Below are 230,686 nucleotides of genomic sequence, written 5' to 3'. Positions count from 1 at the left end.
GCGGGGCGTGATGTACTTTGTGCAGCTGTATCATGGACAGTACAGTGCGGAGCGGCTTGTCCGTGCGCTGAGCGGCGTCCATCCCATGGAGCTCTACCGTATCAGCCGGAATAATCCCGCCAAGCTTCCGGGCTGGCGGCGGTACGTTTATCCCATCTACACCACCTACAACGGCAAATGCAGGAAAGATGCACTGCCGATGAAGTTCTAAACTCAAATATCTCCTTTGGCAAGGGCGATGGTACCCGGAAAAGACCATTGCTCTTTACATATAGTATTTTCTTTCGAATAATTGACATATTGAACTGGAAAGGGGAGGACAGGAATGAGCGAGATCGCAGCCTGCACTTTGATTCAGGAAGCGCCCGACCGCAAGACAGAGCGGTACATGATGATGTTCAAGGATTACCCGGATGTGGTGACGGTGGAGCATCTTCAGAAAATGCTGGGGGTAGGGCGGAAGATCGCCTACCTGCTGGTCAAGGAAAACAAGATCCGGTCTGTCCGTGTGGGGCGCAGTTACAAGATCCCGAAGCTCTGCGTTGTGGAGTACCTGCTGGACAAGACTTGACCTTCAGGAGGGATGCAGCCCCAAAAATCCCTTGCGCCATCCTTGCAAAGCAGCCCTGTTTATTTTAAACTAAGGTTGCCTGAGCAAAGAGCGTTTGGCTACAAAGAAAGGAGCGTTTCTATGATAAATGTAGCTGGACATTTAAGAGAACAGAATGGTACATATCAGATGGTCCTGAGCTGGAAGGATGTAAACGGAAAGCGCAGAACCAAATCCATCAGCACAGGACTTCCCGTAAAGGGAAACAAAAAGCGGGCTGAATCCCTTCTGCGTCAGACACAAAAGGAGTTCAACCCGGAAACGATGCAGCAGGTCGGTGACCTGTCTGTGCCGGAATACCTGACCCGCTGGCTGCGGGAAAGCGTGATGAACCTTTCCCCGGATACTTACGGTCGATACGCCTACGATATGGGCAGGGTCATCATCCCGTACTTTGAACGAAAGCGGCTGTCTTTAAAAGCGCTCACTCCGCGCGATCTGGAAACGTTTTTCCGCTATGAGCGTCAGCAGGAGGAAGCGACCGTACAGCAGCTTCTGGATTGGCACAGGGAACTGACCGATGCCCTTCAGTATGCCGTTGACAGTAACTGGCTGAAAGCAAACCCCGTCAAGACGGTTGACCCCTGCCTTGATAACTCCCCGGTACTTTTCAACGATTTTCTCATGGACTGGTTGAAAATGATGAAGTCCCGCGTGGCAATTACGACCTATGCAAACTACGAGATCGTCATCACGCGCCGGATCGTCCCTTATTTTGAGCCGCTCCACTACACCCTGCAAGACCTTGAGCAGCACCCCAAGTACATTCAGGATTTCTATCAGCATGAGCTGGATCGCGGCGTTACGGCAAATACGGTCATCCACTATCACGCCAACATCCGCAAGTGTTTACAGTACGCTTTTCAGATCGGCATGATCCGTTCCAACCCCGCAGACCGCGTTGAACGTCCTCGTAAGGAAAAGTTCAAGTCGGAGGTCTACAAGGCAGAGGAACTGGAACAGCTCTTCACAGCGATCCAGGGCGACCCGGCAGAGTTCGGCGTTATCATGGCTGCATTCTACGGGCTGCGCCGCAGCGAGATCGTTGGCCTGAAATGGGATGCCATTGATTTTGAGAACAAGACCATCAGCATCCAGCACACAGTCGTTTCCACAAAGGTTGACGGCGTTGTGACCGATATCGCGCGGGATAGAACCAAAACGAAATCCAGCTGCCGCACCCTTCCGCTGATCCCTGCCTGTGAGCAGATGCTCAAAAAGATGCAGAAAGAGCAGGCGCTGAACCGGAAGGTCTGCGGCAAGGATTACTGCACGGATTATCTCGACTATATCTATGTGAACCCGATGGGCAGGCGCATCCGCCCCAACTTTCTGAGCCAGCATTTCCCGGAGTTCCTCACGGCGCACGACATGAAGCGCATCCGCTTCCACGACCTGCGCCATAGCTGCGCCAGCCTGCTTTACGCCAACGGCGTGAGCCTGAAGGAGATCCAGGAGTGGCTGGGGCACAGCGATATCAGCACCACCAGCAATATCTATACCCATCTGGATTTTTCCAGCAAGGTATCCTCTGCCAATGCCATCGTCAGCATTTTCCCGGAGAACACAAAGGTATGATTTGCAACAAAAATAAAGCAGCCCGGAACCTGAAAAAAGTCCGGACTGCTTGCTTGGTGCCGATGGTGGGACTCGAACCCACATGGTTTCCCGAGCGATTTTGAGTTTTTATCCGCATCTTCCATCTGGTGTCATCCAGTGATATCTAGTGATATCTGGTTCCCACTGTGCAAAGGCAAAATTCACGCCTCAACGAATAATAATTTGAAATATCCACGATTTTTCGATGCGTTTTTCCTCTACTCTGTTTTTTCGGTTTGGACCGCCCAAATGGAAATTGGAGGGATGTTCAGGAGGGATGCAGGGCAAAACGCTCCTCTGCTTAGGCACAAAACGAAAGGAAAGTCAAGGATAATGAATCAAAATCAAGCAAAAGAGTATTATGAAAAATTATTTGTGAACTATCCTGATGTGCTGTCTGTCGAAGAAGCAACAACTTTACTCGGTTTCAAAAGCCAGACTGCCATCATCAGAAGAATCCATCAACATAGAATTCGCTGCCTGAAAGTCGGACGATCTTTCATGATTCCGAAAGAATATCTCATCGACTATCTTTTGGATAGCTAAATTATACAGCCATTATATTACATAGCGCACCACTTTTCAATAAGAAAAGAGTGCGCTTTTTATTTTCAAACGAAAGGCGGTCGATTTTTTGAACACAAGCTGGAGCAAAACGTTGAAAAAGCCACATGACCCTTGACTACTTCTACGGACAAGCCGGAGAGCTGTTCTCCTTCTACCGCATTCCAAAGGCTCTGTTTCAGGAGCCACGGTTCCAGAGCCTGTCAACCGATGCCAAGACCCTGTACGGTATCCTGCTGGACCGCATGAGCCTGTCCGTGAAAAACGGCTGGCTGGATGAGCAGAACCGAGTGTTCATTATCTTCACGATAGAGGATGTCAAGAGGGCGTTGTGTTGCGCAGACAACAAAGCGACCAAGCTGCTCCGGGAACTCGAAAAGTTTGGTCTGATTGAACGAAAACGCAGAGGTCTGGGAAAGCCAAGTTTGGTGTATGTGAAGAACTTTTCAGCAGAATCGTCAAAATCAATATTCCAGAATCGTGATTTTCACGATTCTGGAGGCTTCAAAAACGCAAGTCAAGACCCTTCAAAATCACGATGTAATAAGACTAAAGAGAATGATACTGAAATGAGTGAGACTGATTCATTCTATTCTGAAGAAGCGGATGGGATGAGCAAACGCACCCAACTGGAAGAATATTTTTCTCAGTCTTTGGAGATAGACCTTCTGCTCCGGCTCTGCCCGGACGATGAGGACACCATCTACCAAATCGTAGATTTGCTGGTGGACACCTGCGCCACCAACCGCAAGCTGCTGCATATTGCCGGGGACGATAAGCCCGCCGAGGTGGTACGCAGCCGCTTTATGAAGCTGAACGCCGACCATATCCGCTTTGTGCTGAAGTGCCTTGCAGAGAACAGCAATCCGATCCGTAACATGAAACAATACCTGCTGGCTTCTCTGTACAACGCACCCACCACCATGCAGCTTTCCTACCAGAACCAAACCAACCACGACTTAGCGAATCGGAGGTGATGAGAATTTCAAAGAAAGCAGCCACGATTGCCATCGTCAACCAGAAAGGCGGTACCGGCAAAACCACCACCTGTGAAAATCTGGGCATCGGGCTGGCGATGGAGGGCAAAAAAGTCCTGTTGGTGGACGCTGACCCACAGGGCAGCTTGACCATCAGCATGGGCTGGCAGCAGCCCGATGAACTGCCCACGACCCTTTCCACCTTGATGGCAAAAGCCATGAACGATCAGAGTATTCCGCCCGGTGAAGGCATCCTGCACCATGCAGAGGGCGTTGATCTGATTCCGGCAAACATCGAACTAGCAGGGCTGGAAGTTTCCCTTGTCAATTGCCTGAACCGGGAAAAGATGCTCAAACAGGTGTTGGAAGGTGCAAAGCATGAATACGATTTCATTCTGTTGGACTGCACCCCTTCCCTTGGGATGCTGACCGTGAATGCACTGGCAGCGGCAGACACCACCCTGATTCCCGTACAGGCGCAGTACCTGTCTGCAAAGGGCCTGGAACAGCTTTTGCAGACCGTGCAGAAGGTCCGACGGCAGATCAACCCCAAACTGAAAATCGAGGGCATCCTGCTCACCATGACCGACAGCCGCACCAACTATGGGCAGCAGATCGACAATCTGATTCGGGGTGCTTACGGCAGCAAGATCAAAGTGTTCGACCAGACCATTCCTAGATCTGTCCGGGCTGCAGAGATCAGTGCCGTAGGCAAGAGCATCTACCAGCATGACCCCAAAGGCAAGGTGGCAGAAGCCTATAAATCTCTGACTAGGGAGGTGATGGCGAATGCCGAAAAACAGCTTAAACGTGTCGCTGAAAGGGGCAGATGACATCTTCTCCACCGAAGAATCCCGACAGGAACAGCAGCGGGAACAGGTTCAGCAAATCCCCATCGGGGAGCTGTTCCCTTTTAAGAACCACCCCTTTAAGGTTTTGGATGATGAGTCCATGCAGCGCACGGTGGAGAGCGTGGAACAGTACGGCGTGTTGTCTCCGCTGATTGCCCGTCCCCGCCCGGAGGGTGGCTATGAGATCATCTCCGGGCACCGCCGTCAGCACGCCGCCCAGCTTGCCGGGCTGGATGCGCTGCCGGTCATTGTCCGCAACATGGACGATGATGCCGCTGTTTTGCTCATGGTGGACTCGAATCTCCAACGTGAAAACATCTTGCCCAGTGAAAGGGCTTTCGCCTACAAAATGAAGCTGGAAGCCCTAAAAAATCAAGGTGCTAGGTCAGATTTAACTTCGGCCAAATTGGGCCGAAGTTGACAGCAGCCGAAAAAGTGGCAGAGGAAGCCAATGATACCAAGTCGCAGGTCAAGCGATTTATCCGCCTGACCTGCCTTATCCCGGAACTGCTGGACATGGTAGACGAAAAGAAAATTGCATTCAATCCCGCTGTGGAGTTGTCCTATCTGGACGAAGCCCAACAGCGGGATTTTTTAGAGGCAATGAACGACACCCAGAATGCACCGTCCCTTTCCCAAGCGCAGCGGCTTAAAAAGTTGGTGCAGGAAGGGCACTTCTCGTATGACGTTGCCTTTGCGGTCATGGGAGAAGAGAAAAAGGACGAGCTGGACAAGGTGGTCATCAAAAACGATACCCTGCGGAAATACTTTCCCCGCAGCTACACCCCGAAACAGATGGAGGACACCATCATCAAGCTGCTGGAACAGTGGCAGCGCAAACAGCAGCGGCAGAATGAACGCTGACTTATACCGCAACGAAAGACCCGATGGGGTCTTTTTCTTTTGCAACCAAAAGGAGAAAAAGCCTATGAAAAACAACGCTACCTGTACCATCCGCTCCGAGGAGATCACCATTGATGTGCGTATCTGCGCTGCGCTGGCGGCAAACCGGGGCGGCGAGGTCATCTCGCTGACCATTGATGAGGTCTACCTGTTCCAGAAGTATCTGGCAAGCCACAGCATCACCCTGATGGCAGACGATCAGAAGCTGCCCTGCATCTGCATCGACTGAGGTACCGCTATGTCAACGAGAGCGGAATTTTTCCAGAGTATGTATCCGGGGCTGTCCAATGGTGAAGTCATTGATGAACTTATCAAAGCCAGCATATACGGTTTTGAACACGGCCCGGAGGTTGTGACCATCAGTGCCGCAGAGGGCATTCATTATGTGCCTTACGATGCGGCAATGCAGAAGAAGCTTCCGTATTATGGAGGCACCTACGAAGCCTGCAATATTCCTTTTACGGATTTCCAGATCCGCTATCAGCCGGAGCAGATTCGCATTGTGGATGGCAAACGCATCCTAGAGGATACAGCCTTTCTCTGCCGGAAGGACAATGATCACTTCCTTATTCTGCCGAGCATTTATGAGAAGCTGGACTTGGATGACTGGCTTCTGGCACACCTGTTTTTCTACGACAAAGACGGAAAACGATATATCGGTGTGGAACTGTCGGAGGTTGACTGATGCGAGTTGTCTTTGAGTTTATGCTGTTTGAAGCCGGCGCTTTTTTCGGCTTCTTTGTGGCAGCTCTGTTGAACGCCGCCCGTACTGGGCAGGAAATCACTATCAAATTCGAGGAGGAAGATAATGGAACAGAACGAGAACACTCTGTCGGTGCTGAAAATTGCACCGGGACAGTATCCGCAGCAGGTCGAGATCAATAACGACCTGAAAGCCTTGCAGCAGGCGGTGGGCGGCTCCATCGGCGCAAGCTACCCTTTTGAAGATCCGGTCGCCATCGTCTACAACGATGATGGCAAGCTCATGGGTCTGCCGCTGAACCGTGCCCTTCGGGATGAAAACGGAGAAATGTATGATGCCGTTGCCGGGACTTTTCTGGTGGTGGGTCTGGGCGAGGAGGATTTCGCATCCCTGACCCCGGAACTGGCGCAGAAGTACGAGCAGCTTTTCCATCAGCCGGAAGCCTTTCTGAAGCTGGGCAACCGTCTGCTGGTACTGCCAGTGCCCGATGAACCTCCCACAGAAAAGCCCCGCACCAAGCCCACGGCAGAGCAAGACCGCTAAAATCACCCTGCTGCACGGGAGGTGATGGCAGTGCAGGAAGAAATCGAACAGAAGTCATTCAACATTATGATCTCCACCACGAAATTGTCTGCCCGGACCGTCCTGCGGGCGGTAAAGGCGGCGATCCGGCTGTACCAGTCCAAGGCATCCCAAGGCAAGCAGAGCGTCCGCACCCTTTTGCGGCAAAACCGGGGCGTATCCAGCGTGGAGATCAGCAAGACCGGCATCCGTGGGCTGGAGCGCTACGCCAAAAAGTACGGCATCGACTATGCTATCCGCAAGGACACCTCCGAGGTGCCGCCCCGGTATCTGGTCTTTTTCAAAGCCCCGGATGCAGAAGCCTTCCACTCGGCGTTCAAGGAGTATTCAGCATCCCTGCTGAACAAGGACAAACGCCCCTCGGTACTGGCACGATTGCAGGAGCTGGTGCAGGCGGCGGCAGAACTCCCCGGCAAAGTCCGGCACAAGGAACAGGAGCGTGGGTTGTGACCACGAAAAAGCTGACAAAGCTGCTGGCGCTCTATCTGCCTTATCTTCTGCTGGGGCTGGCGGCGACCAACTTTGGCGAAGCGTGGCGGCTAGCGGAGGGCAAAGAGCTGGGCGATAAGATCATGTCGCTGATGGGCACCATCCCGGTGGCGTTTGCGAACCCTCTGCCCAGTCTGCATCCGCTTGATTTGCTGATGGGTCTGTGCTGCGGCGCAGGGCTACGGCTGGCGGTCTATTTGCGTGGCAAAAACGCCAAAAAGTACCGCCATGGCATGGAGTACGGCTCTGCCCGGTGGGGTACGCCCAAGGACATTGAACCGTTTATGGCTCCTAAGTTTGAGGATAACATCATCCTGACCAAAACGGAACGGCTGATGATGTCCAATCGTCCGCCTGACCCCAAGAACGCCCGGAACAAAAATGTGCTGGTGGTGGGCGGTTCCGGCAGCGGCAAGACCCGGTTTTGGCTCAAGCCCAACCTCCTACAATGCCACAGCTCCTATGTCGTCACCGATCCGAAAGGAACTATCGTGCTTGAATGTGGCAATGCAATGTTGAAGAATGGCTATAAGGTCAAGATCCTGAATACCATTAACTTTTCCAAGAGTATGCACTACAACCCTTTCGCCTATGTCCACAGCGAAAAAGACATTCTGAAACTGGTCACGACCCTGATGACCAACACCAAGGGCGAAGGGTCCGGTGGCGATCCATTCTGGGAGAAATCGGAGCGTCTTTTGCTGACCGCTCTGATCGCCTATCTGCATTATGAAGCCCCGGTGGAGGAGCAGAATTTTGCGACGTTATTGGAAATGCTGAATACCATGCAGGTGCTGGAGGATGACGAGGAATATCAAAATCCGGTGGATCTGCTGTTTGAAGAACTGGCAAAAAAGAAGCCCAACAGCTTTGCCGGACGGCAGTATAAGCTTTACAAGCTGGCTGCCGGCAAGACCGCAAAATCCATCCTGATTTCCTGCGGCGCACGGCTGGCCCCCTTTGACATCCAGGAATTGCGTGACCTCACCATGTACGATGAGCTGGCGCTGGACACGCTGGGTGACCGAAAAACGGCGCTGTTCCTCATCATGTCGGACACGGATTCCACCTTCAACTTCCTCATCAGCATGGTCTACACCCAGCTTTTCAATCTGCTGTGCGATAAAGCAGATGATGTGTACGGCGGCAAGCTGCCCATCCATGTGCGGTGCCTGATCGACGAGTGCGCCAACATCGGGCAGATTCCCAATCTGGAAAAGCTGGTGGCGACCATTCGCAGCCGTGAGATCTCCGCCTGCCTTGTTTTGCAGGCGAGAAGTCAGTTGAAAGCCATCTACAAGGACAATGCGGACACCATCGTGGGCAACATGGATTCTCAAATTTTTCTGGGTGGCTCCGAACCTACCACCCTGAAAGACCTGTCCGAGATGCTGGGCAAAGAAACGATTGATGCCTTCAACACCTCGGACACCCGTGGCAACAGCCCCAGCTACGGCACTACGTTCCAGAAGATGGGTCACGAATTATTGAGCCGGGATGAGCTTGCGGTGCTGGACGGCGGCAAGTGCATCCTGCAGCTTCGTGGTGTGCGCCCGTTTTTGAGCGACAAGTACGACCTGACCCAGCATCCCAACTACAAGCTGACCTCCGACTACGACCCAAAAAACACCTTCGACATTGAAAAATATCTGAACCGAAAAGAAAAGATCCACCCCGGTGATGAGTTCATCGTGGTGGACGCTGATTCGCTCCCGTCTGCCTGACCCGGTAGGCGGTTTTATTTTTGACCGGAAAGGTACACCAGAAAGTCCACTTCCGCCGCAGTTTGCGGCTTAACAACAGCGGCTTCAGGTGTGTACGGACGGTCTACAACTTTCATTTATAAAAGGAGAAACGACTATGGAATTCTTTAACTCTGCTATCGAAGTTCTTCAGACTCTGGTTGTCGCTCTGGGTGCCGGTCTCGGCGTGTGGGGTGCCATCAATCTGCTGGAAGGTTACGGTAACGACAACCCCGGCAGCAAGAGCCAGGGCATGAAGCAGCTCATGGCTGGCGGCGGCGTTGCGCTGGTGGGCATCACCCTGATTCCTCTGCTGTCTGGTCTGTTCGGCTAAGAGCCGCAGGCGGGTCTTCCCGCCTGTACATTCACAGAACATGGAAAAGCTAAAGTGCAGCTTTCCCACATTCTGCAAACAGAGTTACCCACAACTCCATAAGACAGCCAGTTATACACATTCCCACAATGCCGACTACTACGGAATCCCTCTCATGCCTATCTACAAAAACACGATAAGGATTCAATACCTTAATTTGGAAATATTTGTTGGCAGAAAAAATGCTTGCGCGCGCACACATATTGATGTATAATACGTTCTGATTGGAGGTATATATCTATGCAACTATTAAAATGGCTTTCCGTAACAGACCGATTTTACAAAATCTATTTGGACAAGCAACTTGCCCCCTATGGAATCAACAACAGTCAATATATGTTCTTAATCAAAATCTGTCGTTCGCCCGGTATTCTACAAGATTCTTTGTTGAATATGTTCTATGTTCATCCAAGCAATATTGTACGGACGGTTGCGACATTGGAAAAGCAGGGAATGATTACACGTTCTCCCAATGATAAGGATAAGCGGACATGTAAATTGTATCCTACAGAAAGAGCATTGTCTATTATTGACGAGATACAGATGATATGCGAAAAGACAGAAGCTCTTTTATTGCAGGGTATGAGCGAATCCGAGCAGAACCTTTTTATGGATTTCTTAATACAGGCGGGCAGAAATATCACATCGGAACTCCATATAGAGAGAAAGGGGGAGGAGTTCAATGACTGAAAATCCTCTGGGCTATGAAAAAATTCCAAAGCTGTTGAAAAATTTTGCTGTTCCCAGTATTGTGGCGTCTCTTGTCGGCTCAATCTACAATATTGTGGATCAGATTTTTATTGGTCAAGGGGTCGGTTATTTGGGAAATGCAGCAACCAATGTTGCCTACCCGTTTTCTACCATCTGCCTTGCCATTGCACTACTGGTCGGAATTGGCAGTGCTTCCCGTGTTTCCCTCTGTCTTGGATGCAAAGAGCCGAAAGCTGCCGCCAAAGCAGCGGGAAATGGTATTGTTCTGATGGGAATTTTCGGAATTATTTATTTGCTGGTTGGAGAAACTTTTCTGTCTTTGCTCCTAAAGGCATTTGGGGCAACGACAGATGTATTTCCATATGCAAAGCAGTATGCCAGCATAACATTGATTGGAATGCCGTTTCTCATTGTAACGAATGGTATGAGCAATTTGATTCGAGCAGATGGAAAACCAAAGTATTCAATGGTCTGCATGGTTGTGGGAGCTATTATCAATACCATTCTTGACCCCATTTTTATTTTTGTTTGCGATTGGGGAATTGCCGGCGCAGCTTGGGCAACGGTTATTGGGCAAATTTTTTCTTTCATACTCGCACTCCGTTATCTATGGCATTTCCAAACAATCCATTTTGAAAAAGAGTCGTTTTTATTTGACATTAAAGAAAGCCTGAAAATTTGCAGCATGGGGATAAGCAGCAGCTCAAATCAGATTGCAGTTACCGTGATTCAAATCATTCAGTACAATTCGTTGACTTATTACGGCGCATTAACAAAATATGGAACGGATATTCCCTTGGCAGCTTGCGGAATTGTTATGAAAACAAATGCCATAATCCTTGCGATTGTTGTAGGAATCTCGCAAGGGATGCAGCCGATTATCGGTTTCAACTATGGAGCAAGGCAATATCATCGGGTACGGGAGGCTTACATGCTTGCAATAAAGTGGAATCTTGTTGTTTCCACTATTGCTTTTATCGCATTTCAATTTTTCCCGCAATCTATCATTTCACTATTCGGAGACGGGGACGAGCTGTATTTTGAATTTGCTGTTTTGTTCATGCGTACCTATCTTTTCATGGTGTTGGTAAATGGTGTGCAGTTGCTTTCTTCCAGCTTTTTTACCGCAATAGGAAAAGCGCTAAAAGGTGCTCTGTTGGCATTAACAAGGCAGACCTTTTTCTTGATTCCGCTTACCCTGCTGCTCCCGCTTCGTTTCGGAATTATGGGAGTATTGCTAGCGGGGCCTGTTGCTGATTTTTCAGCGTTTGTGCTATCTATTGTGTTAGTGGGAACAGAATTAAGAAAGCAAAAAAATGCAACACATATTAGTCCACAGTAAAATGAACGGGCTGCGTCCGCTATTGACAGCCCCGCCCGGTTTCGCAAATGGGTAATCAAGGGGCGACAGCAAAAAGTGCTGCCGCCTCTTACATTATAAAAGCAACTATCAATCATGCACTACCCTTTTAGGAGGAAAGGGGGAATTTCCATGACCTGCACAAAAGATTACCGGGAACATATCGAGTATACCTTTCACGCCTTTTGTAAAGTCGTTAAAGAAACGAAATGTTGCCTTATCGGTATATTTATATCTATTCCTTAGACGTTCCACTTTTTGATCCACTGCATCGCATATTCCATCAAGAATATCTTCATAAATTTTTTCTATCCTTGCAGTCGTTCCATCGCTGGTTACAAACAGGCTGCTTATAAGCTTTACAAGCTGGCTGCCGGAAAGACCGCAAAATCCATCCTGATTTCCTGCGGTGCCAGATTAGCTCCCTTCGACATCCAAGAATTGCGTGACCTCACCATGTACGATGAGCTGGCGCTGGACACGCTAGGTGATAAGAAAACGGCGCTGTTCCTCATCATGAGCGATACGGACAGCACCTTCAACTTCCTCATCAGCATGGTCTACACCCAGCTTTTCAATCTGCTGTGCGACAAGGCAGATGATGTGTACGGCGGCAAACTGCCCATCCATGTGCGGTGCCTGATCGACGAGTGTGCCAACATCGGGCAGATTCCCAATCTGGAAAAATTGGTAGCCACCATCCGCAGCCGTGAGATCTCTGCCTGCCTTGTTTTGCAGGCGAGAAGCCAGTTGAAAGCCATCTACAAGGATAATGCGGACACTATCGTGGGCAACATGGACAGCCAGATTTTCCTCGGCGGCAGCGAGCCTACCACCCTGAAAGACCTGTCCGAAATGCTGGGCAAAGAAACGATTGATTCTTTTAACACTTCGGACACGCGCGGTAATTCGCCATCCTACGGAACATCGTTCCAAAAACTCGGTCACGAACTTATGAGCCGGGATGAGCTGGCGGTGCTGGACGGCGGCAAGTGCATTTTGCAGTTGCGTGGTGTCAGACCATTTCTTTCTGACAAGTACGACCTGACCCAGCATCCCAACTACAAGCTGACCTCGGACTACGACCCCAAAAACACCTTCGATATGGACAACTCTTGTTCTTAAATGGGAAGCAGACGAGAAAAAGGGGATTGATGTCAAAACTCCTTCGGATAATTTTAAGTGGAATCAGCTTGGCGAATTATATCAATGGTTCACAGATACATATGCTCAGCTGTCACTGCAAGAATTGAAAGACAGATTGAATGAGAATATCAACGCTATTTATGCAATGATCGATTCTCTGAGTGAGGAAGAATTATTTAAACCACATATGAGAAAATGGGCTGACGAAGCAACTAAAACAGCTGTCTGGGAAGTATACAAATTCATACATATTAATACAGTTGCTCCGTTCGGAACCTTTAGAACCAAGATTAGAAAATGGAAAAAGATTGCACTATAACTTCCAGTTTGGCGAACTGAACACAAAACTAAATACCGAAAAACGGACCGTTGACACACATCGTCATGTGAAAAGTCGGCGGTCTTTTTTTATTCCCAAAATCAGTGGTTGAGGAGTCCCCAACAAGCATCCTACTTGCCACAACAATGCGTTCTTTTGAACATCAATTGTTATATTCCCAATAAACGAAAAGGGAGCTCTGCCCGGACCTTGGTCTGGGACAGAACTCCCTTTTTTACTTCCCATAAAAAGCGCAGAATCCTTTGCAGGGTCCTGCGCTTTTGCTATTCCAGGCAAAGGACTGTTCTCAAAACTTCAACCTCTCCTGCAAAAAGCGGCACAGTAGCTCCGCACAGGCGTTATGCTGCTTTTTGGGGCGGAGGAAGCCGGCGCAGATGGGCGGCAAACCGTCCAATATCACATTCCGGACGTTGGTCATCTGGCTGTGAGAGGCTTCCTCGAAACGGTTCAGGGACACACAATTCTGCTCCTGCGTGCGGTAAAGCACCTGATAAAACTGCTTGCCTAGCTCCAGCTGTGGATGTGCGCCGCTTTCCTGCAGTGCCTGCCACAGCGGCGCAAGGGCATCCGGGGCAAAGCCGGGCACCAGCAGAGTCTGCCCGTCCAGCTCTGCCGGAGAAATATGGATCCGCTCCCAGAAAGGGCTGCTGCGGGAGACCATGACGGCGGTGGTGTGCTGGGAAAGGGCAGTGCGTGCAAGCCCGGTGGCACAGCCGCCTAGATCCATCACCAGTCCGGCATCCAGTGTGCCGTTTTGCAGCTGCACCGGGACTTCATCGTTGGACAAGGAAGTGTGCTCCAAGGGGATACCGGGGTACTGCTGCCGGAACGCCTCCAGCACCTCCCCCAGGTTGGGCAGATAGTCCGGCACCAGTGCTACACTGATGCCCAGACGCAGCGGTGCAGACTGGATCTCCTGGTAGGCCTGCTGGCACAGGGCATCGAACTGCTGCACCACCGGTGCAGCCTGTGCCCGGAACCGCTCACCCTTTTCAGTAAGAGCCAGATGATTGCGGTTGTTGACAAACAGCTTGCCGCAAAGTTCTTCTTCCAGTGCGGCAATGCTTAGCCGCAGAGCCTGCCGGGACAGATACATCCGCCCGGCGGTGTGGGTGTAATTCAAATCTTCGCACAATGCCAGAAAATAGCGCAGCTGCTGGATGGTCATGGTGTGCTCCTTTTCGCAAAACGCAAGTTTTACTTGATACTTATAGGGATATTATATCTTCTTTTTCTTTGTTTGTAAATGTGATATTTTTAACAAGAACGGCAATAGATTTTTGTCGATACGAAGGATATAGCAAGAAAAGAAAGGAATTATTATGGAAAAGATCTCCCGTAAAGGATTTCTGAAGATCGCAGCAGCTGCTGCCATGAGCGGTGTCACCGCTGCCGGTCTGGCTGCCTGCAATGCAGCCAGTAGCGCCTCCGGCGTTTCCAGTGCAACCGGTATCTACACCCCCGGCACCTACACCGCTACTGCCAAGGGCATGAGCGAGATCACCGCCACTGTCACCTTTGATGCCAACACCATCACCAAGGTGGAACTGGACCTCTCCGGCGAGACCGAGAGCATCGGCGTTGCAGCCAAGGACAAGCTCATTGAGCAGATCATGAACGCCCAGACCAGCCAGATCGACGGCGTGACCGGTGCAACCGTCACCAGCAAGGCCGTGCAGAACGCTGTGGCAGACTGCATCCAGCAGGCCAGCGGCGGTGCCATCAACCCTGCACAGCAGTCCACCGAGGAAACCTCCTCTACCGCCGACTGGCTGGGTGAGGCACCGGAGATCGCCGAGAGCGATATCAAGCAGACTGTGGACTGCGAGGTTCTGGTGGTGGGTGCCGGTTCTTCCGGTACTTTTGCTGCCGCCGCTGCCGCCGAGGCTGGTGCCAAGACCATCCTCATCGAGAAGTTTGGTCACGATATGGCCAGCGGCATCCGGGATACGCTGGCAGCCTGCGGCTCCAAGCAGCAGCAGGCAGACGGCGATGATGTGAGCAAAAAGGACGCTGTGCGCTACCTGTGCAACTGGAGCCAGGGTTACACCCGTCACAGTCTGGCAAAGGTGTGGGCAGACCGCAGCGGCGAGACCATGGACTGGTTTACGGATGTTCTGGCCGAAAGCGGCATCGACTTCCGCCACGAGATCGACGAAAAGCACGAGGGCGACAATTACGAGGTTCTGGATGTCGGCCACAGCACTCAGTACGGCGAAGCATACAGCGCACAACTGACCATGGATGCCGTGTTGAAGCACGCCGAGGCCGACGGGCTGGAAGTGCAGTACGAGATCACCATGGTCAAGCTGGAAAAGGACGGCGACCGTGTCACCGGTCTCATCGCCAAGAACGCCAGCGGTGAGTATGTGCGCTACAACGCATCCAAGGGCGTGATCCTTGCCTGCGGCGGTTACAGCGGCAACGAGACCATGATGAAGGCACTGCAGCCCCAGAGCGTGGAGCAGACCTGCGTCAACTACTCCAAGCCTGGCTCCAAAGGTGACGGCATCAAGGCCTGCCTGTGGGCAGGTGCCATCATGGACACCACCCATGCATCCATGATCTTTGACCGTGGTGCCATCAAGCCGGACCAGACCGGCGAGTACGGCAAGGCCAGCGATGGTGCCCTCTTCTGGATGGGCAGCCAGCCGTTCCTGAAGGTGAACCTGAACGGTGAGCGTTTCATGAACGAGTATATGCCCTACGATCTGGTGCTGCACGCTGCTGCAAGCCAGCCCCACCACACCTACTGCACCATTTGGGACAGCAAGTATGCCGAGGACTGTGAGAAGTTTGCCACCCACGGCTGCAGCCGTCTGTACCCCCATGTCAACGGTGCAGACCCGGTGTTCCCCATGGGCTATGTGCAGGCTATGAACGCCGACCTGCAGGATCAGGGCTACATTGTGGAGGCCGACACCATCGAGGAGCTGGCCGACAAGCTGGGTCTGCCGAAGGAGACCTTTACCGCTACGGTGAACCATTACAATGAGCTGGCCGCCAAGGGCGAGGACGAGGACTTCGGCAAGGAGAGCTACCGCCTCTCCACCCTGAGCGAGGCACCCTTCTACGGTGTCCGTCAGGCCGGCGGCTATCTGATCTGCACCATCGACGGTATCCAGATCGATGATAATATGCACGCCATCGACCAGGACTTCAAGGCCATTCCCGGTCTGTATGTCATTGGTGACATGAGCGGCAACTACTTCTCCGGCAGCTATCCCAGCCTGATGGCAGGTGCCGCCGCAGGCCGCAGTGCCACCTTCGGCCGCCTTGCCGGTCAGAACGCTGCCGCAGGCATCTGATACAATCTCTTCCGTTTTCTGAATAAGCAATCGTACCTCCTAATTATGATCTGCACCTGAAAAGGGGCTGCTGTACATGGTTTTGCACAGCAGCCCCTTTTGCTTTGCGCCATCCTGCCGATGGAAAAGTTCTGATTTCTGGCAGCCGGAAATAGACTGCAATGCCCCACAACACAATCAAACGGACCGAAAAGGGGGACATGATGGGAAAAACTCTTTTTATCTTGCAGGAAAAATGCCTCCACGGAAAGTTCATGGAGTGGGGCATCCGGGAATATGTGGAGGCCTATTTCGACCCGGAAAAGGTGGAACTGCCCCGACTGGATGACCCGAAGCGGCTGCGTCTGAGAAAAACACATGAATATAATTCATTGAAATATGAATAAAGAGACTTATTTTTCAAATATACTTGCATTTTATTCGTAATTGGTGTATAATGCGTCACATCAACGAGGTGCGTTGAAACGAAAAGAGAGGGGATTCTGTTATGATATTCAAAAAAATCGCTGCAGCAGTCATCGTTACCGTGACAACGCTCAGCATGGTCTGTTCGGCTTCTGCCTGCACGGCACTTTACGTTGGCAGTGACCTGACCGAGGATGGCACCGCCATGTTCGGGCGCATTGAGGACCTGGGCACCAACGATTACAACAAGCTGTACTACGTCAGTGCTGCTGGCAAGCACAAGGCCGGGGAGCTCTACAACGGCTGCTATGGCTTCAGTTACACCTTTACCCACGACAGCTACAGCTACACGGCACGCCGGGACGACAACGCCCTGGGGGTCTGCCCGGACTGTGACGGTACCCACGACCACACACCCTATGAGGAGGCTGGCACCAACGAAAAGGGCGTCATGGTCTCTGCCACGGAGACCCTTTACGGCATGAAGACTGTTCTGGCAGAGGATCCCTATGTGGACAACGGCATCGAAGAAGCTGAGATCACCACGGTCCTGCTCAGTGAAGCCGCCACTGCCCGGGAGGGCGTGGCCCTGCTGACCTCTATCTACGACACCACCGGTGCAGTCGGCGGCTCCGGTGTGTTTATTGCGGACCAGAACGAGACATGGTTTGTGGAGAACCTTACGGGCCACACCTACATCGCCCTGAAGCTGTCCTCCAGTGTTGCCTTTATGCAGCCCAATGTTGCCGCCATCGGCAAGATCGACCTGGACGACACCGAAAACGTGGTCGCCTCCGCAAATCTGGTGGAAGTGGCCCAGAAGGCCGGGACCTTTGTGGGAGATGCCGCTGCCAATGTCATCGATCTGACCGCCTCCTACAACGGCGAGAGCGCATCTCCCCGGATGGCTGCCGGTCTGAACTACCTGAATGGCGTGGACACCTTTACCGCAGATAACTACACCGAAAATGACTTTGCACTGAGCAATGTGGACGAAAAGGGCCAGATCGTTCCGGTGTGGACCAACATCAAGCTGACCAAAAAGTTCTCGGTGGAGGACGTGCTGGGCTTCTTTGAGACGGAGCCCATTGCCAAGACCGGCAACGTGGAGACCCATGTGTTCCAGGTCAGCCCAGAGGGGGAGCTGAACACCGCACTGGTGGAGTGGACCGCCTTTGACGATAACGTTTACAACGTGTTCGTGCCCTACTATCCGCTGCTGACCACCGATACCGCTGCCTGCTACAAGGTGTCTCCCGGCCCCGTGACCCGCTCGGAGGAGCAGCCCACGGAGGGGGTCTGGTACAAGGACCAGAAGGGCAGATACTACACCTACCCGGAAAACTGGACCGATTCTTTCTACGGCGCACGGGATGCCCTGTCCAACCTGCTGACCTACGGCAATGTTTCGGACCTGGATAAGGCGGCGGTCAAGACCACCTACGCACAGCTCCAGAAACAGATCCTGAAGGACTTCCAGAAGACCAAGGCAAAGGTGGCTGCTGCAGACAGTCTGGAAGCAAAGCAGAAGGCCGCCACCACCGCCAGCAATGCCATGAGCAATAAGGTCCACACCGCCACCGTGGCGATGTTCAAGACCCTGCAGACCAAGTACGGCGTCCGTGCATGGTTCCAGTCGGTGCTGCATCAGGCAGGCTGAACCTCCGCACCCTGAAATAAGATCGTAAAACGCCCCGGTTCCTGTTGCAGAGAGCCGGGGCGTTTTTGCAGGGCAGCGACACCCTTGCCTGCATCATCGGCGGCATTGCCGAAGCCTTTTACGGAATGCCGCCCGAGTTGCAGCAGGAAACCCTGAAACGTCTGCCGGAGGAGATGCAGGTAGCGTATGAGCTGTTCCGGCAGAGCCTTGAGCGCAGGGTGTGACACTGCCGGTGCTGAGAGCCAGAGAGCCGCTGCACAGTGATCTGTGCGGCGGCTCTTTTTCGTGCAGGAGCTTTTCTGCGGGGAGAAAGCGTGGTATACTGAACTCGACAAATCGGAATTGAGAGCTTGGAAGAATGGATTTTGTGTATCAAATCAGGTGGCTATCCATTTGCTTTCAGAGTGAATAATATTGAACGATTACGGAACAACCTTTCCTTTTTGTGGTTGAATCGGTCGCAGAAACCATACAGAAACGAGTAAGGTCAGAGCTTCTGCTGCAGGAACGGCGAGCCATACTCCTGTCAGACCAAATATACGAGGAAGCACAGCCAGAAATAAAAGCAATAATGCAAACGAACACAAAAATGTGATCAAACCGGAAAACTGCCCCTTTCCGTATGCCATCATCCGAACCGCAGCAAAAATATTGAGCCCTGAAAACAGAAACCCAAGTCCGTAAATTCTCATTCCAGAAACAGCGATAGGAAATACAGGACTAGAGGTATCCGCAAAACAGGACACGCCTGCCGGAGCGAGAAAATAGGTCAGCGCATAGATGACAAGAGGCGCGATGGCAAAAAAACGATGTGCATTCTGGAAGCGCAGGCTATGGCAGAATACCGCAACGGCGGCTGCTACATCCGTCCCATCGTGCTGTTTCAGGCACAGCCCAAAGGCAAGGAGGACGCTGCCACCTTTGAGAAGATCCGCACCATCCTTGTGAAAAACGGCATACCGGCAGAGCAGATTGCCATTAAGACCGCCGACATCAACGAGCTGAAAAATGCAGATCTGCTCTCGCCCAACTGCCCCATCCGATTTATTATCACGGTCAACGCATTGAAGGAGGGCTGGGACTGTCCCTTTGCCTACATCCTTGCATCGCTGGCAAACCGCACCAGTCAGGTGGATGTGGAGCAGATCGTTGGGCGCATCCTGCGCCTGCCCTATACCCGAAAGCACCCGGTCCCGGCTTTGAATATGTCCTATGTGCTGACCTCCTCTGCGGACTTTAAGCACACACTGGATGGCATTGTAAAGGGCTTGAATAACGCAGGCTTTACCGATCAGGACTACCGGGCACAGGAGGAAGTCCCTGCTCCGGCACCGCTGCCTGTGGCACAGCAGACCACCTTTAGCATCACGCCCCCGGCACCTGCGAAGGAGCCGCAAGATATTTTTGATGACCCGGACACGGTGCGGCTGGACCCGGTGTGCGTCAACTCCACCACCGAACCCCAAAAGATCGCACCGGCAGTGCAGGACATTCTGGCGCAAGCTGGAAAGGAAATCATCGCCTTTGAAGCCGCCTTGCAGCAGCACAAGGACGACCCCGCCAGCGACTTACCGCAGGAGGCGCAGAAAATGGTTGGACAAACAAAGGTCAAAGCAGAGTTTGCTGACGAGATCGAACAGCTCGTTTTGCCCAAATTCTGCCTGAAAATCCCCCAGAGCATCCTAATGCCCAGTGATACGCAGGAGTTGACCAAGGAGAATCTGCTGAGCAACTTCACTTTGAAGGGTAAGCCCAGCAACATCGACTTCGACCATCTGGACAACAATCTGGCACAGGTCGATCTGGATGGCGATGGTACGCCCCGTGCGTCTAAAATGGAATCCCAGTATCAGCAGTTTATCGGGCAGCAGTTCCCCCTGATGCCGGGTGAGAACCGGCTGAAACTGTGCCGCAACATCATCCACACCACCTTGAGCCGCCAGAAGAAGCTGAACGCCGTGGACGATACAGAGTTGCAGCGTTATGTGGACTACATCATTGGCGGCATGAACCAAGACCAGTTGGATGCACTGGAACAGATGCCCGTCAACTTTGCAAATAAAATCTGCGATTACATCATCAAGCTGCAAGAGGAAACCGCCAGAGAGAACTTCTACAACTGGCTGGAGGTAGGAAAGATCGTCACCCAGCCCCGCTTCAAGCTGACATCGCATATCACCCTGTCCGGCAAGGCTTCCTCCCTGACCAAGAGCCTGTACAAGCAGGAGTGCGAGCTAGACGATAATTTCGAGTACGACATGGCAATGGCACTGACCGGCATTGACAGTGTGCGCTGGTGGCACCGCAATCCCACCAGTGGACGGAATGCGTTCTGCCTGAACGCTTTCCGCAACCATTACCCGGACTTTATCGTGATGACCAACAGCGGAAAAGTGCTGCTGGTGGAAACCAAGGGCGACCAGTTGGAAAATGCCGAGTCCCGTGAGAAAATCAAACTGGGCCGCGCATGGCAGAATGCAGCCGGGAGCCAGTATCGTTATTACATGGTGTTCCAGAATAAAGACCTCCATCTGGAGGGTGCTTATCGGTTTGATGAGTTTTTGAAGATTCTGGGAGAACTGTAAAACACAAAGCGGGGCTGTTGGAAAATAGCTCTCTGAAAAAAAAGCACAAAACCCGGAACCTTTTCAGGGCCAAAACGGCTCAAAAAGGGTTCTGGGTTTCTGTTTTTGCACTATTTCTTTGTGTAAGCTGCTATCGCATTTTTATTTTGCAACAGCCTCTGACTTTTAAGACGGTTGCTGGGGTTGCAGCACAATCAGCACATCCTGCAGGAAATGATGCATGGGCAGGACGGTGACGCTGCCGTCAAAGCGGGGTTCCAGCCGCTGGGTATCGCCTGTTTCCGGTTCAATAGCGGTGACGGAACAAGTGCTCCAGTCGCCGTGGAGCGTGAGCGGCGCGTTGGTGGGAACGTACAGAATGGTATGCTCTCCGGAGCGGGCCGCACGAATGAAATCCGCATATTGGGCAATGATATTCTGGCAGGGAACGGGGGCCGTGATGGATAACTCTTCGAAGAACCTCTTTGCAAAGCGGAAATCTGCTACGCCCGGAAGAAGTACGGCATCATACCATGGAAGCGCCTGCAGGAATCCCTCGCCTCCATGCGGATTTTTGGGCATATCGGGCTTTTGCCAGTTCCATACGCCGTGGGCACCGTAGGTGATTCCTGCTCCCGCGCCGGATAACAGGCTGTTCCACAGCGCCCAGCGGGTTTCGGTACGGCGAAAACGCCCGTAAGCCTTGTGGCTGTATCCCATCTGCTCGTAGCAGGGCTCGCTGTTGATGACAGGACGGCGTGGCGTGCGTGCGGCAAAGCTCTCCGCCAGAAGGTGGGCCATCTCCTGCCCGGCTGCATTGTGGCCGGACTGATACAGGTACAAATCCGCCCGCTCGCCAAATTCCTGCGGAAGTCCATCGTAGCGTCCCTTGATGTGGTAGGCTTTCAGCAGACCCGGCGCGTAGCGATCCATCAGATCAGTGACCAGTCGGTAACGCTGGATGGACGCTTCACTGTCAAAGCCGGTGTCGCCGCTGACAATGTAGACCGGATCAAACTCGTTAAAACTGTCGCAGATGGTTCTGACGACCGGTTCCACGGCTTCGGGAGGCATTACGTTGCCGCCGAAGATATGGCTGGCCCAGGTGTCCGGCACATAATTGCACCACATGACCACGATGGCCAGCGTAAAACCCTTGTCCACGGCGGCGCGGCACATGGAGCGGGCATGAGCGAAATACTCCGGCAGGATCCTTGAAAAGTCGTACAGTTCACCTTCGCGGAACGGGAAAGGGTGGCGGTTTTCCAGTGTTCCGCAGCGGTCCCATTGGGGCAGCGCGTTGATTTGCAACACATTGAAACCCTGCCGGGCGCGCAGATCCAGATATTCCTGCCAATCATCGTCTGATATATTGGTAAAAGCGCTCCAGCAGGTATCGGCCAGCCAGAAAAAAGGCTTGCCATTCTGCGTCAGATGGCTGTGATCAGGGGAAACCTGTAAAGCCATACCATACCCTCCTCAATCCAGGTCCTCGCCGTTGGAGGCGATCACCTTTTTGTACCAGTAGAAGCTGTCCTTGCGGCGGCGTGTCAGTGTTCCGTTGCCGTCGTTGTCTTTGTCAACATAGATGAACCCATACCGCTTTTTCATCTCGCCGGTGGAGGCGGAAACTAAATCGATCGGTCCCCACATCGTGTAACCCAGCAGGGGGAGACCATCCTGCGAGATGGCTTTGCCCATTGCCTCAATGTGGGCGCGCAGATAGTCGATGCGGTAAGGGTCGTGGATGGAACCGTCCGCTTCCACGGTGTCCACAGCGCCAAGCCCGTTCTCCACGATGAACAGCGGTTTCCGGTAGCGGTCGTACAGGGTATTCATGGTGATGCGCAGGCCCAGCGGATCGATCTGCCAGCCCCATTCGCTGGCGTCCAGATAGGGGTTTTTCAGAGACATGATGGCCGCATTACCCGGCTTGCGGTACTTCTTTACCGTTTCGGGGTCGGCGGAGGCCGCACGGCTGGCATAGTAGCTGAAGGAAATAAAATCCACCGTTCCTTCCTTCATCACGGCAAGATCGTCTGCGGTGCAGTCCAGTGTGATGCCGGCGCGCTCCATACGTTTCCAGGCCCAGACAGGATATTCGCCCCGTGCCTGTGCATCAATGAAGAAGTAGTTGTCCCGGTCAGCCTCCATGGCGGTGTACACATCATCGGGACGGCAGGTGAAGGGGTAATACTGTCCGGCGGCCAGCATGCAGCCCATCATGGCATCGGACATCATTTCATGGGCCAGTTTTACGGCGCGGGCGCTGGCCACGATTTCGTAGTGGGCGGCCCGGTATTTGACCTCCAGTTCGTTTTCACCTTCCTCAAACAGCACGCCCGCCCCCATGAACGGCATATGGAGCAGCATATTGATTTCATTGAAGGTCAGCCAATAGTGAACGCGCCCTTTGTACCGGTCAAAGATCACCTCGCAGTAATGCAGGTAGGCATCAATCATACGTCGGTCTTTCCAGCCGCCGTATTTTTTGATGAGGGCGATGGGCGTATCAAAATGGCAAATCGTAATGAGCGGCTCGATGCCGTATTTGCGGCATTCATCGATCAGGCTGTCATAGAAGGCGAGACCGGCCTCGTTGGGGACCGCATCATCGCCGTTGGGCAGGATGCGCGTCCATGCGATGGAAAAACGGTAGACCTTGAAACCCATCTCAGCAAACAGGGCGATATCCTCTTTGTAGTGATGATACAGATCGACGGCCTCGTGGGAGGGATAGCGGTGTTCCTCATCACAGGCCAGCATTTTCATCTGCCCGCGGGAGACCTTCATTCGGTCGGGACCAAAGGGGATCACATCCACCGTGGAAAGGCCGCGTCCATCGACATTGTAAGCGCCTTCACACTGGTTGGCGGCGGTGGCACCGCCCCACAGAAAGTTTTTGGGGAAGGTACTCATACAAAAGACCTCCTTGATATGTATTGCAAACAACGGCATGGCCGTGACCTGCACGACCATGCCGTTGCTTTTTACCATTCCACAAGTGACGGCATGGCAGGGGGAAAATCAGTCCTCTTTATACAGAACCAGCGTGCCAGCCAGAGCGATGACAAAGGCCAAAACCGAGGCGGCCAGCACGACCCACATGCTGAACAGGCCGGTACTGCCGGCATCAATATAGCCGGGCAGGCCGAACAGGCCCAGACCGCCGGGAATGTAGCGCTTCGCGCCCAGCACGCCCACCAAAGCGCCGGCAATGCCGGAGGCAACGCAGGCAATGACGAAGGGCTCCTTCTTGGGCAGGTTGATACCGTAAAGCGTGGGTTCCGTGATGCCGAACATGCAGGAGATGAACGCGGGGATGCCGATTTTCTTCAGCTTCTGGTCGCGGGTGCGCAGGATCACGCCCAGAACAGCACCGGCCTGTGCGAAGGGAGTGGCGAAGGTGCCGGGCATGATGAAGTCATAGCCAAGGTTCGCAATGTTGATGTAACCCAGAGGAATGATGGACCAGTGGAAACCGAAGATGACCAGAACCTGCCAGAAGGTGCCGACCAGTGCGCAGCCCAGCGTTGCGCCGATGACGGGAATGTTGAACAGAGTCTCGAAGCAGAGGGTCAACACAGCGCAGATGACACCGGAAACAGGACCGATGACCAGGTAAGTCAGGCTGGACATGACGACCAGAACGCAGACCGGGGTGATGAACGCCTTGATCATGTCAGACAGGTGATTGTTGAGCCACTTTTCCAGCTTGGCAGCGAAGAAGCAGCACAGGACGATGGGGATAACCGAGGAGGTGTAGCCGGATTTGGGGAAAATCACCGGCAGACCGAAGAAGGTGGTGTAATAGCTCATCTCAAAGGCGGAGCCGGTCAGCACGGTGCCCAGTGCCTCGCCGGATTTCAGAGCCACCATGGTGGGATAGCACAGGGAAATGCCCAGCGCCATGCCGGTGAATTCGTTCATCTTGAACTTCTTGGCGGCGGTGTAACCCAGAATGACCGGCAGGAAGTAGAAGAAACCATCGGCAACGGTGTACCAGATCATGTACGCGCCGCTGGAGGAATCCAGAACGTGGAAGAAGGTCAGCAGCGTCAGCAGACCTTTGATGATACCGGAGGCACCCAGCAGCGTGATGGTGGGTGCCATGATGCTGGAGATCATGTCGATCAGGGTCGCGGCGACGCCCTTCTTTTTGCCGCCCTCATCTGCGGCAATGGCGTTGCCGTCCTCATCGACGGTGCCGGAACCATGCAGGTGTCCGACTTCCAGAACAGCGTCGTAGACCTCGGCAACTGCGTTGCCGATGACGACCTGATACTGGCCATTTGCCTGAATGACCTTGATGACGCCATCGGTCTTGTTCAGGATATCCGTGTTTGCCTTGCCCTCATCCACCAGCTGGAACCGCAGACGGGTGATGCAGTGGGTGATCGCTTTGATGTTCTGTTTGCCGCCGACATTCTGGATAATAATGCGGGCGAGACCATCATACTTGCTTGCCATGTGTAATTTCTCCCTTCATCTGTTTGCAGAGCGACAGGCGGTCTGCATTTCTTGGAAACAGTATAACATCCAAAACCTGTAAAAAACGAGAATTTCAAGAAGTATTCAACAAATTCGTCGAAACTTGCAAACAAAAGAGGATGCAATGTTGCAATTTGAACAAAGAATGTACTTTGTGAAGAAATAATGACTGAATATTTTAGTAAATGATTTAGTAAATTTTTTAAAACGGGTCTTACAGATGCTGTTTTCCCATCCACTCCCAGATGGTGCAGGGAATGCCATCGCACAGAACGGCACGACCTTCGGGATAACACGCTTCCAGAGTTTGTCGACCCATGCCAGCAGCAGGCAGCCGAACAGAACGGGCAGGACGGTCTGGGGCCAGTATACACTTTCGGGTGAAAAATGAACGGGATGTCAGCTTGTATCCTATTTCTTTGGCAAAAGTGCTTAACTTCAGGGGCAACTGTGCAAATGAACGAAGAATATGGAATTTACAGAATAATTTACTAATTTTTTTGCTAAAGTTTAGTGCGGCTGTTTACTTCTTGCTCTTTTTCGAGGCTGGTGCTGAGTTGCGCACCAGAACGCTCTGGCGGACGAGGACTTCGGGTGCGATGGCGATGCGGACGCGCTCCGGCGGCGAGGAGCAGAGCAGGGTGTTCAGCCGCTCGACGGCCAGCGCGCCCATCCGCTGTTTCTGGATCTGCATGGTCGTCAGGGGTGGATTCAGCACCTCGCTCACGGCGGAATCATCGAAGCCGATGACCGAGATATTGTCCGGGATGCGGTAGCCGTATTTCAGCAGCGTTTTGCAGCACCCGGCGGCGATACGGTCGTTGTCCGCGAAAAAGGCGGTGGGGAGCATCGGCTCGGTGTCAAGATACTTTGCCATGTCCTCGGCGGCTTCCTCGCTGGATGGCCGGACGGGGATGATGCGCCGGGCGGAATCTTTGGCGGCATCGCCCGGAAGCGAACGGCAGGCGGACAGGTAGCCGCTTTGCCGTTCCCGGAAGTTGTGAATCTCAACGCTGCTGTGCAGGTAGCCGATCCGGGTGTGGCCGCAGTCGATGAGGTAGTGGACGGCCTTCCACGCGCCGAGGGCGTTGTCGATGGCGATAGCGTCGTATTTCAACGCCGGGAAGGAGTTGTCCAGCACGACCAGAGGAACGGACAGATCAAAGAACGGCGCGACGTCCTCCGAGTGCATCTCGGTCGCGAGTAAAATCAGCCCGGCAGAGTTCAGGCTCTGGATGCTGTGGATCTGCTCTTTGGCCGGCTGGTTGCCGTAAAAATAGCTGATGGACAGGTGATAGCCCAGCGAGGCGGCCTCGTCGGCGACGCCCTGCGTCAACTGTTCAAAAAACGGGGTGTCGGCCATGACCTGACCGTGCCGTTTGTAGATGATGAGCTGGATGGTCTTTCCGTTGGGTGTGGGTGCGGCGCGGAACTGCAGCTCAAGCCCCATCTCCCGGGCGAGCTGTAAGATCTGGATACGAACGCTGTCGCTGACGCCAGGCTTGCCGCGCAGAACCAGCGAAACGGTCGCCTGAGAAACGCCTGCCTTCTCTGCAAGCTGCTTTGCGGTGATACGCATGGGAATCCTCCCTTTCTTTCCTTATTCCTATTGTATCGACACGGAAAACGGGATGTCAAGGCGCAGGTCTCTGAAATTTTACTAAATAATTTAGTGAAAAATGCGAATCTGGCGGAATCCTTCGTCAAAAGTAACAAAGCGGACGGGTCAAAATCCTGCAATTTGCAGAATTTCAGGTATCCAACAGCGGAACACCTCTCGAAACGCGAAGAATGTGATACACTGAAATCAATAAAAGCCGTACCGTGAAAAAGAATGTGAAATGGAGGATTTTAGCAGATGGCAAACATCAAATTGGGTTTTGCACCCACTCGCCGCAGCATCTTTTCGGCACCGGACGCTGTGAAGTACCGCGGCCTGACCGCTGCCCGGCTGCGTGAGCTGGGCGTCGACTTTGTAGACATCGACGATATCAACGAGGAGGGCCTGCTCTACGACGAGAACGACCGCCTCAAAATCGTTGAGAAATTCAAGGCGGCAAAAATCGACGGTCTGTTCCTGCCGCACTGCAACTTCGGCACCGAGTACGAGTGCGCACGTCTGGCAAAAGACCTCGGTGTGCCGGTGCTGCTCTGGGGTCCTCTGGATGAGCGTCCGGAGCCGAACGGCGTCCGCCTGCGCGATACCCAGTGCGGCCTGTTCGCGACCGGCAAAGTCCTGCGTCGCTTCCAAGTGCCGTTTACTTACCTGACCAACTGCCGCCTGAACGACCCTGTCTTTGAGCGCGGCATCCGGGATTTCCTTGCGGTCTGCAATGTCGTCAAGACCTTCAAGAACATCCGCATTTTGCAGATCGGTCCCCGTCCTTATGACTTCTGGTCGACCATGTGCAACGAGGGTGAGCTGCTCGAAAAATTCAACATCCAGCTGGCTCCTGTTCCGCTGCCGGAGCTGACGAGCGAGGTCAAAAAGGCCATCGCCGACGGCGACGAAGTGCAGGCAACGATGGCCTACTGCCGCGAGAAGATGGAAATCAAGGTCAACGATGAGCAGCTGACAAACATTGCCGGCCTGGCCGTTGCCATGGAGCGCCTGATTAAGAAATACCACTGCAATGCCGGTGCGATTCAGTGCTGGAACGCCCTGCAGAGCGAGCTGGGCATTATGCCTTGCGCTGCCAATGCGCTGCTGAACGACAAGGGGATCCCCATCGTATGCGAAACCGATATTCACGGTGCCGTCACCGCACTGCTGGTCGAGGCTGCCGCCAACGATGACACCCGCGGCTTCTTTGCAGACTGGACGATTCGCCACCCCGATGTGGAAAACGGCGAGTTGCTGCAGCACTGCGGCCCGTGGCCGCTGTCGGTGGCGAGTTGCAAGCCCTGCATCACCTACCCGCTGGCGTTTGACTATCCCGGTGCTATCACAGCCGAGGCCAAGCACGGCGACCTGACGCTGGCCCGTTTTGACGGTGACAACGGCGAGTACAGCCTGCTGCTGGGAAATGCCAAGGGCATTGACGGTCCGAACGGCATGGGAACATATCTTTGGGTCGAGGTCGAGAACATCAAGCGGCTGGAGGCTAAAATTGTCGAGGGCCCCTATATCCATCACTGTGTCGGCATTCACAAGGACGTTGTGCCGGTACTGTATGAAGCCTGCAAGTATATCGGCATCAAGCCTGATTTGTATGATCCGATTGAAGAAAAAGTCAAAGCCTATCTGCGGGGTGAATGAAAATGAATCTGCATGAACTGGAACTGAAAAGCTGGGACCTGCGCCGCGATGTTGTGGACATTATCATGGCGGGCGGCGGCGGTCACATCGGCGGCGATATGAGCGTGCTCAACACGCTGCTGGTGCTGTACAAAAACCATCTGCGCATCACGCCCGAAACCACTGCCGACCCGAACCGTGACCGCTTTGTGTTGAGCAAGGGTCACGCGGTAGAGGCTCTGTACGCCGTGCTGGCCGACTGCGGCTTTCTGGATTTGAATGACATCAAGGCGCGGTTTTCCAAATTTGGTTCGCCCTACATCGGGCACCCCAACAATAAGCTCAACGGCATTGAGATGAACTCCGGCTCGCTTGGCCACGGTCTGCCGGTCTGCGTCGGCATGGCGCTGGCCGGTAAGATGGACAAGAAAGATTACCGCGTTTACACCGTGATGGGCGACGGAGAATTGGCCGAGGGGTCCGTCTGGGAGGGCGCTATGGCAGCGTCCAACTACAAGCTGGATAATCTCTGCGCCGTGGTGGACCGCAACCGCCTGCAGATCTCGGGCAACACCGAGGACGTCATGAAGCAGGACAGTCAGGAGCAGCGTTGGGCGGCGTTCGGCTGGAACGTCATCAGCGTCGACGGCGACAGCATCGAGGCAATGGATGCAGCTTTCACCGCCGCAAAGCATCACGCCGGTCAGCCCACCGTCATCATCGCCAACACCACCAAGGGCTATGGCAGCTCCATCATGGAAAATAAAGCAAGCTGGCATCACCATCTCCCGAATCAGGAAGAGTACCAGCAGATCATTGCGGACTTTGCCGCACGAAAGGAGGCTGTTCAGAATGGCTAACAAAATTCCGAACCGACAGGCGATCTGCGACACCCTGCTGAACGCAGCCAAGACCGATAAAGACATTGTAGTTCTGTGCAGCGACAGCCGCGGCAGCGCAAGCCTGACAAAATTCGCCGACACCTACCCCGAGCAGTTCGTGGAGATGGGCATTGCAGAACAGGACCTCGTCAGCGTAGCGGCCGGCCTTGCCAGCTGCGGCAAGAAGGCTTTCGCCGCTTCTCCGGCCTGCTTCCTGTCCACGCGCAGCTATGAGCAGGCAAAGATCGACTGTGCCTACTCCAACACCAACGTCACCCTCATCGGCATTTCCGGCGGCGTCAGCTACGGCGCGCTGGGCATGAGCCACCACTCCGCACAGGATATCGCGGCCATGAGTGCTATCCCGAACATGCGCGTCTACCTGCCGAGCGACCGCTTCCAGACTGCAAAGCTCATTGAAGCTCTGTTACAGGACAAGAAGCCGGCTTATCTGCGTGTGGGCCGCAACCCGGTCGAGGATGTCTATACCGCTGAGAACTGCCCCTTTACAATGGATAAGGCCACGGTTCTGGCCGAGGGACCGATGTTGCCATCATCGCCTGCGGCGAGATGGTTCGCCCCGCGCTGGATGCCGCCAATCTGCTGAAAGAGCAGGGCATCTCAGCCACGGTACTGGATATGTACTGCGTCAAGCCGCTGGATAAAGAAGCTGTCATCAAAGCAGCACAGAATGCGAAAGTCGTTGTCACTGTGGAGGAACACGCACCGTTCGGCGGGCTGGGCAGCATGGTGGCACAGGTTGTCAGCGAAGTCTGCCCGCGCAAGATGAAGAATCTCTCCCTGCCTGACGCGCCGGTTATCACGGGCACTTCCAAAGAGGTGTTCGATTATTATGGCTTGAACGCTGCAGGAATCGCAAAAACCGCCGCCGATTTGCTGAACGGCTGAATGGGGCGGTGTATGGAACAGTTCATTTTATCGGTTGACCAGAGCACGCAGGGAACCAAGGCTATGCTGTTTGATGCGGCGGGTCGCCTGACCGCCCGTGCCGATCGACCTCATCGGCAGTATATCAACGAAAAAGGCTGGGTCAGCCACGATTTGGAGGAAATCTACGCAAATGTGCTGGTCGTATGCCGTGAGGTTGCCGAAAAGGCCGGGATTGACCCCGCACAGATTGCGGCAATGGGCATAAGTAACCAGCGCGAAACCGTTGCCGCGTGGGATAGGGCGGACGGTACCCCGGTCGGGCAGGCAATCGTCTGGCAGTGCGCCCGCGCAAAAGAAATCTGTGATACGCTGGCGTCCCATGCCGAAGCGGTGCGTGAGAAAACCGGTCTGCCGCTGTCACCGTATTTTTCCGCATCTAAAATGGCGTGGATTCTGCAAAACCACCCCGAAGCCGCCGCGTTGGCCGCAAAAGAACGGTTGGCGCTTGGCACAATCGACAGTTATCTTGTCAGCCGCTTGAGCGAGGAACGCAACTTCAAGACAGATTACTCCAATGCAAGCCGCACGCAGCTGTTTAATATCCGCACCTTGCAATGGGACGATGAGTTGTGCACACTCTACGGTGTGCCGCGTCATTGTCTGGCAGAGGTCTGCATGAGCGACAGCCTGTTCGGCACCACCACGCTGAGTGGTTTTCTGCCGAAAGCCATTCCCATCTGCGGTGTACTGGGAGACAGCCACGCCGCTCTGCTGGGGCAGAACTGTATCAAACCGGGGCAGACGAAAGCCACCTATGGCACCGGCTCCAGCGTGATGATGCAGACCGGCGAAAAGCTTGTCACAAGCCGGAACGGTCTTGCCACCAGCCTTGCATGGGGTCTGAATGGCAAGGTGGAGTATGTACTGGAGGGTAATCTGAACTACACCGGTGCGGTCATTACATGGCTGAAAAAGGATGTTGCCCTGCTGGCAGGCGACGCCGAGAGTGAAACGCTGGCCCGCAGCGCAAACCCTGCGGACAAAACCTATTTTGTCCCGGCTTTTACCGGGCTGGGCGCACCCTACTGGGACAGCGAGGCAACGGGGCTATTGACCGGCATTACCCGCACCACCGGTCGGGCGGAAATCGTTAAAGCCGGGGTGGAGTGCATTGCCTACCAGATTACGGATCTGGTGCTGCGCATGGCGCAGGACGCAGGTCTGGCATTGGCGGAACTGCGTGTGGACGGCGGTCCCACGGCCAACGGCTATCTGATGCAGTTCCAGTCCGATATGGCTGGTGTGGAGGTCAGTGTGCCGGATATTCAGGAGCTTTCCGGCTTCGGCGCGGCCTGTGCCGCAGGCTTTGCCAGCGGTTTGTACAATCCCGGCACGGTCTACGATGGTATGCAGCGCCGCAGCTATACCCCAAAAATGACACCGCAGGAGCACGATGCCCGCTACGCAGGCTGGCAGAAGGCTGTTTTGCAGGCGCTTTTGCATTAAATAACAATCACACAGGAGGCTATCTATGACACAACCCGAACTGCAGAAAATTGACGCTTACTGGCGTGCCAGCAACTATCTGGCGGCCGGCCAGCTTTATCTGCTGGACAACCCTCTGCTTCGCCGTCCGCTGAAGCGCAAGGACGTCAAGCGCAAAATCGTCGGCCACTGGGGTACCGTGCCCGGCCAGAACTTTGTCTATGTGCATTTGAACCGCATCATCAAGAAGTACGACCAGGACTTGATTCTGATCTCCGGCCCCGGTCACGGCGGCAACTTCTTTGTTGCCAACGCCTATCTGGACGGCACCTACAGCGAAGTCTACCCCAACATCAGCCGTGACGAAGAGGGCATGAAGAAACTGTTCAAGCAGTTCTCTTTCCCCGGCGGCATCTCCTCCCACGTTGCCCCCGAAACACCGGGTTCCATCAACGAGGGCGGCGAGCTGGGTTACTCCATCGCCCATGCCTTCGGCGCAGCCTTCGATAACCCCGATTTGATCGTTGCCTGCACCGTGGGCGACGGCGAAGCCGAGACCGGCCCTCTGGCCACCAGCTGGCAGTCCAACAAATTTCTGAACCCCGTGGGCGACGGTGCGGTGCTGCCCATCCTGCACCTGAATGGCTACAAGATCTCCAACCCCACCGTCTTTGGCCGCATGACCCATGAGGAAATCGAGAGCTTCTTCAAGGGCTGCTCCTGGAAACCCTATTTCGTCGAGGGCGACGCCCCTATGACGATGCACGCCAAGATGGCCGATACGCTGGATATCGTCATCAATGAGATCCACGACATCCAGAAACGTGCCCGCTCCGGCGAGAAGATGGGTCACATCCAGTGGCCGATGATCGTTCTGCGCACTCCCAAGGGCTGGACCGGCCCGAAGGTGGTGGACGGCAAACCCATCGAGGGCACCTTCCGCGCTCATCAGGTTCCCATTGATATCACCCTTGGCACGCCGCATCAGGAAGAGCATCTGAAGCAGATCGAAGAGTGGCTGCGCAGCTACCACCCGGAAGAGCTGTTTGATGAGAACGGCACGCTCATTCCCGAATTGCAGGAGCTGGCTCCCACCGGCGACCGCCGCATTGCAGCCAATCCCCACGCCAACGGCGGCAAACTGCTGCGCGACCTGCGCACCCCGGACTTCAAGCAGTACGCCGTGGATATTCCATTCCCCGGTAGTGTCGAGAAGCAGGATATGATCGAGCTGGGCGGCTATATCCGCGATGTGTTCAAGCTGAATGCCGATGCCAAGAACTTCCGCATCTTCGGACCGGACGAGACGATGTCCAACCGCCTGTACAAGTGTTTTGAAGCGACCGAGCGCGACTGGAACTCCACCATCGTTCCGAATGATGAGTTCCTCGCCAACGATGGCCGCATCATGGACTCCATGCTGTCCGAGCATCTGTGCGAGGGCTGGCTGGAAGGCTATCTGCTGACCGGTCGTCACGGCTTCTTTGCAAGCTACGAGAGCTTCATCCGTGTTGTGGACTCCATGGTGGCACAGCACGCCAAGTGGCTCAAGGTCTGCAACCAGCTGCCGTGGCGGCAGAGCATCGCGTCCCTGAACCTGATCCTCTCTTCCAACGTCTGGCAGCAGGACCACAACGGTTACACCCATCAGGATCCCGGCTTCCTCGACCATATCGCAAATAAAAAGGCAGATGTCGTCCGCCTGTACCTGCCGCCGGATACCAACTGCCTGCTGAGCTGCTTTGATCACTGCATCCGCAGCCGGGATTATGTCAACGTACTGGTCACGTCCAAGCATCCCCGTCCGCAGTGGCTGACGATGGAACAGGCCGTCAAGCACTGCACGCAGGGTGTCGGCATCTGGGATTGGGCTTCCACCGATGCAGGCGAAGAGCCGGACATCGTCATGGCCTGCTGCGGCGATACGCCCACGCTGGAGACTCTGGCGGCTGTCACCATCCTGCGGGATGCTCTGCCGGAACTGAAGATCCGGGTCGTCAACGTTGTGGACCTGATGAAGCTGGAGCCGAACACCAAGCACCCCCACGGCCTGTCCGATGCAGACTACAACGCCCTGTTCACCAAGGACAAGCCCATCATCTTCGCGTTCCACGGCTATCCCACGCTTGTGCATGAGCTGACCTACGAGCGCACAAACCGCAACCTGAGCGTCCATGGCTATCAGGAGGAGGGCACCATCACCACGCCGTTCGATATGCGTGTGCAGAACGAGATCGACCGCTTCCATCTGGTCAAGGATGCCGTCCTGCATCTGCCCCAGCTGGGCAACCGCGGTGCATACCTCGTCCAGCAGATGAACGACAAGCTGGTGGAGCACAAGAACTACATCCACGAGGTCGGTCAGGATATGCCGGAGATCCTCGATTGGAAGTGGCACCTGCCGGAGAATAAGTGATTCTTCATTTGAACAATCAAATCCGCTGAGAAGCGAATGGCAGAAATCGCAGTCTTCCGGGCGCACATCGTCAACTACGCCAAGACCCGGCCAGTGTAGCGGTCCATATTCCTTCAATGGTAATGATCCTGGAGATTAGCGTTTATCTGGAGATTGCCAAAGGATAAATAGAAGCAGCATTAAAGCCGCTCACCGTTGATATGTACCCAGTATTCTGGACACTGGATCAAAATTGAATAATTAATATTCCATCATGGATGCTTCTCTGAATTTAGAGGGAGGCATCCATTTTGTTTTTGCTTGGATTCTGCTGTTATTGTAATAGTCAATATACTCGGCAATCGCATTGGAGAAGGCTTCAAAGGAGGAATAATCCTTCTCAAATCCATAGAACACTTCATTTTTCAACCTGCCAAAGAAGGTCTCCATAATGCAATTGTCGTAGCAGTTGCCCTTTCGGGACATGGATTGAATGATTCCGTGCTTCTGAAGTTCGCCACGGTAGAATGCTTGCTGGTACTGCCAGCCCTGATCCGAGTGCATGACCAGACCTTGTACAGAGGGAAAGCGTTCAAATGCCTTGTTCAGCATATCTCTTATCTGCTCCATATTAGGGCTGGTCGAGAGGTTGTAAGAAATAATCTCATTTGTGTTCATATCCAGAATCGGAGAAATATAGCACTTGCCCCAAGACAGATTGAACTGTGACACATCGGTTGTCCATTTTTGCAGAGGCTTCTCGGTACTGAAATCTCGGTTAATAATGTTATCGGCAACCTTGCCGACATCACCTTTGTAGGAATGGTACTTCTCCTTTGGACGTTTGCCGAACAGTTTAAGCTGGTTCATAATTCGCTGAACACGCTTGTGATTCACCTGAAACCCACGGTTCAGAAGCTCATGGTGTACCCGTCTTACGCCGTATCTTTTTCTGCTCTCGTTGAAAATAACAGCAATTTCAGACGATAACTCGGCATTTCTTTCTTCAACTTTATCCGTTCGGCCGAGTTCGTAATAATACGTTGATCTGGACAGCCCGATTGCATCTAACAAATCATTCAGTCTGTGTCCTTCTTTGCGGAGTTCTTGGACGATCGCAGCTTTTTCGCCTTGAGTTGCGCTGCGCATCTCTCTTCTCTCAAGGCAATCTCTTTTTTTATTACAGCATTCTCCGCTCTCAGATGTTCGTTTTCTGCTCTGAGCCGAATCATCTCTTCTCGCTCTGAAGGGGTCAGTTCTGCTGGTACTATTTTCTTCTTCATGTCAGGCTCCTTGGGTGGTCGGCCTTTTCGTTGTGCGGCCAATCCCTGATACCCTTTCATTTTATAACATCTGACCCATTGGTACAAGAGGCCGTCATTGATTCCAGCAGTAAACGCAACCTCCTTGTTTGATACTCCTGCCAAAACTTTTTCGACCAATTCGTATTTTTCTTTCGCAATCCACACTTTATTTTGTCTCTTATGGTGCAGAACCTCTGGACCACAGGCTTCTTCCATGCGAGCCCACTTCCGTATCGTCTCGTGAAAATTTTTCTGCTTTACTCCCGCTGGTGTTTCTGGCCATTTCCCTTGTCGATACAATTCCACGCATTGCTTTTTGTACTCATAGCTGTATTTCATAAAAATACCCCCAATACTGGGTGTCCAGTATTAGGGGTACATATCACGTGCAGGTTTCCAGCATGGTGAGCGGCTTTTTACTACAAATATGAGGAATCGAAGAAGTCCTTTAGTGTGATTCCTAAGCCTAGACAGATCCTTTCAATCGTCTCTACGCTTAACTGCCCTCCCCGACGGGCGGTGGTTTGAATCGTGGAGTACGATATTCCGCATTTCTTTGCCAACACACACAGATTCATATCACGCTCCTGCATCAAATCCTGAACACGCTTGATCGTATCCACGAAAACTCCTCCCATCTTTTTAGTTCAAAACCTTTCCAACAATTTCGAATCTTTGCTCCGGAGATATAAGAATCGGCGAATATTTGGTGTTAAGAGAGACCAAAGCCGGTTGGTTATGCACCACACCATAGCTGTCGGTAAGGAACTCTGCTTGGGACTTGTCTGGGATATGTTCATCGTATTTTTTTAGATATCCGCAGCCATCATATACGAATATCCCGATATCCCCGCATTTAAGTTCTTCGCAACGCTTCACCCATACGATCTGTCCGCTATGATAACGCGGCTCCATACTATCGCCACTAACGTATATCCCGAACTCAGCCCCTGCCGGAACACTGCTGGCAGGCACCTGTATCCGCTGGAACATTTCACCTTCAAGAAAAGCTCCTAGACCTGCCGATACTGGCAACTCTGATACTGGCATCATTATGTAGTCGATTTCCGCAGGTTCTTCTGTATCTGGCTGGTAGCGCCGGGATGCAATCAAGTCCATTTCGTACTCGGCAACTTTTTTTTGCCCTATATCATTTAGAAGGGCGGGTTTCTGAAAGGCCTTTGTAAAGTAGGAAGGTCCTTCCTTGATGTTCAATGCGTAGCAGATTGCAACTAGTTGGTAGATGCTAGGAGTGGTATAGCCTTTTTCCCATTTGCTGATTCCTTTATCACTGACATCGACGCCATAGTGACGGAGAAGTTCAGAGAAAGCTACAAGTGAATAGCCATTCCTTTTTCGTGTGCCTGCGAGAATCTGACCAACCTCATTGCTATCCCTCGCAGCGACTGCATCATAGCGCACTGTGGATGGGGCTATGTGCATTTTGGTGAGCATGGTTTTCTTTTTCATAACAAGAACACTCCTTTGTGATCCGGTAGCTCTATTATAGTATAGAAAATACAGGAAATCAATAAGAAATCTCTAAAATAGCGACAAATGCGTAATTGACATCTCCATAAAGTAGGTATATAATCGAATCAAATCCACGAATAACAGCTTTTTGGTGTTGATTCTGGACCGAAATCGTATTTGTTCGGTGTTTTTAAGAGGTGATATTATGAGAAAAGAAAACGTAAGATGCCCGATGTGCGGAACCATGAACTATGATGTAGATCTTGATGCAACCGATGGCTGGACAAAATGCCGTCTGTGCAAAGCGGTAACCTGCTCTATGGATGAGTGGAAAAAACATACAGTGTCCGTTCCGCTGTTGAACGAAAAGCAGCTCGTGGCACGCAGCATGGTTCGCAAGTAATACACGCTGCGTTCTGATAAATCTGCAAAAAAGGAGGATTTCTGATGTGTGGTGATTACAGCCTTCGCCGTGAGAAAAGATACGTCGAAGTGGACGTTCGTTTTACTCCTGATGGCAAGATCCGCCCTCTTGCCATAAACTATGACAAGGCTCACACTTATGGCATTGATCGTGTCTTGGCAGTCAAGCACGGTACATCACGTTTTGGCGTGAAAGGGCATTGCTTCACCTGCCTGATTTGCGGGCAGAAGCGGAATCTTTGGCTTGAGCAGGGCAAGTGGTTCGTGGAAGCCTACTGCTCCGTGCCGGAAAGCCGTGCTTCGTAATGGCAAGGTACTTATCCCGCGCAGACCTTTCGCGCATAGCGGGTAAGTATATCGACCAGTACTATACCCGCTTCGGGATCAGCAAAGATGCCCCGGAACCCATTGACCCTGAACGGCTTGCAAGCGCTGTTCTTGGGCTGAATGTGAAAATGCTGCCGCTATGTAGCGATGGCAGCGTCCTCGGACTTACCGTTTTTCAAAGATGCGGTTTTACCGTAACTTTAGGGGATGGTACAAAGCTTGTAGAGATATTCATGCCGAAGGACGTTGTGATCGATTCTGCCCTTGCGGCAGACGGCTGCACCGGATGCCGGAATTTCACGATAGCGCATGAGGCGGCACACCAGATTTTAGCTGATCTGTTCCCGAACGACTATGGAAAAGCAGTCAAGTGCCGTGGGCACATTGCCTATCGGGAACGAAACGGACAACCCTCATGGGAAGAATGGCAGGCAAACACCCTTGCAGCAGAGCTGCTGATGCCGACATTTCTGGTCAACGTCGAAATAGAACGGGCAGCGCTGTGCCTGCCGAATGGAATCCTATACAAATCCGCATCTGACCCGAACTATGAAAAAATTCTGGAGATGGCTGTGCGGATGGGAGTATCGTGGTCTGCTATCAGGATCAGACTACAGCAGATGCAGGTCATAAAAGGCAAACCCATCCACTGCCATCCATTGAACATCATCCGATTTGGAGAATAAACATGATTCAGTCAAATAATCGTCCTTTTAAAAATAAACCGCTGAGCAATATACAGCAGGCACAATTCAGCATCGGCTGGAGGTTTTGCCCCGTTTGCGGACACAAGCTCTACCAAAAAGATGAGAGCTGTTCAGGCACTATCCGCATAAAGTGCCTCAAGTGCGGCAACGTAGCAACGGTTGATTTAGCCTATCGCAGGCGTTGATTGCTTTATAGGCAAAACACAATTTCAAAAATCGGGTGCATTGCACCCTGAATATGGACTGTTCGTCACCGAGCAACGGGCCATTGCCGCAAGGCAATGTATGAAACGCGCACCAAATAGCCGGGCAACAGCTGATAGAGTGATTCTGCTTTAGAACCGCTCTGTTAGTTGGTTGTCCGGCTATTTTTTTAGCCTTCAGGTAGCCTGCTCCCGTAAAAAGGAGCAGGCTTTATGTTTGTCCGTTTTTCGTGGATGCCCCAAGCGGCGAAATATCCGTAGCCTTCCAAATTTTCGACTTTTTACGCTTTATCGAAAATTTGGAGGTTTAACATGGGCTTCAACTATGGTTTGGAAAAGAAGAATTTTGATAGTCAGTGGGCTATGACCCGCAAGCAGTATGAAGATGCCGGTATGAGCAGCGAAGCGATTCAGGCAATGTACGATTACGACTGGTCTGTTTTTAACGCTAATCGCTCTTACCAGAACCATACGCAGGAAATGGCTGCGCCGTCCTTTAAGCAGAGCGAAGAATCCTACTCGCCCTTGATGAACAAGTATCAGGAAGCCGTTTCCGTTACGGATACTTACCACGAAACTAAAAGCCGTTTTGCATGGATTGGTGAGATTGAGAACGAGCAGTTGCTTACTGCACTCGAAACTTTGAAAACCGAAGATTTGGAAATTATCACCATGTACGCTTACGAGGGATACGACATCACTGAAATTTCTAAAGTCTACGGCGTATCTCGGCCCACTATTAGTATCAAAATCAAGAGAATTACTAAATTTTTGAAAAACTTCAATTTTAATGCTACGAATTGACCCTTCTCGATGCCTACCAAGTGAAGGGACAATTTTCCAAGCGGCACTCGCCGCAGGGAAAAACGTCCAACCTCATGAACCTTGAAAACTGAATAGTTCCGTCATCTGGTACTCCGATAATGATACTTCCGTAATTCGCGGCCCGGTCACAAAGCAGACGGGGTGGCTGAAATGCCAATGAAGCGGTACAAGTCCGCTGCCAGATGTTTATGCCCCACTCGTAGGGGGCCGAGGGCGAATATGCGAGACCTTTAATCATATTGATCCGGGAACTGCCGGGTACGTTTTTGCGCATCCGGCAGTTTCCGTTTTTTACGTATCCCAATTTATTCTTTATCCGAATATCCACTTTGATACATATAGGAGGACACTTTTATGGATGAGTTGAACCCCACGGTGCGCGAGCAGGAGATCTACGAGGAGATGGAGCTGACCCCTGAGATGGTCAAGTCCATCCGCACCCTCTGCGGTACCTGTCTGCGGCACTTTGTGGATGCAAAGGCATTCAAGATCGCACTTGTACCCAGCGCAGACCGGAGCATGGACACCTGCACCGTCTGCCAGATGCGGCGCGGCTACGATTATGTAGTCATGCACCGCTGACCCAACCATACCACCATACCTTGAACGAAGCCCGCTGCGGAACATCCGGCAGCGGGCTTTGCACATAACAACATGGAGGTACAATTTTGCAGCAAAACTGGAAATTCCAACGCGGAGACATCTTCTTCACCCATTTCGGGGCGAGCACCGGTTCGGAACAGTGCGGTGACCGTCCGGCGGTCATTCTTCAGAATGACGTGGGCAACTATCACTCTCCGACCCTGATCGTTGCGACCATGACAAGCAAGGCGGAAAAGAAAGTAAACCAGCCGACCCACTGCCTGTTGGAAAACGCAGGGTTGAATATGCCGTCCGTTGTGCAGGCAGAGCAGATCTTCACCATCGACAAGAGCCGGGCGCTGAAGTATCTGGGGCATCTGACCCCGGAGGAGATGCGCAGGGTGGATGATGCAGTGCGTATCAGCCTTGCGCTGAACCCCATGGGCAGCATCCAGCAGATGGAGCCTATCCGGCGCTCTACGGCGCTTTACGCGCCGCCTGAGGTGGTGGATGGCAAACCACCTGTCTACCCCTATACGCCCATCAAATCGTCTTTTGAGAACGCCGGAAGCATCGAGGAAATGATGCTGTACACCGAGTTGCAATCCGCGGTTCATGCCATGATCCAGCGGTTGGAATACAGCTTCACCTTCAATCCCAGCCTGCTCACCAGCCCGAAGCGTAAGCAGCAGGTGGCTGAGATCTTAGAGGAAGCCGAGAAGTACATTTGGAGAATTAAGGAGGAAATGCGATGCGCCTGAACGAAAACAATACCTTCATTGGTATCAACCCGCCGTACCAGCTTTCGGTCATCCACAGCAGCAAGCTGATCTATCCCCGCGAGATCTACCAGCGGGGCGTGGAGCGCAAGCGGGTGGAGCTGATCGCCAGAGACTTCAATGAGTACATCGTTAACGAGCCGAAGGTCAGCTTCCGCAACGGCAGATACTATGTGATGGACGGGCAGCACACCATCGAGGGCTGCATCCTCCTCAACGGCGGCGAGGACCGCCCGATCCTCTGCAAGGTCTACACCGGACTGACGATGGAGCAGGAAGCCCTGCTCTTTGCGGAGCAGAACGGTCACGCCGCACCCCTGTCGGCGGGCATCAAGCTGCGCGCCAAGGTGGTGGGCGGCGATGCACCTTCCAAGGCGTTTGTCGCAGCCACCAACCGGGTGGGGCTGTCCCTCAACTACGACAGCATGCAGCTGAGCGACTACCGTATCAGCTGCGTGGGCACGGCGCTGAAGCTGTACGACCAGCTGGGCGAAGAAATCTACTGCGAAGCCCTGCGGCACATCGTGGAAGCGTGGGAGGGCAGACCGGATTCCTTCCGGGCGGCTGTCCTGCGGGGCGTGATGTACTTTGTGCAGCTGTATCATGGACAGTACAGCGCGGAGCGGCTTGTCCGTGCGCTGAGCGGAGTCCATCCCATGGAGCTCTACCGTATCAGCCGGGATAATCCCGCCAAGCTTCCGGGCTGGCGGCGGTACGTTTACCCCATCTACACCACCTACAACGGCAAGTGCAGGAAGGATGCGCTGCCGATGAAGTTCTAAACTCAAATATCTCCTTTGGCAAGGGCGATGGTACCCGGAAAAAGGCCATCGCTCTTTACATATAGTATTTTCTTTCAAATAATTGACATATTGAACTGGAAAGGAGAGGACCGGAATGAGCGAGATCGCAGCCTGCACTTTGATTCAGGAAGAGCCCGACCGCAAGACAGAGCGGTACATGATGATGTTCAAGGATTACCCGGATGTGGTATCCGTAGACATTCTTCAGGAAATGCTTGGCATCTGCCGGAAGAATGCGTATCTGCTGGTCAAGCAGAATAAGATCCACTCGGCGCGTGTAGGACGCAGTTATAAGATACCAAAACTCTGCGTGGTAGAGTACCTGATCGATCAGAATCGGCAGTTTGGAGGGATGCGCCTTTCAAACTCTCTTGCGCCATCCTTGCAAAACACTTCAGAGTCTTCTAAACTTATGATGCCTAAGCAAAGGACGTTTGGCTGCGAACAGAAAGGAGCATCACTATGACAAATGTGGCCGGACATTTAAGAGAACAAAACGGTATGTATCAGATGATTCTGAGCTGGAAAGACACAAATGGAAAGCGCAGAACCAAATCCATCAGCACAGGACTTCCGGTTAAAGGAAACAAAAAAAGAGCTGAATCTCTGTTGCGTAAAACACAAAAAGAGTTTAACCCTGAAACGATGCAGCAGGTTTCCGACCTGCCGGTATCGGAATATCTGAACCGCTGGCTTCGAGAAAGTGTGATGAGCCTTCCGCCCGAAACCTATGGCAGATATGCTTATGATCTGGGAAGAGTAGTTGTCCCATACTTTGAAAAGAAGCGGCTGTCTTTGAAAGCACTCTCTCCGCGCGATCTGGAAACGTTCTTCCGCTATGAGCGTCAGCAGGAGGAGGCCAGTGTACAGCAGCTTCTTGATTGGCACAAGGAGTTGACCGATGCCCTGCAATATGCCGTTGCCAATAATTGGCTGAAGGTCAGCCCCATCAAAGAAGTTGACCCCTGCCTTGATAACTCACCGGTACTTTTCACCGACTTCATCACGGACTGGTTGAAAATGATGAAGTCACGAGTGGAAATCACAACCTATACCAGCTATGAAAGAGCAATCATTCACAAGATCGTCCCATATTTCGAACCGCTCCACTATACATTACAGGATATGGAACAGCATCCCAAATACATCCAAGACTTCTACCAGCATGAGTTGGATCGTGGCCTTACGGCAAACACCGTCATTCACTATCACGCCAACATCCGCAAATGCTTACAGTATGCTTTTCAAATCGGCATAATCCGTTCCAACCCGGCAGATCGCGTTGAACGTCCTCGTAAGGAAAAGTTCAAGTCGGAGATTTACAGCGGTGAAGAACTGGAGCAACTTTTCAAGGTGATCCAAGGTGACCCTTCGGAGTTTGGCGTCATCATGGCTGCATTCTACGGGCTGCGGCGCAGTGAAATTGTTGGTTTGAAATGGGATGCCATTGACTTTGAGAACAAGAAAATCAGCATTCAGCATACGGTTGTGACCGCAAAGGTCAACGGAACGGTAACGGAAATCGCACGAGATAAGACAAAAACAAAGTCGAGCTGCCGGACACTTCCCCTAATCCCTGCCTGTGAGCAGATGCTCAATAAAATGAAAAAGGAGCAGGAGCAGAATCGGAAGGTCTGCGGCAAAAGCTATTGCACCGATTATCTTGACTATATCTATGTAGACCCGATGGGAAAGCGGATTCGGCCCGACTTTCTGAGTCAGCATTTCCCAGATTTTCTGGTAGCACACCAGATGAAGCGTATCCGCTTTCACGATCTGCGCCATAGTTGTGCCAGTCTGCTCTATGCCAATGGCGTGAGCCTGAAGGAGATTCAGGAGTGGCTGGGTCACAGTGACATCAGCACAACAAGCAACATTTATACACATCTGGATTTCTCCAGTAAGGTATCCTCGGCGAATGCAATCGTTAATATCTTCCCGGAAAACACCAAAGTATAAGAAACTGAGCAGAAAAAGAAAAACAGCCCAAAATCTTTCGATTCTAAGCTGTTTTATGATGGAGTGCCGATGGTGGGACTCGAACCCACATGGTTTCCCGAACGATTTTGAGTTTTTGTCCTCATCTTCCATCTGGTGTCATCCAGTGATATCTAGTGATATCTGGTTCCCACTGTGCAAAGGCAAAATTCACGCCTCAACGAACAATAATTTGAAATATCCACGATTTTTCGATGCGTTTTCCCCCTACTCTGTTTTTTCGGTTTGGACCGCCCAAATGGAAATTGGAGGGATGTTCAGGAGGGATGCAGGGCAAAACGCTCCTCTGCTTAGGCACAAAACGAAAGGAAAGTCAAGGATAATGAATCAAAATCAAGCAAAAGAGTATTATAAAAAATTATTTGTGAACTATCCTGATGTGCTGTCTGTCGAAGAAGCAACAACTTTACTCGGTTTCAAAAGCCAGACTGCCATCATCAGAAGAATCCATCAACATAGAATTCGCTGCCTGAAAGTCGGACGATCTTTCATGATTCCGAAAGAATATCTCATCGACTATCTTTTGGATAGCTAAACTATACAGCCATTATATTACATAGCGCACCACTTTTCAATAAGAAAAGAGTGCGCTTTTTATTTTCAAACGAAAGGCGGTCGATTTTTTGAACACAAGCTGGAGCAAAACGTTGAAAAAGCCACATGACCCTTGACTACTTCTACGGACAAGCCGGAGAGCTGTTCTCCTTCTACCGCATTCCAAAGGCTCTGTTTCAGGAGCCACGGTTCCAGAGCCTGTCAACCGATGCCAAGACCCTGTACGGTATCCTGCTGGATCGCATGAGCCTGTCCGTGAAAAACGGCTGGCTGGACGAGCAGAACCGGGTGTTCATCATCTTCACGATAGAGGATGTCAAGAGGGCATTGTGTTGCGCAGACAACAAAGCGACCAAGCTGCTCCGGGAACTCGAAAAGTTTGGTCTGATTGAACGAAAACGCAGAGGTCTGGGAAAGCCAAGTTTGGTGTATGTGAAGAACTTTTCGGCAGAATCGTCAAAATCAATATTCCAGAATCGTGATTTTCACGATTCTGGAGGCTTCAAAAACGCAAGTCAAGACCCTTCAAAATCACGATGTAATAAGACTAAAGAGAATGATACTGAAATGAGTGAGACTGATCCCTTCTATTCTGAAGAATCGGATGAGATGAGCAAACGCACCCAACTGGAAGAATTTTTTTCTCAGTCTTTAGAGATAGACCTTCTGCTCCGGCTTTGCCCGGACGATGAGGATACCATCTATCAAATCGTGGATTTGCTGGTGGATACCTGTGTCACCAACCGCAAGCTGCTGCGCATTGCCGGGGACGATAAGCCTGCCGAGGTGGTACGCAGCCGCTTTATGAAGCTGAATGCTGATCATATCCGTTTTGTGCTGAAGTGCCTTGCAGAAAACAGCAGCCCGATCCGAAACATGAAACAATATCTGCTCGCTTCTCTGTACAACGCACCCACCACGATGCAGCTTTTCTACCAGAACCAAACCAACCACGACTTAGCGATGCGGAGGTGATGAAAATTTCAAAGAAAGCAGCCACGATTGCCATCGTCAACCAGAAAGGCGGCACCGGCAAGACCACCACCTGTGAAAATCTGGGCATCGGGCTGGCGATGGAGGGCAAGAAAGTCCTGTTGGTGGACGCTGACCCGCAGGGCAGCTTGACCATTAGCATGGGCTGGCAGCAGCCCGATGAACTGCCTACAACCCTTTCCACCTTGATGGCAAAAGCCATGAACGACCAGCCCATCCAGCCCGGTGAGGGCGTTCTGCACCATGCAGAGGGCGTTGACCTGATCCCTGCTAACATCGAACTGGCAGGGCTGGAAGTGTCTCTCGTCAACTGCATGAACCGGGAAAAGATGTTGAAACAGGTGCTGGACAGTGCCAAACGGGAGTACGATTTTATTCTGCTGGACTGCACTCCTTCCCTTGGGATGCTGACCGTCAATGCCTTGGCAGCGGCAGACACCACCCTGATTCCCGTGCAGGCGCAGTACCTGTCTGCGAAAGGTCTGGAACAGCTTTTGCAGACGGTGCAGAAGGTCCGGCGGCAGATCAACCCGAAATTGAAAATCGAGGGCATCCTGCTGACTATGACCGACAGCCGCACCAACTACGGACAGCAGATCGACAACCTGATTCGGGGTGCCTACGGCAGCAAGATCAAGGTGTTCGACCAGACCATTCCCCGGTCTGTCCGTGCTGCGGAGATCAGTGCCGTGGGTAAGAGCATTTTCCAGCACGATCCCAAAGGCAAGGTGGCCGAAGCCTACCGCTCTCTGACGAAGGAGGTGATGGCGAATGCCGAAAAACAGCTTAAACGTGTCGCTGAAAGGGGCAGATGACATTTTCTCCACCGAGGAATCCCGGCAGGAGCAGCAGCGGGAACAGGTGCAGCAGATTCCCATCGGGGAGCTGTTTCCCTTCAAAAACCACCCCTTTAAGGTCTTGGACGATGAATCCATGCAGCGCACCGTAGAGAGCGTAGAACAGTACGGCGTGTTGTCTCCGCTGATCGCCCGCCCACGCCCGGAGGGTGGCTACGAGATCATCTCCGGGCACCGCCGTCAGCACGCTGCACAGCTTGCGGGGCTGGAAACCCTGCCGGTCATTGTCCGCAACATGGATGATGATACCGCAGTTTTGCTCATGGTGGACTCGAATCTCCAACGTGAAAACATTTTGCCCAGTGAAAGGGCTTTCGCCTACAAAATGAAGCTGGAAGCTCTAAAAAATCAAGGTGCTAGGTCAGATTTAACTTCGGTGCAAGTTGCACCGAAGTTGAGCACCGAGAAAATCGGTGAAGAAGTGGGCATGAGTAAGGATAATGTCAAACGCTATATTCGCCTGACCAATCTTGTACCGGAACTGCTGGACATGGTGGACGAAAAGAAAATTGCCTTCAATCCCGCTGTGGAATTGTCCTATCTGGACGAAGCCCAACAGTGGGATTTTTTAGAAGCAATGAACGACACCCAGAATGCACCGTCCCTTTCCCAAGCGCAGCGGCTTAAAAAGCTGGCGCAGGAAGGGCACTTCTCGTATGACGTTGCCTTTGCGGTCATGGGCGAAGAGAAAAAGGACGAGCTGGACAAGGTGGTCATCAAAAACGACACCCTGCGGAAGTATTTCCCGCGCAGCTACACGCCAAAACAGATGGAGGACACTATCATCAAGCTGCTGGAACAGTGGCAGCGCAAACAGCAGCGGCAGAACGAACGCTGACTTATACCGTAACGAAAGACCCGATGGGGTCTTTTTCTTTTGCAAACAAAAGGAGAAACGCCTATGAAAAACAACGTTACCCGCACCATCCGCTCCGAGAAGATCACCATTGACGTGCGTATTTGCGCTGCGCTGGCGGCAAACCGGGGCGGCGAGGTCTACCTCGCAGCCATTGCCCCGGATATGGAGCTGACCGTCATCACGCTGGACGAGGCTCCCGACATCCTGCCCTGCTTTGAGGAGGATGATGCCTGCCTGAACCTCCCCAACACCTCGCTGCTGCTCTGCTACAATCCGGCGCAGGTGCTGAAGATGGGCGACAAGCACTACCTGACCGGACCGGTGATTCTGGTTCGCACCAACATGGATGGCGAGGTCATCTCGCTGACCATTGATGAGGTCTACCTGTTCCAGAAGTATCTGGCAAGCCACAGCATCACCCTGATGGCAGATGACCAGAAGCTGCCCTGCATCTGCATCGACTGAGGTACCGCTATGTCAACGAGAGCGGAATTTTTCCAGAGTATGTATCCGGGGCTGTCCAATGGTGAAGTCATTGATGAACTTATCAAAGCCAGCATATACGGTTTTGAACACGGCCCGGAGGTTGTGACCATCAGTGCCGCAGAGGGCATTCATTATGTGCCTTACGATGCGGCAATGCAGAAGAAGCTTCCGTATTATGGAGGTACCTACGAAGCCTGCAATATTCCTTTTACGGATTTCCAGATCCGCTATCAGCCGGAGCAGATTCGCATTGTGGATGGCAAACGCATCCTAGAGGATACAGCCTTTCTCTGCCGGAAGGACAATGATCACTTCCTTATTCTGCCGAGCATTTATGAGAAGCTGGACTTGGATGACTGGCTTCTGGCACACCTGTTTTTCTACGACAAAGACGGAAAACGGTATATCGGTGTGGAACTGTCGGAGGTTGACTGATGCGAGTTGTCTTTGAGTTTATGCTGTTTGAAGCCGGCGCTTTTTTCGGCTTCTTTGTAGCAGCTCTGTTGAACGCCGCCCGTTCTGGGCAGGAAATCACTATCAAATTCGAGGAGGAAGATAATGGAACAGAACGAGAGCACTCTGTCGGTGCTGAAAATTGCGCCGGGACAGCATCCGCAGCAGGTCGAGATCGATAACGACCTGAAAGCTTTGCAGCAGGCTGTGGGTGGCTCCATCGGCGCAAGCTACCCGTTTGAAGATCCGGTTGCCATCGTCTACGACGATGACGGCAAGCTCATGGGATTGCCCCTGAACCGTGCCCTTCGGGATGAAAACGGAGAAATGTATGATGCCGTTGCCGGGACTTTTCTGGTGGTTGGGCTGGGCGAGGAGGATTTCGCATCCCTGACCCCGGAGATGGCGCAGAAATATGAGCAGCTTTTCCATCAGCCGGAAGCCTTTCTGAAGCTGGGCAACCGTCTGCTGGTGCTGCCGGTGCCCGATGAACCGCCCACAGAAAAGCCCCGCACCAAGCCCCCGGCAGAGCATGACCGCTAAAAGCATCCTGCTGCATGGGAGGTGATGGCAGTGCAGGAAGAAATCGAACAGAAGTCATTCAACATTATGATCTCCACCACGAAGCTGTCTGCCCGGACCGTCCTGCGGGCGGTAAAGGCGGCGTTTCGGCTGTACCAGTCCAAAACATCCCAAGGTAAGCAAAGTGTCCGCACCCTGTTGCGGCAAAATCGGGGCGTGTCCAGCGTGGAGATCAGCAAGACCGGCATCCGTGGTCTGGAACGCTATGCCAAAAAGTACGGTATCGACTACGCTATCCGCAAGGACACCTCCGAGGTGCCGCCCCGGTATCTGGTCTTTTTCAAAGCCCCGGACGCAGAAGCCTTCCACTCAGCTTTCAAGGAATATTCGGCATCTCTGCTCAACAAGGACAAACGCCCCTCTGTGCTGGCAAAACTGCATGAACTGGTGCAGGCGGCGGCAGAACTCCCCGGCAAAGTCCGGCACAAGGAACAGGAGCGTGGACTGTGACCACGAAAAAACTGACAAAGCTGCTGGCGCTGTATCTGCCCTATATTTTGCTGGGACTGGTGGCAACCAACTTTGGTGAAGCATGGCGGCTTGCCGAGGGCAAAGAACTGGGCGATAAGATCATGTCCATGATGGGAACCGTTCCGCTGGCGTTTGCGAACCCGCTGCCCAGCCTGCATCCGCTTGATTTGCTGGTGGGTCTGTGCTGCGGTGCAGGGCTACGGCTGGCGGTCTATCTGCGTGGCAAAAACGCAAAAAAGTACCGCCACGGCATGGAGTACGGCTCTGCCCGGTGGGGCACCCCCAAGGACATTGAGCCGTTCATGGCTCCGAAGTTTGAGGACAATATCATCCTTACCAAAACGGAACGGCTGATGATGAACAATCGCCCGCCGGACCCCAAGAACGCGAGAAATAAAAACGTGCTGGTGGTGGGCGGCTCCGGCAGCGGCAAGACCCGGTTTTGGCTCAAGCCCAACCTTTTACAATGTCACAGCTCCTATGTGGTCACTGACCCCAAAAGTACGATCTTGCTTGAATGTGGCAACGCAATGTTGAAAAACGGCTACAAGGTCAGGATTCTGAACACCATCAACTTCAAAAAGTCGATGCACTATAACCCCTTCGCCTATGTCCACAGCGAAAAAGATATTCTGAAACTGGTCACAACCCTGATGACCAACACGAAAGGTGAAGGCAGCGGCGGCGATCCATTTTGGGAGAAAAGCGAACGTCTTTTGCTCACTGCACTGATCGCCTATCTGCATTATGAAGCCCCTGTGGAGGAGCAGAATTTTGCAACACTGTTGGAAATGCTCAACACCATGCAGGTGCTGGAGGACGATGAGGAATACCAGAACCCGGTGGATCTGCTGTTTGAGGAACTGGCAAAAAAGAAGCCAAACAGTTTTGCCGGGAGGCAGTACAAACTTTACAAGCTGGCTGCCGGCAAGACCGCAAAATCCATCCTCATTTCCTGCGGTGCTAGGCTCGCCCCCTTCGACATCCAAGAACTGCGGGACCTCACCATGTACGATGAACTGCAACTGGACACGCTGGGTGATAAGAAAACAGCTCTGTTCCTTATCATGTCGGATACGGACAGCACCTTCAATTTTCTGATTTCGATGGTCTACACCCAGCTTTTCAATCTGCTCTGTGATAAGGCGGATGACCAATACGGCGGCAAGCTGCCTGTCCATGTGCGGTGCCTGATCGACGAGTGCGCCAACATCGGGCAGATCCCCAATCTGGAAAAGCTGGTAGCCACCATCCGCAGCCGTGAGATCTCAGCCTGCCTTGTTTTGCAGGCAAAAAGCCAGCTAAAGGCTATCTACAAGGACAATGCGGATACCATCATTGGCAACATGGACAGTCAGATTTTTCTCGGCGGCTCGGAACCCGGTACACTGAAAGACCTGTCCGAAATTCTGGGAAAAGAAACGATTGATTCTTTTAACACTTCGGACACGCGCGGTAATTCGCCATCCTACGGAACATCGTTCCAAAAACTTGGTCACGAATTATTGAGCCGGGACGAGCTGGCGGTGCTGGACGGCGGCAAGTGTATTTTGCAGTTGCGTGGTGTGCGCCCCTTCCTTTCGGACAAATACGACCTGACCCAGCATCCGAATTACAAGCTCACCTCCGACTACGACCCCAAAAACACCTTCGATATTGAAAAATATCTGAACCGAAAAGAAAAAATCTACCCCGATGATGAGTTCATCGTGGTGGATGCTGATTCGCTCCCGCCTGCCTGACCCGGTAGGCGGTTTAATTTTATCCTGACCAGAGAGGTACACCAGTAAGCTCACTCTCGCCGCAGTTCGCGGCTCAAAAATGTTCGATTTCAGGTGTGTACGGACGGTCTACAATGTTCATTTATAAAGGAGAAACGACTATGGAATTCTTTAACTCTGCTATCGAAGTTCTTCAGACTCTGGTTGTCGCTCTGGGTGCCGGTCTCGGCGTTTGGGGTGCTATCAATCTGCTGGAGGGTTATGGCAACGACAACCCCGGCTCCAAGTCTCAGGGCATGAAGCAGCTCATGGCTGGCGGCGGCGTTGCTCTGGTGGGCATCACCCTGATTCCTCTGCTGTCTGGTCTGTTCGGCTAAGAGCCGCAGGCGGGGTTTCCCGCCTGTACATAATCAATCTGCCAATTTATATGCCCAGTAGCGACCATTTCGCACTTTGACGAGCTTTCCTTCTTTTGTCAAGGTGTTCAGAACTCGACTTGCAGTGGCAGGAGAAACATCGAGAAGATTCTGTACATCGACGTTCTGGATAATATGATTCATGCGGAGAAAAGCTGCAATTTTCGCCCAACGCACTTCTTCCTTACTCTGTGCTACAGGCTGTTCGTTGATTGCTTCGGTCAAAGCCTCTTTGATGATTCCCAGCATGAACTCGATAAAAACAGTTCCTTCACCTTGTGCATTAGACTGATTGATTGCTGCGTAATACTCGGCCTGATGGTCGTGAATGATGGATTCGATTGGAAGCCATGCAAACAAGGGGTTCCACTTTGACAGCAGAAGTGTGTGCCAGAGCCGCCCAATACGACCGTTGCCATCCGCAAATGGATGGATCACCTCAAATTCATAATGGAAAACGCAGCTCTTAATTAGAAGAGGAAATGGACTGTTTTCTGTCCACTGAATCAGTTCCTCCATCAAAGAGGGAACGTACTGCGGCAATGTTCCAAAATGCAGGACATTGCCCTTGTTGTCCACAACGCCAACCGGTCCGGAGCGAAACTCTCCCGCTTCACGCACAAGTCCCTGCATCATCGTCCGATGTGCAAGCAGGAGGTCATCCATCGAATATGGATTCAATTCTGCGAGATGGTCGTAGATTTCGTAGGCATTTTTTACTTCAGCGATGTCTTTTGGAGGGGCAAGCACACGTTTTCCAGACAGAACAGCCGTCACCTGCTCCAAAGAGAGTGTGTTCTGCTCGATAGCCAGAGAAGAATAAATCGTTCGGATGCGATTCTGGCGGCGCAGAATCGGACTTGTGGAAAGATTCTGGGTGGAACAGATTTTGCCTACCAGTTCGCTGATTTCCATAACCTCTGAAAGAGCTGCTTCTGTGATTTCAAATGGCGGTTTCTTGTTTCGCACGGTGTATACCTCCCATATCATTTCTTTTATCATATCATTTCATCTATCATTCATCAATCAATATTTTGAAAAAATGATAGATGAAATGAGGGCATTGTTCCATACGGTGGCTTGAGCAGCAACGGAAAGCCCTCTGCAGCTTGCAGTTTTATTGAATGTCCGTGCTCCAAGCCGCGTTTTTATTCACCCATCATCGAAAGGCGGTGCTATTATGCAGTTTTTGACCCACATTATTTTTCTCCTGAATCTTCTCAAGACCCTTATCAACCACTTCAGCTAAGGACGGTGACTGAATGGAAACCGTTCTCAAAGCCATTGCCGACTGGATCAAAGGCATCCTGACGGCAGGCATTATGTCAAACCTTTCTGGTCTGTTCGACGATGTGAACACGCAGGTGGGAAACATCGCCCAGCAGGTGGGCACCAAGCCCTCCAGTTTTGAGCCAAGAGTGTTCGCCATGATCGAAGCCCTCTCCCGGAACGTGGTGCTGCCCATTGCAGGCATCATCCTGACCTTCATCGCCTGTTATGAACTAATTGAGATGATAACCCAGCACAACAATATGGCGCAGTTTGAGCCAGCCCTTATCATGCGCTGGATCTTCAAAACGGCGGTGTCGGTCTGGCTCATCAGCAACACCTTCGATATTGTGATGGCGGTGTTCGACGTCACCCAGAAAGTAGTGTCCGATTCCAGCGGCATCATCGCCGGGAACACCCGTGTCAATGACATTGGTTTGTCCATGCTGCAATCCAGCCTGATGCAGATGGATGTAGGACCCCTGTTCGGGCTTTTCCTGCAAAGTTTCTTCATCGGCATCACCATGCGGATATTGAGCATCATTATTTTTGTCATCGTCTATGGGCGTATGATTGAAATCTACTGCATGGTGAGCCTTGCGCCCATTCCCATGGCGACCTTCGGCAACCACGAGCAGAGCCACATGGGGCAGAACTACCTGAAATGCCTGTTCGCACTGGGCTTTCAGGGCTTTCTCATCCTCATCTGCGTGGCGATTTATGCGGTGCTGATCCAGAGCGTGGCAATTTCTGGGGATGCCATCAACTCCATTTGGAGCATTGTGGGCTACACTGTTCTGCTCTGTTTCAGCCTGTTCAAAACCAGCTCCGTGACGAAATCCGTCCTCGGAGCGCATTAAAGGAGGTGCTTTATTGGCTGCGTATATTTCCGTGCCCCGTGATTTGACCAAGGTCAAATCCAAAGTGGCGTTCAACCTGACCAAACGGCAACTGCTTTGTTTCGGTACAGCGGCTCTCATTGGGGTGCCGCTGTTTTTTGTACTCCGAGATTCCGGCGGCAATACCGCCGCTACCCTCGGCATGATGGCGGTGATGCTGCCAGCGTTTTTCCTTGGGATGTACGAGAAAAACGGTCAGCCCTTGGAAAAGCTGCTGTCGTACTATGTGCAGTCCCGGTTTGTCCGCCCGAAGATTCGCCCCTACAAGACCAACAACTACTATGCGATTTTGATGAAGGGAGGCGTGACCCATGATTCCGTTTTGGAAAAAGACCGGTAAGCACAGTAAGCCGCAGTCTGCGCAGAAGCGCAGGCAAAATGCAAAGCCCGTTGTGCCCCGGACCGCCCAGCAGTCCATCCCCATGCAGCGGATGTTTGAGGATGGCACCTGCCGGGTGAAGCCCAACTACTACACCCGGACCATCCAGTATCAGGACATCAATTATCAGCTCGCCCAGCAGGAGGATAAGACGGCGATTTTCGAGGAATGGTGCAGTTTTCTGAACTTCTTTGATTCCAGCATCAAATTTGAGCTGTCCTTCGTGAACATGGCAACCGACAGCACCGAGTTTGAGAAAAGCATCCGTATCCCGTACCAGCGAGATGGTTTCGATGATGTTCGTGCTGAGTACAGCCAGATGCTGCGCCAGCAGCTTGCCAAGGGCAATAATGGTCTGACCAAGACCAAGTTCATCACCTTTGGTGTGGAGGGTGAAAGCATGGCACAGGTCAAGCCTCGGCTCGACCACATCCAGAACGATCTGCTGAACAACTTCCACCGGCTGGGGGTGCAGGCAAAGCCGCTGAACGGTGTCCAGCGGCTGAAACTCATGCACGATATGTTCAACATGGACGGCGCATCCAAGTTCCACTTTGACTGGAAGGACCTCGTGAAAAGCGGCCTTTCGGTGAAGGATGCTATTGCACCCACCGCCTTTGCATTCAGGAACAGCCGCACCTTCCAGATGGGCGGCATCTTTTGCGCCGCCAGCTTTCTGAGCATCACGGCATCCGACATCAGCGACCAGCTTTTGAAAGATTTTCTGGACATGGATTCGTCCCAGATCGTCACCATGCACATCCAGAGTGTCGATCAGAACCGTGCCATCAAGACCGTCAAGCGCACCATTACGGAGCTGAACCGCAGCAAGATCGAGGAGCAGAAAAAGGCAATCCGCGCCGGGTATGATATCGACATCATTCCGTCGGATTTGGCAACCTACGGCAGAGATGCAAAAGCCCTGCTGAAGGAATTGCAGAGCCAGAACGAGCGGATGTTCCTTGTCACATTTCTGGTGCTGAACACCGGGCGCACGGAACAGGAACTGGAAAACAATGTTTTTCTGGCATCCAGCATTGCACAGAAGCACAACTGCAACCTGTGCCGTTTGGATTTTCAGCAGGAGCAGGGGTTGATGAGCAGCCTGCCGCTGGCAGACTGTCAGATCGAAATTCAGCGAGGGCTGACCACCAGCAGCACGGCAATTTTTATTCCGTTTACCACGCAGGAATTGTATCAGTCCGGCAAAGAAAGCCTGTATTACGGCCTGAACGCCCTGTCCAACAACCTGATTATGGTGAACCGGAAGAAGCTGAAGAACCCCAATGGCCTGATCCTCGGAACTCCCGGCTCTGGAAAGTCTTTCAGCGCGAAGCGTGAAATAGCTAACGCCTTTCTGGTCACAGATGATGATATTATTATCAACGACCCGGAAGGAGAGTATTCTCCGCTGGTGAACCGGCTGAAAGGTCAGGTCATCAAAATTTCGCCCAACAGTACCCAGTTCATCAACCCCATGGACATCAATGCCAACTACTCCGAGGAAGATAATCCGCTTTCCCTGAAAGCTGACTTTATTCTTTCTTTGTGTGAACTGGTGGTGGGCGGCAAAGAAGGGCTGCTGCCGGTGGAGAAAACCGTCATTGACCGATGTGTGCATCTGATTTACCGCAAATATTTTGCGGACCCCTGCCCGGAGAATATGCCCATTCTTGAGGATCTGTACAACGCCCTGCTCCAACAGGACGAAAAAGAAGCCCACCATGTTGCCACTGCACTGGAGATCTACGTCAAGGGCAGTCTGAACCTGTTCAACCACCGCACCAATGTGAACGTCAACAACCGCATCGTCTGCTACGACATCAAGGAACTGGGCAAACAGATGAAGAAACTCGGTATGCTCATCGTGCAGGATCAGGTATGGGGGCGTGTCACCGCAAACCGCAGCAGCGGAAAGTCCACCCGGTATTATATGGATGAGATGCACCTCCTCCTAAAAGAGGAGCAGACTGCCGCTTATTCCGTCGAGATCTGGAAGCGTTTCCGCAAGTGGGGCGGTATTCCCACAGGGCTGACCCAGAATGTGAAAGACCTGCTTTCTTCCCGTGAGGTCGAGAATATTTTTGAAAATTCGGACATGATCATCATGCTGAATCAGGCGGCGGGAGACCGGCAAATTCTTGCAAAGCAGCTCAATATTTCGCCCCATCAGCTTTCCTACGTTACCCACTCCGGCGAGGGCGAAGGGCTGCTGTTTTTCGGCAATGTCATTCTGCCGTTTGTGGACCGTTTCCCCACCGATCTGGAGCTCTACCGCATTATGACCACCAAGTTGGGTGAAGTCTCGGAGGGTGCGCAGAAATGAGTGAACCGAAGCTGAACATCAAAGAGGAAACGTCCGCAAAAAAGACCCGTTCTCCCCCGAAAAAAGCCAAGGTAGAGCAGACGGTGCCCAAAAAGAAAAAGCTGAAAACCGATGCAGATAAAGCTGCGGAAAAGGCACAGCATCTGCGGTTTGGCAAGGCGGAACTGACCCCGGACGAACTGAGCCGGTTGAGCAAGGCGCAGAAACGGGAGATGTACGCTGCCCATGCCGCCCGGTCTGCGGTGCATCGGGAAGTTGACCAGTACGAGGATGAAAACGTCGGTGTGCGGGCGTTGAGCGAGGGCGAAAAAGCGGCAGGAAATGTCCGTGATATTTCCAAAAGCCGCTATGCCCGGAAGCTAAAGAAGAAAGCCAAGATGCAGGGCAAGAAAGGCACCAAAACCGCAAAATCTTCTGCACGAGAGCCGACTGCGGCACAAGATGCAGGCGCATCCGGCACCGGCGAGGGAGGCTCCAACTGGCTCTCTCGGTGGCGGCAGAAGCAGAACATCCGGCAGAGCTACTATGCCGCCGCCCGTTCGGGCACGGCGGCGCAGACCGCAGGCGGCAAAGCGGCATCCAACGGTGCATCTGCCGCCCGGTCCAGCATGGAACAGGCGGTAGAAAAGGGCAAAACTGCCGTCAGCACTGCCGTGAAAGGGCTGATGAATACCGCTAAAGGCAACGCACACGTTCTGGTGATCGTGGGCGTTTTTCTTTTGCTCATCCTCATGGTCATGTCGGGCTTTTCCTCCTGCGGCATCCTTTTTTCCGGCGGCACACAGGTGTCCGGGCAGACCATGTACTCCGCCGAGGACAGGGACATCCGGGGCGCAGAACAGGACTACAAGAAGCTGGAAAAGGAACTGGACAAAAAGATCAAGCGCACTCCCACTGACCACCCCGGCTACAACGAGTACCAGTACCATCTCGACCCCATCGAGCATGACCCATGGCAGTTGACCTCTTTTCTCACGACTCTGTATGACGATTATACCCGGTCGGAGGTGCAGGGCAAGTTGAAGGAGACCTTCAAAAAGCAGTACAAGCTGACCACATGGGTAGAGGTGCAGACCCGGTATATGACTGTGTGGGTCATGACTCCCGCAGGAATCCCGGTTCCCACGCAGGTGCCTTACGAGTACCGCATCTTCCACACCAAGCTGGTGAACCGTGGCTTGGAAGTGGTCATTCGGGAGGAACTGAACAACGACCAATGGAAACGGTACGAAATTTTTCAAGATACTTTGGGTGGCAGACCTTACCTCTTTAATGGCGGATTGCCGCCCGGTGGTTCCGATGGCTCTGGCACACCTGGCATCGACTATACCGTTCCTGCGGAAGCACTGACTGACAGCGAGTTTGCTGCCATCTATGAGGAAGCAAAGAAATACGTTGGCACACCCTACGTTTGGGGCGGCTCCACCCCAGAAACAGGCTTTGACTGCTCCGGCTACGTTTGCTGGGTCTACAACCAGAACGGCTACGATGTTGGCCGTACCACTGCCAACGGCCTATGGAACAAGTGTCAGCACATTTCCGAAGCAGAAGCCAAGCCCGGTGACTTGGTTTTCTTCAAGGGAACGTATGACACCCCCGGTATGAGCCATACCGGGATTTATCTGGGTAATGGCATGATGGTCAGTGCCGGAGACCCCATCAAGTACGCAAACATTCACTCGTCCTACTGGGAGAAGCATCTCGCCGGGTTCGGACGGCTTTCAAAATGATTGGAGGATTCAACTATGAGCGAAAAACTGGATAAGCTGCGGGCAACGCTCAAGAAAGAGCAGGAGCGCCGCATCAAGCTGAACAACCGCATTGCGGTCTTGGAGCGTCGGATTCAGGAGGAAGAAGCCGCTGAGGTCAGCAGCATGGTACGCACGGCTAATGTGACACCGGAACAGCTTGCCGCCCTGCTGCGGCAGTCGGCAACCGCCACCCCGAACCCGGCTGCGCTGTCTGCCGTGGGTGCAACTTTTGAGAAGGAGGTCGATGCAGATGAAGATTAAAAAGCTGGGTGCGCTGCTGGTATCGGCGGCACTGTGCGCTGGCATGGCGGCTCCTGCTTTTGCTTTTGAAGGCGAAGCTGCCCCGGTGGAGCAGCCGGTTCTGCCGGAAGTCGTGGAGGAAGATGTTGTCACCGTCACGGACGAAACCTCTGGTGCCCTGACCCCGGAGGGCAACCTGACGCTGGTGGATGACTATCACACCGACTATTCCGATGGCAGCGGACAGCAGTTTATCACGCTGGTGTCGAAGTCGGGTGCGACTTTCTATCTAGTGATTGACCGCAACGCCAAAGGGCAGCAGACCGTTCACTTTATGAACCTTGTGGACGAAGCCGACCTTCTGGCTCTGATGGAGGAAGATGCTGCCGATGCCTATACCGCTGAAAAAGAAGCAGCGGCGCAGGCTGAACAGGATAAGCTGAAAGCCGAGGAAGAAGCCAAGAAAGCCGCAGAAGAAGCGGCGGCATCCGGCGAAGAACAGCCCAAGGAAAACAAGGTTACAAAGATTGCATCCAGCTTTCTGGGGGTTGTCGCGATGATCGCACTGGCGGCAGGCGGTGGCTTCTATGCTTTCGCAAAGCAGAAGCAGAAAAAGCAGGCCGAAAAAGAAGCCCTCGACCCCGATGCAAACTACACCGAGGACAAGGGCGACTTTGAAATACCCACTGAGGATGAACCGGAAGAAGCCGGAGAGGAAGATACTGAACCCATCTGATTTTAAGGCGGCGTTTGCCGCCGTACATATCCAAATGAAAACAGATTGGAGGGAACGCTTATTTCAATGCTAGTTGTAGCAGAAAAGCCATCTGTCGCTATGTCCTACGCAAAAGTCCTCGGTGCTACCCGCCGTCAAGACGGTTATCTGGAGGGCAACGGCTATCTGGTAAGCTGGTGCGTTGGTCATCTGGTAGAGCTTGCACCGCCCAACATCTACGATGCCAAGTATGTCAAGTGGAGCATTGCAGACCTGCCCATCCTGCCGCAGAAGTGGCAGTATCTGGTATCTGCCAGCACCAAAAAGCAGTTTGGCATCCTGCAAAAGCTGATGCACCGCCCGGACGTAGACAGCATCGTGAACAGTTGCGATTCCGGCCGTGAGGGAGAACTGATCTTCCGACTTGTCTACCAGCAAGCGGGGTGCAAAAAGCCCTTCTCTCGTCTATGGCTGTCCAGCATGGAGGAAAACGCTATCCGGGAAGGGTTTGCCCACCTCAAACCGTCAACTGAATACGATGCGCTGTACAACGCAGCACTCTGCCGGGAACGTGCCGACTGGATGGTCGGTATCAATGCGTCCCGGCTTTTTTCATGTCTGTACGGTCAGCCGCTGGCGGTGGGGCGTGTTATGACCCCGGTGCTTGCCATGACGGTGGTGCGGGAAGCCGCCATTGCTGCTTTTGTGCCGGAGAAATTCTACACGGTAGATCTGGAACTGACCAGCGGCTGCACGGCATCCAGCCGCCGCATTCCCGAAAAATCCGTTGCAGAAAACCTGCTGGAAGCCTGCCGAAAGGAGATGGTAGCAACGATCCAGCGCATCACCCGCAAGGAAAAGTCCGAGAATCCACCACCGCTGTATGATCTGACCACCCTTCAGCGGGACGCTAACCGCTTGCTGGGGTACAGCGCACAGCAGACGCTGGACTATGTGCAGAGCCTGTATGAGAAGAAACTTACCACTTATCCCCGAACTGATAGCTGTTATATCACTGACGATGACGAGGAAATGCTGGAGGAACTGACCGAGGCACTGGAAAGATTTTTCGACATTACCCCGGAAGATGTGGACGAGGCTGTGCCCCGGACACGGCGCACCGTCAACCGGGAAAAAGTCACCGACCACCACGCCATCCTGCCCACCCGCAGTATGCTGCAAGCCGATCTGGACGCACTGCCCAAGGGCGAGCAGAACGTTCTGAAACTCATCATCGCCCGGACGCTGATGGCGGTAAGCAAGCCCTTCCGTTATCTGGAGACCCTGCTGACCACCGAATGCGCCGGGGAGGAATTTACCGCCAAGGGCAAGGAGGTTTTGGAGGAAGGCTGGAAAGCTGTGGAGCGCAAGGTGCTGGCAGACATCCTGAACCGGAAGCAGGAACTCACCGCCCTGCCCAATGCGGCAGAGAACGAGTGCGGCATCCTCAATGCCGAACTGAAAGAGGGCCAAACCTCCCCGCCGAAGCATTTTACCGAGGACCTTCTACTTCATGCGATGGAAACCGCCAGTGCAGACAGTATGCCAGAGGGTGTAGAGCGTCAGGGCATCGGCACTCCAGCAACCAGAGCTTCCACCATCGAAAAGCTGGTGCAGAAGGGCTTTCTGGAGCGCAAGGGCAACAAGAAAACCAAGGTGCTGCTGCCCACCGACAAGGGAAAAGCCCTCATCACCGTGATGCCCGAAGAAATCCAATCCCCGGAAATGACCGCCGATTGGGAAACAAAGCTGCTGCAAATCGAACGTGGCGAAATGGAGCCGAGTGAATTTATGACCGAAATCAATACGATGATTACCGAACTGGTAAAGAACACGGAAATGAAAAAAGGAGCGAATGCACTTATGAAAAGCAAGATTATTGGTGTCTGCCCGAACTGTGGTAAGCCTGTCGTGGAACGTGAAAAAGGCTGGTTCTGCGAGAACCGGGAGTGCCGTTTTGTCCTGTGGAAGGACAATGCGTTCTTTAAGCGTCTGGGCAAGCGGCTGGACGCTCATGTGGCGGACAAACTGCTGCGGGATGGTCGTGTCCGCTTGAAGGACTGCAAGAGTGCCAAGGGCAAGACCTACAATGCCACCGTGCTGCTGTCCTGTGAAGCCGATGGCCGCAGCAAGTTTTCGCTGGAATTTGAAGGTGGGTGCTGATGGAGCAGATAAAAGAAGCGGTCTACCTTATCAACGATGAACGCTATCTGCATCTCCGGGAAAACGGTGCAGGGGTCGGCTTTGCCACTTATAACAAGGTGACTGGCGAGCCGCTGGAAAGTGGGCAGATCTCGGAAAAGAATCTGCCGCCCGATGGCAGGAACGCCATTTCTGCCGCCCGGAACTGGTATCTGTTTGAACTTTCGGACGATGACCGCAAGGTCATCCAACAGGAAAGCGTAAAGATCCTCGAAAACATCCCGCAGGCGGGCATCGGCAGACGGCGCATCTGGGAGCCGGAAACGCTGCCGAAGGATATTCGTCTCATCAACAGCCACTATGATGACCTCTATCGCATTCCAGATGGCGGCGTGATTCAGGTGGATTACCCGGATGGGCACAGTTTTACGGCACGGGTGGAACATCTGGATGATTATCACTTTGACATGGGCGGTCTGGGCAATGTGTTCCACATCTGCCAGTTTGCCGAAGTCATGGAACGAAACCATGCCGACTTCTACCCGGAGATTCAGACACAGGACGAGCAGGCGGCGTGGGAACTGGGCGGCAAAGGCTACCTTGCCATCCAGTCTTGTGAGGATGGATGGAACTACACCCTCTACCACAGCGATTATTCCGTGATGGACGGCGGGCAGTTGGATGCCCCGGAACTGACCATTCAGGAAGCCCGTGAGCAGATTCTGGAAGCGCACCACATGGAAAAGGGGCGGCGGCTGTTGCAGGACTACGATGCCGTCATGGACAAAGTTGCGGAAGCCGAGGAACTGAGTGCAGACCATCGCCCTTCCACACTGGAAAAGCTGGCAGAACTGGCAAGTGATACGTCTGCGCCAAAATCGTCTGCACGTTCTGCGCCAGAACTGTGAGGTGGACGATGCAGCAAAAATGGAACCAGAATTTTGACGGTGAACCCATGACGGACATCCCGCAGAAGTTTCTGAACGCAGGGTGCGATGTTTATATGGTGATGCAGCTGCGGCATGACGAAAAAATCTTCGATGAAAGATTTGCTTCCATGCGGGAACTGCATCGTCGGGGCAAAACGCCAGACCCGGAGCATTATGAGGTCACCTACTATGCTGATTTGCCCGCCATGTGGCAGGATGTGCCGAACAACGAGATTTTGGAAGAACTATTTCAGATGTTCAACCTCTCCCGTCCGCAGGATTTTGAGGGGCACAGCCTGTCCGTCAGCGATGTGATCGCACTCAAACGCAATGGCGAGGTGTCTGTGCATTATGTGGACAGCATCGGCTTCAAAGATTTACAGGGGTTTCTGGACAAGCAGCCGGAACGTCCTTCGGTGCTGATGAATCTCAAGGAAAAGTGCGATGCCCCGGAGTGCAATCCTACCGTCTGCCGGAAAGCGAGGGATGAACATGAACTTTGACCACGAGGAATTGATCCTGATGATGCTCTACAACACCGGCACCCGGCTGGGGCTTATCCACGAACTGCGGCTCATGCAGTGCTACCTGATGCCCGATGAAACTGCTCTGCGGGAACTGTCGGAGGGCGTTATCGAAAAGCTGAAACTGCTGACTGATGCGGAGTTTGCCGAACTGGAATTTCCCCCGGACTGACTTTCGCCGCCTGCGGGCGGCGTACATAGGCTCTTTTACAATGGGATTCGGTGTGGTATACTGAACTCGACAAATCGTATATACCCTGTACACAAAAATTTCACTTGTGATCTGGCAGGATATCGGCTACACTTTACACATTCCAATCTGATAGGAAGGATAAGAAAGAATATGAGAAAGAAATGGATTTTTATCGGAGCGGCATTTGCACTTGCAATGACCCTGACCGGATACAGATATAATGCGGCAGCCAGTATTCCGCAGCAAAGCAGCCAGGAGCAGACGAAGGAGCAGACACAGATGATCCCTATGGAGGAGGCACAGGAAGCGGCGTTAAAAGCAGCGGATATTGTAGCGGCAGATGCAGACATTTCAGCCACGACCTTAAGTGAGGTGGCGGGAGTGGCCTGCTATAAGGTAGAATTTACTTCCGGAGAGTATGCCTACGCCTACACGATCAATGCAGAGACAGGAGCTGTCATGGAAATGAGCAGCCAAGAACAGAATGCGCAGGCTTCCGGGACACAGACGGAGACGGCAGACCCCGCTGCCCCTGCTCCGGCACAGAATGCAACAGGTACCGGAACCGTGGATGAAGCAGCAGCACAGAAGATCGCACTGGAGCATGCCGGAGTGAAGGCAGCGGATGCAACGATCACCAAGTCAAAGCTTGACTATGAAGACGGACGTCAGGTATATGACATTGAATGGTATGCAGGCGGTGCAAAGTATGACTATGAGATTGCGACAGACACCGGAGAGATCATCAGCTCCGCATATGAAGAAAAAACGATGGGAACAGACAGCAAGAACGCTACGGTCAGTGAGGCAGATGCAAAGAAAACAGCCCTTGACCGTGTAAGCGGAGCAACGGACAAGGATCTCTACGAATGGAAGCTTGATTATGATGACGGACGTCCGGAATACGAAGGAAAGATCATCTACGGTGGAACGGAATACGAATTCACGATTGATGCAGCGACCGGATCCGTAATGGAGTGGGATGCTGAGAAGGTCCGTTAAGACAGACAGGAGAAGTAGTTGTGTACAAAGATTATCAATGACCAGTTAACAGATTTATTTTATAACTTTATCGAGATGGAAGACCGTATTGCGGCCAATGACCGGTATGCAGACTTAAACAGCTCGGATATGCGGTTTTTGTCCGCCGTAGGAAAAGGTGTTTTAGGGTATGATTGCCTTATTGATTGTTCCCAAATTCCTATGATTTATTGTAATTATGATACACAAGATGTTGTAGATATAACACTTGATGATTTACAGGTGGGGGACGAAATCATTTTGGCTATTCGGAGTTCGGAAATAGAAAATCTTCAAAAGGAAGATGACAATAAAGCAAAAATAGCAGTTGAACAATTAGGTACACAGAGAATTAAATAATTCCCAGTTTGTCGATGATTGTCAACTGAGATAATGTCATAGGGCATTGTTCCGAAATTTTTTCATAACCCGCAAAAAGTGGGCTTGATAGAATACTTCCATTCATGCTATAAACTACCATAGATTCCATAAGCGAGTGACCTGAAAAGGCCGCTCGCTTTTTTGTTTACAACGAGATTGAAGGGAGGAACGCTATGCCAAGCAAAACCGAAGAATATCTCGCCCTTGCCCAGCGCACAGCCAACGGCTTGACCCGGTACTGGGAAAGCTGGACGGACTACCTGACCACCGCATCCCGGCTGTACAAGTACCCCTTTGCAGACCAGTTGATGATCTACGCCCAGCGCCCGGATGCCACCGCCTGCGCCGACTTTGACATCTGGAACAACCGGATGAACCGCTATGTGCGCCGGGGTGCCAAGGGCATCGCCCTGTTGGACGAATCCAGTGGATTCCCTCGACTGCACTACGTTTTTGACGTAAGCGACACCGGGGTGCGCCGCAATTCCCGTGACCCGGAGATGTGGCAGTACAACGATGACCTGAAACAACCGGTTTCGGAAATGCTCGCCGCCACCTACGGCATCAGCGGGGAGCGTGTCAGCCAGCAGCTTGCGGACGTTGCCGGAAAATTGGTGGCGGATTACTGGGACAACAACGGTGGCGATATCCGTGCCATCGTTGACGGGTCGCTGCTGATGGATTATGATGAAGCCGGGGTGGAGATGCAGTTCAAAAGCGCCGCCGCCATCAGCGTCACCTACACGCTGCTGGAACGCTGCGGCTTTGAGCCCGCCGGGTGGTTCGACAAGGACGATTTTCAGGCAGTCTACAATTTTTCCACCCCGGATAGTGTCTACGCCCTCGGCGCAGCCGTCAGCGACATGAGCCGGGAGGTGCTGCGGAACATCGAGCGCACCGTAAAAACAACCATTCGCCGCCGCAATGCAGAAAGGAGCCAATATGAATACGAACAGCAGGAACGTGACCTACTCGACCGTCGGGGACTACCAGCTCCCGAACCTGACCCTGAACCAGCCCCTGAAGCCGCTGGGCAAATACGGCAGGCTGCGCCGGACGTACCTGATGAACCATCGCCCGGTACTGTACAACACGATGCTCCTGAACGGGAGCCTGTACCCGCACCTGATGGAGGTGGAGCAGACGGCAGAGAGCCAGATACAGCAGACAATGGAGCAGCTTCTGAAACAGAACCCGGCCCCGGACAAGGAGCAGAATCAGATGGCATGGGTGCAGCACATGAACAGCCTGAAAGCGCAGGCCGAGGAACTGGTGCTGACGGAACTGATTTACAGCTGAGTTTCTTCGATGCCCACATCCCTACCGAAGCCCAGCAAATTGAAACCATCGACCAAGCGGAGAGCGAAAAAACGCCCTCCGTTTTTGTTTTATCGCAGGCGGAGATTGAAAACGAACTGCGTAAGCACGGCTCCGGGTTTGAGGGTGGCAAGCAGCGCATTATGACACTGTACCAGACCCAGCCTGACCGCAGCCTCCGTGCCAAGGCGCTGGCAAAGGAATACGGCATCGGTGGGCACTCCCACGATTTTCTGGACGGCAGCCGGGGTTTTGTAAACCACGACTGGAAGGGGCTGGAATTTGACCACTATCCTGACCACCAGAAAATCACCCTGAAATGGGCACAGGTGGAACAGTATATCGACCTGATGATCCAGTCCGACCGCTACCTGACCGACAAGGAAAAGGAACATTACACGCCCCCTGTGCCCATCACCGTAGAGCCAGATGCCACCTTGACCCATGCCAAGAACCTGATCCGGGAGTTTTGTCAGGAGGAGTACGACTCCGAGCCGGACTTTTCCGATCTGACTAAAATCGGTATTGCCTACACCCACGCCACCGATGAGGATATTCCCATTCAAGTTAATGTGGATTTGGTGGGATACCGGGTAGAACGGTATCTGGGTGAAGTGCTAATCGACGAGCGGCAGTACGAAAGTCTGGAAGATCTGACCGAGACCGAGCTGGAGGCTCTGGATTTTTCCGAACTGGTCAGCGTTACAGACGAAGAACTGGAGCACTACCACAACAAAGCGGAAGAACGCCCGGCACTGCTGCCGCTGGATGCCGCCACCGAGTACAACGCCCTGAAGGAACAGCACCCGGATGCGCTGGTAGGTTTTGAACAGGGCGGTCAGTTTGAGTTTTACGGCGAGGATGCCCGGAGGGTCTGCGAACTTCTGGGCGGAAAGTTTCTGGAAAAGGAAACGGCACTGGGAACCGTCCCGGTCATCAGCTTTCCCTGCGACCAGTGGGCATACCGTGCCAAACAACTGTGGCAGCGCGGCGAGACCGTCTACCTTGCCGGGCTGAATGAGGACGGCACCCATTACCAAACCAAGTATCTGCGCCGGGAAGATTATCTTCCGCTGGGTGCTATCGTCCACATGGAGGGGCGTTCCTTCCGGGTGGATACGGTCAACTTCGATAAGGGCAGCGTGACCCTGCAAGATGTGGCACTGGCAGAAATGCGGATACCAGTTTTCCGGGAGGAACCGCTGGCGCTTGTCCGGGAGTTGTACGAGGAGCAGGATATGATGGAATCCCCCCTGCTCGATTACAAGGTCGGTGACAATGTTGTGGTCGAACTCCCCACTCGAACTATTGAGGGGAAAGTTGGCTATGTGGGTGAAACGGATGTTCGCATCGACACCAGTGCGCACGGGCAGTCATGGGATAACGAAGTTATCAATAAGCAACAATTCGAGGAGGGCTTGCGGCAGAATGAACAGGTTACTACGCAGCCAGATGATACTGTAAAAACGGTTGCCATATACCCTGCTGAAGAAAACCGTATGCCTTATGATATTGTGATCCAGACGATTGGCTCAAAATCACCTACTCTGGATGCAGTTGAACCGGAACGATCCACACTTGAACTTGCCGGGAACTTCCACCTCACGGACGACCATTTGGGCGAGGGTGGCGCAAAGCAAAAGTACGCCCGGAACATTGAGGCCATCCGCACCCTGTTCCAGTTGGAGGAGGAGCACCGTGGTGCCACCGCCGAGGAACAGCAGGTGCTTTCGCAGTATGTGGGCTGGGGCGGTCTAGCAGATGCCTTTGACCCCAACAAGGACAGTTGGGCAAAGGAATATGCGGAGTTGAAAGGGCTGCTCTCCGAGGATGAGTATGCCGCCGCTCGTTCCAGCACCCTGAACGCCCACTACACCTCCCCGGTGGTGATTCGCTCTATTTATGATGCGGTCGAGAAGATGGGCTTCCAGTCCGGCAACATTCTGGAGCCGTCCATGGGTGTGGGCAACTTCTTCGGTATGCTGCCGGACACCATGCAGGACAGCCGCTTGTACGGCGTGGAACTGGACAGCATCACCGGGCGTATTGCGAAAAAACTGTATCCGCAGGCTGACATTACCGTGGCTGGCTTTGAGACCACCGACCGCCGTGATTTCTACGATTTGGCGGTAGGCAACGTGCCTTTCGGTCAGTACAAGGTCAACGACAAAGCGTACAACAAGCTGGGATTCTCTATCCACAACTATTTCTTTGCGAAAGCCATCGACCAAGTGCGTCCGGGCGGCATCGTGGCGTTCGTCACCAGCCGCTACACCATGGACAGCAAGGACAGCACCGCCCGCAAGCACATGGCAGAGCGTGCTGACCTGTTGGGGGCTATCCGTCTGCCGAATAATGCGTTCCGTGCTAACGCTGGTACGGATGTTGTCAGCGACATTATCTTTTTGCAGAAGCGTGACTGCCCCATCGACCACGAGCCGGACTGGGTGCAGCTTGGCAAGACCGAGGATGGCTTTGCCATCAACCAGTATTTCGTAGATCACCCGGAGATGGTGCTGGGCGTACTCTCCACCGAAAGCACCCAGTATGGACGAGAGGAATTGACCGTTGCTCCCATCGAGGGTGCAAACCTTGCAGACCAGCTTGCCGAGGCGGTACAGTATATTGAGGGGCAATACACCGAAGTTGAGGTAGAAACACCAGATATTGCGGATGCCGAAAATGAGAAGCACATTCTCCCGGCTGACCCGGATGTGAAAAACTTCTCCTACACCGTGGTGGACGGCGAAGTGTTCTACCGGGAAAATTCGGTCATGACGCAGGTGGAGCTGTCCGACACCGCCAAGGGGCGCGTCACCGGCATGGTGGAACTGCGCCAGATCGTCAACGACCTGATCGACCAGCAGTTGAACGACTACCCGGACGAGGATATCAAGGCAACACAGGAGCGTTTGAACGCCGCCTACGATGCCTTTACCGCAAAGTACGGCTTGCTGAACGACCGCAAAAACGGGCGGCTGTTTGAGCAGGATTCCTCGTATTATCTGCTGTGCTCGCTGGAAAATCTGGACGAGCAAGGGCAGCTTAAATCCAAGGCGGCGATGTTCACCAAGCGCACCATTCGCCCAGAACGCACCGTCACCAGCGTGGATACGCCAAGTGAAGCGTTGGCGGTGTCCATCGGAGAACACGGCAAGGTGGATTTGCCCTATATGGCAGAACTGCTGGGCACACCCGGCGAGTACGAGCGCATCACTACCGAACTTTCCGGCGTGATCTTCAAAGACCCTGCCGCCGACCCCACCGACCCGGAAGCAGGCTGGCAGATGGCAGACGAGTACCTGTCCGGCGATGTCCGGGCAAAGCTGCGGATGGCGCAGTTCGCCGCCGAAACGAACCCGGAGTTTGTGGTCAATGTGGATGCGCTGACCAAGGCGCAGCCCAGAGAACTGGAAGCCTCAGAAATTGATGTGCGGTTGGGCGCAACATGGCTGAACCCGGACATTATTCAGAAGTTTATGACCGAGACGTTCCAGATCCCCTACTATCTGCGCCATGCAGTCAAAGTGAGGTATTCTCCTTATACCGCAGAGTGGCGTGTGGAGGGCAAAACGGCTACGGGGCGGGGCGACATTATCTCCTCCGAGACCTACGGCACATCCCGTGCCAATGCCTACAAGATTCTGGAGGAGACCCTGAACCTGAAAGATGTCCGCATCTATGACACGATCGAGGATGCCGAAGGCAAGCCCAAGCGGGTGTTGAACAAGCGGGAGACTATGCTGGCGCAGCAAAAACAGCAGGTCATCAAGGACGCTTTTGCCAACTGGGTCTGGCAGTACCCCCAGCGGCGCATTGCACTGGTAAAACAGTACAATGAGTTGTTCAACAGCACCAGACCCCGTGAGTATGACGGAAGCCACATCAAATTCGTGGGCATGAACCCGGAAATCACCCTCCGGGAGCATCAGCGCAACGCCATCGCCCATGTGCTTTATGGCGGTAATACGCTGCTTGCACACGAAGTTGGTGCCGGCAAGACCTACGAAATGGCGGCATCTGCCATGGAAGCAAAACGGCTGGGGCTGTGCCAGAAATCGCTGTTCGTAGTGCCCAATCACCTGACAGAGCAGTGGGCAAGCGAGTTTCTGAACCTCTACCCTAATGCCAAGTTGCTAGTGGCACGGCGCAAGGACTTTGAGACCGCCAACCGCAAAAAATTCTGTGCCCGCATCGCCACCGGTGACTATGATGCCGTCATCATCGGCCATTCGCAGTTTGAGCGCATTCCGCTGTCCTTTGAACGGCAGGAGCGCATTATTCAAGAGCAAATCGACGAGACCCTAGCCGCCATCAACGAACTGAAAGCCCATGCAGGCGAGAATTTCAGCATCAAACAGATGGAAAAGACCCGGAAAACGCTGGAAACTAAGCTGGAAAAATTGCGCTCCGATGAGCGCAAAGACGATGTGATTACCTTTGAGCAACTGGGCGTTGACAGGCTTTTTGTGGACGAGTCGCATTTTTACAAGAACCTCTTTTTGACCACAAAAATGCGAAATGTCGCAGGATTATCCACCAGCGAAGCGCAGAAATCCAGCGATATGTTCGGCAAGTGCCGCTATCTGGACGAGATCACCGGAGGCCGGGGCGTGGTGTTCGCCACGGGCACGCCCGTGAGCAATTCCATGACCGAACTGTACACGGTCATGCGGTATTTGCAGTACAGCACCTTGCAGCAGAAAAAGCTGACCCACTTCGACTGCTGGGCATCCACCTTTGGTGAGACGACCACGGCCATCGAACTGGCCCCGGAGGGTACCGGCTACCGTGCCCGCACCCGGTTCGCCAAGTTTTTCAACCTCCCGGAATTGATGTCCATGTTCAAGGAGGTTGCGGACATTAAAACTTCCGACCAGCTTCATCTGCCGGTGCCGGTTGCAAAGTTTGAAACCGTGGTGGCAAAGCCGTCCGAAATTCAAAAGGAAATGGTGCAGGAACTGAGTAAACGTGCGGCAGAAATCCATTCCGGCACGGTGGATGCGTCCGTGGACAATATGCTCTGCGTCACCAACGATGGGCGTAAGATTGGCTTGGATGTGCGCCTGATGAACCCCATGCTGCCGGACGACCCCAACAGCAAGCTGAACGTCTGTGTGCGGAACGTGCTGAAGATCTGGGATGAGGGCAAAGATCAGAAGCTGACCCAACTTTTGTTCTGCGACCTCTCGACGCCGAAAAACGACGGCAACTTTAACGTGTACGATGACATTCGCAAGAAGCTGGTTGCCGCCGGTGTGCCAGAGAACGAGATCGAGTTTATCCACAACGCCGACACCGAAGCGAAAAAGGCGGCATTGTTCTCCAAAGTGCGCTCTGGCGATGTGCGAGTTTTGCTCGGAAGCACTGCAAAAATGGGAGCGGGCACCAACGTCCAGTCCCGACTTGTGGCGGTGCATCATCTGGATGTTGGCTGGAAGCCCAGTGACATGACCCAGCGCAATGGTCGCATCATCCGGCAGGGCAATATGAATAAGGAAGTCAAGGTGTTCAATTACGTCACGGAAGGGACATTTGATGCCTACCTCTGGCAAACTTTGGAGAATAAACAGCGGTTTATCAGCCAAATTATGACTTCCAAATCCCCGGTGCGCTCCTGCGAGGATGTAGACGAGCAGGCGCTTTCCTATGCGGAGATCAAGGCACTTTGTGCCGGAAATCCGCTCATCAAGGAAAAGATGGACTTGGATGTGCAGGTGGCAAAGCTGAAGGTGCTGAAAGCCGACCATCAGAGCCAGAAGTTCCGTTTGGAAGATAAGCTGTTGACGAAGTTCCCGGCTGACATTCAGGAAACGAACGCCCACATTGCCGGATTGAAAGCGGACGCACAGCTTGCCGCCGCCCACCCGCAGGGCAAGGAGGAGTTTTGCGGCATGGTCATTAAGGGTGTTGCCTACGACGAGAAAAAGACCGCCGGCGAGCGTCTGGTGCTCGCCTGTTCGGAGTTGCCCAACGCCGAAGAAAAAGTCATCGGCAGTTACCGAGGATTCGAGTTGTCCCTGCGGTTCGATGCTTTCCGCACGGAGTATCAGGCACTTTTGAAGGGGCAGCGGAAGTACACGGTGCCCTTGGGCACCGACCCGCTGGGCAATATCATCCGTCTGGATAACTCCCTGAACAACTTCCCGGAGCGCATTAACTCTGCTGAGAATGAACTAGCCACTCTGCATCAGCAGCAGACAGCGGCGCAAATCGAAGTGGAAAAGCCTTTCCCGCAGGAGGAAGAACTGGCTGAAAAGTCAGCCCGCCTTGCAGAGCTGAACGCTCAGTTGGATGTGGACGAAAAGAGCCATGAGCCGGAACAGGACGAGGAAGAACAGGAGGATGCACCTTGCCGTCCCTCGGTGCTGGCAGCGTTGGAGGAAAAATCCGATAAGCCGGAGCCGGTGAAGCCCTTCCGCAGTTATTATGACAAGGATGGTGATGCCCGGTGAGGGAAAAGCGGGATGAGATCATTATCCTGAGAACCACAAAGGCGGAGAAAAACCGCATCTATGAGAAAATGCTGGGCATAGGCATCCGCAGTCTGAGTGCCTATATCCGTAAGATGGCACTGGACGGTTACTGCCTGAACCTTGACCTGCCGCAACTGCGGCGCATGGCCTATCTTTTGCAGATGTGCAGCAACAACCTGAACCAGTACGCCAAGCGTGCCAACGAGTGCGGCAAGGTCTACGCCGCCGACATGGAAGATCTGCGGCAGCGTCTGGATGAACTGATTGACATTGGCAAGCAAATTCTTTCCAAGCTGGCAGAGCTATAAAAATTCCCGCAGTTGGAGGGCTGCGGGGCACATACGGGTTGACATCCTTGCAACGTAGTAGTCGATACCTTTATAATAAGGGCGAACAGAAAGGAAGTGCTTGATATGATGTCTATGCTGAAGAAAATTGTTCTTTTCCCGATTTCTCTCTTTGTGGCGTTTCTAGCTCTGATGGCAAGGTGGCTGCTAACCCTGTCCAGCTATGTAGTTGCTCCGCTGATGCTCTACATCTTCGGCTGCGGCATCTACACTGCTTACCGTCAGACTTGGAATCAGTTCTTTATCCTGCTGGTGGCCGAGTTCATCTGCTTCATCCTCTTTTTTGGTGCAACTGCCATCACCGAGAGCATCGGGCGTTTCAGTGAGTGGCTTACAGAACTGTGAGGGATGCTATGAGCAAACAGAAGATAGAAGATTGTTATTTTGAACACAACAGCACGATTTTTTCTGAGATGCTGGGTGAGGATGAAGAGTATCTGCGACTGAGAAAAGCCAAAAGAGCAGCTGAGGAAGCCTTGCAGAGCGTTATCAGCAAAGAAGCGTGGAAGCAATATCTCGCCTTAGATGAGATCTGCAACGAGTTGGAATGTGCCCGATACAAGGCGATGTATCTTGCAGGGGCAGCAGACTGCAAAAAACTAGAAGAATGATTCAGATGTCGCCTCCGGGCGGCATTTTTTCTTTGCAATAGGGGGTGATGATGCTGGCAGCAACACGGCTGATTGCGCTGCATAAAAACAAGGGAAAGTCTGTTGCGGCCTGCCTGAAGAGTCGCACGGACTATGCACAAAACCCGGATAAAACGGAGCAGGGGCAGCTTGTAAGCAGTTATAAATGCAGCCCCTTGACTGTAGATGAAGAATTTATGCTTACCAAGCGGCAGTACGACCTTGTGAACGGACGCAGGCAGAAAAGCGATGTCATCGCTTATCAGATACGGCAGTCCTTCCGTCCGGGGGAAATCACCGAAGAAGAGGCTAACAAGGTGGGCTACGAACTGGCCATGCGCTTTACCAAGGGCAAGCACGCCTTTGTAGTGGCAACGCACACGGACCGGCAGCACATCCACAACCATGTGATCTTCAACTCCACAGCGTTGGATGGCAGCAGAAAGTTCCGGGATTTTTTCTTTTCGGCGTTGGCAGTGCAGCGGTTGAGCGACCTGATTTGCTTAGAACACCAGTTGTCTGTCATTGAAAAGAAGCCCTACCGGGAACGGCAGAAGCGCATCGTCTACCTGCCTAAGGAGAGCAACCGTGACCGCCTGTGCGGAATCATCGACACAATCCTTGCAGAAAAACCGGGGGATTACGAAGCGTTTCTGCAAAAGCTGGAGCAGCAGGGCTATGAGGTGAAGCGTGGCAAGTACACGGCGGTGAAGGGCAAGGGACAGAAACGCTTTATTCGGTTCCGAACTCTGGGCACCGTCTATGGCGAGGACGAGATCAAGGCGGTGCTGGAGGGAAAGGCTGAGCACAAGCCCTATCAGAAAAAGCCACCCAAAGAACAGCCCTTCCAGTTGCTGGTGGACATTCAGGGAAAAATGGCAGAGGGCAAAAGTGTCGGCTACAAAAAGTGGGCAACCAAGTTCAACCTGAAAGAGATGTCCAAGACGCTGCTGTTCTTGCAGGAGCAGAAAATCGGTAGCGCAGAGGAACTGAGGGAGCGTGCAGCGGCGGCAACCGAGCGCTATCATGCCATGGGCGATTCCATCAAGGCGGCGGAAACGAGGTTGGCCGAAATCGCCGTCCTGAAAACCCACATTATCAACTATGCCAAGACTCGCCTGGTCTATGATGCCTACCGCAAGTCGGGGTACAGTAAAAAGTTTTTGGAAGCTCACCGGGAAGAGATCACCCTGCACAAGGCGGCGAAGGCTGCCTTTGACGAGGCAGGATTGCAAAAGCTGCCGAAGGTCAAGGAGTTGGATGCGGAGTTCTCAGAACTGCTGACCCAAAAGAAAGCAGCCTACCCGGACTACCGCAAGGCACGGAACAAGATGCAAGAACTGGTTCGTGCGCAGAAAAACGTAGAACGCTTTTTTGCAGAGGAAAAGGACACCACCGAGAAAACCCGGACCCGATAAACGAATACCGCCGAGGAGCTTTCCCAGTTGGGAGGCATCCTCGGTGGATTTTTGTTTATGCAGCAGGTTTAAGATGTTGGATTTATTCTGTTAAAACTCAGTCCTACTCTCTGCAGGTCACGGCATCCAAGTCAACGCCCTGCTTTTGCTGCCCGGTATTTTCCGGCAGAGAACGGCAAAGTTTTTTACTTGAAACGGTGCGCGGATACAATATAATAAGGATGGATAGAAAAATAACATTCGAGCAGCTCTAAGGTTCTGCTGCCCGGAAAGGAGCTTACTGTTATGCGCTATACCATCAGTGAGATGGCATCTCTGCTTGGTGTCACAACCCATACTTTGCGCTACTATGAAAAAATGGGCCTGATCCACCCCGAGGTCAACGAGGATACCGGCTATCGTTACTATACAGTCACTGATACCCGGCGGTTCAACCTGTGCAGGGAACTGCGGGCGGCAGAGCTCTCGCTGGAAGAATGCCGGGAGCTGATCGGCGCACCCACGGTGGAGCAGAGCGACGCCATGTTCAACCATCAGATCGCCCAGCTGCGGCGCAGGCAGGTGCTGGACGAACTGGCCATCCGTTTTTTGGAACACAAGCGGGAGCAGTACCGTACACTGGAACAGGATGTCGGGCGCATCTGGGTGCAGAATTTCCCGGAAATGTGGCGACTGACCTTCTCACAGGAAGAAGCAGCAGACCGGGATAAAGAATTGCAGCAGGAAAAGGCTGAATGGCTGGAATGTATGCCTGCGACCCGCTGGGTGAGCCGCCTGCCCCGGCGGGTGATGGAGCAGTTTCGGGTGGGACGCAACGAGTACGACTACGGCCTTATGATTGAGGCCGATGCCGCCCGCAGGCTGGGGCTGAAGCGCACAAAGCATGTGGAGGTGGTGTGCGGCGGAGACTATCTGACTACCATTTGGAAAAAGGATTATCGCGGGTCCTTTGGGTGGGACTCACTGGACGACCTGCATGCGGAGATCGTGCAGCGCGGGTTCCGTGCGGTGGGCGAGACCTTCAGCAGCATCGCTGCTAGCCGGGAGCAGCCCGATGGGAGCATCGTGAATTACCATCTGACGCGGACAAAAATATATACATAAAATTGCAATATCACGAGAATTTGTTATATCAGACAAATTCTTGTGATATTTTTGTCAAAATAGCCCTTGACCTTCGCGCTGCTCTAACGTGTAAGCTTTGTTTATCCAGTAACAAAGTCTGCGGACTTTGCTGCCAAACACGGATCACACGAAGAAAAGGCAAGGAGAACGATTATGAGCGAAAAGATTTCCCGTCGCAACTTCCTGCGCACTGCTACCTTGGGTGCAGCTGCCGCAGGCCTGCTGGCCGGCTGCGGCAACAGCGCAGCTGCTGGCAGCACTGCTGCCGGTACCTATACCGCAGGCACCTACAGCGCCACTGCTACCGGCATCAACACCACAACGCCTGTCACTGTGACCATGACCTTCAATGCAGATACCATTACCGATGTGCAGATCGATGTGGCAAACGAAACCAAGGGTTACGGTGCCGATATCGCCGATGAGATGGTGAAGAAGATCTTGGATGCACAGTCCAGCGAGGTGGATGGCCACTCCGGCGCTACCATCACCTCCGACGCCATCAAAAAGGCTGCCGAGAGCTGCATCAATCAGGCCAAGGGCGTGGCCGTTGCCCCCACCGAGGCCAACAAAGCTGAGACCGTTGTGCCCGAAGGACTGACCACCGAGGAAGTGGAGTCCTCTGTCTGTGAGCTAGGCGACATCACCCCTGACGAGACTAAGGACTTTGACGTGGTCGTTGTGGGCGCCGGTGCTGCCGGTGTGCCTGCTGCCGGCTGGGCAGCTGAACTGGGCGGCCATGTGGCATTGCTGCAAAAGCAGAGCATCGTGGTCAGCCAAGGCAACTGCGGTTCCGCCATCATCAAGTCCAAGTCCACCGAGGCTGGCAAGAAGATGTGGGTGCACATGACCAACAGCCTGTGCGACTGGCGCTCCAATACCGATATCCTGAACGCTTATGTCGAGAACTCCGAAGAGGCCCTGATGTGGTACCTGAACCGCGCCGGGCTGACCGATGAGACAGAGTACGGCGACGGCAGCAAGGTGGACAGCAATGCAAACCCCTCTGATCTGCTGCACAATGACGAGAAGGGAATCTTTGCCTACATGTGCACCAGCCAGGACCTGACCGGTGTGTGGAAGGACCGCATGGACACCTACGACTTCGGCGATGAGCACTGCTACTTCTTTGCACCGTGGATCGGCCCCAAGCCCAAGAACGTGGGCGACGTGCTGGCCACCGTGCTGGAGAATGTGCAGGCCAAGAACTCCAATCTGGAGACCTTCTTCAACACCCCCGCCGTCAAGCTGGTGCACGCCGACGGCAAGGTGACCGGCGTCATCGCCAAGGATGAGAGCGGCAAGTACATCCAGTTCAACGCCTCCAAGGGCGTTATCCTGGCCACCGGCGACTACATGAACAACGAGGCCATGGTCAAGCGCTGGTGCCCGGACGTGGACGGCTACGACAAGAAGCAGTACCAGAAGACCGGCGACGGTCACATCATGGCCATCGACGCAGGCGCCAAGATGGAGAACCTGGGCCACACCAAGATGATGCATGACTTCGACTCCGGCCTGATGTACGAGGAACCCTTCCTGTACGTCAACATGGAGGGCAAGCGCTTCTGCAACGAGGACACCGGCTTTGTCTACATGGGCAACATCACCAAGTATCTGCCCCGCTACAACGGTGCCAACGTGGATGCCAACCACCCGGACGGCTCTCTGGGCTGGTACTGCCAGATCTACGACAGCGACTACATGAGCTACGCCAACAGCCCCGTGCCGGAGCAGGTGATGACCAAGTACATCCCCGGTGCCGTGGAGAACCCGCAGGGCGTGTTCACCAACCTGATCGACACCTATAAGGCCGACACCATCGAGGAGCTGGCTGCTCTGCTGGACGTGCCCGCCGATGAGCTGCAAAAGACCATTGACCGCTACAACGAGCTGTGCGATCAGGGGACCGATGCGGACTTCGGCAAGAAGAGCGCCTACATGCACAAGATCGAGAAGGCTCCCTTCTGGGGTATCCGCAAGCACATCCGCGTGTCCTCCATCGACAGCGGCGTGAACACCAACGCCAACGGCCAGGCACTGGACGCTGACGGTAACGTCATCGACGGCCTGTACTGCGTGGGCAACGTAGGCGGTGTGTTCTACGGCGGTGCAGACTATCCGTTCCACCAGACCGGTCTGTCTCTGGGTCGTTGCTACACCTTTGGTATGCTGGCTGCAAAGCATGCTATGGGCCAGCTGTAATTTAAGAAAAAGCTGATTTTGGGGCTGTTGCAAAATAGCATCCCTTTATCGCAAAGCTGATCAATCTGAATATTTTTGTACCACCCCTCCGAAAATATCGTTGATGCGGATAGAAAGCTGTACAGAAGGACGTTCTCAGACTGCAGCACACCTGATAAACGAATACCGCCGAGGACTCTTCCCATTGTGGAGGTGTCCTCGGCGGCTTTTTAGTTTATATAGCAGCGGTCCTGTTTTATAAGCCAATCTTCACACAGCCGCTGGGCTTCGTCCTTTGTGCAGCAGGTGCAGTTGAAAAGTTTGCCACGGATGGAACAGTAAGTGTAGTGTACCTTCGGGACTCCATTGGCATCTCGAAAATCAACGCAGCGTTCCTCACCGGGCAGCAGATAGATCGTATCCACGTTCAGCAGCTCCTTTTACCTTCGTTCATGTGCCAAGGGCACAACGCTTGCTATTGTACCATGTGCCGTCCCAAAAGACCATTGCTTTTTTGACCAAAGATACGCGCAAAAATTTTCCACCTTGAAATCACCCAATTGGCGTTGAATAAACACAAATGGATTGTGTATAACAGAAATTGCGACAGGTATGCTATTGGTGTGTAACAAACGCAATTAGAATGTGAGGTCGCTATGAATACGCTTTTGGGTCAACGAATACGAGAGCAGCGCAAAGAAAAAGGATGGACAATCGAGCAGTTTGCAGAACGGGTCGAGTTGTCAGCAAATTATGTTGGAGACTTAGAGCGCGGAGTAAAAATCCCTAAACTGGAAACCTTTATCCGAATCGTCGAGGTGCTGGACGTATCTGCCGATGTGCTGATCCGGGATTCGGTTGCATCTGCTTCCCATGTGGCAGATGATGAACTGTGCAAAAAGTTGAGCCAGCTCACGCCGGGGCAGAAGAAAGCTGCCATTGACATTCTGAATGCATACACCGACAACATTCCCTATATTACAAAATAACACCTATGTCAAAGAACGCCAGCAAACGTGCTGACGCTCTTTCTTTTTGCCCTCAAATAGTCTATAATCAACACTATAAGCGTGCATATAACGCTAATAGTGAGTGTTTGAGGTGAACGACATGACAATCCTACCCAATATCGAAGAAGCAATGGAAGATGCCCGGAATGGAAAGCTGAGTCCGTACTGGCAGAACGATCTCAAACGTGAATGCCTGCATGGAGAGCTATCGGCGGAAGAACGGCTGGCTCTTTCGGAACTGAATTGCATTTTGTCCGAGACTCCACAATGGAGCAGCGAAGAAGAACTGTGCCATGACATGGAGAATATCGGCGGCAGGGTTCGCTTCTGCCGCTTTTGGAATGAGCACTACTCCATGGTGCAGTTGACGGAAGACCGAAACGGAAAATACTCCGCAGCCTACGTTCTGGATGTAGAAACCACCCCGGATGTGCGTAAGGTGGCGGCATTGCAGGCACAAAAAGAACTTGCGGACTGTATGCAGGTGTGGGGCGTTTCGCTTCTGGATGCGCCTGTTCCTGAACAGATGAAGTACGATTCTCTTGCAGAAGCCGCTTCTCACCTCATGCAAGTTTTGAACGACCCAGAGCACATCACCGGGTAAAAAGCGTCCCGAAGGGATGCGCAGCCTGCATTGGGAAAATGCAGATCAAAGGGGCTTGGGGCATTCCCCAACAAGCGTTTTGCAACGCAAAATAAGCAGATGTATATACGTCTGCACTGCTTGCCACAACAATGCGTCCTTTGGGTCCGCAGTTTGAAAATTTTAGATTGGAGAAAAACGCCATGCCAACCTTGGAATGGATCGGTAAAAATAAAGTCGTGAACCATCATCAGGAAGTTCCCTTCCGGGTGCTGGAACGGCAATACAGTTTTGATGAGCAGGGGCAGCACACCGAAAACAACGGCAGCGAGAACATGATTATCCACGGCGATAATCTGGAAGCACTGAAAGGGCGACCAGTTGGAAAATGCTGAATCCCGTGAAAAGATCAAACTGGGCCGTGCATGGCAGAATGCAGCCGGGAGCCAGTATCGTTATTACATGGTGTTCCAGAATAAAGACCTCCATCTGGAGGGTGCTTATCGGTTTGATGAGTTTTTGAAGATTCTGGGAGAACTGTAAACAAGAAGAAGAGTGGCAGCGTTTCGGTTTGAAATGCTGTCACTCTTTTTTGTTGTCTGTATCACAGATGAAATAGCCGTTTTATCTTGAAAGCAGCGTAAATATTTATTATAATAAGATAAATAGTTGTGGTTTATTTTGCAAAGGAGCTGTGAAGAATGAATCGAAACTGCCGTCGCAAAACGGAAAAGATCTATGTGAAAGTGACTTCTGATTTTGATGCAACAGGCTATATGCAGCCCCGGCAGATCACATGGGGCGATGGTCGGACGTATCCCATCGAACAGGTGCGGGACTTTCGCCCTGCAAATACCATTGCCGATATGCCCGGCGACTGTTATACTGTAATGGTAAAGGGGCAGGAACGGCACCTGTTTTTCGAGCGTTCCGACCCACGGTTTCCCTCCCGGTTCGGCAGATGGTTCGTGGAGGTGGAAACCAAATAACACAGAGGAGGGCTGAAGTATGACAGCACAGCGCACCTATCTGGCAATCGACCTGAAAAGTTTCTATGCCTCGGTGGAGTGCGTGGACCGCCATCTGGACCCCCTGACCACCAATCTAGTGGTGGCGGACGCCTCCCGCACCGAAAAGACCATCTGCCTTGCGGTGTCGCCGTCCTTAAAAGCCTACAAGATACCCGGCAGAGCACGGCTGTTTGAAGCCGTTCAGCGGGTGAAAGAGGTCAACGCTCAGCGGCTGCAAACTGCCATCCGTCAGCAAAAGGCAGTCCGGGGAGAAGATGGCAAGTACCACTTTGCCAGCACCTCTTTTGATGCCAATGCCCTGAACGCAGACCCGACGCTGGGGCTGAGCTACATTGTTGTGCCGCCCCGGATGCAACGGTATCTGGACGTTTCCACCCAAATCTACAAGACCTACCTCAAATATGTGTCCCCGGCAGACATTTACCCCTACTCCATCGACGAGGTTTTCATTGATGTGACGGGCTATCTGCCTTATTATCACATGAGCGCCCATGAACTTGCCATGACCATGGTGCGGGAGGTGCTGTACAACACCGGCATCACCGCAACGGCAGGCATCGGCACCAACCTCTACCTTGCAAAGCTGGCCATGGACATTGTGGCAAAGCATATCCCGGCGGACAAGGACGGTGCCCGCATTGCAGAGCTGGATGAGCAGTCCTATCGGTATCTGCTGTGGAACCACAGACCCCTGACTGATTTCTGGATGACCGGTCCCGGAACCGTCAAGCGGCTGGAAGCTCATGGCATCTACACCATGGGGGACTTGGCACGGTTCTCCATCCATGGAGAAGATCGTCTGTACGAGATTTTCGGCGTGGATGCAGAAATTCTCATCGACCACGCATGGGGCTACGAACCCTGCGGCATGGAGCAGATCAAAAGCTACAAGCCCAGCACCAACAGCATCAGCGAGGGGCAGGTGCTATCCACTCCTTACCCGTATGATAAAGCAAAACTCATTGTCCGGGAGATGGCGGAGATTCTGATGTTCCGGCTCACGGAAAAGAAGCTGGTGGCGGAATCCATCACCTTGGAGGTGGGCTACGACCGGGAGAACGTGGACAAGGGCGGCTACCGTGGTCTGACCCAGACCGACCGCTACGGCAGAATCATCCCCAAAGCGGCACACGGCACCGTCCGGTTCGACGCTCCTACCAATCTAGGCAGCACCATCATCAACGAAAGCGCAAAGCTGTTTGAGCGCATTACTAACCCTGCGCTGACGGTGCGGCGCGTCACCCTCAACGCCAACAAGGTCACCCCGGACGAGGGCATCTATCAGGTGGACTTTTTCACAGACACAAAGAAGCTGGAAAAGGAGAAAAAACTCCAGCAAGCCATGTTGGGCATCAAGAACAAGTACGGCAAAAACGCCGTGCTGAAAGCCAGCAGCTACGAGGAAGGTGCCACCATGCGCCAGCGCAACGCGCAGATCGGCGGGCACAGCGCGGGAGGTTCGGATGGAAAACTACAAAAATAGCAAGATTGGACAAGAGACTGCCCAAAAGTATGGGGACATCATAGAGATGGAACGCCCCCAGACCGAAGAATCCCTTCGCAAGCATCCCCGCATGACCTTGCAGAACCGGGCGAAGATCTTCTCTCCCTTTGCAGCACTGCGGGGTTATGATGAGCAGCTTGCCGCAGAAAAGCAGCGCACCGAGCGTGTGCCCAAGCGCATTCTGACCGAGGAAGAAATGTCGGCTCTGTCCGATCGGCTGATGCAGGTCACCAAGGGCATGACCATCACAGTGCGGTATTTCAAAGAGGATACCGCCCACCCGGAGATTCCCGCAGTGGGTAACTACATCACGCTGACCGGAAAAGCGGACCGCATCGACCCAGTGTTCCGCACCTTGCAGGTGGGCGAAACCGTGGTGCCCTTTGAAGATCTGGTTGAAATCAGTGGGGAAAGCATCATGGAGATTGACCAATATCTCGGCATTACAGAGGATTAAGCACAAAAAGGCCACCAGTCGAAAAAACGGCTGGTGGTCTTGCTTACTTATGATGTATCGCCGGGAGCTGTTTGATTTTATTTCCGACTTTTTTGCGTTCCAGTGAGAACACCATGTCTGGAGTGCGCTCAAAAAATCCTATGTCGCGCCGCCAGCTCGTGCCACATTTGCAGTGAAACAGGCCAATGAACTGCTGCTTCATTTTACGTCCGCAGTTCGGACAGATTCGCTTGCTGGCTCTCATAAAAGTTTACTGGAGCTTGGCAACAATTTCATCGGCGGACATACCGCTGGCAAGCAGCTTTTTCAATACGGATTCTGCTTCAGCCTTTTTGGATTCTTCTGCGGCCTTTTTTTCGGCAGCAACCTTTTTTGCCTCTGCTTTAGAAAGTTCCTTTGCTGCAACCTTCAAAGCAGATTTTTTACTTTTTAACTGTTCCTTCAGTGTGTTAATGTTGTCAGACAGTGCGGTAATCTCGGTTTCAATTTGTTCCTTGGCTGCGGTCTTTTCAGCAACAATAGCCGCATAGTCAATATTTGCTTTCTTGGTACGCACTGCATTCTTGCTTCCTTTTGGTCTAGCCATAATAGTCCCTCCATCTAGTATTGGAATTTAGCTAATATAAGTATATTCTTTCTGTCTCGAAATGGCAATGCTTTCTTAGACAATAAGAGCGGAGCCTTTTGCAAGGCCCCGCTCTTATTGCTGCCGTTAAGCAGAAAATGAAAATGAAGGAGATTTATCTGACAATTTGGCTTCTTTCCACGGAGATTCGTTTGAGTTTCGTAGCTGCCTGTTTCGTTCCGACGCTTCAGCAAACGATATATCGAACAGGTGTTTACAGAAAAGCACTTTGCCAGTTCTTTTACGCTAACGCCTTTGTCGTATGCTTCCAAAATCAATTTTCGAGCTTCATTGTGCAGCATAGTTCTCACCTTCTTTGCCTCTGTTATACCTCTTTTTGCTCAAAAGTTAAAGTACTGTGCTGTATTATTGAAAATTGCTATAATGTGATGGTGCTGTCGATTTCTTTAATAAGCTTTTCCGTGTTCTGACTTCTTCCAATTTACAACCGGTAGCACCTACGCAAATAGCCACGCTCAATGCAATTGCCGCAATATGCTTTTTCTTTAATCGCATAAAAATCTTCCAAGCTTCTATTCCCTAGGCCGAACGTATTAGTTACGCAGTGCTTTTTCACGCACTTCCGGCGACGCTGCGACAAGTAGATCGTAGAGGTTGACCATATCGGTGACGGCCTGTCGGTCGTCGGCAGTCCATGTGTAATCGTACTGCGCACCGGATGCACCGGAATATCTTGTGATGATGGTTTTGGCACTGAGCATCTCACGCAGCCAATCGATTTCGCTGGGCTCCATCTCAAAATTGGAGAGGCCCACCAAACTTTTTTGTCTGTATCATAGGCGTAATCTGTATAATCCGGGTCGCACTCGTAAGAGTACAGATTATCTCCAGCGCGGACATAGACTGTGTTCAGGTCGATGCAGGAAGAGCCGTTGTAGGAAAAGTCCTCGTCGAAATACACGTCCTTGCATCCGTCGAAGATGTAGATCCACGGAGAAAGGCAGCAGGTCTTGTTTTTCTCGGCCTTGTCATAGATTGGGCTGTCAAACTGCCAGCTCCGCTGTACCTCGTCATACTTGACGTTCACCTTCGCAATGGCGGCTTTCAATGCCTGAACTTGGGCTTCTTCGTCGTCATTCATTTCTTTGATCTGCGCAAGCGAGGTGCACCCGGCGGGGCTGATCGCCAGCGCGGGTAACGCAGTGCCTGCCATCAGTGCTGCCACAATTGTGCCTGCCGCAATTGTGCCTGCCGCAATAACTTTGCATTTTTCCGAAATTTTCATTTGATTTTCCTCTTTTCTCTTGACGTCGGCTCATGGCTGTTGTAACATAAAATTATAGATACAACAAAAAGGAGTGTTTTGGCGTGATGACAAATGAAGAAATCCTTGCTATCCTGCGGCAGTACCCTGATCTGGTCCCCGAGGTTCTGGCCATCCTGACCGAAGCCCCTGCCAAAACAGATCTGCCGTTTGTCGGCTGATTCACTCCGGCTTTGCCCGGGAGCGCAGCAGCGTTTCCACCGCGTTGCGCTGCTCCGGCGTTGCGCTGTTAAGCAACGCCACAATTTCCTGCATCTGTTTGTCGAGCTCGCCCATCCCGGCGGGCTCTTTTTTGTGCCCATAAGCTCTTCAACGGTAATGCCAAAGAAGCTCAAGCCGTTTTCAGAGAGTATTGATTTTAGAGTTCAACTCACTATCCGTTGCATCCGGATATTCTTTTCGATAGGTATCCTTGAGTGCATCATACATTTTTTTCTGGTCTTCGCTTCCGATACCAAGTTTTCCCGAAAGATAATCCGAAAAAGTCGCGCCGCTTTCGATTCCATGTTCCTTCATGAATTCAATCAAGTCATTCGGCATTTCTTCTGAGATTTTGCCCTCATTCCTCAGATCTGCGGTACTGTGCCAGAACTCCGGCGGAAGTTCTACATTATATTTTTCCTCCACTTGTTTTACATACAACCCTGCGCCGATTGCAGCATAGGTTGCTCTTTCTTTTTCATCCATTTCCTTGAGACGTTCTTCATCGACCTTGATATCATTCCGCAGATATTCAATATAATCGTTGGTCGAATCAAAGTCTTCCGGCTTTTTGTCAGCCATTTCTGCTTTCAATCCGATTTCTTCCGGCGTTTCTTCCTTTGGCTTTTCTGTTAACGCGTCTGCCACCGCGATGATTGCGTCGATCACCAGCGTCAGAATTTTTCCCAGTACGATATTTGTGATACTCGGTGTGATACCCGGAATCGGTCCAGTCACCAAATCTTTAGCAAAAGCTCCAACTGCCGACATTAATTCACCGCCAATTTTAGCGCACGTCGAAACAACGGCTGCACCAATAGAAAAAAATGTATCTATACCGATCATAGTATTATTCCTCCGTTACATTTTTACGTTTTACATAACTCCTCTTATTGACGATCCATTGATTTTTTCCACAGCATCGTTCTCCATATAGGACTTAAAAAATTCTTTTATGGCCGACCTGCTGTTTTCTGGTATTTCACCTCCAAAAGAGATCCAATTGATAATGTCTTCCAAAGTGACCCATCCGGATTCCACAGACTTTTTCAGCAGTTCTGCATAGTCTCTTCTATACCACGCATCTTTTTCTTTTCTCTCCTTTCTCCACAGCCGTATGATCTGATCTGGAATATCACTTCGGATAAACCTCCACACGTCTCCCAGTGCTTTTTCATCCCCTTTGCTTGTAACAGGCATAAATATTTTTCGTTTGCATTCTCCACTGTAATATTGCAGGACCCGTTCGGTCAGGAGCGCATCGCTCAAAGGCGCGTCATCCGTGCTGGTCTCTCCCTTGACCTGAACCAGCATTGCCTGACCATAACCGTCTGAGAATACGACCGCTCTTCCCGTATCGAGATTGGACAAGAAGCTTTTTTGTTCATCATTCAGGGCAATCGTGTTGCCCACAGCCTCTTTATCATCCTGCGCGAATATGCGGTGGATTATTTTGGTATTCGTATTCTTCAGAACCTCTGATGCCAGCTTGTTTGGGATCTGATCCACTATCATCAGACACTCCCCATATTTTCTGATCTCCGCCAGCATATCGGAAAAGGTTTCCACGCCTTGCTTTTTATTTTTACTATCTCCAGCTGTGTACTTACTCAGAAGACGATGAGCTTCTTCGACAAGCAGGATGTGAGAATGCTTTTTTCCTGTTTTCAGGTACCTTTCCCGGATTGCCTCATTCAGAGCAGACATGATAAAGCCCATGATCAACGCTTTTTCATTTCCGTTCCGGATATTCTCCAGCTCCAGAACCACTTGTTTATCCAGCAGCGCATCAATATCAATGGAACGCGGTGTGTTCAGCATTGCCCCCTTGGCACCAAGCGTCAGGCTCTGGAGCATGGCACGGATCGAACCAATATATTCGTCCTTCAGCCTCTCGTCAAAGCCCTGTTCAATGACAATTTCAGGAACCACCTTTAAAAATTGCTTGATTGTCGGGAACGCATGAACGCCATCTGCAAACGGATCATCGTATTTTGTGTTGTAATTGTTTGCAATGTCCCAACCGCAGTTTTCATAGCAACGGTAAAGTGCGGCTTCAATGATTTGAGGCTCTGCGGCTTCCTGATCAAACGCTGCTTCTAGACTGGCTTTGATCATATCCACATGCGATGTGATGCTTTCTTTCGGCATAAATTCAAACGGATTCAGCCGAAATGGGGCAACGTCATCATTTCCTAACGTAAAAACCAGAAGATTTTCACAGGCGGGATATTTCTTCATAATGCGGTATTCTGTCTTTGCCGGTTCTATCACAAGGAAGGGCAGCCCACTTTGCAGCAAGATCTTCTGACAGGTCGTCGTTTTTCCGCTTCCTGTCACACCAGCAATAAAAATATGCTTATCCAGTATCTCTTTATCCAGATAAACAGGCATCCTGTCCACATCGATTCCATCCTGAACCATCGTTCCCAGTCCAATTTGATTTTTTTGCATCGGAACGGAATAGTTCAGACCAAACTCCACCTGCTTTTGCAGACGCATCCCGATGACTTCCCTTTGGGGAAGCCCTGCAATGACGGACAGTTCATTTGTTGAGATCCAGTTGCTCATAAGCGCAGTCCTGTCCGGGCGAACGCTTTGCGACAAGAATGTTCTGGCTTTGCATTGTTCCGCTGTATCATAAACGGAGCAGCTTGGAATCTGGAATTGTTTCATAAAAGCAATCTGATTCTTTGCGTTGCTATCGCTTCGGCCTGAGATTCGGAATGCACGCAGAGGAACACGATTTCCCTGTTTTCCGGAATAAAGCGACAATGCGGTGTTTTCCAGCTTGATTTGAGATGTTGCATACTCGGACATCACATAAAAAGCCGTCATGAAAAGGCCTTTGCCGCGGCCGTAATCAATGCGAGGAAACAGCACGTCATCGCAATACTTGATCCATTCCTGTGCGCATTTATTCAGATGCTCTTTCGTGACGCTGGTAGATTTCCCTTCAGACTTACTGCTCTGTACGGAATCTGAATGGGATGTACCGGAATTTTTCTGCTTCGTCTCCGACGTCCCGGTCTGCGTGCTGTGACTGCTCCCTTCCGTGCCGCTGTTAGAGGTACTGCTCGAACCGCTGCTTGAAGTTCCCTTTGTCGTACTCTGGTTGTGCTCATTTGAAACGTTACTGCTTTTTGCCGTGGAAGTTGAGCTGCCTTCAGTTGCTCCATCTGTTTTTGTGATGGAGCTGCTGCTTCCGCTGTTGCTTCCGTCCTGCAAACTCACCTTAACGTAGGTATTCAGTTCTGAATAGGCCTCATGCAGATTCTGTTCCAAAGCAGCAATTTCTTCCGGCTGGATCGCCTGCGCAACAATGAGGACGCAGAAATCGTTGCCGCGCATTACATCCACCAGACGATCCACACCTTGAAATTCTTCGTTATCCTTGATGCTTCCAGCTACGCCCTCGATACGAGAAACGAATTTTTTTGTACGAACCTTCTCCAACACGTTGTTTTTTTCTGTCGTACTGGGTTCTTTGATCTTACAGCCACGAAAATTTCCTTCCAGACTGGCTTTCAGGATACTTTCACCGACTTCCGGTACATTCAGTCTCTGGATCTCCGGCATTGCATCTGAGTCCACGCGATTCAGGCCATAGTAAAATTTCACGCCATGCGAATCGCCCATCAAGAGATAAATAAAATTGTAACCGGGGACCCTGACTGCGCTGAGCACGTTTTCCAGTGCTTCTTTTCTTGGTGCATGATCCTTGTCATCATAGGTGATCTCTTCGATCTGATAGAGGATGATCTCCTCATTTCCGATCCCGGCATTGCCATATCGCTTTGTCGCATTTGGATCAACGACCTGTCTCTCTTTTCCAGGTGCAGTCAAATAATGAAAACGTTCATCCTGTAAGTATCGTAAAACTTCAGACGGCGCAAACTCTGCGCTGCCTTTCGCTTTTTCATCTGCTGTTCGTGACATATTTTTCTCCTTGAAGCCTATAACATCCTTTTAATCCAGCATGATCTTGGTCGGTCCGAATGTATAGTTGCCAGCGTCGGCGTCCACCTGTGAAGCCGCAACGACGAACTCTATCTCATCGGGCGAAACAGGGCGAAGATACACCATTGCATCCTCATCAACTGCGCTTTCCGGGAAGGAAAGGATTCTCTTCTTCACCGTTGCGCTTTCCATCAGCAGATGTTTAGGAATTTCTGCGGAGGGATCAGAAGTATAGAACAAGTCAAATTCGTTGACTCCCGCATCCAGATATTCGACCCATTTCTGGTAAGCCGAATTCCTGTTCAGGTAATACTTGAAATATTCATCGCTGTCATCGTCGTAAAATCCGACCCAGAACTTGAACTTGATTTCGCTGTCGATCTCTGCCGATTTATCATTGATCACTTTGATGGAGGAGTTCTTGCTGCACTGAACAAGCCCTATCGCCACACCGGTCTTTCCGGTAGGCCGGGTAATGTCGTTTTGTTCGCCGATCCCAATCAGCTCCTCCGCTTCTTTTGTTCCGAGCGGCGGATAGATTTTGAAGTATTCCACGTCATCATCCGGATCACCTACTTCATTCCGGAATTCTGTCGAATACTTTTCGCATTTGTCTCGGAAAGTTTCACGCAGGATCTCAGATTTGCTTGAGTTTCCCGCAAGAAAGATATGAACAGAGTTGATGTTTTTCAGTTCATCCCCATGTTTTCCGCGCACCAGCGAGAACAAAGCATTGAAAAACTTATCCACACCTTGTTCGATCCTCTTCCTGAGTTTGCTGTCCAGCATTTTCACGTCAACAGCCAGCTCAAAATTTTCCAGCTTATTGCCGCTGCTGTCGAAGAGACGCAGTTTTATTACTCCAGCGTCAAACAGCTTTTCGTAACCATCCCTGCGTTCCCAGAACGGACGAAGGCACTCCATCATCTGCCGCATATTTGTCCATGCTTCCTGCGAATCGCTGATCAGCATCTCGTCTCCGCCAAAGTGCTGGCACTGCGGCGGAAGAGGGAATGCGATATGCGCTTTACGCAGCGTATCACGATTTGCCTTGAACACCTCAAAAGCCAGCAACTCCAACAGATTTTCTCCGCCAAGATAGGAGTCTCCACCGTCTCCGAAATGATGGATCACGTATCTGTATCGCCGCTCCTTCGGCCCGGAAGCTTTTCTCCAGACGCCAAAATCAAAGTCCGTTGTTCCACCGCCGAAGTCAAACACGCCATATACGATTTTTTCATCGGACGCCGGAATCAGTCTGTATTCCTGAAGCGCGCAGACTGCATAAGCCGCCGGTTCTCCGGCTCCCTCCTGAACCTGAAATCTTTCCATGTAGGAAGGATCGTTTCTTATTGTCTCAGGGAAGGACTGCGCCAGACCTTTTTTGAAACTGCTCAAAATTTTCTCTCTCACAGATTTTGTATAGGTGACCGGGAACGAAAGCAGATATTTCAGATAAATATGCTTTGTATGCATATTATTGATGTATAAGCCAATGTAATAAGCGTAGATCTCAATGGGATCAAAATCACCGTCTTTCAGATTCTCATAGGGGCTCAGATCAATTTCCGTGCCTTTCTGATCCCTGATCCGGACCCGCCGTTTCGGATCTCCGGCCCATTGTTTCAGGTCGTTGAAAAAGGAAAAATAATCTTCTGTATTTTCATTTTCTTTCCATGCGCCAAACGCCGTATGAGAGATGCAGATGTCCGACCATTTGGTCAGCGGTCTTCCGGCTGTTGCGTTATAGTCTCTGCGAAACGTGTCGATATCGCAGAATTGCATCACGGTTGGATTTTCATAATCAGACGCAGTGGGAGCTTTTTCATACCGCCCCATTCCGATTCGGAGCGGACGAGTGACTTCGTTGCCCTCTTTGCACACAACAACAGTACTTTTGGTTCCAAAGTCGATCCCGATAATTCCGTCTTCCTGAATATCCAGCCGTGGGTCTCTGGCGTAGTAGGTCTTCGCAGCATCTGCATACTGTTGATTTTTCGTTTCGTCCTCCCACAGATCCCACAGACCGCCATTGGGATCCTCCATGATTCTCGGCACATACGGCGTCATATCCGCTCGGATCGTATCGAGTTCCAACAACCTGTCTACGATCTGCTTTTCCTGATTCTCCGAAATTTTTTGCATCGAATCTGCGAACCGTTTCCGAACTTCGCTTTCCGGGAACGTCAGACTGCCAAGGTTCTGAATCTCCCCTTGCACGATCTGGCCGACGATTTTGTTATAGGCCTGCTGATTTACCGCGGCTATATATTTTTTCTCCTGTGCGGTCAATTCGATCAGACCGATTCTATAAAACAGCGCAAGGTTTTTATACTCTGTATTCAGCTGGAAATTTCTGTCTACAAGTACCCGTTGAAGCGCGTTTTTATACTGTGGGATCTTTGCAGTATAGATATCTCCGACGTCATCGTGCTCCCTTCCATCATAGTTCTTTACCGAGTAATCATTCATGGAATAATACTTGCTTGGCGTCCTTTGTCCGCCGATCGTAAATCCGTCCAGATAGCCTCCGGCATGTTTTTCCAGAAATTTGATTCCACGGGTCGTACCAAGAAAATATTTCAGCTCATCCAAGTCAGATACTGCCCAAGGATAATTGGAAGGCAGATTTTTCCTGCATGAATCCTCACGCTGTGAATATCTAAGATAGCTGTCGTGAATATCCATTTGTATTTTGAAGACATCCATAACCAGAAACTGCGTATCAGGATTCGTCGGAAGAAGAACGTTGTTTCCGATGGCAATAAAATCATCTTCCGGCCACTGCTCCAACTGATTTTTAATCTTTTCAATTTCTTCTTGAATCATCGAACCGACCGCGATGCTTTTCACGAATTCATCATCGTCAAAAATCGGAAGCTTCTTTACGGCACAGATTGCGTGATTCGGATCAAATGCGGCGGAAATATTCTGTCGCGGATGACTTTGTCGGTTTTCTGGATTATTTCTGTTTTTGCTCATACAGCGTCTTCCTTTCTATTTTTATACGATCACGAGACTTTTTCTGACGACGGTCTCGCCGTTATAAACATTCACGATCCCCGGTATACAAACCTGCCGTATCTCACCGGAATATCTGCTGCTGTCCGCCGTGCGGATGTGCAGCTTGTCATCAAATGGATCTCCGACATGGCAGTCCATCCATTGAAATATAGGCCGTTGATACTGGTTGTTGATCATTTTCAGAAAATATGTCAGAGTTTCCAGCAAAATTTTCGTTTCGGATTCACCCAGCCTTTCCCATTCCGACTTCATAAAATCCCACAGCGCAAGCACATTATCCTTCTGACATCCCATAGCAAAAAACAAATCTGCTGATTCCGGGCGAATGATGCTCGCAGCCTTCCGAAGCACATCGGACGGCAAAGAGCAATATGCCCGAAACAGTGTCACAGCTTCATCAAAGACGCGGTATCCCGATATTTCATTCTGGATATCTTTGAGCTGCACCGCCTGCTTTGCAGCATATTCCTCATACTGTTTCAGCTTCATTTTTTGATGTTCAAGTTCTTTTCTCTGCACCTCGCATTGCTGTTCTGCCGCAGTTTTAGCTTCAGCCATGCTCTGATTTTTCTGCTTCAGAAGTTCGCTTTCTGCATGAATACGTTCGTTTTCATTTCGCATCTGTTCCAGTTCTGATTTCAGCTCTTCGATTTTATTTTGCAGCTCTTCATTTTTTGCAGAGCCAATCTCACTCGGAGCAGCATCCGATTTCTTTCCCGAAATTATGATCTTCCTGATTTCGGACTGAATCTCCGAATCCTGAAGAGCTGTCAGAAGTTTATCTTTGAATTTTGGTTTTTCGTCTTTGGATTTTTCATCTTTGAATTTTTCATCTTGCATAAATACGCACCTCAAATTCGGCTGGCTTTTTTTGCGCCAAAATATTCCTCAAATACACGTTTTGTATCCTTGTATCCCTGTTCAATTCTTCGCATGGCGCTCTCGGATGAAAAATCCAGCGTTCCGGTGAACAGATTCCCCAGATCGATTTGTGGGGTAATCTCCAGAATGCAAGCTCCGGGAAATTTGATACAGTCAACTTTTGAATCCCTGCTCAAATGTACGACAATGAAAAAACGGATCCCCCTATCATACAACGGCCTGATGGGGGTATTGTCTCCGCCCAACAGCTCAACTCCACCGTCACAGTAGAGTTTTCCGTCGAACAATATCGGGTCAAAGACAATCGGAATCGCAGAGGAAGCCAGTAGGATTGTCTCGATGTTATTTTTTGCATAGCATCTCAGTTCAAAGCGTTTTACCGCAGGAAGTACGCCAGATATTTCCAGACAAGTTGCGAAGCATGGAATTCCTGCGCGCTGGACTTTTCTCATGTCAACATATCTGTGCATGATCCTCAGCAATCCATCCCGTGTGAACAAGGCCTGTCCCATAGCCTGATTGACCGTTCGTTCAATGGCAGAACGTGAAACAGTCCTCCATATATTCGCAAGCGCAGCCTGCGAGCCTGCACCTGCCAATGTACCCGTAAAAGCTTTGGAGGATAATATCTGGTCGCGTGAGATGTTTTTCCAGATCCTTTCCGCCGTACTATAATCGCCTGCGGCGAACAGCACCGCGTTCAACGCCCCGACCGATGTACCAGATACACCTCCCACATACCGATCCAATCCTTTTTCACGGAGATACTTCCATACACCGATCTGATACGCGCCCTTTCCTCCACCGCCCTCAAAAACCAAACCGATCTGGTTCAATGTTTCTGTCTCCCTTCTCACTTAATCGTCACAGCCTTCAAATGTCTTGGCAAAGAGCCCACTACGATCAGTTTTTTGGCGTCATCATGTAAAAAGTAAATTCTCAGCAGATTTTCCGGGTCATTTCCTACCCCTAGATGAAAATCCAGCGGGCATTCCACCGGCTTTCCGGCAGCTCCCTGAAAATACTTTACCTTATACTGTGTCGGAGTGAATTCCACAGTTGTCGTTCCCGTGGGTTTTACCTCAAAAGGTCGTCCATATTTTTCAGAGCATCGATTATTCATCTCATCTGTGCTGATCCTTTCATATCGGCGCTCCCAATAATCTGTTGCAAGAAAATCCAATGCGTCACAAATCAAATCGACGCTGATCGATCTTGCAGATCTGTCTTCTAGCAGAGCCTTCGCCTTGGGGTGCAGCAAAATTCGTCCCGTGAAATTTTCCTCGACCCATTCGGCGATCCGACTATGCTCTTTTGGCTGACTAAGTTTTCGCTTCAAATAAGCGATGTCTTCATCCTTTTCTGCCAGAATAGTTTCTATTTTCTGCCGCTCTGCAGCAATTTCCTTCCGAAGTTCTTCTTTTTCCTTATCGATTCGATCCTGATACAGTCTCTGTCGTTCCAACTGCTCCTTTAGTGACTGACATTCCTGGTCTTTCTTTTTCAATGTCTCCTTCCATTGCACATCACAAAATGCCAACTTCTGTTCCCACTTTTCCTCTGCTTTCGCAGATCGCTCCACAATGTCCTCTGAACTCTGAATCAGTCCTTTTCGTGCCATCGAAAGAAACTGAACCGTTCCAAAAGACACTTGCTTATTCCGGGAATAACTCCGCAGTTCATTGCTCAGCTGCTCCAGCTGCACTGCTCGCCGGGCACTCGACGATTTATAAGGTACTATCTGAATTTTTCCACCATAGCACAGTGGATTCAGAATTAAAATATCACCACATTGTGCTGATATTCCTACCATAGAAATAAACCGTTCAAACAACGCATCTTCTAACGAATAACTGCGGAAAAATGTAACACCGCTTCTTGCAAAATCTTCCGTCTGATATGGCACCCCTGCTTTTTTCGGCATCTGCACTGGAATTTTGTCCAGCGGAATCTTCGGCATCCATGAATCCCGAAGATCGTTCTGTTGAACAAATAATGGTACGTTATCTTCCTTGTTTTCGCGGTAACGAGTAAAAACTACACAGGGTAATTGATTATCCTGATTTTTCCAGATGGACAGAAGTTTCTTCACTTGCTCTACCGTTGAAAGGGAAATCGTTTCTTCGGTCAGCTTTGTGAGCTGCCTCAAACCAAAGTTCGGATTTTCGATTAGCCGACGAATGATGGCTAACCGATAGACTTCTGCCTGCTCCGTGCCTTCCGGATCAGAAATAACGGTTTGAAAACCACACTCTAGTTGTGTGTCTGAGATCCTGTATCCTACATTTGTCTCAATCACCCGACCGGGTACTGCCTGCCGAATTTGCTTCGGATTACCGGGATCTGATCCAAGATCAGGTTCTGTGATCTGCAAAGTCCAGATTCCATTCTCCGGCAGCGATACAATATCAATTACAAAGCCGGCATTGACATGAAGAGACGGAAGGCAGGTATTGTCCGATGTCGTGTATGCAGATGGTGTCGGTAAGCATAACAATTCCTCCGGGACATGATCTCCCAAACGCTGCCGAAGCCATTCCATCGTAATCAAAGCAGCTAATCGCAATCCCTCCTGTGGGGTCGTTTTACTGTTTGCCATATAAGCATGAAGCTGATATGTTGGATATAGTTGATTCTTTATCAATTTCACAATGTGATGCGTCTGACTCATCTTGCACACTCCCAGCAAATTACTACGAGCAACGTTCCTTGTGTATAGTGTACATCAACAGCCTTTCGATGGCAATAAAAAATGACAACTTTCGCCAAATCCAACACCCGGTCACTGTAACAATGTGCTTTTTCAAACGGAATACGGTCAGTTTACCTCTGCGTCATTCAGTCTTCAACAAATTTTCTGTCCGATTACGACCTTATTATACCAACCCAGAATGACAAAATCTGACATTCCGCTTATTTCATACAGATCATCTGATTTTCTTCCATGCAGAGAAAAACCTCCTCATGCGGTTCGATCCACATGAGGAGGTTTTTCTTGCGATTTATTTTGTCATTTAGTTTCCCATCGATTTTCTCTGAAAGCACCTGTAAAGGTCGCTTTCAGCCTTGTCATTTTCATGTTTAGCTCTGACTGAAACTTCAGGAAACGTCGATATGTGAACGATATCACAGCCTTTTTCAACAGGAAAGTATCCTGAAACTGGCAGTTCTGTTCCATTCAGGAACCACTTTCCTGCATGAAGGCTGCAAACACTTCTTGCGTCTGAGATGGAGTCCCATGTCCATCCAGCTTCTAAAAAGCCTGTCGGACATTCAACCGGTATGTCCGAAAAAACAATAAACCGACAGAGATCACGCTCTTTGTCAATCTGAAGATTATGGATGATCCTATCCCATTGCTGATCATCCCACCGGGAAAATTCATTTCCATTATTGTATCGCTTCTTCACCGAATTCTCTGTAATTGAATCCTCTGTACCGTAAAGCACCGAATATCTCGAATGGAACACTTTCACAATCACTGTTTTCTTTATGACATTTTCATTTTCTGGCATCACTTGTTCCTCATCCCTATCCGAAGACCAGCTTGCTGTGGCCTGTGACAATCCATCTACATACTGTTATAAAGTATAATACAGTCACAGGATGTTTGCAAGCACGACCGCTCTCATTTGTCAAATGATGCCTGAGTAGTTCTTTTTTTGAATCATGCCACTCGCTTAAAATACCGTCCTTCAAACTTTACCCGTGCATTTCCACGTTCCAGACTGGTATGCCTGCCCCAGTTCTCATTTCGGATAACAGCTTGTTTTTGCTGATTTTCACTTTGTACCATTTGCCGGAGGCGCGCCGCTGCTTTCTGTTTGTTCAGGTATTGGCTGCGTTCCTCGGTGCAAACACTGGTCTGTCCGGTCGGCAGATAAATCACCCGGACACCCGTTTCCACCTTGTTCACGTTCTGCCCGCCCTTGCCGCTGCTGCGAAAGGTTTCAAACAGCACTTGTTTCGGGTCAAAAACTTCAGTTTCGGCCTCCGCACAACTGCTAAAATCCAGAAACCAGTTCTTGCGCTTGTGACCAATGCGGTAAGGACTTGGACAGACCCACTGCACCGAACCGACAAACTGCGATAAATCAGCATCTGTCTGGATTCGCACGGAGCGATAGGTATTTTCGTAGTACCCCTGTGATGTTTCCAGCACAGAAATCTTGTAATGTTTTTGCAGGTAGGCCAGAAATTTTGCCACACCAAGCTCGCACTCAGCAGGCCCCTGACCCGAACTGATTTGATAGATCATTTTCAAATTCCCTCACTCGCCTTAAAGTTGTAGATGGGCTTTGTTCGCTCTATGATCTCCACAGCAGGTGCAATCTGCCGGAGGATCAATTCCATCGGCTTATACGCCATCGGGCTTTCATCCAGTGTATTCCGGTTGACGGAGCTGGTATAAACACCCTGCATTTCTTTTTTGTACTGCGACAGCGTAAAGCTGTTTCGTGCATCTGCACGGCTCATCAGGCGGCCTGCACCGTGGGGAGCCGATTCGTTCCACTCCGGGTTGCCCTTTCCGACACAAATCAGACAGCCATCCCGCATATTCATCGGGATCACGAGTTTTTCGCCCGCCTTTGCGGAAACTGCACCTTTTCGCAGAATCATCGAATCCAGATCAATGTAGTTATGGATGGTAGAAATTGTTTCTTCCACGTCCAGCTTCATGCTTTTCACAATATCATTTGCAATCGCTCTGCGGTTCAGTTCGGCAAATGCCTGCGTGATTTTCATGTCGTGCAGATAATCGTCCATCAGGCTTCCCGCAGCATAAGCCAGCTCGAAGGGCGTACCTTCCGGGCACTGTTGAAAGGCTTCGCTCTGGTAAAACGATGCCACTTCCACACCAAGCCGCCGACTGCCGGAATGGATAATGAGCCAGTATGCGCCACCCTCTGCTTTATCAACCTCGATAAAATGGTTGCCACCGCCCAATGTGCCCACCGCACAAAGAGCCTTATCTTTTTGGACATGACGCAGACAAAGCAGGTCATCCAAATCTGCCCGTTCCGCAAAGTGATGCGGCGCAGAGCGCACCTGTTTTCCGGCTGGAATTTTATCGTGAATCAGTTTATCCAGCTTTTGCAGCTCCAGACGCTTAGCATGGAACTTGACTGCCAGCATTCCGCAGCCAATGTCCACGCCCACCAGACCGGGAGCCACACAGTCCTTGATGGTCATTGTGGTTCCGACAGCACAGCCTTTTCCGGCGTGGACATCCGGCATAATGCGGATGCTGCTGCCTTTTGAAATTGGACTGCCGCACAGGGCACGAATCAAACCCTTTGCACCGGAATCCAAAGTCTCTGCGTATACCAGCGCAGAATTATAAGTATTTTGTATTGTAATCAAAGCAATGCCTTTCTTTTATTTCAGCCGGAACACCGGCCCTTTGGGTGGAAACGGGAGCCGATTGCCCCATGGAATCAGATAAGCGTGGTTGCGTCCCCGCAGATTAAGCCGGTCACAGGCTCCATCGGTAATGATGAGCAGCGGCGCATCTTTGGGGAAACACATATCGCTTTCCAACAGGTCGATTCCGGGCTGTAAACGAGTGCCGCCGCGCCCTTTTACCTGAACGGCTCCGGCGATCTCTTCCGGGGTCATCATCCCCTGATCGTAAACAGCAGCATCACAGAAAATCACCCGGATCGCCTGCACATCTCTTGCTTCACTATAGCTGGCGATAGAGCCAAGCGCTGCTGCCAGCAGTCCACGGGACATGGAACCGGAGGTGTCCAGCAGCACCGCAAATGTCTGCTGTTTTTCCGGGTGCTCTTCCAGCCGCCATGCAGGGCGCGGAATGTCTGGGGTAGAACTCTGCCGCCGACTGAGCCGAGAGTAGGAACGATGCTTTTCCATGATCGTAAAGTTTTCATCAAACCATTTCCCCAGTTCCACATCCCACGAAATGGGCGGGCGGGACAGTGCATGGATTTCTTCGATTAGTCCAGCAGGCAGATAGCCCCTGTTCTGCTGGGTGTGATACACAAGCCCTTGCTGCAAGGCAGAGCGATAGACGGAATCCAGTTTATTGCCGTTCAAATCTACCACTTCTGAGCCATCGCCATAAAGCAGATCACCCGGATTTTCTTTCAGATACTCCCGGATGTTTTCACAGAGTTGGTCATAGACCGCTTCTGCGGACATCCCATGGAACTGGTTATCGAACAGTGCTGACTCTGGCATACAGCCCACTTTCATCTCACAGAGCCAGTCATTCACCACATAATCACAGGCAACATTCCAGAGTTCGGGTATTCTATCTTCACAGCGCAAATCATGGCGCAGAGCCGCATGAAGAAATTCATGCGCCAGCACGAATTTCCACTCTTCCAGATTCAGGCGGCAGCGAGTATTGATATAGATTTCGCCCAACTGTGGGCTGACTGCTGCAACCGGGATGTTCAGCCGGGAAACAACATCGCCGCTGTCTACAATACGGAATGCCGAAGCTACTGCACCCAGCAGCGGAAAGCTGGACAGAAACCAGTCCCGTGCCTGTAAATAAACAGGCCGCATCCAGTAATGCTGATGTCCGGTAGAGATTCCCCTAGATTCCATCAGGGTTTTCTGCATAGATACCTGAAGGGACTCGGCAAAAATTTCTGTATAATCCGTTTTGATGTCATCCCGATTCCATACCATATCAGGTCTGCCGCCAGTCATAGTGCTAAAAAAGCTTCCAGAAACCGAGGCGGTCTGTAATTGCTGGAACGCCTGCTCTTCCTCTTTGACCGGAAAAGGCAGCTCCTGCTGAAACTCCGACGGCGGTGTGCCGATATGGCTGTCTTTCAGGAAACGCGCAACGACTAAATCACAAGCCATATTCCAACGGGCGTCTTTCATGCGCTCTTTCTGGAAGTGCCCGAAACCAAGATGCAGCAGACAGTGACTGATGATATATTCCCACTCTCCAACGGATGCTTTCCGGTGCGGATTCAGATAGATGTCCCCATCGTTTGTGCTATACGCCCAGTCTGCTTTTGCCATGGGATAACGTTCAGAACAGTACACACGCGTGCAGTATGCAAGCCGGAACAGCGGGCCTTCTTCAATTTTTTCAACCGCCTTTCGCCATGCGGGGATGCTGTCCTGCTGCGTTTTTTCCTCTTTTTGGCCCATATCGTCACCCCATCTTCTTTTTGGTCAGTGCGGGCAGGTCACGGGTCACTTCCACGATGAACCACGCAGGAAGCGTTTCGCCATTCTCTGGGGTAATGGCCATCTGTGCGATTTCCAGACTGATGCCTGCCAGCTCGACCAACAATTCCTTTGCGCGCAGAGTAAGAGTCTGCGTGGCAGAAGTGAGTTTGCTGCGGTTGCGGGGCAGTTCTTTCAGCAGCTGTGCTCGGAAGCTCTGCGCCAGAAAGTAGAGCACATCACGCTCTTCCGGTTTATCTGGCCAATTCTGCGTTCCATTGATGATTTTCGTGATAGAATATGCCTGCCGCACCTGCCGGACATAGGCGACAAACTGTGCCGCATGAGCAGCGGTCAGACAGCCGTTTGCCAGAACCGCCAGTTCCTGTTCCGAAATAGAATCGCCGTAACTGATAATGGCATCACTGAGCATGTGCCAGCTACGAGGAGAAGAAAAGGGCTCTTCCGTTTTGGATGGCTGACTCCACAACTGGTCGGGGCGGAAACAAATATAATCGTATACATAAGGGTGAATGCCGTGCCCTGCGGCCCATTCCAGCCAGATACGGCTGTCAGCGCGAAGCTCAACATGGAACATCCGGTTGAGTAGCGCAGAGGACATAGGCCGGGTGATGGCGTTGTCCTGCGCACGGTTGCCTGCACCGATCACAATAGAACCTTTGGGCAGGTGATATTCCCCGATGCGACGTTCCAGAATAAGGGAATAAAATGCTTTCTGTACTTCCTGAGAACAGGCGTTCAATTCGTCCAGAAACAGGCAATAGGGTTCTTCCTGCGCAATCATTTTAGGCGGGCAGAACACGCTGCGGCCATTTACGATTTGCGGCACACCGATAATATCTTCCGGCGCAAGCTGACTGCCCAGCAGAGAAACGCAGGGCAGTCCCATATCTGCGGCGAACTGCTCTACGATAGCAGACTTGCCGATGCCGGGTGCTCCCCAGATAAAGACAGGGCGCACAATGCCAACGTTCAATAAAATATCCAGAAGCTGTTTCTGGTCAACCGATACTGCGAGATTCAAAGTAATCTTACCTCCATAATTTTTCGGATAGTTTTCTTTCTATGATTCAAAGATTTCATCTTGTTGCTTCTCCTTTCCCGTTTGTTTGAGCATAGTATAGCAGAACAGCATGACAGAATCTGTCATGCTGCAAACTTATAATATCATTATCCTGAGATTGTCTTTTGAAGGATTTTTTCGTATACTAAACGTAAGAAACGAGGGAGAGAGCATGGACTATTCTAAAAATGAGCGGATATTGGATTTGTATGAACGCCTATGCGCTGGCCGAACGCTTTCCAAAGCAGAAGAAGCCCTTCGCTTTGGCATTGATGAGCGTTCCGTCCAGCGAGACATAGACGATATTCGGGCCTTTCTTGCAGAGCGCAATGTTGCCAAGGGTGAAAACCGGCAAATTATTTATGATCGCCAGCAAAAGGGATTCCGGCTGGTGGGCAGTCCTTCTCCATTGATGACAAACAGTGAAATTTTGGCTGTAAGCAAAATCCTGCTGGAAAGTCGCGCATTTACCAAAGAGGAAATATCTATTATCCTGAATAAACTGGTGGCAGGCTGTGTTCCGCTGGAAAACATCAAGCTGGTTTCCGATTTGATCTCCAATGAGCTGTTCCACTATGTAGAACTGACCCACCCGGCAGGCATTCAGGACAAGCTCTGGGAAATTGGCTGCGACATTCAGCAGCACAAGCTGATGCAAATCCACTATCAGCGTCAGGGCGCAGATGCGGCTTCTGCCGTGGAACGCATTGTGGAGCCGGTATCCATCCTGTTTTCGGAATACTACTTCTACCTGAACGCTTACATTACAGAAGAGAAAAGCGGCAAATACAACCGCAAATATGACTATCCTGCTATTTTCCGCATTGACCGCATCACAGATTACAAAATACTGGAACAGACCTTTTCTCTGCCCTATGCAACGCGCTTTCAGGAGGGCGAGTTCCGTAAACGGGTGCAGTTCATGTATCCGGGCCAATTGCAGCGCATCCGGCTGCGCTATACCGGCACCAGTGTGGAAGCGGTTCTTGACCGCCTGCCCACCGCAAAAGTCATCTCTCAGGATGAAAAAGGCTCTATTATCGAAGCCGAAGTTTACGGCAACGGCATCGTCATGTGGCTGCTCAGTCAGGGTAACAGGATAGAAGTGCTTGCACCGCAGGCACTGCGGGATGAGATGAAAAAGATTCTGACAGAGATTCTGGAACAATACAAAGATGAAACCGAGGTGTAATGATATGAACAAAAAAATAGCGGACAACTTCACGGCAGTACGGCTGCGCAGAAGCGTGATTGAACCAATAGATTTTGGAAGGAAGAGAGTTTTTGTGAAAAAGAAGCCGGGCAAGCCGCTCACCGCAGAGGTTGTAACGGAAGAGACCGTCTTGCAGCCGGTTGATGAAGCAGAAAATAATGCGGACGGCAAAATCCATACACAGGAGCGCATCAAGCAGCGTCCGCTGCCCCCGCCGCCTGTTAAACCGATCAACTGAAAAACGCTGTACTTCACGGTTTAACGTAAAAATAAAAAGCATCTGCAACGATTCCTTCCGGGCTGATATGCCCCAAGGCCGGGCTTCCGGCAGAGGGATACCAAGGTTGCAGATGCTTTTTTGCTTGTTCTACACAGCCACATGAAGCCGGGGCGAGGAAGGCAGTTCAGCGCAGAAAACCGCTAAGGAATCCAAACGCTCCACCCACAATGGCGCCTAGGATGGGGCCAATCACCGGGATCTTTTCACCAAGCTTTGCACCGGCCTCGGCACCTTTTACAGCACTGTCAATGGCTTTAGACAGGGAATCGAGAATGGTTTCCTCAATCTCCTGATTGTAATCCTGCTCAGAGTCGTTTTTTGCCCAGATGGAGGGTTCTCTGTTCATGGAGTCCGTAAACAGGAAACGCTTTCCCTCCGGCAGGTTTGTCAGCATGGTAAGCAGGAGCTTAGAGATGTTGTAATGATAAAGGGCAGAGTAGTAGACAGGCTTTGTCCAAAGTCCTGTGGATTCTGCAATACGGGTCTGCACAGAGGCAGCCTGTTTATCCAGAAAGTCCACCAGTGCAGGCTCCGGGATGCCCTGTTCCTTATTCCAGTCGTGGCCCTTCTTGGCCATATCGCACTGATTGATAGCGATTGCGATGCGCTTGGGGTCACCGATCAGGGGCGCAATGACGTTTTTGATCACGGCATAGGCGGTGCCCATATCGCGGCTTGAGCCGTCGATCACCACCACAACCTCGTCGATTAGCAGTTCGCCATTTTCATCACACGCCTTCAGTGCGTAGGCAACCTCTTTTGCATAGCGCGCATCGTTTTCTGGGCTGTCGCCAAAGCCCGGCGTGTCCCACAGAACGAGATTGTCGGCTTCGTATTTTTGGATGGACGCAGTTTCCGGGTCTGCGCTGTTGCCGACCTTGGCATCGTCCATATCAAAGATCGCATTGATGGTAGAGCTCTTGCCTACGCCGGTCGCACCGACAAAAAGGATATTTAGCTTTTTCTGCTTCAGTGTTTCAAGAGCTGCCAGCAGTTCCTGCGCGTCCGGGTTTGCGCGCAGCTGAGCTTCAAGGGTATCAATGATGTGTTCCTTCATGATAAAACTCCTTATCTTAATGCCCGTCTCTTTGCAGGGATGTTATCAACGATAAAATCGAACACCGCCTGAAGATTCCATCCGTACTCTGCGGAATAGCAGATGGGTTTTCGTATGGTGACACCGGTAGCTTCCTTGACCCGCTGCTGAACAGATACAGCCTGCTGCTCCAGAAACGCTGCCAGAACAGCGTCCGGGGTGTTGGTGATACGGTTCCAGTGATGACCCTTCTGTGCCAGATCAGCCTGATTGATCACGACAAAAATGCGGTCTTTCTGGATGTTCGGAACCATAACGTTGTTCAGCAGATCGTAGGTGGTGCCCATGTCGCGATTTGCACCTTCAATGATGACCAGCGCCATGTCGATCACGCGGTAAGTCCCGTTGCCGTAGCGGTAGGTGGAGCGTAAAAGCTTGGCCATTTTTTCTTTGTGCTGCACATCTATTTCAACATTGTCACCCAGTCCGGGCGTATCCCAGATACGGAACCAATCATTCAGCTTGTAGCCGGTGATCTCCATCGTTTCAGGATCGACCCCTTGGCCTACACGGGCAACGTCCTTTTGAAAGAGCGCATTCAGCGTTGTTGACTTTCCGGCACCGGTCACACCGGCTACCATTACGTCCAGAGGTCTGACGCCAAGACGCCGCAATTTGTACTCAATGTCCGCAGCACGGTAAACACGATAGTCCATCAGAACCACCTGAACGGATTGAATGCTTTTACAATGCTGACCCCAACACCAACCGCGATCCCGATCCCAGCACCGATGGTGCGCCCGATCTCCGCGCCGGTATCACCAAACATCGAGCCGATCTGTTCACCAGCATCTGCAAAGGGCGTACCGTATTTTTCCAGAGTTTTTGCAAATTCGCTTTCCGTGTTGGCGTTGTAATCAGACTTGCCGTCGTCGTGTGCCCAAGTATCCTTATCCTTGTTGATATTATCAACAAGTGCCAGCCGCTTTTCCTCCGGGGTATGGGCAACGATGTAATACAGCAGCTTGGAAAGGTTATACGGTTTGCTTTGCGGCATCCCCTCTTCCTTATAGCCGGCACTGTAATAGATCGGTGTCACGTCAACACCGGAGCCCTCGCGGATCCTTCTGCGGACAGATTCGACTTTTTCCTCCAGACATGTCTCAAGTTTCGGCTCGGGTCTGCATTCCTCTTCGTTCCAGCAGCGGCCCTTCATGACCATATCGCACTGGTTGATGGCCACCAGAAGCCGGCTGTTCTTCTCTTCACCCAGATTGGGAATGATAACGTCATTGATAAGATGATAGGACGTGCCAAGATCGCGGGAGCCGCCGTCCAAAATAACAAGAACCAGATCGATGAGATAATTCCCGTTCTCATCGCGTTCCCGAAGCTTTTTGACGATATTTTTAGTGTGACGTTCATCAGCATCCTTTCCGTCACCCAGACCCGGGGTATCCCACAGTATGAGATTGTCCAGCTCATACCGGGAAATCTCCATGGTCTCGGGGTCAACACCTACGCCGACCTTGGCTTTCTCGGTGTTGAACAGAGCATTGATGGTAGAGCTTTTGCCGCAGCCGGTCGCACCGGTGACCATCAGGTTGATCTTCTGTTCCCTGAGGTGCAAGAGGTTCCGCTGCAGTTTGCTTTTTTCCTCCTCAGGAATATCGGCATTCATAATGCTGTCGTTCATCACATCAAAAAACTTCTGGTGGGCCTTTTCGTTTTCTGCCATAAATCCACGACCTTTCACTTAAATCGACTGTTTTTTCAACCGTTGAAGCGTTGCCTTCTATCTGGAGTATACTCTGTCAGAATGACAATATCTGTCACTCAAGCAAAATTGGAAAATCAACCACTATTTCATACCAAAAAGCATGTTTATTGGTCAATTTGCTTAAATTCATTATAACATATTTTACTTATAAATGCTACACTTGATTGTAAACGCCCAATGAACTGATTCTTTTGTTGATGATCTTCGTTCAACAATTTGTAGTCAAAGGTGTAGTTCTTCATGTTATTGCTCACCAATTTAGTCATTTGCTCTTTATAAAATGCAGAAAATAAAGAAGGAAAGTTGTATAATTTAATTGTAAAGAGAAAAGCAGGGTATCAACTGTAATATCCTACCAACAGATGTTGTGCCTGCTAGATACAAGCAGAGCATCTCCGAGGGATGGAATTCATTTTGCCTGTGCCCAAATTGTGCGGCAGAGTTCAAATTTGGCAAGAAGAACCTATCTGGTTTAATCTCGATGATTCAAAACTACCATGTTAAAGAGCGAGACGAGAATTTGATTGTCTGTGATATTGAGATGCTGGGAGAAAAAAGAAGCATAAAATACACAGGCAAGCATTTTCTGGCATTACAGAGAGCTGTGAGTTTTTACGAAACGGACATAAACTCGTCAACTAAATAAAGCAGAAAGCCGTTCACCACGCAGATTTTCCAGCGTGGCGAACGGCTTTTTTGCTGCCCCTATATTTACAGGTATGAGGAATCGAAGAAGTCTTTTAATGTAATTCCTAAACCCTGACAAATTCTTTCAATCGTCTCTACGCTCAGCTGCCCTCCCCGACGGGCGGTGGTTTGAATCGTGGAGTACGATATTCCGCATTTCTTTGCCAACACACACAGATTCATATCACGCTCCTGCATCAAATCCTGAACACGCTTGATCGTATCCACGAAAACTCCTCCCATCTTTTTAGTTCAAAACCTTTCCAACAATTTCGAATCTTTGCTCCGGAGATATAAGAATCGGCGAATATTTGGTGTTAAGAGAGACCAAAGCCGGTTGGTTATGCACCACACCATAGCTGTCGGTAAGGAACTCTGCTTGGGACTTGTCTGGGATATGTTCATCGTATTTTTTTAGATATCCGCAGCCATCATATACGAATATCCCGATATCCCCGCATTTAAGTTCTTCGCAACGCTTCACCCATACGATCTGTCCGCTATGATAACGCGGCTCCATACTATCGCCACTAACGTATATCCCGAACTCAGCCCCTGCCGGAACACTGCTGGCAGGCACCTGTATCCGCTGGAACATTTCACCTTCAAGAAAAGCTCCTAGACCTGCCGATACTGGCAACTCTGATACTGGCATCATTATGTAGTCGATTTCCGCAGGTTCTTCTGTATCTGGCTGGTAGCGCCGGGATGCAATCAAGTCCATTTCGTACTCGGCAACTTTCTTTTGTCCTATATCATTTAGAAGGGCGGGCTTCTGAAAGTTCCTCGTAAAGTAGGAAGGTCCCTCTTTGATGTTCAATGCGTGGCAGATTGCAACCAGTTGATAGATGCTGGGGGTGGTGTAACCTTTTTCCCATTTGTTGATTCCCTTGTCACTGACATCAACGCCATAGTGACGGAGAAGTTCAGAGAACGCTACGAGTGAATAGCCATTCCTTTTTCGTATGCTTGCAAGAATCAGACCAACCTCATTACTGTCCCTCGCAGCGACTGCATCATAGCGCACTATATCGGGGGCTATGTGCATTTTGGTGAGCGCGGTTTTCTTTTTCATAACAAGAACACTCCTTTGTGATCCGGTAGCTCTATTATAGTATAGAAAATATAAAAAATCAACAAGAAGTCTCTGAAATAGCGACAAATGCGTAATTGACATCTCCATAAAGTAGGTGTATAATCGAATCAAATCCACAAAATAACAGCTTTTCGGTGTTATTTCTGCATGAGATTGTGTTCATTTGGCGTTTTTCTGCGAGGTGATATTATGAGAAAAGAAAATGTAAGATGCCCGATGTGCGGACCACGAATTATGATGTAGATCTTGATAAAACCGGTGGCTGGACAAAATGTCGTCTGTGCAAAGCAGTGACCTGCTCTATGGATGAGTGGAAAAAACATACAGTGTCCGTTCCGGTGTTGAGCGAAAAACAGCTCGTGGCATGCAGTATGATTCGCAAGTAATGCACACTGTGTTCTGACAAACCTGTAAAAAGGAGGGATTCTGATGTGTGGTGATTACAACCTTCGCCGTGAGAAAAGATACGTCGAAGTGGACGTTCGTTTTACCCCGGATGGTAAGATCCGCCCTCTTGCCATAAACTATGACAAGGCTCACACTTATGGAATTGATCGTGTCTTGGCAGTCAAACACGGGACATCACGCCTAGGCGGAAAAGGTCACTGTTTCACCTGTCTGATTTGCGGTCAGAAGCGGAATCTTTGGCTTGAACGGGGCAAGTGGTTCGTGGAAGCCTACCGCTCTGCGCCGGAAAGCTGTGCTTCGTAATGGCAAGATACTTATCCTGCGCAGACCTTTCGCACATAGCGGGCAGGTATATCGAACAGTACTATAACTGTTTCGGAATTAGCAGGGATGCCCCAGAACCCATTGACCCGGAACGGCTCGCAAGTTCTGTTCTTGGGCTGAATGTGAAAATGCTGCCGCTATGCAGCGATAGAAGTATCCTAGGGCTAACTGTTTTCCAGAAATGCGGTTTTACCGTAACCTTGGGGGACGGAACAAAGCTTGTGGAGGTGTTCATGCCGAGGGACGTCGTAATCGATTCTGCCCTTGCGGCAGACAGCTGTACCGGATGCCGGAATTTCACGATAGCGCATGAAGCGGCACACCATATTCTGGCTGACCTGTTTCCGAACGACTACGGAAAAGCAGTCAAGTGCCGTGGGCACATTGCCTATCGTGAACGAAACGGACAGCCCTCATGGGAAGAATGGCAGGCGAACACCCTTGCAGCAGAGCTGCTGATGCCAACATTTCTGGTCAACGCCGAAATAGAACGTGCAGCGCTGTGCCTGCCAAATGGAATCCTGTACAAATCCGCGTCTGACCCGAACTATGAAAAAATTCTGGAGATGGCTGCACGGATGGGAGTATCGTGGTCTGCGATCAGAATCAGATTACAGCAGATGCAGGTCATCAACGGCAAACCCATCTACTGCCACCCATTGGACGTCATTCGATTTGGAGAATAATATGAATTGGTCAAATAATCGCTCTTTTAAGAGTAAACCGCTGAACAATATACAGCAGGCACAATTCAGCATTGGCTGGAGGTTTTGTCCGGTTTGCGGACACAAGCTCTACCAAAAAACCGAGAGCTGTTCAGGTTCTATCAGCATAAAATGCCTCAAGTGCGGTAACGTAGCAACAGTTGACTTGGCCTACCGCAGGCGCTGACTTTTTTAGACAAACCACAATTTCAAAAATCGGGTGCATTGCACCCTGAATATGGACTGTTCGTCACCGAGCAACGGGCCATTGCCGCAAGGCAATGTATGAAACGTGCACCAAATAGCCGGGCAACAGCTGATAGAGTGATTCTGCTTTTAGAACCGCTCTGTTAGTTGGTTGTCCGGCTATTTTTTTTTAGCCTTCAGGAAGCCTGCTCCCGTAAAAAGGAGCAGGCTTTATGTTTGTCCGTTTTTCGTGGATGCCCCAAGCGGCGAAATATCCGTAGCCTTCCAAATTTTCGACTTTTTACGCTTTATCGAAAATTTGGAGGTTTAACATGGGCTTCAACTATGGTTTGGAAAAGAAGAATTTTGATAGTCAGTGGGCTATGACCCGCAAGCAGTATGAAGATGCCGGTATGAGCAGCGAAGCGATTCAGGCAATGTACGATTACGACTGGTCTGTTTTTAACGCTAATCGCTCTTACCAGAACCATACGCAGGAAATGGCTGCGCCGTCCTTTGAGCAGAGCGAAGAATCCTACTCGCCCTTGATGAACAAGTATCAGGAAGCCGTTTCCGTTACGGATACTTACCACGAAACTAAAAGCCGTTTTGCATGGATTGGTGAGATTGAGAACGAGCAGTTGCTTACTGCACTCGAAACTTTGAAAACCGAAGATTTGGAAATTATCACCATGTACGCTTACGAGGGATACGACATCACTGAAATTTCTAAAGTCTACGGCGTATCTCGGCCCACTATTAGTATCAAAATCAAGAGAATTACTAAATTTTTGAAAAACTTCAATTTCAATGCTACGAATTGACCCTTCTCGATGCCTACCAAGTGAAGGGACAATTTTCCAAGCGGCACTCGCCGCAGGGAAAAACGTCCAACCTCATGAACCTTGAAAACTGAATAGTTCCGTCATCTGGTACTCCGATAATGATACTTCCGTAATTCGCGGCCCGGTCACAAAGCAGACGGGGTGGCTGAAATGCCAATGAAGCGGTACAAGTCCGCTGCCAGATGTTTATGCCCCACTCGTAGGGGGCCGAGGGCGAATATGCGAGACCTTTAATCATATTGATCCGGGAACTGCCGGGTACGTTTTTGCGCATCCGGCAGTTTCCGTTTTTTACGTATCCCAATTTATTCTTTATCCGAATATCCACTTTGATACATATAGGAGGACACTTTTATGGATGAGTTGAACCCCACGGTGCGCGAGCAGGAGATCTACGAGGAGATGGAGCTGACCCCTGAGATGGTCAAGTCCATCCGCACCCTCTGCGGTACCTGTCTGCGGCACTTTGTGGATGCAAAGGCATTCAAGATCGCACTTGTACCCAGCGCAGACCGGAGCATGGACACCTGCACCGTCTGCCAGATGCGGCGCGGCTACGATTATGTAGTCATGCACCGCTGACCCAACCATACCACCATACCTTGAACGAAGCCCGCTGCGGAACATCCGGCAGCGGGCTTTGCACATAACAACATGGAGGTACAATTTTGCAGCAAAACTGGAAATTCCAACGCGGAGACATCTTCTTCACCCATTTCGGGGCGAGCACCGGTTCGGAACAGTGCGGTGACCGTCCGGCGGTCATTCTTCAGAATGACGTGGGCAACTATCACTCTCCGACCCTGATCGTTGCGACCATGACAAGCAAGGCGGAAAAGAAAGTAAACCAGCCGACCCACTGCCTGTTGGAAAACGCAGGGTTGAATATGCCGTCCGTTGTGCAGGCAGAGCAGATCTTCACCATCGACAAGAGCCGGGCGCTGAAGTATCTGGGGCATCTGACCCCGGAGGAGATGCGCAGGGTGGATGATGCAGTGCGTATCAGCCTTGCGCTGAACCCCATGGGCAGCATCCAGCAGATGGAGCCTATCCGGCGCTCTACGGCGCTTTACGCGCCGCCTGAGGTGGTGGATGGCAAACCACCTGTCTACCCCTATACGCCCATCAAATCGTCTTTTGAGAACGCCGGAAGCATCGAGGAAATGATGCTGTACACCGAGTTGCAATCCGCGGTTCATGCCATGATCCAGCGGTTGGAATACAGCTTCACCTTCAATCCCAGCCTGCTCACCAGCCCGAAGCGTAAGCAGCAGGTGGCTGAGATCTTAGAGGAAGCCGAGAAGTACATTTGGAGAATTAAGGAGGAAATGCGATGCGCCTGAACGAAAATAATAGCTTCATTGGTATCAACCCGCCGTACCAGCTTTCGGTCATCCACAGCAGCAAGCTGATCTATCCCCGCGAGATCTACCAGCGGGGCGTGGAGCGCAAGCGGGTGGAGCTGATCGCCAGAGACTTCAATGAGTACATCGTTAACGAGCCGAAGGTCAGCTTCCGCAACGGCAGATACTATGTGATGGACGGGCAGCACACCATCGAGAGCTGCATCCTCCTCAACGGTGGCGCGGACCGCCCGATCCTCTGCAAGGTCTACACCGGACTGACGATGGAGCAGGAAGCCCTGCTCTTTGCGGAGCAGAACGGTCACGCCGCACCCCTGTCGGCGGGCATCAAGCTGCGCGCCAAGGTAGTGGGCGGCGATGCGCCTTCCAAGGCGTTTGTCGCAGCCACCAACCGGGTGGGGCTGTCCCTCAACTACGACAGCATGCAGCTGAGCGACTACCGTATCAGCTGCGTGGGCACGGCGCTGAAGCTGTACGACCAGCTGGGCGAAGAAATCTACTGCGAAGCCCTGCGGCACATCGTGGAAGCGTGGGAGGGCAGACCGGATTCCTTCCGGGCGGCTGTCCTGCGGGGCGTGATGTACTTTGTGCAGCTGTATCATGGACAGTACAGCGCGGAGCGGCTTGTCCGTGCGCTGAGCGGAGTCCATCCCATGGAGCTCTACCGTATCAGCCGGGATAATCCCGCCAAGCTTCCGGGCTGGCGGCGGTACGTTTACCCCATCTACACCACCTACAACGGCAAGTGCAGGAAGGATGCGCTGCCGATGAAGTTCTAAACTCAAATATCTCCTTTGGCAAGGGCGATGGTACCCGGAAAAAGGCCATTGCTCTTTACATATAGTATTTTCTTTCAAATAATTGACATATTGAAATGGAAAGGAGAGGACCGGAATGAGCGAGATCGCAGCCTGCACTTTGATTCAGGAAGAGCCCGACCGCAAGACAGAGCGGTACATGATGATGTTCAAGGATTACCCGGATGTGGTATCCGTAGACATTCTTCAGGAAATGCTTGGCATCTGCCGGAAGAATGCGTATCTGCTGGTCAAGCAGAATAAGATCCACTCGGCGCGTGTAGGACGCAGTTATAAGATACCAAAACTCTGCGTGGTAGAGTACCTGATCGATCAGAATCGGCAACTTGGAGGGATGCGCCTTTCAAACTCTCTTGCGCCATCCTTGCAAAACACTCCAGAGTCTTCTAAACTTATGATGCCTAAGCAAAGGACGTTTGGCTACGAACAGAAAGGAGCATCACTATGACAAATGTGGCCGGACATTTAAGAGAACAAAACGGTATGTATCAGATGATTCTGAGCTGGAAAGACACAAATGGAAAGCGCAGAACCAAATCCATCAGCACAGGACTTCCGGTTAAAGGAAACAAAAAAAGAGCTGAATCTCTGTTGCGTAAAACACAAAAAGAGTTTAACCCTGAAACGATGCAGCAGGTTTCCGACCTGCCGGTATCGGAATATCTGAACCGCTGGCTTCGGGAAAGTGTGATGAACCTTCCGCCCGAAACCTATGGCAGATATGCTTATGATCTGGGAAGAGTAGTTGTCCCATACTTTGAAAAGAAGCGGCTGTCTTTGAAAGCACTCTCTCCGCGCGATCTGGAAACGTTCTTCCGCTATGAGCGTCAGCAGGAGGAGGCCAGTGTACAGCAGCTTCTTGATTGGCACAAGGAGTTGACCGATGCCCTGCAATATGCCGTTGCCAATAATTGGCTGAAGGTCAGCCCCATCAAAGAAGTTGACCCCTGCCTTGATAACTCACCGGTACTTTTCACCGACTTCATCACGGACTGGTTGAAAATGATGAAGTCACGAGTGGAAATCACAACCTATACCAGCTATGAAAGAGCAATCATTCACAAGATCGTCCCATATTTTGAACCGCTCCACTATACATTACAGGATATGGAACAGCATCCCAAATACATCCAAGACTTCTACCAGCATGAGTTGGATCGTGGCCTTACGGCAAACACCGTCATTCACTATCACGCCAACATCCGCAAATGCTTACAGTATGCTTTTCAAATCGGCATGATCCGTTCCAACCCGGCAGATCGCGTTGAACGTCCTCGTAAGGAAAAGTTCAAGTCGGAGATTTACAGCGGTGAAGAACTGGAGCAACTTTTCAAGGTGATCCAAGGTGACCCTTCGGAGTTTGGCGTCATCATGGCTGCATTCTACGGGCTGCGGCGCAGTGAAATTGTTGGTTTGAAATGGGATGCCATTGACTTTGAGAACAAGAAAATCAGCATTCAGCATACGGTTGTGACCGCAAAGGTCAACGGAACGGTAACGGAAATCGCACGAGATAAGACAAAAACAAAGTCGAGCTGCCGGACACTTCCCCTAATCCCTGCCTGTGAGCAGATGCTCAATAAAATGAAAAAGGAGCAGGAGCAGAATCGGAAGGTCTGCGGCAAAAGCTATTGCACCGATTATCTTGACTATATCTATGTAGACCCGATGGGAAAGCGGATTCGGCCCGATTTCCTGAGCCAGCATTTCCCGGATTTTCTGGTCGCACACCAGATGAAGCGTATCCGCTTTCACGATCTGCGCCATAGTTGTGCCAGTCTGCTCTATGCCAATGGCGTGAGCCTGAAGGAGATTCAGGAGTGGCTCGGTCACAGTGACATCAGCACAACAAGCAACATTTATACACATCTGGATTTCTCCAGCAAGGTGTCCTCGGCGAATGCAATCGTCAACATCTTCCCAGAAAACACCAAAGTATAAGAAACTGAGTAGAAAAAGAAAAACAGCCTAAAATCTTTCGATTCTAAGCTGTTTTATGATGGAGTGCCGATGGTGGGACTCGAACCCACATGGTTTCCCGAACGATTTTGAGTCGTTTGCGTCTGCCATTCCGCCACATCGGCTTATATTCAATTTTGGGACATTAGTACCGGTTTCTGAAGATTGGAGGGATGTTCAGGAGGGATGTAAGAAATCCTGCTTCGACAAACTCTCAAAATTCAACGAATACTCGTGAATTTCTCGCACAGACACGAAAAATCACGAAGCGGATTTTGAGTCGCTTGCGTCTGCCATTCCGCCACATCGGCTGATATGGATTTGGATGCGTTTTGCACGGTTTTTTGGAAGTTGGAGGGATGTTCAGGAGGGATGTTGGAACTTATCCACCGCTAACTGGTCAAAAACCTTCGCTGCTTCGTTGAAATTTCAGATGGGCGCACGAAGCCGCGAAGCGGATTTTGAGTCCCCCTCGTCTGCCATTCCGACACACCGGCGCATCGTTTTTTGAACGACTTTTATTATACCGGATTCTATGGGTAAAATCAAGAGGAAGTTTTACACCTTTTTCAAATCGTCCCGCCCGGCGCAAAATAATAACTCCGGTTCTTGCCCGGCGGCGCGGGCTGTGCTACACTAAGGTCATATCAAAACGTAAAATATGCCCACAAGGAGGGAACCGGACTTTGAAACATCTGCATTCTTTTGCCCGCCGCGCGGCGGCTTTTCTGCTGGCGGCGGTGCTGTGCGTCTGCATCCCGGCGGCAGCGGCTTCGGCTGCCACCACCATCGGCGGCGCCGATACCACCCTGATCCCCGCAGAGGACGAAAACTGTCTCAGCTGGCTGTTTGGCTCCAAGGATAAGATCACCATGCCGTACCTGAACATCAAGGGGCAGGGGCTCAAGCGCAACGTCACGCTGGATCTTGAGGATTGTCTGGTGGGCATCACCTATACCGAGCTTGGCTCCATTGGCAGCTACGTCAGCGCCAGCGCCGCGCAGCAGGCGTGGAAGGCGCAGGCGGTGGCGGTGCACTCCTACCTGGAATACCACAAGCAGTACGGTTCGTCTGCCAATGCGCTGATCTACACCCCGGTCGATCAGATCCCGGCTTCTGCCCGCAATGCCATCCGCAAGGCGGTGCAGGCGGTCAAGGATGAGGTGCTGGTGTACAATGGCAGCGTGTGCGACGCGGTATGGTCGGCCAGTGCGGGCTACAACACCCAGACCGGCGTGTACGGCACCTGCGCCAGTCTGGACGCATGGGGCACGGATGTGCCCTACCTGCAAAGCGTGGAAAGCCCCTACGAGGAGCAGTACCACAACCTGCTGCGCCGGGTGATCGGCAAGGACTACACCTATATAGAATACAACGACAGCCGCACCGGCGAGCCCTACCAGAGCGCCGACACCACCCACAAGGATCTGGGCGGCTTTGTGCAGTACAACACGCTGGTGTCCAACGGGCGCAGCTACCGGTACATCAACCAGTTTGTCTCCTCCCGCTACTGCTTCGATTTTGGTGCGGACGCAAACGGCACCCCCTGCATGACCTACTACGGCTTTGGTCACGGCGTGGGCATGAGCCAGTGCGGCGCGGTGGGCTATGCCGCCGAGGAGGGCATGAACTACAAGCAGATCTTACAGCACTACTACACCGGCGCAAAGATCCGTACCAGCACCACCCGCAGCGGCGGGCTGTTCGGCTGGCTGGCGGGACTATTCCGCTGAGAGGCTATTTGACTGAAATTTTGGAAATACCTTCTCAAACGCCGCAGGATTTGGTATACTATATCCGTTTGTGAAAAATGAACGGGAAACATAACTGCGTGGAAAAACGCACGGATTGGAGTATCAGCATGGAGTTGGATCAGGAAAAGCAGAATCAGGAGGCTGCCGAGCGCTGCCGTGCACTGGCACAGCGCATCGTGCGGGAGCTGGCTCCCCGCAGCGTACAGGTGCTGGAGGACAGCGGGCTGCTGGAAAAAGCTTTTTGCAAAATGAATACTGCGGTGGTGCAAAGCGCCCCGGAGCTGCTGGTGGTGGCAGACCCCCAGTGGGTCAGTCTGCCCGCCGTACAGGCGGAAAAAGTGCTGCTGGTGTGCGCAGAGTACGCCGGCATGGCAGACTGCGCAAAGCAGCTTGCAGCACAGGGCTTCTGCCGGGAGCTTGCGTGGAAGGACAGCGGTAAGGAGCAGCCGACGGCACTTTTCTGCCGCATGGACGCCCCGGAGCTGCCGGAGCTGGAAAACGGCTACGAGCAGCAGCTGGACATTTTGCGGGAGCGTACCCTGCTGGCCGAGCGCACCGCCGCCGAGCAGACCGCGCAGCTGGAGCGGCTGCGCAGCGACCTTTCCCTGAGCCGCAGCCATGAGCAGGACTTGGAAAAGACCCTGAACAGCGTGGTCAACTCCACCTTCTGGAAGGCCAGCTGGCCGCTGCGGTATCTGGTAAGCAAGTGCCGCCAGCTGTGGCGCACCTTCCCGCTGTTCGTCTTTTTTGCCACCCTGCGCCGGGTGGGCTTTGCGGGCGTAAAGGCACAGGCCAAGGCCAAAAAGGAGTACAAAAAGCTGTTCCCGGGCAAGGCCATGCCCGCCGACCGCTTTGCGGACGTGGAACTGCTGGTAAAGCAGGCCGCAGACCAGCCCGCTGCACCCCGCATCAGCATCGTGGTGCCGCTGTACAACACCCCCCACGATTTTCTGGTGGAGCTGCTGGACTCGGTGCAGAACCAGACCTACCGCAACTGGGAGCTGTGCATGGTGGATGCCGGACAGGACGCGGACGTGGGTGCCCTTGTGCAGGAGCGCGCCCGCACCGACAGCCGCATCCGCTACCGGAAACTGGACAGCAACGAGGGCATCGCGGGCAACACCAATCAGGGCTTTGCCCTTGCCACGGGTGAATACATCGCCCTGCTGGATCATGACGACATTTTGCACCCCTGCGCACTGTGGTATGTGGCGGAAGCCATCGCCAAGCAGGGCGCGGACTTTGTGTACACCGACGAAGTGACCTTTGAAGGGGACATCGACCATCTGACGGTCTACCACTTCAAGCCGGATTATATGCTGGATAACCTGCGCTCCAACAACTATATCTGCCACCTGAGCGTGTTCAGCGCGGCGCTGCTGGCAAAGGTGGGCGGCGACGAGCGGGCAGAGTTCAACGGCAGTCAGGATTACGACCTCTACCTGCGCCTGACCGAGCAGGCGGAAAAGATCGTGCACATCCCGCACCTGCTCTACTACTGGCGTTCCAGCCCGGCAAGCGTAGCCAGCAACATCTCTGCCAAGACCTACTGTCTGGAAGCTGCCATGAAGGCGCTGCGCGCCCACTACGACCGCATGGGCGTGCCGGTGGACGCGGTGACCATGGTGCCCAACACCCCGGGCTTCTACAAGACCGATTACACCATCACAAAGCCCGGGCGGGTCAGTGTGCTGATCCCCAGCTGCGACCATTCGGGCGACCTGCGGCTGTGCGTGGAGTCCATCTACCGCAAGACCACCTACCCGGATTTTGAAGTCATCATCATCGAGAACAACAGCAAGGAGCCTGCTACCTTCCGCTGCTACGAGCAGCTGCAAAAGGAGCACCCGGACACCCTGCATGTGCTCACATGGCAGGGCACCGGCTTCAATTACAGCGCCCTGAATAACTTCGGCGCGCGCGCTGCCACCGGCGAGTATCTGCTGCTGCTCAACAACGATACCGAGGTCATCTCACCCCGCTGGATGGAGGAGATGGTCATGTACGCCCAGCAGGACCGGGTGGGCTGCGTGGGTGCAAAGCTGCTCTACCCGGACAACACCATCCAGCACGCGGGCATCGGCTTCGGCTTTTTGACGCTGGCGGCGCACATGCACAAGAACTTCCCTGTGGGGCACCCCGGCTATATGGGACGGCTCTCCTACGCGCAGGACGTGTACGCGGTGACCGCCGCCTGCCTGATGGTGCGCAAGGACGTATACGAGCAGGTGAAAGGGCTGGACGAGAGCTTTGCTGTGGCCTTCAACGATGTGGACTTCTGCGTGCGCGTGCGGGAGGCGGGCTACACCAACGTGTTCACCCCCTTTGCCCAGCTGTACCACTACGAGAGCAAGAGCCGCGGGCTGGACGAAAGCCCCGCCAAGCGCAAGCGCTTTGCCTCTGAGGTGGAGCGGTTCCAGAAGCGGTGGGCAAAGCAGCTGGCTGCGGGCGACCCCTGCATGAACCCCAACTTTGACCTGATGAAGGAGGACTTCAGCTTTGACATCAAGCCGCTGGAGTGAGCCTTTGACCCAAACTGAACCGAAAGGGGGAACGCAGATGGAGCTTTCGGCCTGTATCGTGGTGTATAACGGCGCGGAGGAAGCCATCAGAGCCGCCCAGACCGTGCTGGACTGCACCCGCCGCTACCCGCTCACGCTGTATCTGGTGGATAACGCCAGCCCGGACGGCAGCGGCCAGCGGCTGACCGCCGCCGCAAAGGACGGCACCCTGCGCACCATCCCCGGGCAGACGGTGCAGGTGCTCTGCCGGATGGAGAATGGCGGCTTTGGTACCGGGCACAACACGGTGCTCTCGCTGCTGCACAGCCGGGTGCATTTTATCCTCAACCCGGACATCCAGCTGACGGCGGACACCCTGAGCGACCTTGCGGACTGGATGGCGGCGCACCCCGGCGTGGTGATGACCCGCCCGGGGCTGACCTTCCCGGACGGCAAGCCCCAGCAGCTGCCGCTGCGCCGGTGCAATGTGCGCGCCATGGTCTACCGTCAGCTGCCCTGTCTGCGCTTCTGGGCAAAGTACAACGACCGCTACCTGATGGCAGACAAAGACCTGACAAAGCCCACCGAGATCGAGTTCTGCACCGGCAGCTTTTCGGCGGTGGACACCGCCGCCTTCAAGGCCGTGGGCGGCTTTGACGAGGGGTACTTCATGTATGTGGAGGACGCCGACCTTACCCAGAAGATGCGCACCCGGGGCAAGGCGTATCTGGTGCCCCAGTATACCGCCATCCACGCATGGCACCGCGCAGCGCACCGCAGCCTGAAGCCCTTTCTGTGGCAGCTGCGCAGCCTGCTGCGCTACTTTTCCAAGTGGGGCTTTGCGTGGTAAGCGGGGACGAAAAAATAGTGTTTTTGATTCGCAGAAAGCGGTGTGCCGACGGCACACCGCTTTCTGCTGTTTCCACCTCTTGCATTTTGCGTGCTTTCATAGTAAAATAAAGTGTACTGCCATCGTCTTTTGCAAAAATGCGGACGCGGCAGACCCAAAATTGTTTACAGCGGACGCAGCTCCGCTTTGAATTAAGCTGCACATCTTTTTATAAGAAAAAAGGAGTGCACAAGTATGAAAGGCATTATTCTCGCCGGCGGTGCCGGCACACGGCTCTATCCTTTGACCATGGTCACCAGCAAACAGCTGCTGCCGGTCTACGACAAGCCCATGATCTACTATCCGCTGTCCACCCTTATGCTGGCGGGCATTCAGGATATCCTGATCATCTCTACCCCTACCGATACGCCCCGCTTTGAGGCGCTGCTGGGCGATGGCAGCCAGTACGGCATCCATCTGCAGTATAAGGTGCAGCCCTCCCCGGATGGTCTGGCACAGGCCTTTATTCTGGGCGAGGAGTTTATTGGCGACGACTGCTGCGCCATGATCTTAGGCGATAACATTTTCTACGGCAACGGCTTCTCCAAGCTGCTCAAGAGCGCCGTGGCCAACGCAGAGAACAAGGGCCGCTGCACCGTGTTCGGCTACTATGTGCAGGACCCCGAGCGCTTTGGCATTGTGGAGTTCGACAAGGACGGCAAGGTGCTCAGCGTGGAGGAAAAGCCCCAGCATCCCAAGTCCAACTACGCCATCACCGGCCTGTACTTCTACAACAAGGAAGTGGTGCAGATGGCAAAGCAGGTAAAGCCCTCTGCCCGCGGCGAGCTGGAGATCACCACCCTGAACGATATGTACCTGAAGCAGGACGAGCTGGATGTGCAGCTGCTGGGCCGCGGCTTTGCATGGCTGGACACCGGCACGATGGAAAGCCTTGTGGAGGCTGCCGACTTTGTGCACATGATCGAAAAGCGTCAGGGCATCAAGATCAGCGCACCGGAGGAGATCGCCTTCAAGTACGGCTGGATCGACCGCGACACCCTGCTGGAAAGCGCCGAGCGCTACGGCAAGAGCCCCTACGGCCAGCACCTGAAGAACGTGGCCGACGGCAAGCTGCGCTACTAAGCATAAGGAAAGGCACATTGGTATGAAAATCATTGTCACAGGCTGCAAGGGGCAGCTGGGCACAGAGCTGCTCAAGCAGCTGCAGGAGGGCCGCAGCGAGCTGGGCACCATCCCCGAAAAGCTGCTCAACGCTACGGTGATCCCGGTGGATCTGCCGGAGCTGGATATCTCCAACTACAAGATGGTGGACGAGTTCGTGCGGCGCAACCGCCCGGATATCATCATCAACTGCGCCGCCTACACCAACGTGGACGGGTGCGAGGTGCACCACGACGATGCCTTTAAGGCAAATGCCCTTGGCCCCCGCAATCTGGCGCAGGCTGCCGAAAAGACCGGCGCACGGCTGGTGCACGTTTCCACCGACTATGTGTTCTCCGGCCGGGAGAACGGCGGCATCCCGCAGGATGAAGCCACCCTGCCCGGGCCCATCAGCGTCTACGGCTCCACCAAGCTCATGGGCGAAAAGTATGTGGAGCAGTTCTGCCACCGCCACTTTATCGTGCGCACCGCGTGGCTGTACAGCTACTACGGCAAAAACTTTGTCAAGACCATCGTGAACGCGGGCAAAAAGTTCGGCAAGCTGGAAGTGGTCAACGACCAGTGCGGCAACCCCACCAACGCAGCCGACCTTGCCCACGAAATTTTGCAGCTGTGCGTGACCCACGAGTACGGCCTGTACCACTGCACCGGCGAGGGCATCTGCTCGTGGTACGATTTTGCTGCCGAGATCATCCGCCTTTCCGGCGTGGAGGCCACTGTTGCCCCCTGCACCAGCGAGGAGTACAAGGCAAAGCACCCGGACAGCGCCGACCGCCCCAAGTGGAGCGCACTGGACAACCGGATGCTGCGCTGCACCGTGGGCAACGATGTCCGCGACTGGAAGGACGCTCTGGCCTGCTTCTTCGCCCACTGGGACGGCGAAAACGGCATGAAGGGCTGAGAAAAAACTGAAAATCCCCCTGCGGAAGAACTGAGGATGTATCATGTTTGATGCGATTTTTGGCAGATCTGTCAAGATCTTGAAAATCTTTGCAAAGGTGCAGTGTGTGCTGGCCTTTGTGCTTGCAGCCATGCTGTGCGGCTCGGTCCATGAAATGCTGAAGCCCATCAGCCGGTTTTCAGCCATCGTGCTGGGGCTGGTGGTCGCCGTGGTGTTCTGGGTGCTGCAAATGTTCCTTGCATGGGCGCTGTACGCCTTCGCGGAGCTGGTGGAGTACACAAAAGCCACCCACAAGGAGCTCAGCAACATGAGCGAGGGTCTGGCACGGTACACCCAAGCCACCTACGAAGAGATCCACAGCATGAACAAAGGGCTGGAAGCATACACCAAGGCCGTGGGCAAGACCATGAACAGCATGAACAAGAACCTCTACCTTGTGGCAAAGCACTGCTGCGCCGAGGAGGAACGCGCCCGCGCCGCAGCCCGCCCGCAGTCCGGGGACAACAACAAATAAATAAAGAGGGATACTGACCTATGAAAACCTATCTGATCACCGGCTGCGCCGGTTTTATCGGTTCCAACTTTGTGCACTATATGCTCAAAAAATACCCGGAGATCCTGCTGGTCAATCTGGATAAGCTGACCTACGCAGGCAATCTGGAAAACCTGAAGGACGTGGAGGGCGACCCCCGCCATGTGTTCGTGCAGGGCGATATCTGCGACAAGGAGCTGGTGGAGAGCCTGTTTGCAAAGTACGATTTCGACTACGTCATCAACTTTGCCGCCGAGAGCCATGTGGACCGCTCCATCAAGAACCCCGAAATTTTTGTGCAGAGCAACGTGATGGGCACTGTCAACCTGCTGCAGCGCGCCAAGGAGGCATGGTACGACGCCGATGCCAAGACCTGGAAAGAGGGCAAGAAGTACCTGCAGGTGTCCACCGATGAGGTGTACGGCGCTCTGGGTGCGGACGGCTTCTTTATGGAGACCACGCCCCTGTGCCCCCACAGCCCCTACTCCTCCTCCAAGGCCAGCGCCGATATGTTCGTCATGGCCTTCCACGACACCTACGGCATGCCGGTGAACATCACCCGCTGCTCCAACAACTACGGCCCCTACCAGTTCCCGGAGAAGCTGATCCCCCTGATGATCAACAACGTCAAGCACCACAAGCAGCTGCCCGTCTACGGCGACGGTATGCAGATCCGCGACTGGCTGTATGTGGAGGATCACTGCAAGGCCATTGATATGGTGGCCAACGGCGGCAAGATCGGCGAGGTGTACAACGTGGGCGGCCACAACGAGCGCCCCAACATCTTCATCGTCAAGACCATCATCGCCCAGCTGCACGACCGTCTGCAGGACGAGGGCATCAGCGAGGAGCTGATCAAGCACGTCGCCGACCGTCTGGGTCACGACCGCCGCTACGGCATCGACCCCACCAAGATCAAGAACGATCTGGGCTGGTACCCCGAAACTCCCTTTGAGAAGGGCATCGTACTGACCATCGACTGGTACCTGAACCACGAGGAGTGGATGAACCACGTCACCAGCGGCGACTACCAGAACTACTATCAGGATATGTACAAGAATAAGTAACAGCCTGTAAAGTTAAACTCCCCCTGCATCTCACGGTGCAGGGGGAATTTTTGCTTGGGGCACGAACCCTCTCAGTCACCTGCGGTGACAGCTCCCTCGAAGGGGGAGAACGCCCTCTCAGGCGCGCCAGTTTCGCCCTCTCAGGCGCTCCCGCGTCGCCCTCTCAGGCGCTCCCGCGCCAGCTCCCCCAAAGGGGGAGCCAAGCCGTTAGGCTCATTGCTAAAGCATTAGGTGTAATAAGAATGTTTCCGGCAGTGCTCTTGGCTCTCCCTTTGAGGAAAGACTTCCCCCGCTCCGGGGGAAGATGTCACCGTAGGTGACAAAAGGGGGAATCTGGCAAGCCCGACAGGGCTTGACTGAGAGGGCGCAGCAAGGCTAATGGGTGCTGCCCCTCATCCGGCGCTACGCGCCACCTTCCCCCGGCGGGTGAAGGCTTCAGCGGTAGCGATAAAGTTTCCGGCGGCACCCAAAGGCTCGCTCCCCCTTGGGGGAGCTGTCGCGCAGCGACTGAGGGGCTATAAATGGAGAAGCGAAAAAAGCGTTAAAGCGATAGCGCCGACTGGCGCAGCGCTAGCTTTTTTGTGCTTCGACTTCTTCTTTAGGATTGTCAAGGGCGAGTAGCCCTTGGCGACGGGTTGCGGCACCCAGCATCCGCTTCGTGCCTTGGGCGGCACTCGCGTCTTGCTGGCCGCTGCCCCAACAACTCCTCCCTGTTTCCGCCGCTGGCGGCGGTCGCAGTTGTTGCGTTGCGGGGTGGGTGGAGTCCAGAGGTAGGGAGGGGGGAGTCGGAACACCCCTCCCTGCCTCTGGCCCAGCGGAGCGTCCTTGCACGCTGAAGGCAGGCAAAAACTTTCCCCGCGGAGCGGCGCGCATTCTAAACCGTCCCGCTCCCGGTGGTCTCCACCACAAAATCCGCGCTTTCGGCTATGCCGTACTGCGCAAAGTACCCCTCTTCCAGCGGCACCCACCGGGCGGCAAAATCCGCGTAGCGTGCGCCCTCCCGCGCCTGTAAGCGCCGGGTCTGCTCGGCCTTGGTGCAGGTCACGAACACCCGCAGCGTCTCGTAGGGGCGCAGCAGCGGGTGGTGGCTGTAACTGCCCTCTAAAATGACCAGCGGCTGCGCGGGCAGCTGCACCGGGGGCAGATAAGCCCCCTCCCGGCAGCTGTATGCCCGGTAGGGCACCGTCTGCCCCGCGTAGGCCGGGCGCAGGGCTTCGTCCTGCAGGCGGGTCAGATCCATGTTGGCGCAGGGGGTGTGTGCCCAGTCCGGGCAGCGCTGCGCGGGCGGCAGGTAGAAATCGTCCGTGCGCAGCAGGATGCAGCCGGGAAACTGCGCCGCCAGCCCGTTTGCAAGGGTGGTCTTGCCGCTGCCGCAGCGGCCGTCCAGCGCCAGCACCAGCGGGCGGGTGGGCTTTTGCGCCAGCGCGGCGCTAAGCAGCGCAGACAGGGTGGACGCGGTGATGGGTGTGGGCATGGGTTTGGCCTCCTTGGCAGGGTGCGCCCCAAGGGGCAGACCCGAGAATGCCCCAATTATATCATAATCGCCGCCGGAAGGGTAGCGCGAGCACGGTTTGCCATAAATAACTTTTTGCCGGAAAGGCTTGACACAGCCGGTGGTGCTGTGGTACACTACTGGAGTTAGGAAGAACTAACCATATAGAACCCCACCGGCAGTGCCCGCAGCCCGGGCGTGCTGCTTCTTTTTTGGGATGCTAGTTAGCTGCGTCTTACTTATAACAGCCCGGCACCCGGGGCATACTGACCCCGACACCGCCGCCAAAGGAGAACCGCTATGGAGCGTGATTTTGAGACCGTAATGATCGAACAATGTGCCCCGGTACTGGCGGGGCTGAAACCTGCGGGGCTGTTCCGCTACGAAACGCGAAACCGTGCCGACCTTGCCCGGCGGGTGGCGGGCTGGAACGCCCAGCTGAACCCCAAGGGCTTGCAGGTGCGGGTGCTGCGGGGGTGCATCGCCACCCGGCAGTATCTGGTGTACGTCTACCGCGCCGCCAAGCTGCAAACGGTGTTGGCAGATGCCGCCGTGCGCGGCTTTTTAGCCCGGGAGGGCTACCGTCTGCCGGAGGATGCAGCGGACTGCAACGCGCTGATCGACCAGCTCAGCCTGCGGCTGTGCTGCGCAGCCGAGGCAGCGGATTTCCCGCATGAGATCGGGGTATTTCTGGGCTATCCGCTGGAAGATGTTGTGGGCTTTATCCGCCACCAGGGCAAATGCTTTACCTGCTGCGGGTGCTGGAAGTCCTACGGCGACCCCGCCGCCGCCCGGCAGCACTTTGACCAGCTGGCCAAGTGCACGGCGGTGTACCTGCGGCTGTTCCACAGCGGCACGCCCATTTTAAAACTGGCGGTGGCCGCCTGAAAAATTGCTATTCTCTTTTCAAATACTCTCTTTTATCCTGGCAACTCTCCTATGCTTCCGACACAGGAGAGATCGATCCTCCTTTTTACACATGACCGCCCGGTGCAGTTTTGACCCCTGTGCCGAGCGGTCGTGCGTTTGGGGGAATGCGCTCCCGCGCGGGGTAGCGGGCTCGCCCTCTCCGTCACGGCTTGCGCCGTGCCACCTCTCCCAAAGGGAGAGGCAAGAGCACTGCCGGAAGCTTTCTCATTGCACCTAATGCTTTAGCAAGGGGCTTTAAACCTTGGCTCCCCCTTTGAGGAAAGACTTCCCCCGCTCCGGGGGAAGATGTCACCATAGGGGACAAAAGGGGGAATCTGGCGCGGGAGCGCCTGAGAGGGCGAAACTGGCGAAACCGGGCACTTTGAGGTTTGGCCGGTAACTTTCCCGCCATCGCTAAAGCCGTCCCCTTGGGGAAGGTGTCATCGCCGCAGGCGATGACGGAAGGGGTTCTTCTCCGTCACCCTGCCCTATAAAACCGCAAAACACCCCTTAAAAATATAAACATTGGCTAACTTTAACTCAAGAAATAGAGTTAGTCATTGATGATTTTGATAAAAATGCAGAGCGATACCGGCATAAAATTTGTTTGTTCATATAAACTAACTATGAGACATAAAAAAACTATTGACAAGATTGGTTAGCAGAGATAAACTGTCCACGCTGATAGTTATGACTGGCTAACCACCGCAGCATCACATATTTTTCAAGGGAAGGGGAGCACAGCGATGATGCCTTTGACAATGACAAAAGCAGGCGAGACTGTCACCATCCGCAGGATCAGCGGCAAGGACGAGGTGCGGCTGCATCTGGCCGAGCTGGGGTTCGTGGTGGGCAGCGAGGTGACCGTGGTCAACGAGATCGCGGGCAACCTGATCGTGCAGGTCAAGCAGAGCCGTCTGGCACTGGATAAGACCATGGCAAGCCGCATCATGGTGTCCTGAGCAGCGCCTTCCCGGTGCTGCATAAAATAACGCAAGGGAGGAACGAGTACGATGAAAACACTGAAAGACGTAAAGGTGGGCGAGACCGCCACCGTGGCACGCCTGCACGGCGAAGGCCCGGTGAAGCGCCGCATCATGGATATGGGCATCACCAAGGGGGTGCAGATCTATGTGCGCAAGGTGGCGCCGCTGGGCGACCCCATGGAGCTGACCGTGCGCAACTACGAGCTGAGCGTGCGCAAGGCCGACGCTGAGATGATCGAAGTGGTCTGATACGACCAAAAGGGAGGAAAGGTATCCGCAATGAGCATTAAAATTGCACTGGCCGGCAACCCGAACTGCGGCAAAACGACCCTGTTCAACAACCTGACCGGCTCCAACCAGTATGTGGGCAACTGGCCCGGTGTTACTGTGGAAAAAAAGGAAGGCAAACTCAAGGGCAATAAGGACGTGATCATTCAGGATCTGCCCGGCATCTACTCGCTGTCCCCCTACACGCTGGAGGAAGTTGTCTCCCGTACTTACCTTGTGAAGGAGAAGCCCGACGCCATCCTGAACATCATCGACGGCACCAACATCGAGCGCAACCTGTACCTGACCACCCAGCTCATCGAGCTGGGCATCCCGGTGGTGATGGCTGTGAACATGATCGACTTGGTGCGCAAGAACGGTGACACCATCGACCTGAAGAAGCTGAGCGCAGAGCTGGGCTGTCAGGCAGTGGAGATCAGCGCCCTGAAGGGCGAGGGCACCGAGGCAGCCGCAAAGGCTGCGGTGGCCGCCGCCAAGGCCGCCAAGACCGGCGAGCTGCCCCATGTGTTCACCGGCAGTGTGGAGCACGCCATTGCCCACATCGAGGAGAGCATTCAGGGCAAGGTGGATGACCGCTTCCTGCGCTGGTACGCCGTCAAGCTGTTCGAGCGGGACGAGAAGGTGCTGGCAGAGCTGAAGCTGGAAAAGGCACTGGTGGATCACATCGACGAGCACGTTCAGGACTGCGAAACCGAGATGGACGACGACGCCGAGAGCATCATCACCAACCAGCGCTACGCCTACATCAACACCGTGGTGCACAAGGCGGTGAAGAAGAAGGCACGCACCGAGAACCTGACCATCTCGGATAAGATCGACCAGATCGTTACCAACCGCGTGCTGGCACTGCCCATCTTTGCAGTGGTGATGTACCTGATGTACTCCCTGTCCATGGGCACCTCCATCGCGGACGGCGGCTGGGCGCTGGGCACCTTTGCCACCGACTGGACCAACGATGTGCTGTTCGGCGAGATGGTGCCGAACGCGCTGGGCGGCTTCTTGGAGAGCATCGGCGTGGCGGGCTGGCTGTACGGCCTGATCATGGACGGCATCGTGGCCGGTGTGGGCGCGGTGCTGGGCTTTGTGCCCCAGATGCTGGTGCTGTTCTTCCTGCTGTCCATTCTGGAGGACGTGGGCTATATGTCCCGCGTGGCCTTTATCATGGACCGTATCTTCCGCAAGTTCGGCCTTTCCGGTAAGAGCTTCATCCCGGTGCTGGTGGGCACCGGCTGCGGCGTGCCGGGCGTTATGGCAAGCCGTACCATCGAGAACGAGCGTGACCGCCGCATGACCATCATGACCACCTGCTTCATCCCCTGCGGCGCAAAGATGCCCATCATCGGCCTGATCGCCGGTGCACTGTTTGGCGGCTCTTCGCTGGTGGCAGTGTCTGCCTACTTCATCGGTATGGCAGCCATCATCTGCTCCGGCATCATGCTGAAAAAGACCAAGGTCTTTGCAGGCGACCCCGCACCCTTCGTCATGGAGCTGCCCGCCTACCATGTGCCCGCATGGGGCAACGTGCTGCGGGCGACCTGGGAGCGCGGCTGGTCCTTCATCAAGCGCGCAGGCTCTGTGATCCTGATCTCCACCGTCATCCTGTGGTTCGCACAGGGCTTCGGCTTTGAGAACGGCGCCTTTGGCATGATCGAGGATCAGGACAACTCCATCCTCGCCATCGTCGCCACCAAGATCGCATGGATCTTTGCACCTCTGGGCTTCGGCAACTGGAAGGCTGCTGTGGCAACCGTTACCGGCCTGATCGCCAAGGAGAACGTGGTTGGCACCTTCGGTGTGCTGTACCACTTCGGCGGCGAGCTTTCCGAGAACGGCGACGAGATCTGGGCAGCGGTCGCACAGGACTACACCGCTCTGTCCGCTTACGCCTTCATGATCTTCAACCTGCTGTGCGCCCCCTGCTTTGCCGCGATGGGCGCCATCAAGCGTGAGATGAACAACGGCAAGTGGACGGCCTTTGCCATCGGCTATATGTGCGCACTGGCCTACTGCGCATCGCTGGTGGTGTATCAGCTGGGCGGCCTTGTCACCGGCGAGGTGCACTTCGGCCTGTTCACCGTGGTGGCTGTTGTGGTGCTGGCAGCGTTCCTCTACCTGCTGGTGCGTCCCAACAAGTACGCAAACAACAACGAAGTAAAGCTGGATACTTCCCGTATCTGATAGAAACGAAAGGATGTATGCTGTATGATGGAATTTATTGCAACAAACTTTAATCTGCCCACTATCATCGTGGCAGCGCTGGTGTTCGGCGCGCTGGGCTGGGTCGTATGGCACACCCACAAGCACGGCGGCGGATGCAGCTGCGGCGGCGATTGCAGCCACTGCAAGGGCTGCCACTGAGCATTGAACTAAGCACTGAACCGCAAGGAGCGCGGGCTGAAACTCTCGGCTCGCGCTCTTTTTTTAAGTGAAATAAAGTTAGCCTGCGATAACACCGGGCAAACCCCGGCGCGTAAAAAGGAGAGTGACCGGTATGCAGCTGACCGCAGCGCATCTGCGCTATCTTCTGGCCATCTACGAGGTAAGCCGCACCCATCTGGACATCAGCTCCCGCAGCATTGCGGAAAAGCTGGGGGTGACAAAACCCTCGGTAGTGCGCATTCTGAACCTGCTCATGGAGCAGGGCATGATCGTAAAAGAGTACTACGGCAAAATTTACCTGACCGACCACGGCATCCGGGTGGCAAAGCGGGTGCAGCAGGAGCTGGACGCCATTCTGGCGCACTTCCCGCCGGTGAGCGGGGAGCTGACCGGCGAGGAACAGTGGAACGCCGCCCTTGCCATGACCAGCGCTTTGCCCCAGCGCCTTTTTACCGCCGACTATGAGCGGATGGTGGAAGAGGGCTGAACCCTTATTTGTGCGCTATCGCCCGCAGGATGTGCTTGGCGATGTACTTATGCCCGCTCACGGTGGGGTGGGCATCGGCGGCGGTCATGGTAAAGGGGATGGGCACATAGGTCACGTTCTCGTTCTGGGCGGCAAGGCTCTTGCCAAGGGCGTTCAGCCGCCGGAACAGCTGTGTCCACTCCGGCAGCAGGGGCACGGGGTTGGTGTAGCCTACCAGTATGATCTGCGCGTCCGGGTTCAGCGCCCGCAGCTGAGCCACCACCTGTGGCATGTGTACGGCGGCGTCCTGATACGCCTGCTCGCAGATGGCGTCGGTGCCGCCGCCCAGCAAAAGCTGGGTGGTGGCTTTGCGCTCTTCGCGGGTCAGCCGCAGGCGGGAAAGGTCGCTGTTCAGCCGCTGCAGGTTCTCAAAGCTGGGCTCGCGCAGCACACCGCTGACCATGGTGGCTACCAGCTGCTCGCTCTTCCAGTTGGTGGCGTTGCCCAGCGCCACAAGGGCGGGCACCAGCGCATCGTTGGAGCCGATCTGCACGCTGATGATATCCGCACGCTTGAGGTAGTCCAGCATCTGGGGGTAGACGTAGTAGGTGCCTGCCTGCTGGTTCATCTGGGGCATTGCGCCGGTGTGCAGCATATCCGCAAGGTCGCCGGTGGTCAGCCCGGGCAGACCAAGGTTGATGGCGTGCTGACGGTCCAGCCCAAGGCCTTTGCCCACCAGCGAAACATAGCACTGCTCCGGGTAGCCCTCAAAGTTTGCGGCTACGTCCATGCCGATGGCGGCATCGGCGTACTTGAAATCCGGCAGACCTACGCCGGAAACGATGCTGTCACCCAGCGCCACATAGGTGCGCTGGGGGTCGGCGGCGGGGGCTTCCGCGTCCGGGGCGGGCTGGTCGGCCTCCTCAGCGGGCTGCACCTGCGCGGCGGGGGCAGGCTCCGGCGGCAGGGCATCGGGCTGTTGTGCAAAGGCAGGCACAGCCAGCAGCACCAGCGCAGCGGCGCTGCACAGCCATGCGGCAAAACGGGGATGATTCATGGAGGATTCCTTCTTTCTTAAAGGCAGACGGCGTGCGCCCTCTCAGTCACCTTCGGTGACAGATTCCCCCTTTTGTCACCTACGGTGACATCTTCCCCCGGAGCGGGGGAAGTCTTTCCTCAAAGGGAGAGCCAAGAGCACTGCCAGAAACTTTCTCATTACGCTTAAAACTTCAGCAACGAGCTTAACGGCTTGGCTCCCCCCTTGGGGGAGCTGGCGCGGGAGCGCCTGAGAGGGCGAAACTGGCGCGCCCGGGCACTTTGCACTTTAGCCGGGAAAACTGTACCGCCATGCCAAGGACCCCATCTCAGAGGGGGCTGGCATCGAGCAAAGCGAGATGACTGGGGGAGTTCTCCCGTTCACCCCGCCTCCTCTTCCAGCTTACGGTAGTCGGCCTTTCCGGCGGGGGTCAGGGGCATTTCGGGGATGATCTTATAGGCCGAGGAGGCGGGCTGCACATACTCCGGCAGCTCTTCGCGGCACAGCTGGCGCAGCTCCCGCAGGATCTGGCGCTTTTTGCCGGTGGCGGCAGGGTCCAGCACCACAAAGACGAAGGGCAGACGTCCCTGCGTGTGGTCGGTATCGGCGTAGCCCACCACGCAGCACTGGTGCACGGCGGGGTGGCGGCTGATGACGTTTTCGATCATGGAGGGGAACACCTTGAAGCCGTCGTGCCGGATGATGATGCGCTTGATGCGGGCATCCAGATACACAAAGCCGTCCTCGTCCATATAGCCGATATCGCCGGTGTGCGCCCACAGCTGGCCGTCGGCGTGGCGGCGCAGCAGGTAGGCGGTCTCCTCGGGCTTGTTGTAGTAGCCCTTCATGGCGGTGGGGGTGCAGATGCAGATCTCGCCGCGCTGACCGATGGGCAGCTCGGTCTCGGTGCCGGGCTCGAAGATGGAGACCACCGTGTTGACCATGGGGATGCCCACGCTGCCGGGCTTTGTCACGTTACCGGCGGCAATGGTGGCTGCCGAGGACACCTCGGTCATGCCGTAGCCCTTTGCCAGCGGGTACTCCACCCCGTGGGCTTTGAGGAACTGGTTTACCATCTGCTCTGCGCCCAGCGAGAGGGAGTCGCCACCGGCGGCGTAGTTGCGGATGAAGGAAAGGTCTTTGTTTTTCAGCAGCGGGTCGGCAGCCAGCTGCTGGTAGTGGGTGGGCACGCCGAACATGTGCGCGGGTTTGTGCTTCCACACCAGCGCGCCCAGCTTATCCGGGTCCAGATTGGGGATGATGATGACATGCAGCCCCATGACCAGCGGCATGTGGATGCCGCAGCTGTAACCGTAGGCGATGAAGGGCGGCATCACGTTCAGCATCTTCTGCCCGCGGTGGAACAGACGGCTCTGGGCGGCAAACTCCTGCGCAAGGGCATTGAAGCAGTAGTCGGTCAGCATAACGCCCTTGGGCGAGCCGGTGGTGCCGCCGGTGTGCACCACCACGCAGGCGTGCTGGGGGTCGTAGGGCGTGGCGGCGGGGCTGTGCCCCTTGCCTGCGGCGATAAAGTCCTTCCAGCGCAGCACGTTGGAGGCGTAGCGGTTTTTATCCGGGTTGGTCAGCTTGTAGCCCACGGCTTTGGCCAGCGGCAGGCTGTCGGCGGGGCTGAGCACCACCACCCGCTCCACGCTGGTGCGCTTTGCGGCCTGATGGCAGCGGGGGTACACCACGTTCAGGCAGATCAGCAGGCGGGACTCCACCTCCTCGATGTACTCCCGGATGCCATCGGCGCTGTACCGGGGGTCTACCAGATTCAGGGTAGCGCCCAGCAGGTCGGCGGCGTAGAAGGTGTAGACCACCTCCGGGATCATCACGCTGACCACCGTGATGATATCGCCCTTTTTCACCCCCAGCGCCTGCAAGGCGGCGGCGGTCTTTTTTACCTGCACGATCAGGTCGGCATAGCTGAACCTGCGGCCGTAGTATTCCAGCGCAGTGTCGCCCAGATGCCGCTCGTTGCTGCGGCAGATCAGCTCAAAGGCCGAGCACTCCGGCACGGTCTGGTGGATGTACTTTTCCTCATAATACTTCAGCCAAGGCTTTGCCTTGGAGGCATAGACAGGCTCCTTGGTGTTTTCAGTCATAGGATTAAAACCTTTCTTCTTTTCTCTTCTTTCAATCTTCCCGTCCGGCGCAGTATTGCGGCAGTCATAAAAAAGGCAGCTTGCCATGGTGGAAAGCTGGCGGGATGCTGTTGCATCAGAGAGGGCAAGACCTCTTATTCTGTATTGTAGTAGAACCGCAGGGGAATGTCAATAAACAAACCGGAAAGAATGCAGCAGAGGAGCGAACCCTCTCAGTCCGCTCCCGCGCCGCCCTCTCAGGCGCGCCAGTTTCGCCCTCTCAGGCGCTCCCGCGCCAGCTCCCCCAAAGGGGGAGCCAAGCCGTTAAGCTCGTTGCTGAAGTTTTAAGCGTAATGAGAAAGTTTCCGGCAGTGCTCTTGGCTCTCCCTTTGAGGAAAGACTTCCCCCGCTCCGGGGGAAGATGTCACCGTAGGTGACAAAAGGGGGAATCTGTCACCGAAGGTGACTGAGAGGGCGCAGCAAGGCTAATGGGTGCTGCCCCTCATCCGGCTGCTACCGCGCCACCTTCCCCCGGCGGGTGAAGGCTTCAGCGGCAGTGGAAAAGTTCCCGGCTAAAGCACAAACCTTCCGGGCGCGCCAGTTTCGCCCTCTCAGGCGCTCCCGCGCCAGCTCCCCCAAAGGGGGAGCCAAGGTTTAAAGCCCCTTGCTAAAGTGTTAGGAGAAACGAGAAACTTTCCGGGCGCGCCAAAGGCTCCCTCTCCGAGGGAGCTGGCAAAGCTGTCAGGCTTTGACTGGGGGAGTTTAGCCCGCTTGCGTCAAGCAGCGCTTCCCCCGCAGCGCCGCGCTTTCGCAGAAAGCGGCGCTGCAAATGCGGTTGCCCGTTACGACCCCTTTCCGTGAAAATGCAAAGCCGGAGCGTCCGCAGACGCTCCGGCTTTGTTCTATTAAAAATAATCTTTCCGCTGAATATGGCCAGAGTGCAACGACGACGACCGCCGCCAGCGGCGGAAACAGGGAGGAGTTGTTGGGGCAGCGGCCAGCAAGACGCGAGTGCCGCCCAAGGCACGAAGCGGATGCTGGGTGCCGCAACCCGATAGCGGAGGCCATTCTAAATCGTCCCGCTTCCGGCGAGCCACTGCTGTGCCTCGGCGTCATTGCACAGCACCCAGTGCCGGGGACGCAGCTGGCGCCACGCGGGGGGCGCTGCGGTGTAATCGTGCATGGCGGGGTCGTAGACCAGCAATTGCTTTTCCCGCTCCCGGCGCGGGTCCGGCATGGGAATGGCAGAAAGCAGGCTGCGGGTGTAGGGGTGCAGCGGGTGGGTGACCAGCTCCTCGGCGTCCGCCAGCTCTACGATATGCCCCTTGCGGATGACGGCAATGCGGTCGGAAATATAACGCATCACCGAAAGGTCGTGGGCGATGAACAGGTAGGTGATGCCGCGCTGCTTTTGCAGCTGACGCAGCAGGTTGAGCACCTGCGCCCGGATGGACATATCCAGCGCGCTGATGGGCTCGTCTGCCACGATGAACTCCGGCTCTACGATGAGCGCCCGGGCAATGCCGATGCGCTGCCGCTGCCCGCCGGAAAATTCGTGGGGGAAGCGGGAGGCAAACTCCGGCAGCAAGCCCACGTCCAACAGCGCCTGCCGCACCTTCTCCTCCCGCTGCGCGGCGGTCAGCTCCGGGCGCACGTTCTGCAAGCCCTCGCCTACGATGTAGCTTACCTTGGCGCGCTCGTTCAGGGAGGATTGCGGGTCCTGAAAGATCATCTGGATCTCCCGGGTGAGCTGCCTGTCCAGCGCGCGGGAGATTTTGCCGTTGATGCGCTGCCCTTTGTATAAAATCTCGCCGCCGGTGGTGGGCAAAATGCGCAAAATGGCGCGGCCGATGGTGGTCTTGCCGCTGCCGCTCTCACCCACAAGACCGAAGGTCTCGCCCTTGTAGATGGTAAAGCTGGCGTTCTGCACCGCAGGGTAGGCTTTGCGCCCGCTGCCGTAGGTCACCTGTAAATTTTTTACTTCCAGTAACGGCTCTGCCATATCACAGCCCCTCCTTTTGCAGCTTTTTCACCGCAGCGGGCGGCTCGATGCGGGGCGCGCGGGGGTCCAGCAGCCATGTGCGCGCTTTGTGGGTGGGCGATACCGCAAAGTAGGGCGGCCGCTTGACAAAGTCGATCTTCAGCGCCTGCGGGTTGCGGGGCGCAAAGGCGTCGCCGTGGATCTCCGCAAACAGGTTGGGCGGCGTGCCCGGGATGCTGAACAGATCCTCGCCCTTCACGCCCATTTGCGGCATACTGGACAGCAGCGCCCATGTGTAGGGGTGGCGGGGGTCGTAGTAGATTTCGTCCGCTGTGCCGATCTCCACGATGTCGCCCGCGTACATCACCGCCACCCGGTCGGCAAGGTTTGCCACCACGCCAAGGTCGTGGGTGATGAGCACGATGGTCAGGTGGTATTTCTCCCGCATCTGCCGCAGCAGCTGCAAAATCTGCGCCTGAATGGTCACATCCAGCGCGGTGGTGGGCTCGTCGCAGAGCAGGATTTTCGGATTGCACGCCAGCGCAATGGCAATGACCACCCGCTGCCGCATCCCGCCGGAGAACTCGTGCGGGTACTGCTTGTACCGCAGCGCGGGGTCGGGGATGCCCACGTCCCGCAGGTATTCCAGCGTCTTTTCCCGCGCAGCAGCGCCCTTTAAGCCCTGATGCAGGGTGACCGCCTCGGTGATCTGCTCGCCGATGGTCTTGAGCGGGTTCAGGCTGGTCATGGGGTCCTGCATCACCATGGCGATCTCCCGCCCGCGGACGGCAAGCCACTCTTTTTCAGTCTTGAGCGCCGCAAGGTGCAGCGGGGCGCAGCCGGGGGTGGGGTAGTAGTCGATGCTGCCGCCGGTGATGCTGCCGTTCGCGTCCAAAAGACCCATAAAGCTTTTGGTAAATACGCTTTTGCCGGAGCCGCTCTCGCCCACAAGGGCCAGCACCTCGCCCCGGTAAAGGTCGAGGTCGATGCCCCGGATGGCGTGCAGGGTGCGCCCGCGCAGCCCGAACCGGATCTGCAAGCCGCGCACCGAGAGGATGGGGTCTTGGGTCATGGGGTATCCTCCTTATTGCAGATGGTTCTTGGGGTCGGCGGCGTCCGAGAAGGCGTTGCCGATCAGGTAAAAGGCGATGGTGACAAAGCTTAAGATCAGGGTGGGGTACAGCAGCTGATACCGCAGCCCCGCCTGCATCATCACCTTGCGGCCGTCATTCACCAGATTGCCCAGCGAGGGGGTCTCCACCGAGAGCCCAAGGCCGATGTAGGTGATGAACACCTCGTTGCCGATGGCTTCCGGGATGGTCAGTGCCATGCGCAGCATGATGACCGAGACGAGGTACGGCAGCAGATTGCGCAGCACGATGCGCAGGGTAGGCGTGCCGATGCAGCGGGAAGCGATGTTGTAGTCCCGGTCGCGGATAATTAAAATTTGGTTGCGGATGAACCGCGCCATCTCGATCCACCCCTTGATGGACATACCAAGGATCATCGTCCAGATGCTGGGGGTAGCCACATAGGAGATGAGGATGAGCACGATGGCGGTGGGGATGTTATCGAAGATGTTGTACAGCTCGGTAAACACAAAGTCCAGCCCGCGCACATAGCCCCACAGCACACCGGCGGTAATGCCCACGGCGGCTTCGATGACCGCCACGAAAAAGGCGATGGTCAGGCTGGTGCGCGCGCCCGCCCAGATGCGCGCCCACAAGTCCTGCCCGATGGAGTTGGAGCCCCAGAGAAAGCCCTGCTGCCCCGGGGCGATGTTGCGGTACTGGATGCCGGTGGCGGGGTCTACGGCGCAAAGGTTCGGGTCTGCCTGCCCGGGCAGCAGCGGCTGCACAAAGGCGAACACCACCACCGCCGCCAGCGCTGCCAGCAGCGCCACGGCAAGCTTGTTCTTGAAAAAGGCGCGGAAGGTGCTGCCCCAGTAGCTGTAACTGGTGCTGGCGGTGGCTTCCGCCTGCTGGCTGCTGAACCCGGCGGGGGTGAACAGCTCCTCCTCCGGCAGGGCAGCCCACGCGGCGGGGCCGTCCTTTTGCAGGGTGTTCAGCTGCGCTTCCAGCCGACGGGAACACGCGCGTTTGAACATCAGCGGCCACCTTCTTTCTTGCCAAAATTGATGCGCGGGTCAATGAGCACCATTAAGATATCGCCCAGAATCAGCCCCACGATGCCCACACAGGCGTACAGCAGCACGATGCCCTGCACCATGGTGTTGTCGTGGCGCTGCACACAGGTGACCAGCAGCCCGCCCATGCCGGGGATGCTGTACAGGCTCTCGATGTAGATCGAGCCCACCACCGTGTTGAGGAACGCCGAGGGGATATACTGCACCAGCGGCACCATGGCGTTGCGGAACACATGATGCAGCGCGATATCCCGCCCGCACACGCCCTTGGCGCGGGCAAGACGGACGTAGTCCTTGTTGCTTTCGTCCACCATGTAGCGGCGCAGCCACATGGCGTAAAAGGCAAGGTTTGCAAGGCTCATGCTGCACACCGGCAGCACCCAGTACCGCCAGTTTGCGGCGTTGAAAAGCAGCCCCACGCCCACCGCCGCCGTGCCGTACATCTGGATGTACAAAAAGTACACCGCAGCGGGCACAGCCTGGATCAGCACGATGAGCGCCGTGCCCAGCTTATCCGGCCAGCGGCCCTTGTACTGCCCCATCACAAGCCCCAGCGGAATACCCAGCACAAGGCTGAGCAGCATGGCCAGCACGCCCATCTGCACAGAGATGGGCAGCTTTTGCGCCAGGATCTGGGTGACCGGGGCGTTTACCTTATAGATATGGCTCACGCCAAGGTCGCCGTGCAGGGCGTTTTTCCAAAAGCGCCCCACCTGCACGGGCAGGGGGTCCAAAAGCCCCATGGCCTGCAGCCCGGCCTGAATTTGCGCCTCGGACATTTTTTCGTAGTTTGCAAAGTAGCCCTCCACCGGCATGAGCCGCAGCAGGCAGAACACCAGCGTCACGATGATAAACAGCGTCAGCACCGAGCGCCCGATGCGCTTTGCAAGATATTGCACCATGGTGTGCACCTCTCTTTTTACTTAAAATACCGATAGATATAGCATACCGCAAATTGCCCTTTTTGGGAAGTGCTTTGTAGGCTTTTTGCGGGAAAATGGGGAGTTCCCACCCGTGAAAATGGGATAGCGGAGCGCCCGCAGGCGCTCCGCTATCCCGAAATTATAAAGTTTTCTTCCGCTATTTATGCGCAGAGCAGCGCGGAGCGCATTTAAATCGTTTTACCGTGCATCCCGGTTGTGGTTGTACTCGTCCATGGAAACGTAGTGGTCGAGGATATGGATGCCCTTCAGGCGGTTGGAGGAGAAGCCGGTGGGGGCGTACTGCCCCTCCCAGAGGTTCAGCCGGGTGGCGATGTAGGGCGGCACCGGCAGGCTGAGCGGGATGACCAGCGCATTCTCGATGAGGTATGCTTCGGCGTCGGCAAAGGCGGCGTACCGGGCGTCAAGGTCGGCGGTGATGGCCTTGGCTTTTTCCACCATGTCCATGTAGGTCATTACATAGTCGGCGGTCTCGCCGGTGATGATGCCATCCTCTACGCCGGTGCGCAGGAAGGCGTAGCAGGTGCCCCGGTCGCCCGCTTCCTGATAGAAGGGATACACCTCGGTCTCGGGGTCGGAGTAGTCCGCGCCCCAGTAGTAGGACATGAACTCATACGCACCCGCGCGGCGCACGGCGTTCAAAAAGTTATCGGACGGCCCCTGCGTGATGATGATCTCCACAAAGTCGAAGCCGTCGTTCAAAACGCCCTCCACCTGCTGCTTGAACACCTGACACTGCTTGTCCCAGTCCACCACGGCGGGGTTGTAGGGGTACTGCACCTTAATGGGGAAGGTGGCTCCCGCAGCGGTCAGCTCCTGCACGGCGGCGTCGCGGTACTGCTTGGCGGTGGCTTCGTTGAAGTGGTCGGTCACCTTGGCAAGCGCGCCGCACTCGGTGTAGTCCACGCCCTTGCTGTCCGCGCAGAAGGAGGGCGGGGTGATGGTGTGCAGCTTGTAGTTTTCGTACCCTTCCGGTGCGGTGACCGCCAGCGTAACGGCGGGGTTGATGGCGTAGAGGAAGGCTTTGCGGAAGTTAGTGCTGTTTACCGCCTTTGCCCAGTTGTCCGGCTGGTACTGGGCGTCCACGCCGGTAGTGTTCCAGTTGGAGAACTGGTGGGCATAGGGCAGGAAGTTGAAGAAGTAGAAGTAGCTCTTGCCGGTCTCCGGGCGCTCCATGGACACCATGTCCTTGGTGGTGTCGTCTGCCAGCCAGCTGTCCAGAATGTCCGAGCTGATGGTGGCCTGGTCGATCTCGCCGCGCCGCACCATCTCCGGGCCGCTGATGAGCGCCTCCTGATTGTAGATGTAGCGGATGGTGTCGATGTAGACGTTGTCCTTATCGTAGTTTTCGGGGTTTTTCTTCATCACCCAGCTTTCCAGCGGGGTGTACTCCGCCAGATAGAACGCGCCGCAGCTGCAGGCGGTCTCGGCGCTGGTGCAGAACTGGTCGCCCAGCTCCGCCAGCATGGGGCCGTAGGCGGGCTCAAAGGGGGCGTAGTTCAAAAGGCTCAAAAAGCCCGGGAAGTCGTAGTTCAAGGTATAGGTCAGGGTGTGCTCGTCCACGGCACAAACGCCCACGGAGGAAAAATCCACAGCGGGGCAGGTGGTGGTGCTGCCGTCGGCGGCGGTCAGGGTCACGGTGCCTGCGGCGTCGATGGTGTAGGTGGTGCCGTCCTCGGCCACGGTGCCGTTGTTGGCGTTGTTGCGCCAGACGCAGTAGTTGTAGTAGTCCTCAGCCCCGGCCACATAGGGGGTGACAAGGCTGGCGGTGCCGGAGGCGTAGTCCGGGTCCAGCAGATAGGCCAGCGCGTCCACAAAGTCCTGCGCGGTCACGGGGCCAAGCACCGTGCCGGTATAGTCCACCCAGTTCTCGTCCCGCAGGTGGAAGGTCCATGTCAGGGTGTCGGCGTCCCATTCCCAGCTGGTGGCAAGGCCTTCGCGGATCTTGCCGCGGCTGTCGTACTCCACCAGCGTGTCCACGCAGTGGGTGCCGTGGTACAGGTCCGGGTCGGCAGAGCAGATGAGATAGTTCAGGGTGGCGGGCTGGCGGGCGTACAGCACAGTGTAGGTGGCGCTGCCGTCACCGGTGGCAGTACCGCCCGCAGAGGCGCCGCCGCAGCTGCTCAGCAGCCCGGCAGCAGCGGTGGAAAGGGCTGCCGCACCGCCTGCCTTCAAGAACTGACGACGGGAAAAAGCATGATGCATCATAAAAACCTCTTTCGCTCTTTGTAAAAAAAGAGGCAACGGAACCACATCCGTTACCTCTTTTGAACAGTCTGTCGGCTATTACTGGTAACTTTAAGCCCAGTATAGCATTGTTTTGGTGCAACGTCAATCGGATTCCGCCGGGGCGGGGGCTGCGCCCGTTTCGCCCTCTCAGGCGCTCCCGCGCCAGCTCCCCCAAAGGGGGAGCCAAGCCGTTAAGCTCGTTGCTGAAGTTTTAAGCGTAATGAGAAAGTTTCTGGCAGTGCTCTTGGCTCTCCCTTTGGGAGAGCTGGCAAAGCCGTAGGCTTTGACTGAGAGGGCGCAGCAAGGCTAATGGGTGCTGCCCCTCATCCGGCGCTGCGCGCCGCCTTCCCCCGGCGGGTGAAGGCTTTAGCGGCAGTGGAAAAGTTCCCGGCTAAAGCACAAACCTTCCGGGCGCTCCCGCGACGCCCTCTCAGGCGCTCCCGCGCCAGCTCCCCCAAAGGGGGAGCCAAGCCGTAAAGTTCATCACTAAAGTTTTAGGTGCAATGAGAAAGCTTCCGGCAGTGCTCTTGGCTCTCCCTTTGGGAGAGCTGGCAAAGCCGCAGGCTTTGACTGAGAGGGCGAAACTCGTCAGCCCTGCCCCTTATTACTCGGAGCGCGGCGCTTCGAGACTGGGCGCAGCCACATTGGCAGGGGCTGCGCTCTGCCCGGCAGGGATGGTATCGGGCAGGGCAGTGGCGGCGGTCTCCGCAGTCTTTACGGCAGCTTCGGCGGCAGTTTCTGCCGTAGCTTCGGCAGCATTTTCCGCTGCTGCGGCGGCTTCCTCGGCGGCCTTGGCGGCGCGCTCGGCTTTCAGCTGCTCGGCGCGCAGACGTGCTTCCTCCTGCCGCTTCTGGGTGCGCGCCTTGATGCGGCACACCGAGCACAGACCCTCGGCGCTGTCCGGGGCAATGGGCTTGCCGCACTGCTTGCACAGGGTCTTGGTGCACTTGTGCAGCACCACGGGGCCAAGGGTGGTAAGCTGGTACAGCTTCATGCCGTCAAAGCCCTTGTTGGAGCACACATTCATGCACACGCCGCACTCGCTGCACTTCCACGGGGTAAGCACCATGCGGGTCTGGCCGTTTGGCATCTCCTCAAACTTCAAAGCGTTGGCGCGGCAGGCTTTTTCGCACCGGCCGCAGCCAAAGCATTTGTCGGTGAATTTGGGCATATAGTAGCCGTACTGCAGGGGCGTTTCCATGGCGGCTTTCAGCTGCTTTGTGCGCTGGTGCAGCAGCAGACGGAAGTCCACCCCGCTGTCCTCCTCGCTGCGCAGGCCGGGCAGCATCTGCAGCAGCTTTTTGGTGCCGCTTTTGGAGCCGTGGCTCACCTGCTCCAGCATCTCGCGGCGGGTCAGCTCCTGCACATGGTAGGGGTACTCTTTTTCCTCGTATGCCAGCGAGAACCGCGCTTCGAACATCGGCTGACCGAAAAAGTCCACAAGGCGTGTCAACTCCTTGCGCAGCTGCTCGGCGCACAGGTCGTTCTCGCACTGCCCGCAGGGGGTCAGGTCCAGCACGATCTTTTTGTTCAGCGCCAGATACGCCAGCGCCTCCCACGAAAGCGCACAGATACAGCTGCGCACCACGGTATTCTTGCGGGTGGACTTCTCACAGCCGATCCAGATGGTGTCACTGTCGATGTCGGCAGCGGCGGTATCCCGCTGCACCTGCTCCGGCGAGGGGGAAATGCAGCCGCTGCGGCAGGCAGAAACGCACAGCCCGCAGTCGGTGCAGGGGTCCCAGTCCTTGACAAGGTTTGGGCGGGAGAAAATTTCCTCGCCGTAGGGGCAGATGTCCTTGCAGGTGGTGCAGGGCTTGCGGTGGGGGTGCAAATTCCAGCACTGGCGGCGGTTGATCTCGGGATGGGTGGTCTTCATCAGGGCATCCATTGCAGTTCTGGTAAAAAAGCCCATGGTCTTACTCCTTTTCCACAACAGAGGTAAGGGCAGCGTGGTCAAGCAGGAAACGCTGCACCTTCTGGTTGGTCACGGCGGCGGCGATGGCGTCCCGGCTGAGCACCTTGCGGATCTCCTCCTCCGGGGTGTCGTGCAGCTTGGAAAGGCGGGCGATCTCGGCGTCCACCTCCTGCTGGGTCACGGTGATCTTTTCGGCTTCGGCAATGGCGCGCACTGCCAGCATTGCCCGCAGCTGGCGCTCGGCTTCCTTGCGGTAGCCCTCCCGCACCTGCTCCGGGGTCAGCCCGGCGCTTTTGCAGTACAGCTCCATGGTCATCTGGCTCTTGCGCAGCCGCTGGCGCAGCTGGTTCATCTGGTACTCGGCGTTCTGCGCCAGCAGCTCGGCGGGCAGCTCCACGGTCAGGTTCGCGCCTGCCATATCCAGCAGCGCCGCCCCGGCGATGCGGTCGGCGTTGGCTTCGTGGGAAAGGCGTTTTTTCTCCCGCAGGCTCTCCCGCAGGGCTTCCAAGTCCGCAAAGCCCTGCGTCTTGGCAAAGGCATCGTCCACCGGGGGCACCTGCTTGCGCTCCACCGTGTGCAGACAAATTTCAAACTGCGCCGTTTTGCCGGAAAGCTCCGGCACCCGGAAATCGGCGGGGTAGGTGAAATCGAACCGGAAGGTCTCGCCCGCGCAGTGACCGTACACGGCCTGCTCGGCGGCGGGCATCAGCTGCCCGGTGCCCAGCACCACGGTCACCTGTTCCATCCGGCTGTCCGGGATGGGTGCACCCGCGAGAAAGCCCTCGAAATCCAGCGTGACCCGCATCCCGCGGGCGGCGGGGTCGCCGGTGGGTACAAAGGGCGCGTGGACCCGCGCCATGTTGGCGATATCCGCTTCCACGGCCTTTTCCGATACCGGGCGCACCCGGCGGGTGAAAGCAAGCCCCTTGTACTGCCCCAAAGTGGCAGCGGGCATGGTGTTTGCAGTCTGTTCCATAGTCGAACACTCCTTTTTATAGCAGAGCGGCGTTACAGCCCGCGGGCGGCCAGCCAGCTTTCTGCGATCTGGGAGAACATCTCCGGGTACTGGGCATCTTCTTCCGTAAAGGCGCTCAGGTAGTACTCCACCTCGGCGCGGGTGGGAGCCACGGTGCGCCGCCAGATAGTAAAGGTGGTGCCGTTGCCCATATCAAAGGTGGCCTCCAGCGCAAAGTACTCGTCCCGCACCGCAAGGAACCTCTCGTTCAGCTTGTGGGACATCTCGCCGTTGCCCACAAAGGTCTGGGGGAAGGGGTCGGCGGTGAGGACATATTTGGCCTCGAAGAACTGCATGGGGAAGTTGTGGGTGCCCGGCACCGAGAAGCCGAAGGCCAGCTTATCGTTGATGGGTGTTGCGGGCAGCTGGCAGTTCTTGAAGTGATCCGGGCAGTACAGCATATCGTGGGGGATCATGTAGCTGAGCTCACCCTCGGCGCAGTGGGTGTCGATCCAGTTGGCAATGGCCTTGATCTGCGGCAGATCCTTGCGGTCATAGATCAGCTTGTCCAGCCGGACGAACTCCTCGGTGACCGCCAGCGGGAAGTGATCCACCAGAAAGCCCGGCAGGGCGATGGTGGTCAGGGGAGAGCAGCGCACCGAGGTGGCAAACACGAGGGTGAACACCCAGAACACGACCTTTGCCGCCCGGAAGCGGCTGATGCCCTCGGCCAGCGCCGCCGCGCCCAGCAAAAACAGGAGAAACCACCCCGGGAGGAACAGCAGCATCTGGTGAGAGCCGGTGTTCTGGATACGGGTGAACAGCAGCATGCCCAGCAGGATCTCCAACCCGGCAAGGCAGGGCAGCGCGGGCATTTTGCGCTTTTTCAGGCTGAACCACAGCCCCATGCCCACGAGCACAAGGTTCATCAGACCCATGCGGAAGTAGTGCAGCGAGATCTCGGCCACAAAGCCGCCGCCGTTATAGTAGGAATAGCGCTCGGCGTAGCTGTAAGCGAGGATGCGGCTGACCATCGGCCACAGCAGAATGAGCATAGCCACCATGCTCATCAGGCCGAACAGCACGAGGTTGCGCACCTGCAAAAGCGCCTGATTTTTCTGCCCGGCGCGGGCAATGCGCGCGCTGCTTACCAGCACCAGCACCGCGTAGGCAAAGTAGTAGCCCACCACAAAGTATAAGTACCACCGGCGGGAAAGGATGATGGCTGCCGTGGCAGCAAACAGCAGGCAGAAGCGCACCGGCTGCAAGCTTTCAAACCGGAAGTCCAGCGTGAGCAGCAGGATGCTGAAGCCGAAGATGAGGCCGAACCAGTCCGGCTGGCTGAGCATGGCGCTCATGCGCAGCCACGGGTAGGTGACCATCCAGGTCATGCCCATGAGGAAGTACCAGAAGCGGTTTTTCACCCGCAGCATCTGCCCCACCTTGATGGTAAGCCCTGCCAGCAGCACCAGCAGCATGGGCAGGACGCTGAACACCTGACAGAAGGCAAAGCTGTCGCCGGTACGGTCGCTCAGGCAGAAGGGAAACTCCAGAAACAGGGTGATGAAGTTGGTGTAGTCCTCGGCAAAGGAGCCGAAGATGAACTGGAAGCCCGCCGCCGGGCTTTGCAGAAAGGCGGCCTCGGCCCAGTACTGTTTGTTGATATAGTTGACGTAATCCCAGATATACACAAAGCTGCGGCGCCCAAGCGCCCAGAAAAAGTAGACCAGCGCCGCCGCCCACAGGCCGACGAGCACCGCCTTGTGGAAGAGGTCAAATTCGATCCCCGCCACCCGCAGCACCAGCAGCACACAGGCAAACAGCGCTAAGTTGCACCACAGGCTCACCAGCGGAAAAAAGAACCTGCTGCCGGGCGCAGCCAGCGCAAAAACAGCCAGCAGCACCGCCGCTGCCGCCAGCACCAGCGCAATTTTCGCCGCAGCGGAAACGCGGGGCTTCGTAATGGGTTCGGACATGGAACAGGATCCTCCTTGCAAAGTTTCACACCTTACAGTATAACAACTCCCCGGGGCACTGTCCAGCACCCCGGCGGCGAAAAATGCAGAATGTCCCGCCGCTTTCAAAGCAGACGGGACATTTTTGCGTAAATATTACTTATCGGAAACTTCCACAGCGGCCTTGGCAGCCTTTGCCGCCCTGCGCTTTTGCGCCAGCGCCCTGTTGGCGCTCAGGCGGGCGGCGTCCGGGTTCGGGGCTTCCGGGGCAAGCCGCAGCAGGTAGCTGCCCATGGCGGGCAGATCCAGCGTCAGGGTGTAGTCCCGGCCGAACACACCGCCGTCGGTGGTGTGGAAGCTCTGCTTGCGGTGCGCCCTGTGCACGCCGCCCCAAGCCCCGGCCTCGGTATCCAGCACCAGCTCTGCGCTGCAGGGGAACTTGAGGTACAGGGGGAACTTTTTGTGGGCGTGATCCTGCGTGTTCATCACGCAGAGCAGGTTCTGCCCGCGCCCCTTGCGCAGCCATGCGTACACGCCCTCGGTGCAGCTTTCGTTTGCCACCCACTCAAAGCAGTCCGGGTTGTACTCGCCGTCATACAAAGCAGGCTCGGAGGCATAGATGCGGCTCAGAGCGGCAAAGTATTTCTGGAAGGCATCGTGGAAGGGGTATTCCAGCAGGTCCCAGTCCAGCTCCCGCTTTTCGTCCCACTCCCGGAAATGCGCCAGCTCGTTGCCCATAAAGTTCAGCTTTTTGCCGGGATGGGTGTACATATAAAAATACAGGGTGCGCAGCTGGGCGCATTTTTCCGCGTAGCTGCCCCACAGCTTGTCAATGATGGTCTTTTTGCCGTGCACCACTTCATCGTGGCTCAGCGCCAGCAGATACAGCTCGTTGTAGAAGTAGTGCATGCTGAACAAAAGCTTGCCGTAGCAGCCCGGGCGCTCGCCGAAGGGGGTGGCAAAGTAGTCCAGCGTGTCGTGCATCCAGCCCATGTCCCACTTGTAGTCAAAGCCCACGCCCTCGTAGCGGGTGGGGGCAGTCACCTTGAGGAAGTTGGTGGAATCCTCCGCCATGTAGATGCCGGTGGGCCAGCGCTCGTTCAGGCCGTGGTTCAGGCTGCGCAAAAAGTTCACCGCGCCCTGATTCACGCCGCGGTTGGGGTCGCCCTGCCAGTACAGGGCCCGGGAGATGGCGTCCATGCGGATGCCGTCGCAGTGGTAGACGTCCATCCACAGCCCGGCGGCGCTGCTCAAAAAGCTGCACACCTCCCGGCGGTAGTAGTTGAAGTTGCAGGTGCCCCACTCGCTCTGTCCCACATCGCTGTCGTACTCGTACAGGTAGGTGCCGTCAAACTTTGCCAGCGCGTCGGCGTTGGCGGCAAAGTGCACCGGCACAAAGTCCATGATGACGCCGATGCCCATGCGGTGGCAGGCGTTGACAAAACCCGCAAACTGGGCAGGGGAGCCGTAGCGGCTGGTCACCGAGAAGTAGCCGGTGGTCTGGTAGCCCCAGCTGCCGTCAAAGGGGTGCTCTGCCAGCGGCAGCAGCTCCACATGGGTAAAGTGGTGCTCCAGCAGCCACGGAATGAGCTCCCGCGCCAGCTCCTCGTAGTTGTACCACCCGTCCGAGCCATCCGGCTGGGTAGCGCCGGGCTTATGCTTCCAGCTGCCGGCGTGCAGCTCGTAGATGTTCAGCGGGCGGTTGCGGCATTTGTCCCGCCGCTCCATCCACGCGGTGTCGTCAAAGGAAAAATCCAGCTTTGTCAGCTTGCTGGCAGTGCCAGGGCGCAGCTCGGTGGCAAAGGCGTAGGGGTCGCTGCGCATCACGGTGCTGCCGTCCGCGCCGTGCACGCGGTATTTGTACAGATCCCCCTCCGCAAGGCCGGGGATAAAGGCGCTCCACACGCCGGTATCGGCTTTTTCCATGGGCACGCCGCGCTCCCAGCCGTCAAAGCCGCCGCATACCTCCACGGCGGTGGCACCGGGTGCCCACACGGCAAAACGCCAGCCCTCGGCGCCGTTCGGGTCGGTGCAGGGGTGCGCACCCAGAATGCGGTAGGCATCGAAGCAGTCGCCACTGAAAAACGTGCGGGGGATCACAGGGTAATTCATGCAAAGATCTCCTTACTTCTCTATGTTGACCGGCGGTGTGCGCCGGTTGGTACAAGGCTGTTTGGGCAAACTATCCAAGAAAAACGCTCTTTTACCGGCACAGTAGCCGATAATCTTAGCGAATCCTGACAAAAATCGGCAAAAATACACATATTTGCCAGAGGGTGTGGTATACTGTTGCTACCGCGTGCAAGCGGTGCAACTTTTTTAAAGCAATAGAATGGGAGCGAACGATCATGGCTTGGTATGACGAAGCAGTATTTTATCACATCTATCCGCTGGGGCTGTGCGGCTGCGCGCACGAAAACGACGGCCAGCCCACCCCGGGCGCTTTTGCAAAGCTGGAAGCATGGGCAGCCCACGCGGCAAAGCTGGGCTGTACGGCCATCTACATCGGCCCGCTGTTCGAGAGCGGCTCCCACGGCTACGATACCATCGACTACCGTCTGGTGGACCGCCGCCTTGGCACCAACGAGGAGTTCAAAGCCTTTGTGGCGGCCTGCCACGCCCGCGGACAGCGGGTCATCGTGGACGGCGTGTTCAACCATGTGGGCCGCGATTTCTTTGCGTTCCAGGACCTGAAGGCAAACCGCGAGAACGCCCGCTATAAGGACTGGTTCTGCGATGTGAACTTCTGGGGCAACAACGAGTATAACGACGGCTTCAGCTACGGCAACTGGGGCGGCTACAACCTGCTGGTCAAGCTGAACCAGCGCAACCCGGAGGTGCAGCAGTACCATTATGATACCGTCCGCTTCTGGGTGGAGCAGTTCGACATCGACGGCATCCGTCTGGATGCAGCGGATGTGCTGGATTTCGACTTCATGCGCGGGCTGCGCCGTCTGGCAAACGAGGTAAAGCCGGAGTTCTGGCTGATGGGCGAGGTCATCCACGGCGATTACAGCCGCTGGGCAAACCCCGAAATGCTGCACTCCGTGACCAACTACGAGCTGCACAAGGGCCTGTGGAGCGGCCACAACGACCACAACTATTTTGAAATCGCCCACACCATGCGCCGGCTGCAGGGGCTGTGCCACGACACCCGGCTGTATCTCTTCTCGGATAACCACGATGTGGAGCGCCTGCCCAACAAGCTGCGCAACAAAGAGCACATCCGGCATATCGCCATTCTGGTGTACAGCCTGTGGGGCATCCCGTCCATCTACTACGGCTCAGAGTTCGGTATCGAGGGCAAAAAGGAGTGGGGCAGCGACTGGCCGCTGCGTCCCTGTCTGGAGCTTAGCGACTACGCCGATGCAGAACGCACAAATCCTGTTACCAGTGTATACAATGCGCTGGGGCAATGCAAGGCTGAATTGCCGGAAATGACCTACGGCGAGGTGAAAGAGCTGCAGCTCACCACCCAGTGCTACGCCTTTGCCCGTGTGCTGGACGGCAAGGCGGTGGTAGCGGTGCTGAACAACGGCGATACCCCTGCACAGCTGGAGTTCCAGCTGCCGGTGGAAGCAGCCAAGGTCACCGACCTGCTGGCGGACACCGTAGGCGCGCAGGAGGTGCTGGTCTCCACCGAGTGGAACCGCATGAAGGTGCAGCTGCCTTCCAATTACGCCACCCTGCTGCGGGTAGAATAATCTTGCACATTGCGCCGCGTTTTGCTACAATAAGGAGAGAAAAGTCGTTTTACGGAAAGGAAGCCTGAACCCCTATGAATGCAGCACAGCGCAGAGAACGCATCCTGACCCGGCTGAACAGCGCCGGTGCCCCTTTAAGCGCCAGCACGCTGGCCGCCGAGCTGGGGGTGTCGCGGCAGATCGTGGTAGGGGATGTGGCACTGCTGCGCGCCGGTGGGGCGCAGATCGATGCTACCCCCCGGGGCTACCAGCTGCACCCGGCGGAGAAGGGCTATACCGGCATTCTGGCCTGTGTGCACCGCACGCAGGAGGAGATGCGCCGGGAGCTGTACACCGTGGTAGATCAGGGCGGCACCGTGGTGGATGTGGCGGTGGAAAACAGCCTGTACGGCGAGATCCGCGCCACGCTGAACCTGTGCAACCGGTACGATGTGGACAACTTTATCCGTCAGGCGGCCGATGCGCCCGAGAGCCTTTTGAGCCGCATGACCGGCGGCGTGCACCTGCACACTTTGCGCTGCCCGGACAAGGACACCTTTGCCCGCATCCGCGATGCCTTGGAGCAGCAGGGGCTTTTGTACCGCAAGGAGTGACCCTGCGGCTTATATCCAGTATAAAAAGGGCTGCGGGGCTTGTCTATCCGCAAAACCGGAAAAATGTTGGAAAATCAACAAAAAAGCAAAAGAGGTGGGTTTTCTGGATATCCGCATTGAAAAGACTGAGCGCGCCATCAAAGAAGCCTTTATGGAGCTGCGCACCGAAAAACCGGTGGAGAAGATCCGTGTCAAGGAGCTGTGCGACCGCGCCTGCATCAACAAATCCACATTCTATGCCCATTATCAGGATATCTATGCGCTGGCCAACGCCATGGAGGACGAGATGGTGCAGGCGGTGGTGGAAAGTCTGCCCCGCCTGACCGCCAGCGATGTGAGCGAGCGCACCGAATGGCTGACGCGGGAGATGTTCCGCGCCTTCACCGCGCATCAGGCAGAGATCACCGTGCTCTTCTCCGGCTCCCGGCAGGGGCTGTTCATCAACCGGGTGGAGCAGGCCATGTGCCAGTGCATCGCCCAGACCGACCCCACCTTTGAGACCGACGTAGTGCGCAAGGTGGTGCTCTCCTTCTGCGTGCAGGGGTGCTACTACACCTTTACCACCTACTGCGGTCAGATGGACGAAAAACGCCTTGTGACGCTGCTTGCCTCCATCGCCCGTGCCGCGCAGCGGATACGGATGTAACGGGAAAAATAGTTTTATTTTCGGGGTACAGGAAAGCCTGCGGGTTTTCCTGTACCCCTTTTTCACGGTTGGGAAGATGCTTTTGACAAATCTGCCAAAAAAACAGACCCAAATTCGTCATCTATACTTTTTTACCAGATTCTTCAAGAAATAGTTTACACTATGCCGGAAACGGTGGTATTATATAAAATAGTATAATATGGGGTAGAATGCGCCTGTATACGCTGGGAGGGTATGGGATGAAGAACAGGATCTCGCGCCGCAGCTTTCTGACGGCGGCAGCGGTCTCGGCAGCGGCACTGGCCGTGACCGGCTGTGATGCAAAAACGAGCAAAAAAGAAGTGACTGACATCACGGTGTGGAACTACTACAACGGCGACCAGCTGGAAAGCTTCAACCGCCTTGTGAGCACCTTCAACGAGACCATCGGCAAGGCAAAGGGCATCCGGGTGACAGGTTCCAGTCAGGGCACGGTGAACGATCTGGAAGCCAATGTGATGGACGCAGCGCAGGGCAAGGTGGGCGCTGCGGAGATGCCCACCATTTTTGCCGCCTACGCGGATACCGCCTATAAGCTGGACCAGATGGGCGTGGTGGTGGACCTGAAGGACTACCTGACTGAGGATGAAAAGGCCGCCTTTGTGCCCGGCTATATCACCGAAGGCGATTTTGACGGCAGCGGCAGCATAAAAATTTTTCCGGTGGCAAAATCCACCGAGCTGATGTTCTTTAACGATACCGACTGGCAGCGGTTCTCAAAGGATACCTTTGTGCGTTACGGTGCTCTTTCCACTATGGAGGGCGTGACGGCGGTGGCCGAGCAGTACTACAACTGGTCCGGCGGCAAGGCGCTGTTTGGCCGGGACGCGCCGGCAAACTATATGATTGTGGGCGCAAAGCAGCTGGGCTGCGAAATTTTTGAAGTGCACAACGGCAAAATGACCCTGCACTTCGACCATGATGTGGTGCGCAAGCTGTGGGATAACTACTATGTGCCCTTCGTCAAGGGGTATTTTGCTGCGAATGGCCGCTTCCGCAGCGATGACGTGAAAACCGGCGCACTGCTGGGCTGTGTAGGCTCCTGTGCCAGCGCCACCTTTTTCCCGAAGCAGGTGATGCCCGGGGATAATCAGGTTCACGATATCGAGATGAAGGTGCTGCCTGTGCCCCGGTTTGCCGGGAGCGAAAAGGTGGCGGTGCAGCAGGGTGCCGGCATGGTGGTCACCACCGGCACCGAGGCCGAGATCAACGGCGCGGTCACTTTTTTAAAGTGGTTCACCGAGCCGCAGAATAATATCGCTTTCTCGGTGGAGTCGGGCTATCTGCCGGTGACCATCGCCGCCAACGACATGGACGCCATCCGCGCAAGCGGGCTGGAGCTGACCGATAATATGGAGCAGGTTCTTTCCGGCGCGGTAAAAACGGTGCGCGAAAACGAGCTGTACACCCCTACGGTCTTTGCAGGCGGCACCGCAGCCCGCAAGATACTGGAATACAGCATGGGCGATCAAGCCAGTGCCGACCGGGACACGGTGCTGGAACGCATCGCAGCAGGCCAGAGCGCGGAGACAGCCATGGCAGAGTTTTTGACCGATGACTATTTTGAGGCGTGGTATCAGGCCACCCTTGCGCAGTTACAGCAGTACGAGGGCTGACCGCCCGGAAAAAGACGGAAAGGGGGCAGGGCGATGTTTGACGCATGGAAAGAGCGCCAGCGCCACCGTGGTAAAAAAGCTGGGCATCGGCACGGATAAGGGCTGGCAGCCCGCTTTCCCCTATCAGGGCAATACCAAGGGCGGCATCCTGCGCTCGGTCTTTCAGGCTGCGTATAAAGATGGCGCCAGCCTTTCGGCGGAAAACTATGGCCGCTGGACTACCAACTCCTACTGTCTGGCAGGGGACGACCGGAACGCCATTGCCTACTCGATGCCGCTGATTTTGCCGGACGGCACGGTGTACGGCGTGGTGGGCGTGGAGCTGCTTACCGAGTATCTGAAAACCAAGCTGCCTTTCAAAGAGCTGGACGAGGACAAGGCGGGCACTTATTTTATCGTGACCACCACCGATGTGCAGACAGACAGTGCGCTTACCCTGCGCAAGACCGTGACCTCCGGTGAGGATCTGGTAACGGCAGATGCCCCGCTGGGCGTCCTGAACTGCCGCAGCGACGGCAACGGCGGCAACTGGCTGGAGCTGGGCGGCAAGCGCTATTACATGGTGCTGGAACCGCTGCAATTGTACAACCGCAACGCGCCCTTTGCCGCCGAAAAGTGGTTTCTGGCCGGTACCATGGAGCAGTCGGTGCTGCTGGCTTTTTCCGACCGGGTGCGCAAGGTGCTGCTGGCTACCATACTGGTTACGCTGGTGCTGGGCGTTTTGGGCAGCCTGCTGGTCTCGGCGCGGCTGGCCAGACCCATCAACCGTTTGTACCGTGAGGTGATAGACGCGCAGGAGAAAAAGACCTTTCCGCACCTGTCCCGCACCGCCATCCGGGAGGTGGACCGCTTTGCCGAGACCATTACCGAGCTGAACAAGGCGCTGCTGCCCAGCGGCAATGCTTTGCACATCAGCCTTTCCGGCGGCATCGCGTGGTACCCGGACGACGGGCAGGACTGGGAGACCTTAAAAAAATACGCCGACTTTGCCATGTATCAGGTCAAGCACGCGGATAAAGGCCGGGTGCAGGAGTTCGACATCGGGGGGTACAACCGCGAAGCCTACGCCGAGCGCACCCGCAGGGAGTTCCGGCAGCTGCTCAGCAATGCGCAGGTGTTCTACTGCTTCCAGCCCATCTTCTCGGCACGCAGCGGCAAGGTAGCTGCCTACGAGGCGCTGATGCGCTCCGACCTGCCCACCCTGCGCTCCCCGGCCACCATCATGAAGCTGGCGCGGGAGCAGGGAGCACTGTACGAGATCGAGCGCATCACCTTTACCAAGGCGCTGGAGACCTTCGACAGCCTGTGCCGGGTGGGCAGCGTGTCCGGGGATGCCATGCTCTTTGTCAACTCCATCGCCAGCACCTGCCTGACGCAGGCGGATGTTGATTATATAGACAGCCGCTGGCGTGAGTTGCGCCGCCGCATGGTCGTTGAGATCACCGAAGAGGAAGAAATCGACTACGAAGCACTGGAGAGAAAGCGCAATGCACCGGGCTTTTCCGGGATGTTTGCGCTGGACGATTACGGCAGCGGCTATTCCAACGAGAATACGCTATTGCAGCTTGCACCCCGGTTCGTCAAGGTGGATATTACCATCATCCGGGGCATCGACACCTCGCCGGATAAGCAGCAGATCCTGCGCAATGTGGCGGCCTACGCCCACCCCCGCAGCATGAAGATCGTTGCCGAGGGCGTGGAGACCGCCGCCGAGCTGCGCACGGTCATCGAGCTGGGCGCAGACCTTTTGCAGGGCTATTTTCTGGCACGCCCGGCCATTGTGCCGGGGGCAATCGCGCCGGAGGCGGCTGCGATCATCGGGAAATTGCAGCGCCGGAAAAAGGACTGAAATATAAGCCCTCCCGGGCGCTGCGGCGCTGGGAGGGCTTTTGCAACGGAGGTAAAAAGATATGGTTCAGGTGGATCTCATCACCGGCTTTCTGGGTGCAGGCAAGACCACTTTTCTGCGCCGGTATGTGCGGTACCTTGTACAGCAGGGGCATAAGGTGTGCATTCTGGAAAACGACTTTGGCGCGGTGAACGTGGACGCCATGCTGGTGCAGGAGGTGCTGGGCCCCGGCTGTGATGTGGAGACCATCAGCGGCGGCTGCGACTGCGACACCCACCAGCGCCGGATGCGCACCAAGCTCATCGCCATGGCCATGCGCGGCTTTGACCGGGTGGTGGTGGAGCCCAGCGGCATTTTTGACGTGGACGAGTTTTTCGATATCCTGCGGGACGACCCGCTGGACCGGTGGTATCAGCTGGGCAGCGTCATTGCCATTGTGGACGCCCTTCTGCCGGAAACACTTTCCCCGCAGGCAGAGTACCTGCTGGCCTCCGAGACCATGAACGCGGGCTGTGTGCTGCTGAGCCGCGCCCAGCTGGCAGCACCCGCCCAGTGCGCCGCCGCCGCTGCCCACTTGGAGCGTGCACTGGAAGCCGCAAAATCTTCCCGCCGCTTTGCACCGGGGGAAATTGTTGCCAAGGACTGGGATGCCCTGACCGATGCTGATTTTGCCGCCCTTGCCGCCTGCGGCTACCGGCAGGCCAGCTGCGAAAAGCTGCATTTTGACCAGCACGCGGCTTTTACCTCCCTTTGCTTTCTGGAACTGCACCTCACCCCGGAGCAGCTGCAAGCCGCCGCACAGCGGCTGTTCGCAGCGCCCGAGTGCGGGCGGGTGCTGCGGGTCAAGGGCTTCGCGCCCGCCCCGGCAGGCGGCTGGCTGGAACTGAACGCCACCGCCGCCGGCTGCACCCTTGCCCCCATCCCGCAGGGGCAGGAGGTAGTCATCGTCATCGGCGAGGCGCTGGATAAAGCCGCCATTGAAGCAAACCTGAAGGGGTGAAAGACAGTTTTCCCCCAATAACAAAATACATTGTGGAAAAACAGGAGGGACTATCATGCAGGAAGTACGCGCAGCCGTCATCGGTACGGGCGTCATGGGGCGCAAGTATGCCCAGATGATCGCAGAAGGAAAAGCGGGCGCATTGCGCCTGACCGCCGTGGTCTGCCGCAGCGCCGGGGCGCAGCAGTGGGCAAAAGACACCCTGCCGGATACGGTGCGGGTGTGCTCCAGCGCCGACCAGCTGTACGATTATGCAGAAGAGTTTGACGCCGTGCTGGTGGTTACCCCGCACAAGACCCATCCGGCGCTGGTGATGCAGGCCTTTGCCCATGGCAAGCACGTTCTGTGCGACAAGCCCAGCGCAAACGCGCTGGCACCGGCGCTGGAAATGAACCGCGCCGCCGAAAAAAGCGGCCTTGTTTTCGCCATGATGTTCCATCAGCGCCGCTACAAAAAGTATATGCGGCTCAAAAAATTACTGGATGATGGGGTGTTGGGCGAGATCAAGCGGGTGCAGCTGGAAAACAGCCGTTATTTCCGCACATGGATGTATCACCGCTCCGGCAGCTGGCGTTCCAGCTGGGCAGGGGAGGGCGGCGGCGCGCTGCTCAATCAGGGACAGCACATTCTGGACATCTGGCAGTGGCTGTTCGGGATGCCGACCAGCATTTATGCCGTGATCCCCTACGGCAAGTATAACGATTTCATGGTGGATGACGAAGCTACCCTGCTGATGGAGTACCCGCAGCAGCGCACGGCAACCTTTATCCTCTCCACCGGCGAGGGCAGCTACACCGAGCGGTTGGAGATCGTGGGCACCAAGGGCACCGCCCTGCTGGAAGAGGACACCCTCACCCTGCGCACCTACACGCCGGACACCGAGACCTACCGCCGTACCGCCGATTGCACCGAGCGCCAGCAGCTTGCCGTGACCACCACCACCGAGCAGTTCGCGCCGCAGGCAGAGCCTTACCCCGAAATGCTGGCAAACTTTGCGGATGCCATCCTGCACGGCACGCCCCTGACCGCCCCCGGCGTGGAGGGCGTGCGGGCGCTGGAACTGACCGATGCGGCTTACCTGTCCGCATGGCTGGGGGAAAAGCTCACCCTGCCGCTGGACGCAGACCGCTTTGAACAGGAACTGCAAAAACATATTCAGGAGGAACAGACAAATGGCTAAGCTGCGGTTTATCGTGGTAGGTTCCGGTTGGCGGTCGCTGTTTTACTGGCGCATCGCGCAGGCGCTGCCGGAGCGGTTCGAGCTGTGCGCCATGCTTTGCCGCACCGAGGAAAAGGCCGAAAAAATGCACCGGGAGTACGGCGTGCCGGTAAGCACCTCGGCAGAGCAGTGCGCAGCCCTGCACCCGGACCTTGTGGTGGTGGCGGTGAACAAAGCGTCCATCGCCGCCGTCAGCACCGAATGGCTTGCCCGGGGCTTTGCCGTGCTGAGCGAGACCCCGGCGGCACTGGAAGAGGACGCCCTGCGCGCCCTCTGGCAGCTGCACCGGCAGGGCGCAAAGCTGCAGGTGGCAGAGCAGTACTGGCTGTATCCTACGCTGGCAAAACGGCTGGCGGCGGTGCGCAGCGGCGCACTGGGTACGCCGCAGTTCGCCCGGCTGTCGGTGGCGCACGCCTACCACGCGGTCAGTCTGGCGCGGCAGTTTTTGAACGCCGGGCAGCAGCCGGTGCGGGTGACCGGGCGCAGCTGGACAGAAAAGATCATTGAAACGGATTCCCGCTGGGGTGCGGTGCATAACGGCGCTCTGGTGGAAAAGACGTTGCAGCAGCACACGCTGGAATTTGCGGGCGGCGGCACGGCGTTTCTGGATTTTAACGGCGTGCAGTACCACTCCTACCTGCGCAGCACCCACACCAGTGTGCAGGGGGAGCGGGGCGAAGTGTTTGACGATACTCTGCGCTGTCTGGATGCCGCCGGGGAGCCGGTGTGCCGTCCGCTGACCCCGCTGCCGGACCCGCTGGCAGCTGCCGCCGCGCAGGCGGGGCTGAACGAGGACGAGACCGCCATCGCCTGTTTTCTGGACAGGATGCAGGGCTATCTTGCCGGCGGGGCAGAGGTGTACCCGCTGGCAGACGCCTTGCAGGACGCCTACCTTGCCCTGCTGATGGAGCGCGCCCTTGCCGCCCCCGGCCAGCCGGTGGAAAGCACCCCACAGCCGTGGAACACTTGATAGCCGCAGGATGATTTTGAATGCCCTCCGCGTTGCTTTGGGCATTTTTAGCGGAAAGATTATTTCTAATTTTGGGACAGCGGAGCGTCTGCGGACGCTCCGCTGTCCCGTTTTCACGGGAAGGGCGCTGTGAGGATGGGCATTTGCGCGGACTGAAAAAAAGGCTCAGAAGCGCCGACAGGTGCTTCTGAGCTTTTTTATAATAATTGGATCACATCAGGTCGATCAGTGCTTCCACCTCGTCCATGCGGGTGGCCCAGCTGGTGGCGATGCGCACCACGGTGTGGGTGTCGTCGAACTTCTCCCAGAAGCCGAACTTTGCCTTGCCTTCCAACGCAGCCAGCTGGGCGTTTTCCAGCACAAGGAAGATCTGGTTCGTGGGAGAATCCATGAAGAAACGGTAGCCCTTTTCCGCAAAACCGGCCTTCAGGCGGTTGGCGGTGGCAATGGCGTTTTTGCTGATGGAGAAGTACAGGTCATCGGTGAACAGCACGTCGAACTGGATGCCCAGCAGCCGCCCCTTTGCCAGCAGTGCACCCTGCTGCTTGACCATGGTCATAAAGTGCGCCGGTGCGCCGTGGGGGAACACCACAGCCTCGCCGCACAGCGCACCTACCTTGGTGCCGCCGATGTAGAACACATCGGTCAGCCGGGCAAGGTCGGCCAGTGTCACGTCCGTGCCCTCGGCAGCCAGACCGTAGCCCAGCCGTGCGCCGTCTAAGAACAGCGGCATCTTGTACTCCTGACAGACAGCGTGCAGGGCTTCCAGCTCCGCCTTGGTGTACAGGGTGCCGTACTCGGTGGGGTGGGAGATGTACACCATGCCGGGGAACACCATGTGGTCGTGGTTGTCGTCAGCGTAGAAGGTAGCCACCAGCGCCCGCAGCTCGGCGGCGTCCATCTTGCCGTTGTGCTGCGGCAGGGTGATGACCTTGTGGCCGGTGTACTCGATGGCACCGGCCTCGTGCCCGGCTACATGGCCGGTGGCAGCAGCCACCACGCCCTGCCACCGCTGCAGCATGGACGCAATGACGATGGCGTTGCTCTGGGTACCGCCGGAGATGAACTGCACATCGGCCTCCGGGCAGGCGCAGGCGGCGCGGATCTTCTCCCGGGCGCTGGCGCAGTAGGGGTCGGTGCCGTAGCCGGAGACCTTTTCAAAGTTGGTCTCGGTCAGCTTTTGCAGAATGGCGGGGTGTGCACCCTCGCAGTAGTCGTTTTCAAAATACAGCATGGCAAAACGCTCCTCTATATAATTGCAAGAAAATAATACCTCTATTCTACATCGCCATGAAAAAACTGTCAAACCCAAAACGGCGCACGGCACACACAATGCGTTGCAGAGCGTCTGCGAATGCCGCAAAAACGCCTGCGCAGCGCACAGCGCAGCCGCACGGCTTGCAAAAAATGCGAAAGTATGATTCTTTCCAAAAAGATGAAAAGTTTTTCAAAAAAGTGCTTGACAATTTTGCCGCATCTGGTATAATAACTATCGTTCCGAGCGTCACGGCTCACGAACACAACAGAATATGCGGATATGGCGGAATTGGCAGACGCGTTAGATTCAGGTTCTAATCGGGGCAACTCGGTGGAGGTTCAAGTCCTCTTATCCGCACCAAACAAGGAAGATCCGAACCTTTTCTCGATAGGAGAAGGGTTCGGATTTTTTGTTTTCTTTTGAAAACAAAATGAATCCCTTGCTTCCATCGAAAAACGTCCTAGACCTTATCACAAAAAAGCACGACAGACCACGGTAAGAGTGCCGTAAGGCAGAAAGGACACGCGTATGAAGTACGATGCAAGAACCTGCAAATTCAACATGGACACCGGCTGCGTGGAGCTGCTGCTCCGGGATGGGAGAATGATCTCCATTGACTGCACCGGGGTCGAGGATGCGCTGGATGTGACCATGGCGCAGAGGGCAGAACTGGATTATCTCATCTACAATGACCCACTGGGCTATGCCGATTTGATTCTGAATGGCAATCCGAAGGAATATCTGAGGAATGTGGCTGGAAGTCATGGGTTAGAAAATTAAAGGCAAAACAAAAACAGGGTGCGCACCTGAATAGGACGCACCCTGCCAAAATCCACAGACGACAGCGATATGTACAGCAGGGAGTTCCCCAGAGCAGAGTTCCCATAAAACAGTATTTGCAAAAGTTCCCTAAATGGGGAAGATTTGGCGTGACTTCGGTCACGCCTTTTCTTTTGCTTCCAGTTCATCCAGAGGGATGTACCCCAGCCCATCGTACTTGATATGGATGTGCTGCACCCGCTTTCCGCTGGACTTATCCGGGGCATCCACATAGATAGCCGACACCAGTTCACGGAGAGCATAGGGAGTGAGTTCTTCAATATGAACGTACTTGTGCGCTTTCTGGACGAATTTTTCAATATTCTCGATCTGCTGTTCCTGTACTTCGATTTCCTGTTGGATAGAGAGGGATTCCTCTTCCAGCTGCTTCTGTTCGGCATCGTAGCTCTGGCTCATCATGTCGAAGCGGTCATCGCTCAGCTTTCCACTGGCGTTGTCCTCGTAGATTTTCATGAACAGCCGTTTGAGGTCTACAATCCGCTTCTCATTCCGGGCAAGCTGCTTCTTCAGGACGGTCAGCTTTTCGCTGCTTTCCACACGAAGCTGCTCCTCCATGACCTTGCGGAAGTAGTCTTCATGACGGAGAATGTAGTCCGTCACCCGCTGAACATGACTCAGTACACGTCCTTCCAGAACCTTTACCCGGATGAAGTGTCCCTTGCACTTGCTCCCGTTCTTCTTGTGCAGAGAGCAATCAAAGAAGTCTTGACTGAAGTCCTTGTTGTTGGACGAACCATATTGCATCTTGGAACCGCAGTCAGCGCAGTAGACCATACCGGAGAAAATGCTGCTCTTGCCTGTTCGGGTCATACGGTGACGCTGGTTACGAATCTCCTGAACCTTTTCAAACACATCATCGTCAATAATGCGCTCATGTGTATCCGGGAAGATAGCCTGATTTTCCACAGGATTCAGATGTCTCTTTTTATCCCAGATAGAGTTAGTATAGGTCTTGAAGTTGACTGTGCAGCCAGTGTACTCCCGGCGTTCCAGAATCAAACTTACTGCTCTTTTATCCCAGCGATAAGGGTCTTCCGGGGCAGGTGCGTTTGTGCTCCGGCCATGGCTCAACTTGTAGGCGGTAGGAGTCAGAACTTTATCTGCCCACAGTTGGTTCGCAATTTGGGTCGGCCCACGTCCCTCCATGCACATGGAGAAGATGCGCTTCACAATCGCAGCCGCTTCCGGGTCAACAAGCCAATGCTTCGGGTTCTCCGGGTCTTTTACATAGCCGTACGGAACATTAACCGTCAGCGGTACTCCACGCTCTCCCTTGGCCTTCTGAACGGCCCGAATCTTGCGGCTGGTATCGCGGGCGTAAAACTCGTTGAACCAGTTCTTAATGCCCGCAAAATCGTTATTTACGCTGTTCGGGTCAATGGTGTCGTAGTTGTCGTTAATGGCGATGTAGCGAACGCCATACTGGGGAAAGGTGAAGTTGGTGTACAGACCAGTCAAGGCAGAATTGCGCCCCAGTCGGGACAAATCCTTCGTGATAACGATTCCTACACGCCCTGCTTCGATTTCGACCAGCATACTCTGAAAGCCGGGACGGTCATAGTTCGTGCCGGAGTAGCCATCATCCACAAAGAACACCGGGTTCGGGAAGTGGTTCTTTTTGGCGTATTCCAGAAGGATGACCTTCTGGTTCTCAATGGACAGGCTTTCGCCGAGCCGTGCGTCCTCTTGCGACAGTCGGCAGTAAAGTGCGGTGATTTTATTCGTTGCTCCAGACATTGTTGTGTCCTCCTTATTCTGTGGAGCAACTGTCAGTACAGGATTGGTTACCGGATCAAGTATAGCAGAATTGGACGCAGTTGTCATTCGTCTGCACCCTCATCTTCAAATTTTTGCTGGGCGTTCTTGGCAACAATGCGCTCCAGTTTCTTCAAAAAGGATTCCTTGCCCTCATAGCTGCCGGTCACGGTGTAGGTGGTGTGACCGACTTTCTCCGTGGTGGTCAGTTCAGGAATCCAGAATGCAGACAGGTTCTTGACATGGAGATTGCCGTTCTCATCTACATAGGAGCCGTGCTTCTTCTGCTCTTCGGTCAAGGGCTGCCGCTTGAAATAGATTTCGTTTTCGGAGATGCTCACGGTTTCGCTGGCTTGCTCCTTCGGGGCATCGTCATACAGCTGGGCAAAAAATGCCAGTGCATCTTCGGGTGAGTCTTCCTCCATGAGCTGCTCGAAAACTCGCTGTTCCTCTGCCGAGAGGTTGTTCCATGCGGCTTCCAACTCCTGCTCGTTGGCTGCGTTGACAAAGGCTTCGATTTCTTTTTTCATGGGGCATCCTCCTTTGGCTGCGGAAAGCGTTTTTCAAAAAGTATGGGTTTTCGTGAGAGCAAGAATCGTCCCGTGGCCACAAATTTTCAATTCTTGAAAATTTCCTGTCCCCTTTAGGACAGCTTCTTGTTGGGGCGTGCCTGCCCCAAACCCTGCCAGATAAAAGCAAAGGGGCATTATCTGCCCCGATGCTTTTCCTTTCGCTTCTGCTGTTTCAGTTCAAACTGACGTTGCTTTTCTGCTTCGCGTTGTTTACGGCTAAGTGCTTTTCGCACCAGATTGTTTTCTTCTCGCTGCATTTGCAACGCCTGCTGTGACTTTGTACCGATTCCTGTGGCAACTGTTTCCTTTCGGATTTGCCGTTGTAATCGCTTTGGGTTCACAGACTCTTTCTTTACAACTGTCTCAACAGATGGACTGAAGCGCAGCCGACTGTAATTCTTGAGCAGATACTCCCAGACTTCATAGTCCTTTGGTTCTGCACCAAACACGACTTTACACACTGAAAGCTTTCTTCTCTCAATACGTTCAAATACTCCGATCCAGAATGGAGCCTCAAAAAATACAGTCAGCTTTGTAGAATCAATGTCCATAACGAAACCCTCCTGAAATAAATCCTTACAGGAACGGACAACCCGGAGGGGAAGGTTACTTACCTACACCGTGCGGTGCAGACGGCTGGGCTACCTACCAGCTCTGGCATCTCTCGGGAAGAAATGCGTTGCGTTTTTATCCTGCTTTTATTATATAAAGCACATCCCTGTGCATTATATCTACCTTAATTGGTTTTCCAAGTGAAGTATACCACACTCGTGGTCAAATGACCACCCATATATACGAGAATTTGGCCGTTTTACTGCGTACGTGCGTACCAACCTTCCGTACGCACGTACGCAGCGATTCGCCCGAAACGCCCCTATATAACCGTTTCCCCTCGGAGAGCCCACTACACTTTGCAGGCCGCAGGGCTGAAAGTGTCATAGTGGGTTATTACACTTCCGCAGAAGTGCATTTCCCTCGCCGCAGACAGCCCGGTGCACCTTTGTGAGAGCTTTCTGTGCGGCGAATCCTCATCGCCCACAGGCGATATGAGCAGGGATTCCAAAGGGGCGCAGCACCCTTGGCACACGACTTTGGTACAAAGTCTAGTGTGTTACACCTTTCCAGAGATGTACACGTTCCTGAAATGCAAAAAGCCCCATACCCAACACCTTGACGGTGCGGCCATGGGACTTGATGCTTCCTCGGCCTAGCCGGGTACTCGTAACCAATCCTGACAGGCAGTTGCCGTGTCATTTCTCGAAAACTGTTTTACGAATACCCAGCAAGCGGGAACTTCCGGTTTTTCGTTGTTTGCATGATGAGCCTGCTCCGCCTGCCATAGGCAAGCTGCTATAAAACGGCAAGGTCTCCCGCAATCAAGAAACCTTGCCGTTTTGTGCTATATGTTGGCTGAATCAGGCGGCTTTCTGCAAACTCACAGCGCCACGCTGACCGGCAGAACATACACACCGTCGGCGGTGTAGAAGGTGATCTGAGTAACAGTCTTGCCGATGATGGATGCAAAATAAGGATCATCGGCATACCCAGAGTATAGCGGAGGGCATTCAGGCGCATCCCAGCCCAAAGGGCAGCCGCAGACAAAAGAAAAAGCGACGACCCGTGCAGGTGGGTCATCGCTTTTCTCGTCCCTTGCGGGACAGGCAGGGTAAATGATAAGAAGGTAAATGAAGAAAATAGCAAGGTAAAAACAAAGGCGTGCGCGGAGCCGAAGAAGGCGCTCCAAGGTGAAGATGTATCCAAGTTTCGCTTTTGTTGGATACAACATACCACTTTAGAACAGAAATTGCAAGAGGTTTTTTAAAAATTTTACTCAAAATTGCGCGGGAAATCGCATTTTTGTAGAAACGCACAAATTTTACGGAAAGTTCCCGGCAAACTGACGAACAAGCATAAAAACGGAAAACCTGCCGGAAAACCGTGCAGGATACCTTTATAAAACCGGCAGGCAATGGGAGATGGGCTTGGAAAGCTGATTTTCGTGGGATGTGGTCTGCACCGCTTTACAAGCAGCCGGTGATGTGTTAAGATGGACACATCTGCTGCAACCGGAAAAATACCCATACCGGGCAGCGGTGGCGTACCGGAAAAGTGCCCGGTGCCGGGAGGGGAGAAACGGATGACAAAGCTACTGCATGGCAATGAAAAAAGCCGCCTGAACGGCGGGCGGGAGCCGCTGTTCAGCCAGAAGGAGCTGCTGGTACTGGCCATCCCGCTGCTGGTGGAGCAGCTGCTGGAAGTGACGGTAGGCATGGCCGACACCATGATGGTGTCCCGCTGCGGCGAGGCGGCCATCTCCGGCGTCAGTCTGGTGGATATGATCAACAACCTTATCATCGTGCTGTTTGCGGCGCTGGCCACCGGCGGCGCGGTGGTGGTAAGCCAGTATCTGGGTGCAAAGGACCGCCCGGATGCGGACAAAAGCGCCGGTCAGCTGCTGCTGCTCAGCGGGCTGTCCGGCGTGGTGATCGGGGCGGTATGCTTTGTACTGGCACGCCCCATGATCCGGCTGTTCTACGGCTCGATTGACGCTGACGTGCTGGACGCAGGCGTGAAGTACCTGCAGATCATCGCCCTCAGCTACCCGTTTCTGGCGCTGTACAACGGCGGTGCGGCACTGTTCCGCAGCATCGGCAATTCTAAAATCTCCATGCAGATCAGCTTTTTGATGAACATCATCAACATCGTGGGCAACGCGGTGTGCATCTTCGGCTTCAAAATGGGCGTGGACGGCGTAGCATGGCCCAGTGTGGTGTCCCGCGTGGTGGCTGCGGCGCTGATCCTGCGCAAATGCTACCGGGAGGATGCAGTGCTTACCGTGCCCAAGACCCTGCGGCTGGACGGCGGCATGGCAAAGCGCATTCTGGGCATCGGAATCCCCTCGGCCTTTGAGAACAGCCTGTTCGAGGCCGGACGCATTCTGGTGGTGAGCATGATCTCCACCTTTGGCACGGTGCAGATCGCGGCAAACGCCGTGGCCAACAATCTGGACGGCATGGGCGTCATCCCGGGCAAGGCTATCAGTCTGGCCATGATCACGGTGGTGGGGCGCTGCATCGGTGCCGGCGACCACGAACAGACCGCCTACTACACCCGCAAGCTGCTGCTGTGGGCTTACATCACCATGGGGCTTTCCAACGGAGCGATCCTGCTGTTCCTCCGGCAGCTGGTGGGCATCTACGCCCTTTCCGGCGAGACGATGGAGCTGGCCATCACGCTGGTCACCATCCATGCGGGCTGCGCCATCATCTTCTGGCCGCTGTCCTTCGTGCTGCCCAACGCCCTGCGCGCGGCAAACGACGTGAAATTTACCATGGCGGTGTCCATCCTCAGCATGGCGTGCTGGCGGCTGGGCTTCAGCTATCTGCTGTGTGTCCGCATGGGCTGGGGCGCTGTGGGCGTGTGGGTGGCTATGGTCATCGACTGGACCTGCCGCGTGACCTGCTTTGTGCTGCGCTTCCGCAGCGGCGCATGGAAAACAAAATATCAGGCATAACATAAGGAGAAAAGCATGAAACTGATCAGCTGGAACGTGAACGGCCTGCGCGCCTGCCTGACCCACGGCTTTGCCGAGAGCTTTGCCGCGCTGGACGCAGACATCTTCTCGGTGCAGGAGACCAAGATGCAGCCGGGACAGGCAGATTTTGCGCCGGAGGGCTACACCGAATATACCTACTCTGCCGAGAAAAAGGGCTACTCCGGCACGGCCTGCTGGTGCAAAACGGCGCCGCTGGCAGTGACTACCGGCATCGGGCTGGAGCAGCACGACCACGAGGGGCGGGTGCTGACGCTGGAATACCCCGGCTTTTATCTGGTAAACTGCTACACCCCCAACAGTCAGGACGGGCTGAAGCGGCTGGACTACCGCATGGAGTGGGAGGACGCTTTCCGGGCTTATCTGCTGGCGCTGGACGCAAAAAAGCCGGTGATCCTGTGCGGAGATTTAAACGTGGCACACACAGAAATGGATATCAAAAACGCCAAGACCAACCGCATGAGCGCAGGCTTTACCGATCAGGAGCGCGCCAAGATGACCGAGCTGCTGGCGGCGGGTTTTGCGGACAGCTTCCGGGTGGTGCACCCGGACGAGGTGAAGTACAGCTGGTGGAGCTACCGCTTCCACGCGCGGGAAAAGAACGCGGGCTGGCGCATCGACTATTTTATCGTTTCCCGGCGCATTGCAGACCGCATCCGCGCCGCCGAGATCCACAACGAGATCTTCGGCTCCGACCATTGCCCGGTGGAGCTGCAGATCGACCTGTAATATAGGGAGAAGCCAATGCTGAAAAATTATCTGTTGATCTTCTTTATCTCCATGGTGCCCATCATCGAGCTGCGCGGAGCCATCCCCATTGGGCTGGGCATGGGGCTGCCGGTGCTGCCCACCTACCTTTTGTGCGTGCTGGGCAACATGATCCCGGTGCCCTTCATCTACCTGTTCGCCCGCAAATTCCTCATCTGGGGCTACCACAAGCCCCTCATCGGCCCCATCTGCCGCTTTTGCATCAATAAGGGCGAAAAGGGCGGCCGCGCACTGGAAGCCAAGGCAGGCAAGGGTCTGACTGTGGCACTGATGCTGTTCGTGGGCATCCCGCTGCCGGGCACCGGTGCGTGGACGGGCACGCTGGCGGCCTCCATTCTGGATATGAAGTTCAAGGACGTGCTGATCGCCTGCATGGGCGGCGTGCTGCTGGCGGGCATCATCATGGGCTTGGCAAGCGCCGGTCTGCTGGGCGCGCTCAGCGGGCTGTTTGCGGCGGGCTGACAAAACGCGGACGCTTTTGTCGTGAAAAATGCCGGTAGCTTTTCCGCCCGGAGTATGTTACACTGAATGATAGTTGTGAAAACCGGGATCTGCTCCCGGCCAGAAAGGACGTTATAGAACATGGATCAGGCACTGAATCAGAAAATTGACGCATACATTGCGGAAAATAAGGAGCAGCTGCTGCAGGACATTGCAGCGCTGGTCGCCATCGACAGCGTAGAGGGCACCCCGGAGGAGGGCGCACCCTTCGGCGCAGGCCCCCGTGCAGCACTGGACAAGACGCTGGAACTGGCAGCAGGCATGGGCTTTGCCACCCGCAACTGCGAAAACTACATCGGCTATGCCGAGCTGGCCGGTGCAGACCCGGAAAAATATCTGGCTACCATCTGCCATGTGGACGTTGTGCCCGTGGGCAACGGCTGGACGGCAGATCCCTTTAAGATGCGCATTCAGGACGGCTGGCTGCTGGGCCGCGGCGTCTCGGACGATAAGGGCCCGATGATCGTTACCCTGTACGCGCTGAAGTTCCTCAAGGAGCAGGGTTACCAGCTGCGCTACCCCATCCGTGCCATTGTGGGCGACAACGAGGAGACCCACATGAACGATGTGAAGTACTATCTGGAAAACTACCCCGCCCCCGTGTTCTGTTTTACCCCGGATGCCGAGTTCCCGGTGTGCAACGGCGAAAAAGGCCACTTTGGCGGTAAGATCGTCAGCCCGGTGTGCAACGGCGTCATTGCAGAGTTTGAAGGCGGTGTGGCCAACAATGCGGTGCCGGATCGCGCCAGCGCTCTGGTCAAGACCGATATCAGCAAGCTGAAGAATGCCCCCAACATCACGCTGGAGCCGGAAGGGGACGGTGTGCGGGTGCGCGGCTGGGGCAAATCCGGCCACGCCGCTATGCCGGAGGGCACGGTGAACGCCATCGGTCTGGTGGTGGATTACCTGCTGGACAACGGCCTGTGCAACGACACCGAGCGCGCCTATCTGGAGGCACTGCGCAAGCTGCACAGCTCCACCGCAGGCACCGGCCTTGGCATCGACTGCGCCGACGGCCCCTTCGGCCCGCTGACCATCATCGGCGGCCGCATCTATATGGAGGACGGCAAGCTGGTGCAGACCATCGACAGCCGCTTCCCCACCTGCACCAACGGCGAAAAGCTGACTGCACAGATCACTGCTGCGCTGGGCGAGGGCGCAAAGCTGGAGGATGTGGACGCAGCCGAGCCTTTCTACATTGAGGCCGACAGCCCCGCCATCCGCGCCTGCATCGACACCTACAACGAGGTGACCGGCGAGAACGCCACCCCCTTTACCATGGGCGGCGGCACCTATGCCCGCCACTTCCCCTATGCCGTCAGCTTCGGCCCGGAGCACGAGGATGTGAAGCTGCCGGAGTTCGGCGGCCCGATGCACGGTGCCAACGAGGCGGCTCCCATCGACAAGCTGCTGGAGGCCGTTAAGATCTACATTCTGGCGCTGCTGCGGCTGGAAGAGATCGACTTCTGAGGTCCGGCATGAACGTGCTTGTCATTGACGGGCAGGGCGGGGGATTGGGGCGCCAGCTGGTGGCTGCCCTCAGCGCCCAGTGCCCGGACATCCGGCTGGTGGCCGTGGGCACCAACAGTGTGGCCGCGCAGGCCATGCACAAGGCCGGGGCGCAGCGCGCCGCCACCGGCGAGAACGCCGTAGTGGTGAACTGCCGCAATGCGGATATCATCGTGGGACCCATCGGCATCGTTATTGCAGACGCGCTGCTGGGGGAGATCACGCCCGCCATGGCCACGGCGGTGTGCCAGAGCAGCGCCACCCGGGTGCTGATCCCGGTGAACCACTGCGAAAACTATATTGTCGGCGTGCCCGACCAGCCCATCGGCAGCCTTGTGGCTGCCGCCGTGCAGAAGGTGAAAGCCCTCTGTGCCGGGGAAGGCTGCTGAAAGGTGCTGTTTTTGCAGACCTTGTGCATAGGGCAGGCAAGGCCATCCAAAATGGCCGCCGCTTATCGGGTTGCGGCACCCAGCATCCGCATCGTGCCTTGGGCGGCACTTGCGTCTTGCTGGCCGCTGCCCCAACAACTCCTCCCTGTTTCCGCCACCGGCGGCGGTCGTCGTCGTTGCACTCTGGCCATATTCAGCGGAAGAATATTTTGAATTTCGGGGGACAGGAAAGTCTGCGGACTTTCCTGTCCCCATTTTCACAAGAGGGGTCGTAACAAAACAGGCGGCTGTACAAAATGCTGTACAGCCGCCTGTTTTGTTTATTCAGCGCATATTGCTGGTGCGGTGCTCCATCAGATAGGTAGCCTGCAGGTCTGCGATGTGCAGCTTGACCGCCAGCGGGTACTTGTCGTAGGCCTCTGAGATGGCAAAGCAGCCGCCCCGGGCAGCATCGTCAAAGCCGCCCATGTGCCAGCGGATGGCAACCGCTTCCTCCACCTTCAGCTTCATGAACCGCTCAATGAGGAACACACTCTTTTCGCCGTGACCGTAAGGGAAAAGGTCGTCCACACTGTAAAAGGGCGCCTTCTCCCACTGCCCGGTGGCTTCGTTCTTCACGTTGCGGGTGCCCAGCTTGTAGTAGTTGGCCTTGCACAGGTCGTGCAGCAGGGCACAGATGGCGTAGCTCTCCTCGCTTTCGCCCTCGGTGAAAAAGCTGTCGTGCAGCGCGTGGTAGACGTTCAGGCTGTGCATACACAGCCCGCCCTCACAGGCTCCGTGAAAACGGGTGGACGCCGGTGCGGTGAAAAAATCCGTCTTTTTGTCCAGCCAGTCCAGTAGCTTTTCACTGCCCGGGCGGGTGACGTGCTGCTGCCAGATGTCCAGAAACTCTGCGCGGTCGCCCCCGCTCACAGCTCCATGTCCTCCAGAATGCCCTTGAGGATGGCCAGCTCATCGTGGCTCAGGGAGATGCCCTTGCCCATGCGGGTGCCGTCCGGGGACCAGTCGCGGATGTCGTACTTGGGCTCGCCGTCATTCCAGCTGATAAGGTTCAGCTGGCGCTCCCAGCCGCGGGGGCGCTGGCTCAGCACGGCTACACGCTGGACAACTTCGTATTTGATCTCTGCCATATTGCAAAACCTGCCTTTATGTTTGTATGCTACCATAATAAGGGAAGTGCGGCGAGATTTCAACTGGTAAACTGAAATATTTTAAAAAATTTTTGTTACGCTCAGCCGTAAGGGGCGTCCTCGCGCCATTCCACCAGATCCAGAACGGCGGCGGTGTCCTCGTCCGGGGCGGGGTGGCGGCTGTGCAGCTTCTGCTTTGTGCTGAACAGCCCGGGCGCGTAGTGCGCCATCACGCTGGTCTGCACGTCCCCGGCCAGAAAGGCGGCGGCATTCTTCTGGCGGCAGGCCATGGGCGTGCCGTCTGTCATGGGGACGCCGGGCTTTTCCGGCTGCGGCAGCTCTGGCGGGGGCAGCTGGGTGCCGGGCGTGTCCGGCGCAGCCGGGGGCTGCAGGGGCATCCTACCCAGCGGCGGGGCATTGCGGGTGCTGTTTGCCTGCGGGGCGGCAGCGGTGCCGGGCTGGTTTTCCAGTTCGTGGCGGATGAAGGGTTCCAGAGAGTTCATCAAAATTCACCTCCGCCCCTAGTGTGCCCCGCCGGCGGCGTTTTACACCCGCAGCTCTACGGTGGAGCCGCCGGTGCGGGCCTTGTGCACCACCACCTGCCGGTCGATGCGGTCCTTGAGCGCCCCCACATGGGAGATGATGCCCACCAGCCGGTCGCCCTCGGTCAGGCCGGAGAGCACCCGGATGGCCAGCTCCAGCGATTCCTCGTCCAGCGAGCCGAAGCCCTCGTCGAGGAACAGGGTGTCCAGCCGGATGCCCCCGGCGCTGCTCTGCACCTCGTCCGAAAGGCCAAGCGCCAGCGCCAGCGATGCCTTGAAGCTCTCGCCGCCGGAAAGGGTCTTTACGCTGCGGCGGGTGCCGTTGTAGTGGTCGATGACGCCAAGGTTCAGCCCGGACTGGCTGCGCTGGTTCTCTGCACCGATGCGCTCCAGCTCGTATTGCCCGGCGGTCATCTGCATCAGCCGGGTGTTGGCGTAGCGCAGAATGCGGTCCAGATAGTTCATCTGGATGTAGGCTTCCAGCTTGATTTTTTGCTTGCTGGTCAGGGTGCCGCCCGCTGTGGCGGCCAGTGCGCTGACCCACTGCCACCGGCTTTCCAGCGTCTGCCGCGCTTCGGCGGCCGCGCGGTACTGTGCCGCCGTTTTGCGGTTGGGCAGCAACTGTGCCGAAAGCTGCTTTTCCCGGCTGCGCAAAGTCTCCCGCGCGGCGGTCAATTCTGCCTGCTGTGCGGTAAGCTCCTCGGCGCTGCAAGCGGGCAGCTCTTTTTGGGCGGCAGCCTGCTGTGCGGTCAGCGCCTCTACGGCGGCTTCGGCGGCGGCAACGGCCTGCTCGGCCTGTTTCAGCTTGCGCTGCGCCGTGTCCATGCCGGTGCGCAGGGTGCTTCGGTCGGCTTCCAGCTTGTCCAGCGCCGCCTGTGCGTCCGCGCGCCGGGGGTAGGGCAGGGCGGCGCGCCGCTCTGCGATTTGCCCTTCCAGCGCGTCTGCGCTGGCGTTCTGGACAGCGGCGCTGCGGTCGGCCTCGGCAGCGGCCTGCTCCAGCGCCGGACGCTGGCGGGTCTTTGCCTGCCGGTCGGCTTCCAGCTGCGCCTTGCGGCAGCAGTCGGCATCTGCTTGTCGGCACTGTGCAGCACAGTCTGCCTGTTCCGTCTGCAAGGCGGCGGCTTCCTCGGCCAGAACGTTGGTCATCAGGGCAAAGGTGAGGGGTACCGTGCCCTCCGGCGTGGTAAAGCGCTCCGGCAGCAGGGTCTCGGCGTCCCGCCGGAGGGAAGTTTTCGCCTCGTTGGCAGCAGCCAGTGCGCTCTGGGCGGCAGCGCTGGCGTTCTGCGCCTGCCGATCAGCTTCCGCAGCGGACTGCCGTGCGGCTTCTACCTGCGTCTGCGTGGGCGCGGTATGGGGCAGCAGGGCGCGGGCAGGGTGATGGGTACTGCCGCACACCGGGCAGGGCGCGCCTTCGACAAGGCTCTCGGCCAGCAGCCCGGCCTGTGCGTCCAGAAATGCCCGTTCCAGCGCGTCCCGCCGGGCGCGGGCTTCGTCCTGTGCGGCGGCAGCGGCGCGGTAACTCTCCTGCGCCTTGTGGGCAGTTTTGGCCTGCCGCTGGCAGTCCGCAAGGCGCTGTTCCAGCTTTGCCAGCGCTTCGCCGCGCTGTGTCAACTGGGCGCTGCGGTTTTGCAACGCTAACAGCCGGGTGTCCGCGTCTGCCAGCGCGGCAAGTTCGGTCTCAGCGGCGGCAAGAGCAGCGTTCAGGCTGTCCAGCTGGGTGCGCCGCTTTTGCGCCTGTGCCGCCGCCAGCCGGGCGGCGTCCCGCGCTTCGGTCTGCTGGCGGCAGACCGCGTCCAGCGCATCATAGGCCGCAAGGGCGCTCTGCGCCTGCGTCACCTGCGCGGTCAGGGCATCCAGTTGCACAGCGTCCCCGGCGTGGCGGTCAGCTTCGGCGCGGGCGGCATCCAGTGTGGGCTTTGCGGCGGCAAGCTCAGCCTGCCGGGCAGCCAGCTGCTGCGCCAGCCGCTGCGCCTGTGCGGCAGCACCCAGCTGCCGCTGCACCGTGTCCAGCTGGGCTTCGGTGGTGTGCAGGGCGGTGCCGGCTTCTTCCAGCGCCGCAGCCTGCCGGGCGGTCAGGGTGTCCAGCAAGGCAAGCGCTGTTTCCGGCACGGTCTGGGCGCACAGGGCGCGCAGCGCCTCGGCGTCCGGGTCGTCGGGGGCGAATTGCAGCCCGCCCAGCAGGCTGTCCAGCTTGGCGTTCTGGGCGGTGCGCTGCTGGTTCAGCGTGGATGCTTCGGCTTGTAAGCGCTCCTGCAGCTGGGCATAGCGCTGGGTGCGGAACAGCTTGCGGAAGATGCGGCTGCGCTCCTCGGTGGAGGCGTTGAGCAGCTTTGTGAACTGTCCCTGCGCAATGAGCACGATCTGAGAGAACTGGTTGTAGTCCAGCCCGATGATCTCCTGCACGGCAGCGGTCACGTCCTTCGCCTTGGTCACCGGCGGGCGGTCGTCCGGGTAGGTCAGGGTGGCATCCGCCTTTTCGGTGGTCATGCCCTCGCCCCGGGCCTTGGGACGCTGATACTCCGGGTTGCGGCGCACCGTATAGCGCACGCCGTGCACCTCAAATTCCAGCTCCACAAAGGTAGGGGTCTTGTCGTCTGCGTACTTGCAGCGCAGCATGGAGCCCTCCCGGATGCCGCTGCTGGAATGATCGTACAGCGCGTAGGTGATGGCGTCAAAAAGGGTGGTCTTGCCCGCGCCGGTGTCGCCGGTAATGAGGTACAGCCCGCCTTTGCCCAGCTTTTCAAGGTCAAGGGTAGTCTGGGCGGCATAGGGGCCAAAGGCCGAAAGGGTCAGTCGCAGCGGTCTCATACGGTGTCGCCCTCCTTCCAGATCTCCTCGATCAGTTCTTGGCAGAACGCCGTCTGCTCGGCGGTCATGGGCTGGTTGTTTTGCAGCTGGTAAAAGGCAGCCAGATGTTCCAGCGGGGAGATGTTCTCGGTGCGCTCCGGGGCGCAGATCTCCTGCTGCTGGCGGGTGCGCTGGTTGTCGTAGTCCAGCTGCATCAGGTTGGGGTAGATGACCCGCAGCCGCGCCAGCGCGTCCGGAACGTCCTGCTCGTCGGTCAGGGTAATGTGCAGGTAATCGTCCACGGCAGTGCCTTCGTAGCGGCGGCGGTCGGTCAGTTCCATGTAGCTGCCCCGCAGCCCGCGCAGATCGTGCCGGGGGGTCAGGGGCGCGGTGGTGATGTGCACCTCGCCCTTTGCGCCCAGCTCCACAAAGGTGGCGCTTTTGCGCTGCCCCACCTCTGAAAAGGAATATTTCAGCGGTGTGCCGCAGTAGCGCAGGGTCTCCCGCCCGACCTTTTGCGGGCTGTGCAGATGCCCCAGCGCCACATAGTCAAAGGCATCGAACAGGGCGGCGTCCACGCTATCCACCCCGCCCACCGAGGGCTCCTCGCTCTCGCAGGCGGCAGCACCTGCCACGAACTGGTGCGCCACCAGTACACTGCGGTGACCGGTGGCCGGGGTGCAGTGCCGCAGCACGCAGGCAAGGGCGTCGTTGTAGCTTTCAATGGGCTCGTCCGGCCAGACGTGCCGCACCATGGCGGGCTTCAAAAAGGGCAGTAAGTACACATCTACTGTGCCGTGGGCATCCTGCAGGGGGATGGGCTGCGGCGCACCGGTGAACACAGGGCTGACGTAGACTTGGCTGTCGGCCAGCAGGGCAGAGGCAAAGGCCACCCGGTCGGCAGAATCGTGGTTGCCGCTGATGGCGAATACCGGCAGCTTCCGCGCTGCCAGCTGGGTCAAAAACCAGTCCAGCAGCCGCACCGCCTCGGCAGGGGGGACGGGCTTGTCGTAAAGGTCCCCGGCCAGCAGCACGCCGTCCACAGGGGTCTCATCCAGCAGGGCCAGAATTTGTTCCAGAATATACCGCTGATCTTCCAGCATGGAAAACTCGCACACCCGCTTGCCCAGATGCAGGTCGGACAAATGCAGAAAACGCAAACAGGAACACCGCCTTTCAAAAAACGCTTTGCCCTATTATAACGCAGCCGCCGCTGCGGGCGCAACCAAGGAAAACAGAAAAAGCACCTGCAATGTCTGGAAACAATGCAGGTGCAGGGGGAAAACCCCTTCCGTCTTGCCGCTGCGCGTCAAGCCACCTCCCCCAAGGGGGAGGCTTTTGCCGCAGGCGACTGAAGGGGTCAGGTCAGAACATCTTTTCCCAAGTGGCGTAGCCCACACTGCCGTCTGCCGTCAGATCGTTGTGCCGCTGGAACCGCTGCACGGCGGCAGCGGTGGCCGCACCGTACTTGCCGTCATCCTTCAGCCGCTCGCCCAGAGAGTTGAGTTTTTGCTGCACCAGACGCACCGTGCCGCCGGAGGAGCCGGTGTGCAGCACGATGCCGGGGTAGGGCACCTTCAGTCCGTGCTTTGCGGTGTAGCGGGTGTAGAGCACGTTCCATGTGTTCTGTCCCACCTTGCCGTCCATGTTCATCTTGTTCTTCAGCTGGAACTCCTGCACGGCACGCTGGGTGCCGACGCCGAATTTACCGTCTGCCTTCAGCACATCGTACCATGTGCACGCATCGCGCACGCCGTTGAGCCACGTCTGCACAAGTGCCACGTCCGGCCCGGAGGAGCCGCGCTGGAGCAGGGAATAATAACCGGGAATCGCCATAGAGGGATCCCTCCTTTCCCTCCATGCTATGCTCCGGCGGGGTGCGGCGTCACCCCGCCAGCAGCACCGTCTGCCGCCGGGCGGTCAGCCGGTGCGCCCAGTCCACCAGCCGGAACCGCAGGATGTACTGCCCGCAGACAAGGTCGTTTTCCGCAGGCAGAGCGTAGCCGCCCTGCGCAAAGCTGCATAGCCCCGGGTACAGCACACACCACCAGTTGCGTCCACCGCCGCTGCCGATGTCGATGCGCACGGCATCGTACCGCCCGGCGGGCAGCTGACCGGTGGGGTAGCGCCGGGCGGGAAAGTACATATTCACAAGGTACACCCGCACCGGGGCACGGATGCCCTGCGCGGCCAGCGCCCGCTGCGCTGCCAGCTGAAACTGCAAAAGCCGCCCCGCCGCCCATGCCCGCGCCTCCGGTGCGCTTTGCGCCGGGCATTGCTGCATCACGGCCAGCACGGCGTCCCGCACCCGGAGTTTGGCGCTCTGGTCGGCTACGGCATCACTGGCCGCCCGGATGTGCAGCCGCAGGGTGTCGGCACACAGCGCTGCCCCGGCATCCAGCTGGGTGCGCCCCCAGCACAGCCCCTGCAAAGCGCCGCACAGCGCAAAGCCCGCCAGCAAGCTGGCGCACAGCAGCCGCATCTGCCGGACGGAAAGCGGTTTTGAAAACCAGCGAAGCATAAAAAACAGACCCCTCTTCTGGAAATGATAACCAGAGGATGGGTCTGCTGCGGCGGGGTTATACAAAAAAATAAATCCTCTCAGTCATTGCTGCGCAATGACTGAGAGGATTCGTATCAGTTCTTCAAAGACTGCATGGGTGCGGGCAGGCGGCCGCCGCGGTTGATGAACACCGAGGGGTCGTGACTGTTCACCGGCATGATGGCGCCGTAGCCCAGCAGGCCGCCGAAGTCCAGCACCTCACCGGCCTTGCGGCCGATGGCGGGGATCACGCGCACGGCGGTGGTCTTGCTGTTCACCATGCCAATGGCGGCTTCGTCCGCGATCAGGGCGCTGATGACGGCAGGGGTGGTGTCGCCGGGGATGATGACCATGTCGATGCCCACAGAGCAGACGGCGGTCATGGCTTCCAGCTTTTCAATGGTCAGGCAGCCGATCTCGGCAGCGTGGATCATACCGGCATCCTCACTGACCGGGATAAAGGCACCGGACAGGCCGCCAACGTGGTTGGAGGCCATCACACCGCCCTTCTTCACGGCATCGTTCAGCAGGGCAAGGCAGGCGGTGGTGCCGCAGCAGCCGCAGGTCTCCAGACCCATCTCTTCCAGAATATTGGCCACGCTGTCGCCGATGGCCGGGGTGGGAGCCAGAGAAAGGTCGATGATACCGGCGGGCACGCCCAGTGCCTTGGAGGCAAGGTTTGCCACCAGCTGACCCACGCGGGTGATCTTGAAGGCGGTGCGCTTTACCAGCTCTGCCACCTCGTCAATGGGGGCGTCCTTGGGCAGGCGTGCCAGCGCGGCGCGCACAGCGCCCGGGCCGGAAACGCCCACATGGATCTCGCAGTCCGGCTCGCCGGGGCCGTGGAAAGCACCGGCCATGAAGGGGTTATCCTCCGGGGCGTTGCAGAACACCACCAGCTTGGCAGCGCCGATGCACTGACGGTCGGCGGTCAGCTCGCTGGCCTTCTTCACGGCTTCACCCATCAGCTTGATGGCGTCCATGTTCAGGCCGGCCTTGGTGGCGCCGATGTTCACCGAGCTGCACACGATGTCGGTCTCGGCCAGTGCGCGGGGGATGGATTCGATCAGGCGGCGGTCACCGGCGGAAAAGCCCTTGTGCACCAGTGCGCTGTAACCGCCCACAAAGTTGACGCCCACCTTTTTGCCGGCGGCGTCCAGCGTCTTTGCAAAGTCCACGGGGTCTGCCTCCGGGCAGGCACCCAGCAGCATGGCGATGGGGGTAACGCTGATGCGCTTGTTGATGATAGGGATACCGTACTCGGCGCTGATGTGCTCCACGGTGGAGACAAGGTTCGCAGCCTTGGTGGTGATCTTGTTGTAGATGTTCTCGCAGGCCTTTTTGGGGTCCGGGTCGATGCAGTCCAGCAGGCTGATGCCCATGGTCACGGTGCGCACGTCCAGATTATCCTGCGTGAACATCTCGATGGTTTCCAGGATATCCCCGGTGTTAAACATACTCATAGCGGTTGCGGGCTCCTTTCCGGCTCAGATGGTGTGCATGGCGTCAAAAACTTCCTGACGGGTCACGTTGATCTGCATCCCCATCTCGGCGGCAAGTGCATCGGTGCGCTTGTGCAGCTGGTCGTGGTCAACATTGCAGTTGGAAAGGTTCACCAGCATGATCATGGCAAACATTCCCTGCAGGATGCTCTGGGTCACATCCTCGATGTTGATGTTCAGCTCGGTGCACAGACCGGCCACCTTTGCGACAACGCCCACGGTATCGTGTCCAATGACGGTAATGAAAGCTTTCATGGTTTCCACCCTCGTTTTCCTTATAGTGATTGGTGCCGCCAAAGACCCGGCACACGCTTACCCTTCCAGTATAGCAGATTTAGCAAATTTTGAACACACTTTTTGTAAAAAAGAGCAGAATACGGGGGCAAAAGACATTCTATATAAAAATCAAGTGCAATCTGCCGGGGCTTGTGCTATACTTATACTTAATTTCCCACGGATTTCCGTGTAGAGGGTTGATAAGGAGTATATGACAATGGAACAGCTTTTGAAGATTCTGGAAAACAACGCCCGGCTGCCCGTGGAGGACATTGCCACCATGCTGAACAAATCCCCCGCCGAGGTGGCGGCGATGATGGACCTTGCCCGGGCGCAGGGCATCATCAAGGGCTACAAGACCCTTGTGGACTGGGAAAAGGCCAAGGTGAACCGCGTGGAGGCGGTCATCGAGCTGAACGTCAGCCCCAAAAAGAGCCGCGGCTTTGACGAGATCGCTGCCACCATTGCCGCCTTTGACGAGGTGGAGAGCGTGCTGCTGATGAGCGGTGGGTACGACCTGCAGCTGGTGATCAAGGGACAGACCTTCCAGGAGATCGCCCTGTTTGTGGCAAAGCGGCTTTCGCCGCTGGACGATGTGCTGTCCACCGCCACTCATTTTGTGCTGCGCACCTACAAAAAAGAGGGGCGGCTGTATCAGGATGAAGAAATTGATGAAAGAGAGTGCACGGTGCTGTGATGGATTATGATAAACTGATCGCGCCTGCCGCCAAGGCCATGCGCCCCTCCGGCATCCGCAAATTTTTCGATCTGGCCGCCGAAATGCCCGAGTGCATCAGCCTTGGCGTAGGCGAGCCGGACTTCAAGACCCCGTGGGCTGTGCGCGAGGCCGGCATTGAAAGCCTTGAGCATGGCCGCACCCGCTATACCTCCAACGCCGGCTTAAAAGAGCTGCGCGCCGAGATCAGCCGGTATCTGGAGCGGCGCATGAACCTGCGCTACGACCCCATGCGGCAGATTTTAGTGACCGTGGGCGGCAGCGAGGCCATTGATATGTGCATCCGCACGCTGGTAAAGCCCGGGGACGAGGTGATCATCCCGGAGCCCTGCTTTGTGTGCTACGAGCCCATCACCACCCTGTCCGGCGGCGTGCCGGTGCACGTTGCCTGCCGTCAGGAGGACGAGTTCCGTCTGCGTGCCGAGGCGCTGAAGGCAGCCATCACCCCCAAGACCAAGCTGGTCATCATGCCCTTCCCCAATAACCCCACCGGTGCGGTGATGGAGCGGGAAGATCTGGAAGCTGTGGCAGAGGTGCTGCGCGGCACCGACATCATGGTGCTGTCCGATGAGATCTACGCTGAACTGAACTACGGCCTGCGGCCGCACGTTTCCATTGCCACCCTGCCTGGCATGGCAGAGCGCACCATCGTGGTGAACGGCTTTTCCAAGAGCTACGCCATGACCGGCTGGCGTCTGGGCTACGCCTGCGGCCCGGAGGCGGTCATTAAAATTATGACCAAGATTCACCAGAGCGCCATCATGAGCGCCCCCACCACCAGCCAGTACGCCGCCATCACTGCCCTGAAGGAGTGTGATGGCGAGATCGACCGGATGCGGGACGAATACAATATGCGCCGCCGTCTGGTAGTGCGCAGCTTCAACGACATGGGACTGACCTGCTTCGAGCCCCGGGGTGCGTTCTACGCCTTCCCCTGCATCAAGAGCACCGGCATGAGCAGTCAGGAGTTCTGCACAAAGCTTTTGGAGCAAAAGCACGTTGCCATCATCCCCGGCGATGCCTTTGGCGCTTCCGGCGAGGGGTACTGCCGCGTTTCCTACGCTTACAGCGTGGAGCACCTGACCGAGGCGCTGAAGCGCATCCGGGAGTTTTTGGTGGAAAACAACATCTACCACGGCAACTGAGGAGGAACACAGATGGAACGGCGAGAGCGGAGAAACGCAGTGACCGTGCTGGCCCCGGCCAAGCTCAATCTGGCACTGGATGTAGTGGGCTTGCTGCCCAATGGCTACCATGCGCTGGACATGACCATGCAGACCATCACCTTGTACGAGCGGGTGATGCTGCGCCGCAGCGCCGGGCTCAGTCTGCGTCTGCCGGGCAGCCTTGTGCAGCCCAACGATAAAAACACCGCCATCAAGGCGGCGCTGGCGTTCTTCCACTACACCGGCCTGCTGGCGGGGGTGGATATCACCATCTACAAAAACACCCCGGTGCGGGCGGGTATGGCGGGCGGCAGCGCAGACGCCGCCGCCGTGCTGGTGGGGTTAAATGCCCTGTACGGCGCAAAGCTTTCCATGAGCGAGCTGTGCGCGCTGGGCGCTGGCATCGGTGCGGACGTGCCCTTTGCCCTGATGGGCGGCACCTGCCGGGTGCAGGGCGTGGGCGACCTGCTCAAGGCGCTGCCGCCCGTGCCGGACTGCTGGTTCACGGTGGTGATGCCGGATTACGGCGTGTCCACCCCGGAAGCCTTTGCCGCCTACGATACCGTGGGCAGCAGCATCCACCCGGACTGTGAAGCGCAGGAAGCAGCCATCCGCGCCGGAGATTTAGATGCCGTATGCGCTGCCGCCGGTAACGCGCTGGAGGAGTGCAGCGGCGCAAAGGATAACGAGGCGATCAAAGCCCTGCTCCGGGCGCACGGCGCTGTCACCGCGCTGATGACCGGCAGCGGCGCGGCGGTGTTCGGCGTGTTCCGGGACGAAGCTGCCGCCAGAGCCGCCGCAGCGGCAGCAAAGCGGCAGTGGCCGCAGGTCTACGTTGCGCAGCCCGACCGCGGCGGTGCCCGGGTGATCCGCTAAAAAAAGTATAAACCTCCTTCCCGCAGGGCATACTGAACCCAAAGGAAGGAGGTCTTTTTTGTGCAGACCTTTTACAAAATCTGCCTGCTGCTGCTCATCGTGGGCGGTGTGAACTGGGGGCTCGTGGGGCTTTTTCAGTTCGACCTTGTGGGCTGGCTGCTGGGCGGCAGCACCTCGGTGTGGTCCCGCATCGTGTTTGCGCTGGTGGGCTTGGCCGCCCTTGGCTGCATTCCGAATCTGTTCAGCGAGAAACCGGAGGAAGAATAACAAAACAGCTGCTGCACTTTCGCGTGCAGCAGCTGTTTTACGTTATTTTATTGGTCGTTATCCACATCGTCCCAGCCGATGAGGTCGGGCAGGGTCAGCGTTTCGTCCGAGCAGTGGTGGCTTGCGCGGCGCTGGTCGGCAGCCTTGGCGTGCACTACCTCGCGGGCAAGCTCCCGGATGGCAATGCAGTCCTCCGGCAGGTCGGTCTGGCTGCGGCCGGAGTGGGTGAACAGGATCTGCCCCTCGTGGCCGACGATCAGGGTCATGGGCAAAATCTGCGGGGCATTGCGGTCGTAGTGATAGCCGGCATCCCGGGCACTTTTGTAGATGCGCTGGGCAGAAAAGCTCCAGCTCAAAAGCCCGCGTGCCTGTTCTACCCCCAGATAGCTGTACAGCACGCCCGGCGCATCGCAGATGATGGGGAAGGGAAACTCTTTCCCCTGCGTAGCCTCGGCCACCGCGCGGGGGGCAGAGCGCACCACGCACGCCAGCCGCACACCCCGCAGCCGCGGCAGGGTCTTTAAGTAGCGGGCAAGGTATTCCCGGGTGACCGGGTGGTCGAACCCGGGCAGAAAGATCATGCACAGGGGCTCGGTGCCCGCACACAGGGCGTAAAAATCGTTGCCGGGGGTGGTGGGGGTGTCAAAGGTGAACCGGGGAATGGAGGTACCAACCAGATGCTCAGAGCTCATGCCGCAATTGCACATCCTTTCAAATGGTGATAAAAAAATCCACAGCCGTGCCCTGTGTTTGCAGGGGCACAAGCGGTGGATTGGATTACTATAAAGATCCCGCCCGGTCGTCTGCGGTCAATCAAACCTACCCTTACGGACAGGTGGGTGCCCTGTCGCCGGAATCACGCTTCCTCATCGAACCTCCATGGTCGACCCATGGCGGGGAGGTCTGCAATCCACCGGAGAACCCCGGGCTCCCGTTGAATGATTAGTAGGATCATACAAACCGCAACAAATCGAGCCGGGCAGGAAGTCTTGCACGGGTCAATCCGTCAAAGGACTTACTCGATATCGTAGTCCTCGCTCAGACGCTGCTCGAACAGCTTGCTGACTTCCATCAGCACCTCGTCGTCCTCTACAACGTCCAGATATTCGCCTTCATCGTCCTCCCCGACACTCAGGATCACCAGCTGGGCGTCCTCGTTCAGGTCCTCTTCGTTCTCGGCGTATTCCACAACAGCCAGATAATGAACACCCTTGTGGTCCAGCGCATCGATCACCTCAAAGGTGACCTCGTTGCCGTCCTCGTCCTCAAGGGTCATCAGGTCGGGCTGATATTCTTCCTCAGTATTGGGGTTCTTGATCTCGTCAGACATAGTACGCTCCTGTATTGCTTCATCACAAAAAGCAGTTGGTGCTGCGGGCTGCACCCCGCTTGGTCTGCTTATAGTGTAGCGTGTTTTGCCCGGTTCGTCAAGATGCTTTTTCGCACAGAAATCATTGGATAAATTTTCACGCAATTTCCTCTCGCACTGCCGCACAGAATATGGTATACTACTGGTTGAATCTTTTGCGCTGCGCTGTGCAGCGTTGCAGTACAGTATATGGAACAGGGAGCGGGAATATGTTGAAAAAATTCGGGGTAGTCTGTCTTGCGGCGGTGCTGCTGCTTACCGGCTGCACGCTGCGGCCGCAGGAAAACGGCAGCAAAGTCCAGAGCATCAGCCGCCCGGCGGTGGAATCGGCAGAGCTGCAATTCACCCACCCGGCGGCGGGGGACACGGTTGCGGTGTTCGATACCTCTGCGGGTGTTTTCCGGGCGCTGCTCTTCCCGGAAAAGGCTCCGCAGGCCTGCGATAACTTCATCGGCCTTGTGCAGCAGGGCTACTACAACGGCCTTACCGTGAGCCGGGTGGAGAACCAGTTTGTGGTGGAAGCCGGGCAGGGCGCAGACGGCAAGGGCTCTACCATCTGGAAGGGCAATCGCTACCCGGTGGAAGCATCGGACAGCCTGCACCATTACGCCGGGGCGCTGTGCATGGGAGTGGACGCCTCCGGCGCGTGCGCCAGCGTGTTCTATGTGGTGGAATCGCTGCCGGGAGAACAGTCGGTAACGCAGGAGCTGGTGGACCAGATGAACGCCGCCGGTTACCGCGCCGAGGTGGTATCCGCGTACCAGACGGCAGGCGGTGCGCCCTATCTGGACTACACCGACACTGTGTTCGGGCAGGTGTACGAGGGCATGGACATCGTGGACACCATCGCCCAGACCGCTGTGGACGAAAGCCAGAAGCCCACCACCGATATCACCATCAACAGCGTGAGCATTGAAACCTATCAGGGATAATAGTAAAGTCAAAAAAATGATGCCTGTGCGTGAGCACAGGCATCATTTTTATATCTCCCCGGGATGCTCCTTGCGCCATGCAAGGTAGTCCTCTAAAATCACCGTGGCGCTGACCGAATCCAGGATCTCCTTGCGGCGGCTGCCGTAGGTGCCGCTCTCGTCCAGAAGGTCGGCGGCGGCACAGGTGGTCTGGCGCTCGTCCCACATCCGCACCGGCAGGCCGCTCCAAAGCTCCACGGTCTTTGCCAGCTTGCGGCTCTTGGCGGCGCGCTCACCCTCGGTGCCGTCCATATTCAGCGGCAGACCGATCAGGATCATCTCGGCTTCGATCTCCTTGGCTACCTCGCAGACCCGGGCGGCAACCTTGTTGCGCGCCTTTAAGGTGATCTGGGGCGTGATGGCGGTGGTAAGAAATTCGGTGCGGTCGCAGGTGGCAAGGCCGGTGCGGCTGTCCCCGTAGTCAACGGCTAAAATCTTCATACAAAGTCCCTTTCCGGTGTGCAGAATGTTTTTTTTCAGTGTACCACAGCAGCGGCGGGATTGCAAAGAAAAGCGGTGGTTTTATCTCCGCTTTCGTGTTACAATAAAGGCAAAAATCAATGAGCGGGAGGAAACCGAAATGCTGAAACTGGTTCTGGGCGCTTCCGGCAGCGGCAAGACCACCCTGCTGTATGCCCGCATCCGCGCCCGCGCCGAGGCGGGCAAGCGCAGCATCCTGCTGGTGCCGGAGCAGTTCACTTCCAGCACCGAGGCACGCATCTACCGGGAGCTGGGAGATGCCCTTTCCGGCATGGTGGAAAGCTATTCCTTCACCAGTCTGGCGGAGCATATCCTTGCGGCGCTTGGCGGCGCGGCGGTGCAGACCCTGACCGATGCCGGACGGGCGGTGCTGGTGCGCCGTGCACTGGAGGAATTGCAGGATAACGTGCACTACTACTACCGCCACCGGCGCAGCGCGGCCTTTTGCCAGATGGCTGCCGAGACCATTGACGAATTGAAAAGCGCCGGGCTTTCCGGGCAGCAATTGCAGGAGCTTGCCCGGGACTGCGGCACCGAGAGCGCAAAGCTGGGCGAGCTGGCGCTTATTTTTCAGGGTTACGAGAGCCTGCTGGCGGGCACCGGCATGGACCCTGCCGACCGTCTGGAACTGGCGGCTGACCGGCTGGAAGCCGCGCTTGCCCGGGACGAACTGCCGGACTTTTTGCGCGAGCGCGAGGTGTTCATTGACGAGTTCGATACCTTCAACGCGCCCAAAAAGCGGCTGATGGGCGCCATGCTGGCTGCGCTGCCCGCCGTAACGGTGGCACTGTGCGAGGACGGCGCACCCATGCAGCCCGGGGACCTGGAACTGTTCTCCGGTGCAAAGCAGGTGGCGGCGCAGCTGCGCCAGCTTGCGCGCAAAAACGGCGCACAGGTGGCCGCACCGGAGCTGCTGCGGCGGGACCTGCGCCATAAAAACGCCCCGGGGCTTGCCGCCTTGACTGAACTGCTGGAGACCGGCAGCTGCACCCCGCCGGAAAGCGCCCCGGAGCTGCGGCTGTTTGCCGCCGCCAGCCGGGAGGAGGAAGCCCGCTGTGCCGCAGCCGCCATCCGCCGCTTGATGCGGCAGGGCGTGCGCTGCGGAAAAATTGCGGTGGTCTGCCGTGATATCAGCCTGTACCGGGCTGCGGTGCGGTACGAGTTCCGCATGGCAGAGATCCCCTTGTACTGCGACGAGCCCACCACCCCGGAGTTCAGCGCCCCCGCCACGGCGGTGCGGGCACTGCTGGCATTGCTGCGGGGCGCGGACATGACCGAGCAGCTGACCGTGCTGGCCAAGACCGGCCTGTGTGACCTGACCGAGCCGGAGGTCTGCGCGCTGGAAAACTACGCCTACACATGGTCGCCCAATGCAGCGGCGTGGCGGGCAGAATTTACCAAAAGCCCCCGGGGCTTCGGCGATGCTGAGCTGACCGAGGAGGACACCCAGAACCTGACCCGCGCCGAGAACGCCCGCAAAAAGCTGGTGACGGCGGTGGATACTTTGCGCAGCAAGGTGCGCAGCGCCAACGCCGAGCAGATCAGCCGGGCGCTGTATTTCTGTCTGAAGGAGCTGGGCGCAGAGGAACAGCAAGCCGCGCAGGTGGAGGATATCCGCACCGCCCGGGGCATCCCGGCAGCGGAGGAAGCCGCCCGCGAGTGGAACGTGGTGATGCAGCTGCTGGACGAGATGGCGCGGCTGCTGGGCAGTCAGGGCATCACCGTGCCGGAGTACGAGGATCTTTTCAGCCTGCTGCTGCGCTCCTCTGACCTTGGGCACATCCCGCAGACCTTGGACGCGGTGGTGCTGGCAAGCGCCGGTAAAATGCGTCTGGATGCGCCGGACTATGTATTCGTGCTGGGGCTTGCGGAGGGGGAATTTCCCTGTACCCCCGCAGAAAGCGGCCTGTTGACCCACGCCGACCGCGACCTGCTGATGGCAAAACAGATCGACCTGCCGGACTGTTTTGAGAACCGCGTGGTGCGTGAACAGGTCTGTTTTTACAAAGCCCTTACCGCCCCGGCAAAGGGGCTGTGGATGAGCTGGCCGAAGGGGCAGGGGCAGACCCTGTGCGCCGCGCTGGAGCCCATCGTGGAGGCATTGCAGCCTGCTGCGCCGCAGCTGGAACTTGTCGACCTTGCCGCCACCCCCGCAGACGGCTTGGACGTGCTGGGCGGCGGCTGGCCGCTGACCGAACGGGAGCGCGCCAGCCTGACCGAGGCACTGCGCGCCCCCGGCGAGGGGGTACAGGCACCCCGGGGGCTGGCCCTGCTGCAGCGCATGGAGCAGGATCCACCCCGGCAGGTGCAGGATCTGCCCACGCTGGAAGCGCTGCTGGGCAGGCGGCTGCACATCTCGCCCAGCCAGCTGGAAAAATACTATACCTGCCGCTATGGCTACTTTTTGCAGTATGTGCTAGGGCTCAAGCCCCGCCGCCGTGCAGAACTTTCGGCCGACCAGAGCGGTACCCTGATGCACTGGGTGCTGCAGATGGCGCTGGACCCCCACCCCGGGGCAGACAACCCCTGTGCCGGGCTGCGCCCCTTTTTGGAGCTGGACGATGCCGCCATGGCTGACCTTGCCGCCGCGCTGGTGGACGAGTACGCGCGGCGCTATCTGCCGGAGGATACCGCACGCTTTGCCTACCTGCTCTCCCGGCTGAAAAAGAGCATGACCAGCCTGCTGTGCTACCTGCGGGACGAGCAGAACCAGTCCCAATTCAAGCCCGTGGCCTGTGAGTTGAAGATAGGCCGGGGCGAGGACGCCGTGCCCGGGCAGGTGTACCGCCTGTCGGACGGGCGCACGGTGCAGCTGGTGGGCACGGTGGATCGCGCGGATGAATGGATCGAGGAGGACGGCACCCGCTGGGTGCGGGTGGTAGACTACAAGACCGGCAGCAAAAAGCTGGACTTGAAAGAGGTCTACTGCGGGCTGGACTGCCAGATGCTGCTGTATCTGTTCAGCCTGACCCGGGATGCGGGCGGGCGCTTTACCGGCGCACAGCCGGCGGGCGTTTTGTATCTGCTGGCCGACCCCGCCCCCCAGACCCTGCCCCGCGAACAGGCTGCCCGGGCGGTGGAGTATCAGCTGGACGGCCTTGTGCGGGACGAGCAGAAGATCTTTGACGCGATGGACGCGGACGAAACCGGCAAGTACCTGCCCTTTGGCTACCGCAACGGCGCACCCAGCCCCTACCAGAAGGACAAGCGGGCGGACAGCGCCAAGCTCAGCCGCATCCAGCTGCATCTGGACGACCTTGTCACCCAGATGGGTGAGCAGCTTTACGGCGGGCGGATCGATGCCGAGCCGCTGGTAGTGAGCAGCAGCAAAAGCCCCTGCACATGGTGCGATTACAGCTTTATCTGCTGCCACGAGACCGGGGTGCATGAGCGTGCGCTGGAAGCCCCGCCCAAGCCCTTTGAACCCGAGGAAGAAAACGAAGAAGAGGAGGAACAGCCGTGAGCGGACCTGAATGGACCCCGGCGCAGCAGGCCGCTATTGCAGACCGGGGCGGTGCGCTGTTGGTAAGCGCAGCCGCAGGCAGCGGCAAGACTGCCGTGCTGACCGAGCGGGCGGTGCAGCTGATCACCGACCCGGAGCACCCGGTCAACGCCGACCGGCTGCTCATCGTCACCTTTACCAATGCGGCGGCGGCAGAGCTGCGCGCCCGCATCGGACAGGCGCTGCTGCACCGCAGCCAGCTGCAGCCCGGCAACGCCATGCTGCGCCGTCAGCGGATGCTGTTGCAGCGCGCGCCCATCTGCACCATTGACGCTTTTTGTCTGAACCTGCTGCACAAGCACTTTCAGGCGCTGGATATCCCGCCGGATTTTGCCCCGGCAGATCCCGGTACCGTGCAGCTGCTGCGGGGGGCGGCACTGGCCGAAACGCTGGAAAACGCCTACCGTGACCCGGATTTCTGCGCCTTTGCAGACCTGTACGGCAAGGGACGCACAGATAAACCGGCGGGCGATGCCATTTTGCAGATCTACGATTTTCTGCGGGCGCTGCCGGATTACGACCGCAAGCTGGATGAATTTCTTGCCCCTTACGAGCAGGAAAACGGCTTTGCTTCCACCTGCTGGCACGACCTGCTGCTGGCCGAAGCCGCCCACTGCGCCAAGGCTGCGCGGGAACTGCTGACAGCGGCACTGGCCGACTGCCGTGCGGATCTTGATCAGGAACTGGCAGCTGCCGAGGAGAAAAAGACCCCCTCTGCCCGGGCAAAGGCGCAGCTTGCGGTGGCAGAAAAATACGAGGAGGCTGGTACAAGGCTGGAAAAAGCCGCCGCCCTCTTTGCGCAGGCGGAGCAGCTGGCCGCTGCCGGGCAGTGGGACCCACTGTACGACCTGCTCACCCCCTATGTGCTGGGCATGGAGGAAGCCCCCGGCCTGAAGGGCATGAAAAAGCGTCTGGGCGGCGACCACAAGGCCGAGATCAAGACCCGCTCGGACGAAGCCGCAGCCCTGTTTGAGCAGATGACCCAACTCATCTGCTGCTCCGAGGCCGAGGCCGAGACCGACCGGCAGATCACCCTGCCCCGGCTGCGGGCGCTGTTTGCCGCCGTGCGGGACTTCGATGCCCGGTTCACAGCCAGAAAGCGGGAGCGCAAGCTGCTGGAATTCAGCGATTTTGAACACCTTGCCCTGCGCCTGCTGCGCACCCCGGAGGGGGTGCCCACCCCCCTGTGCGAGAGCATCCGTCAGGACTACGCCGCCGTGATGGTGGACGAATACCAGGACACGAACGCCCTGCAGGATGCGCTTTACCGCTGCCTTGCCGCCCCGGCGGGGGATAACCTCTTCCTTGTGGGCGACTTAAAGCAGAGCATCTACCGCTTCCGGCAGGCAGAGCCCGGCATCTTCCGGCAAAAGCTGGACAGCTGGCCGCTGCTGCCGGGCGCAAAAGCCCGTCCCCGCCCGCCGGAGGACACCCCGGGCGCGGACGCTCTGCTGGCGCTGGATGCAAACTTCCGCTCCGCACCGCAGGTAGTGGCGGGCATCAACTATCTCTTTGAGCAGCTCATGACCCCGGAGCTGGGCGATACCGCCTACGGCGACGGGCAGCGTCTGGTCTGCGGTGCGCCCGGAGAATATCAGGGCAGCGTGGAGGTGCAGTTTCTGCCGGACGATGAGACGGAAACCGATGCAGGCTGGATCGCCGAGCGCATCGCGCAGCTGGTTTCTGCCGGGGAGCCGGTGCGGGAGGGCAGCACCACCCGCCCGGTGCGGTACGAGGACTGCTGCGTGCTGCTGGCAGCGCGCACCGAGTTCCCGGCCTATGTGGAGGCACTGACCGCCCGGGGTATCCCGGTATACGCCGACGCCCGGGAGAACCTGATGCTTGCGCCCCACATCCGCCCCCTCATCGCCCTGCTCAAGGTCATCGACGACCCTTCGCAGGATATCTATCTGGCTGCTGCCATGCTGGGCCCCATGTTCGGCTTTACGGAGGATGACCTTGTGCGGCTGCGCGCCCGCAGCCGTCAGGTGCCGACAGAGCCGGACAAAAAGCCTGCCCGCATCAGTCTGTACGGCGCGCTGCTGCTGGCGCTGGAGGACCCGGCCGACGACCCCTTTACCGAGAAGGTGAAGGACTTCTACGCCCACCTCACCGCCCTGCGGCAGATGGCGCGCAGTGCCCCGGCAGAGCAGCTGCTGGAAGAAATTTTTGCCTCCACCGGTTATCTGGCGGCGCTGGGCGTGCTGGAAAACGGTGCCCGCCGCCGGGAGGATGCCCGCCGCTTTGCCTCCTTCTGCGCCGCCTCTGGCACGGGCGGCATCTCGGCGCTGGTGCGCGCCATTGATGCCGCTGCGCAGGCCGGCAGCACCGGACAGGACACCGTGCCCAGCGGGGTACACCCGGGATGTGTGTCCATCATGACCATCCACCGCTCCAAAGGCTTGCAGTTCCCGGTGGTGTTCGTGGGGGATACGGCGCGCAAGTTCAACGCCTCGGATATCCGTCAGCCGGTGCTGGTGCACCGCAGCTACGGCGCGGGGCTGCGGCTGCGGCCGGAAAACGGCGAGGGCGCCTACAAGACCGCCGCCTACACCGCGCTGGCCGCTGTCCACGCCAAAGAGCTGCGCAGCGAGCAGATGCGCCTTTTGTATGTGGCGCTCACCCGTGCGCAGGATAAGCTCATCCTCACCGTGCCCCTGAGCAGCGGCAAGAGCGCCAAGCCCTTTGCCAAGGCGGCGGCTTTTCTGGCTGCCGGGGCGGGAGCCACGCTGCACCAGCAGGCCAACAGCTTTGCCGACTGGCTGCGGGCGGCGCTGCTGGTGCACCCGGACGGCGGGGTGCTGCGGCAGCTTTCCGGCAACCGGGAGCTGCTTTTTGTGCAGACCGAAAGTGTGATGGCTATCAAGGTGTGTGACGATGCCGTGCAGCTGTCCGAGGAATCAGATGCAGCCACGCCGGACGAAGCGCCGGAGACAGACCCGGCACTGGTAGAGACCCTGCGGCAGGGCTTTGCGTGGCAGTACCCGGCGGCAGCGCTTGCGCAGGTGCCTGCCAAGGTCAGCGTGACCAGCATCGTGCACAAGGCCGAGCAGACCACGCTGGAGCGCCCGGGCTTCCTTTCCAAGGACGGCCTGACCGCCGCCGAGATGGGCACCGCGCTGCACGCCTTTTTGGAGCACGCAGACTTTGCCCGGCTGGCTGCGGCCAAGGCGGCAGGCACACTGGACGAAGCCATCCCGGTGGAGCGGGACCGTCAGGTGGCATTGCAGCTGACCGCCCCGGAGATCGCGGAAAAGCTGGACGCGGTGTGCATCCGCCGCTTTGTGGAAAGCGAAGCCTTTGCAAGGATCTGCGCCGCCGAGCAGGTGCTGCGGGAGCTGCCCTTTATCACCGCGCTGCCCGCCGGTGCGGTGCTGGCGGCGCAAGGGCACGAGACGCTGCCCGCCGCCGCAGACGCGCAGGTGCTGGTGCAGGGCATTGCCGACCTTGTGCTGGTGTACCCGGATCATCTGGAACTGCTGGACTACAAGACCGATCGCCGCAAAGCCGAGAGCGACTTTTTGCGCGCCTACCGCGCCCAGCTGAACCTTTACGCCATTGCCATCGAAAAGCGCTTTGCGCCGAAAAAGGTGACCTATAAGGGCATCTACTCCTTTGCACTGGGCAAACTGATCGAGGCGTAAAAGGGAAAAGTCATATTTTTTCCAAAGAACGCATAAAAAGTGCTTGACAGGGCAGGTAAAGCGTGGTAGAATAGCTGGGTAAAGAAAGCAGCTACGGCCTGTGCCGCGCTCGCCTTGCGGGAGGATGTCCCCGGGCTATACCCGAAACAGCAGCTTATTCCTTTGAGAATGCTGCGGCTTTGTGTGAAATTTCGCGCGGCTGTCCAGAATGTGGGCGGCCGTGTTTTCTATGCCAAATATTGCAACACTATGGATTTTGTTTGGAGGTGCATTCATTATCGCTACCGCTGGAAAGTCGAAGGAACTGGAGATCAACGGCCAGATCCGTGATCGTGAGGTTCGCCTGATCGGTGCTGACGGCGAGCAGAAGGGCGTTGTGTCCATTCAGGTGGCCATGCGCGCTGCAGAAGAAGCCGGGCTCGATCTGGTCAAGATCGCACCGCAGGCTGTGCCGCCTGTGTGCAAGGTGCTGGACTACGGCAAATACCGTTTTGAACAGCAGAAGAAGGAGAAGGAAGCCAAGAAGAACCAGAAAGTCGTCGAGGTCAAGGAGACCCGCCTTTCGCTCAATATTGACACCAACGACTTCAACACCAAGCTCAACCAGACTGCCAAGTTCCTGGCAGCAGGACACAAGGTAAAGGTTTCGATCCGTTTCCGCGGCCGCGAAATGGCGCACAGTGCTCTGGGCGCAGACGTGCTGAAGCGGTTTGCCGAGGCTCTGCCTCAGGCATCCACCGATAAGCCGCCCGTGCTCGAGGGCCGCACGATGTCCATTCTGCTGATCCCGAAACCCAATAAGGACTAATTTTAGGAGGAAACTAAAATGGCTAAGATGAAACTGAAGACGCACTCCGGCGCTAAGAAGCGCTTTAAGCTGACCAAGAACGGCAAGATCAAGCGCGGTCATGCATTCCGCAGCCACATCCTGACCAAGAAGACCACCAAGCTGACCCGTGGCTACCGTCAGCCCAGCTACGTTGATAAGACCAACGCAGCTACCATCAAGAGCATGCTGCCCTACGCCTAAGAGCGAGCCGCAGGTACACAAAACTTTCTACGAGATACTAAAGGAGATATAAAAAATGGCACGTATCAAAGGCGCAACTATGACCCACAAACGTCGTAAGAAGATGCTGAAGCTGGCCAAGGGCTTCTACGGCTGCAAGAGCAAGCACTTTAAGATGGCCAAGCAGCAGGTCATGAAGAGCGGCAACTACGCTCTGGCTGGCCGCCGCATGAAGAAGCGTCAGTTCCGCAACCTGTGGATCTGCCGTATCAACAACGCAGTTCGTCCTCTGGGCATGAACTACTCCACCTTCATGGCTGGCCTGAAGAAGGCAGGCATCGAGCTGAACCGCAAGATGCTGTCCGAGATGGCCATCAACGATCCCAAGAGCTTTGCCGCTCTGGTCGAGACCGTGAAGAACGCCTGATAAAGACCTTGCATCGTGACGCCCGCGCGTATACGCGGGCGTCCGTTTTGTATCCGGGCATTTTTTGCGGCCAGGGAAACAAGGCAACGGGGCAGCGCCCTGCCGCAGAAACCTGCGGCAGACGCTGCCCTTTTTCTATTGTATCCAAAGCAAAAGCTACACACCTGTTCGGGAGGGACTCATGGACGAAAAGATCACCAGCCGGGAAAACGCAAAAGTAAAATACGCCTGCCGCCTTGCTTCCAGTGCGGCATTCCGCCGCACCGAGGGGCGCTTTCTGGCCGAGGGGCGCAAATTGTGCCCGGAGCTTGCCTGCGGCGCAGAGCTGGAGACCCTGTTTTATACCGAAAATGCGCTGGAAAAGTGCCCGGAGCTTGTCGCTTTGCCGGGCGAGCACTATCTGGTAGAGGATCATGTGGCGGACAAGCTGGCAGACGTGGGCACCCATCAGGGGGTGTTCGGGGTGTTCCGCACCCCGGTGCACACGCTGGAGGAGGTGCGCCCCGGCGGGCGGTATCTGGCACTGGAGCGGGTGCAGGATCCCGGCAACGTGGGCACCTTGCTGCGCAGCGCGGCGGCCTTTGGCTTTGACGGTGTCATCCTCAGCGAGGGCTGCGCCAGTGTCTACGCCCCCAAGACCCTGCGCGCCTCCATGGGCGCGGCGGTGCGCATCCCGGTCATTGAGACCGGTGCCATGCCGCAGGCCATCGCCCAGCTGCGGGAAAAAGGCATCACCTGCCTTGCGGCGGCGCTGTACCAGTCCCAGCCGCTCAGCGCGGCAAAGGCCGGGTATCCCGGCGGTGTCTGCGTGGTCATCGGCAGCGAGGGTCAGGGTCTGACCGACGAGACCATCGCCGCCTGCAACAGCACGGTGCGCATCCCCATGACCGACCGGGTGGAAAGCCTGAATGCCGGCATCGCGGGCAGCATCCTGCTGTGGCATTTCCGGGAGGAGAGCCTGTGACCGGGCAGACCAGCCTGTTCCCGCCGGAGCCTGCACCCGACCCGCTGCTGTGCTGGCTGTGGCTGTCGCAGGTGCTGGCTCGCCAGTCTTCACGCCGGAAAGGTGCTGGACGCCTTTGGCGGCGCGCAGGAGGCATGGGAGGCACGGGAAACTGAGGAATTCCGGCAGGCGGCAGGGGATGCAGCCTTTAAGCGGGCAGCGCAGCTGGATGCAGAAAGCTTCCACACGCTGGTGATGCAGTGCGATGCCCTGCGGGTGCGCATTCTGCCTTTTGACGACCCGGATTACCCGCTGGCCTTTTCTCGCATCCCGGATATGCCGCTGGTGCTCTACTGCACCGGCGACCCCCGCTGGCTCAACGAGCCCGGGGCGGTGGGTATCGTGGGCAGCCGCAAGCCCACGGAATACGGCCTGAACGCGGCGGCGGATATCGGCGGGGAATTGGCAAAAAACGGAGCTGTCATCGTAAGCGGTCTGGCTGATGGACTGGACAGCGCCGGGCACCGGGCAGCGGTAAAGAACGACTGCCCCACCATCGCGGTGATGGGCGTGCCCATCGACCGCACCTACCCGGCAGCGAATGCGGTGCTGCGGCATAAGATCGAGCAGAAGGGCTGCGTTATCAGCGAGTACCCGCCCCGCAGTGAGGGCGTTGGTGCCAATGGCTTTCTGCAGCGCAACCGGCTCATTGCGGCGCTCAGCTCTGCGCTGCTGGTGGTGGAAGCACAGGAGAAAAGCGGCACCATGTCCACCGTGTCCCATGCAGAACGCTATGGGAAGCCGGTGTTCGCGGTGCCGGGCAGCATCTACTCGCCCAATTCCGCAGGCACAAACGGCCTTTTGCGGGACGGCAGAGCGCGTGCCGTGTGTTCTGCTGCGGACCTGCTTGGCCCGCTGGGCCTGCGCCGGCAGAGCGCAGCGGCGGTGACGGCAAAGCAGCCGGAGCCTCTGAGCGATACCGAGCGCCGGGTGCTGGCGTGCATCGGGCCAAAACCCGTGGGCATCGAGGAGCTGTGCGTGAGCACCGGCCTGCCCATGTCCGCACTGCTGGGCACCCTGATGAAGCTGGAACTCACCGGCCGGGTGTACAAGCAGCCGGGGCAGCGGTATGTGCTGCGGTAAAATTGTGGAATATTTCCGCTGGTAAAGCACACAACAGCTGTGGTACAATAATATGAGCGAAGAACCGTGCGTCCCTTTGGGCACACGTTGCAGATAGAGGAGAAAAGAAGAAATGGCGAAACTGGTTATCGTGGAGTCGCCTGCAAAGGCGAAAACCATCGGCAAATATCTGGGCGATGACTACGAGGTCACCGCCAGCATGGGTCATATCCGCGATCTGCCCGCATCTCAGCTGGGCATCGATGTGGAGCACGGATATACCCCGCAATACATCAGCATCAAGGGCAAGGAAAAGCTCATCAAGGAGCTGAAGAGCAAGGCCAAACACGCCGATGGCGTGCTGCTGGCGACCGACCCGGACCGCGAGGGCGAGGCCATCAGCTGGCATCTGGCAAACATTCTGGGGCTGGACCCCCACGAGCCCAACCGTGTCACCTTTGACGAGATCACCAAAAAGGGCGTGAAGGAGGGTATGTCTCACCCCCGCGCCATCGACGAGGATCTGTTCAACGCCCAGCAGGCGCGCCGCGTGCTGGACCGTCTGGTGGGCTACAAGCTCAGCCCGTTTCTGTGGCGCAAGGTGCGCCGCGGCCTGTCCGCAGGCCGTGTGCAGAGCGTGGCGGTGCGGCTGATCGACGACCGGGAAAAGGAAATCGAAAACTTTAAGCCCGATGAATACTGGAACGTGGACGCCACCCTGGGTGCCGGGCACAAGAGCTTTGTGGCACGCCTCGCCACGGACGCCAACGGCAAAAAGCTGCTGCCCAAAAGCGAGGCCGAGGCGCGCGCCATCGAGGAAGGCTTGGAGGGGGCAAGCTATGTGGTGAGCGAGCTCAAGCGCGGCAAGCGTGCAAAGCAGCCCACCCCGGCCTTTATCACCAGCACCCTGCAGCAGGAGGCATCCCGCCGGTTGGGCTTTACGGCCACCCGCACCATGCGCGCCGCCCAGACCTTGTACGAAGGCGTGGATATTGCAGGGCACGGCATGATGGGTCTGATCACCTATATGCGTACCGACAGTCTGCGCATCTCGGACGAAGCCGTGGCTGCCGCCAAGGAGTATATCGCCGGTGCTTACGGCGAGGCGTATATCTGCCCCTATAAGCGCACATGGAAAACCAAGAGCGCTACGGCAGCACAGGACGCCCACGAAGCCATCCGTCCCTCTGTGCCGTCCCTGACCCCGGACGAGGTGGACAAGAGCATCAGCGGCGACACCGCAAAGCTGTACCGCATGATCTGGAGCCGCTTTATGGCAAGCCAGATGGCAGACTGCCAGCAGGATACCGTGTCGGTCACCGTCAGCGCGGCGGATTACCACTTCAAGGCCAGCGGCTACACCGTGACCTTTGACGGCTTTACCGCCCTGTACGAGGAAGCCACCGACGAAAAGGAAAAGAAGGAAACGAACCTTCCCCCGCTGGAGCAGGGACAGGTGCTCAAGCTGCGGGAACTGAAGAGCGAGCAGAAGTTCACCCAGCCGCCCGCCCGCTATACCGAAGCTACCCTCATCAAGGCGCTGGAGGAAAACGGCATCGGCCGTCCCTCCACCTACGCGCCCATCATCACCACCATCATCGACCGCGGCTATGTGGAGCGCGACCAGAAAAAGCTCAAGCCCACCCTGCTGGGACGGGCTGTGGACGGGCTGATGCTGGAGCAGTTCCCCCACATCGTGGACGTGGATTTCTCCGCGCAGATGGAAAAGAATCTGGATAAGGTGGAAAGCGGCAAGGCCGACTGGCGCAAGACCGTGGATGATTTCTATCAGGGCTTTGAAGCCAGTCTGGAACAGGCCGAAAAGAACATGGAGGGCAAAAAGGTCAAGGTACCGGACGAGCCCTCCAGCGAGGTGTGCGACCTGTGCGGCCGCCCCATGGTCATCAAGGTGGGCAAGTACGGCAAGTTCTTGGCGTGCAGCGGCTTCCCGGAGTGCCGGGGTACCAAGCGTCTGGTCAAGGACACCGGCGGCATCTGCCCCAAGTGCGGCAAGGGTCGTCTGCTGGAGCGCAAGAGCTCCAAGGGACGCATCTACTATGGCTGCGAGTGCTACCCGGACTGCGATTTTATGACATGGGATATGCCGGTGGCTACCAAGTGCGAAAAGTGCGGCAGCACCCTGTTCCGCAAGGGCGGCAAGCTGTACTGCGCCAAGGAAGGCTGCGGCTTTGAGATGCCGGTGCCCAAAAAGGACTGACAGATAAAAGCCTTCCCCCGGACGGGGGAAGCTTTTCAGAGAATATGCTACACCCTCCCTCTTCGGCAATGACTGAGAGGGTTGGATCAAAGGAAAGACTAAATGAACGTATACAAAGTAACCATTCTGGGCGCGGGTCTGGCGGGCTGCGAAGCGGCTCTCTGGCTGGCGGGCAAGGGCGTGCAGGTAGAACTGTACGAGCAGAAGCCCGTCCACTTTTCCCCCGCCCACAAAAGCGAGGGCTTTGCGGAGCTGATCTGCTCCAACAGCCTGAAGGCTGAGCGGCTGGACTCTGCCTCCGGCCTGCTGAAGGAAGAGATGCGGCGGATGGGCAGCCGGCTGCTGACCGCCGCCGAGGAGACCCGCGTGGCCGCCGGCGGCGCGCTGGCGGTGAACCGCGATGCCTTCAGCGCCGCCGTCACCCGCATGGTGGAGCAGTGTGAGAACATCACCGTCCACCGGGAACAGGTGGAAAAGATCGACGAAACTGCGCCTATTCTGGTAGCCACCGGCCCCCTGACCGACGGTGCACTGGCCGACGAGATCGGACGCCTGACCGGGGACGAGCGGCTGCATTTTTACGATGCCGTTGCGCCCATCGTCACCGCCGAAAGTCTGGACTACGGCAAGGTGTTTGCCGCCTCCCGCTACGACCGTGGCGAAGCCGACTACCTGAACTGCCCCTTCAACAAGGCAGAGTACGAGGCCTTCCACGCCGCACTTGCCAGTGCCGAGCGCGCCCCCCTGCACGACTTTGACACCGGAGCCGAGCAGAGCACAAAGCCCGACCCGGACGCCCACGGCAAAAAGGCCGATACCGTTACCGTGTACGAGGGTTGTATGCCCATTGAGATCATGGCTGCCCGGGGTGCCGACACCATGCGGTTCGGCCCGCTGCGCCCGGTGGGTCTGGTAGACCCGAACACCGGCCACCGTCCTTGGGCAAATGTGCAGCTGCGCGCAGAAAATAAGGAGCGCACCCTGTATAACATCGTGGGCTTCCAGACCAACCTCAAGTGGGGTGAGCAGAAGCGGGTGTTCAGCATGATCCCCGGGCTGGAAAATGCCGAGTTTGTGCGCTACGGCGTGATGCACCGCAACACCTTTCTGGATGCGCCACGGGTGCTCAGCGTGCAGCTGTGCCTGAAAGCACACCCTAACGTGTTTTTTGCCGGGCAGATCACCGGCTTTGAGGGCTATATGGAAAGCGCCGCCTGCGGTCTGCTGGCGGCACGCAATCTCTACGCCCGCTTGGAGGGTAAACAGCTGCCCCCGCCGCCCGCCGATACCATGTGCGGTGCGCTGGTGCAGTACCTGACCACCGAGAACAAAAACTTCCAGCCCATGGGCGCAAACATGGGCATTCTGCCGCCGCTGCCCGCCGAGACCCGTCCCCGGGACAAGCGGCTGCGTTACATGGCACAGGCCGAGCGCGCTGTTGCCAGCTTCCAGCACTGGCTGGACGAGAACGCTCTGTGAGGCAAACCACCTGAAAGGAGAAAACAGGTATGAAGATCATTGTGGACATGATGGGCGGCGACAACGCCCCGCTGGCTGTTCTGGAAGGCGCTGCACAGGCCGTCAAGGAGTACGGCGTGCAGCTCATTGGCGTGGGCAACGAGGCGCTGGTGCGCAAGACTGCCGCCGAGCACAACATCCCGCTGGACGGCATCGAGCTGGTGAACTGCACCGAGACCATCGAGATGTGCGACGAGCCCGCCCGCGCCATCCGTCAGAAGAAGGATTCCTCCATCGTGGTGGGTCTGAATCTGCTCAAGGAGGGCAAGGGCGATGCCTTTGTTTCTGCCGGCAGCACCGGTGCGCTGCACGTTGGCGCAAGCCTCATCGTGCGCACTTTGCGGGGCGTCAAGCGCCCGGCACTGGCTACCATGGTGCCCGCAAAGCAGCAGGCTTATCTGCTGCTGGACTGCGGTGCCAACGTGGAGTGCCGCCCGGAGATGCTGGCAGCCTTTGCGGTCATGGGCAGCTGCTATGTGAACAAAGTAGAGGGACGCAAAAACCCCAGTGTAGCACTGGCCAACAACGGTGCCGAGGAGAGCAAGGGAACCCCCGTGCTGCGGGACGCACACCAGCTGCTCAAGACCACCCCGGGCATCCGCTTTGTGGGCAATATCGAGCCGCGTGACGTGCCCAACGGCGAGGTGGACGTGGTGGTCTGCGATGGCTTTACCGGCAATGTCATCCTCAAGCTGACCGAAGGCGTGGCAAAGATGCTGCTGGGTATGCTCAAGCAGATGTTCCTTGCAAACCTTGGCGGCAAGCTGGCATATCTGCTGCTCAAGGGCGGCGTTACCGACCTGAAGCACCAGATGGACAGCGAGGAGTATGGCGGCGCACCCTTCCTTGGCGCAAAGCAGCCGGTCATCAAGGCACACGGCTCCTCCAAGGCAAAGGGCATCAAAAACGCCATCCGGCAGGCAAAGATCTGCGTGGAGAACGACCTGTGCGGCACCATGCAGTCCGCACTGGACGAGCTGGCCGCAGCGCAGAAAACTGAGGAATAAAAGGGAGTAAAAACGACCATGAGCCATCAGTTGGAAACTATCATCGGTTACAAATTCAAAAACCCGGAGCTGCTGGAGACCGCGCTTACCCACACCAGCTACGCCAACGAGAGCCGCACCCCGGTCAAGCACAACGAGCGGCTGGAGTTTCTGGGCGACAGCGTTTTGCAGATCGTATCCGCAGACTACCTGTTCCACGCCTACGCCGACCGCCCGGAGGGCGACCTGACCCGCATCCGCGCCAGCCTTGTCAGCGAGGGTGCGCTGTTCCAGTTTGCACAGGAGATCGGCCTTGGCGAGTATCTGCGCCTTGGCCGCGGCGAGGAGCGCTGCGGCGGCCGCACCCGTCCCAGCGTGGTGTCGGACGCCTTCGAGGCTGTTATTGCCGCCTTGTATCTGGACGGCGGCATGGAGGTGGCGCGTAAGTTCATCCTGCCCTTCATCACCGAGGGCAAGCACGCCGAGGCGGACTACAAGACCCGTCTGCAGGAGATCGTGCAGCAGAACCCGGAAGAGCGCCTGAGCTATGTGGTGGAAAGCGAGTCCGGCCCGGATCACGACAAGCATTTCGTGGTGGCGGTGCGCTTTAACTCCGACCGCGTGGCGCGGGGCGAGGGACGCAGCAAAAAAGCCGCCGAGCAGTGCGCCGCCAAGGAAGCGCTCAAGCTGCTGGGCGTGATAAAGGAAAAGTAAATGGTATTCAAGGAACTGGAGATCCAGGGCTTTAAAAGCTTTCCCGATAAGGTAAAGATCAGCTTTGATACCGGCGTTACCGGCGTGGTGGGCCCCAACGGCTCCGGCAAGTCCAACCTTTCGGATGCAGTGCGCTGGGTGCTGGGCGAGACCAGCTCCCGCCAGCTGCGCGCCGCCGGCAAGATGGAGGACGTCATCTTTGGCGGCACCCGCAAGCGCAGCCCCATGGGCTTTGCGCAGGTGCGGCTGACGCTGGACAACGCCGCCCACACGCTGGATGTGGACGCGGACGAGGTGACTATCGGCCGCAAATACTACCGCTCCGGCGACAGCGAGTACACCATCAACGGGCAGGTCTGCCGTCTGCGGGATGTGTACGAGTTGCTGCTGGATACCGGCATCGGCAGGGACGGCTATTCGGTCATCGGGCAGGGACGCATTGCGGAGATCGTTGCGGCAAAAAGCAGCGAGCGCCGCGAGATCTTTGAAGAAGCCTGCGGCATTGCCAAGTACCGCTACCGCAAGACCGAAGCCGAGCGCCGTCTGGCTGCGGCGGGCGAGAATCTGGAGCGCCTGCGGGATATCCTTGGCGAGCTGGAAAGCCGGGTGCGCCCGCTGGAAAAAGAGAGCGCCAAGGCACAGAAGTTTCTGGAGCTGAGCGCCCAGCGCAAAACGCTGGAAGTGACCCTGTGGACCGATGGGGTGCACCGTGCCCGGGAAGCTGTGCGCCAGCAGGTGCGGGACTACGAGACCGCCCAGACCGACTACGAGCGTTTTGACCGGGAGACCAAGGCCGCCGAGCAGGAGGCTGAGGAGATCCGTATGCAGGCACAGCAGCTGACGGTTGCTGTCGAGCGCCTGAATGGGGATATCCGCAGCATCACCCAGCAGATCAGCGGCTCCGAAAGCCGCATTGCCGTGCTGGAAAACGATATTTTGCGCAACGACGAGAGCGCGGCTTCTTTGCAGCAGGAGATCGCCGCCGGGCAGCAGGACACCGCCGAAGCGGATGCCGCCTTGCAGCGCCACCGCGCCGTGGCAAAGACCATGGAGGCAGCGGGCGAAAAGCTTGCGGCAGAGATCGAGGCGCTGAACGCCGAGCTTGCCCGGCTGGCAGATGCCAGCACCGCCAGCGGTGCCCGCAAGGACAGTCTGCGGGCAGAGCTTGCCGACCGCACCGCAAAGCGCACCGAAGCACAGGTGGCACAGGCTGCCGCCGAAGCCGCCGGAGACACCGCCCGGCAGCGTCTGCCCGCGCTGGAACAGAGCGCCCGGGATGCCGCTGCACAGCTGGAAGAGACAAAACAGGATCTGGCCGACACCGTAAAGTACCGCCAGACACTGGAGGAAAACGAAAAGCAGCTGGGCAACATCCGCTCCGGTCTGGAACTCAAGCTGCGCAGCCGCAAGGCCGCGCTGGACGAAGCCGATGCCGCCGAGCAGCGGCTGGGCAGGGAACTGGATGCCGCCCGGCAGCGCCTTTCGGTGCTGCGGGAGCTGGAAAAGAACATGGACGGCTACCAGAACTCGGTGCGCGCGGTCATGCGCGCCGCCGGGCCCGCCGTCTGCGGGGCGTTCTGGGGCCGGTATCCACCATCCTGAAAGTGGAGCCCGGGTGCGAGGTTGCCATTGAGACCGCACTGGGCGGTGCGCTGCAGAACATTGTGGTGGAAAACGAAGCCGCCGCGAAAGCCGCCATCGCCCTGCTGCGCAATGACCATGCAGGCCGCGCCACCTTTCTGCCGCTGGACACCGTGCAGCCCGGCGCGTTCCGGGGACGGCTGTCCGGCACGGCGCGGCTGGCGTCTGCGCTGGTGCAGGCCGACCCCCGGTACGAGAGTATCGTCTCGAACCTGCTGGGGCGCATCATCGTGGTGGAGGATATCAACGAAGCCTCCCGCGTGGCGCGGGACAACGGTTACCACAACAAGGTGGTCACCATGGACGGACAGGTGATCAATGCAGGCGGCAGCTTTACCGGCGGCAGCGTGCAGCGCAGCGCCGGTCTGTTCACCCGCAAGCAGGAGATGGAGGAGCTGCGCCTGAAGGCGGCCAAGCTGCAAAAGGACTGCATTGCCGCGCAGGAAAAGACCGACCAGTGTAAGGAGCAGACGGACGCGCTGCAGGCAGAGCTGACCGCCACCGCCAGCGAGCAGATCACCGCTGCCAACGACCGGGTGCGTGCAGAGGCGGAGCAGAAGCGGCTGGAAGCTGCTGCCGCCCAGCTGGAAACTGCCGTGCAGAATGCGCAGCAGCAGATGGACGCCTTGCAGGCTGCGTTGAACGACAGCCGCGCCAAGGCCGATGCCGCTGCCTTGCAGCAGGCAGAGCTGACGGCGCAGATCGAGCAGCTGACTGCCGAGCTGAGCCGCATCGCAGAGGGCAGCGACAGCTTCCTGACCCAGCAGAACCAGCTGGCACAGGCGCTCAGCGCCAAGCGGCTGGAACAGGTGACCCGCCGCAAGGATGCAGAGCTGGCTTACAGCCAGATCGCTGCGCTGGAACAGCGTGCCAAAGACGCCGCTGCCCGCCGCACTGCACTGGAAGAAAGCCTTGCTGCCCTTGCCGCCCGCAGCGAAGCCTGCCGCACCGAGATCGCAGCTATCCGCAAGGCCAAGATCGACAGCCAGACCACCATTACCCAAAAGGAGCAGGCTATCCGCGAAGCTACTGAAAAGCGGCTTGCCTGCCAGCAGAAGGAAACGGAAGCGCTGGCAAAGGCCCGCACCGCCTCCGACAGCCGCGAGGAGATGGGCCGGGAGATGGCACGCCTTGCCGAGCGCAAGGCCGCTGCCGAGACCGAGTACGACCAGACCGTGGCAAAGCTGTGGGACGAGTACCAGCTCTCGGTCAGTCAGGCCGAGGAGCTGTGCGTGGAGTTCGACAGCCTGACTGCGCTGCGGGCACAAGTGGCAGACCTGCGCGGCAAGATCCGCGCCCTTGGCAGCGTGAATGTGAGTGCCATCGAGGAGTACAAGGAGGTCAAAGCCCGCTACGATGAACTGTCCCGTCAGGTGACCGACGTGGAGGAGAGCCGCAACGAGCTGAGCCGCATGATCGCAAAGCTTTCCGCCCAGATGCGGGAGATCTTCACCGACAGCTTCCGCGCCATCAACGAAAACTTCAGCCATGTGTTCACCGAGCTGTTCGGCGGCGGCGAAGCCAGCCTTGTGCTGGAGGACGAAAGCGATGTGCTGGCCTGCGGCATCGGCATCCGGGTGGCGCCGCCGGGCAAGGTGATCAAAAATCTGGAAGCCCTTTCCGGCGGAGAGCAGGCGCTGGTGGCCATCAGCATCTACTTTGCCATTCTGGCGGTGAACCCCGCGCCCTTCTGCATTCTGGACGAGATCGAAGCCGCCTTGGACGATGCCAACGTGGTACGGTTTGCCCAGTATCTGCGCCGCATCAGCGATAAGACCCAGTTCATCGTCATCACCCACCGCCGCGGCACTATGGAGGCCGCCAACGTGCTGTATGGTGTTACCATGCAGGAGGACGGCGTGTCCAAGCTGCTCAAGCTGGATCTGGAACAGGTTGACGCAACGCTGGTTTCCTGATATAAAATAAACAGAAAATAGATAGGAGGACCACTATGGCGTTCTTCGGATTTGGAAAAAAAGAAAAAGATAAAATGAAAACGGGTCTGGAAAAGACCCGCACCGGCTTCTGGGGCAGTATTATGAACACCCTGACCGGCAGCGTCATCGACGATGAGATGTACGATGATCTGGAGGAGCAGCTGATCCTTGCCGACGTAGGCGGCGAGGTGGCGGTGCATCTGGTGGATAAACTCCGTGACCGTGTGCGCGATAAGGGGCTCAAGACCGGCGAGCAGGCCGCAGATGCCCTGCGCGATATCATTGCCGAGGAGATGACCCCGGAGGCCGAGATGGCACTGGACGGCAAGCCCGCTGTCATTCTGGTCATCGGCGTCAACGGCGTGGGCAAGACCACCAGCATTGCAAAGCTGGCCGATTATTACACACGGCAGGGCAAGCGGGTCATGCTGGCCGCCGGTGATACCTTCCGCGCTGCTGCCAGCGAGCAGCTGGAAATCTGGGCAGGCCGTGCCGGTGTGCCCATCGTCAGCGCAGGCGAGGGCGCAGACCCCGCAGCCGTCATCTTTGATACGGTCAAGTCTGCCACCGCACGCGGCTATGATATGGTCATTGCGGACACCGCAGGCCGTCTGCACAACAAAGCAAACCTGATGGCAGAGCTTTCCAAGATCAGCCGCAGCGTCAAAAAGGCAAGCCCGGAAGCCAGCCTTGAGACCCTGCTGGTGCTGGATGCCATCACCGGGCAGAACGCCATCAGTCAGGCCAAGGAGTTCTGCAAGGCTGCCGATGCCACCGGCATCATCCTGACCAAGCTGGACGGCACCGCCAAGGGCGGCTGCGTTGTGGCGGTCAAGCAGCGTCTGGGCCTGCCGGTGCGCTTTATCGGCGTGGGCGAGGGCATCGACGATCTGCTGCCCTTCACCCCGGAGGGCTTTGTGGAAGAGCTGCTCCCCCGTGAATGGAAGCATTAAGGAGGCGCGGAAAATGAAAATTTGTGCAGCGACCGGCAACGCCGGAAAGCTCCGCGAACTGCGCCGCATTCTGGAAGCGCAGGGACATGAGGTGGTCAGCCAGAAGGAACTGGGCATCACCATCGAGCCGGAGGAGACCGGCACTACCTTTGCCGAGAATGCCCTTATCAAGGCCGAGACCATCTGCAAGGCCAGCGGCCTGCCCACCATCGCCGATGACTCCGGCCTGTGCGTGGACGCGCTGGACGGCGCACCCGGCGTGTACAGCGCCCGCTACTGCGGCCACCACGGCGACGACGAGGCCAACAATGATAAGCTTCTGGCTGCCATGCAGGCGGTGCCTGCCGGGCAGCGGGGCGCAAAGTTCGTCTCGGCGGTGTGCTTCATCCTGCCGGACGGTCGGCACCTGACCTGCATGGGAGAATGCCCGGGCAGCATCGCCTTTACGCGGCTGTGCGGCGACTACGGCTTTGGCTACGACCCGCTGTTCATCCCCGCCGACTGCGGCGTGGGCAAAACGGACAAGCGTCCCAACACCGAGAACCGCAGCTACGCCCAGCTGACCCCCGACGAAAAGGACGCCATCAGCCATCGCGGCAACGCGCTGGCAGCGCTGGAAAAGCAGCTGCCTGACTTTTTGGCAGAAAAATAAAACGATTTTAAATGGCCGTCGCGTTCGCTTTGGCCATCTTCAGAGGAAGAAAAATTTTAGATATGTGAATTGAAAATGACTGCGGTCATTTTCAATTCACCCTTTCACGGAAGAAGGACGCAAAGGCAACTGCGCTTGACCCGGGCAGCGGGTACTTTCTCTTCGGACACGAACACGGGTTGCGGCACCCAGCATCCGCATCGTGCCTTGGGCGGCACTTGCGTCTTGCTGGCCGCTGCCCCAACAGCAACTCTCTGTTTCCGCCGCTGGCGGCGGTCGTTGCTGTTGCAAGCCATTCCATCGCCCGCCCTATTGCCCTGCGGGCAACAGGGTCCCACCCCAGCGGACGGTCCTCAGAGAAAATACCCGCCGCCTGTAACACATAATATTATTTTATTGTAAAATAAAGGAGAAAAACTATGCTGACTAGCAAACAGCGCGCCATTCTGCGCGGCAAGGCAAATACCATGGATCCCGTTTATATCGTGGGTAAGGGCGAGATCGACGAGACCCTGATCCAGGGCGTCAAGGACTGTCTGGATGCCCGGGAGCTCATCAAACTCAAGGTGCTGGAAAACAGTATGTACAACGCCCGTGAGGCCGCTGCCAAGCTGGCCGAGGCCACCGGTGCAGACTGCGTGCAGGTCATCGGCTCCAAGTTCGTGCTGTATCTGCAGAAGAAAAAGGACAGCGCCTACGCTGCGCTGCTGAAGTAAGATGAAGATCCTTCTCTATGGCGGCAGCTTCGACCCGCCCCATAACGGCCACCTGAACAACCTGCGTGCAGCGGCAGACCGCGTGCACCCGGATAAGATCGTGGTGATGCCGGCAGGCACTTCCCCCTTTAAGCAGGGGACGAACGCCTCCGGTGCGCTGCGGCTGGAAATGTGCCGGTGCTTTGCGGCGCTGGCGCAGGAGCCCGGGATGCCGCCGCTGCGAGTGAGCGGCTGGGAGGTGGCGCAGGCCGCAGCGGGCAGCCGCAATTATACCGTGCTCACGCTGGAAATGCTGGCAAGGGAGAACCCCGGCGCGGTGCTGTACCTTGCCATTGGCAGCGATATGCTGCTCAGCTTTGAGGGCTGGCACCGCTGGCAGGATATCCTGCGCATTGCGCGGGTGGTGGTCACCAGCCGGGATGTCGGCGATGCACCGGCGCTGCACGCAAAGGCAAAGCAGCTGGACCCATCGGGCGGACGCATCCTGTTTGCCCCGGTGCAGGCGCTGCCCATGTCCAGCAGCCAGCTGCGTGCCCGGCTTGCCAACGGAGAAGAGTGTGAAGCCGAACTGCCGGAGGAAGTGCGCAGCGTTATCCGGCGGGAGGGACTATACCGGAACACAGAAGGAAGTAGCAGATAAATGGATCTGAAACAGGCAAAGGAGCTTGTGCGCAGCCGCTTGAGCGATAAGCGCTACGAGCATACCATCAACGTGAAAAAAATGGCCGTCAAGCTGGCCAAGCACTATGGCACCGACCCGGAGCAGGCCGCACTGGCGGCGCTTTTGCACGATGCCGCCAAGGAACTGCCCAAGGATGAGATGCGCGCTATCATGCAGGCGCACCCGGAATATGCACAGGGCGGCGAAGCGCGCCCCACGCCGGTGTGGCACGGCATCTGTGCCGCCATTCTGGCGCGTACGGAATGGGGCGTTACGGACGAAGCCGTGCTCAGCGCCATCGCCTGCCATACCGCAGGCAAGGCGGGCATGACCCAGCTGGACAAGATCCTGTATCTGGCCGATATGACCAGTGCAGAGCGGGACTGGCCCGGGGTGGAAAAGCTGCGCAAGCTGGAAATGAAAGATTTGGACGCGGCCATGCTGGCAGCGCTCAAGCAGACCAACGGCTTTGTGCTGTCCGAGGGCAAGCCTCTTGACCCCGAGAGCAAGGCTGCCTACGAGGATATCTTAGCGCACAGCGGGCAGAATGAAGGGTGAAAAGCCGGACACCGGTTAAAAATGGTTCCGGCCATCCCCGGATAAAACAATTGCAGATTTTGCCGTACCATGCTATACTGAAGGATATGACAGGTCTGCAAGTAAAAAACTCTGCAGAGCAGTGAAAAGCTGGAGGATACAAAAAGCATGAGCCAGACGCCACGCCATATCAATACAGACCGCTCACTCAGCCGCCCGGATCAGGCGGCGCGTGCCCCGCAGGCTGCCCCGGAGCAGAACACCCGCAGCACCGCCGGGGCACAGCACGCCGCCCCGCCCCACCGCCCGGCACAGCCCGACATGAGCGGGGACGATGCACCGCGCCGCCGCAAAAAGAAGAAAAAGACCCCGCTGTGGCTGCCCTTTGCCATCGTGATGGGGGTGATCGCCGTGATCTCCGGTGTGGTGGTGTACGGTGTGAGCCTTGTGAACAAGGTGGAGGACAGCATCCGCCCGGCAGAAAGCGCCCCCTCCATCGTGCAGGAGATCCAGACCGCCGAGGAGTACAAGGGCGATGTGGTCAACATTCTGGTCTGCGGCATCGACTTTGAAGAGGGACGCACCTACAGCGACACCAGCTCCAACGACGGCATGACGGATATGATCCTGTACTGCCAGTTCGATATCAAGGGCGGTGCGCTGCGGATGCTGCAGATCCCCCGCAACACGCTGGTGACCACCCAGAACCGCAAGCTTACCCTTTCCAACGGCAAGACCTATGCCGTTTCCAACTACCAGATCAACTCGGTGGCGCTTTCCAACGGCGGCAGCATTGCCGCGCTGGCAGATGTCATCTACGACCAGTACCATCTGCCCATCGACTACTATGTCACCATTGATATGCAGGCACTGGTGGAAATGGTGGACAACTTCGGCGGCATCGAGGTGTATATCCCCCGGGATATGTCCTACGGCGGCAGTAAGCTGCTGAAGGGCTACCGCAATTTGGACGGCGCTTCGGCAGAGTTCTTTGTGCGCTGCCGCCACGGCGATGGCTACGCAAACTCCGATATCGACCGCTTGAATATGCAGCGCTACTTCTACGCAGGTCTGTTCAAGCGCGCCCGCGCCATGGGCATTACCGATATCCTGAACCAGCTGCCGCTGATCTTCAAGGACTATATCCACACGGATATGGATATCACTACCATTGCAAAGCTGCTGGCGTCTTTCCTTAAAATTGACAGTTCCAATATCATTCTGGCGCAGACGCCGGTGTTCATGGGCGTGCCCAACGTGGGCAAGACCGACTCCTTTGCCGGCTACTCCTGCGTGGTGCCGGATGCCGGCTCCATCGTAAACCTGCTCAACCAGTATTTTTGCACTTACACCGGCCCGGTGGAGGTAAGCGAGCTGCACATGGTCACCGACCAGTGGCCCCACGGCAGCGCATCCACCGATGCCAACGTGCAGTATATGGGACGCATCGATAAGGAATCCGACGACGCCATCCTCAGCGGCGATACCGACCTTTCCGGCGCTGTGACCACCGATGGTCAGGCAGCGGGCACCGGACAGTAACAACAAAAACAATGCCCTGCACACCGGGTGCGGGGATGTTCCGACAGAAGGGAGAAACACATGGATAATTTCAACGACAGCAAGGCGCTTGCCATTGAGATCGCCAAGATTCTGGACAAGAAGAAGGCGCAGGATGTGCGGGTGCTCAAGGTGGAAAGCCTGACCGTCCTGACCGATTACTTCGTCATCGCCTCCGGTACCTCCACCACGCAGGTGGCATCTCTGGCCGATGAGGTGGAGTACGAGCTTTCGCAGAAGGGTCTGGAGCCTTACAGCACCGAGGGTCACGACACCAAGAACTGGGTGCTGCTGGATTACTCCAATGTCATCGTGCACGTCTTTGTGCCCAACAGCCGCGCTTACTATGATCTGGAGCACCTGTGGGCAGACGGCGAGCCGGTGGACATCTCGGAGTACCTGACCCCGGATAGCAGCATTGAATAATTAAGGCAAAAAGGTTTGCTTCTGGCAGAACCCACTCCGTTATTGCGGCGCAATAGGGAAAGTTGGCAGAAAAGCTCCCCCCTCGGGGGAGCTGGCAGGGCGAATGCCCTGACTGAGAGGGTTTATACCGGAAGTACCTTAAAAGCATACGCCCCCAAGCAACGGTATTTTGGTTAAAGTCTGGAGCTGATTACAAACATGAAGTATGATTACAAGGCTGTTGAAGCCAAGTGGCAGAAGGTGTGGGAGGACGAAAAGACCTTCCATGTCGAGATCGACCACAAAAAACCCAAGTTCTATGCCCTTGTGGAGTTCCCGTATCCCTCGGGTGCAGGCCTGCACGTCGGTCACCCCCGCAGCTACACCGCGCTGGACGTGGTAAGCCGCAAGCGCCGTAAAAACGGCTACAATGTGCTGTACCCCATGGGCTGGGATGCCTTCGGTCTGCCCACCGAGAACTTCGCCATGAAGAACCACATCCACCCGGCCATCGTCACCAAGAGCAACGTGGATCATTTCCGCAGCCAGCTCAAGGCGCTGGGCTTCTCCTTTGACTGGGATCGCGAGATCAACACCACCGACCCCGAGTACTACAAGTGGACCCAGTGGATCTTCCTGCAGCTGTACAAGCACGGTCTGGCTTACAAGAAGGAAATGAACGTCAACTGGTGCACCGGCTGCAAGTGCGTGCTGGCCAACGAGGAAGTTGTCAACGGCGTGTGCGAGCGCTGCGGCAGCGAGGTGGTGCACCGCGTCAAGAGCCAGTGGATGCTCAAGATCACCGCCTATGCCGATAAGCTGATCGACGGTCTGGACGGCCTGGATTACATCGAGCGCGTGGCCACCCAGCAGAAGAACTGGATCGGCCGCAGCCACGGCGCCGAGGTGAACTTCGGCACCACCGCCGGTGACACCCTGACCGTGTACACCACCCGCTGCGATACCCTGTTCGGTGCTACCTACATGGTCATCTCCCCGGAGCACGCCCTGCTCAAGGCATGGCTGGAAAAGGGCATCCTCAAGAATGCCGATGCCGTCAAGGCCTATCAGGCCGAGGCAGCCCGCAAGAGCGACTTTGAGCGCAGTGAGCTAAACAAGGAAAAGACCGGCGTCAAGCTGGAAGGCGTCATGGGCATCAACCCGGTCAACGAGACCGAGATCCCCATCTTCATCTCCGACTACGTCCTGTCCACCTACGGCACCGGTGCCATCATGGCTGTGCCTGCCCACGATACCCGCGACTGGGAGTTCGCCAAGAAGTTCGGCCTGCCCATCATCGAGGTGGTCAAGGGCAACACCCCGTCCAATCTGGATGAGGCCGCCTTTACCGATGTGGCTACCGGTACGCTGGTCAACTCCGGTTTCCTGAACGGTCTGTCCGTGGTCGATGCCAAAAAGAAGATGATCACTTGGCTGGAAGAGAACGGCAAGGGCCGCGATAAGGTCAACTACAAGCTGCGCGACTGGGTGTTCAGCCGTCAGCGTTACTGGGGCGAGCCCATCCCCATGGTGCACTGCGACAAGTGCGGCTGGCAGCCCCTGCCCGAGAGCAGCCTGCCGCTGACCCTGCCGGACATCACCGACTTTGAGCCGGGCCCGGACGGCGAGTCCCCGCTGGCACGCCACAAGGACTGGGTCAAGACCACCTGCCCCTGCTGCGGCGGCCCCGCTACCCGCGAGACCGACACCATGCCACAGTGGGCCGGTTCCTCCTGGTACTTCCTGCGCTACATGGACCCCCACTGCAAGGATGCGCTGGCCTCCAAGGAAGCACTGGAATACTGGTCTCCGGTGGACTGGTACAACGGCGGTATGGAGCACACCACCCTGCACCTGCTGTACAGCCGCTTCTGGCATAAGTTCCTGTACGATATCGGTGTGGTGCCCACGGCTGAGCCTTACCAGAAGCGTACCGCTCACGGCATGATCCTTGGCCTGAACCCCCACAGCTTTGTCAACCTGCCCGCTGAGGAGCAGGAGAAGCTGCTCAAGGAGTACGGCAGCCAGAAGGCCGCCGAGAAGGCACTGGAAGAGAAGTACGGCGAGATGGCACGCCATCCCATCGTGAAGATGTCCAAGAGCCTTGGCAATGTTATCAACCCCGACGAGGTGGTGAACCAGTACGGTGCCGACACCATGCGTCTGTACGAGATGTTCATGGGCGACTTTGAGCAGGCTGCACCGTGGCAGACCTCTGCCATCGCAGGCTGCAACCGCTTCCTTGACCGCGTGTGGGCACTGAGCGATAAGCTGGTGGAGGGCGAGGGCTACCGCCCCGCCATGGAGACCCTGATGCACCAGACCATCAAGAAGGTCAGCGCAGATATCGAGGGTCTGAAGATGAACACCGCCATTGCCCAGCTGATGACGCTGGTCAACGCCATGTATGACAACGGCGGCGCGACCAAGGCCGAGTTTGAGACGCTGGTGCAGCTGCTGAACCCCTTTGCTCCCCACATGACCGAGGAGCTGTGGGAAAAGCTGGGTCACAGCCACGATGAGCAGCTGGCCTACTATCCGTGGCCTGCCTACGAGGAAGCCAAGTGCGTGGAGGCTGCTGTGGAGATCGCCGTGCAGGTGAACGGCAAGGTGAAGACACGCCTGAAGGTGCCCGCAGACATCACCGCCGAGGACGCCATCGCCACCGCCAAGGCAGACCCCGCTGTGGCTGCCGCGCTGGAGGGCAAGCAGCTGGTCAAGGAGATCTACGTCAAGGGCCGTCTGGTCAATCTGGCTGCCAAGGGCTGAGAACTGCTGCTCCGCTGAATAAGCGTGAACATATCATCACCCGCAGAGGCGGACCTGGCGCAGGAAACACCCGGCAGCGTCTGTTCAAAAATCTTTCAAAAGTTTTGAGCAAAAACTTTCAAAAAAAGGTTGACGAACCGGATAAAATGCGCTATACTGTCTACTGTTAGTTACCATGTAACAACGAAATTCCTGCCTCACGGTCCAAGGGAGGGAATAAGATGTCGGAAATTCGTGTTAAAGAGGGCGAGTCGCTGGAAAGCGCACTGCGTCGCTTCAAGCGCAGCACTGCTCGCAGCGGTGTGCTCGCAGAGGTTCGTAAGCGCGAGGCTTACGAGAAGCCGTCTGTTAAGCGCAAGAAGAAGTCCGAAGCAGCCCGCAAGCGCAAGTTCAAGTAATTGATTGCTTGGAATCGCACGTTGCTTTAGATTTTAAACGCGTTGCTAACGCCGATGTAGGGGAGCCTGTTATACAGGTTCCCCTATTTTCATTTTAAAGCTGCTTTGCGCAGGGCAGACTGAGAGGGTCTATTTATGCTCATTACCCCCGAATATGTTTTCAAGGACGTTACCCATATCACGCCGGAATGGCTGGCAGCCAAGGGTATCACGGCGCTGGTGCTGGATATCGACAACACCCTGACCGCAGACCGCAGTCAGGAATTGCCGGAAGATGTTGCCGCGTGGCTTGCCGCCATGCGCAAGGCCGGGGTAAAGCTGACCATCGTTTCAAACGGTGCGGAAAAGCGTGTACGCCCCTTTGCGGAAAAGCTGGGGCTTGCCTACCTGTACCGCGCCGCCAAGCCCCTGCCTTTTGCACTGATGGTGGCACAGCACCGCATGGGGGTGAAGCACCGCCAGATGGCCATGGTGGGCGACCAGCTTTACGCCGACCGTATGGTGGCGGCGCTGTATGGCATCCCCGGGCTGATGGTCATCCCCCGCGGGCCGGATTTGGGCGCACAGGTCATCCTGAAACGCAAGTGGGAAAAGAAGCACTGGCAGAAGTACTACGACCGGGGAGGTAAGACCCTATGAGCGAAGCTTGGAAGATCCGGTTCGGCACCGCAGGCACCAGCGACAGCTTTGCCGCCCAAGGCTACAAAAGCAGTCTGGACGTGCCGGAGTACACCGCCAAAATGGGGCTGAACGCCTTTGAGTACCAGTGCGGGCGCGGGGTGCGTCTGGGGCTGGATAAGGCCGCCCGCATGGCTGCCCTTGCCGCTGAGCGGGACATCCTGTTCAGCGTCCACGCACCTTATTATATCAGTATGTCCAGTCTGGAAGAGGACAAGCGGCTGAACAGCATCCAGTACCTGCTGCAAAGCGCGGCGGTGTGCCGGGCGCTGGGCGGCAGACGCATCATCTTCCACTCCGGCAGCTGCGGCAAGCAGAGCCGGGAAGCCGCGCTGGAAAAGGCGCTGGATACCATGCGCCGCGCCGTGGCTGCGCTGGACGAGGCGGGCTTTGGGGATATGACCCTGTGCCCGGAGACCATGGGCAAGGTGGGACAGCTGGGTACGCTGGACGAGGTACTGGCGCTGTGCGGCGTGGATAGCCGCATCACCCCCTGCATCGACTTCGGCCACCTGAACGCCCGCACGCTGGGCGGCATTCAAACCAAGGCAGACTATGCCGCCATTCTGAACCGTATGGCCGAGGTGCTGAGAGATGACCGTGCCCGGCAGTTCCATGTGCACTTCTCCCGCATTGAGTACTCGGCGGGCGGCGAAAAGCGCCACTGGACCTTTGCCGATACTCAGTTCGGCCCGGAGCCTCAGCCCCTGATGGAGCTGCTGGCAGAGCGTCAGCTGACGCCGGTGATTATCTGCGAGAGCGCAGGCACGCAGGCCGAGGACGCGCAGACGATGCAGCAAATGTACCGCGCAGCGCGGAATGTGTAAAAGTTTTTGTGTTTTTATCGTCTTTTTTGCCCAAACCCCTTGCCAAACAGGGGCAGATTGGGTAAAATAAATAGAGATATGCGTTAAGCATCTGAGATTAAATTTATGGAGGAATTCCTATGATTTCTGCAGGCGAGTTTCGCAATGGCGTGACCTTTGAGCAGGACGGCCAGGTTCTTCAGGTCGTTGAGTTCCAGCACGTCAAGCCTGGCAAGGGCGCTGCCTTTGTCCGTACCAAGACCAAGAACGTCATCACCGGCTCTGTGGTCGAGACCAGCTACAACCCCACCGCAAAGTTCCCGCAGGCTTTCATCGAGCGTAAGGACGTGACCTACAGCTACGAGGATGGCGACCTGTACCACTTCATGGACAACGAGACCTACGATGACATCCCCGTCAACGCAGCCGATGTGCCCGATAACTTCAAGTTCTGCAAGGAGAACGAGCTGTGCAAGCTGCTGAGCTACAAGGGCAAGGTGTTCAGCGTCGAGATCCCCAACTTCATCGAGCTGGAAGTCACCCAGACCGAGCCGGGTGTCAAGGGCAACACTGCTACCAACACCCTGAAGCCCGCTACCGTTGAGACTGGCGCCGAGATCCGTGTGCCTCTGTTCATCAACGAGGGCGATCACATCCGCATCGATACCCGCACCGGCGAGTATATGGAGCGCGTCTGATCATTTGTCGCATACCGGGCAGCGGGCAACCGTTTGCCCGGTTTTGTATTACAAACAAGGAGGGCATTTCAGATGGAACTGAACAAGAAAGCAGCCTACCTGCAGGGCTTAGTGGACGGTCTGGGCGTGGATGAGAGCACCAAAGAGGGCAAGATCATCAAGGCCATGGCCGCGCTGCTGGGCGAGATGGCCGATGCCATTGCCGCCATGGACGAGGATCTGACCCGCGCTTACGACCAGATCAACGATCTGAGCGAGGAGCTGGAGGATCTGGAAGCCGACCTGTACGAGGACGAGGATGCCGAGGACGAGGACGACGACGCAGCCGATGAGGATGAGGATGCGGGAGATGACGACATCGCCAGCGAGCCCTTCTACGAGGTAGCCTGCCCCGCCTGCGGCGAGACTGTCTACGTCAGCGAGGATGATCTGGATGCAGGCGAAGCCAACTGCGCCCACTGCGGTGTGACCTTTGAGGTCGCACTGGAAGGCGATGAGGACGAAGCCAAGGACGCCCCTGTACAGTACGAGGTGACCTGCCCCGCCTGCGGCAGCACCGCCGTATTTGAAGAGGACGAGCTGCTGGACGGCGCACCCAAGTGCCCCAACTGCGGCGAGCCGCTGGACTTTGAGGTGACCGAGGAGTAAATGCTTCTCTTGTGAAAATGGGATCCAGAAAATAACGCTTTTTGCTGCTGATGCTGTTTTCCTTTACGACTCTACCGTGAAAAGGCAATTTTGGAAAATCCGCAGATTTTCCAAAATTGCAATTTAAAACAAAATTCCTATGAATATGGCCAAAGCGCACGCGGAGGCCATTTCCAATCGTCCTTATAAAAACGCAATGCCGGGCAGTCCGCAGACTGTCCGGCATTGTTCATTTTAACTTGTTTCAGCGGTTCTCGTTGGCCTTCTGCAGCCAGATACCGCCAATGTCCAGCGCATTGTACAGGCCGTACTTGGTGGTCTGACGCGCTACGCGCTCCTGCGGAGCCTTGGTGGTATCGGTAGAAAGCAGCATCAGGTGTACCTTGTCGGCTACCTGCTGCTCGCCCACCGGGGTGGTGGTCAGGATCTGCAGATACAGCACATAGGGATCGGTCATGCTGCCGTAATACAGCTCGTTGTCCTTGCGGACGAGGGGCTTGCCTTTATAAGTCAGTTTCGGTGTAAATGCCATCGTGAAAGCCTCCCTGTCGTTTGATTCATCTTAGTATAACACATCCTGCCTATGGGATGCAAGCGTTTGCGGCAGTGCACTGTCGGTTTTGCACCAAAACTGCCCCGCACCGTGCAAAAGCGGCGACACATTTTTGGCAAATGGGGCTTGCCGTTGGGTGCAGTTATGCTATACTATAAATAGAACAGCCCGCATTCCGGGCCGGAAGTGAGGGAACGACAATGGCAGATTATCAGGAATACCGGCGGCGCATCCTGCACCGGCGCTGGCGCAGGGTGTTTATCATCGTTGCCTTGCTGGCACTTCTGGCTCTGCTGGGAGCCATCGGCATCCTGTGGAAGGTGCTGCACCGGGAGCGCGTGGATACCGCCCTGAGCCAGAATACCATTCTGCGGCAGGTGACTACGGACAACACATGGAATACGGTCAGCTACCCGCTGGCGCGGCAGCTCCGGGTGCAGACGCTGGAGGGCAGCACGGAAACGGCGCTGGACTTCCGCATGGCGGCACTTCCGGCCAGCACTCCGGTGGAAAAAAGCTGGTTTGCGCAGGCCAGCTTTGTGGGCGACAGCCTGACACAGGGGCTGCAGATCTACGATACCGGCCTGCCCGGGGCGCAGTTCTGCGCCTACAAGGGGGTAGGCCCCAACGCCTTTGTCAACGGAACCAGCTGCAAGCGGGCGGACGGCGTGGCAGAGATCCCGCTGGACGCCTTGACCGCCCAGCAGCCCAAGGCCGTCTATGTGCTGCTGGGCAGCAACGTGCTGGGGCGGGACACCGACTACACCAGCTTTCTGACCTACTACCGTCTGATGCTGGATATGATCAGTCAGGCGCTGCCGGATGCAAAGATCTATGTGCAGTCTATCACGCCGGTACGGCCGGAGGTGAGCGCACAGGCAAATCACGCAGGGCTGAACCGCGACCGCCTGTGCCGCATCAACAACGAGCTGGCCGCCATTGCACTGGAAAAGGACTGCTATTTCCTCAACCTGTGGGAGGTGCTGGCAGACGAAAACGGCGACCTGATCGAAAGCTATGCCCAGCCGGACGGCTACCACATTAAGCTGGAGGGCTACGCCGCATGGGTGGACTACCTTTGCAGCCACACAATGGAGTAAAAAAACACAAAAGGCTGCTGCACGGGATTTGTGCAGCAGCCTTTCTTGCTGTGTGGGACGATTTGGAATGCCCTCCGCGTTGCTTTGGGCATCTTCAGCGGAAAAATTATTTTATATTTCGCGTTTGTCGCGCCCTGCGGGGCGCGACAAACGCATTTTTACAGTAGGAGCTGTTTCCGGTGGTAACTTTTTCCGTGAAAAAAGTGGTTCAGAAACGTCCGCAGACGTTTCTGAACCACGATCATAAAACTAAAATACCTTGATTTATGGTCAGAGCGAAGCGGAGACCATCAAAATCGTTTTGCTGCAAAAAGGGCTGAGAGCGCCAGCTCAGAACAGACCAGTGATCTTGCCGTCGGCATCCACATCGATGTTCATGGCGGCGGGCTTTTTGGGCAGGCCGGGCATGGTCATGATGTTGCCGCAGATCACCACCACAAAGCCAGCACCGGCGGCCAGACGCACCTCGCGTACCTCCATGGTAAAGCCGGTGGGGGCACCGGTCAGCTTGGCGTTGTCGCTGAAGCTGTACTGGGTCTTAGCAATGCACACGGGCAGGTTGCCATAGCCCATCTCGGTCAGTTCGGCCAGCGTCTTGCTGGCGGCGGCGCTGTAATTCACACCGTCGGCGCGGTAGATCTTGGTGGCAATGGCGTTGATCTTGTCCTTCAGGGGCATCTCCAGCGGGTAGGTGTACTGGATGGGACGATCCTCCAGAATCTCCAGCACCTTCTCAGCCAGTGCCTTGCCGCCCTCGCCGCCCTTGGCGAATACCTCACTCAGCACGCAGGGCACGCCCTGCTCGGCGCAGACCTGCTCCACATAGGCCTGCTCCTCGGCGGTATCGGTGGGGAAGGCGTTGATGGCCACCACCACCGGCAGACCGAAGCCGTTCTTCAGGTTGTCGATGTGACGGATCAGATTGGAAGCACCGGCCTTGACGGCCTCGAGGTTGGGCTGGTTCAGGTCTGCCTTGGCTACGCCGCCGTGGCTCTTGAGGGCGCGCACGGTAGCCACCAGCACACAGGCAGAGGGAGCAATACCGGCATAGCGGCACTTGATATCCAAGAACTTCTCCGCACCCAGATCCGCACCGAAGCCTGCTTCGGTGATGGTGTAGTCTGCCAGCGAAAGGCTGAGCTTGGTGGCCAGCACGCTGTTGCAGCCGTGGGCAATGTTGGCAAAGGGGCCGCCGTGGATGATGGCGGGGTTATTTTCCAGCGTCTGCACAAGGTTCGGGTCCAATGCGTCTTTCAGCAGGGCGGTCATGGCACCGGCTGCGCCGATCTCGCCGGCGGTCACCGGCTTGCCATCGTAGGTGTAGGCGCACACGATGCGGGACAGCCGCTCTTTCAGGTCGGAGATGCTGGTGGCAAGGCAGAAGATGGCCATGACCTCGCTGGCCACAGTAATGTCAAAGCCGTCCTCGCGGGGGGTGCCGTTCACCTTGCCGCCCAGACCGTCCACGATGAACCGCAGCTGCCGGTCGTTCATGTCCATGCAGCGCTTCCAAGTGATGCGGCGGGGGTCGATATTCAGCGGGTTGCCCTGCTGGATGCTGTTGTCGATCATGGCAGCCAGCAGGTTGTTGGCGGTGCCAATGGCGTGCAGGTCGCCGGTAAAGTGCAGGTTGATATCCTCCATGGGCACCACCTGTGCGTAGCCGCCGCCGGCAGCGCCGCCCTTTACGCCGAACACGGGGCCAAGGCTGGGCTCGCGCAGGCAGAGCATGGTCTTTTTGCCCAGCGCGTTCATGGCATCGGCCAGACCTACGCTGGTGGTGGTCTTGCCCTCACCGGCAGGGGTGGGGCTGATGGCGGTGACAAGGATCAGCTTGCCCTGCTTTTTGGCGTTGTGGATCAGCCGGTGGTCGATCTTGGCCTTGTAGCGGCCATAGGGGATCACACTTTCCTCCTCCAGACCCAGCTGAGCTGCGATCTGGGTAATCGGTTTCATTTTAGCTTCCTGCGCGATCTCGATATCGGTCTTCATACAGACATCCTCCTTGATAGCAAAAAAGGACAGCTTTGCGCAGCAATTGCGCAAGGCTGCCCAGACGGTCGGCATTGACATCCCATGCACCCCTGCACTGTGGTGCTCCACAAGGTTCCGTCAGCAGGGATGCGGTCTATGCTGTAAAGATAGCACACCACCGGGGTGTTTGTCAAGGAGGTACAGTTACAAAAATCACCCATAAATGCAGAAAATTTTTTGCGTTATCCAAAGGTTTGTGCTATACTTATTCTGGGTTATTATGAAAACAACGACAGAAAGCAGGAAATCCGTTTATGCTGCAAAACCCTCAGTTACATTATCTGGACAACGCGGCCACCACCATCGTAGCGCCGGAGGTGGCGGACGTCATCGACAAGGCCATGCGGGAGCACTGGGCAAATCCTTCCAGCCTGTACGGCCCGGGCGCGCGCAGTGAAGAAGCCCTGAACGCCGCCCGCGCCGCCGTAGCGCGCACGCTGGGCTGCAAAAGCCGGGAGCTGTACTTCACCTCCTGCGGCAGCGAGAGCAACAATCTGGCGCTGCTGGGTGCGGTGCAGACCCGTACCTTCGGCAAGGGCATCGTGGTGTCCGGCTTTGAGCACCCCAGCGTGCAGCGGCCGCTGGAGCGGCTGGCAAAGCAGGGCTACGACGTTACCGTGGTAGCACCCCGGGCAGACGGCACGCTGGACATTGCCGCCATACTGGAGCGGGTGGACAAAAACACCATCCTTGTGGCCTGCATGATGGTGAACAACGAGATCGGCACCCGCAACGATGTGGAGCGCCTTGCCGCCGAGGTAAAGCGCCGCAACAGCCGCACCATCGTCCATGTGGACGCAGTGCAGGCGTGGATGCGTGTGCCCATCAAGCTGGACAACATCGATACGCTCTCGGTGAGCGGCCACAAGATCCATGCCCCCAAGGGCATTGGTGCGCTCTACCTTTCCGACCGGCTGGTGCAGGCCTTCCAGCCGCCCTATCTGGGCGGTGAGCAGGAGCGGCAGATGCGCCCCGGCACCGAAAACCTGCCCTACGCCATGGGTCTGGCCGCAGCGGCCACCCGTCTGGCAAAGACCATGAAGAGCCGGGACAATGCCATGCGTGCGCTGAACCGGCAGCTGCGGGAGGGGCTGAAGGCCTTCCCGGAGGTGGTCATCAACAGCCCGGAGAACGCCGTGCCCGAGGTGCTGAACTTCAGCGAGATGTGCATCAAGAGCGAGACGATGCTGGCTTTTCTGGCCGAGGAGCAGATCTACGTTTCCTCGGCAAGCGCTTGCGGGCGCGGTCAGCCCAGCCACACGCTGGCAGCCATGGGGCGCGACCCGCTTGCCATCGACACCGCCATCCGGGTGTCCTTTTGCGCCGACAACACCCCGGAGGATGTGGATGCCTTCCTCAACCGCTTCGAGGACGGCATGAAGCACCTGCAGAAGATCAGAAAGTAAAAATCACAAATCCTACATCAGGAGATGCAACATTTATGAAGGAAATTATTATGGGCTATCAGGGCGAGATGTCCCTGAAAGGCCTCAATCGCAACCAGTTCGAAGCAGCCATGATGAAGATCCTGCGCTACCGCCTTAAGACGGTGGGCAAGTTCAAGGTGTACTGCACCCAGTCCACCTTTTATATGGAACCCGAGGAAGAGGACGTGGACATGGACCTGGCCTTTGAGCGGGTCAGTAAGGTGTTCGGCCTTGCCGCGCTCAGCCGCGCCGTGGTGTGCGAAAAGGATTTTGATACCATCTGCCAGACCGCTGAGGACTATCTGGGCAGCGCGCTGCACGGCATCCGTACCTTCAAGGTGGAAGCCCGCCGCGCCGATAAGACCTACCCCATGACCAGCCCGGAACTGATGCGGGAGCTGGGCGCTTACCTGCTGGGCAAGCACAACTACCTGAAGGTGGATGTGCGTAACCCGCAGTTCAAGGTCATTGTGGAAATTCGCGATTACGGTGCGTATATTCACGGCCCCAAAATACCGGGCGAGGGCGGTCTGCCCGTGGGCACCAGCGGCCGTGCCCTGAATATGCTCTCCGGCGGTATCGACAGCCCGGTGGCGGCCTATCGTATGGCAAAACGCGGTCTGGCACTGGATCACATCCATTTTGCGTCTCCTCCGTATACTTCCGAACGCGCAAAACTAAAAGTAAGGGCTCTGGCGCAGCTTATTACCGTATATACCGGCAGCGCCAACCTGTTTGTGGTGCCCTACACAAAACCCCAGGAATACATCCGGGATAACGCCCCGGATGTGCTGTTCACGGTGCTGATGCGCCGCAGCATGATGCGCATTGCAAATGTGATCGCCAAAAAGCAGGGCTGCGAAGCGCTGGTCACCGGCGAAAGTCTGGCACAGGTGGCAAGCCAGACCGTCAAGGCTTTACAGTGCACCGATGCCGCACAGGATCTGCCCATTCTGCGCCCGCTCATCGGTATGGACAAGACCGAGATCATCGAGACCTCCCGCCATATCAATACCTTTGAGACCAGCATCCTGCCCTACGAGGACTGCTGCACCATCTTCACCCCGCCGCACCCGAAGATCCGCCCCGAGCTGGAGGAGATCCTTGCCGCCGAAGCCGCCATGCCCGGCCTTGCCGCGCTGGAGGCCGAGGCCGCAGAGCAGACCGAGCGCATCCGGGTGCGCATCACCGATCAGGTAGAATTCGAGGGTTGATTTGTCCATGACAGCAGAAATCATCAGTGTCGGTACCGAGCTGCTGCTCGGCAACATTCTTAACACCAATGCCCAGTACCTCAGCCGGGAGCTGGCCGCGCTGGGCATCACCGTCCGGCGGCAGAGCACCATCGGCGATAACCATGGCCGTCTGGCGGATTTTGTCAACGAGGCAAAGCAGCGGTGCGACCTGCTGGTGTTCACCGGCGGGCTGGGCCCCACGGCGGACGACCTGACCAAGGAGACGGTGGCTGCCTGCTTTGGCGACACCCTTACCTTTGACCCGGAGGAGTGGCAGAAGATCGTGGACTTCTTTACCCGCACCGGGCGCGAGACCACCCCCAACAACCGCAAGCAGGCCATGGTGCCGGTGCACGGGCATAAGGTGGTCAACCACCACGGCACCGCGCCGGGCGCATGGTTCGAGCAGGACGGCCATTGTGCCGTGCTGATGCCCGGCGTGCCCCACGAGATGAAGGCCATGTGGGAGGAAAGCGTGCGCCCGCTGCTGCTGGCGCGGCAGAGCTGCGCCCTGCACAGCCTGACGCTGCGGGTGCTGGGCGGCGAGAGCAATCTGGAATACCGGGTGCGTCCGCTGCTGGAAAACCCGAACCCCACCGCCGCCATCTACTGCAAGACCGGTGAGTGCGAGATCCGCATCACCGCCCGGGCGCAGAATGACGCCGATGCGCAGACCATGTGCCGCGCCTACGCCAAAAAGTTCTATGATCTGCTGGGCGATGCGGTGTATGATGAGGATGTCGCCGGACTGGAAGAGACGGTGGTGCACACGCTGCAGGCCAACGGCCTGACCATTGCCACCGCCGAAAGCTGCACCGGCGGCATGATCGCTCAGCGCCTGACCAACGTGTCCGGCGCAAGCGAGGTGTTCGGCTACGGCTTTGTGACCTACTGGGAGCAGGCCAAGGCGAAGCTTGTCGGGGTGGACCCGGCGGTCATTGCGCAATATAATGTGGTGTCGGCTCCTGTGGCGGCGCAGATGGCGCTGGGCGCGGCAAAAGCCGCCGGTGCGGATATCGCGGTCAGTGTTACCGGTCTGGCAGGCCCCGGCGGCGGTGACGCCGTCCGGCCTGTGGGCACGGTGTATCTGGGCGCTGCCCGGGGAGACAAGGTCTATGTGAAAAAGCTGTTCGTCTCCCGCCCGGACCGTGCGCTCATCCGCGCCCGCGCCGCACAGACCGCGCTGGAAATGGCGCTGCGTCTGGCACAGGGCAAGACCCCGGCCGGTACGCAGGTGCTGGCCGAGAGCGCACAGCATGACCCCGCCGCCCTGACCGCCTTGGACGAGACCCTGCGGGCAGAGTAAGCGCGGCCCCTGCGGCCGCAGGGGGGATGCGTCATGACAAATAAGGAAGAGCGCCCGGCAGGCTGCGTGCTGCGGCTGTTCGGTGTGCCGGAGCAGACCGTGCAAAAGGCGGTGGAAAACCTGCCGGATACTTGGCAGGGCACGGTACACTGCCGCACCCGGGGTGCGGAAACGCTGGTGGCGCTGCAAAGCAACACCGCACAAGAGCTGCACCGGGCGGTACAGCTGCTGCGGACAAGCCTTGCCCCGGCGCTGTACGGGGAAGGAGAGCAGACCCTTGCCGCTGCCGCAGTGCAGGCACTGAAACAGCACCGCAAGCTGCTGGTGTGCAGCGATGCCGCCGCCGGGGCGCTGCTGGAGACCCGGCTGGAGAACCTTCCCGGTGCGGAAAAGGTGTTCGATTTTGGCGCTATGAGCTACGCCAACGCCGCGCTCACCGCCCGGCTCAGCCGGAAGCTGCGCAAAGCCCCGCAGGCAGAGCCTGCCCGCACACTGGCGCGGGTGCAGGCCATGCAGCGGCTGACCGGCGCCGCGCTGGCGGTGGGCTGTGCGGAGCTGCCCCACAGTCGGCTGCTGCTGGTGGCAGGCAAAAAGGGCTGCTGGCTGCGGTGCGTATCGCCGGACGAGAACCCCGGGTTGTGGCTGCTGGATATGCTGCGCCGTGCCGCCTGCGGTCTGCCGCAGGCTGGGGGCACAAACTGGCAGCCCTACGGCAGAGCAGTACCGGATGCCGCCCTGACCCCTGCCGCCCTTGCGGCGGCAACGCCCGCGCCGCCGCGCCCGAAGCATCACCGGCTGTGCAAGGCACTGGTGGTGCTTTTGCTGCTGGCACTGGCAGCACTGGCTGCGGGCTGGTACTATACCGGCGGCGACCTTGCCGCCCTGCCTCAAAAACTGCAGAGCCTTGGCGCAGAAAGCCTGCCCCACGCCGGGGCAAGGCTGGTGTGAGTGCGGCGGCGCTTTCAATAAAAAAGCAAGCCCGGAGGGTTCGCAGACCTTCCGGGCTTGGTTTTTGCACTGGCGTCCCCGATGTGATTCGAACACACGGCCTTCCGCTTAGGAGTAGGGGCTGAAGCAATAAATTCTAGACAAAAGTAGGTAAAACAAGTAACGTTTTATCAATGGATTTTTTGTTGCGCTGTCAATCCGAGTAAAGAACACAAACCCCGAAATAAAACGAGTAAAAGGCTTTTCATTAGCAGAAAATTAGCAGAGCTAATGAAAAGTGGAAGGTTCATTGTAAAATGCCCACCTTTCATTAGCTGGGAAGTGTACGTTTCCCTACGGATATTTGCTTGTTTATCATTCGTGAACCAGACCATACAGCCGTAGCTGGTGTGATGGACAAATGTTTTCAATAGAAAAAGTTCAGAGCTTTCTGCGAGAAAACTCTGGTCTATGTAACAGTGCGAATGGAAATGCGCATTGTCTTGTAAAAGGAAGGGGCTTATGGTATTCTTACTTTAAGTAAGGGAGTGGCAACGATGTGCAGAGCATTTGAAGAAGTGAGAGAAGAAACAAAGCATGAGCAGTCGATTGAAATTGCAAAATCTTTGCTAGAAGTTAGAAAAATGACCTATGAAGAAATTGCTCGGTCGGTTCAGCTTCCTGTTGAAGAAGTAAAGGCACTGGATACAAAGAAACCCGCCTGATCTTAATTCAGTCAAGATATTCTTAAAAACAAACAGCGGCAGTTTTCCCAATCGGAAAGCTGTCGCTGTTTATGTATAGGGGCTTATAAGTTCTTTGCAAGATTTTTGATGAGTTCGGCCATAGAGGGGTTAGCCAGCAATTTGGTAAGTGCTGCTGCCGCGTCGGCATCGACCGCACTGTTTTCAGGGATGGACTGCGCTGTTTGATGGGGCATTTCAGGCTCTGCACCATGATGCTGATAGAAGAAATCGTCGAATCGCTGTGCGTTCAAACGCCGATCATCATCCAGAATGTGTGCGTACTGCTCGGTGACCATCGAAGCCTGTGCATGACCGGAATCGCCCTGCACGGCTTTGATATCGCCGCCGTTCAGCTTGAGCTTGTATGTAATACTGGAGTGTCGAAAACTGTGGAAAACTACTTTGGGAAGATTGTTTTCCTCAATCAGCTGCTTCAATGCACCGTTGATGGTGGATTGTTCGGTCGGCATTCCCAGCGGGCCGGCGACCACAAGATTATAGTCAGCGTACTCTGTGCCCAGTGCATCCCTTGTCATGTCTTGCTCGGCTTTATATTGGACAAGCATTTCAGCAACTGTTTTGGGGAGAAAGATGGTTCGGATACTGCTGTCTGTTTTGGGGCTTTTCAGAACCTGAACCGTGGTACAGCGGGAACTCAGCGAGGGAAAACGAGTGATGACATTTTTGTTTTCCAAGGCGTTTAGCGAAGCAATGTCTACACGCTGCAATTCCTTATTTATGTAAATGGAGGCTCGCCCGGCTTCGATGCTTTCAGGAGAGATATCCACGCAATCCCAAGTCAAACCGAGCAGTTCGCCAAGGCGCAGAGAACAAGAGAAGGAGAGGTTGATGCAGAGCCGGAGCCGTGGATCATCACAGACTTCTAAGGCATGGAACAAGGTCTCGGCAGTCCAGATATCACGCTTCTTTGCAGTGTATTTGGGCAAGGTGGCATAAATACAGGGATTCTTTTCCATAAGTTCCCACTTTACAGCCTGCTCAAAGGCACTTCTCAAAATTTTGTGAACCGAACGAACCGTGCCGGGAGAAACGTATTGATGCTGACGCTTTCCACACATAGGGTCAACGGCTTCGTATTTAAGCAGCCGCTGATAATACCCCTCGATCACGCGGGTGGTGATATCCTGCAACTTCATCGAGCCGATGAGCGGAGCTATGTAATTGGCAATCAGTGCAGTGTTTGCCTGATAGGTTGAAAGTGCCCATTTGCTTTTTCCATAGAGGGCAACATATTCAGGAAGCAGGTCGTTAAGGGTCTTGCACTGCGGAACTACAAAGGTTCCAACTGATTCCTTGTATTCGACCTCTTTCTTGCGATTCTTGGCATCCGAAAGGTCAGTAAAGGTTTCCCACTTCTGCTTGGGGGTGCCATCTGCATCCTTATAGGAATAGACAACACAGAAATTATTGTTGCGCTTGATAATGCTGGCCATTATGTATCTCCTTCTACTTTACGTTTGGATTTCAGAACATCATCGAATACATCTTTTCGGACGCGTTTTGCCCGCCCTACATCAATTGTGGGAATTCCTTCCTCACGAATCCATGTTACAAGCGTGGTGCGGCTGACACCATAGAAATCCTGAATCTCCTGAAAACTGTAATACTTTCCGCTTTTAGGGCATTTCAGTTCCAGTGGTGGCTCTTCATGCGCTTCTATGACTGGTTCTTGGAGTCGATATGTAGATTGGCTGTTGAGCCATATTTCAAAACTTGTTTTGGTAATGCGCCGCCTGTCGGCCACGCGCTCAATAACGAAACAGTCTCGGTATTTTTTACAGTCGAGAATCCAGTAGACCTTTTCTCTTGGAATACCGAGCAGTTTTGCCATTTCTGGGATGGAGATGGTTTGTGCTTCAATCTCCCGGTCACGCTCTCGATCAGCCGCAGTGCGGTAGCGGCTTTGTGACCGATACCAACGCTCAAATTCCTCTTTCGGAATCCGCATCCAGAAGTCTACCGTTTCTGCTTTCAACTTTCCCTGACGGATGAGTGTATAGACAGTGTCAGAGTCTACCTTTAATATTTCAGCAACTTCCAAAATAGAATATGACCGCTTGCAAAGTTCCTCGCCCGGTGGAGGACCATTGACCTTATGATATTTGACCTGATTGGCGTACCATTTTTCAAAACTGGAAATAACGATACGCATTTTGTCGTTTATCAGAATGACTTCAAAGAAATTCTTATGAAGCAGCCAATAGCTATCCGTTTTGCCGAGACCGAGAAGATGCTGCATCTCACGAACCGACATGGTGGTTTTAGCGGTGGCAGGTTCAGCTTTTCCGTATAAGGGAGCCTGAGTATTCCGCATATCATCCATGAAAGACACCTCTCTATCTATGTAAAAGTTTAGCCGGGATTTCTCGTCCCGGCTAAAGAATAGCAGATTTCGCTTGAAATGTTGAGGATGTCAAACAGCAGGATTGGGTTCGATAATGCCATCGTTCAGCCACGCATCGAAGCTGGTTTTGGAGATACGATAGGCACCACCAACTTTGAACCAGCGGAATTCATTCTGCTTCAGCAGACGACAGACGGTGGGGCGGCTTAAAATCAGCATTGCCATCAGATCTTCAATCGTGTAACAGCGGATATCCTGTACTACGGGCGTGGGGGTGGAAGATGCAGTAAGTATTTTTTCTTCGCAATTATTCATGGGATAAAACCTCTTCGATTATACATTGAGTTAAAACTTGAGCGGCAGTGCAGCCCGGCGGCTTCCACCATTATAAATAGTATAGACCTGCTGAAGGTACTTCGTCTTGCCGGGAAGGCTTACGCCTGCGGTTCGAGCAAGGCGAAAAATCGTGAACGCATCGACCTGCCGCAGTTTGGCAATCAAGCGGCCTTTGTTATATTCGGAGTGATACAGTTCTACAAAGCGGCAGATGCCGAGCAGGTTTGCGGAACTCATGGAATCAGGTTCGCCGTTCCAAGCGTTCAGCAAAACATCAAGGGATTCGATATACAGTTCCGGACCCAGCCGGATGAATTCGTGATAGGCGGTTGCAATGCAGCTGATCCGCTGCTTGCCTCGGCCTTCTTCAAAAGAAAGATGAACGCCAGCCAATTCGGTGGCCTGCTGGAATGCAACGGCAGCAGGCTCCCCTGCAAAAATCAGGGCACGGAGTTTCTGCCCGGCACTCAGCCGTTCCGAAATGCCTGTCTGCTGTGCAAACAGGAGGGCTTCTTCCTGCTCGGTCATGTTAAAGTAGACCTTGCAACGAATCTGAAGATCGTCGCCGCCGTTCAGAAATTTCCGTGCAGCGATGGTGTTCTGTCCGTCCATCACATAGTAGTGACCATCCCGGAAGCTGATCTTCGGCTCATTGGCAACCCGCTCGTCAAATTCTTTTGCGATGCGGGCAACACGAGCGGGGTGAAGAGCACGCTGATAAGTGTCGCGCGGCACGATCAGTTCGCTGCTGTTCAGGCACATCTCATGGTAAGGTTTTACAACTGCGTTCATCATAAAGGAACCTCCTTCTTCTTTTGCAGAAAATCAATTCCTGATTGGATAATCAAACCGATTTTCTTCTTTTCGTTATCGGATAAGCGGAAAGCGGAATACCGTTCATAACAGATATTCCAGCGGAACATAAGCGATTGAAGCGCATCATCCAGTTCTGCAACCATGAACTCAACAGAAGATTCCGTCGGGGTGGAGAGCATCCTTTCCGATATCTGCTCAATGCTATGTAGATCGCCTTTTGTGTGCTTGGCGAGAGCAGGGGGCTGACTGTTCAGCACACGAAGATTCTGAAACTGCTGGGAGAGCAGCTCTTTTGCAGCGGCGAGAACATCCTCCTGCGGAGGAGCCGTAAGGTATTTTCGGAATGACTTGTATCCAATGAACCCAAAGCTGTATTGCAGACACACTGACACTTGCCGCATTTCATATTTGGACAGGTGCCCAAGGTAGCTTAACACTCTGGATTTATCTGCGGGGCGCGGACTTTCGCAGATCGCCATAGATGGTGCACTCAAAAAGCGATTGTGCAGAACAAAATGCGTTGGCATATTTCGCTTTTTGATCTGTGTTGTCAGCGGAACGACCAGAAGAACATTGGAATAAAAATTACCGTCATCGTTCTGGACAACAATGGCAGGTCGGATGCCGCCTTGCTCGGAACCGCTGTAAGGATTCAGATCCATCATGTAGACATCCCCGCGCTTGTACATCCAGTTTGCGGGCATAGGTGGATACTCTTTCTCTTTTTTGCCTCGTGTTGCCAATTTAGATTTCTCCTCTCTATCCGTATATGTAACAGTGGGCTGCTCGCACAGCCCACCCTACTATCTCAAACAGCAAAAATGCTGCGATTTATAGTTTTATACCTTTCCGTACTTGTCCCCGACACCCCCGGAAAACGAAAACTCTGTTTTCGAGTGGGAAAACTTTCAGCCGTCCGGCAGCGTACCGAATCCATAGGGTTCTCACCTCTCCGTGGTTCTCACCGAGCTGCCCGAAGGCAGAAGTATCATTATTCTGTGATGGATCATAGCTATGGAGAAGCTGTCATCCATTTACCGTCAACCTACCGCTCATTCCCTCAGTGGGAGATCATCGCATTTGTTACGGACGTGGCTCATCATCACAGGAACGTGACTGAAGAATGCGTGTTCAGTTTTCAAGGGGCGGATGCCAGATGTTGTCTGGCTTGCTTATAGTATAGCGGCTCAAATTGTGAAATGCGTGGGCCTCGTAGGCCTACCTTGTAGGCTTAGTAGGCCTATTTTTGGAAGAAAATTCCAAACTTTGAATTTACAGCAGTTGCTTTATGGAAGAAAGAATGCTGATGGCAGTGTCGATTTCCTCTTTGGCAAAATCATTAGAAGGGCCAATACCGGTTAAAAGAAAGTCCGTGCTGGTGTGCAACTCATTTGAAAGATCAATAAGAAGTTCTAAGGAACAAGCAACTGTGCCACGCTCAATTCGGCTAATATGACCTTTATTTACATTTACTCGATATGCAAGCTCATCTTGGGTAAGATTGCGAACTTTCCGAAGATTGCTGACACGCTGACCAAATTCTTTCGTACTGAACATAATGAAGGTCCTTTCCGCCGGATGCGGAGGTTGAGGACACTTCACTGTGGGACAGTTTACGGGCTTTTCTCAGCGAAAAAAAGACGCATTAAAAGAAAAGGTTACCGATACCTTTCCATCCGAAAATGGAAAGCAGTATAAGTATCCTCGGCCTTTAATGCATCTCAGGCTTTCGATATGTTTTTATTCGGACGAATCGAAAGCCTTGGAAAATTGCCAAAAAAGAAAAACCTCGTGTGGTAGCTTACAAGGCAGCGATTCGTGCCGTATAAGCATATCACACGAGGGTCTTACGAAAGTCTTATGAACATCTCACAAAAGTCACATAGGGCCATTTTTATCCTATTTAGGGAATCTCCTGAGAAATTTTATGTCACATGAAAGTCTCTTGAACATCTCATGAAGGTCTTATGAGAATTATTCGCAGCTATCACCTAATGAAGTACGCAATTCTTTATATTCTTCGGTGGTGAGGTGCTGCTTTGCTAATTGATACTCGTTTGAGGCCAATTCATCCATTCCTTGAACTTTAAGGGAGTGAATCAGCCAGTAGTATCCTCTGGAGTTTTCAGGGACGATTGCCAGAGACCTTGTAGCATACTGATTCAGCAAATCATAAGAATGCAGCGCATTCAGTTGCTTCAGGAGTTCATTAACGGCACCAACATAAGCAATATGATACTTTGCCGCAAACTGAATAAGCCAATGCTCCCCGTCAGCAGAAGAAAGAATTTTTCCACAATAGAGGTCGATTGCATTTTTTAACAGTTCTACCCGGTTGATAACGGAAGATGCTTTCGAGGCCAACTGGATAAGATCGTCAAATTGCTGATAGTCTGTCATGATATGAAGATCGGGGTTAAATTGATAACCGGAAGCTGTAGATACAATAAGTTCTTTTTCTGAAATAAGACCAAATGTTTGCCGGAGGCGATAAATCAGATTTCTCATATTCTTAGCAGGATTCGTTGAATCATCAGGCCAAAGAGCTTGCGCAATTTCCAGCGATGAGTGCGCTTTCTTACCTGAAATCAAAAGATAGGTTAGCAAGCGGCTGATTTTTGGGGATTTCAGATCGGCTTCTCGCAGGATGCCGTGGGAGGTGTAAATCTTCAGTTCGCCAAAGAGACTGACAAAAACATCATGGCTGCTCTCGATGTTTTCTGGAGCGAAAGCCATGTTCAGACCGTCATTCATCTTTTTGTCTTTGTAAGCAACGAGAAGAACATACGCCAACAGCCGCAGAATACTCGTTTCGGAAATGTACCGCTTGGGATTGCGTACCGCAAGTAGAGCGACAGGGCGCGGCTCCAGAGAAGCACCAAGGACAGATTGGATTCCCAGACGCTGATAGAGATTATACTCCGCAGGATAGGTGTTTTTTACTTCTTCTGCATCAGGAACGATCATCGGTTTCCCATGGCGCACGGCCTGTACCCATCGGTCAAGAAATTCAGCAGATTCAAACTCCTCCGTCAAGATGGTTGTTTTATCTTCAGAACTATCATTATACCACCAGAACGGTGTCCAGATTTTCAAGTCCAAATCTACTTGGATAAGACCACACCAATCGGCATCGTAGAATTTGCACGCTGCCTTTAGAATCTGTCGGGCAACTTCTTCTGGCGAATGTTGGTCATAGCATAGTTGAGCTTCCAAAGCCTTCACAGTGTGTTCAATGTCAAGCGCACGCTGAATATCATCAAAATTGCGTTCTTCGGATTCCGATGTAGACTGCAACATGATAATGCCTCCAACAAAAAAGCACAGCATTTTAGCTTCATCCGCTCTATACGGTGAAGTCAAATGCTGTGCTGTATTTTATCATGCAACCGCAAGAGCTGAATGAAATTACTTTTTTACGATGGTTTTGATAAATGCAGCAAGTGCATTTATCTGCTCGGAATCGAATTGCTGGAGTTGATCGGTAAGAGCATTCATTCCATTGGAAGGTTCCTCACTGAAATTGAAAAATTCCTGTGGAGTTACGTTGAGGTACTCACATATATAAAAGAAGTTCGACATGGTAGGAAAGGTAGTTCCACATTCGATTGCACGAATATATCCGGGATTTTGCCCAATGGAAAGACTCATGTCTCTCGCAGATACTCCCTTTTTCGTGCGCAGTTCAGCGAGCCGCTTGGAAAACTGTTCTTCGTACATGAGCAACCACCATCCTTCTTTACTCTATTGTAGCCTAACGAATAGTCAAAAATGAGCGGTTAAATCTACAATTTTTAATTGAAATAATCAACCATGCGTGATAGAATATTTATCAAGCCGATTGGATGCTTTGGAAGGGCTGGGGGAAATGATCGACTATAATGAAATAAGCTACACTGAAATTGAAGATTGTATCGAGGACGCAAAGAAAGGATTGCTTAGTCCATATTGGCAAGGATACGCAGAAAGAGAAGTTGATTCTTTGAGACTCACTGATGGCTCGTTGCCTGAGCGAGCCGAACAGTTATATAAAGAACTGAAAACAATCCTGCATGAAGTTCACCAGGTAACGGATGACTGAAGAATTTAGTTTTCTAAGATTATATCCAAAAAACGCAAAATGACGCACAGCTGTAGCTTTTTGCGCGGCGCCGGTGCGGCGGACAGAAAAAATGGCTGTTCGTACAATTATGTGGAGCGCAAGTAGATTGAATTTTGTATAAAATGACGGAATGAGATCTCCTTTATAGTGGGGATATTAAGTGGCTTTTTAATAAATAACGATGGTGCGACGAGATGCGAAAATTGCTATTAACCGAAAATTTTGAAAAAGAAGGCTTGACAAGCGTAATTAAATGTGTTATTATTTCAATAGTTAATAATGGAAAATTGTATATTGACGAAGTATACCCTTTTGTGGTAGAATCCAGTTGTCTTCAGGACAAGTGGATTCATTGGTGTACAAACTTGGGCCTGTAAGACAAAAAGTCTTGCAGGTCTTTTTTTGTTTCCTTTGACATCAATGCAATCGTTCCTCAGCAGAGCCGATCATCTGCGGAGGACGAAAGAGAACGGAGAGAATGCTATGATTCAGGTGTTATCCAAAAAGAAGAAGGATTTTCTGGCGTGCTGCACTTATGTGACCGAAGTGGAGTTTGAAGTTGCAGAAGATGGTCAGCCTACCCGCTGGCTGTGTTACAGCGATGCGGACTTTGCCGGCTTCATCGTGACGGACCGCAGTGCGATGATGGACGAGTCGAAACCGACGGAGTATTACCAGCAGATGCAGGTCCTGGAGGAGTACGAGGATCTGGAGACGGCAAAAGGGTCGAAGTACTATGACCTGTTTGCCCAGATGCAGGAAATTGCAGAGGAAAGCTGAGACCAGTCCATAGAAGAACGTTTTATCGGACAGATAAAAGCGTAGAATCATGTCAGAAAATCAATCGAAAACTGTGGGAAGCGAAAAGGGGTACTGCAAATGAGCATCTTCATTGATCTGGAAATGAACACCACGGATACGCGGCTGGTACGCAGAAAGAAACTCAAGAACGAGGTGATCGAGATCGGCGCAGTGCGGATGGACGATGCGTTTTACCCGCTGGACCGCTTCCGCATTTTCGTGCGGCCCCAGTACAACGGTGTGATCGAGCGCAAGATCTACAAACTCACCGGCATCAGCAACGGTGCCGTGAGTGATGCAGTCTCTCTGCCCGAAGCACTGGATGCGCTGGAAGCATGGTGCGGTTCGGACGGCTGCGAGATCTACGCATGGAGCACCAGCGACCTGTGCCAGCTGCGCAAGGAATGCGGCTTTAAGGGCATCGACAGCGTTTTTCTGGACGAGATGGTGCAGTGGCACGATTTTCAGGAGGACTTCCGGCAGATGCTGGGAGAGAAAAACATCCTCTCCCTCAGCAACGCCATGCACCGGGTAGGGCTGGAGCCAGAGGGCAGCCTGCACGATGCTTCCTGGGATGCCTACAACAGTGCCCGTCTGATGGAGACTGCTTACTCCGAGGATTTTGCAGTCGATCTTGCCAATGCGCAGGATGCCTGCTATCAGGAAGCCCCGAAGATTCAGGGAGGACTTCCGTTGGATATGATGATGAAACTGGCCGCTCTGCTCCAGCCGGAGCCGTGTGCGGCGGTCTGAGAAAGGAATCCGTAAGATGAAAATGAAACACCTGTGGGAAAAGAAGTTCAGAAAAATCAGAATCATGTATAAGGAGGACAGCTGGCAATATCGTGATGGCCGGGTGGGTGAAATTTTTGAGTGCGACACCCACATTGCAGATGCTGTCTACCTATTCAATATCAAAGGATACCCGACTGGAAACAGCTGTGAGGGGCATCCATATCAATACATTCTACAGAATGAGGACGGCTG

General features: G+C 55.7%; 212 protein-coding genes, 2 tRNA genes, 1 other RNA gene, 5 pseudogenes and 1 riboswitch (2 of these 221 only partly in view). Of the genes and pseudogenes, 150 read left to right on the top strand and 70 right to left on the bottom strand.

What is annotated here, in order from left to right:
* The 17 genes and pseudogenes from ACXPUX_RS15005 to ACXPUX_RS14925 form a co-directional block, all read left to right on the top strand.
* Positions 1-211: the 3' end of a DUF6551 family protein gene (locus ACXPUX_RS15005; RefSeq protein WP_458829053.1), read on the top strand. 599 nt of this gene lie to the left of the window's left edge; only the last 211 of its 810 coding nucleotides appear in the window; the start codon falls outside the window, past its left edge; the stop codon is at positions 209-211.
* A gap of 114 nt (positions 212-325) precedes the next feature.
* Positions 326-571 (top strand): helix-turn-helix domain-containing protein, encoded by a 246-nt coding sequence (locus ACXPUX_RS15000; RefSeq protein ID WP_256266291.1) that lies wholly within the window; start codon positions 326-328, stop codon positions 569-571.
* 120 nt (positions 572-691) lie between these two features.
* Positions 692-2,188: a tyrosine-type recombinase/integrase gene (locus ACXPUX_RS14995; protein ID WP_458829051.1), complete on the top strand. Its 1,497-nt coding sequence runs from the start codon at positions 692-694 to the stop codon at positions 2,186-2,188.
* 138 nt (positions 2,189-2,326) lie between these two features.
* Positions 2,327-2,755, top strand: coding sequence for a helix-turn-helix domain-containing protein (locus tag ACXPUX_RS14990; protein ID WP_207697597.1), 429 nt, complete (start codon positions 2,327-2,329; stop codon positions 2,753-2,755).
* A 125-nt stretch (positions 2,756-2,880) separates the two neighbouring features.
* Positions 2,881-3,750, top strand: coding sequence for a DUF6017 domain-containing protein (locus ACXPUX_RS14985; protein WP_458829048.1), 870 nt, complete (start codon positions 2,881-2,883; stop codon positions 3,748-3,750).
* A complete protein-coding gene (locus ACXPUX_RS14980; protein ID WP_207697595.1) occupies positions 3,750-4,583 on the top strand; it encodes a ParA family protein in 834 nt (277 codons plus the stop codon). The genes ACXPUX_RS14985 and ACXPUX_RS14980 overlap by 1 nt, the downstream gene beginning before the upstream one ends.
* Positions 4,540-5,465, top strand: a pseudogene (locus tag ACXPUX_RS14975) (ParB/RepB/Spo0J family partition protein). Before ACXPUX_RS14980 ends, ACXPUX_RS14975 begins: the two are co-directional and overlap by 44 nt.
* 64 nt (positions 5,466-5,529) lie before the next feature.
* On the top strand, positions 5,530-5,733 hold the full coding sequence (locus tag ACXPUX_RS14970) for a hypothetical protein (RefSeq protein WP_458829046.1): 204 nt from the start codon (positions 5,530-5,532) through the stop codon (positions 5,731-5,733).
* 9 nt (positions 5,734-5,742) lie between these two features.
* Positions 5,743-6,189 (top strand): hypothetical protein, encoded by a 447-nt coding sequence (locus tag ACXPUX_RS14965; RefSeq protein ID WP_458828989.1) that lies wholly within the window; start codon positions 5,743-5,745, stop codon positions 6,187-6,189.
* 123 nt (positions 6,190-6,312) lie between these two features.
* Positions 6,313-6,750 carry a DUF3846 domain-containing protein gene (locus ACXPUX_RS14960; RefSeq protein ID WP_270195590.1) on the top strand — a complete coding sequence of 146 codons (438 nt, stop codon included), beginning with the start codon at positions 6,313-6,315 and terminating at the stop codon, positions 6,748-6,750.
* Positions 6,751-6,774: 24 nt separating this feature from the next.
* Positions 6,775-7,239, top strand: a complete 465-nt coding sequence (locus tag ACXPUX_RS14955) for a PcfB family protein (RefSeq protein WP_458829044.1) — start codon at positions 6,775-6,777, stop codon at positions 7,237-7,239.
* The gene (locus tag ACXPUX_RS14950; RefSeq protein ID WP_458829042.1) at positions 7,236-9,002 is read left to right on the top strand and encodes a VirD4-like conjugal transfer protein, CD1115 family; all 1,767 of its coding nucleotides are present in this window, start codon (positions 7,236-7,238) and stop codon (positions 9,000-9,002) included. The genes ACXPUX_RS14955 and ACXPUX_RS14950 overlap by 4 nt, the downstream gene beginning before the upstream one ends.
* Positions 9,003-9,138: 136 nt before the next feature.
* On the top strand, positions 9,139-9,354 hold the full coding sequence (locus ACXPUX_RS14945; RefSeq protein ID WP_055186938.1) for a Maff2 family mobile element protein: 216 nt from the start codon (positions 9,139-9,141) through the stop codon (positions 9,352-9,354).
* Between the two features lie 279 nt (positions 9,355-9,633).
* Complete coding sequence (locus ACXPUX_RS14940; protein WP_129900147.1) at positions 9,634-10,083, top strand: MarR family winged helix-turn-helix transcriptional regulator; 450 nt, start codon at positions 9,634-9,636, stop codon at positions 10,081-10,083.
* Entirely contained in the window at positions 10,076-11,446 is a 1,371-nt protein-coding gene (locus tag ACXPUX_RS14935; protein WP_458829039.1) for an MATE family efflux transporter, read from the top strand. Before ACXPUX_RS14940 ends, ACXPUX_RS14935 begins: the two co-directional genes overlap by 8 nt.
* A gap of 369 nt (positions 11,447-11,815) precedes the next feature.
* A pseudogene (locus ACXPUX_RS14930) lies at positions 11,816-12,589 on the top strand (VirD4-like conjugal transfer protein, CD1115 family); the annotation flags it as partial.
* Positions 12,570-12,929, top strand: a pseudogene (locus tag ACXPUX_RS14925) (ClbS/DfsB family four-helix bundle protein); the annotation flags it as partial. The pseudogenes ACXPUX_RS14930 and ACXPUX_RS14925, both read left to right, overlap by 20 nt.
* A gap of 307 nt (positions 12,930-13,236) precedes the next feature.
* Here the strand turns inward: ACXPUX_RS14925 and ACXPUX_RS14920 are convergent.
* On the bottom strand, positions 13,237-14,118 hold the full coding sequence (locus tag ACXPUX_RS14920) for a LysR family transcriptional regulator (RefSeq protein ID WP_419019444.1): 882 nt from the start codon (positions 14,116-14,118) through the stop codon (positions 13,237-13,239).
* A 154-nt stretch (positions 14,119-14,272) separates the two neighbouring features.
* Between ACXPUX_RS14920 and ACXPUX_RS14915 the strand changes: the two genes are divergently transcribed.
* The 5 genes from ACXPUX_RS14915 to ACXPUX_RS14895 all read left to right on the top strand — a co-directional run bounded on the left by ACXPUX_RS14915 (position 14,273) and on the right by ACXPUX_RS14895 (position 20,908).
* On the top strand, positions 14,273-16,258 hold the full coding sequence (locus ACXPUX_RS14915; protein WP_458829037.1) for an FAD-dependent oxidoreductase: 1,986 nt from the start codon (positions 14,273-14,275) through the stop codon (positions 16,256-16,258).
* 203 nt (positions 16,259-16,461) lie between these two features.
* The gene (locus ACXPUX_RS14910) at positions 16,462-16,644 is read left to right on the top strand and encodes a hypothetical protein (protein WP_458829035.1); all 183 of its coding nucleotides are present in this window, start codon (positions 16,462-16,464) and stop codon (positions 16,642-16,644) included.
* A 101-nt stretch (positions 16,645-16,745) separates the two neighbouring features.
* Positions 16,746-18,323 (top strand): C69 family dipeptidase, encoded by a 1,578-nt coding sequence (locus ACXPUX_RS14905; protein WP_458829033.1) that lies wholly within the window; start codon positions 16,746-16,748, stop codon positions 18,321-18,323.
* Positions 18,324-18,388: 65 nt separating this feature from the next.
* Positions 18,389-18,547, top strand: coding sequence for a hypothetical protein (locus tag ACXPUX_RS14900; protein WP_458829031.1), 159 nt, complete (start codon positions 18,389-18,391; stop codon positions 18,545-18,547).
* A 609-nt stretch (positions 18,548-19,156) separates the two neighbouring features.
* The gene (locus tag ACXPUX_RS14895) at positions 19,157-20,908 is read left to right on the top strand and encodes a hypothetical protein (RefSeq protein WP_458829029.1); all 1,752 of its coding nucleotides are present in this window, start codon (positions 19,157-19,159) and stop codon (positions 20,906-20,908) included.
* 165 nt (positions 20,909-21,073) lie between these two features.
* Here ACXPUX_RS14895 and ACXPUX_RS14890 read toward each other — a convergent pair whose 3' ends face one another.
* The 4 genes from ACXPUX_RS14890 to ACXPUX_RS14875 all read right to left on the bottom strand — a co-directional run bounded on the left by ACXPUX_RS14890 (position 21,074) and on the right by ACXPUX_RS14875 (position 26,957).
* A complete protein-coding gene (locus tag ACXPUX_RS14890) occupies positions 21,074-22,354 on the bottom strand; it encodes an apiosidase-like domain-containing protein (protein ID WP_458829027.1) in 1,281 nt (426 codons plus the stop codon).
* Between the two features lie 12 nt (positions 22,355-22,366).
* The gene (locus ACXPUX_RS14885; RefSeq protein ID WP_458829025.1) at positions 22,367-23,806 is read right to left on the bottom strand and encodes a 6-phospho-beta-glucosidase; all 1,440 of its coding nucleotides are present in this window, start codon (positions 23,804-23,806) and stop codon (positions 22,367-22,369) included.
* A gap of 108 nt (positions 23,807-23,914) precedes the next feature.
* Positions 23,915-25,357 (bottom strand): PTS transporter subunit EIIC, encoded by a 1,443-nt coding sequence (locus ACXPUX_RS14880; protein WP_458829023.1) that lies wholly within the window; start codon positions 25,355-25,357, stop codon positions 23,915-23,917.
* 544 nt (positions 25,358-25,901) lie between these two features.
* Positions 25,902-26,957 (bottom strand): LacI family DNA-binding transcriptional regulator, encoded by a 1,056-nt coding sequence (locus ACXPUX_RS14875; protein ID WP_458829021.1) that lies wholly within the window; start codon positions 26,955-26,957, stop codon positions 25,902-25,904.
* A gap of 279 nt (positions 26,958-27,236) precedes the next feature.
* Here ACXPUX_RS14875 and ACXPUX_RS14870 point away from each other — a divergent pair, with 279 nt between their 5' ends.
* The 5 genes and pseudogenes from ACXPUX_RS14870 (at position 27,237) to ACXPUX_RS14850 (ending at position 34,289) form a co-directional block, all read left to right on the top strand.
* Positions 27,237-28,637: an L-fucose/L-arabinose isomerase family protein gene (locus ACXPUX_RS14870; protein ID WP_458829019.1), complete on the top strand. Its 1,401-nt coding sequence runs from the start codon at positions 27,237-27,239 to the stop codon at positions 28,635-28,637.
* Between the two features lie 2 nt (positions 28,638-28,639).
* Complete coding sequence (locus ACXPUX_RS14865; RefSeq protein ID WP_458829017.1) at positions 28,640-29,476, top strand: transketolase; 837 nt, start codon at positions 28,640-28,642, stop codon at positions 29,474-29,476.
* Positions 29,469-30,406 (top strand): annotated as a pseudogene (locus ACXPUX_RS14860) (transketolase family protein). The gene ACXPUX_RS14865 and the pseudogene ACXPUX_RS14860 overlap by 8 nt, the downstream one beginning before the upstream one ends.
* A gap of 12 nt (positions 30,407-30,418) precedes the next feature.
* Positions 30,419-31,894: an FGGY-family carbohydrate kinase gene (locus tag ACXPUX_RS14855; protein ID WP_458829015.1), complete on the top strand. Its 1,476-nt coding sequence runs from the start codon at positions 30,419-30,421 to the stop codon at positions 31,892-31,894.
* Between the two features lie 25 nt (positions 31,895-31,919).
* On the top strand, positions 31,920-34,289 hold the full coding sequence (locus ACXPUX_RS14850) for a phosphoketolase family protein (protein WP_458829013.1): 2,370 nt from the start codon (positions 31,920-31,922) through the stop codon (positions 34,287-34,289).
* 240 nt (positions 34,290-34,529) lie between these two features.
* Here the strand turns inward: ACXPUX_RS14850 and ACXPUX_RS14845 are convergent, their stop codons facing one another.
* The 4 genes from ACXPUX_RS14845 to ACXPUX_RS14830 all read right to left on the bottom strand — a co-directional run bounded on the left by ACXPUX_RS14845 (position 34,530) and on the right by ACXPUX_RS14830 (position 37,042).
* Complete coding sequence (locus ACXPUX_RS14845) at positions 34,530-35,417, bottom strand: IS3 family transposase (RefSeq protein ID WP_458829011.1); 888 nt, start codon at positions 35,415-35,417, stop codon at positions 34,530-34,532.
* Positions 35,348-35,911, bottom strand: coding sequence for a transposase (locus ACXPUX_RS14840; RefSeq protein WP_458829009.1), 564 nt, complete (start codon positions 35,909-35,911; stop codon positions 35,348-35,350). The genes ACXPUX_RS14845 and ACXPUX_RS14840 overlap by 70 nt, the downstream gene beginning before the upstream one ends.
* Positions 35,912-35,991: 80 nt before the next feature.
* Entirely contained in the window at positions 35,992-36,165 is a 174-nt protein-coding gene (locus ACXPUX_RS14835) for a helix-turn-helix domain-containing protein (RefSeq protein WP_263287728.1), read from the bottom strand.
* A gap of 49 nt (positions 36,166-36,214) precedes the next feature.
* Positions 36,215-37,042: an XRE family transcriptional regulator gene (locus tag ACXPUX_RS14830; RefSeq protein ID WP_458829007.1), complete on the bottom strand. Its 828-nt coding sequence runs from the start codon at positions 37,040-37,042 to the stop codon at positions 36,215-36,217.
* A gap of 208 nt (positions 37,043-37,250) precedes the next feature.
* On the opposite strand from ACXPUX_RS14830, the gene ACXPUX_RS14825 reads away from it, so the two are divergent.
* From ACXPUX_RS14825 to ACXPUX_RS14735, 19 genes are all read left to right on the top strand, one after another.
* Positions 37,251-37,448 (top strand): hypothetical protein, encoded by a 198-nt coding sequence (locus ACXPUX_RS14825; protein ID WP_097839054.1) that lies wholly within the window; start codon positions 37,251-37,253, stop codon positions 37,446-37,448.
* Positions 37,449-37,492: 44 nt separating this feature from the next.
* Complete coding sequence (locus ACXPUX_RS14820) at positions 37,493-37,774, top strand: hypothetical protein (RefSeq protein WP_458829005.1); 282 nt, start codon at positions 37,493-37,495, stop codon at positions 37,772-37,774.
* 254 nt (positions 37,775-38,028) lie between these two features.
* Positions 38,029-38,481, top strand: coding sequence for an ImmA/IrrE family metallo-endopeptidase (locus ACXPUX_RS14815; protein ID WP_458829003.1), 453 nt, complete (start codon positions 38,029-38,031; stop codon positions 38,479-38,481).
* A gap of 536 nt (positions 38,482-39,017) precedes the next feature.
* Positions 39,018-39,509, top strand: coding sequence for a sigma-70 family RNA polymerase sigma factor (locus ACXPUX_RS14810; protein WP_458829001.1), 492 nt, complete (start codon positions 39,018-39,020; stop codon positions 39,507-39,509).
* 375 nt (positions 39,510-39,884) lie between these two features.
* A complete protein-coding gene (locus ACXPUX_RS14805) occupies positions 39,885-40,112 on the top strand; it encodes a hypothetical protein (protein ID WP_005927345.1) in 228 nt (75 codons plus the stop codon).
* An 86-nt stretch (positions 40,113-40,198) separates the two neighbouring features.
* Entirely contained in the window at positions 40,199-40,873 is a 675-nt protein-coding gene (locus ACXPUX_RS14800; protein WP_097839050.1) for a type II toxin-antitoxin system PemK/MazF family toxin, read from the top strand.
* Complete coding sequence (locus tag ACXPUX_RS14795) at positions 40,864-41,673, top strand: DUF6551 family protein (RefSeq protein ID WP_097771476.1); 810 nt, start codon at positions 40,864-40,866, stop codon at positions 41,671-41,673. Before ACXPUX_RS14800 ends, ACXPUX_RS14795 begins: the two co-directional genes overlap by 10 nt.
* A gap of 115 nt (positions 41,674-41,788) precedes the next feature.
* Positions 41,789-42,160 carry a helix-turn-helix domain-containing protein gene (locus ACXPUX_RS14790; protein WP_113992160.1) on the top strand — a complete coding sequence of 124 codons (372 nt, stop codon included), beginning with the start codon at positions 41,789-41,791 and terminating at the stop codon, positions 42,158-42,160.
* Complete coding sequence (locus ACXPUX_RS14785; RefSeq protein ID WP_458828998.1) at positions 42,157-43,653, top strand: tyrosine-type recombinase/integrase; 1,497 nt, start codon at positions 42,157-42,159, stop codon at positions 43,651-43,653. Before ACXPUX_RS14790 ends, ACXPUX_RS14785 begins: the two co-directional genes overlap by 4 nt.
* 145 nt (positions 43,654-43,798) lie before the next feature.
* Positions 43,799-44,227, top strand: coding sequence for a helix-turn-helix domain-containing protein (locus tag ACXPUX_RS14780; RefSeq protein WP_458828997.1), 429 nt, complete (start codon positions 43,799-43,801; stop codon positions 44,225-44,227).
* Positions 44,228-44,352: 125 nt separating this feature from the next.
* Positions 44,353-45,222 carry a DUF6017 domain-containing protein gene (locus ACXPUX_RS14775; protein ID WP_458828996.1) on the top strand — a complete coding sequence of 290 codons (870 nt, stop codon included), beginning with the start codon at positions 44,353-44,355 and terminating at the stop codon, positions 45,220-45,222.
* A complete protein-coding gene (locus ACXPUX_RS14770) occupies positions 45,222-46,055 on the top strand; it encodes a ParA family protein (protein ID WP_458828994.1) in 834 nt (277 codons plus the stop codon). Before ACXPUX_RS14775 ends, ACXPUX_RS14770 begins: the two co-directional genes overlap by 1 nt.
* Positions 46,012-46,935, top strand: coding sequence for a ParB/RepB/Spo0J family partition protein (locus tag ACXPUX_RS14765; protein ID WP_458828993.1), 924 nt, complete (start codon positions 46,012-46,014; stop codon positions 46,933-46,935). The genes ACXPUX_RS14770 and ACXPUX_RS14765 overlap by 44 nt, the downstream gene beginning before the upstream one ends.
* 63 nt (positions 46,936-46,998) lie before the next feature.
* Positions 46,999-47,421 carry a hypothetical protein gene (locus ACXPUX_RS14760; protein ID WP_458828991.1) on the top strand — a complete coding sequence of 141 codons (423 nt, stop codon included), beginning with the start codon at positions 46,999-47,001 and terminating at the stop codon, positions 47,419-47,421.
* Positions 47,422-47,430: 9 nt separating this feature from the next.
* A complete protein-coding gene (locus tag ACXPUX_RS14755; RefSeq protein ID WP_458828989.1) occupies positions 47,431-47,877 on the top strand; it encodes a hypothetical protein in 447 nt (148 codons plus the stop codon).
* Between the two features lie 123 nt (positions 47,878-48,000).
* Positions 48,001-48,438 (top strand): DUF3846 domain-containing protein, encoded by a 438-nt coding sequence (locus ACXPUX_RS14750; RefSeq protein WP_458828987.1) that lies wholly within the window; start codon positions 48,001-48,003, stop codon positions 48,436-48,438.
* 24 nt (positions 48,439-48,462) lie between these two features.
* Positions 48,463-48,927 carry a PcfB family protein gene (locus ACXPUX_RS14745; RefSeq protein WP_423730254.1) on the top strand — a complete coding sequence of 155 codons (465 nt, stop codon included), beginning with the start codon at positions 48,463-48,465 and terminating at the stop codon, positions 48,925-48,927.
* Entirely contained in the window at positions 48,924-50,690 is a 1,767-nt protein-coding gene (locus tag ACXPUX_RS14740; RefSeq protein ID WP_458828985.1) for a VirD4-like conjugal transfer protein, CD1115 family, read from the top strand. Before ACXPUX_RS14745 ends, ACXPUX_RS14740 begins: the two co-directional genes overlap by 4 nt.
* Before the next feature lie 140 nt (positions 50,691-50,830).
* A complete protein-coding gene (locus ACXPUX_RS14735) occupies positions 50,831-51,046 on the top strand; it encodes a Maff2 family mobile element protein (protein ID WP_055186938.1) in 216 nt (71 codons plus the stop codon).
* Positions 51,047-51,079: 33 nt separating this feature from the next.
* Here ACXPUX_RS14735 and ACXPUX_RS14730 read toward each other — a convergent pair whose 3' ends face one another.
* Positions 51,080-52,054: a Fic family protein gene (locus ACXPUX_RS14730; protein ID WP_458828982.1), complete on the bottom strand. Its 975-nt coding sequence runs from the start codon at positions 52,052-52,054 to the stop codon at positions 51,080-51,082.
* A gap of 293 nt (positions 52,055-52,347) precedes the next feature.
* Here ACXPUX_RS14730 and ACXPUX_RS14725 point away from each other — a divergent pair, with 293 nt between their 5' ends.
* The 19 genes from ACXPUX_RS14725 to ACXPUX_RS14635 all read left to right on the top strand — a co-directional run bounded on the left by ACXPUX_RS14725 (position 52,348) and on the right by ACXPUX_RS14635 (position 77,370).
* Positions 52,348-53,214, top strand: a complete 867-nt coding sequence (locus ACXPUX_RS14725; protein WP_097785690.1) for a VirB6/TrbL-like conjugal transfer protein, CD1112 family — start codon at positions 52,348-52,350, stop codon at positions 53,212-53,214.
* Positions 53,215-53,227: 13 nt separating this feature from the next.
* Positions 53,228-53,593 carry a PrgI family protein gene (locus ACXPUX_RS14720; RefSeq protein ID WP_097771851.1) on the top strand — a complete coding sequence of 122 codons (366 nt, stop codon included), beginning with the start codon at positions 53,228-53,230 and terminating at the stop codon, positions 53,591-53,593.
* Complete coding sequence (locus ACXPUX_RS14715) at positions 53,565-55,958, top strand: VirB4-like conjugal transfer ATPase, CD1110 family (protein WP_458828979.1); 2,394 nt, start codon at positions 53,565-53,567, stop codon at positions 55,956-55,958. The genes ACXPUX_RS14720 and ACXPUX_RS14715 overlap by 29 nt, the downstream gene beginning before the upstream one ends.
* Positions 55,955-57,688, top strand: coding sequence for a C40 family peptidase (locus tag ACXPUX_RS14710; RefSeq protein WP_458828977.1), 1,734 nt, complete (start codon positions 55,955-55,957; stop codon positions 57,686-57,688). The genes ACXPUX_RS14715 and ACXPUX_RS14710 overlap by 4 nt, the downstream gene beginning before the upstream one ends.
* A gap of 15 nt (positions 57,689-57,703) precedes the next feature.
* Positions 57,704-57,970 carry a DUF4315 family protein gene (locus ACXPUX_RS14705; protein ID WP_112122164.1) on the top strand — a complete coding sequence of 89 codons (267 nt, stop codon included), beginning with the start codon at positions 57,704-57,706 and terminating at the stop codon, positions 57,968-57,970.
* Positions 57,954-58,685: a DUF4366 domain-containing protein gene (locus ACXPUX_RS14700; RefSeq protein ID WP_458828976.1), complete on the top strand. Its 732-nt coding sequence runs from the start codon at positions 57,954-57,956 to the stop codon at positions 58,683-58,685. The genes ACXPUX_RS14705 and ACXPUX_RS14700 overlap by 17 nt, the downstream gene beginning before the upstream one ends.
* Before the next feature lie 99 nt (positions 58,686-58,784).
* Positions 58,785-60,827, top strand: coding sequence for a type IA DNA topoisomerase (locus tag ACXPUX_RS14695; RefSeq protein ID WP_458828974.1), 2,043 nt, complete (start codon positions 58,785-58,787; stop codon positions 60,825-60,827).
* Positions 60,827-61,714, top strand: a complete 888-nt coding sequence (locus ACXPUX_RS14690; protein ID WP_458828973.1) for an LPD16 domain-containing protein — start codon at positions 60,827-60,829, stop codon at positions 61,712-61,714. Before ACXPUX_RS14695 ends, ACXPUX_RS14690 begins: the two co-directional genes overlap by 1 nt.
* An 8-nt stretch (positions 61,715-61,722) precedes the next feature.
* Positions 61,723-62,238 carry a YodL domain-containing protein gene (locus ACXPUX_RS14685; protein ID WP_417949467.1) on the top strand — a complete coding sequence of 172 codons (516 nt, stop codon included), beginning with the start codon at positions 61,723-61,725 and terminating at the stop codon, positions 62,236-62,238.
* On the top strand, positions 62,228-62,431 hold the full coding sequence (locus tag ACXPUX_RS14680) for a transposon-transfer assisting family protein (RefSeq protein ID WP_458831259.1): 204 nt from the start codon (positions 62,228-62,230) through the stop codon (positions 62,429-62,431). Before ACXPUX_RS14685 ends, ACXPUX_RS14680 begins: the two co-directional genes overlap by 11 nt.
* 171 nt (positions 62,432-62,602) lie before the next feature.
* Entirely contained in the window at positions 62,603-63,454 is an 852-nt protein-coding gene (locus tag ACXPUX_RS14675; RefSeq protein WP_458828971.1) for a PepSY domain-containing protein, read from the top strand.
* Between the two features lie 18 nt (positions 63,455-63,472).
* A complete protein-coding gene (locus ACXPUX_RS14670; protein ID WP_458828969.1) occupies positions 63,473-63,832 on the top strand; it encodes a hypothetical protein in 360 nt (119 codons plus the stop codon).
* Positions 63,833-64,026: 194 nt separating this feature from the next.
* Positions 64,027-71,625 (top strand): MutS N-terminal domain-containing protein, encoded by a 7,599-nt coding sequence (locus ACXPUX_RS14665; protein WP_458828967.1) that lies wholly within the window; start codon positions 64,027-64,029, stop codon positions 71,623-71,625.
* Positions 71,622-71,954: a plasmid mobilization protein gene (locus ACXPUX_RS14660; protein WP_458828965.1), complete on the top strand. Its 333-nt coding sequence runs from the start codon at positions 71,622-71,624 to the stop codon at positions 71,952-71,954. Before ACXPUX_RS14665 ends, ACXPUX_RS14660 begins: the two co-directional genes overlap by 4 nt.
* Positions 71,955-72,059: 105 nt before the next feature.
* Positions 72,060-72,338 carry a hypothetical protein gene (locus ACXPUX_RS14655; protein ID WP_458828963.1) on the top strand — a complete coding sequence of 93 codons (279 nt, stop codon included), beginning with the start codon at positions 72,060-72,062 and terminating at the stop codon, positions 72,336-72,338.
* A gap of 8 nt (positions 72,339-72,346) precedes the next feature.
* A complete protein-coding gene (locus tag ACXPUX_RS14650; protein ID WP_458828962.1) occupies positions 72,347-72,604 on the top strand; it encodes a hypothetical protein in 258 nt (85 codons plus the stop codon).
* A 53-nt stretch (positions 72,605-72,657) separates the two neighbouring features.
* Positions 72,658-74,040: a relaxase/mobilization nuclease domain-containing protein gene (locus ACXPUX_RS14645; protein WP_458831257.1), complete on the top strand. Its 1,383-nt coding sequence runs from the start codon at positions 72,658-72,660 to the stop codon at positions 74,038-74,040.
* A gap of 285 nt (positions 74,041-74,325) precedes the next feature.
* Positions 74,326-75,144 (top strand): MerR family transcriptional regulator, encoded by an 819-nt coding sequence (locus ACXPUX_RS14640; RefSeq protein ID WP_458828961.1) that lies wholly within the window; start codon positions 74,326-74,328, stop codon positions 75,142-75,144.
* A 174-nt stretch (positions 75,145-75,318) separates the two neighbouring features.
* Positions 75,319-77,370: an FAD-binding protein gene (locus ACXPUX_RS14635; protein WP_458828959.1), complete on the top strand. Its 2,052-nt coding sequence runs from the start codon at positions 75,319-75,321 to the stop codon at positions 77,368-77,370.
* Positions 77,371-77,579: 209 nt separating this feature from the next.
* Here ACXPUX_RS14635 and ACXPUX_RS14630 read toward each other — a convergent pair whose 3' ends face one another.
* Complete coding sequence (locus ACXPUX_RS14630) at positions 77,580-77,774, bottom strand: DUF3873 family protein (protein WP_044959886.1); 195 nt, start codon at positions 77,772-77,774, stop codon at positions 77,580-77,582.
* A gap of 231 nt (positions 77,775-78,005) precedes the next feature.
* Between ACXPUX_RS14630 and ACXPUX_RS14625 the strand changes: the two genes are divergently transcribed.
* From ACXPUX_RS14625 to ACXPUX_RS14595, 7 genes are all read left to right on the top strand, one after another.
* Positions 78,006-78,338 carry a helix-turn-helix domain-containing protein gene (locus ACXPUX_RS14625; protein ID WP_117528073.1) on the top strand — a complete coding sequence of 111 codons (333 nt, stop codon included), beginning with the start codon at positions 78,006-78,008 and terminating at the stop codon, positions 78,336-78,338.
* A gap of 112 nt (positions 78,339-78,450) precedes the next feature.
* Positions 78,451-78,963 (top strand): hypothetical protein, encoded by a 513-nt coding sequence (locus tag ACXPUX_RS14620; protein ID WP_458828956.1) that lies wholly within the window; start codon positions 78,451-78,453, stop codon positions 78,961-78,963.
* Between the two features lie 182 nt (positions 78,964-79,145).
* Positions 79,146-79,337, top strand: coding sequence for a hypothetical protein (locus tag ACXPUX_RS14615; RefSeq protein WP_458828954.1), 192 nt, complete (start codon positions 79,146-79,148; stop codon positions 79,335-79,337).
* Positions 79,324-79,485, top strand: coding sequence for a hypothetical protein (locus tag ACXPUX_RS14610; RefSeq protein WP_458828952.1), 162 nt, complete (start codon positions 79,324-79,326; stop codon positions 79,483-79,485). Before ACXPUX_RS14615 ends, ACXPUX_RS14610 begins: the two co-directional genes overlap by 14 nt.
* A 158-nt stretch (positions 79,486-79,643) precedes the next feature.
* Complete coding sequence (locus ACXPUX_RS14605; protein WP_458828950.1) at positions 79,644-79,931, top strand: hypothetical protein; 288 nt, start codon at positions 79,644-79,646, stop codon at positions 79,929-79,931.
* A gap of 19 nt (positions 79,932-79,950) precedes the next feature.
* Positions 79,951-81,456 (top strand): Y-family DNA polymerase, encoded by a 1,506-nt coding sequence (locus ACXPUX_RS14600; protein ID WP_458828948.1) that lies wholly within the window; start codon positions 79,951-79,953, stop codon positions 81,454-81,456.
* Positions 81,437-81,934, top strand: a complete 498-nt coding sequence (locus ACXPUX_RS14595; protein ID WP_055189761.1) for a YolD-like family protein — start codon at positions 81,437-81,439, stop codon at positions 81,932-81,934. The genes ACXPUX_RS14600 and ACXPUX_RS14595 overlap by 20 nt, the downstream gene beginning before the upstream one ends.
* A 250-nt stretch (positions 81,935-82,184) precedes the next feature.
* On the opposite strand, the gene ACXPUX_RS14590 is transcribed toward ACXPUX_RS14595, so the two are convergent.
* The 13 genes from ACXPUX_RS14590 to ACXPUX_RS14530 form a co-directional block, all read right to left on the bottom strand.
* A complete protein-coding gene (locus ACXPUX_RS14590) occupies positions 82,185-82,520 on the bottom strand; it encodes a hypothetical protein (protein ID WP_458828945.1) in 336 nt (111 codons plus the stop codon).
* Between the two features lie 481 nt (positions 82,521-83,001).
* On the bottom strand, positions 83,002-83,805 hold the full coding sequence (locus ACXPUX_RS14585) for a hypothetical protein (protein ID WP_458828943.1): 804 nt from the start codon (positions 83,803-83,805) through the stop codon (positions 83,002-83,004).
* A 381-nt stretch (positions 83,806-84,186) separates the two neighbouring features.
* Positions 84,187-84,891 carry a hypothetical protein gene (locus tag ACXPUX_RS14580; RefSeq protein ID WP_458828941.1) on the bottom strand — a complete coding sequence of 235 codons (705 nt, stop codon included), beginning with the start codon at positions 84,889-84,891 and terminating at the stop codon, positions 84,187-84,189.
* Between the two features lie 30 nt (positions 84,892-84,921).
* On the bottom strand, positions 84,922-87,984 hold the full coding sequence (locus ACXPUX_RS14575; RefSeq protein WP_458828939.1) for an ATP-binding protein: 3,063 nt from the start codon (positions 87,982-87,984) through the stop codon (positions 84,922-84,924).
* A 30-nt stretch (positions 87,985-88,014) separates the two neighbouring features.
* Positions 88,015-90,987, bottom strand: a complete 2,973-nt coding sequence (locus ACXPUX_RS14570) for a hypothetical protein (protein ID WP_458828937.1) — start codon at positions 90,985-90,987, stop codon at positions 88,015-88,017.
* A gap of 21 nt (positions 90,988-91,008) precedes the next feature.
* Positions 91,009-91,869: an OmpH family outer membrane protein gene (locus ACXPUX_RS14565; protein ID WP_458828935.1), complete on the bottom strand. Its 861-nt coding sequence runs from the start codon at positions 91,867-91,869 to the stop codon at positions 91,009-91,011.
* Between the two features lie 11 nt (positions 91,870-91,880).
* Positions 91,881-92,747, bottom strand: a complete 867-nt coding sequence (locus ACXPUX_RS14560) for a patatin-like phospholipase family protein (RefSeq protein WP_458828933.1) — start codon at positions 92,745-92,747, stop codon at positions 91,881-91,883.
* 17 nt (positions 92,748-92,764) lie between these two features.
* Positions 92,765-94,582 (bottom strand): hypothetical protein, encoded by a 1,818-nt coding sequence (locus ACXPUX_RS14555; protein WP_458828929.1) that lies wholly within the window; start codon positions 94,580-94,582, stop codon positions 92,765-92,767.
* A 343-nt stretch (positions 94,583-94,925) separates the two neighbouring features.
* Positions 94,926-95,426: a hypothetical protein gene (locus ACXPUX_RS14550; RefSeq protein ID WP_458828927.1), complete on the bottom strand. Its 501-nt coding sequence runs from the start codon at positions 95,424-95,426 to the stop codon at positions 94,926-94,928.
* Between the two features lie 152 nt (positions 95,427-95,578).
* A complete protein-coding gene (gene prfH, locus ACXPUX_RS14545; protein WP_458828925.1) occupies positions 95,579-96,169 on the bottom strand; it encodes a peptide chain release factor H in 591 nt (196 codons plus the stop codon).
* Positions 96,170-96,171: 2 nt separating this feature from the next.
* Complete coding sequence (locus ACXPUX_RS14540) at positions 96,172-97,275, bottom strand: RtcB family protein (protein ID WP_458828923.1); 1,104 nt, start codon at positions 97,273-97,275, stop codon at positions 96,172-96,174.
* Between the two features lie 15 nt (positions 97,276-97,290).
* On the bottom strand, positions 97,291-99,048 hold the full coding sequence (locus ACXPUX_RS14535) for a vWA domain-containing protein (RefSeq protein WP_458828921.1): 1,758 nt from the start codon (positions 99,046-99,048) through the stop codon (positions 97,291-97,293).
* A 4-nt stretch (positions 99,049-99,052) separates the two neighbouring features.
* Positions 99,053-100,111 (bottom strand): AAA family ATPase, encoded by a 1,059-nt coding sequence (locus ACXPUX_RS14530; RefSeq protein ID WP_458828919.1) that lies wholly within the window; start codon positions 100,109-100,111, stop codon positions 99,053-99,055.
* 211 nt (positions 100,112-100,322) lie between these two features.
* Here ACXPUX_RS14530 and ACXPUX_RS14525 point away from each other — a divergent pair, with 211 nt between their 5' ends.
* Positions 100,323-101,342 carry a helix-turn-helix transcriptional regulator gene (locus ACXPUX_RS14525; protein ID WP_458828917.1) on the top strand — a complete coding sequence of 340 codons (1,020 nt, stop codon included), beginning with the start codon at positions 100,323-100,325 and terminating at the stop codon, positions 101,340-101,342.
* A 4-nt stretch (positions 101,343-101,346) separates the two neighbouring features.
* Positions 101,347-101,601 (top strand): hypothetical protein, encoded by a 255-nt coding sequence (locus ACXPUX_RS14520; RefSeq protein ID WP_458828915.1) that lies wholly within the window; start codon positions 101,347-101,349, stop codon positions 101,599-101,601.
* A gap of 166 nt (positions 101,602-101,767) precedes the next feature.
* On the opposite strand, the gene ACXPUX_RS14515 is transcribed toward ACXPUX_RS14520, so the two are convergent.
* The 5 genes from ACXPUX_RS14515 to ACXPUX_RS14495 form a co-directional block, all read right to left on the bottom strand.
* Entirely contained in the window at positions 101,768-102,700 is a 933-nt protein-coding gene (locus ACXPUX_RS14515) for a GTPase family protein (protein WP_458828913.1), read from the bottom strand.
* Positions 102,701-102,711: 11 nt separating this feature from the next.
* Positions 102,712-103,395, bottom strand: coding sequence for a GTPase family protein (locus ACXPUX_RS14510; RefSeq protein ID WP_458828911.1), 684 nt, complete (start codon positions 103,393-103,395; stop codon positions 102,712-102,714).
* Positions 103,395-104,417, bottom strand: a complete 1,023-nt coding sequence (locus ACXPUX_RS14505) for a GTPase family protein (protein WP_458828909.1) — start codon at positions 104,415-104,417, stop codon at positions 103,395-103,397. Before ACXPUX_RS14505 ends, ACXPUX_RS14510 begins: the two co-directional genes overlap by 1 nt.
* Before the next feature lie 753 nt (positions 104,418-105,170).
* Positions 105,171-105,374 carry a helix-turn-helix domain-containing protein gene (locus tag ACXPUX_RS14500; RefSeq protein ID WP_223386064.1) on the bottom strand — a complete coding sequence of 68 codons (204 nt, stop codon included), beginning with the start codon at positions 105,372-105,374 and terminating at the stop codon, positions 105,171-105,173.
* Between the two features lie 19 nt (positions 105,375-105,393).
* Entirely contained in the window at positions 105,394-106,221 is an 828-nt protein-coding gene (locus tag ACXPUX_RS14495; protein ID WP_458828906.1) for an XRE family transcriptional regulator, read from the bottom strand.
* 450 nt (positions 106,222-106,671) lie between these two features.
* On the opposite strand from ACXPUX_RS14495, the gene ACXPUX_RS14490 reads away from it, so the two are divergent.
* From ACXPUX_RS14490 to ACXPUX_RS14455, 8 genes are all read left to right on the top strand, one after another.
* Positions 106,672-106,953 carry a hypothetical protein gene (locus tag ACXPUX_RS14490; RefSeq protein ID WP_458828904.1) on the top strand — a complete coding sequence of 94 codons (282 nt, stop codon included), beginning with the start codon at positions 106,672-106,674 and terminating at the stop codon, positions 106,951-106,953.
* A gap of 254 nt (positions 106,954-107,207) precedes the next feature.
* On the top strand, positions 107,208-107,660 hold the full coding sequence (locus ACXPUX_RS14485) for an ImmA/IrrE family metallo-endopeptidase (RefSeq protein ID WP_458828903.1): 453 nt from the start codon (positions 107,208-107,210) through the stop codon (positions 107,658-107,660).
* Positions 107,661-108,196: 536 nt separating this feature from the next.
* Complete coding sequence (locus tag ACXPUX_RS14480) at positions 108,197-108,688, top strand: sigma-70 family RNA polymerase sigma factor (protein WP_249233496.1); 492 nt, start codon at positions 108,197-108,199, stop codon at positions 108,686-108,688.
* A 375-nt stretch (positions 108,689-109,063) separates the two neighbouring features.
* On the top strand, positions 109,064-109,291 hold the full coding sequence (locus ACXPUX_RS14475) for a hypothetical protein (RefSeq protein WP_005927345.1): 228 nt from the start codon (positions 109,064-109,066) through the stop codon (positions 109,289-109,291).
* A gap of 86 nt (positions 109,292-109,377) precedes the next feature.
* Positions 109,378-110,052, top strand: coding sequence for a type II toxin-antitoxin system PemK/MazF family toxin (locus ACXPUX_RS14470; protein WP_097839050.1), 675 nt, complete (start codon positions 109,378-109,380; stop codon positions 110,050-110,052).
* Positions 110,043-110,852, top strand: coding sequence for a DUF6551 family protein (locus ACXPUX_RS14465; protein WP_458828902.1), 810 nt, complete (start codon positions 110,043-110,045; stop codon positions 110,850-110,852). The genes ACXPUX_RS14470 and ACXPUX_RS14465 overlap by 10 nt, the downstream gene beginning before the upstream one ends.
* Before the next feature lie 115 nt (positions 110,853-110,967).
* A complete protein-coding gene (locus tag ACXPUX_RS14460; RefSeq protein ID WP_294647689.1) occupies positions 110,968-111,339 on the top strand; it encodes a helix-turn-helix domain-containing protein in 372 nt (123 codons plus the stop codon).
* Positions 111,336-112,832, top strand: a complete 1,497-nt coding sequence (locus tag ACXPUX_RS14455) for a tyrosine-type recombinase/integrase (RefSeq protein ID WP_349935386.1) — start codon at positions 111,336-111,338, stop codon at positions 112,830-112,832. Before ACXPUX_RS14460 ends, ACXPUX_RS14455 begins: the two co-directional genes overlap by 4 nt.
* A gap of 64 nt (positions 112,833-112,896) precedes the next feature.
* Here the strand turns inward: ACXPUX_RS14455 and ACXPUX_RS14450 are convergent.
* Positions 112,897-112,975: transfer RNA gene (locus ACXPUX_RS14450), tRNA-Leu, on the bottom strand.
* A 561-nt stretch (positions 112,976-113,536) separates the two neighbouring features.
* Between ACXPUX_RS14450 and ACXPUX_RS14445 the strand changes: the two genes are divergently transcribed.
* The 7 genes from ACXPUX_RS14445 (at position 113,537) to rfbB (ending at position 121,616) form a co-directional block, all read left to right on the top strand.
* Positions 113,537-114,583 carry a SpoIID/LytB domain-containing protein gene (locus ACXPUX_RS14445; protein WP_458828899.1) on the top strand — a complete coding sequence of 349 codons (1,047 nt, stop codon included), beginning with the start codon at positions 113,537-113,539 and terminating at the stop codon, positions 114,581-114,583.
* A 128-nt stretch (positions 114,584-114,711) separates the two neighbouring features.
* A complete protein-coding gene (locus tag ACXPUX_RS14440; protein WP_458828897.1) occupies positions 114,712-117,126 on the top strand; it encodes a glycosyltransferase family 2 protein in 2,415 nt (804 codons plus the stop codon).
* A gap of 4 nt (positions 117,127-117,130) precedes the next feature.
* Positions 117,131-117,955 (top strand): glycosyltransferase, encoded by an 825-nt coding sequence (locus tag ACXPUX_RS14435; RefSeq protein WP_458828895.1) that lies wholly within the window; start codon positions 117,131-117,133, stop codon positions 117,953-117,955.
* 234 nt (positions 117,956-118,189) lie between these two features.
* The gene (gene rfbA, locus ACXPUX_RS14430; RefSeq protein ID WP_015536678.1) at positions 118,190-119,077 is read left to right on the top strand and encodes a glucose-1-phosphate thymidylyltransferase RfbA; all 888 of its coding nucleotides are present in this window, start codon (positions 118,190-118,192) and stop codon (positions 119,075-119,077) included.
* Between the two features lie 22 nt (positions 119,078-119,099).
* Complete coding sequence (gene rfbD / locus ACXPUX_RS14425; RefSeq protein WP_458828893.1) at positions 119,100-120,017, top strand: dTDP-4-dehydrorhamnose reductase; 918 nt, start codon at positions 119,100-119,102, stop codon at positions 120,015-120,017.
* Between the two features lie 43 nt (positions 120,018-120,060).
* Positions 120,061-120,531: a hypothetical protein gene (locus ACXPUX_RS14420; RefSeq protein ID WP_458828891.1), complete on the top strand. Its 471-nt coding sequence runs from the start codon at positions 120,061-120,063 to the stop codon at positions 120,529-120,531.
* Positions 120,532-120,551: 20 nt separating this feature from the next.
* Complete coding sequence (gene rfbB, locus ACXPUX_RS14415) at positions 120,552-121,616, top strand: dTDP-glucose 4,6-dehydratase (RefSeq protein ID WP_112090587.1); 1,065 nt, start codon at positions 120,552-120,554, stop codon at positions 121,614-121,616.
* 874 nt (positions 121,617-122,490) lie between these two features.
* Here rfbB and ACXPUX_RS14410 read toward each other — a convergent pair.
* Positions 122,491-123,090 (bottom strand): uridine kinase family protein, encoded by a 600-nt coding sequence (locus ACXPUX_RS14410; protein WP_458828888.1) that lies wholly within the window; start codon positions 123,088-123,090, stop codon positions 122,491-122,493.
* A 318-nt stretch (positions 123,091-123,408) separates the two neighbouring features.
* Between ACXPUX_RS14410 and ACXPUX_RS14405 the strand changes: the two genes are divergently transcribed.
* The 6 genes from ACXPUX_RS14405 to ACXPUX_RS14380 all read left to right on the top strand — a co-directional run bounded on the left by ACXPUX_RS14405 (position 123,409) and on the right by ACXPUX_RS14380 (position 128,157).
* Positions 123,409-123,996 carry a DUF3793 family protein gene (locus tag ACXPUX_RS14405; protein ID WP_458828886.1) on the top strand — a complete coding sequence of 196 codons (588 nt, stop codon included), beginning with the start codon at positions 123,409-123,411 and terminating at the stop codon, positions 123,994-123,996.
* 767 nt (positions 123,997-124,763) lie between these two features.
* Complete coding sequence (locus ACXPUX_RS14400; protein ID WP_112090590.1) at positions 124,764-124,979, top strand: FeoA family protein; 216 nt, start codon at positions 124,764-124,766, stop codon at positions 124,977-124,979.
* Positions 124,980-125,030: 51 nt separating this feature from the next.
* Positions 125,031-125,252: a FeoA family protein gene (locus tag ACXPUX_RS14395; protein WP_005927392.1), complete on the top strand. Its 222-nt coding sequence runs from the start codon at positions 125,031-125,033 to the stop codon at positions 125,250-125,252.
* 30 nt (positions 125,253-125,282) lie between these two features.
* Positions 125,283-127,469: a ferrous iron transport protein B gene (gene feoB, locus ACXPUX_RS14390; RefSeq protein ID WP_458828884.1), complete on the top strand. Its 2,187-nt coding sequence runs from the start codon at positions 125,283-125,285 to the stop codon at positions 127,467-127,469.
* A gap of 24 nt (positions 127,470-127,493) precedes the next feature.
* The gene (locus ACXPUX_RS14385) at positions 127,494-127,649 is read left to right on the top strand and encodes a FeoB-associated Cys-rich membrane protein (protein ID WP_005927399.1); all 156 of its coding nucleotides are present in this window, start codon (positions 127,494-127,496) and stop codon (positions 127,647-127,649) included.
* 133 nt (positions 127,650-127,782) lie between these two features.
* Positions 127,783-128,157 (top strand): metal-dependent transcriptional regulator, encoded by a 375-nt coding sequence (locus ACXPUX_RS14380; protein WP_458828881.1) that lies wholly within the window; start codon positions 127,783-127,785, stop codon positions 128,155-128,157.
* 4 nt (positions 128,158-128,161) lie between these two features.
* Here ACXPUX_RS14380 and ACXPUX_RS14375 read toward each other — a convergent pair whose 3' ends face one another.
* The 11 genes from ACXPUX_RS14375 to glgB all read right to left on the bottom strand — a co-directional run bounded on the left by ACXPUX_RS14375 (position 128,162) and on the right by glgB (position 145,496).
* Positions 128,162-129,193 (bottom strand): GDSL-type esterase/lipase family protein, encoded by a 1,032-nt coding sequence (locus ACXPUX_RS14375; protein ID WP_458828879.1) that lies wholly within the window; start codon positions 129,191-129,193, stop codon positions 128,162-128,164.
* Positions 129,194-129,552: 359 nt separating this feature from the next.
* Positions 129,553-131,280, bottom strand: coding sequence for a class I adenylate-forming enzyme family protein (locus tag ACXPUX_RS14370; protein WP_458828877.1), 1,728 nt, complete (start codon positions 131,278-131,280; stop codon positions 129,553-129,555).
* A 1,048-nt stretch (positions 131,281-132,328) separates the two neighbouring features.
* Positions 132,329-133,261, bottom strand: coding sequence for an ATP-binding cassette domain-containing protein (locus ACXPUX_RS14365; protein WP_249241452.1), 933 nt, complete (start codon positions 133,259-133,261; stop codon positions 132,329-132,331).
* Between the two features lies 1 nt (position 133,262).
* Positions 133,263-134,312 carry an ABC transporter ATP-binding protein gene (locus ACXPUX_RS14360; RefSeq protein WP_458828875.1) on the bottom strand — a complete coding sequence of 350 codons (1,050 nt, stop codon included), beginning with the start codon at positions 134,310-134,312 and terminating at the stop codon, positions 133,263-133,265.
* Positions 134,313-134,324: 12 nt separating this feature from the next.
* Positions 134,325-135,347 carry an ABC transporter permease gene (locus ACXPUX_RS14355; RefSeq protein ID WP_458828873.1) on the bottom strand — a complete coding sequence of 341 codons (1,023 nt, stop codon included), beginning with the start codon at positions 135,345-135,347 and terminating at the stop codon, positions 134,325-134,327.
* Positions 135,347-136,288, bottom strand: a complete 942-nt coding sequence (locus ACXPUX_RS14350) for an ABC transporter permease (RefSeq protein ID WP_097778640.1) — start codon at positions 136,286-136,288, stop codon at positions 135,347-135,349. Before ACXPUX_RS14350 ends, ACXPUX_RS14355 begins: the two co-directional genes overlap by 1 nt.
* Before the next feature lie 219 nt (positions 136,289-136,507).
* The gene (locus ACXPUX_RS14345; protein ID WP_458828870.1) at positions 136,508-138,535 is read right to left on the bottom strand and encodes an ABC transporter substrate-binding protein; all 2,028 of its coding nucleotides are present in this window, start codon (positions 138,533-138,535) and stop codon (positions 136,508-136,510) included.
* Positions 138,536-139,160: 625 nt separating this feature from the next.
* Entirely contained in the window at positions 139,161-140,471 is a 1,311-nt protein-coding gene (locus ACXPUX_RS14340) for a 4Fe-4S dicluster domain-containing protein (RefSeq protein ID WP_458828868.1), read from the bottom strand.
* Between the two features lie 4 nt (positions 140,472-140,475).
* Positions 140,476-141,507 (bottom strand): trigger factor, encoded by a 1,032-nt coding sequence (gene tig, locus ACXPUX_RS14335; RefSeq protein ID WP_458831255.1) that lies wholly within the window; start codon positions 141,505-141,507, stop codon positions 140,476-140,478.
* Entirely contained in the window at positions 141,483-143,405 is a 1,923-nt protein-coding gene (locus ACXPUX_RS14330) for a hypothetical protein (protein ID WP_458828866.1), read from the bottom strand. The genes tig and ACXPUX_RS14330 overlap by 25 nt, the downstream gene beginning before the upstream one ends.
* Positions 143,406-143,540: 135 nt before the next feature.
* Positions 143,541-145,496, bottom strand: coding sequence for a 1,4-alpha-glucan branching protein GlgB (gene glgB / locus ACXPUX_RS14325; RefSeq protein WP_458828864.1), 1,956 nt, complete (start codon positions 145,494-145,496; stop codon positions 143,541-143,543).
* Between the two features lie 236 nt (positions 145,497-145,732).
* On the opposite strand from glgB, the gene ACXPUX_RS14320 reads away from it, so the two are divergent.
* From ACXPUX_RS14320 to ACXPUX_RS14285, 8 genes are all read left to right on the top strand, one after another.
* Positions 145,733-147,088: an alpha-amylase family glycosyl hydrolase gene (locus tag ACXPUX_RS14320; protein ID WP_458828862.1), complete on the top strand. Its 1,356-nt coding sequence runs from the start codon at positions 145,733-145,735 to the stop codon at positions 147,086-147,088.
* Positions 147,089-147,162: 74 nt separating this feature from the next.
* A complete protein-coding gene (locus ACXPUX_RS14315) occupies positions 147,163-147,681 on the top strand; it encodes a transcription repressor NadR (RefSeq protein ID WP_097778648.1) in 519 nt (172 codons plus the stop codon).
* A gap of 94 nt (positions 147,682-147,775) precedes the next feature.
* On the top strand, positions 147,776-148,327 hold the full coding sequence (locus ACXPUX_RS14310; protein ID WP_458828860.1) for a TetR/AcrR family transcriptional regulator: 552 nt from the start codon (positions 147,776-147,778) through the stop codon (positions 148,325-148,327).
* A gap of 239 nt (positions 148,328-148,566) precedes the next feature.
* Positions 148,567-149,982: an extracellular solute-binding protein gene (locus ACXPUX_RS14305; RefSeq protein ID WP_458828858.1), complete on the top strand. Its 1,416-nt coding sequence runs from the start codon at positions 148,567-148,569 to the stop codon at positions 149,980-149,982.
* Positions 149,983-150,019: 37 nt separating this feature from the next.
* Complete coding sequence (locus tag ACXPUX_RS14300) at positions 150,020-151,831, top strand: EAL domain-containing protein (RefSeq protein ID WP_458828856.1); 1,812 nt, start codon at positions 150,020-150,022, stop codon at positions 151,829-151,831.
* A gap of 61 nt (positions 151,832-151,892) precedes the next feature.
* The gene (locus ACXPUX_RS14295; RefSeq protein WP_458828854.1) at positions 151,893-152,831 is read left to right on the top strand and encodes a GTP-binding protein; all 939 of its coding nucleotides are present in this window, start codon (positions 151,893-151,895) and stop codon (positions 152,829-152,831) included.
* 55 nt (positions 152,832-152,886) lie between these two features.
* Entirely contained in the window at positions 152,887-154,011 is a 1,125-nt protein-coding gene (locus ACXPUX_RS14290) for a Gfo/Idh/MocA family protein (protein WP_458828852.1), read from the top strand.
* A complete protein-coding gene (locus ACXPUX_RS14285) occupies positions 154,004-155,020 on the top strand; it encodes a Gfo/Idh/MocA family protein (protein ID WP_458828850.1) in 1,017 nt (338 codons plus the stop codon). The genes ACXPUX_RS14290 and ACXPUX_RS14285 overlap by 8 nt, the downstream gene beginning before the upstream one ends.
* A gap of 211 nt (positions 155,021-155,231) precedes the next feature.
* On the opposite strand, the gene ACXPUX_RS14280 is transcribed toward ACXPUX_RS14285, so the two are convergent.
* Positions 155,232-156,254 (bottom strand): threonine aldolase family protein, encoded by a 1,023-nt coding sequence (locus ACXPUX_RS14280; protein WP_249241467.1) that lies wholly within the window; start codon positions 156,252-156,254, stop codon positions 155,232-155,234.
* 297 nt (positions 156,255-156,551) lie between these two features.
* On the opposite strand from ACXPUX_RS14280, the gene ACXPUX_RS14275 reads away from it, so the two are divergent.
* Both ACXPUX_RS14275 and ACXPUX_RS14270 read left to right on the top strand, forming a co-directional pair.
* Positions 156,552-156,638: transfer RNA gene (locus ACXPUX_RS14275), tRNA-Leu, on the top strand.
* 168 nt (positions 156,639-156,806) lie between these two features.
* Positions 156,807-157,058 carry a DUF6061 family protein gene (locus ACXPUX_RS14270; protein ID WP_458828847.1) on the top strand — a complete coding sequence of 84 codons (252 nt, stop codon included), beginning with the start codon at positions 156,807-156,809 and terminating at the stop codon, positions 157,056-157,058.
* Between the two features lie 159 nt (positions 157,059-157,217).
* On the opposite strand, the gene ACXPUX_RS14265 is transcribed toward ACXPUX_RS14270, so the two are convergent.
* The 4 genes from ACXPUX_RS14265 to ACXPUX_RS14250 all read right to left on the bottom strand — a co-directional run bounded on the left by ACXPUX_RS14265 (position 157,218) and on the right by ACXPUX_RS14250 (position 161,231).
* Positions 157,218-158,942, bottom strand: a complete 1,725-nt coding sequence (locus ACXPUX_RS14265) for a recombinase family protein (RefSeq protein WP_458828845.1) — start codon at positions 158,940-158,942, stop codon at positions 157,218-157,220.
* A complete protein-coding gene (locus ACXPUX_RS14260) occupies positions 158,939-159,403 on the bottom strand; it encodes a hypothetical protein (protein WP_005924522.1) in 465 nt (154 codons plus the stop codon). Before ACXPUX_RS14260 ends, ACXPUX_RS14265 begins: the two co-directional genes overlap by 4 nt.
* A gap of 176 nt (positions 159,404-159,579) precedes the next feature.
* Positions 159,580-159,996 carry a YjdF family protein gene (locus ACXPUX_RS14255; RefSeq protein ID WP_105303067.1) on the bottom strand — a complete coding sequence of 139 codons (417 nt, stop codon included), beginning with the start codon at positions 159,994-159,996 and terminating at the stop codon, positions 159,580-159,582.
* A gap of 884 nt (positions 159,997-160,880) precedes the next feature.
* Positions 160,881-161,231, bottom strand: coding sequence for a hypothetical protein (locus ACXPUX_RS14250; protein ID WP_458828842.1), 351 nt, complete (start codon positions 161,229-161,231; stop codon positions 160,881-160,883).
* Between the two features lie 351 nt (positions 161,232-161,582).
* On the opposite strand from ACXPUX_RS14250, the gene ACXPUX_RS14245 reads away from it, so the two are divergent.
* From ACXPUX_RS14245 to ACXPUX_RS14225, 5 genes are all read left to right on the top strand, one after another.
* Entirely contained in the window at positions 161,583-162,959 is a 1,377-nt protein-coding gene (locus tag ACXPUX_RS14245; protein ID WP_458828840.1) for an MATE family efflux transporter, read from the top strand.
* A 15-nt stretch (positions 162,960-162,974) separates the two neighbouring features.
* On the top strand, positions 162,975-163,727 hold the full coding sequence (locus ACXPUX_RS14240) for an exodeoxyribonuclease III (RefSeq protein WP_005928145.1): 753 nt from the start codon (positions 162,975-162,977) through the stop codon (positions 163,725-163,727).
* Between the two features lie 15 nt (positions 163,728-163,742).
* Positions 163,743-164,228, top strand: coding sequence for a COG2426 family protein (locus tag ACXPUX_RS14235; protein WP_458828837.1), 486 nt, complete (start codon positions 163,743-163,745; stop codon positions 164,226-164,228).
* A gap of 120 nt (positions 164,229-164,348) precedes the next feature.
* A complete protein-coding gene (locus tag ACXPUX_RS14230; protein ID WP_458828835.1) occupies positions 164,349-165,737 on the top strand; it encodes a Sapep family Mn(2+)-dependent dipeptidase in 1,389 nt (462 codons plus the stop codon).
* Positions 165,738-165,745: 8 nt separating this feature from the next.
* Positions 165,746-166,165 (top strand): DUF3842 family protein, encoded by a 420-nt coding sequence (locus tag ACXPUX_RS14225; protein ID WP_117554360.1) that lies wholly within the window; start codon positions 165,746-165,748, stop codon positions 166,163-166,165.
* Between the two features lie 324 nt (positions 166,166-166,489).
* On the opposite strand, the gene ACXPUX_RS14220 is transcribed toward ACXPUX_RS14225, so the two are convergent.
* The 9 genes from ACXPUX_RS14220 to ACXPUX_RS14180 form a co-directional block, all read right to left on the bottom strand.
* Positions 166,490-167,077, bottom strand: coding sequence for a hydrolase (locus tag ACXPUX_RS14220; protein WP_112090447.1), 588 nt, complete (start codon positions 167,075-167,077; stop codon positions 166,490-166,492).
* The gene (locus ACXPUX_RS14215) at positions 167,074-167,295 is read right to left on the bottom strand and encodes a YdbC family protein (RefSeq protein ID WP_015536721.1); all 222 of its coding nucleotides are present in this window, start codon (positions 167,293-167,295) and stop codon (positions 167,074-167,076) included. The genes ACXPUX_RS14220 and ACXPUX_RS14215 overlap by 4 nt, the downstream gene beginning before the upstream one ends.
* A 101-nt stretch (positions 167,296-167,396) precedes the next feature.
* Positions 167,397-167,798 carry a hypothetical protein gene (locus ACXPUX_RS14210; RefSeq protein WP_458828832.1) on the bottom strand — a complete coding sequence of 134 codons (402 nt, stop codon included), beginning with the start codon at positions 167,796-167,798 and terminating at the stop codon, positions 167,397-167,399.
* 42 nt (positions 167,799-167,840) lie between these two features.
* Positions 167,841-170,645, bottom strand: coding sequence for an AAA family ATPase (locus tag ACXPUX_RS14205; protein WP_458828830.1), 2,805 nt, complete (start codon positions 170,643-170,645; stop codon positions 167,841-167,843).
* The gene (locus tag ACXPUX_RS14200) at positions 170,642-171,784 is read right to left on the bottom strand and encodes an exonuclease SbcCD subunit D (protein ID WP_458828828.1); all 1,143 of its coding nucleotides are present in this window, start codon (positions 171,782-171,784) and stop codon (positions 170,642-170,644) included. The genes ACXPUX_RS14205 and ACXPUX_RS14200 overlap by 4 nt, the downstream gene beginning before the upstream one ends.
* A gap of 205 nt (positions 171,785-171,989) precedes the next feature.
* Complete coding sequence (locus ACXPUX_RS14195; protein ID WP_458828826.1) at positions 171,990-172,460, bottom strand: peptidoglycan-binding domain-containing protein; 471 nt, start codon at positions 172,458-172,460, stop codon at positions 171,990-171,992.
* Between the two features lie 49 nt (positions 172,461-172,509).
* The gene (locus ACXPUX_RS14190; protein WP_458828824.1) at positions 172,510-173,145 is read right to left on the bottom strand and encodes a stage II sporulation protein R; all 636 of its coding nucleotides are present in this window, start codon (positions 173,143-173,145) and stop codon (positions 172,510-172,512) included.
* A gap of 116 nt (positions 173,146-173,261) precedes the next feature.
* Entirely contained in the window at positions 173,262-174,629 is a 1,368-nt protein-coding gene (locus tag ACXPUX_RS14185) for a DUF711 family protein (RefSeq protein WP_458828822.1), read from the bottom strand.
* A gap of 24 nt (positions 174,630-174,653) precedes the next feature.
* Positions 174,654-174,923 (bottom strand): ACT domain-containing protein, encoded by a 270-nt coding sequence (locus tag ACXPUX_RS14180; RefSeq protein WP_458828820.1) that lies wholly within the window; start codon positions 174,921-174,923, stop codon positions 174,654-174,656.
* A gap of 238 nt (positions 174,924-175,161) precedes the next feature.
* Between ACXPUX_RS14180 and ACXPUX_RS14175 the strand changes: the two genes are divergently transcribed.
* From ACXPUX_RS14175 to ACXPUX_RS14160, 4 genes are read left to right on the top strand one after another with little or no spacing between them, the layout of a single operon-like run.
* The gene (locus ACXPUX_RS14175; protein WP_015536725.1) at positions 175,162-175,641 is read left to right on the top strand and encodes an Lrp/AsnC family transcriptional regulator; all 480 of its coding nucleotides are present in this window, start codon (positions 175,162-175,164) and stop codon (positions 175,639-175,641) included.
* Entirely contained in the window at positions 175,641-176,825 is a 1,185-nt protein-coding gene (locus ACXPUX_RS14170) for a pyridoxal phosphate-dependent aminotransferase (RefSeq protein WP_097782360.1), read from the top strand. Before ACXPUX_RS14175 ends, ACXPUX_RS14170 begins: the two co-directional genes overlap by 1 nt.
* Before the next feature lie 12 nt (positions 176,826-176,837).
* On the top strand, positions 176,838-177,722 hold the full coding sequence (gene ispE / locus ACXPUX_RS14165) for a 4-(cytidine 5'-diphospho)-2-C-methyl-D-erythritol kinase (RefSeq protein ID WP_458828817.1): 885 nt from the start codon (positions 176,838-176,840) through the stop codon (positions 177,720-177,722).
* Between the two features lie 60 nt (positions 177,723-177,782).
* Entirely contained in the window at positions 177,783-177,989 is a 207-nt protein-coding gene (locus ACXPUX_RS14160) for a DUF378 domain-containing protein (protein ID WP_458828815.1), read from the top strand.
* Between the two features lie 47 nt (positions 177,990-178,036).
* Here the strand turns inward: ACXPUX_RS14160 and ACXPUX_RS14155 are convergent, their stop codons facing one another.
* From ACXPUX_RS14155 to ACXPUX_RS14145, 3 genes are all read right to left on the bottom strand, one after another.
* Complete coding sequence (locus ACXPUX_RS14155) at positions 178,037-178,681, bottom strand: thioredoxin domain-containing protein (RefSeq protein WP_458828813.1); 645 nt, start codon at positions 178,679-178,681, stop codon at positions 178,037-178,039.
* A 92-nt stretch (positions 178,682-178,773) separates the two neighbouring features.
* A non-coding RNA gene (gene ssrS / locus ACXPUX_RS14150) (6S RNA) lies at positions 178,774-178,978 on the bottom strand.
* A 26-nt stretch (positions 178,979-179,004) separates the two neighbouring features.
* A complete protein-coding gene (locus ACXPUX_RS14145; RefSeq protein ID WP_005928201.1) occupies positions 179,005-179,319 on the bottom strand; it encodes a DUF1292 domain-containing protein in 315 nt (104 codons plus the stop codon).
* A 248-nt stretch (positions 179,320-179,567) separates the two neighbouring features.
* Here ACXPUX_RS14145 and ACXPUX_RS14140 point away from each other — a divergent pair, with 248 nt between their 5' ends.
* The gene (locus ACXPUX_RS14140; RefSeq protein ID WP_458828811.1) at positions 179,568-180,290 is read left to right on the top strand and encodes a peptidylprolyl isomerase; all 723 of its coding nucleotides are present in this window, start codon (positions 179,568-179,570) and stop codon (positions 180,288-180,290) included.
* A gap of 48 nt (positions 180,291-180,338) precedes the next feature.
* Here the strand turns inward: ACXPUX_RS14140 and ruvX are convergent, their stop codons facing one another.
* Complete coding sequence (gene ruvX, locus ACXPUX_RS14135) at positions 180,339-180,770, bottom strand: Holliday junction resolvase RuvX (RefSeq protein ID WP_015536729.1); 432 nt, start codon at positions 180,768-180,770, stop codon at positions 180,339-180,341.
* Between the two features lie 139 nt (positions 180,771-180,909).
* On the opposite strand from ruvX, the gene ACXPUX_RS14130 reads away from it, so the two are divergent.
* The 25 genes and pseudogenes from ACXPUX_RS14130 to ACXPUX_RS14010 all read left to right on the top strand — a co-directional run bounded on the left by ACXPUX_RS14130 (position 180,910) and on the right by ACXPUX_RS14010 (position 211,951).
* Positions 180,910-184,272 carry a PD-(D/E)XK nuclease family protein gene (locus ACXPUX_RS14130; RefSeq protein WP_458828809.1) on the top strand — a complete coding sequence of 1,121 codons (3,363 nt, stop codon included), beginning with the start codon at positions 180,910-180,912 and terminating at the stop codon, positions 184,270-184,272.
* Positions 184,269-187,955, top strand: a complete 3,687-nt coding sequence (locus tag ACXPUX_RS14125; protein WP_458828807.1) for a UvrD-helicase domain-containing protein — start codon at positions 184,269-184,271, stop codon at positions 187,953-187,955. The genes ACXPUX_RS14130 and ACXPUX_RS14125 overlap by 4 nt, the downstream gene beginning before the upstream one ends.
* Positions 187,956-188,184: 229 nt before the next feature.
* Positions 188,185-188,763 carry a translation initiation factor IF-3 gene (infC, locus tag ACXPUX_RS14120; RefSeq protein ID WP_055185860.1) on the top strand — a complete coding sequence of 193 codons (579 nt, stop codon included), beginning with the start codon at positions 188,185-188,187 and terminating at the stop codon, positions 188,761-188,763.
* A gap of 18 nt (positions 188,764-188,781) precedes the next feature.
* Complete coding sequence (rpmI, locus tag ACXPUX_RS14115) at positions 188,782-188,985, top strand: 50S ribosomal protein L35 (protein ID WP_005928215.1); 204 nt, start codon at positions 188,782-188,784, stop codon at positions 188,983-188,985.
* 55 nt (positions 188,986-189,040) lie between these two features.
* Complete coding sequence (gene rplT, locus ACXPUX_RS14110; protein ID WP_005928218.1) at positions 189,041-189,391, top strand: 50S ribosomal protein L20; 351 nt, start codon at positions 189,041-189,043, stop codon at positions 189,389-189,391.
* Between the two features lie 181 nt (positions 189,392-189,572).
* Positions 189,573-190,355 (top strand): TrmH family RNA methyltransferase, encoded by a 783-nt coding sequence (locus tag ACXPUX_RS14105; protein WP_458828803.1) that lies wholly within the window; start codon positions 189,573-189,575, stop codon positions 190,353-190,355.
* Positions 190,356-190,457: 102 nt separating this feature from the next.
* Positions 190,458-191,477: a DNA-processing protein DprA gene (gene dprA, locus ACXPUX_RS14100; protein ID WP_458828801.1), complete on the top strand. Its 1,020-nt coding sequence runs from the start codon at positions 190,458-190,460 to the stop codon at positions 191,475-191,477.
* A gap of 112 nt (positions 191,478-191,589) precedes the next feature.
* Positions 191,590-193,674 (top strand): type I DNA topoisomerase, encoded by a 2,085-nt coding sequence (gene topA / locus ACXPUX_RS14095; RefSeq protein ID WP_458828799.1) that lies wholly within the window; start codon positions 191,590-191,592, stop codon positions 193,672-193,674.
* A 102-nt stretch (positions 193,675-193,776) separates the two neighbouring features.
* Positions 193,777-195,153: a methylenetetrahydrofolate--tRNA-(uracil(54)-C(5))-methyltransferase (FADH(2)-oxidizing) TrmFO gene (gene trmFO, locus ACXPUX_RS14090; RefSeq protein WP_458828798.1), complete on the top strand. Its 1,377-nt coding sequence runs from the start codon at positions 193,777-193,779 to the stop codon at positions 195,151-195,153.
* A 29-nt stretch (positions 195,154-195,182) separates the two neighbouring features.
* Complete coding sequence (gene plsX, locus ACXPUX_RS14085) at positions 195,183-196,199, top strand: phosphate acyltransferase PlsX (RefSeq protein WP_458828796.1); 1,017 nt, start codon at positions 195,183-195,185, stop codon at positions 196,197-196,199.
* An 18-nt stretch (positions 196,200-196,217) separates the two neighbouring features.
* On the top strand, positions 196,218-196,892 hold the full coding sequence (gene rnc, locus ACXPUX_RS14080) for a ribonuclease III (RefSeq protein ID WP_308563089.1): 675 nt from the start codon (positions 196,218-196,220) through the stop codon (positions 196,890-196,892).
* Positions 196,893-200,449 (top strand): annotated as a pseudogene (gene smc / locus ACXPUX_RS14075) (chromosome segregation protein SMC). It abuts the gene before it with no gap.
* A gap of 35 nt (positions 200,450-200,484) precedes the next feature.
* Complete coding sequence (gene ftsY, locus ACXPUX_RS14070; protein WP_458828793.1) at positions 200,485-201,423, top strand: signal recognition particle-docking protein FtsY; 939 nt, start codon at positions 200,485-200,487, stop codon at positions 201,421-201,423.
* 13 nt (positions 201,424-201,436) lie between these two features.
* Entirely contained in the window at positions 201,437-202,075 is a 639-nt protein-coding gene (gene rdgB / locus ACXPUX_RS14065) for an RdgB/HAM1 family non-canonical purine NTP pyrophosphatase (RefSeq protein ID WP_458828791.1), read from the top strand.
* A gap of 419 nt (positions 202,076-202,494) precedes the next feature.
* Entirely contained in the window at positions 202,495-202,791 is a 297-nt protein-coding gene (locus ACXPUX_RS14060; RefSeq protein ID WP_005928250.1) for a YhbY family RNA-binding protein, read from the top strand.
* A 1-nt stretch (position 202,792) separates the two neighbouring features.
* On the top strand, positions 202,793-203,431 hold the full coding sequence (gene nadD, locus ACXPUX_RS14055) for a nicotinate (nicotinamide) nucleotide adenylyltransferase (protein ID WP_458828789.1): 639 nt from the start codon (positions 202,793-202,795) through the stop codon (positions 203,429-203,431).
* Positions 203,432-204,010, top strand: coding sequence for a bis(5'-nucleosyl)-tetraphosphatase (symmetrical) YqeK (yqeK, locus tag ACXPUX_RS14050; protein ID WP_458002728.1), 579 nt, complete (start codon positions 203,432-203,434; stop codon positions 204,008-204,010).
* A gap of 147 nt (positions 204,011-204,157) precedes the next feature.
* On the top strand, positions 204,158-205,531 hold the full coding sequence (locus ACXPUX_RS14045) for an LCP family protein (protein WP_458828788.1): 1,374 nt from the start codon (positions 204,158-204,160) through the stop codon (positions 205,529-205,531).
* Between the two features lie 60 nt (positions 205,532-205,591).
* The gene (gene rsfS / locus ACXPUX_RS14040; protein WP_015536738.1) at positions 205,592-205,975 is read left to right on the top strand and encodes a ribosome silencing factor; all 384 of its coding nucleotides are present in this window, start codon (positions 205,592-205,594) and stop codon (positions 205,973-205,975) included.
* A 198-nt stretch (positions 205,976-206,173) separates the two neighbouring features.
* Positions 206,174-208,723 (top strand): leucine--tRNA ligase, encoded by a 2,550-nt coding sequence (leuS, locus tag ACXPUX_RS14035; RefSeq protein WP_458828785.1) that lies wholly within the window; start codon positions 206,174-206,176, stop codon positions 208,721-208,723.
* A gap of 221 nt (positions 208,724-208,944) precedes the next feature.
* Complete coding sequence (rpsU, locus tag ACXPUX_RS14030; protein ID WP_005928271.1) at positions 208,945-209,121, top strand: 30S ribosomal protein S21; 177 nt, start codon at positions 208,945-208,947, stop codon at positions 209,119-209,121.
* A 135-nt stretch (positions 209,122-209,256) separates the two neighbouring features.
* Positions 209,257-209,760: a YqeG family HAD IIIA-type phosphatase gene (locus tag ACXPUX_RS14025; RefSeq protein WP_458828783.1), complete on the top strand. Its 504-nt coding sequence runs from the start codon at positions 209,257-209,259 to the stop codon at positions 209,758-209,760.
* Positions 209,757-210,626: a TIM barrel protein gene (locus tag ACXPUX_RS14020; RefSeq protein ID WP_458828781.1), complete on the top strand. Its 870-nt coding sequence runs from the start codon at positions 209,757-209,759 to the stop codon at positions 210,624-210,626. Before ACXPUX_RS14025 ends, ACXPUX_RS14020 begins: the two co-directional genes overlap by 4 nt.
* Before the next feature lie 119 nt (positions 210,627-210,745).
* Positions 210,746-211,303 carry an elongation factor P gene (gene efp / locus ACXPUX_RS14015; protein WP_005928281.1) on the top strand — a complete coding sequence of 186 codons (558 nt, stop codon included), beginning with the start codon at positions 210,746-210,748 and terminating at the stop codon, positions 211,301-211,303.
* 72 nt (positions 211,304-211,375) lie between these two features.
* On the top strand, positions 211,376-211,951 hold the full coding sequence (locus ACXPUX_RS14010; RefSeq protein ID WP_458828780.1) for a CD1247 N-terminal domain-containing protein: 576 nt from the start codon (positions 211,376-211,378) through the stop codon (positions 211,949-211,951).
* A gap of 244 nt (positions 211,952-212,195) precedes the next feature.
* Here ACXPUX_RS14010 and ACXPUX_RS14005 read toward each other — a convergent pair whose 3' ends face one another.
* Complete coding sequence (locus ACXPUX_RS14005; RefSeq protein WP_458828779.1) at positions 212,196-212,483, bottom strand: hypothetical protein; 288 nt, start codon at positions 212,481-212,483, stop codon at positions 212,196-212,198.
* 221 nt (positions 212,484-212,704) lie between these two features.
* Between ACXPUX_RS14005 and ACXPUX_RS14000 the strand changes: the two genes are divergently transcribed.
* Entirely contained in the window at positions 212,705-213,604 is a 900-nt protein-coding gene (locus ACXPUX_RS14000; RefSeq protein WP_458828778.1) for a GDSL-type esterase/lipase family protein, read from the top strand.
* Positions 213,605-213,934: 330 nt separating this feature from the next.
* Here the strand turns inward: ACXPUX_RS14000 and ACXPUX_RS13995 are convergent, their stop codons facing one another.
* Positions 213,935-215,596, bottom strand: coding sequence for a formate--tetrahydrofolate ligase (locus ACXPUX_RS13995; RefSeq protein ID WP_458828777.1), 1,662 nt, complete (start codon positions 215,594-215,596; stop codon positions 213,935-213,937).
* 51 nt (positions 215,597-215,647) lie between these two features.
* A riboswitch (ZMP/ZTP riboswitch) is annotated at positions 215,648-215,734 on the bottom strand.
* Between the two features lie 158 nt (positions 215,735-215,892).
* On the opposite strand from ACXPUX_RS13995, the gene ACXPUX_RS13990 reads away from it, so the two are divergent.
* The 5 genes from ACXPUX_RS13990 (at position 215,893) to ACXPUX_RS13970 (ending at position 221,258) form a co-directional block, all read left to right on the top strand.
* The gene (locus ACXPUX_RS13990; protein WP_458828776.1) at positions 215,893-217,044 is read left to right on the top strand and encodes a cysteine desulfurase family protein; all 1,152 of its coding nucleotides are present in this window, start codon (positions 215,893-215,895) and stop codon (positions 217,042-217,044) included.
* A gap of 35 nt (positions 217,045-217,079) precedes the next feature.
* Positions 217,080-218,279: a tRNA uracil 4-sulfurtransferase ThiI gene (gene thiI / locus ACXPUX_RS13985; RefSeq protein WP_458828775.1), complete on the top strand. Its 1,200-nt coding sequence runs from the start codon at positions 217,080-217,082 to the stop codon at positions 218,277-218,279.
* Positions 218,280-218,286: 7 nt separating this feature from the next.
* Entirely contained in the window at positions 218,287-219,606 is a 1,320-nt protein-coding gene (locus ACXPUX_RS13980) for a competence/damage-inducible protein A (protein WP_458828774.1), read from the top strand.
* 33 nt (positions 219,607-219,639) lie between these two features.
* A complete protein-coding gene (locus ACXPUX_RS13975) occupies positions 219,640-220,554 on the top strand; it encodes a CinA family protein (RefSeq protein ID WP_458828773.1) in 915 nt (304 codons plus the stop codon).
* 536 nt (positions 220,555-221,090) lie between these two features.
* A complete protein-coding gene (locus ACXPUX_RS13970) occupies positions 221,091-221,258 on the top strand; it encodes a hypothetical protein (RefSeq protein WP_207642876.1) in 168 nt (55 codons plus the stop codon).
* An 83-nt stretch (positions 221,259-221,341) separates the two neighbouring features.
* On the opposite strand, the gene ACXPUX_RS13965 is transcribed toward ACXPUX_RS13970, so the two are convergent.
* The 8 genes from ACXPUX_RS13965 to ACXPUX_RS13930 all read right to left on the bottom strand — a co-directional run bounded on the left by ACXPUX_RS13965 (position 221,342) and on the right by ACXPUX_RS13930 (position 228,516).
* Entirely contained in the window at positions 221,342-222,733 is a 1,392-nt protein-coding gene (locus tag ACXPUX_RS13965; RefSeq protein WP_458828772.1) for a tyrosine-type recombinase/integrase, read from the bottom strand.
* Complete coding sequence (locus ACXPUX_RS13960; protein ID WP_458828771.1) at positions 222,733-223,623, bottom strand: helix-turn-helix domain-containing protein; 891 nt, start codon at positions 223,621-223,623, stop codon at positions 222,733-222,735. Before ACXPUX_RS13960 ends, ACXPUX_RS13965 begins: the two co-directional genes overlap by 1 nt.
* Before the next feature lie 90 nt (positions 223,624-223,713).
* The gene (locus tag ACXPUX_RS13955; protein ID WP_458828770.1) at positions 223,714-223,959 is read right to left on the bottom strand and encodes a helix-turn-helix domain-containing protein; all 246 of its coding nucleotides are present in this window, start codon (positions 223,957-223,959) and stop codon (positions 223,714-223,716) included.
* 30 nt (positions 223,960-223,989) lie between these two features.
* Positions 223,990-224,775, bottom strand: coding sequence for a DUF6551 family protein (locus tag ACXPUX_RS13950; RefSeq protein WP_158405284.1), 786 nt, complete (start codon positions 224,773-224,775; stop codon positions 223,990-223,992).
* Entirely contained in the window at positions 224,772-225,539 is a 768-nt protein-coding gene (locus ACXPUX_RS13945; protein ID WP_458828769.1) for a type II toxin-antitoxin system PemK/MazF family toxin, read from the bottom strand. Before ACXPUX_RS13945 ends, ACXPUX_RS13950 begins: the two co-directional genes overlap by 4 nt.
* 529 nt (positions 225,540-226,068) lie before the next feature.
* A complete protein-coding gene (locus tag ACXPUX_RS13940; RefSeq protein ID WP_097800061.1) occupies positions 226,069-226,353 on the bottom strand; it encodes a helix-turn-helix domain-containing protein in 285 nt (94 codons plus the stop codon).
* A 417-nt stretch (positions 226,354-226,770) separates the two neighbouring features.
* Positions 226,771-228,096: a BTAD domain-containing putative transcriptional regulator gene (locus ACXPUX_RS13935; RefSeq protein WP_458828768.1), complete on the bottom strand. Its 1,326-nt coding sequence runs from the start codon at positions 228,094-228,096 to the stop codon at positions 226,771-226,773.
* A gap of 108 nt (positions 228,097-228,204) precedes the next feature.
* Entirely contained in the window at positions 228,205-228,516 is a 312-nt protein-coding gene (locus tag ACXPUX_RS13930) for a helix-turn-helix domain-containing protein (RefSeq protein WP_055192229.1), read from the bottom strand.
* A 148-nt stretch (positions 228,517-228,664) separates the two neighbouring features.
* On the opposite strand from ACXPUX_RS13930, the gene ACXPUX_RS13925 reads away from it, so the two are divergent.
* The 4 genes from ACXPUX_RS13925 to ACXPUX_RS13910 form a co-directional block, all read left to right on the top strand.
* A complete protein-coding gene (locus ACXPUX_RS13925; protein ID WP_458828767.1) occupies positions 228,665-228,877 on the top strand; it encodes a hypothetical protein in 213 nt (70 codons plus the stop codon).
* 504 nt (positions 228,878-229,381) lie between these two features.
* Positions 229,382-229,678, top strand: coding sequence for a hypothetical protein (locus ACXPUX_RS13920; protein ID WP_097800063.1), 297 nt, complete (start codon positions 229,382-229,384; stop codon positions 229,676-229,678).
* Between the two features lie 99 nt (positions 229,679-229,777).
* A complete protein-coding gene (locus ACXPUX_RS13915; protein ID WP_458828766.1) occupies positions 229,778-230,452 on the top strand; it encodes an exonuclease domain-containing protein in 675 nt (224 codons plus the stop codon).
* Positions 230,453-230,468: 16 nt separating this feature from the next.
* Positions 230,469-230,686, top strand: partial view of a hypothetical protein gene (locus tag ACXPUX_RS13910; protein WP_055192182.1) — the 5' portion only. 472 nt of this gene lie beyond the right edge of the window; the window shows 218 of its 690 coding nt (coding positions 1-218); it begins with the start codon at positions 230,469-230,471; the stop codon falls past the right edge of the window.

This window comes from Faecalibacterium sp. PGM34 (assembly GCF_054456555.1).
Note: the sequence above shows the minus strand (reverse complement) of the source record. Positions and strands in the feature narration are given on the sequence as shown.

Bases quoted from the DNA above. Each gene is read 5' to 3' on its own strand.
- ACXPUX_RS15000 (WP_256266291.1), top strand. From the start codon at position 326: ATGAGCGAGATCGCAGCCTGCACTTTGATTCAGGAAGCGCCCGACCGC.
- ACXPUX_RS14995 (WP_458829051.1), top strand. From the start codon at position 692: ATGATAAATGTAGCTGGACATTTAAGAGAACAGAATGGTACATATCAG.
- ACXPUX_RS14985 (WP_458829048.1), top strand. From the start codon at position 2,881: ATGACCCTTGACTACTTCTACGGACAAGCCGGAGAGCTGTTCTCCTTC.
- ACXPUX_RS14980 (WP_207697595.1), top strand. From the start codon at position 3,750: ATGAGAATTTCAAAGAAAGCAGCCACGATTGCCATCGTCAACCAGAAA.
- ACXPUX_RS14970 (WP_458829046.1), top strand. From the start codon at position 5,530: ATGAAAAACAACGCTACCTGTACCATCCGCTCCGAGGAGATCACCATT.
- ACXPUX_RS14965 (WP_458828989.1), top strand. From the start codon at position 5,743: ATGTCAACGAGAGCGGAATTTTTCCAGAGTATGTATCCGGGGCTGTCC.
- ACXPUX_RS14960 (WP_270195590.1), top strand. From the start codon at position 6,313: ATGGAACAGAACGAGAACACTCTGTCGGTGCTGAAAATTGCACCGGGA.
- ACXPUX_RS14955 (WP_458829044.1), top strand. From the start codon at position 6,775: ATGGCAGTGCAGGAAGAAATCGAACAGAAGTCATTCAACATTATGATC.
- ACXPUX_RS14945 (WP_055186938.1), top strand. From the start codon at position 9,139: ATGGAATTCTTTAACTCTGCTATCGAAGTTCTTCAGACTCTGGTTGTC.
- ACXPUX_RS14940 (WP_129900147.1), top strand. From the start codon at position 9,634: ATGCAACTATTAAAATGGCTTTCCGTAACAGACCGATTTTACAAAATC.
- ACXPUX_RS14935 (WP_458829039.1), top strand. From the start codon at position 10,076: ATGACTGAAAATCCTCTGGGCTATGAAAAAATTCCAAAGCTGTTGAAA.
- ACXPUX_RS14920 (WP_419019444.1), bottom strand. From the start codon at position 14,118: ATGACCATCCAGCAGCTGCGCTATTTTCTGGCATTGTGCGAAGATTTG.
- ACXPUX_RS14915 (WP_458829037.1), top strand. From the start codon at position 14,273: ATGGAAAAGATCTCCCGTAAAGGATTTCTGAAGATCGCAGCAGCTGCT.
- ACXPUX_RS14910 (WP_458829035.1), top strand. From the start codon at position 16,462: ATGGGAAAAACTCTTTTTATCTTGCAGGAAAAATGCCTCCACGGAAAG.
- ACXPUX_RS14905 (WP_458829033.1), top strand. From the start codon at position 16,746: ATGATATTCAAAAAAATCGCTGCAGCAGTCATCGTTACCGTGACAACG.
- ACXPUX_RS14895 (WP_458829029.1), top strand. From the start codon at position 19,157: ATGGCAGAATACCGCAACGGCGGCTGCTACATCCGTCCCATCGTGCTG.
- ACXPUX_RS14890 (WP_458829027.1), bottom strand. From the start codon at position 22,354: ATGGCTTTACAGGTTTCCCCTGATCACAGCCATCTGACGCAGAATGGC.
- ACXPUX_RS14885 (WP_458829025.1), bottom strand. From the start codon at position 23,806: ATGAGTACCTTCCCCAAAAACTTTCTGTGGGGCGGTGCCACCGCCGCC.
- ACXPUX_RS14880 (WP_458829023.1), bottom strand. From the start codon at position 25,357: ATGGCAAGCAAGTATGATGGTCTCGCCCGCATTATTATCCAGAATGTC.
- ACXPUX_RS14875 (WP_458829021.1), bottom strand. From the start codon at position 26,957: ATGCGTATCACCGCAAAGCAGCTTGCAGAGAAGGCAGGCGTTTCTCAG.
- ACXPUX_RS14870 (WP_458829019.1), top strand. From the start codon at position 27,237: ATGGCAAACATCAAATTGGGTTTTGCACCCACTCGCCGCAGCATCTTT.
- ACXPUX_RS14865 (WP_458829017.1), top strand. From the start codon at position 28,640: ATGAATCTGCATGAACTGGAACTGAAAAGCTGGGACCTGCGCCGCGAT.
- ACXPUX_RS14855 (WP_458829015.1), top strand. From the start codon at position 30,419: ATGGAACAGTTCATTTTATCGGTTGACCAGAGCACGCAGGGAACCAAG.
- ACXPUX_RS14850 (WP_458829013.1), top strand. From the start codon at position 31,920: ATGACACAACCCGAACTGCAGAAAATTGACGCTTACTGGCGTGCCAGC.
- ACXPUX_RS14845 (WP_458829011.1), bottom strand. From the start codon at position 35,417: ATGCGCAGCGCAACTCAAGGCGAAAAAGCTGCGATCGTCCAAGAACTC.
- ACXPUX_RS14840 (WP_458829009.1), bottom strand. From the start codon at position 35,911: ATGAAATACAGCTATGAGTACAAAAAGCAATGCGTGGAATTGTATCGA.
- ACXPUX_RS14835 (WP_263287728.1), bottom strand. From the start codon at position 36,165: ATGCAGGAGCGTGATATGAATCTGTGTGTGTTGGCAAAGAAATGCGGA.
- ACXPUX_RS14830 (WP_458829007.1), bottom strand. From the start codon at position 37,042: ATGAAAAAGAAAACCATGCTCACCAAAATGCACATAGCCCCATCCACA.
- ACXPUX_RS14825 (WP_097839054.1), top strand. From the start codon at position 37,251: ATGAGAAAAGAAAACGTAAGATGCCCGATGTGCGGAACCATGAACTAT.
- ACXPUX_RS14820 (WP_458829005.1), top strand. From the start codon at position 37,493: ATGTGTGGTGATTACAGCCTTCGCCGTGAGAAAAGATACGTCGAAGTG.
- ACXPUX_RS14815 (WP_458829003.1), top strand. From the start codon at position 38,029: ATGCCGAAGGACGTTGTGATCGATTCTGCCCTTGCGGCAGACGGCTGC.
- ACXPUX_RS14810 (WP_458829001.1), top strand. From the start codon at position 39,018: ATGGGCTTCAACTATGGTTTGGAAAAGAAGAATTTTGATAGTCAGTGG.
- ACXPUX_RS14805 (WP_005927345.1), top strand. From the start codon at position 39,885: ATGGATGAGTTGAACCCCACGGTGCGCGAGCAGGAGATCTACGAGGAG.
- ACXPUX_RS14795 (WP_097771476.1), top strand. From the start codon at position 40,864: ATGCGCCTGAACGAAAACAATACCTTCATTGGTATCAACCCGCCGTAC.
- ACXPUX_RS14790 (WP_113992160.1), top strand. From the start codon at position 41,789: ATGAGCGAGATCGCAGCCTGCACTTTGATTCAGGAAGAGCCCGACCGC.
- ACXPUX_RS14785 (WP_458828998.1), top strand. From the start codon at position 42,157: ATGACAAATGTGGCCGGACATTTAAGAGAACAAAACGGTATGTATCAG.
- ACXPUX_RS14775 (WP_458828996.1), top strand. From the start codon at position 44,353: ATGACCCTTGACTACTTCTACGGACAAGCCGGAGAGCTGTTCTCCTTC.
- ACXPUX_RS14770 (WP_458828994.1), top strand. From the start codon at position 45,222: ATGAAAATTTCAAAGAAAGCAGCCACGATTGCCATCGTCAACCAGAAA.
- ACXPUX_RS14765 (WP_458828993.1), top strand. From the start codon at position 46,012: ATGCCGAAAAACAGCTTAAACGTGTCGCTGAAAGGGGCAGATGACATT.
- ACXPUX_RS14760 (WP_458828991.1), top strand. From the start codon at position 46,999: ATGAAAAACAACGTTACCCGCACCATCCGCTCCGAGAAGATCACCATT.
- ACXPUX_RS14755 (WP_458828989.1), top strand. From the start codon at position 47,431: ATGTCAACGAGAGCGGAATTTTTCCAGAGTATGTATCCGGGGCTGTCC.
- ACXPUX_RS14750 (WP_458828987.1), top strand. From the start codon at position 48,001: ATGGAACAGAACGAGAGCACTCTGTCGGTGCTGAAAATTGCGCCGGGA.
- ACXPUX_RS14745 (WP_423730254.1), top strand. From the start codon at position 48,463: ATGGCAGTGCAGGAAGAAATCGAACAGAAGTCATTCAACATTATGATC.
- ACXPUX_RS14735 (WP_055186938.1), top strand. From the start codon at position 50,831: ATGGAATTCTTTAACTCTGCTATCGAAGTTCTTCAGACTCTGGTTGTC.
- ACXPUX_RS14725 (WP_097785690.1), top strand. From the start codon at position 52,348: ATGGAAACCGTTCTCAAAGCCATTGCCGACTGGATCAAAGGCATCCTG.
- ACXPUX_RS14715 (WP_458828979.1), top strand. From the start codon at position 53,565: ATGATTCCGTTTTGGAAAAAGACCGGTAAGCACAGTAAGCCGCAGTCT.
- ACXPUX_RS14710 (WP_458828977.1), top strand. From the start codon at position 55,955: ATGAGTGAACCGAAGCTGAACATCAAAGAGGAAACGTCCGCAAAAAAG.
- ACXPUX_RS14705 (WP_112122164.1), top strand. From the start codon at position 57,704: ATGAGCGAAAAACTGGATAAGCTGCGGGCAACGCTCAAGAAAGAGCAG.
- ACXPUX_RS14700 (WP_458828976.1), top strand. From the start codon at position 57,954: ATGCAGATGAAGATTAAAAAGCTGGGTGCGCTGCTGGTATCGGCGGCA.
- ACXPUX_RS14695 (WP_458828974.1), top strand. From the start codon at position 58,785: ATGTCCTACGCAAAAGTCCTCGGTGCTACCCGCCGTCAAGACGGTTAT.
- ACXPUX_RS14690 (WP_458828973.1), top strand. From the start codon at position 60,827: ATGGAGCAGATAAAAGAAGCGGTCTACCTTATCAACGATGAACGCTAT.
- ACXPUX_RS14685 (WP_417949467.1), top strand. From the start codon at position 61,723: ATGCAGCAAAAATGGAACCAGAATTTTGACGGTGAACCCATGACGGAC.
- ACXPUX_RS14680 (WP_458831259.1), top strand. From the start codon at position 62,228: ATGAACTTTGACCACGAGGAATTGATCCTGATGATGCTCTACAACACC.
- ACXPUX_RS14675 (WP_458828971.1), top strand. From the start codon at position 62,603: ATGAGAAAGAAATGGATTTTTATCGGAGCGGCATTTGCACTTGCAATG.
- ACXPUX_RS14665 (WP_458828967.1), top strand. From the start codon at position 64,027: ATGCCAAGCAAAACCGAAGAATATCTCGCCCTTGCCCAGCGCACAGCC.
- ACXPUX_RS14655 (WP_458828963.1), top strand. From the start codon at position 72,060: ATGATGTCTATGCTGAAGAAAATTGTTCTTTTCCCGATTTCTCTCTTT.
- ACXPUX_RS14650 (WP_458828962.1), top strand. From the start codon at position 72,347: ATGAGCAAACAGAAGATAGAAGATTGTTATTTTGAACACAACAGCACG.
- ACXPUX_RS14640 (WP_458828961.1), top strand. From the start codon at position 74,326: ATGCGCTATACCATCAGTGAGATGGCATCTCTGCTTGGTGTCACAACC.
- ACXPUX_RS14635 (WP_458828959.1), top strand. From the start codon at position 75,319: ATGAGCGAAAAGATTTCCCGTCGCAACTTCCTGCGCACTGCTACCTTG.
- ACXPUX_RS14625 (WP_117528073.1), top strand. From the start codon at position 78,006: ATGAATACGCTTTTGGGTCAACGAATACGAGAGCAGCGCAAAGAAAAA.
- ACXPUX_RS14615 (WP_458828954.1), top strand. From the start codon at position 79,146: ATGCCAACCTTGGAATGGATCGGTAAAAATAAAGTCGTGAACCATCAT.
- ACXPUX_RS14605 (WP_458828950.1), top strand. From the start codon at position 79,644: ATGAATCGAAACTGCCGTCGCAAAACGGAAAAGATCTATGTGAAAGTG.
- ACXPUX_RS14600 (WP_458828948.1), top strand. From the start codon at position 79,951: ATGACAGCACAGCGCACCTATCTGGCAATCGACCTGAAAAGTTTCTAT.
- ACXPUX_RS14595 (WP_055189761.1), top strand. From the start codon at position 81,437: ATGGAAAACTACAAAAATAGCAAGATTGGACAAGAGACTGCCCAAAAG.
- ACXPUX_RS14590 (WP_458828945.1), bottom strand. From the start codon at position 82,520: ATGGCTAGACCAAAAGGAAGCAAGAATGCAGTGCGTACCAAGAAAGCA.
- ACXPUX_RS14585 (WP_458828943.1), bottom strand. From the start codon at position 83,805: ATGAAAATTTCGGAAAAATGCAAAGTTATTGCGGCAGGCACAATTGCG.
- ACXPUX_RS14580 (WP_458828941.1), bottom strand. From the start codon at position 84,891: ATGATCGGTATAGATACATTTTTTTCTATTGGTGCAGCCGTTGTTTCG.
- ACXPUX_RS14575 (WP_458828939.1), bottom strand. From the start codon at position 87,984: ATGTCACGAACAGCAGATGAAAAAGCGAAAGGCAGCGCAGAGTTTGCG.
- ACXPUX_RS14570 (WP_458828937.1), bottom strand. From the start codon at position 90,987: ATGAGCAAAAACAGAAATAATCCAGAAAACCGACAAAGTCATCCGCGA.
- ACXPUX_RS14565 (WP_458828935.1), bottom strand. From the start codon at position 91,869: ATGCAAGATGAAAAATTCAAAGATGAAAAATCCAAAGACGAAAAACCA.
- ACXPUX_RS14555 (WP_458828929.1), bottom strand. From the start codon at position 94,582: ATGAGTCAGACGCATCACATTGTGAAATTGATAAAGAATCAACTATAT.
- ACXPUX_RS14550 (WP_458828927.1), bottom strand. From the start codon at position 95,426: ATGCCAGAAAATGAAAATGTCATAAAGAAAACAGTGATTGTGAAAGTG.
- prfH (WP_458828925.1), bottom strand. From the start codon at position 96,169: ATGATCTATCAAATCAGTTCGGGTCAGGGGCCTGCTGAGTGCGAGCTT.
- ACXPUX_RS14535 (WP_458828921.1), bottom strand. From the start codon at position 99,048: ATGGGCCAAAAAGAGGAAAAAACGCAGCAGGACAGCATCCCCGCATGG.
- ACXPUX_RS14525 (WP_458828917.1), top strand. From the start codon at position 100,323: ATGGACTATTCTAAAAATGAGCGGATATTGGATTTGTATGAACGCCTA.
- ACXPUX_RS14520 (WP_458828915.1), top strand. From the start codon at position 101,347: ATGAACAAAAAAATAGCGGACAACTTCACGGCAGTACGGCTGCGCAGA.
- ACXPUX_RS14515 (WP_458828913.1), bottom strand. From the start codon at position 102,700: ATGAAGGAACACATCATTGATACCCTTGAAGCTCAGCTGCGCGCAAAC.
- ACXPUX_RS14510 (WP_458828911.1), bottom strand. From the start codon at position 103,395: ATGGACTATCGTGTTTACCGTGCTGCGGACATTGAGTACAAATTGCGG.
- ACXPUX_RS14505 (WP_458828909.1), bottom strand. From the start codon at position 104,417: ATGGCAGAAAACGAAAAGGCCCACCAGAAGTTTTTTGATGTGATGAAC.
- ACXPUX_RS14495 (WP_458828906.1), bottom strand. From the start codon at position 106,221: ATGAAAAAGAAAACCGCGCTCACCAAAATGCACATAGCCCCCGATATA.
- ACXPUX_RS14490 (WP_458828904.1), top strand. From the start codon at position 106,672: ATGTGTGGTGATTACAACCTTCGCCGTGAGAAAAGATACGTCGAAGTG.
- ACXPUX_RS14485 (WP_458828903.1), top strand. From the start codon at position 107,208: ATGCCGAGGGACGTCGTAATCGATTCTGCCCTTGCGGCAGACAGCTGT.
- ACXPUX_RS14480 (WP_249233496.1), top strand. From the start codon at position 108,197: ATGGGCTTCAACTATGGTTTGGAAAAGAAGAATTTTGATAGTCAGTGG.
- ACXPUX_RS14475 (WP_005927345.1), top strand. From the start codon at position 109,064: ATGGATGAGTTGAACCCCACGGTGCGCGAGCAGGAGATCTACGAGGAG.
- ACXPUX_RS14465 (WP_458828902.1), top strand. From the start codon at position 110,043: ATGCGCCTGAACGAAAATAATAGCTTCATTGGTATCAACCCGCCGTAC.
- ACXPUX_RS14460 (WP_294647689.1), top strand. From the start codon at position 110,968: ATGAGCGAGATCGCAGCCTGCACTTTGATTCAGGAAGAGCCCGACCGC.
- ACXPUX_RS14455 (WP_349935386.1), top strand. From the start codon at position 111,336: ATGACAAATGTGGCCGGACATTTAAGAGAACAAAACGGTATGTATCAG.
- ACXPUX_RS14440 (WP_458828897.1), top strand. From the start codon at position 114,712: ATGGAGTTGGATCAGGAAAAGCAGAATCAGGAGGCTGCCGAGCGCTGC.
- rfbA (WP_015536678.1), top strand. From the start codon at position 118,190: ATGAAAGGCATTATTCTCGCCGGCGGTGCCGGCACACGGCTCTATCCT.
- rfbD (WP_458828893.1), top strand. From the start codon at position 119,100: ATGAAAATCATTGTCACAGGCTGCAAGGGGCAGCTGGGCACAGAGCTG.
- ACXPUX_RS14420 (WP_458828891.1), top strand. From the start codon at position 120,061: ATGTTTGATGCGATTTTTGGCAGATCTGTCAAGATCTTGAAAATCTTT.
- rfbB (WP_112090587.1), top strand. From the start codon at position 120,552: ATGAAAACCTATCTGATCACCGGCTGCGCCGGTTTTATCGGTTCCAAC.
- ACXPUX_RS14410 (WP_458828888.1), bottom strand. From the start codon at position 123,090: ATGCCCACACCCATCACCGCGTCCACCCTGTCTGCGCTGCTTAGCGCC.
- ACXPUX_RS14405 (WP_458828886.1), top strand. From the start codon at position 123,409: ATGGAGCGTGATTTTGAGACCGTAATGATCGAACAATGTGCCCCGGTA.
- ACXPUX_RS14400 (WP_112090590.1), top strand. From the start codon at position 124,764: ATGATGCCTTTGACAATGACAAAAGCAGGCGAGACTGTCACCATCCGC.
- ACXPUX_RS14395 (WP_005927392.1), top strand. From the start codon at position 125,031: ATGAAAACACTGAAAGACGTAAAGGTGGGCGAGACCGCCACCGTGGCA.
- feoB (WP_458828884.1), top strand. From the start codon at position 125,283: ATGAGCATTAAAATTGCACTGGCCGGCAACCCGAACTGCGGCAAAACG.
- ACXPUX_RS14385 (WP_005927399.1), top strand. From the start codon at position 127,494: ATGATGGAATTTATTGCAACAAACTTTAATCTGCCCACTATCATCGTG.
- ACXPUX_RS14380 (WP_458828881.1), top strand. From the start codon at position 127,783: ATGCAGCTGACCGCAGCGCATCTGCGCTATCTTCTGGCCATCTACGAG.
- ACXPUX_RS14375 (WP_458828879.1), bottom strand. From the start codon at position 129,193: ATGAATCATCCCCGTTTTGCCGCATGGCTGTGCAGCGCCGCTGCGCTG.
- ACXPUX_RS14370 (WP_458828877.1), bottom strand. From the start codon at position 131,280: ATGACTGAAAACACCAAGGAGCCTGTCTATGCCTCCAAGGCAAAGCCT.
- ACXPUX_RS14365 (WP_249241452.1), bottom strand. From the start codon at position 133,261: ATGGCAGAGCCGTTACTGGAAGTAAAAAATTTACAGGTGACCTACGGC.
- ACXPUX_RS14360 (WP_458828875.1), bottom strand. From the start codon at position 134,312: ATGACCCAAGACCCCATCCTCTCGGTGCGCGGCTTGCAGATCCGGTTC.
- ACXPUX_RS14355 (WP_458828873.1), bottom strand. From the start codon at position 135,347: ATGTTCAAACGCGCGTGTTCCCGTCGGCTGGAAGCGCAGCTGAACACC.
- ACXPUX_RS14350 (WP_097778640.1), bottom strand. From the start codon at position 136,288: ATGGTGCAATATCTTGCAAAGCGCATCGGGCGCTCGGTGCTGACGCTG.
- ACXPUX_RS14345 (WP_458828870.1), bottom strand. From the start codon at position 138,535: ATGATGCATCATGCTTTTTCCCGTCGTCAGTTCTTGAAGGCAGGCGGT.
- ACXPUX_RS14340 (WP_458828868.1), bottom strand. From the start codon at position 140,471: ATGGGCTTTTTTACCAGAACTGCAATGGATGCCCTGATGAAGACCACC.
- ACXPUX_RS14330 (WP_458828866.1), bottom strand. From the start codon at position 143,405: ATGTCCGAACCCATTACGAAGCCCCGCGTTTCCGCTGCGGCGAAAATT.
- glgB (WP_458828864.1), bottom strand. From the start codon at position 145,496: ATGAATTACCCTGTGATCCCCCGCACGTTTTTCAGTGGCGACTGCTTC.
- ACXPUX_RS14320 (WP_458828862.1), top strand. From the start codon at position 145,733: ATGGCTTGGTATGACGAAGCAGTATTTTATCACATCTATCCGCTGGGG.
- ACXPUX_RS14315 (WP_097778648.1), top strand. From the start codon at position 147,163: ATGAATGCAGCACAGCGCAGAGAACGCATCCTGACCCGGCTGAACAGC.
- ACXPUX_RS14305 (WP_458828858.1), top strand. From the start codon at position 148,567: ATGAAGAACAGGATCTCGCGCCGCAGCTTTCTGACGGCGGCAGCGGTC.
- ACXPUX_RS14295 (WP_458828854.1), top strand. From the start codon at position 151,893: ATGGTTCAGGTGGATCTCATCACCGGCTTTCTGGGTGCAGGCAAGACC.
- ACXPUX_RS14290 (WP_458828852.1), top strand. From the start codon at position 152,887: ATGCAGGAAGTACGCGCAGCCGTCATCGGTACGGGCGTCATGGGGCGC.
- ACXPUX_RS14285 (WP_458828850.1), top strand. From the start codon at position 154,004: ATGGCTAAGCTGCGGTTTATCGTGGTAGGTTCCGGTTGGCGGTCGCTG.
- ACXPUX_RS14280 (WP_249241467.1), bottom strand. From the start codon at position 156,254: ATGCTGTATTTTGAAAACGACTACTGCGAGGGTGCACACCCCGCCATT.
- ACXPUX_RS14270 (WP_458828847.1), top strand. From the start codon at position 156,807: ATGAAGTACGATGCAAGAACCTGCAAATTCAACATGGACACCGGCTGC.
- ACXPUX_RS14265 (WP_458828845.1), bottom strand. From the start codon at position 158,942: ATGACAACTGCGTCCAATTCTGCTATACTTGATCCGGTAACCAATCCT.
- ACXPUX_RS14260 (WP_005924522.1), bottom strand. From the start codon at position 159,403: ATGAAAAAAGAAATCGAAGCCTTTGTCAACGCAGCCAACGAGCAGGAG.
- ACXPUX_RS14255 (WP_105303067.1), bottom strand. From the start codon at position 159,996: ATGGACATTGATTCTACAAAGCTGACTGTATTTTTTGAGGCTCCATTC.
- ACXPUX_RS14250 (WP_458828842.1), bottom strand. From the start codon at position 161,231: ATGTTGTATCCAACAAAAGCGAAACTTGGATACATCTTCACCTTGGAG.
- ACXPUX_RS14245 (WP_458828840.1), top strand. From the start codon at position 161,583: ATGACAAAGCTACTGCATGGCAATGAAAAAAGCCGCCTGAACGGCGGG.
- ACXPUX_RS14240 (WP_005928145.1), top strand. From the start codon at position 162,975: ATGAAACTGATCAGCTGGAACGTGAACGGCCTGCGCGCCTGCCTGACC.
- ACXPUX_RS14235 (WP_458828837.1), top strand. From the start codon at position 163,743: ATGCTGAAAAATTATCTGTTGATCTTCTTTATCTCCATGGTGCCCATC.
- ACXPUX_RS14230 (WP_458828835.1), top strand. From the start codon at position 164,349: ATGGATCAGGCACTGAATCAGAAAATTGACGCATACATTGCGGAAAAT.
- ACXPUX_RS14225 (WP_117554360.1), top strand. From the start codon at position 165,746: ATGAACGTGCTTGTCATTGACGGGCAGGGCGGGGGATTGGGGCGCCAG.
- ACXPUX_RS14215 (WP_015536721.1), bottom strand. From the start codon at position 167,295: ATGGCAGAGATCAAATACGAAGTTGTCCAGCGTGTAGCCGTGCTGAGC.
- ACXPUX_RS14210 (WP_458828832.1), bottom strand. From the start codon at position 167,798: ATGAACTCTCTGGAACCCTTCATCCGCCACGAACTGGAAAACCAGCCC.
- ACXPUX_RS14205 (WP_458828830.1), bottom strand. From the start codon at position 170,645: ATGAGACCGCTGCGACTGACCCTTTCGGCCTTTGGCCCCTATGCCGCC.
- ACXPUX_RS14195 (WP_458828826.1), bottom strand. From the start codon at position 172,460: ATGGCGATTCCCGGTTATTATTCCCTGCTCCAGCGCGGCTCCTCCGGG.
- ACXPUX_RS14190 (WP_458828824.1), bottom strand. From the start codon at position 173,145: ATGCTTCGCTGGTTTTCAAAACCGCTTTCCGTCCGGCAGATGCGGCTG.
- ACXPUX_RS14185 (WP_458828822.1), bottom strand. From the start codon at position 174,629: ATGAGTATGTTTAACACCGGGGATATCCTGGAAACCATCGAGATGTTC.
- ACXPUX_RS14180 (WP_458828820.1), bottom strand. From the start codon at position 174,923: ATGAAAGCTTTCATTACCGTCATTGGACACGATACCGTGGGCGTTGTC.
- ACXPUX_RS14175 (WP_015536725.1), top strand. From the start codon at position 175,162: ATGGAACAGCTTTTGAAGATTCTGGAAAACAACGCCCGGCTGCCCGTG.
- ACXPUX_RS14170 (WP_097782360.1), top strand. From the start codon at position 175,641: ATGGATTATGATAAACTGATCGCGCCTGCCGCCAAGGCCATGCGCCCC.
- ispE (WP_458828817.1), top strand. From the start codon at position 176,838: ATGGAACGGCGAGAGCGGAGAAACGCAGTGACCGTGCTGGCCCCGGCC.
- ACXPUX_RS14155 (WP_458828813.1), bottom strand. From the start codon at position 178,681: ATGAGCTCTGAGCATCTGGTTGGTACCTCCATTCCCCGGTTCACCTTT.
- ACXPUX_RS14145 (WP_005928201.1), bottom strand. From the start codon at position 179,319: ATGTCTGACGAGATCAAGAACCCCAATACTGAGGAAGAATATCAGCCC.
- ACXPUX_RS14140 (WP_458828811.1), top strand. From the start codon at position 179,568: ATGTTGAAAAAATTCGGGGTAGTCTGTCTTGCGGCGGTGCTGCTGCTT.
- ruvX (WP_015536729.1), bottom strand. From the start codon at position 180,770: ATGAAGATTTTAGCCGTTGACTACGGGGACAGCCGCACCGGCCTTGCC.
- ACXPUX_RS14130 (WP_458828809.1), top strand. From the start codon at position 180,910: ATGCTGAAACTGGTTCTGGGCGCTTCCGGCAGCGGCAAGACCACCCTG.
- infC (WP_055185860.1), top strand. From the start codon at position 188,185: ATGCCAAATATTGCAACACTATGGATTTTGTTTGGAGGTGCATTCATT.
- rpmI (WP_005928215.1), top strand. From the start codon at position 188,782: ATGGCTAAGATGAAACTGAAGACGCACTCCGGCGCTAAGAAGCGCTTT.
- rplT (WP_005928218.1), top strand. From the start codon at position 189,041: ATGGCACGTATCAAAGGCGCAACTATGACCCACAAACGTCGTAAGAAG.
- ACXPUX_RS14105 (WP_458828803.1), top strand. From the start codon at position 189,573: ATGGACGAAAAGATCACCAGCCGGGAAAACGCAAAAGTAAAATACGCC.
- topA (WP_458828799.1), top strand. From the start codon at position 191,590: ATGGCGAAACTGGTTATCGTGGAGTCGCCTGCAAAGGCGAAAACCATC.
- trmFO (WP_458828798.1), top strand. From the start codon at position 193,777: ATGAACGTATACAAAGTAACCATTCTGGGCGCGGGTCTGGCGGGCTGC.
- plsX (WP_458828796.1), top strand. From the start codon at position 195,183: ATGAAGATCATTGTGGACATGATGGGCGGCGACAACGCCCCGCTGGCT.
- rnc (WP_308563089.1), top strand. From the start codon at position 196,218: ATGAGCCATCAGTTGGAAACTATCATCGGTTACAAATTCAAAAACCCG.
- ftsY (WP_458828793.1), top strand. From the start codon at position 200,485: ATGGCGTTCTTCGGATTTGGAAAAAAAGAAAAAGATAAAATGAAAACG.
- rdgB (WP_458828791.1), top strand. From the start codon at position 201,437: ATGAAAATTTGTGCAGCGACCGGCAACGCCGGAAAGCTCCGCGAACTG.
- ACXPUX_RS14060 (WP_005928250.1), top strand. From the start codon at position 202,495: ATGCTGACTAGCAAACAGCGCGCCATTCTGCGCGGCAAGGCAAATACC.
- nadD (WP_458828789.1), top strand. From the start codon at position 202,793: ATGAAGATCCTTCTCTATGGCGGCAGCTTCGACCCGCCCCATAACGGC.
- yqeK (WP_458002728.1), top strand. From the start codon at position 203,432: ATGGATCTGAAACAGGCAAAGGAGCTTGTGCGCAGCCGCTTGAGCGAT.
- ACXPUX_RS14045 (WP_458828788.1), top strand. From the start codon at position 204,158: ATGAGCCAGACGCCACGCCATATCAATACAGACCGCTCACTCAGCCGC.
- rsfS (WP_015536738.1), top strand. From the start codon at position 205,592: ATGGATAATTTCAACGACAGCAAGGCGCTTGCCATTGAGATCGCCAAG.
- leuS (WP_458828785.1), top strand. From the start codon at position 206,174: ATGAAGTATGATTACAAGGCTGTTGAAGCCAAGTGGCAGAAGGTGTGG.
- rpsU (WP_005928271.1), top strand. From the start codon at position 208,945: ATGTCGGAAATTCGTGTTAAAGAGGGCGAGTCGCTGGAAAGCGCACTG.
- ACXPUX_RS14025 (WP_458828783.1), top strand. From the start codon at position 209,257: ATGCTCATTACCCCCGAATATGTTTTCAAGGACGTTACCCATATCACG.
- ACXPUX_RS14020 (WP_458828781.1), top strand. From the start codon at position 209,757: ATGAGCGAAGCTTGGAAGATCCGGTTCGGCACCGCAGGCACCAGCGAC.
- efp (WP_005928281.1), top strand. From the start codon at position 210,746: ATGATTTCTGCAGGCGAGTTTCGCAATGGCGTGACCTTTGAGCAGGAC.
- ACXPUX_RS14010 (WP_458828780.1), top strand. From the start codon at position 211,376: ATGGAACTGAACAAGAAAGCAGCCTACCTGCAGGGCTTAGTGGACGGT.
- ACXPUX_RS14005 (WP_458828779.1), bottom strand. From the start codon at position 212,483: ATGGCATTTACACCGAAACTGACTTATAAAGGCAAGCCCCTCGTCCGC.
- ACXPUX_RS14000 (WP_458828778.1), top strand. From the start codon at position 212,705: ATGGCAGATTATCAGGAATACCGGCGGCGCATCCTGCACCGGCGCTGG.
- ACXPUX_RS13995 (WP_458828777.1), bottom strand. From the start codon at position 215,596: ATGAAGACCGATATCGAGATCGCGCAGGAAGCTAAAATGAAACCGATT.
- ACXPUX_RS13990 (WP_458828776.1), top strand. From the start codon at position 215,893: ATGCTGCAAAACCCTCAGTTACATTATCTGGACAACGCGGCCACCACC.
- thiI (WP_458828775.1), top strand. From the start codon at position 217,080: ATGAAGGAAATTATTATGGGCTATCAGGGCGAGATGTCCCTGAAAGGC.
- ACXPUX_RS13980 (WP_458828774.1), top strand. From the start codon at position 218,287: ATGACAGCAGAAATCATCAGTGTCGGTACCGAGCTGCTGCTCGGCAAC.
- ACXPUX_RS13975 (WP_458828773.1), top strand. From the start codon at position 219,640: ATGACAAATAAGGAAGAGCGCCCGGCAGGCTGCGTGCTGCGGCTGTTC.
- ACXPUX_RS13970 (WP_207642876.1), top strand. From the start codon at position 221,091: ATGTGCAGAGCATTTGAAGAAGTGAGAGAAGAAACAAAGCATGAGCAG.
- ACXPUX_RS13965 (WP_458828772.1), bottom strand. From the start codon at position 222,733: ATGGCCAGCATTATCAAGCGCAACAATAATTTCTGTGTTGTCTATTCC.
- ACXPUX_RS13960 (WP_458828771.1), bottom strand. From the start codon at position 223,623: ATGGATGATATGCGGAATACTCAGGCTCCCTTATACGGAAAAGCTGAA.
- ACXPUX_RS13955 (WP_458828770.1), bottom strand. From the start codon at position 223,959: ATGAATAATTGCGAAGAAAAAATACTTACTGCATCTTCCACCCCCACG.
- ACXPUX_RS13950 (WP_158405284.1), bottom strand. From the start codon at position 224,775: ATGATGAACGCAGTTGTAAAACCTTACCATGAGATGTGCCTGAACAGC.
- ACXPUX_RS13940 (WP_097800061.1), bottom strand. From the start codon at position 226,353: ATGTTCAGTACGAAAGAATTTGGTCAGCGTGTCAGCAATCTTCGGAAA.
- ACXPUX_RS13935 (WP_458828768.1), bottom strand. From the start codon at position 228,096: ATGTTGCAGTCTACATCGGAATCCGAAGAACGCAATTTTGATGATATT.
- ACXPUX_RS13930 (WP_055192229.1), bottom strand. From the start codon at position 228,516: ATGTACGAAGAACAGTTTTCCAAGCGGCTCGCTGAACTGCGCACGAAA.
- ACXPUX_RS13925 (WP_458828767.1), top strand. From the start codon at position 228,665: ATGATCGACTATAATGAAATAAGCTACACTGAAATTGAAGATTGTATC.
- ACXPUX_RS13920 (WP_097800063.1), top strand. From the start codon at position 229,382: ATGATTCAGGTGTTATCCAAAAAGAAGAAGGATTTTCTGGCGTGCTGC.
- ACXPUX_RS13915 (WP_458828766.1), top strand. From the start codon at position 229,778: ATGAGCATCTTCATTGATCTGGAAATGAACACCACGGATACGCGGCTG.